Annotated in this window: 203 protein-coding genes, 1 tRNA gene and 1 riboswitch (2 of these 205 only partly in view); of the genes, 87 read left to right on the top strand and 117 right to left on the bottom strand. The window is 63.0% G+C overall.

Features of this window, described 5'->3' with window-relative positions:
• The 3 genes from N6L25_RS01790 to N6L25_RS01780 form a co-directional block, all read left to right on the top strand.
• Positions 1–724: the 3' portion of a fatty acid desaturase gene (locus N6L25_RS01790; protein ID WP_271977317.1), read on the top strand. It extends 356 nt beyond the left edge of the window; only the last 724 of its 1080 coding nucleotides appear in the window; its start codon lies off the left edge, out of view; it ends in the stop codon at positions 722–724.
• Positions 725–1270: 546 nt separating this feature from the next.
• Complete coding sequence (gene metE / locus N6L25_RS01785) at positions 1271–3571, top strand: 5-methyltetrahydropteroyltriglutamate--homocysteine S-methyltransferase (protein WP_271977316.1); 2301 nt, start codon at positions 1271–1273, stop codon at positions 3569–3571.
• A 130-nt stretch (positions 3572–3701) separates the two neighbouring features.
• Positions 3702–6647, top strand: a complete 2946-nt coding sequence (locus tag N6L25_RS01780; RefSeq protein WP_271977315.1) for an ATP-binding protein — start codon at positions 3702–3704, stop codon at positions 6645–6647.
• A gap of 25 nt (positions 6648–6672) precedes the next feature.
• Here the strand turns inward: N6L25_RS01780 and N6L25_RS01775 are convergent, their stop codons facing one another.
• Entirely contained in the window at positions 6673–7740 is a 1068-nt protein-coding gene (locus N6L25_RS01775; RefSeq protein ID WP_271977314.1) for a TRAP transporter substrate-binding protein, read from the bottom strand.
• A 184-nt stretch (positions 7741–7924) separates the two neighbouring features.
• On the opposite strand from N6L25_RS01775, the gene N6L25_RS01770 reads away from it, so the two are divergent.
• On the top strand, positions 7925–9169 hold the full coding sequence (locus tag N6L25_RS01770; RefSeq protein ID WP_271977313.1) for a response regulator: 1245 nt from the start codon (positions 7925–7927) through the stop codon (positions 9167–9169).
• Between the two features lie 27 nt (positions 9170–9196).
• Here N6L25_RS01770 and N6L25_RS01765 read toward each other — a convergent pair whose 3' ends face one another.
• The 17 genes from N6L25_RS01765 to N6L25_RS01685 form a co-directional block, all read right to left on the bottom strand.
• Complete coding sequence (locus N6L25_RS01765) at positions 9197–11251, bottom strand: ATP-binding protein (RefSeq protein WP_271977312.1); 2055 nt, start codon at positions 11249–11251, stop codon at positions 9197–9199.
• Positions 11252–11290: 39 nt separating this feature from the next.
• Positions 11291–11497 (bottom strand): DUF3565 domain-containing protein, encoded by a 207-nt coding sequence (locus N6L25_RS01760; protein WP_271977311.1) that lies wholly within the window; start codon positions 11495–11497, stop codon positions 11291–11293.
• A gap of 26 nt (positions 11498–11523) precedes the next feature.
• Positions 11524–13791 carry a YgiQ family radical SAM protein gene (locus N6L25_RS01755; RefSeq protein WP_271977310.1) on the bottom strand — a complete coding sequence of 756 codons (2268 nt, stop codon included), beginning with the start codon at positions 13789–13791 and terminating at the stop codon, positions 11524–11526.
• A 154-nt stretch (positions 13792–13945) separates the two neighbouring features.
• On the bottom strand, positions 13946–14431 hold the full coding sequence (locus N6L25_RS01750; RefSeq protein WP_271977309.1) for a YchJ family protein: 486 nt from the start codon (positions 14429–14431) through the stop codon (positions 13946–13948).
• A 22-nt stretch (positions 14432–14453) separates the two neighbouring features.
• Positions 14454–14909, bottom strand: coding sequence for an acyl-CoA thioesterase (locus N6L25_RS01745; protein WP_271977308.1), 456 nt, complete (start codon positions 14907–14909; stop codon positions 14454–14456).
• A gap of 58 nt (positions 14910–14967) precedes the next feature.
• Positions 14968–17013: a sensor domain-containing diguanylate cyclase gene (locus tag N6L25_RS01740; RefSeq protein WP_271977307.1), complete on the bottom strand. Its 2046-nt coding sequence runs from the start codon at positions 17011–17013 to the stop codon at positions 14968–14970.
• A 73-nt stretch (positions 17014–17086) separates the two neighbouring features.
• Positions 17087–18883, bottom strand: a complete 1797-nt coding sequence (locus N6L25_RS01735) for a hypothetical protein (RefSeq protein ID WP_271977306.1) — start codon at positions 18881–18883, stop codon at positions 17087–17089.
• Positions 18876–19142, bottom strand: a complete 267-nt coding sequence (locus tag N6L25_RS01730) for a hypothetical protein (protein WP_271977305.1) — start codon at positions 19140–19142, stop codon at positions 18876–18878. The genes N6L25_RS01735 and N6L25_RS01730 overlap by 8 nt, the downstream gene beginning before the upstream one ends.
• Before the next feature lie 2 nt (positions 19143–19144).
• Positions 19145–19888: a hypothetical protein gene (locus N6L25_RS01725; RefSeq protein ID WP_271977304.1), complete on the bottom strand. Its 744-nt coding sequence runs from the start codon at positions 19886–19888 to the stop codon at positions 19145–19147.
• A 24-nt stretch (positions 19889–19912) separates the two neighbouring features.
• Positions 19913–20782: a type II secretion system F family protein gene (locus N6L25_RS01720; RefSeq protein WP_271977303.1), complete on the bottom strand. Its 870-nt coding sequence runs from the start codon at positions 20780–20782 to the stop codon at positions 19913–19915.
• The gene (locus tag N6L25_RS01715) at positions 20775–21692 is read right to left on the bottom strand and encodes a type II secretion system F family protein (RefSeq protein WP_271977302.1); all 918 of its coding nucleotides are present in this window, start codon (positions 21690–21692) and stop codon (positions 20775–20777) included. The genes N6L25_RS01720 and N6L25_RS01715 overlap by 8 nt, the downstream gene beginning before the upstream one ends.
• Positions 21670–22848 (bottom strand): CpaF family protein, encoded by a 1179-nt coding sequence (locus N6L25_RS01710; protein ID WP_271977301.1) that lies wholly within the window; start codon positions 22846–22848, stop codon positions 21670–21672. The genes N6L25_RS01715 and N6L25_RS01710 overlap by 23 nt, the downstream gene beginning before the upstream one ends.
• Before the next feature lie 13 nt (positions 22849–22861).
• Positions 22862–24067 carry a hypothetical protein gene (locus N6L25_RS01705; RefSeq protein ID WP_271977300.1) on the bottom strand — a complete coding sequence of 402 codons (1206 nt, stop codon included), beginning with the start codon at positions 24065–24067 and terminating at the stop codon, positions 22862–22864.
• Positions 24068–24071: 4 nt separating this feature from the next.
• Entirely contained in the window at positions 24072–25238 is a 1167-nt protein-coding gene (locus N6L25_RS01700) for a type II and III secretion system protein family protein (RefSeq protein WP_271977299.1), read from the bottom strand.
• Positions 25228–26094, bottom strand: coding sequence for a Flp pilus assembly protein CpaB (cpaB, locus tag N6L25_RS01695; RefSeq protein WP_271977298.1), 867 nt, complete (start codon positions 26092–26094; stop codon positions 25228–25230). The genes N6L25_RS01700 and cpaB overlap by 11 nt, the downstream gene beginning before the upstream one ends.
• Positions 26095–26188: 94 nt before the next feature.
• Positions 26189–26677, bottom strand: coding sequence for a TadE/TadG family type IV pilus assembly protein (locus N6L25_RS01690; protein ID WP_271977297.1), 489 nt, complete (start codon positions 26675–26677; stop codon positions 26189–26191).
• Between the two features lie 29 nt (positions 26678–26706).
• A complete protein-coding gene (locus tag N6L25_RS01685) occupies positions 26707–26943 on the bottom strand; it encodes a hypothetical protein (RefSeq protein WP_271977296.1) in 237 nt (78 codons plus the stop codon).
• A gap of 284 nt (positions 26944–27227) precedes the next feature.
• On the opposite strand from N6L25_RS01685, the gene N6L25_RS01680 reads away from it, so the two are divergent.
• Together N6L25_RS01680 and N6L25_RS01675 are read left to right on the top strand one after the other, a co-directional pair.
• Complete coding sequence (locus N6L25_RS01680; protein ID WP_271977295.1) at positions 27228–27707, top strand: DUF6231 family protein; 480 nt, start codon at positions 27228–27230, stop codon at positions 27705–27707.
• Positions 27708–28118: 411 nt separating this feature from the next.
• Entirely contained in the window at positions 28119–28547 is a 429-nt protein-coding gene (locus N6L25_RS01675; protein ID WP_271977294.1) for a PEP-CTERM sorting domain-containing protein, read from the top strand.
• 46 nt (positions 28548–28593) lie between these two features.
• Here N6L25_RS01675 and N6L25_RS01670 read toward each other — a convergent pair whose 3' ends face one another.
• Positions 28594–28839, bottom strand: coding sequence for a hypothetical protein (locus N6L25_RS01670; RefSeq protein ID WP_271977293.1), 246 nt, complete (start codon positions 28837–28839; stop codon positions 28594–28596).
• Here N6L25_RS01670 and N6L25_RS01665 point away from each other — a divergent pair.
• The 5 genes from N6L25_RS01665 to N6L25_RS01645 all read left to right on the top strand — a co-directional run bounded on the left by N6L25_RS01665 (position 28838) and on the right by N6L25_RS01645 (position 33209).
• Entirely contained in the window at positions 28838–29242 is a 405-nt protein-coding gene (locus N6L25_RS01665) for a YkvA family protein (protein ID WP_271977292.1), read from the top strand. The two genes, N6L25_RS01670 and N6L25_RS01665, sit on opposite strands and share 2 nt — an antisense overlap.
• Positions 29239–29964 carry a sulfite exporter TauE/SafE family protein gene (locus N6L25_RS01660; RefSeq protein WP_271977291.1) on the top strand — a complete coding sequence of 242 codons (726 nt, stop codon included), beginning with the start codon at positions 29239–29241 and terminating at the stop codon, positions 29962–29964. The genes N6L25_RS01665 and N6L25_RS01660 overlap by 4 nt, the downstream gene beginning before the upstream one ends.
• 104 nt (positions 29965–30068) lie before the next feature.
• Complete coding sequence (gene pomA / locus N6L25_RS01655; RefSeq protein WP_271977290.1) at positions 30069–30845, top strand: flagellar motor protein PomA; 777 nt, start codon at positions 30069–30071, stop codon at positions 30843–30845.
• Between the two features lie 6 nt (positions 30846–30851).
• Entirely contained in the window at positions 30852–31766 is a 915-nt protein-coding gene (locus N6L25_RS01650; protein ID WP_271977289.1) for a flagellar motor protein MotB, read from the top strand.
• Between the two features lie 234 nt (positions 31767–32000).
• A complete protein-coding gene (locus tag N6L25_RS01645) occupies positions 32001–33209 on the top strand; it encodes an ammonium transporter (RefSeq protein WP_271977288.1) in 1209 nt (402 codons plus the stop codon).
• 7 nt (positions 33210–33216) lie between these two features.
• Here the strand turns inward: N6L25_RS01645 and N6L25_RS01640 are convergent, their stop codons facing one another.
• Both N6L25_RS01640 and N6L25_RS01635 read right to left on the bottom strand, forming a co-directional pair.
• Positions 33217–36351, bottom strand: coding sequence for an efflux RND transporter permease subunit (locus tag N6L25_RS01640; protein ID WP_271977287.1), 3135 nt, complete (start codon positions 36349–36351; stop codon positions 33217–33219).
• A complete protein-coding gene (locus N6L25_RS01635) occupies positions 36351–37583 on the bottom strand; it encodes an efflux RND transporter periplasmic adaptor subunit (RefSeq protein WP_271977286.1) in 1233 nt (410 codons plus the stop codon). The genes N6L25_RS01640 and N6L25_RS01635 overlap by 1 nt, the downstream gene beginning before the upstream one ends.
• A 171-nt stretch (positions 37584–37754) precedes the next feature.
• On the opposite strand from N6L25_RS01635, the gene N6L25_RS01630 reads away from it, so the two are divergent.
• The 4 genes from N6L25_RS01630 (at position 37755) to proX (ending at position 41670) form a co-directional block, all read left to right on the top strand.
• Positions 37755–38183 carry a potassium channel family protein gene (locus tag N6L25_RS01630; RefSeq protein WP_271977285.1) on the top strand — a complete coding sequence of 143 codons (429 nt, stop codon included), beginning with the start codon at positions 37755–37757 and terminating at the stop codon, positions 38181–38183.
• Positions 38184–38321: 138 nt separating this feature from the next.
• Positions 38322–39512: a glycine betaine/L-proline ABC transporter ATP-binding protein ProV gene (gene proV / locus N6L25_RS01625; RefSeq protein ID WP_271977284.1), complete on the top strand. Its 1191-nt coding sequence runs from the start codon at positions 38322–38324 to the stop codon at positions 39510–39512.
• A gap of 2 nt (positions 39513–39514) precedes the next feature.
• Positions 39515–40633 (top strand): glycine betaine/L-proline ABC transporter permease ProW, encoded by a 1119-nt coding sequence (gene proW / locus N6L25_RS01620; RefSeq protein WP_271977283.1) that lies wholly within the window; start codon positions 39515–39517, stop codon positions 40631–40633.
• A gap of 47 nt (positions 40634–40680) precedes the next feature.
• A complete protein-coding gene (gene proX, locus N6L25_RS01615) occupies positions 40681–41670 on the top strand; it encodes a glycine betaine/L-proline ABC transporter substrate-binding protein ProX (protein ID WP_271977282.1) in 990 nt (329 codons plus the stop codon).
• A 46-nt stretch (positions 41671–41716) separates the two neighbouring features.
• On the opposite strand, the gene N6L25_RS01610 is transcribed toward proX, so the two are convergent.
• Positions 41717–42376 carry an energy-coupling factor ABC transporter permease gene (locus tag N6L25_RS01610; protein ID WP_271977281.1) on the bottom strand — a complete coding sequence of 220 codons (660 nt, stop codon included), beginning with the start codon at positions 42374–42376 and terminating at the stop codon, positions 41717–41719.
• Positions 42377–42419: 43 nt separating this feature from the next.
• Positions 42420–43292 (bottom strand): MBL fold metallo-hydrolase, encoded by an 873-nt coding sequence (locus tag N6L25_RS01605; protein ID WP_271977280.1) that lies wholly within the window; start codon positions 43290–43292, stop codon positions 42420–42422.
• 200 nt (positions 43293–43492) lie between these two features.
• Between N6L25_RS01605 and cobS the strand changes: the two genes are divergently transcribed.
• Complete coding sequence (gene cobS / locus N6L25_RS01600; protein ID WP_271977279.1) at positions 43493–44302, top strand: adenosylcobinamide-GDP ribazoletransferase; 810 nt, start codon at positions 43493–43495, stop codon at positions 44300–44302.
• A gap of 90 nt (positions 44303–44392) precedes the next feature.
• Here the strand turns inward: cobS and N6L25_RS01595 are convergent, their stop codons facing one another.
• The 10 genes from N6L25_RS01595 to cbiB all read right to left on the bottom strand — a co-directional run bounded on the left by N6L25_RS01595 (position 44393) and on the right by cbiB (position 58930).
• Entirely contained in the window at positions 44393–45853 is a 1461-nt protein-coding gene (locus N6L25_RS01595; protein ID WP_271977278.1) for a cobyric acid synthase, read from the bottom strand.
• Positions 45854–45859: 6 nt separating this feature from the next.
• The gene (cobO, locus tag N6L25_RS01590) at positions 45860–46471 is read right to left on the bottom strand and encodes a cob(I)yrinic acid a,c-diamide adenosyltransferase (RefSeq protein WP_271977277.1); all 612 of its coding nucleotides are present in this window, start codon (positions 46469–46471) and stop codon (positions 45860–45862) included.
• A 44-nt stretch (positions 46472–46515) separates the two neighbouring features.
• Positions 46516–47829, bottom strand: coding sequence for a cobyrinate a,c-diamide synthase (locus N6L25_RS01585; protein ID WP_442915193.1), 1314 nt, complete (start codon positions 47827–47829; stop codon positions 46516–46518).
• Positions 47830–47839: 10 nt separating this feature from the next.
• On the bottom strand, positions 47840–48607 hold the full coding sequence (locus N6L25_RS01580; RefSeq protein ID WP_271977276.1) for an ABC transporter ATP-binding protein: 768 nt from the start codon (positions 48605–48607) through the stop codon (positions 47840–47842).
• Positions 48607–49530 (bottom strand): FecCD family ABC transporter permease, encoded by a 924-nt coding sequence (locus N6L25_RS01575; RefSeq protein WP_442915199.1) that lies wholly within the window; start codon positions 49528–49530, stop codon positions 48607–48609. The genes N6L25_RS01580 and N6L25_RS01575 overlap by 1 nt, the downstream gene beginning before the upstream one ends.
• Before the next feature lie 69 nt (positions 49531–49599).
• Positions 49600–50487: a cobalamin-binding protein gene (locus N6L25_RS01570; protein ID WP_271977274.1), complete on the bottom strand. Its 888-nt coding sequence runs from the start codon at positions 50485–50487 to the stop codon at positions 49600–49602.
• Complete coding sequence (locus N6L25_RS01565) at positions 50472–54671, bottom strand: cobaltochelatase subunit CobN (RefSeq protein WP_271977273.1); 4200 nt, start codon at positions 54669–54671, stop codon at positions 50472–50474. Before N6L25_RS01565 ends, N6L25_RS01570 begins: the two co-directional genes overlap by 16 nt.
• Before the next feature lie 3 nt (positions 54672–54674).
• Complete coding sequence (locus tag N6L25_RS01560) at positions 54675–56543, bottom strand: TonB-dependent receptor domain-containing protein (RefSeq protein WP_271977272.1); 1869 nt, start codon at positions 56541–56543, stop codon at positions 54675–54677.
• Between the two features lie 193 nt (positions 56544–56736).
• Positions 56737–56965: riboswitch (cobalamin riboswitch) on the bottom strand.
• Positions 56964–57998 carry a threonine-phosphate decarboxylase CobD gene (cobD, locus tag N6L25_RS01555; protein WP_271977271.1) on the bottom strand — a complete coding sequence of 345 codons (1035 nt, stop codon included), beginning with the start codon at positions 57996–57998 and terminating at the stop codon, positions 56964–56966. Its footprint overlaps the riboswitch before it by 2 nt.
• Positions 57992–58930, bottom strand: coding sequence for an adenosylcobinamide-phosphate synthase CbiB (gene cbiB / locus N6L25_RS01550; protein ID WP_442915198.1), 939 nt, complete (start codon positions 58928–58930; stop codon positions 57992–57994). The genes cobD and cbiB overlap by 7 nt, the downstream gene beginning before the upstream one ends.
• A gap of 118 nt (positions 58931–59048) precedes the next feature.
• Between cbiB and cobT the strand changes: the two genes are divergently transcribed.
• Genes cobT through N6L25_RS01535 form a run of 3 tightly spaced genes read left to right on the top strand, consistent with a single transcriptional unit; the run spans position 59049 to position 61195 of the window.
• The gene (gene cobT / locus N6L25_RS01545; protein WP_271977269.1) at positions 59049–60134 is read left to right on the top strand and encodes a nicotinate-nucleotide--dimethylbenzimidazole phosphoribosyltransferase; all 1086 of its coding nucleotides are present in this window, start codon (positions 59049–59051) and stop codon (positions 60132–60134) included.
• The gene (locus N6L25_RS01540) at positions 60124–60729 is read left to right on the top strand and encodes a histidine phosphatase family protein (RefSeq protein WP_271977268.1); all 606 of its coding nucleotides are present in this window, start codon (positions 60124–60126) and stop codon (positions 60727–60729) included. The genes cobT and N6L25_RS01540 overlap by 11 nt, the downstream gene beginning before the upstream one ends.
• A gap of 46 nt (positions 60730–60775) precedes the next feature.
• On the top strand, positions 60776–61195 hold the full coding sequence (locus tag N6L25_RS01535) for an HIT family protein (RefSeq protein ID WP_271977267.1): 420 nt from the start codon (positions 60776–60778) through the stop codon (positions 61193–61195).
• A gap of 414 nt (positions 61196–61609) precedes the next feature.
• Here the strand turns inward: N6L25_RS01535 and cobU are convergent, their stop codons facing one another.
• The gene (gene cobU / locus N6L25_RS01530; RefSeq protein WP_271977266.1) at positions 61610–62134 is read right to left on the bottom strand and encodes a bifunctional adenosylcobinamide kinase/adenosylcobinamide-phosphate guanylyltransferase; all 525 of its coding nucleotides are present in this window, start codon (positions 62132–62134) and stop codon (positions 61610–61612) included.
• A gap of 175 nt (positions 62135–62309) precedes the next feature.
• Here cobU and N6L25_RS01525 point away from each other — a divergent pair, with 175 nt between their 5' ends.
• From N6L25_RS01525 to N6L25_RS01510, 4 genes are all read left to right on the top strand, one after another.
• Positions 62310–64790, top strand: a complete 2481-nt coding sequence (locus tag N6L25_RS01525; protein ID WP_271977265.1) for a membrane dipeptidase — start codon at positions 62310–62312, stop codon at positions 64788–64790.
• A gap of 80 nt (positions 64791–64870) precedes the next feature.
• Positions 64871–67858, top strand: coding sequence for a parallel beta-helix domain-containing protein (locus N6L25_RS01520; protein WP_271977264.1), 2988 nt, complete (start codon positions 64871–64873; stop codon positions 67856–67858).
• Between the two features lie 104 nt (positions 67859–67962).
• Positions 67963–69840 carry a putative nucleotidyltransferase substrate binding domain-containing protein gene (locus N6L25_RS01515; RefSeq protein ID WP_271977263.1) on the top strand — a complete coding sequence of 626 codons (1878 nt, stop codon included), beginning with the start codon at positions 67963–67965 and terminating at the stop codon, positions 69838–69840.
• Between the two features lie 10 nt (positions 69841–69850).
• Positions 69851–70579, top strand: a complete 729-nt coding sequence (locus tag N6L25_RS01510) for a 3'-5' exonuclease (protein ID WP_271977262.1) — start codon at positions 69851–69853, stop codon at positions 70577–70579.
• 62 nt (positions 70580–70641) lie between these two features.
• Here N6L25_RS01510 and N6L25_RS01505 read toward each other — a convergent pair whose 3' ends face one another.
• The 6 genes from N6L25_RS01505 to N6L25_RS01480 all read right to left on the bottom strand — a co-directional run bounded on the left by N6L25_RS01505 (position 70642) and on the right by N6L25_RS01480 (position 75605).
• Positions 70642–71103 (bottom strand): hypothetical protein, encoded by a 462-nt coding sequence (locus N6L25_RS01505; RefSeq protein WP_271977261.1) that lies wholly within the window; start codon positions 71101–71103, stop codon positions 70642–70644.
• A 94-nt stretch (positions 71104–71197) separates the two neighbouring features.
• Positions 71198–71608 carry a GFA family protein gene (locus tag N6L25_RS01500; protein WP_442915192.1) on the bottom strand — a complete coding sequence of 137 codons (411 nt, stop codon included), beginning with the start codon at positions 71606–71608 and terminating at the stop codon, positions 71198–71200.
• 207 nt (positions 71609–71815) lie between these two features.
• Positions 71816–72973 (bottom strand): peptide-methionine (R)-S-oxide reductase MsrB, encoded by a 1158-nt coding sequence (gene msrB, locus N6L25_RS01495; protein ID WP_271977260.1) that lies wholly within the window; start codon positions 72971–72973, stop codon positions 71816–71818.
• Positions 72974–73068: 95 nt separating this feature from the next.
• Entirely contained in the window at positions 73069–74547 is a 1479-nt protein-coding gene (locus N6L25_RS01490) for a sensor histidine kinase (RefSeq protein WP_271977259.1), read from the bottom strand.
• Between the two features lie 3 nt (positions 74548–74550).
• The gene (locus tag N6L25_RS01485) at positions 74551–75255 is read right to left on the bottom strand and encodes a response regulator transcription factor (RefSeq protein WP_271977258.1); all 705 of its coding nucleotides are present in this window, start codon (positions 75253–75255) and stop codon (positions 74551–74553) included.
• Between the two features lie 65 nt (positions 75256–75320).
• On the bottom strand, positions 75321–75605 hold the full coding sequence (locus N6L25_RS01480; protein ID WP_271977257.1) for a hypothetical protein: 285 nt from the start codon (positions 75603–75605) through the stop codon (positions 75321–75323).
• A 226-nt stretch (positions 75606–75831) separates the two neighbouring features.
• On the opposite strand from N6L25_RS01480, the gene N6L25_RS01475 reads away from it, so the two are divergent.
• Positions 75832–76434: a QsdR family transcriptional regulator gene (locus tag N6L25_RS01475; RefSeq protein WP_271977256.1), complete on the top strand. Its 603-nt coding sequence runs from the start codon at positions 75832–75834 to the stop codon at positions 76432–76434.
• A gap of 126 nt (positions 76435–76560) precedes the next feature.
• Here the strand turns inward: N6L25_RS01475 and N6L25_RS01470 are convergent, their stop codons facing one another.
• The 3 genes from N6L25_RS01470 to N6L25_RS01460 form a co-directional block, all read right to left on the bottom strand.
• A complete protein-coding gene (locus tag N6L25_RS01470; RefSeq protein ID WP_271977255.1) occupies positions 76561–77745 on the bottom strand; it encodes an acetyl-CoA C-acyltransferase in 1185 nt (394 codons plus the stop codon).
• Between the two features lie 155 nt (positions 77746–77900).
• A complete protein-coding gene (locus N6L25_RS01465; RefSeq protein WP_271977416.1) occupies positions 77901–79994 on the bottom strand; it encodes a 3-hydroxyacyl-CoA dehydrogenase NAD-binding domain-containing protein in 2094 nt (697 codons plus the stop codon).
• Positions 79995–80228: 234 nt separating this feature from the next.
• Positions 80229–81062 (bottom strand): IclR family transcriptional regulator, encoded by an 834-nt coding sequence (locus N6L25_RS01460; RefSeq protein WP_271977254.1) that lies wholly within the window; start codon positions 81060–81062, stop codon positions 80229–80231.
• A 301-nt stretch (positions 81063–81363) separates the two neighbouring features.
• Here N6L25_RS01460 and N6L25_RS01455 point away from each other — a divergent pair, with 301 nt between their 5' ends.
• Positions 81364–82332 carry a 2-hydroxyacid dehydrogenase gene (locus tag N6L25_RS01455; RefSeq protein WP_271977253.1) on the top strand — a complete coding sequence of 323 codons (969 nt, stop codon included), beginning with the start codon at positions 81364–81366 and terminating at the stop codon, positions 82330–82332.
• Between the two features lie 36 nt (positions 82333–82368).
• Here N6L25_RS01455 and N6L25_RS01450 read toward each other — a convergent pair whose 3' ends face one another.
• Positions 82369–83709: a hypothetical protein gene (locus N6L25_RS01450; protein WP_271977252.1), complete on the bottom strand. Its 1341-nt coding sequence runs from the start codon at positions 83707–83709 to the stop codon at positions 82369–82371.
• Positions 83710–83946: 237 nt separating this feature from the next.
• Between N6L25_RS01450 and N6L25_RS01445 the strand changes: the two genes are divergently transcribed.
• Both N6L25_RS01445 and N6L25_RS01440 read left to right on the top strand, forming a co-directional pair.
• Positions 83947–85146, top strand: coding sequence for a 3-oxoadipyl-CoA thiolase (locus tag N6L25_RS01445; RefSeq protein ID WP_271977251.1), 1200 nt, complete (start codon positions 83947–83949; stop codon positions 85144–85146).
• An 84-nt stretch (positions 85147–85230) separates the two neighbouring features.
• Entirely contained in the window at positions 85231–86400 is a 1170-nt protein-coding gene (locus N6L25_RS01440) for an acyl-CoA dehydrogenase (protein ID WP_271977250.1), read from the top strand.
• 154 nt (positions 86401–86554) lie between these two features.
• On the opposite strand, the gene N6L25_RS01435 is transcribed toward N6L25_RS01440, so the two are convergent.
• Positions 86555–87868: a DcaP family trimeric outer membrane transporter gene (locus N6L25_RS01435; protein ID WP_271977249.1), complete on the bottom strand. Its 1314-nt coding sequence runs from the start codon at positions 87866–87868 to the stop codon at positions 86555–86557.
• Between the two features lie 344 nt (positions 87869–88212).
• On the opposite strand from N6L25_RS01435, the gene N6L25_RS01430 reads away from it, so the two are divergent.
• The 6 genes from N6L25_RS01430 (at position 88213) to N6L25_RS01405 (ending at position 93448) form a co-directional block, all read left to right on the top strand.
• Entirely contained in the window at positions 88213–89409 is a 1197-nt protein-coding gene (locus tag N6L25_RS01430; RefSeq protein ID WP_271977248.1) for an acyl-CoA dehydrogenase family protein, read from the top strand.
• A gap of 10 nt (positions 89410–89419) precedes the next feature.
• Positions 89420–90562: an acyl-CoA dehydrogenase family protein gene (locus N6L25_RS01425; protein WP_271977247.1), complete on the top strand. Its 1143-nt coding sequence runs from the start codon at positions 89420–89422 to the stop codon at positions 90560–90562.
• Between the two features lie 168 nt (positions 90563–90730).
• Positions 90731–91486, top strand: a complete 756-nt coding sequence (locus N6L25_RS01420; protein WP_271977246.1) for a class II aldolase/adducin family protein — start codon at positions 90731–90733, stop codon at positions 91484–91486.
• A 36-nt stretch (positions 91487–91522) separates the two neighbouring features.
• A complete protein-coding gene (locus N6L25_RS01415; protein ID WP_271977245.1) occupies positions 91523–91987 on the top strand; it encodes a MaoC family dehydratase in 465 nt (154 codons plus the stop codon).
• 170 nt (positions 91988–92157) lie between these two features.
• On the top strand, positions 92158–92847 hold the full coding sequence (locus N6L25_RS01410) for an SOS response-associated peptidase (protein ID WP_271977244.1): 690 nt from the start codon (positions 92158–92160) through the stop codon (positions 92845–92847).
• Between the two features lie 34 nt (positions 92848–92881).
• Positions 92882–93448, top strand: coding sequence for a PadR family transcriptional regulator (locus N6L25_RS01405; protein ID WP_271977243.1), 567 nt, complete (start codon positions 92882–92884; stop codon positions 93446–93448).
• Here N6L25_RS01405 and N6L25_RS01400 read toward each other — a convergent pair.
• On the bottom strand, positions 93445–94446 hold the full coding sequence (locus tag N6L25_RS01400; protein WP_271977242.1) for an NAD(P)H-dependent flavin oxidoreductase: 1002 nt from the start codon (positions 94444–94446) through the stop codon (positions 93445–93447). The genes N6L25_RS01405 and N6L25_RS01400 overlap by 4 nt on opposite strands.
• A 240-nt stretch (positions 94447–94686) precedes the next feature.
• Between N6L25_RS01400 and N6L25_RS01395 the strand changes: the two genes are divergently transcribed.
• Positions 94687–96129 carry an amidohydrolase family protein gene (locus tag N6L25_RS01395; protein WP_271977241.1) on the top strand — a complete coding sequence of 481 codons (1443 nt, stop codon included), beginning with the start codon at positions 94687–94689 and terminating at the stop codon, positions 96127–96129.
• Positions 96130–96183: 54 nt separating this feature from the next.
• On the opposite strand, the gene N6L25_RS01390 is transcribed toward N6L25_RS01395, so the two are convergent.
• The 7 genes from N6L25_RS01390 to N6L25_RS01360 all read right to left on the bottom strand — a co-directional run bounded on the left by N6L25_RS01390 (position 96184) and on the right by N6L25_RS01360 (position 104838).
• Positions 96184–96732, bottom strand: a complete 549-nt coding sequence (locus tag N6L25_RS01390; protein ID WP_271977240.1) for a hypothetical protein — start codon at positions 96730–96732, stop codon at positions 96184–96186.
• A gap of 222 nt (positions 96733–96954) precedes the next feature.
• Entirely contained in the window at positions 96955–101028 is a 4074-nt protein-coding gene (locus N6L25_RS01385; protein ID WP_271977239.1) for a pilus assembly protein, read from the bottom strand.
• Positions 101012–101557, bottom strand: a complete 546-nt coding sequence (locus N6L25_RS01380) for a pilus assembly PilX family protein (protein ID WP_271977238.1) — start codon at positions 101555–101557, stop codon at positions 101012–101014. Before N6L25_RS01380 ends, N6L25_RS01385 begins: the two co-directional genes overlap by 17 nt.
• 2 nt (positions 101558–101559) lie before the next feature.
• Positions 101560–102648, bottom strand: a complete 1089-nt coding sequence (locus tag N6L25_RS01375) for a PilW family protein (RefSeq protein WP_271977237.1) — start codon at positions 102646–102648, stop codon at positions 101560–101562.
• Between the two features lie 5 nt (positions 102649–102653).
• Complete coding sequence (pilV, locus tag N6L25_RS01370; protein WP_271977236.1) at positions 102654–103127, bottom strand: type IV pilus modification protein PilV; 474 nt, start codon at positions 103125–103127, stop codon at positions 102654–102656.
• Positions 103124–103654 carry a GspH/FimT family pseudopilin gene (locus tag N6L25_RS01365; RefSeq protein WP_271977235.1) on the bottom strand — a complete coding sequence of 177 codons (531 nt, stop codon included), beginning with the start codon at positions 103652–103654 and terminating at the stop codon, positions 103124–103126. The genes pilV and N6L25_RS01365 overlap by 4 nt, the downstream gene beginning before the upstream one ends.
• A 746-nt stretch (positions 103655–104400) precedes the next feature.
• The gene (locus N6L25_RS01360) at positions 104401–104838 is read right to left on the bottom strand and encodes a MerR family transcriptional regulator (protein ID WP_271977234.1); all 438 of its coding nucleotides are present in this window, start codon (positions 104836–104838) and stop codon (positions 104401–104403) included.
• Between the two features lie 285 nt (positions 104839–105123).
• Here N6L25_RS01360 and N6L25_RS01355 point away from each other — a divergent pair, with 285 nt between their 5' ends.
• The 6 genes from N6L25_RS01355 to N6L25_RS01330 all read left to right on the top strand — a co-directional run bounded on the left by N6L25_RS01355 (position 105124) and on the right by N6L25_RS01330 (position 110463).
• On the top strand, positions 105124–105912 hold the full coding sequence (locus tag N6L25_RS01355) for an ABC transporter ATP-binding protein (RefSeq protein WP_271977233.1): 789 nt from the start codon (positions 105124–105126) through the stop codon (positions 105910–105912).
• Complete coding sequence (locus tag N6L25_RS01350; RefSeq protein ID WP_271977232.1) at positions 105909–106619, top strand: ABC transporter ATP-binding protein; 711 nt, start codon at positions 105909–105911, stop codon at positions 106617–106619. Before N6L25_RS01355 ends, N6L25_RS01350 begins: the two co-directional genes overlap by 4 nt.
• Positions 106620–106680: 61 nt before the next feature.
• On the top strand, positions 106681–107880 hold the full coding sequence (locus tag N6L25_RS01345; protein WP_271977231.1) for an ABC transporter substrate-binding protein: 1200 nt from the start codon (positions 106681–106683) through the stop codon (positions 107878–107880).
• 127 nt (positions 107881–108007) lie between these two features.
• The gene (locus N6L25_RS01340) at positions 108008–108895 is read left to right on the top strand and encodes a branched-chain amino acid ABC transporter permease (protein ID WP_271977230.1); all 888 of its coding nucleotides are present in this window, start codon (positions 108008–108010) and stop codon (positions 108893–108895) included.
• 10 nt (positions 108896–108905) lie between these two features.
• Entirely contained in the window at positions 108906–109832 is a 927-nt protein-coding gene (locus N6L25_RS01335; RefSeq protein ID WP_271977229.1) for a branched-chain amino acid ABC transporter permease, read from the top strand.
• 175 nt (positions 109833–110007) lie between these two features.
• Entirely contained in the window at positions 110008–110463 is a 456-nt protein-coding gene (locus tag N6L25_RS01330; protein WP_271977228.1) for a hypothetical protein, read from the top strand.
• Positions 110464–110507: 44 nt separating this feature from the next.
• On the opposite strand, the gene N6L25_RS01325 is transcribed toward N6L25_RS01330, so the two are convergent.
• The 12 genes from N6L25_RS01325 to N6L25_RS01270 all read right to left on the bottom strand — a co-directional run bounded on the left by N6L25_RS01325 (position 110508) and on the right by N6L25_RS01270 (position 122134).
• Positions 110508–111668: an ABC transporter substrate-binding protein gene (locus N6L25_RS01325; protein ID WP_271977227.1), complete on the bottom strand. Its 1161-nt coding sequence runs from the start codon at positions 111666–111668 to the stop codon at positions 110508–110510.
• 64 nt (positions 111669–111732) lie between these two features.
• Positions 111733–112440 (bottom strand): ABC transporter ATP-binding protein, encoded by a 708-nt coding sequence (locus N6L25_RS01320; protein WP_271977226.1) that lies wholly within the window; start codon positions 112438–112440, stop codon positions 111733–111735.
• Complete coding sequence (locus N6L25_RS01315) at positions 112427–113194, bottom strand: ABC transporter ATP-binding protein (protein ID WP_271977225.1); 768 nt, start codon at positions 113192–113194, stop codon at positions 112427–112429. Before N6L25_RS01315 ends, N6L25_RS01320 begins: the two co-directional genes overlap by 14 nt.
• Positions 113187–114212: a branched-chain amino acid ABC transporter permease gene (locus tag N6L25_RS01310; RefSeq protein WP_271977224.1), complete on the bottom strand. Its 1026-nt coding sequence runs from the start codon at positions 114210–114212 to the stop codon at positions 113187–113189. Before N6L25_RS01310 ends, N6L25_RS01315 begins: the two co-directional genes overlap by 8 nt.
• A 1-nt stretch (position 114213) precedes the next feature.
• On the bottom strand, positions 114214–115077 hold the full coding sequence (locus N6L25_RS01305) for a branched-chain amino acid ABC transporter permease (protein ID WP_271977223.1): 864 nt from the start codon (positions 115075–115077) through the stop codon (positions 114214–114216).
• Between the two features lie 241 nt (positions 115078–115318).
• The gene (locus N6L25_RS01300; RefSeq protein ID WP_271977222.1) at positions 115319–116980 is read right to left on the bottom strand and encodes a long-chain fatty acid--CoA ligase; all 1662 of its coding nucleotides are present in this window, start codon (positions 116978–116980) and stop codon (positions 115319–115321) included.
• Positions 116981–117036: 56 nt separating this feature from the next.
• Positions 117037–117807 carry a 5'/3'-nucleotidase SurE gene (gene surE / locus N6L25_RS01295; RefSeq protein WP_271977221.1) on the bottom strand — a complete coding sequence of 257 codons (771 nt, stop codon included), beginning with the start codon at positions 117805–117807 and terminating at the stop codon, positions 117037–117039.
• Positions 117804–118874, bottom strand: a complete 1071-nt coding sequence (locus tag N6L25_RS01290; protein WP_271977220.1) for a phosphotransferase — start codon at positions 118872–118874, stop codon at positions 117804–117806. Before N6L25_RS01290 ends, surE begins: the two co-directional genes overlap by 4 nt.
• 7 nt (positions 118875–118881) lie before the next feature.
• The gene (locus N6L25_RS01285; protein ID WP_271977219.1) at positions 118882–119646 is read right to left on the bottom strand and encodes an SDR family NAD(P)-dependent oxidoreductase; all 765 of its coding nucleotides are present in this window, start codon (positions 119644–119646) and stop codon (positions 118882–118884) included.
• A 15-nt stretch (positions 119647–119661) separates the two neighbouring features.
• Positions 119662–120870 (bottom strand): acyl-CoA dehydrogenase family protein, encoded by a 1209-nt coding sequence (locus tag N6L25_RS01280; protein ID WP_271977218.1) that lies wholly within the window; start codon positions 120868–120870, stop codon positions 119662–119664.
• 32 nt (positions 120871–120902) lie between these two features.
• Positions 120903–121346 (bottom strand): PaaI family thioesterase, encoded by a 444-nt coding sequence (locus tag N6L25_RS01275; RefSeq protein WP_271977415.1) that lies wholly within the window; start codon positions 121344–121346, stop codon positions 120903–120905.
• A gap of 2 nt (positions 121347–121348) precedes the next feature.
• Positions 121349–122134: an SDR family NAD(P)-dependent oxidoreductase gene (locus tag N6L25_RS01270; protein WP_271977217.1), complete on the bottom strand. Its 786-nt coding sequence runs from the start codon at positions 122132–122134 to the stop codon at positions 121349–121351.
• A gap of 149 nt (positions 122135–122283) precedes the next feature.
• On the opposite strand from N6L25_RS01270, the gene N6L25_RS01265 reads away from it, so the two are divergent.
• Positions 122284–123873, top strand: a complete 1590-nt coding sequence (locus tag N6L25_RS01265) for a class I adenylate-forming enzyme family protein (RefSeq protein ID WP_271977216.1) — start codon at positions 122284–122286, stop codon at positions 123871–123873.
• A 19-nt stretch (positions 123874–123892) separates the two neighbouring features.
• Here N6L25_RS01265 and N6L25_RS01260 read toward each other — a convergent pair whose 3' ends face one another.
• Positions 123893–124630 carry an enoyl-CoA hydratase-related protein gene (locus N6L25_RS01260; RefSeq protein WP_271977215.1) on the bottom strand — a complete coding sequence of 246 codons (738 nt, stop codon included), beginning with the start codon at positions 124628–124630 and terminating at the stop codon, positions 123893–123895.
• Between the two features lie 189 nt (positions 124631–124819).
• Here N6L25_RS01260 and dctP point away from each other — a divergent pair, with 189 nt between their 5' ends.
• From dctP to N6L25_RS01240, 4 genes are all read left to right on the top strand, one after another.
• Positions 124820–125866: a TRAP transporter substrate-binding protein DctP gene (dctP, locus tag N6L25_RS01255; protein WP_271977214.1), complete on the top strand. Its 1047-nt coding sequence runs from the start codon at positions 124820–124822 to the stop codon at positions 125864–125866.
• A gap of 83 nt (positions 125867–125949) precedes the next feature.
• The gene (locus N6L25_RS01250) at positions 125950–126495 is read left to right on the top strand and encodes a TRAP transporter small permease subunit (RefSeq protein ID WP_271977213.1); all 546 of its coding nucleotides are present in this window, start codon (positions 125950–125952) and stop codon (positions 126493–126495) included.
• Positions 126492–127802, top strand: a complete 1311-nt coding sequence (locus N6L25_RS01245) for a TRAP transporter large permease (protein ID WP_271977212.1) — start codon at positions 126492–126494, stop codon at positions 127800–127802. Before N6L25_RS01250 ends, N6L25_RS01245 begins: the two co-directional genes overlap by 4 nt.
• Positions 127803–127975: 173 nt before the next feature.
• Positions 127976–128548 carry a hypothetical protein gene (locus N6L25_RS01240; RefSeq protein WP_271977211.1) on the top strand — a complete coding sequence of 191 codons (573 nt, stop codon included), beginning with the start codon at positions 127976–127978 and terminating at the stop codon, positions 128546–128548.
• 54 nt (positions 128549–128602) lie between these two features.
• On the opposite strand, the gene N6L25_RS01235 is transcribed toward N6L25_RS01240, so the two are convergent.
• From N6L25_RS01235 to folE, 4 genes are all read right to left on the bottom strand, one after another.
• Entirely contained in the window at positions 128603–130000 is a 1398-nt protein-coding gene (locus N6L25_RS01235) for a sodium-dependent transporter (RefSeq protein ID WP_271977210.1), read from the bottom strand.
• Between the two features lie 166 nt (positions 130001–130166).
• A complete protein-coding gene (locus tag N6L25_RS01230) occupies positions 130167–131738 on the bottom strand; it encodes a methyl-accepting chemotaxis protein (RefSeq protein ID WP_271977209.1) in 1572 nt (523 codons plus the stop codon).
• 146 nt (positions 131739–131884) lie between these two features.
• On the bottom strand, positions 131885–132751 hold the full coding sequence (locus tag N6L25_RS01225; RefSeq protein ID WP_271977208.1) for an EamA family transporter: 867 nt from the start codon (positions 132749–132751) through the stop codon (positions 131885–131887).
• Between the two features lie 30 nt (positions 132752–132781).
• On the bottom strand, positions 132782–133423 hold the full coding sequence (folE, locus tag N6L25_RS01220; RefSeq protein ID WP_271977207.1) for a GTP cyclohydrolase I FolE: 642 nt from the start codon (positions 133421–133423) through the stop codon (positions 132782–132784).
• A gap of 215 nt (positions 133424–133638) precedes the next feature.
• On the opposite strand from folE, the gene N6L25_RS01215 reads away from it, so the two are divergent.
• Positions 133639–135087, top strand: coding sequence for an MATE family efflux transporter (locus N6L25_RS01215; protein WP_271977414.1), 1449 nt, complete (start codon positions 133639–133641; stop codon positions 135085–135087).
• Here the strand turns inward: N6L25_RS01215 and N6L25_RS01210 are convergent.
• Positions 135066–136067, bottom strand: a complete 1002-nt coding sequence (locus N6L25_RS01210; protein ID WP_271977206.1) for a GGDEF domain-containing protein — start codon at positions 136065–136067, stop codon at positions 135066–135068. The genes N6L25_RS01215 and N6L25_RS01210 overlap by 22 nt on opposite strands.
• A gap of 281 nt (positions 136068–136348) precedes the next feature.
• Here N6L25_RS01210 and N6L25_RS01205 point away from each other — a divergent pair, with 281 nt between their 5' ends.
• Positions 136349–137473, top strand: a complete 1125-nt coding sequence (locus tag N6L25_RS01205) for an HD-GYP domain-containing protein (RefSeq protein WP_271977205.1) — start codon at positions 136349–136351, stop codon at positions 137471–137473.
• Here the strand turns inward: N6L25_RS01205 and N6L25_RS01200 are convergent.
• Both N6L25_RS01200 and N6L25_RS01195 read right to left on the bottom strand, forming a co-directional pair.
• Entirely contained in the window at positions 137453–137713 is a 261-nt protein-coding gene (locus tag N6L25_RS01200) for a DUF2798 domain-containing protein (RefSeq protein ID WP_271977204.1), read from the bottom strand. The two genes, N6L25_RS01205 and N6L25_RS01200, sit on opposite strands and share 21 nt — an antisense overlap.
• 133 nt (positions 137714–137846) lie before the next feature.
• Positions 137847–138275 (bottom strand): CBS domain-containing protein, encoded by a 429-nt coding sequence (locus tag N6L25_RS01195; protein ID WP_271977203.1) that lies wholly within the window; start codon positions 138273–138275, stop codon positions 137847–137849.
• Between the two features lie 395 nt (positions 138276–138670).
• Here N6L25_RS01195 and N6L25_RS01190 point away from each other — a divergent pair, with 395 nt between their 5' ends.
• Positions 138671–138841, top strand: a complete 171-nt coding sequence (locus N6L25_RS01190; RefSeq protein ID WP_271977202.1) for a hypothetical protein — start codon at positions 138671–138673, stop codon at positions 138839–138841.
• A gap of 163 nt (positions 138842–139004) precedes the next feature.
• On the opposite strand, the gene N6L25_RS01185 is transcribed toward N6L25_RS01190, so the two are convergent.
• Entirely contained in the window at positions 139005–139916 is a 912-nt protein-coding gene (locus tag N6L25_RS01185) for an alpha/beta fold hydrolase (RefSeq protein ID WP_271977201.1), read from the bottom strand.
• A gap of 198 nt (positions 139917–140114) precedes the next feature.
• Between N6L25_RS01185 and N6L25_RS01180 the strand changes: the two genes are divergently transcribed.
• Positions 140115–141470 carry an alanine/glycine:cation symporter family protein gene (locus N6L25_RS01180; protein ID WP_271977200.1) on the top strand — a complete coding sequence of 452 codons (1356 nt, stop codon included), beginning with the start codon at positions 140115–140117 and terminating at the stop codon, positions 141468–141470.
• Between the two features lie 155 nt (positions 141471–141625).
• The gene (locus N6L25_RS01175) at positions 141626–142279 is read left to right on the top strand and encodes a peroxiredoxin (protein ID WP_271977199.1); all 654 of its coding nucleotides are present in this window, start codon (positions 141626–141628) and stop codon (positions 142277–142279) included.
• Between the two features lie 82 nt (positions 142280–142361).
• On the opposite strand, the gene N6L25_RS01170 is transcribed toward N6L25_RS01175, so the two are convergent.
• The 3 genes from N6L25_RS01170 to N6L25_RS01160 form a co-directional block, all read right to left on the bottom strand.
• On the bottom strand, positions 142362–143144 hold the full coding sequence (locus N6L25_RS01170; RefSeq protein ID WP_271977198.1) for a MetQ/NlpA family ABC transporter substrate-binding protein: 783 nt from the start codon (positions 143142–143144) through the stop codon (positions 142362–142364).
• Between the two features lie 86 nt (positions 143145–143230).
• Entirely contained in the window at positions 143231–143896 is a 666-nt protein-coding gene (locus tag N6L25_RS01165; RefSeq protein ID WP_271977197.1) for a methionine ABC transporter permease, read from the bottom strand.
• Positions 143896–144903, bottom strand: a complete 1008-nt coding sequence (locus N6L25_RS01160; protein ID WP_271977196.1) for a methionine ABC transporter ATP-binding protein — start codon at positions 144901–144903, stop codon at positions 143896–143898. The genes N6L25_RS01165 and N6L25_RS01160 overlap by 1 nt, the downstream gene beginning before the upstream one ends.
• A gap of 169 nt (positions 144904–145072) precedes the next feature.
• Here N6L25_RS01160 and N6L25_RS01155 point away from each other — a divergent pair, with 169 nt between their 5' ends.
• A complete protein-coding gene (locus N6L25_RS01155) occupies positions 145073–146497 on the top strand; it encodes an HDOD domain-containing protein (protein WP_271977194.1) in 1425 nt (474 codons plus the stop codon).
• 9 nt (positions 146498–146506) lie between these two features.
• Here N6L25_RS01155 and N6L25_RS01150 read toward each other — a convergent pair whose 3' ends face one another.
• Together N6L25_RS01150 and N6L25_RS01145 are read right to left on the bottom strand one after the other, a co-directional pair.
• Positions 146507–147202 carry an anti-sigma factor gene (locus N6L25_RS01150; protein ID WP_271977193.1) on the bottom strand — a complete coding sequence of 232 codons (696 nt, stop codon included), beginning with the start codon at positions 147200–147202 and terminating at the stop codon, positions 146507–146509.
• Positions 147199–147747 carry a sigma-70 family RNA polymerase sigma factor gene (locus tag N6L25_RS01145; protein WP_271977413.1) on the bottom strand — a complete coding sequence of 183 codons (549 nt, stop codon included), beginning with the start codon at positions 147745–147747 and terminating at the stop codon, positions 147199–147201. The genes N6L25_RS01150 and N6L25_RS01145 overlap by 4 nt, the downstream gene beginning before the upstream one ends.
• Positions 147748–147999: 252 nt before the next feature.
• Between N6L25_RS01145 and N6L25_RS01140 the strand changes: the two genes are divergently transcribed.
• Genes N6L25_RS01140 through N6L25_RS01125 form a run of 4 tightly spaced genes read left to right on the top strand, consistent with a single transcriptional unit; the run spans position 148000 to position 152014 of the window.
• Complete coding sequence (locus N6L25_RS01140) at positions 148000–149481, top strand: DUF4331 domain-containing protein (protein ID WP_271977191.1); 1482 nt, start codon at positions 148000–148002, stop codon at positions 149479–149481.
• Between the two features lie 17 nt (positions 149482–149498).
• The gene (locus N6L25_RS01135; protein ID WP_271977189.1) at positions 149499–149732 is read left to right on the top strand and encodes a hypothetical protein; all 234 of its coding nucleotides are present in this window, start codon (positions 149499–149501) and stop codon (positions 149730–149732) included.
• A complete protein-coding gene (locus N6L25_RS01130; RefSeq protein WP_271977188.1) occupies positions 149719–150921 on the top strand; it encodes a hypothetical protein in 1203 nt (400 codons plus the stop codon). The genes N6L25_RS01135 and N6L25_RS01130 overlap by 14 nt, the downstream gene beginning before the upstream one ends.
• Position 150922: 1 nt before the next feature.
• Positions 150923–152014, top strand: a complete 1092-nt coding sequence (locus tag N6L25_RS01125; protein ID WP_271977186.1) for a HupE/UreJ family protein — start codon at positions 150923–150925, stop codon at positions 152012–152014.
• 114 nt (positions 152015–152128) lie between these two features.
• On the opposite strand, the gene N6L25_RS01120 is transcribed toward N6L25_RS01125, so the two are convergent.
• Positions 152129–152731 carry a hypothetical protein gene (locus N6L25_RS01120; protein ID WP_271977184.1) on the bottom strand — a complete coding sequence of 201 codons (603 nt, stop codon included), beginning with the start codon at positions 152729–152731 and terminating at the stop codon, positions 152129–152131.
• A 160-nt stretch (positions 152732–152891) separates the two neighbouring features.
• Positions 152892–154376 (bottom strand): amidase, encoded by a 1485-nt coding sequence (locus tag N6L25_RS01115; protein ID WP_271977182.1) that lies wholly within the window; start codon positions 154374–154376, stop codon positions 152892–152894.
• A gap of 175 nt (positions 154377–154551) precedes the next feature.
• Here N6L25_RS01115 and N6L25_RS01110 point away from each other — a divergent pair, with 175 nt between their 5' ends.
• Together N6L25_RS01110 and N6L25_RS01105 are read left to right on the top strand one after the other, a co-directional pair.
• On the top strand, positions 154552–155658 hold the full coding sequence (locus N6L25_RS01110) for a hypothetical protein (RefSeq protein WP_271977181.1): 1107 nt from the start codon (positions 154552–154554) through the stop codon (positions 155656–155658).
• A 55-nt stretch (positions 155659–155713) separates the two neighbouring features.
• On the top strand, positions 155714–156481 hold the full coding sequence (locus tag N6L25_RS01105; protein WP_271977178.1) for a sulfite exporter TauE/SafE family protein: 768 nt from the start codon (positions 155714–155716) through the stop codon (positions 156479–156481).
• Between the two features lie 18 nt (positions 156482–156499).
• On the opposite strand, the gene N6L25_RS01100 is transcribed toward N6L25_RS01105, so the two are convergent.
• Positions 156500–158842, bottom strand: a complete 2343-nt coding sequence (locus N6L25_RS01100) for a sensor domain-containing diguanylate cyclase (protein ID WP_271977174.1) — start codon at positions 158840–158842, stop codon at positions 156500–156502.
• A 172-nt stretch (positions 158843–159014) separates the two neighbouring features.
• On the opposite strand from N6L25_RS01100, the gene N6L25_RS01095 reads away from it, so the two are divergent.
• The 6 genes from N6L25_RS01095 (at position 159015) to N6L25_RS01070 (ending at position 163169) form a co-directional block, all read left to right on the top strand.
• A complete protein-coding gene (locus N6L25_RS01095) occupies positions 159015–159791 on the top strand; it encodes a MotA/TolQ/ExbB proton channel family protein (RefSeq protein ID WP_271977171.1) in 777 nt (258 codons plus the stop codon).
• Positions 159778–160179 (top strand): ExbD/TolR family protein, encoded by a 402-nt coding sequence (locus N6L25_RS01090; protein ID WP_271977169.1) that lies wholly within the window; start codon positions 159778–159780, stop codon positions 160177–160179. The genes N6L25_RS01095 and N6L25_RS01090 overlap by 14 nt, the downstream gene beginning before the upstream one ends.
• Positions 160180–160196: 17 nt before the next feature.
• Positions 160197–160607, top strand: a complete 411-nt coding sequence (locus N6L25_RS01085) for an ExbD/TolR family protein (RefSeq protein ID WP_271977168.1) — start codon at positions 160197–160199, stop codon at positions 160605–160607.
• On the top strand, positions 160604–161308 hold the full coding sequence (locus tag N6L25_RS01080; protein ID WP_271977166.1) for an energy transducer TonB: 705 nt from the start codon (positions 160604–160606) through the stop codon (positions 161306–161308). Before N6L25_RS01085 ends, N6L25_RS01080 begins: the two co-directional genes overlap by 4 nt.
• A 219-nt stretch (positions 161309–161527) precedes the next feature.
• A complete protein-coding gene (locus N6L25_RS01075; RefSeq protein WP_271977163.1) occupies positions 161528–162046 on the top strand; it encodes an Hcp family type VI secretion system effector in 519 nt (172 codons plus the stop codon).
• A gap of 409 nt (positions 162047–162455) precedes the next feature.
• Positions 162456–163169, top strand: coding sequence for a hypothetical protein (locus N6L25_RS01070; protein ID WP_271977162.1), 714 nt, complete (start codon positions 162456–162458; stop codon positions 163167–163169).
• Between the two features lie 21 nt (positions 163170–163190).
• Here the strand turns inward: N6L25_RS01070 and N6L25_RS01065 are convergent, their stop codons facing one another.
• Positions 163191–165851, bottom strand: coding sequence for a nitrate reductase (locus tag N6L25_RS01065; RefSeq protein WP_271977160.1), 2661 nt, complete (start codon positions 165849–165851; stop codon positions 163191–163193).
• Between the two features lie 415 nt (positions 165852–166266).
• Between N6L25_RS01065 and N6L25_RS01060 the strand changes: the two genes are divergently transcribed.
• From N6L25_RS01060 to nirD, 8 genes are all read left to right on the top strand, one after another.
• A complete protein-coding gene (locus tag N6L25_RS01060) occupies positions 166267–166902 on the top strand; it encodes an ANTAR domain-containing response regulator (protein WP_271977157.1) in 636 nt (211 codons plus the stop codon).
• 13 nt (positions 166903–166915) lie between these two features.
• Entirely contained in the window at positions 166916–168082 is a 1167-nt protein-coding gene (locus N6L25_RS01055) for an ABC transporter substrate-binding protein (RefSeq protein ID WP_271977155.1), read from the top strand.
• A 328-nt stretch (positions 168083–168410) separates the two neighbouring features.
• A complete protein-coding gene (locus N6L25_RS01050) occupies positions 168411–169769 on the top strand; it encodes a CmpA/NrtA family ABC transporter substrate-binding protein (RefSeq protein ID WP_271977154.1) in 1359 nt (452 codons plus the stop codon).
• 72 nt (positions 169770–169841) lie between these two features.
• Positions 169842–170789, top strand: coding sequence for an ABC transporter permease (locus N6L25_RS01045; protein WP_442915197.1), 948 nt, complete (start codon positions 169842–169844; stop codon positions 170787–170789).
• Between the two features lie 33 nt (positions 170790–170822).
• On the top strand, positions 170823–171728 hold the full coding sequence (locus N6L25_RS01040) for an ABC transporter ATP-binding protein (protein WP_271977150.1): 906 nt from the start codon (positions 170823–170825) through the stop codon (positions 171726–171728).
• A 282-nt stretch (positions 171729–172010) separates the two neighbouring features.
• Positions 172011–173231 carry an NAD(P)/FAD-dependent oxidoreductase gene (locus tag N6L25_RS01035; RefSeq protein ID WP_271977148.1) on the top strand — a complete coding sequence of 407 codons (1221 nt, stop codon included), beginning with the start codon at positions 172011–172013 and terminating at the stop codon, positions 173229–173231.
• A 30-nt stretch (positions 173232–173261) separates the two neighbouring features.
• Complete coding sequence (gene nirB, locus N6L25_RS01030) at positions 173262–175772, top strand: nitrite reductase large subunit NirB (RefSeq protein WP_271977147.1); 2511 nt, start codon at positions 173262–173264, stop codon at positions 175770–175772.
• 13 nt (positions 175773–175785) lie between these two features.
• Positions 175786–176154 carry a nitrite reductase small subunit NirD gene (nirD, locus tag N6L25_RS01025; protein ID WP_271977146.1) on the top strand — a complete coding sequence of 123 codons (369 nt, stop codon included), beginning with the start codon at positions 175786–175788 and terminating at the stop codon, positions 176152–176154.
• A 191-nt stretch (positions 176155–176345) separates the two neighbouring features.
• On the opposite strand, the gene N6L25_RS01020 is transcribed toward nirD, so the two are convergent.
• Both N6L25_RS01020 and N6L25_RS01015 read right to left on the bottom strand, forming a co-directional pair.
• A complete protein-coding gene (locus tag N6L25_RS01020) occupies positions 176346–178628 on the bottom strand; it encodes a molybdopterin-dependent oxidoreductase (protein WP_271977142.1) in 2283 nt (760 codons plus the stop codon).
• A 188-nt stretch (positions 178629–178816) separates the two neighbouring features.
• A complete protein-coding gene (locus N6L25_RS01015) occupies positions 178817–179380 on the bottom strand; it encodes a TetR/AcrR family transcriptional regulator (RefSeq protein ID WP_271977141.1) in 564 nt (187 codons plus the stop codon).
• A 253-nt stretch (positions 179381–179633) separates the two neighbouring features.
• Here N6L25_RS01015 and N6L25_RS01010 point away from each other — a divergent pair, with 253 nt between their 5' ends.
• Entirely contained in the window at positions 179634–181004 is a 1371-nt protein-coding gene (locus N6L25_RS01010) for a WS/DGAT/MGAT family O-acyltransferase (RefSeq protein ID WP_271977140.1), read from the top strand.
• Positions 181005–181025: 21 nt separating this feature from the next.
• Here N6L25_RS01010 and N6L25_RS01005 read toward each other — a convergent pair whose 3' ends face one another.
• Together N6L25_RS01005 and N6L25_RS01000 are read right to left on the bottom strand one after the other, a co-directional pair.
• Entirely contained in the window at positions 181026–181430 is a 405-nt protein-coding gene (locus tag N6L25_RS01005) for an NINE protein (protein WP_271977138.1), read from the bottom strand.
• A gap of 89 nt (positions 181431–181519) precedes the next feature.
• Positions 181520–182626 carry an AraC family transcriptional regulator gene (locus N6L25_RS01000; RefSeq protein ID WP_271977135.1) on the bottom strand — a complete coding sequence of 369 codons (1107 nt, stop codon included), beginning with the start codon at positions 182624–182626 and terminating at the stop codon, positions 181520–181522.
• A 310-nt stretch (positions 182627–182936) separates the two neighbouring features.
• Between N6L25_RS01000 and N6L25_RS00995 the strand changes: the two genes are divergently transcribed.
• Positions 182937–183824 carry a metal-dependent hydrolase gene (locus tag N6L25_RS00995; protein ID WP_271977134.1) on the top strand — a complete coding sequence of 296 codons (888 nt, stop codon included), beginning with the start codon at positions 182937–182939 and terminating at the stop codon, positions 183822–183824.
• 275 nt (positions 183825–184099) lie between these two features.
• Here the strand turns inward: N6L25_RS00995 and N6L25_RS00990 are convergent, their stop codons facing one another.
• The 4 genes from N6L25_RS00990 to N6L25_RS00975 are packed head-to-tail and all read right to left on the bottom strand — an operon-like array spanning position 184100 to position 187696.
• On the bottom strand, positions 184100–184918 hold the full coding sequence (locus N6L25_RS00990; protein ID WP_271977132.1) for an SDR family NAD(P)-dependent oxidoreductase: 819 nt from the start codon (positions 184916–184918) through the stop codon (positions 184100–184102).
• Positions 184918–185823, bottom strand: coding sequence for an alpha/beta fold hydrolase (locus N6L25_RS00985; RefSeq protein ID WP_271977131.1), 906 nt, complete (start codon positions 185821–185823; stop codon positions 184918–184920). The genes N6L25_RS00990 and N6L25_RS00985 overlap by 1 nt, the downstream gene beginning before the upstream one ends.
• 12 nt (positions 185824–185835) lie before the next feature.
• A complete protein-coding gene (locus tag N6L25_RS00980; RefSeq protein WP_271977129.1) occupies positions 185836–186690 on the bottom strand; it encodes a M24 family metallopeptidase in 855 nt (284 codons plus the stop codon).
• A 55-nt stretch (positions 186691–186745) separates the two neighbouring features.
• Positions 186746–187696, bottom strand: coding sequence for a metal-dependent hydrolase (locus N6L25_RS00975; protein ID WP_271977127.1), 951 nt, complete (start codon positions 187694–187696; stop codon positions 186746–186748).
• A gap of 233 nt (positions 187697–187929) precedes the next feature.
• On the opposite strand from N6L25_RS00975, the gene N6L25_RS00970 reads away from it, so the two are divergent.
• Positions 187930–188970: an AraC family transcriptional regulator gene (locus tag N6L25_RS00970; RefSeq protein ID WP_271977125.1), complete on the top strand. Its 1041-nt coding sequence runs from the start codon at positions 187930–187932 to the stop codon at positions 188968–188970.
• Here the strand turns inward: N6L25_RS00970 and N6L25_RS00965 are convergent.
• Both N6L25_RS00965 and N6L25_RS00960 read right to left on the bottom strand, forming a co-directional pair.
• Complete coding sequence (locus N6L25_RS00965; RefSeq protein ID WP_271977122.1) at positions 188951–189775, bottom strand: class II glutamine amidotransferase; 825 nt, start codon at positions 189773–189775, stop codon at positions 188951–188953. The genes N6L25_RS00970 and N6L25_RS00965 overlap by 20 nt on opposite strands.
• A gap of 333 nt (positions 189776–190108) precedes the next feature.
• Positions 190109–190924, bottom strand: a complete 816-nt coding sequence (locus tag N6L25_RS00960; protein WP_271977121.1) for an SDR family NAD(P)-dependent oxidoreductase — start codon at positions 190922–190924, stop codon at positions 190109–190111.
• Positions 190925–191185: 261 nt separating this feature from the next.
• Here N6L25_RS00960 and N6L25_RS00955 point away from each other — a divergent pair, with 261 nt between their 5' ends.
• Both N6L25_RS00955 and N6L25_RS00950 read left to right on the top strand, forming a co-directional pair.
• Positions 191186–191647 (top strand): NfeD family protein, encoded by a 462-nt coding sequence (locus N6L25_RS00955; protein WP_271977119.1) that lies wholly within the window; start codon positions 191186–191188, stop codon positions 191645–191647.
• A gap of 2 nt (positions 191648–191649) precedes the next feature.
• Entirely contained in the window at positions 191650–192690 is a 1041-nt protein-coding gene (locus N6L25_RS00950; protein WP_271977118.1) for an SPFH domain-containing protein, read from the top strand.
• 19 nt (positions 192691–192709) lie between these two features.
• On the opposite strand, the gene yfbR is transcribed toward N6L25_RS00950, so the two are convergent.
• Both yfbR and N6L25_RS00940 read right to left on the bottom strand, forming a co-directional pair.
• On the bottom strand, positions 192710–193306 hold the full coding sequence (gene yfbR, locus N6L25_RS00945) for a 5'-deoxynucleotidase (RefSeq protein WP_271977117.1): 597 nt from the start codon (positions 193304–193306) through the stop codon (positions 192710–192712).
• Positions 193307–193321: 15 nt separating this feature from the next.
• Positions 193322–196237, bottom strand: coding sequence for a DUF748 domain-containing protein (locus N6L25_RS00940; protein ID WP_271977115.1), 2916 nt, complete (start codon positions 196235–196237; stop codon positions 193322–193324).
• A gap of 139 nt (positions 196238–196376) precedes the next feature.
• Between N6L25_RS00940 and pdxH the strand changes: the two genes are divergently transcribed.
• From pdxH to N6L25_RS00925, 3 genes are read left to right on the top strand one after another with little or no spacing between them, the layout of a single operon-like run.
• A complete protein-coding gene (gene pdxH, locus N6L25_RS00935) occupies positions 196377–197012 on the top strand; it encodes a pyridoxamine 5'-phosphate oxidase (RefSeq protein WP_271977114.1) in 636 nt (211 codons plus the stop codon).
• A complete protein-coding gene (locus tag N6L25_RS00930; RefSeq protein ID WP_271977112.1) occupies positions 196981–197739 on the top strand; it encodes a 4'-phosphopantetheinyl transferase family protein in 759 nt (252 codons plus the stop codon). Before pdxH ends, N6L25_RS00930 begins: the two co-directional genes overlap by 32 nt.
• On the top strand, positions 197736–198347 hold the full coding sequence (locus N6L25_RS00925) for a DNA-3-methyladenine glycosylase I (RefSeq protein ID WP_271977111.1): 612 nt from the start codon (positions 197736–197738) through the stop codon (positions 198345–198347). Before N6L25_RS00930 ends, N6L25_RS00925 begins: the two co-directional genes overlap by 4 nt.
• Positions 198348–198497: 150 nt before the next feature.
• Here the strand turns inward: N6L25_RS00925 and N6L25_RS00920 are convergent, their stop codons facing one another.
• The 7 genes from N6L25_RS00920 to N6L25_RS00890 form a co-directional block, all read right to left on the bottom strand.
• The gene (locus N6L25_RS00920; protein WP_271977110.1) at positions 198498–199940 is read right to left on the bottom strand and encodes an aspartate kinase; all 1443 of its coding nucleotides are present in this window, start codon (positions 199938–199940) and stop codon (positions 198498–198500) included.
• A 19-nt stretch (positions 199941–199959) separates the two neighbouring features.
• Entirely contained in the window at positions 199960–201228 is a 1269-nt protein-coding gene (gene ectB, locus N6L25_RS00915) for a diaminobutyrate--2-oxoglutarate transaminase (RefSeq protein ID WP_271977108.1), read from the bottom strand.
• 127 nt (positions 201229–201355) lie between these two features.
• Complete coding sequence (gene ectA, locus N6L25_RS00910) at positions 201356–201892, bottom strand: diaminobutyrate acetyltransferase (protein WP_271977107.1); 537 nt, start codon at positions 201890–201892, stop codon at positions 201356–201358.
• 132 nt (positions 201893–202024) lie between these two features.
• The gene (locus tag N6L25_RS00905; RefSeq protein ID WP_271977105.1) at positions 202025–202978 is read right to left on the bottom strand and encodes a hypothetical protein; all 954 of its coding nucleotides are present in this window, start codon (positions 202976–202978) and stop codon (positions 202025–202027) included.
• Positions 202979–202980: 2 nt separating this feature from the next.
• Positions 202981–204390: a sodium:solute symporter family transporter gene (locus N6L25_RS00900; RefSeq protein ID WP_271977104.1), complete on the bottom strand. Its 1410-nt coding sequence runs from the start codon at positions 204388–204390 to the stop codon at positions 202981–202983.
• Positions 204391–204453: 63 nt separating this feature from the next.
• The gene (locus N6L25_RS00895) at positions 204454–205419 is read right to left on the bottom strand and encodes a radical SAM protein (RefSeq protein ID WP_271977103.1); all 966 of its coding nucleotides are present in this window, start codon (positions 205417–205419) and stop codon (positions 204454–204456) included.
• A gap of 105 nt (positions 205420–205524) precedes the next feature.
• Positions 205525–207726, bottom strand: a complete 2202-nt coding sequence (locus N6L25_RS00890; RefSeq protein WP_271977102.1) for an FAD-dependent oxidoreductase — start codon at positions 207724–207726, stop codon at positions 205525–205527.
• A gap of 251 nt (positions 207727–207977) precedes the next feature.
• Here N6L25_RS00890 and N6L25_RS00885 point away from each other — a divergent pair, with 251 nt between their 5' ends.
• Positions 207978–208598: an RNA polymerase sigma factor gene (locus N6L25_RS00885; protein WP_271977100.1), complete on the top strand. Its 621-nt coding sequence runs from the start codon at positions 207978–207980 to the stop codon at positions 208596–208598.
• On the top strand, positions 208592–208846 hold the full coding sequence (locus N6L25_RS00880; protein WP_271977099.1) for a zf-HC2 domain-containing protein: 255 nt from the start codon (positions 208592–208594) through the stop codon (positions 208844–208846). The genes N6L25_RS00885 and N6L25_RS00880 overlap by 7 nt, the downstream gene beginning before the upstream one ends.
• Positions 208847–208868: 22 nt before the next feature.
• Here the strand turns inward: N6L25_RS00880 and N6L25_RS00875 are convergent, their stop codons facing one another.
• Together N6L25_RS00875 and N6L25_RS00870 are read right to left on the bottom strand one after the other, a co-directional pair.
• The gene (locus tag N6L25_RS00875) at positions 208869–209594 is read right to left on the bottom strand and encodes a DUF6969 family protein (protein WP_271977097.1); all 726 of its coding nucleotides are present in this window, start codon (positions 209592–209594) and stop codon (positions 208869–208871) included.
• A 60-nt stretch (positions 209595–209654) separates the two neighbouring features.
• Positions 209655–210146, bottom strand: a complete 492-nt coding sequence (locus tag N6L25_RS00870) for a c-type cytochrome (RefSeq protein WP_271977096.1) — start codon at positions 210144–210146, stop codon at positions 209655–209657.
• A 4-nt stretch (positions 210147–210150) separates the two neighbouring features.
• Between N6L25_RS00870 and N6L25_RS00865 the strand changes: the two genes are divergently transcribed.
• Complete coding sequence (locus N6L25_RS00865; protein WP_271977095.1) at positions 210151–210471, top strand: hypothetical protein; 321 nt, start codon at positions 210151–210153, stop codon at positions 210469–210471.
• A 148-nt stretch (positions 210472–210619) separates the two neighbouring features.
• Here the strand turns inward: N6L25_RS00865 and N6L25_RS00860 are convergent, their stop codons facing one another.
• Positions 210620–211570, bottom strand: coding sequence for a DUF3179 domain-containing protein (locus tag N6L25_RS00860; protein ID WP_271977094.1), 951 nt, complete (start codon positions 211568–211570; stop codon positions 210620–210622).
• Positions 211571–211669: 99 nt separating this feature from the next.
• Positions 211670–212293, bottom strand: a complete 624-nt coding sequence (locus N6L25_RS00855; RefSeq protein WP_271977093.1) for a YbhB/YbcL family Raf kinase inhibitor-like protein — start codon at positions 212291–212293, stop codon at positions 211670–211672.
• Positions 212294–212592: 299 nt separating this feature from the next.
• Here N6L25_RS00855 and N6L25_RS00850 point away from each other — a divergent pair, with 299 nt between their 5' ends.
• Positions 212593–213903 carry an NAD(P)/FAD-dependent oxidoreductase gene (locus N6L25_RS00850; RefSeq protein WP_271977092.1) on the top strand — a complete coding sequence of 437 codons (1311 nt, stop codon included), beginning with the start codon at positions 212593–212595 and terminating at the stop codon, positions 213901–213903.
• Positions 213904–213930: 27 nt separating this feature from the next.
• Here the strand turns inward: N6L25_RS00850 and N6L25_RS00845 are convergent, their stop codons facing one another.
• The 5 genes from N6L25_RS00845 to N6L25_RS00825 form a co-directional block, all read right to left on the bottom strand.
• Positions 213931–214326, bottom strand: a complete 396-nt coding sequence (locus N6L25_RS00845; RefSeq protein ID WP_271977091.1) for a hypothetical protein — start codon at positions 214324–214326, stop codon at positions 213931–213933.
• Positions 214327–214337: 11 nt separating this feature from the next.
• Positions 214338–215504 (bottom strand): hypothetical protein, encoded by a 1167-nt coding sequence (locus N6L25_RS00840; RefSeq protein ID WP_271977090.1) that lies wholly within the window; start codon positions 215502–215504, stop codon positions 214338–214340.
• Entirely contained in the window at positions 215501–217093 is a 1593-nt protein-coding gene (locus N6L25_RS00835; protein ID WP_271977089.1) for a sensor histidine kinase, read from the bottom strand. The genes N6L25_RS00840 and N6L25_RS00835 overlap by 4 nt, the downstream gene beginning before the upstream one ends.
• 2 nt (positions 217094–217095) lie before the next feature.
• The gene (locus tag N6L25_RS00830) at positions 217096–219324 is read right to left on the bottom strand and encodes a putative bifunctional diguanylate cyclase/phosphodiesterase (protein WP_271977088.1); all 2229 of its coding nucleotides are present in this window, start codon (positions 219322–219324) and stop codon (positions 217096–217098) included.
• Between the two features lie 271 nt (positions 219325–219595).
• A tRNA-Gly gene (locus tag N6L25_RS00825) sits at positions 219596–219669 on the bottom strand.
• Positions 219670–219793: 124 nt separating this feature from the next.
• Between N6L25_RS00825 and N6L25_RS00820 the strand changes: the two genes are divergently transcribed.
• The 4 genes from N6L25_RS00820 to N6L25_RS00805 all read left to right on the top strand — a co-directional run bounded on the left by N6L25_RS00820 (position 219794) and on the right by N6L25_RS00805 (position 225267).
• A complete protein-coding gene (locus N6L25_RS00820) occupies positions 219794–222223 on the top strand; it encodes a sensor domain-containing diguanylate cyclase (RefSeq protein WP_271977086.1) in 2430 nt (809 codons plus the stop codon).
• Between the two features lie 89 nt (positions 222224–222312).
• Positions 222313–224034: a potassium/proton antiporter gene (locus N6L25_RS00815; RefSeq protein WP_271977085.1), complete on the top strand. Its 1722-nt coding sequence runs from the start codon at positions 222313–222315 to the stop codon at positions 224032–224034.
• Positions 224035–224317: 283 nt separating this feature from the next.
• Positions 224318–224770 (top strand): L,D-transpeptidase family protein, encoded by a 453-nt coding sequence (locus N6L25_RS00810; RefSeq protein ID WP_442915196.1) that lies wholly within the window; start codon positions 224318–224320, stop codon positions 224768–224770.
• Between the two features lie 215 nt (positions 224771–224985).
• Positions 224986–225267, top strand: a complete 282-nt coding sequence (locus tag N6L25_RS00805; protein ID WP_271977082.1) for an Lpp/OprI family alanine-zipper lipoprotein — start codon at positions 224986–224988, stop codon at positions 225265–225267.
• A gap of 80 nt (positions 225268–225347) precedes the next feature.
• Here N6L25_RS00805 and N6L25_RS00800 read toward each other — a convergent pair whose 3' ends face one another.
• From N6L25_RS00800 to N6L25_RS00775, 6 genes are all read right to left on the bottom strand, one after another.
• The gene (locus tag N6L25_RS00800) at positions 225348–226130 is read right to left on the bottom strand and encodes a slipin family protein (protein ID WP_271977081.1); all 783 of its coding nucleotides are present in this window, start codon (positions 226128–226130) and stop codon (positions 225348–225350) included.
• A 64-nt stretch (positions 226131–226194) separates the two neighbouring features.
• Positions 226195–227658, bottom strand: a complete 1464-nt coding sequence (locus N6L25_RS00795) for an NfeD family protein (protein ID WP_442915191.1) — start codon at positions 227656–227658, stop codon at positions 226195–226197.
• Between the two features lie 26 nt (positions 227659–227684).
• Complete coding sequence (locus N6L25_RS00790) at positions 227685–228437, bottom strand: SDR family oxidoreductase (protein WP_271977079.1); 753 nt, start codon at positions 228435–228437, stop codon at positions 227685–227687.
• A 27-nt stretch (positions 228438–228464) separates the two neighbouring features.
• Positions 228465–229520 (bottom strand): L,D-transpeptidase family protein, encoded by a 1056-nt coding sequence (locus tag N6L25_RS00785; protein WP_442915190.1) that lies wholly within the window; start codon positions 229518–229520, stop codon positions 228465–228467.
• A 70-nt stretch (positions 229521–229590) separates the two neighbouring features.
• A complete protein-coding gene (locus tag N6L25_RS00780) occupies positions 229591–230151 on the bottom strand; it encodes a TMEM165/GDT1 family protein (RefSeq protein WP_271977077.1) in 561 nt (186 codons plus the stop codon).
• Positions 230152–230380: 229 nt separating this feature from the next.
• A protein-coding gene (locus N6L25_RS00775; RefSeq protein ID WP_271977410.1) for an MDR family MFS transporter crosses the window boundary here: on the bottom strand, positions 230381–230686 show its 3' end. The gene runs 1086 nt beyond the window's last position; only the last 306 of its 1392 coding nucleotides appear in the window; its start codon lies beyond the right edge, outside the window; its stop codon occupies positions 230381–230383.

Genomic DNA, 230686 nt, shown 5'->3' with positions numbered 1-230686 from the left:
CCCGTTCGTCCGCCGCAAGCTGCACCTGCATCACCATAAGTTTTCCGGTACCGAAAGTGACCTGGAGGAACGGGGCATCACCAACGGCGAGCGCTGGGGCCTGCGCCGCTTCCTGATGACCGGGGATAATATGCTGGCGGTGGTGATGCGGCCGTTCGAAATGATCCGCGCCAACCGCGCCTACATCCGTTCGCAAAAACCCAAGGACCGGGCCGAAGTGCGTCGCCTGAGCCTGGTGCAGCTGACCTCCTACCTGCCCATCGGCAACCTCTATTACCTGGCGTTCCACACTTGGGTGGTGGCCAATACAGTGCTGATCGGTGCCGAGCTGCTGGGTCAACCCATCGCCCTCAGTGCGCCGCTGGCCGATGCCCTGGCCGTGCTCAACGTCGCCGCCGTGGTGTACATGCTGCCATCACTGCTGCGTACTTTTTGTCTGCACTTCATCAGCTCCAACATGCACTACTACGGTGATGTCGAGGCTCGCAACGTGATGCAACAGTGCCAGGTGCTCAATCCCTGGTGGCTGATGCCCATGCAGCTGTTCTGCTTCAACTTCGGCAGCACCCACGCCATTCACCACTTCGCGGTGCGGGAACCGTTCTACATTCGCCAGTGGACCGCCCCCACCGCCCACAAGGTGATGCGGGACATGGGCGTACGCTTCAATGACTTCGGCACCTTCCGCCGGGCCAATCGGTTCTTCGAAGCCGTGCGCAGTTAAGCCCCTGTTGCCACGCCGTGACCAACCCCGCTCGCCGTGCGCCGCACCCGGACGGGGTTGAGCCCAGAACCTCCCAATCACCCGCCGGCGTCGCCATCCGTAAGGTCATCATCGAGCGGCCGGCGACGACCGTTGCGGCTTTTCTGGCGCCGCCCGGTTGCGGCGACCGGATGACCGCGGTTGCGACTGTCTGAGCCGCTGCCAGGCGCTACAGAGCGTGCGGGGGCTTCCCGCCATCAACACCACCGATTCACCCATATCTGAACCTCCTTGCTGACTCTACGTCCTAATGCACTATGGTTCAGCCTTGCCACAAATGCAATCTATTATCATTACTATTTGGGAAATTGACACCCTTCCGCACAGTCGGTCGTGAGTAGTTTGGCATTTCAGCTTGGCCATACCAGCCCTACAAACCAGGCCCGGCACCGCCCACTCCATCATGAATTCCACTCATGATTATCCATAGCAATTTGATTCTGACTAAACAGGGGGCTCGCCTAAGATGATCGCCGACAACTGACGACTCATGGCAAAGGAACCATCATGACCCTGACTACCCACACTTTGGGCTACCCCCGAATCGGCGTGCGCCGCGAACTGAAGCAGGCTGTCGAAGCCTATTGGTCCGGCGACATCCGCCAGCAGCAACTGGAACAAAGCGGACGGGAATTGCGCCTGCGACACTGGGCGGAGCAACAAGCCGCTGGGCTGAGCTACGTCAGCGTTGGCGATTTTGCCTTCTACGACCACATCCTGAACCTGTCCCAGGCCCTGGGCGTGATACCGCCGCGCTTCGGTCACGACGCGGCGGCCGACGACCTGGACACCTACTTTCGCATGGCCCGTGGCCGCGCCCCCAGCGGCCAGCCGGCGGCGGCCTGCGAGATGACCAAGTGGTTCGACACCAATTACCATTACCTGGTGCCGGAGTTCCAGGCCGACCAACGGTTTACCCTCGGCAACAACCGGCTCGAAGACGAAGTGCGGGAGGCCCGTGACGCCGGCCACCGGGTCAAGGCGGTGATTCCCGGGCCACTGACCTACCTGTGGATCGGCAAGACTTTCAGCGGCGGCGAGCAGACCCATGCCGATCGGCTGGCCTTGCTGCCCAACCTACTACCGGCCTACGGTGAGCTGCTGGCCCGGCTGGCCAGTGCCGGTGCCGAGTGGGTACAGATCGACGAGCCGATCCTGACGCTGGAACTGCCCACAGCCTGGCGCCAGGCCTTCGAAACCACCTACAACCAGCTCCAGTCCACGCCAGCCAAGCTGCTGCTGGCCACCTGGTTCGGCAGCCTGGACGAGAACGTCAGCCTGGCCTGTGGATTGCCGGTCGCCGGTCTGCACATCGATCTGGTGCGCGGTGCCGGCCAACTGGCCAGTGTGCTCGACCGCCTGCCCCACCACAAGGTGCTGTCCGCCGGGGTGGTCGATGGCCGTAACATCTGGAAGAGCGACCTAAGCGCCCAACGGGACAACCTGCGCGAGGCCCATGAGCGCCTGGGCGAGCGGTTGTGGCTGGCGCCCTCTTGTTCGCTGCTGCACGTGCCCCATGACCTGAGCGCGGAAGACCGGCTCGATGAGGCACTGCGCAACTGGCTGGCCTTTGCCCGCCAGAAGCTCGATGAAGTCACCCTGCTGGCCCGTACAGTGGCCGGAACGCTGAGCGTGTGTGATGAGCAGGCGCTGGCCGACAATCAAGCCGCCATTGCCGCTCGCCGCGATTCCACCCGCATCCACCGGGACGACGTCAAACGACGGGTCGCCGCCATCACCGCCACCCAGTTTGTCCGCGCCAACCCATACCCACAGAGGGCCAAGGCCCAACACGCCTGGCTCAAGCTGCCGTTGTTCCCCACCACCACCATCGGCTCGTTCCCCCAGACCGAGGAGATCCGCAAGGCCCGGCGCAACTTCAAGGCCGGCCAACTGGCTGCCGTGGACTACGAAGCGGCGATGCAACGGGAGATCCGCTACTGCATCGAGCGCCAGGAAGCGCTGGGACTGGACGTACCGGTGCACGGCGAGGCCGAGCGTAATGACATGGTCGAATACTTCGGCGAACTACTGGAGGGCTTTGCCTTCACCCGCAACGGCTGGGTGCAGAGCTACGGTTCCCGCTGCGTCAAGCCCCCGCTCATCTACGGTGACGTTTCCCGCCCGCAGCCGATGACCGTGGCCTGGAGCCAGTACGCCCAGTCGCTGACCGACAAGCCGATGAAGGGCATGCTCACCGGCCCGGTCACCATCCTGCAGTGGTCTTTTGTGCGCGACGATCAGCCGCGGGAGACCACCTGCAAACAAATAGCGCTGGCGTTGCGCGATGAAGTCGCCGATCTGGAAAGCGCGGGCATTCGCATCATCCAGATCGACGAGCCGGCGCTACGGGAGGGGCTACCGCTCAAACGCAGTCAATGGCGCAGTTACCTGCGCTGGGCGGTGGACAGTTTCCGCCTCAGCGCCGCGGTGGTCGACGACAGCACCCAGATCCACACCCACATGTGCTACAGCGAGTTCAACGATATCATTGAGTCCATCGCCGAACTGGATGCGGATGTGATCACCATAGAAACCTCGCGCTCCAACATGGAACTTCTGGACGCCTTCCAGGACTTCGATTACCCGAACGAGATCGGCCCTGGGGTCTACGACATCCACAGTCCCAACTTGCCGCAAACCGAATGGATGGTGGCGTTGATGGCCAGAGCGGCGGAGAAGATCCCCGCCCAGCGACTCTGGGTCAATCCGGACTGCGGCCTGAAAACCCGACGCTGGCCGGAAGTGGAGCCCGCACTGGCCAACCTGGTCGCCGCGGCTCAGGCGCTGCGGTCCCGCTTCGGCTAACCGTCACACCTTCAGCGGGCGGGAGTTTCCCGCCCCAACCCTGCGCCTGAAGAAATCCGCCTACAATTGCTACAAATGGCACCAGAGCGACTATGCTAGCTGAGGAGTCGCCCAGGATTAACGTTGTTCAGTGGCGTCCTTGACCGTCGCCACTTGCCGCCCTTCCGATGACCGGCATGCTCGTGGCATTCACGCAACCGAGCGCTCACTCACCATGGCTGGCATCACTCAACGACTAGGGCTGACCAAACCGACACTGCTGCTGACGCTCCTGCTGATGACCCTCGCGCCATTAGCCAATCTGGCCTATATCCCGGTACTGTACGACGTCTACCTGATCTTCGGCTCGGTGGCGGCGATGCTCGCCGTGCTCACCCTGAGCGTGCCGGCCGCCGTTGCGGTGGCCATGGCAGGCAGCCTCGTCACCCTGTCGCTTTGGGGGCACCCCTACGCGTTTGTCATTTTCAGCCTGGAAGCCCTGGTGGTGGGGCTGCTCCACCGTCGTTACCGCTACAACCTGGTGGTGGCGGACATGGTGTACTGGCTGCTCTGCGGCATACCGCTGGTGGTCATTTTTTACTATTTCGTGATGGACAATGGCTGGTCCACCACCGTACTGATAGCCCTCAAGCAACCGCTTAACGGCGTCATCAACGCCCTGCTGGCGTCCCTGATCGTCCTTGGGGCGCTGGGCCTCATGCGCAAGCCCAGCCTGTTTCGCAGCAGTCGTTTTGGCTTTGCCGAGGTCCTGTTTATCGCCCTGCTGTTGGGGATCGCTCTCGCCGGCACCCTGCCGATCGCCTTTGAGGGCGTGCGCGCACAAAAGGTGCAGGAACAGTTCGTGGCCGAGCGCCTCAAGGAACAGGCCCATTTTCTCGCCGACTGGCTGGAACAGGACACTGGCCGCGTTGCCCCGCCGCTGAACTATTACCTCGAGCGCACCCAAACCCGGCCAGACATGGGCATCGCGGTGCTGGACCACATTGGCCAAACCGTCAGCCGGCTGGGCCCACTCATCAGCCTCGACCGGGCACACGGCGAACTGATCAAGCGCTCGGACGATTTGAGTCTTTGGCTGCCACTGGATGAAGCCCACGACCTCAAACGCTGGCAGTCCGGGGCCTATCGCACCACGGTCGAGCTGCACAACCTGCCCGGACTGGCGGCGGTGGTGCTGGAATTACCCGCCCGTCCGGTGGTTGAGCGGCTGCGGGTCAATCAGTTGACGTTGCTGGCGATCCTGTTCGCCATTGTGATGCTGGGCACGCTCGCAGCCCGCTTGCTGAGCCACTGGCTCACCCGCCCGCTCAGCCAACTGACCCAGGCCAGCCGGGCGCTCACCGAGCGGGTAACCGAGGGCCAGACCGCCACCATGCCGCGCAGTATCCTGCGGGAGTACGACGGCCTGGCCAAGTCGCTCACCACCGTCTCCCATGCGCTGTCGGAATCCTTCGGCAACCTGAACCGGAGCCGGGCCTCACTGGCGCAACAGGTCGAAGAGCAGACCTCCCAGATCACCTACACCAACACTTTGCTGAACAGTGTCCTGAAGGCCGCAACGGAAGTGTCGATCATCGCCACCGACAGCCAGGGCATCATCACCATTTTCAATCAAGGGGCCGAACGCCTGCTGGGTTACCCGGCCGAGGAAATGGTGGGCAAGAGAACCCCGGTGCTGCTGCACGATCCTGGTGAACTGGCGCAACGCAGCCAGCAGCTGAGCGAAGCGCTGGGCCACCCGGTCGCCGGTTTCCAGACCTTCATCACCAAGGCGGGCCAGGGTGAAGCTGAAATTAGCGATTGCACCTATATCCACCAGGACGGCCATCCGGTGCCGGTATCATTGATTGTCACCGCCATAACCGGGCGTGATGGGGGTATTTCGGGCTATGTTTGCATCGCCATCGACATCAGCGAACGCCGGCGCATAGACAATCTCAAAGACGAATTCATCGCCACCGTCAGCCACGAGCTGCGGACACCCCTGACCTCCATCGCCGGCTCGCTGGCGCTCATGGCCAGCGGCAAGGTGGGCGAGGTCCCCGAATCGATGAACAAGATGCTGTCCATTGCCGAAAGCAATTCCAAGCGTCTGACCCACCTGGTCAATGACTTGCTGGATTTCCAGAAGATCGTCAGCGGCCGCCTGGACTTTACCCTCAAGCGCCATAGCCTGCCCGGCCTGGTGCGGGAGGCCATCGATCAGAATCAACCCTATGCCGGCGACCGCAAGGTCAGCCTGGTGGCCGATGAGCCGGTTCCGGATGTCGACATCAAGGTGGATCGGGGACGTCTGATGCAGGCAATGTCCAACCTGTTATCCAACGCCATCAAGTTCTCTCCGGATGGCGGCGTGGTCCGGATCCGGGTGATGGCGTCCGCGGCGGCGGCTACACTGTCGGTGATCGACCAGGGGCCGGGCATACCGGCCCAGTTCCGTCGTAAGATATTCGCCAAGTTCGCCCAGGCCGATGCCTCCGATACCCGCCAGCAAGGCGGCACCGGACTTGGCCTGGCCATCACCCGGGAACTGGTGGAACACATGGGTGGCTACGTTCACTTCGATTCGGCGCCGGGCCAGGAAACGGCCTTCCACATCACCCTGCCGCTGGCCGATCACGTCGAGGGTTTCGATGCCCAAGCCTTATCCCCCCCCGTTCCCAAAGATACCGTGCCGACGCCCCTTGATCAGATGCTAACCGAGGAGACTCCCCAAAAGCCTCGTGTCCTGCATGTGGACGACGACGAGGACCTGATCAACGTCATTCGCGCCACGGCAAAGGATCGTTTTGAAATTGTTCAGGCCACCAGCGTAGCGGCAGCCCGTAAGTGCCTGACGGAAGGCCAGTTCCAATTGGTTGTTCTGGATCTTGGCCTGCCGGACGGCAACGGCTGGCAATTGCTTCCCGACATTTACCGGCAGCAACCCCAGGCCCATGTGGTCATCCTCTCCGGCGAAGCGATCTCACACCGCGAGCTGGATCTGGTGGAAGCGGCATTCACCAAGGCGCAGGTCTCCATTGACGTGCTGCTGTCAGCGCTGGAAACCCGACTGCACCGTAGCGGGAACAACTAGCGAGCTGCCAGCTTGCGCTCGCGCCTTATTCCACCGGAGCCACAGTGTTCAGATAGGCGCGATCGGAGATGTTGGTCCAGCGCCGGATTCGGTTCAGGTAGTCCTGCTGGGAACGAATGATGTTGCTGGCCAACGGGTCCCCTTCGGCCGCCTCCGCCAGCAATTTGCCGGTGGCGGCACGCAGTGCCTCGATCACCTCCGGCGGGAAGGTCTTGTGGGTCACGCCCGGGTATTCGTCCTTCATTCGGTCCCAGGCCACGCCACTTTCATGGGTGCTCTGGATGTACATGTCGTACGCCGCAGTACGCATGGCGACCCGAAGAATCTCCTGCAGGTCCGCCGGCAACTGATTCCAGCTGCGCTCGTTGATCAGGAACTGCACTTCCGCCCCCGGCTCCTGCCAGCCGGAATAATAGTAGTTGGCGATCTGGTGGAAACCCATATTGAAATCCAGGGCTGGCCCCACCCACTCCAGGGCGTCGATGGTGCCCCGTTCCAGGGCGGTGTAGAGCTCGCCGGGAGGGATGTTGGTGACCGCCACGCCTAGTTCCGCCATGACTTCGCCGGCAAAACCGGGGGTACGCATTTTCAGCCCCTGCAGGTCCGCCATTGAGGTGATTTCATCGCGAAACCAGCCGCCCATCTGGTTACCGGTATTGCCGCCCGGGAACGACAGCAGGCCGTGGGGGGCGTAGACCTGCGCCATCAGCTCCATGCCACCACCGAAGTAGAACCAGGCATATTGTTCCGGCGCGATCATGCCAAAGGGCACGGTGGTGAAGTACATGGCGTTGGGAATCTTGCCCTTGTAGTAATACGACGCGGTGTGGCCCATATCGTATTGACCGGCCTTGACCATGTCGAAGATGCCAAACGGTGCCTTGTGCTTGTTGGACGAATCGATCCGAATGCGCAGGCGGCCGCCGGACATGGTTTCCGCCATGGCCGCCATGTGACGGGTGGCGTCCCCAAGAATGGGGTAATTAGGCCCCCAGGTCTCGGCCAGTCTCAGGGTATGGGTTCGCTCGGCCTGGACCGGCACGCTGGCAAACAACGCCAGCAGTGTCACAGCGACAATGCGCAATGCCTTCATGAATTCCCCCTAGTGATCGATGTTGAGCGGTAAGTTGTGGAGTGGCGGACATTCTAGCGGCGAATCGGCCTGCTCTGAAGCGGCGGTTCCGATAAATCAACAGCAACAAGATTCGGCACTTGACGGCACAGTGGGCTACGCTTGAGGATAGTGATATCTATTCGCATGGAGCCGCGTTACCGCCATGGAAGAAACCGGAACCCAGAAGACCACACTGCCCCCCTCTGCAACGGCCCAGCTTGCCAAGCTCCGTAAGCACTTTCTAGCCGAGTTGCCACAACGTATCGACGCCATCCAGAGCGCCCTGCTGGATCTGCACAACAGCCTCGACCAACGCAATATTTCCCAGGTGCTGGCCTGTCTGGAGCAGTTACACCAGCGCCTGCACAAGCTGATCGGCGCGGCCGGCACTTTCGGTGTGGCCCGAGTGAGCGCCAAGGCCCGTCAGATGACCGAACTGATTGACGATACCTTCCGCGCCTCCAGCTGGCCAAGTCAAGACCGCATCAACCAGTTACGCAAAATGACCGAAGAGCTGCGCCAGTGCCAACTGCCGCCTTTTGACGCTGGCATCGGAATTGTCGACGGCGATGAGCCGCTGAGCCCGCCGGCAAAATCCCAGTACTCGGCCCACGTGGTGGACGACGATCCGATCCAGGTCGAGTTGATCCAGAGTACCCTGAGCAAAGCCGGCTACCGAGTCTCGGTATTCAACTCAGTGACCATCTACGCGGACTTGTACGCCAGCCTTGAAAGGCCAGACCTCATTGTCATGGACATGCGCTTCGACGGCGACCAGTACGGCGGTGCCGATCGCATCCTGGAGCTGAAACAGGAGCATGAACAACTCCCGCCTGTGGTGTTTGTCTCAGTGATGAAGGACATACATGCACGGTTGGCAGCGCTGCGCGCGGGCGCCACCCGCTACCTGACCAAACCGCTCGATACCCGGCAACTGGTTCGCTGGGCCGACGAGCTGTCACAGCGGGTTCCGGAACAACCCTACCGGGTAATGATGGTGGACGACGATGCCGATGTGCTCGCTGCCTATGCCCTGATTCTGAGCCGTGCCGGCATGAACGCCCTCACCGTCAACCGGCCGCTGGAAACCCTGAACCAGCTTGAGCAGTTCCAGCCTGACGTGCTGATCCTCGATCTCAATATGCCGGAGGTGAGCGGAGCGGAGCTGGCCGCCCTGATACGCGAAGATGAGCGCCATGACACCCTGCCGGTGCTGTTCCTGTCGGCTGAGTCCGATCCCTGGCGGCGCCTGTCCATCATCGGGCTGGGTGGCGATGAATTTCTGCCCAAGCCGGTCGCGACGGATTACCTGATCGCCACGGTAACGGCGCGTGCCCGGCGTTCCCGCCGCCAGCGCAAGCTGCTCCAACTGGCCAGCCAGTCGGCGACAGCGCCCCTCCCGTCCTGACCGGCCAGGCACGGAGGGAAGCGCTCCTTAGGGGGCCTTGGGTAACGTAATATAGAAACAGGTGCCCTCGCCTGCCCGGGTTTCAAAGCGGATGGATCCGTCCATCTGCTGCAGCAGGCCACGGGTGATCGCCAGCCCCAGTCCGGTGCCCCCTTTGACCCGACGATCGGAACCGTCGGCCTGGGCGAACTTCTCGAAAATGTAGCCATGGAACGCTTCGGGGATGCCCGGTCCCTGATCGCACACCGCAATCTGCACCTCCCGGTCTGACTGCGTCGCCACCACCGAGACCTGGCCTCCGGCGGGTGAAAACTTGATGGCGTTGGACAACAGGTTGTCCATCACCTGCTGGAAACGGATCTCATCCGTTCGGACCGTCACGGTGCCGGCCTGGTTGTCGTACTTCAGAACCACATCATGGTCCTGGGCATAGGCGGAAATGCCATTCAGGCTCGACTTCATCAGCACCGCCAGCGGGCAGGCACGCACCTGGAAGCTCATCTTGCCTGAGATCAGCTTATCCATGTCCAGCAGGTCATTGATCAGGTGCGTCAGCCGCTCGCTGTTTTTCTGAGCAATGCCCACCATTTGCTGGGCTTTTTCCGGCAGCTCGCCCAGCAGTCCTTCACTAATGAGCTTTAACGCGCCGGCTATGGAGGTCAACGGGGTGCGCAACTCATGGCTGACGGTGGCGACAAATTCGCTTTTCATCCGCTCCACCCGTTTCTGTTCGGCAATGTCCTGTACCACCGCCCACACCAGCTTGCTGCCGCTGGCATCCCGCAGCAGGACGCCGGCCAGCAGCACCGGCAGGGGCTCCCCCCGCTGACGTAAGCACTGGAATTCCAACGGGCCAAAGCGGTCCCCATCCCGCAAACCCTGCCAGGGGTAGCCCTGATTCGGCTCCAGAAGAATCTGGCCAATGCCTTTGGTCTCCAGCCTGGAAGCGGCAAATCCGGACATGGTAAGCAGGGCCTGATTCAGCTGCACGAAATTGCCAGTTCGCCGATCAATCAACGCCATGCCCATGGGCGACAACTCAAACAGGGCCTGCAGGCGCTGCTGGCTGGTGCGCGCTCGCTGGATTGAGACGGTGAGCCAGATCCCCGGCAATAAAATCAGCGACGCTGCCCCCACCAGCAGGGAGCGAAATTTCACAACATTGTCAGCCTGGCTCGGCCAGCCCCCGCTCGGCACTGCCGCGATCTCCCAGAGCCCGCCAGCCACTGGCACCGGAAGTACCGTTGGGCTTTGGGCGAAGATCTGAGCATCGCCGAAAAACACCTCTGCGGGCTCACCCTCATCACCGGTTCTCCTCAGAGCCACCCTCAACTCGCCAACGTCGTTGAGGCCAGCAACCTGATACAGCGCCGGCACGTCGATCACCGCCGACACCAATCCCCAGAACCGGTCTTGGACACGATCCTGGGAGCGGGAAAACACCGGTACCCGGCCGATAAAGCCCTGCCCGCCCTGAACCAGATTCACCGGGCCGGCCAGCACCAGGTGGCCCGATTCCGCCGCCTGTTTCACCTTGGGCCACTGGGCGGCGTTACTGCGATAGTCAAGGCCGACCGCCTCTTCGTTGCCTGCCAAGGGATACATCAGCCGGATCACCATATCCGGGGCGGCGGCGATGTTGCGCAGTTCTTGACGATCCTGCAACACCACCTCGGCAATCTCGGCAAAGCGGGGCTGATCCATGGCCGGCTCGGTGGCGATCACCGCCACCAGTCCCCGGATGGTCTGGATGTTCTCGTTGATGCTGCCTTCGAGCCGCGCCCGCAGCACGGCTAATTGGCGTGTGACATCAACGCGCTCTTGATCGATAAAGGCCTGGTAATTTTGGCGGTCGAGTATGTAGGCGCCCAACAGGGTGGCCAGGATGACGCAGGTCCGAGCGGCCCAGAGAGAGGCTCTCACAGCGTAGCCACCCCCGGAATGCTCCGCATCCTTGGCACTGGCACCAATACAACGCTCGAAGTGAGTGGCAATTCCATGTTCGGTTACGGCTCCGTTAAAGCAACACCAGAACTCGGCTGAACCGGCCTGCCCCGCCTGGCGCTGCCGGTCTGTCGCCATAGCTTAGTCGGTATTGGGCATTTCGTCAGCGACTTAGGATCACAGGCGATCTTTTGCAGCGCCCTCATCGCATTTGCGGCAATCCAGCTCAGTGCCCAGCTGCCGCCTGCGCCCGGCCTCGGTGGTAACCCAGGGCCGATTGATCCAGGGCGGGTCGTGGCGGACGTGCTGGTTGTGGCCGCAGACTAGCTCGGCCACCCAGTGGTGTTCATCGTCCAAATGGTAGCCGGTGATCGGTTGTCGCACGGGCGGACCTCCCCCTCGATCACGGGCTAGCGTTGGCGGCCGTCCCGCCGACGCGAGGCTGGCCCCGCGCCGTCAGCACGTGCCTTGTGGCTGGATTTAGGCTTGGTCTTGGGCTTGGACAGCGGCTTGGGCCGCTGGCTGCCGTCGTCCCGGGGCGGCAGCCCGGTATGCTGGGTCAGCATCGGCTGGCCGGACTTGCGACTGCCCGGCGGCGTCGAATTCTTGCGCCGGGCGCTCTTATAGCCTTGACCCTGGGGCTGATGTTTCGGGATCAGCTGATGCTTGCCGGGCCCGATCAGGTCGGCCCGCCCCATCTTCATCAACGTTTCCCGCAGCAGCGGCCAGTTGTTGGGATCGTGGTAACGCAGGAAGGCCTTGTGCAAACGCCGTTGCTGGGGGTCCTTGACCGTACCCACTTTTTCGGTCTTGTAGGTCACCTTGCGCAACGGATTGCGGGCGCTGTGGTACATCGCCGTGGCCGTCGCCATCGGTGACGGGTAAAACGCCTGCACCTGGTCGGCACGGAAACCGTTGCGCTTGAGCCACAACGCCAGATTGAGCATGTCCTCGTCGGTGGTGCCCGGGTGGGCGGCGATGAAGTACGGGATCAGGTACTGCTCTTTACCCGCCTCTTTGGAGAACTTCTCGAACATGCGCTTGAAGCGGTCGTAGCTGCCAATGCCCGGCTTCATCATCTTGCTGAGGGGGCCTTCCTCGGTGTGCTCCGGGGCGATCTTCAGGTAACCGCCAACGTGGTGGGTCACCAGCTCGCGGACATACTCCGGGGATTCCACCGCCAGGTCATAGCGCAGGCCGGAGGCGATCAGCACCTTCTTGACGCCTTTGAGGTCGCGGGCCTTGCGGTAGAGCTCGATCAGCGAGGAGTGATCGGTATTGAGGTTGGAGCAGATGCCGGGATAGACACAGGACGGCTTGCGGCAAGCGGCCTCGATCTCCGGCGACTTGCAGGCGATGCGATACATGTTGGCGGTGGGACCGCCCAGGTCCGACACCACGCCGGTAAAGCCCGGCACAGTGTCCCGCATGGCCTCGATCTCGCGGATGATGGAGTCGTGGGAGCGATTCTGGATGATCCGGCCCTCGTGCTCGGTGATGGAGCAGAAGGTACAACCGCCAAAACAGCCACGCATGATGTTGACGGAGAAGCGGATCATCTCGTAGGCCGGAATGCGGGCGTCGCCGTAGGCCGGATGCGGCACCCGGGCAAAGGGCTGGTCGAAGACGTAATCCATCTCTTCCGTGGTCAACGGAATCGCCGGCGGATTGAACCAGATGTCCTGGCTGCCGTGCTTCTGCACCAAGGCACGGGCATTGCCCGGATTGGTCTCAAGGTGCAGTACCCGGTTGGCATGGGCGTAGAGCACCGGATCGTTACGCACCTTCTCGAACGACGGCAGCCGGATCACCGTCTGCGAACGTTCGATGCGGGAACTGGGCAGCAGGTCCACCACCACCGTGGTGTCCGACGCTTGCGGCGCGCCGGCCTCCTGGGTGCTGGCGCAACTTTCGGTGTCCTGGGTATTGACGTAGGGACTGATGATCTTGTCCACCCGCCCTGGCCGGTCAACCCGCGTCGAATCCAGCTCGTAGTAACCAGTGGCACTGTCGTTGCGGACGAACGCAGTGCCACGAATGTCGGTCAGACTGCCAATCGGCTCGCCGCAGGAGAGTCTGAACGCCACCTCGGCAATCGCTCGCTCGGCGTTACCGTAGAGCAGGAGATCGGCGCCGGAATCCAACAGGATCGACTTACGCACCTTGTCCTGCCAGTAGTCGTAATGGGCAATGCGCCGCAGCGAGGCCTCGATGCCGCCGAGCACGATGGGTACATCGTCGTAGGCTTCGCGGCAGCGGTGGCTATAGACCAGGCTGGCCCGATCCGGCCGCTGGCCGCCCTCACCGCCAGGAGTGTAGGCGTCGTCGGAACGGACCTTACGGTCGGCGGTGTAGCGGTTGATCATCGAATCCATGTTGCCGGCCGCCACCCCGAAGAACAGGTTGGGCTTGCCCAGCTTCATGAAATCGTCTTTCGAGCTCCAGTCCGGCTGGGCGATGATGCCCACCCGGAACCCCTGCCCCTCCAGCAACCGGCCGATTACCGCCATGCCGAAGGACGGATGATCCACATAGGCGTCACCGGTGACGATGATGATGTCGCAGGAGTCCCACCCCAGCTGATCCATTTCCTCCCGGGACATGGGCAGGAACGGCGACGGACCGAAACACTCGGCCCAGTATTTGGGATGGTCGAACAGGGGCTTGGCGGCTTGCATGGTGGTGACCGGAAATCCTGGTGGTGGCTGGTACAGTGAACAGACCGCTATTGTACGCGAGCCGGATTGATATTGCTCAAAAAGGCCGCGGACAATAGCACATTTTTTGACCAGAACCTATCGATAACCACCGCCCCCTGATTTGGATCAGCGATTAAAAGGAAGGAAACACCGACAGACAACAGGCCTTGTATTTCCTGCCACTGCCGCAGGGGCAGCGGTCGTTGCGGCCGGGTTTCAGCTCTCCTTCCCGGGTGTCGCCGGCGATATAGAACCAGTGCCCCTGTTCGCGGACGAAGTCGGAGTTTTCCTCCAGGTAGCCGAAACCGGGGCCGGTGCGGTAGATGGCGCGGAAGTGGACCTTGCCCTGGCCGCCCTGCTCCGATGAGGACAGCACCTGCAGCGAGCACCAGTCCGGCGAGCCGTCCAGGGTCAGCTCGGTGGGGCGGGTGGAGCTGTGCCAGCTTTGCCGCAGGTAATCGCTCAGCCCCAGTACGAAGGCGCTGTAGCGGGAACGCATCAGTGCCTCGGGAGACGGCGCCGGCTGGCCCTGGTGCAGCGGCAGGCAACAGCGGCCGTAGGGCTGCGGTCGGCCACACGGGCAGGGGGCGTCCGGTGATTGGGGTTGGTTCAATGTCATCGACAAGGCTCCTGCAGGCTCCCTAGCCTTCTCCGGCATGGCTGATGATGACGCCCGGCGCCCCGGCTTGCAGCAGGCTCCGCAGGGCCTCCGGGATAGCGGTCTTGGCCCGCTCGGAGGGGCGGATCATCACGTAGGTGATGGTGGCGTCACTCAACGGTTCGGGCTCACCGTGACGGTAAAAGGTCAGTACCAGGCTGAACGAGGTATTGCCCAGTCGGCCTGGGGTGATGCGGGCCTCCAGGACATCGTCAAACCGGGCCGGCGCCTGCCAGTTCTGGACCAGGCTGACCACCTGGATGTCCAGGTCCTGATCCAGCAGGTTCTGGTAGTCGCCGAACAGGGTGCGGATGTATTCGTTGACGGCGATGTCCACGTAGTCGCCGTAGCGGGCATTGAACACCACCCCCTGGGCATCACACTCGCCATAACGCACCCGGAAGCGAAAGGTAAACGGAGTCTGACTCTGCTCAGCCATACGGTTTGTCCCAACCAGAAAATGGCCTGCTATGGTAGCGTGTTTTCGGCGCTGAGACTCAGGCCGACATCTTGATCCGGTTGCGGCCAGCCTCCTTGGCCCGGTACAGGGCATCGTCGGCACGCTTAATCAGGTCCTGCGCCCCCTCACCGGGCAGGAAGGCGGTGACCCCGGCGCTGACCGTGATCGCCCCGCCGGGGATCGGAAAGCTCTGGCGGCTGATGTGCTGGCGCAGGGTTTCCGCCACCTCACCCGCCGCCGCCAGGTTGGTTTCCGGCAGGACCACCAGGAACTCCTCTCCGCCCCAGCGGCCAACCATATCTGCGGATCGGACATTGTCCTTGAGCTGGCGGGCAACCTCCACCAGCACATCGTCACCGGCATTGTGACCAAAGCGGTCGTTGACGTGCTTGAAATGGTCCACGTCGAACAGGATCAGCGAGAACTCATTGCCGTAGCGTGACGCCCGGTGAATTTCCTGACGCAGCTGGTCCTCCAGTTTGCCCCGGTTGAACAGCCCCGTGAGTCGATCGTGCAAGGCCTGGTGAACCAGTGACTGTACCAGCGACTTGCGATGCAGGGCGCTACCGATCAGGGCCGCAATGGGCGTGGCGGTGTTGATTTCCAGCGCCTCCCAGCGATGGTGGCTGTCAGTGGCGCAGAACACCAGCAGGCCGTCGATCCGATCTTCCACAATCACCGGCACCATGAGCACGCTCTCGGCCTGCTCGTCCTCCATCAGCAGGTCCAGCAGCTCGTCACTGTCTTCCGACTGGTCCCGGTGCAGGGTGCAGTGGTTGTTGGCACTGATCGTGGCCAGGCAGCCGCTCAGCTCATCCTGGGTCATCGCCAGCGGTTCGTCGTCCGCTCCCAGCACCACCGGCGGCCAGCAGTGATTGGCCTGGTAGATGGCATTAACCGGGTCACGCACGAAGGCGTAAGCCTGTGCGATATGCAGGTACTCGCAGAGGAATTTCATCACCTCCTGAACGCCACTGTCGGTGGAATCGGCATCCAGTGACTGCAGTTTGACGCTGATCTGGCGAATGGATTTTTCGGCGGCCACCAGCCGTTTCAGACTCTCACGGGACTGGTGACGCTCAATGGCCAGACTGGCCAGATACAACGGCCCGGTCAGCGTTTCCATGTCGTCCTCGCCTGGCGTCCAGGGGCTGTTGTGATACACCGCGAAGGTCCCAAGGACCTCGCCGCCGGTACCCAGGATCGGCTCCGACCAGCAGGACTGAACGCCGGCAGCCTGGGCCAGGTCGCGATAGCGTCCCCAGCGCTCGTCCTTGGCGATGTCTTCGGTCACCACCCGCCCCCGAATTGACGCCGCGGTGCCACAAGTGGCCGCGCCGTAGCGCACCGGCAGCCCCTGCAAGCCGGAATGGAAGGGCTCTGGAAACCCCGCCCCGGTGCCCCAGTTCAGCACCTGATTGTCGCTGTCCAGCACCATGATGCCGCAGCGGGCCTGCGGCGCGGAGAACTGGTACATCGCCACTATCAGGTCCAGGGTTGCCGACAGCGGCCGTTCCCCGGTCATCGCCACCATGGCCCGGTTGCGCATCCAATCGGTGGACTGGGAAATCTTGCGCTCACTGACATTGATGCCGGTGAGCATCAGCGCCTGCTGGCCATCGAATACCGTCGCCGCCAGCGTGGCGTCGAGCCACACCGGGTGCCCCTCCGCGCCCGGCGCCTTCCATTCAAAACGCTGCACGCCGAGCTTGCCGGCCTTGCCCAGCCAGCCCTCGAAATCATGCAGGCTGTAGGGCGCATCGGCCCAGGCGTCGGGCCGATACATCACCTCAGTGGTGAGCTGATCCTGGCTGCTGACACCAAAGGATTCCAGAGCCAAGTCATTGGCGTAACAGACCTTGTGATCATAGCGGTCGAACACGATCACCGAGATGGCGGCCTGATCAAACAGGCCTCGCAGCTCCCGGCCATGCTCGGTCAGGGTGCGCTGAGCCTGGCCGACATGCTGCAACATTGCCAGGTTCTTGCGCTGCAACTGACGATAACGCCATTCGCGATAGAGCAGCGTCAGCAGCAAGAGTGAGGTGGCGCCGAGCATCAGTGCGTGTGAAAGGTCCATCATCGAATACGAGTCCTGGCTCCGTTAAATTCGCAATCCGTGCGTGTCTAGAGCAGCGCGGGCCACCTGATAATATTTAGTTGATGAGGTCAATATTCTCAATAAGTTGAACCAAGCGGCCCTGCTCGGCATGGGACACCGTCACACTGAGACCGCCGACGCCGACGCCCAGGGCCTGCAGCAGCGGTGCCACCACCGCCTCGGTCAGGTTGTCGGTGACATCGAACAGCAGGTCGGTCAGCAAGGGCTCAATCATCGCCACCAGCGGGGTTAGGTCCACTCCGCCCAAGGAACCCTGCAACAGGCTCAGATCGCTGACATTCAGCTTCAGCGCCAGTGCGGACAGACTGCCGCCGGGGTCCTGGTGCTCCAGGCGATAACAACCATTGCTGGGCGAGCAGTACAGGGGGTAGTTCGGATCGAGCATCACGGTGTCGGTGTCCCCCGGGATAGCCCCCTCCAGCTCGGCCTCCAGGTTGAGGATGGGATCGACGCTGAGCGCACCGAACAACAGGCTGATACGGCCAATCTCGGTATCGATTGGCTCCGGCACCAGGTCGCCGGTGCTGGTGTCGATCCGGCCGGTGGTCAGTTCCAGCACCTGGCGCTGTAACTCCATGCCAAACTCCACCGTGGTTTCCAGCCCCCGGGCACATCGGGTCGAGGTCAGGTAGCCGGTGCCGCCGCCCAGGTCGATGGCCAACGGAATGGTCAGACTGGCGATTTCGAACTCCACCAGGCCGAGCAGGTTGACCGGCAGGATCTGTGCCGCCACCTCCAGTTCCAGGCTGATGTCCGGCGCATAGAACTCACTGACCCAGTTGCCATCGCTGTTTTTGCGGGCAGTGGCACCGGCCAGGTACTTCGGCGCCCGGTCGACGAAGAGCCTGGCGTTCAGGCTCGCCTCGTCGATGGCCGCGATCAACGGCAATCCGGCGTCGCCCAGATTGGACAGGGACAGGGGCACGCCGTTCTGGTCTTGCTGCTCCCGGAGCACGTTCAGCAGCAGCGTGGTCACCAGCCCGTACAATTCGACCTGACTGTCACCCGGCACTTCCGTGCCTTCAACCACCGCCAGCACATCGGCAATCTGCAAGGTATCAATTCCGACCGCATGCACCATCTCATCAAGCAGCTCCCCGGCCGGTGTGGCGTTGCCGGCGATTTCCCGCAGCGCCGCCGCCAGGTTGTCCGCCGTCAACGGCAGCATGTCCTCGACGGTATCCACCCCCAGCTCGGCCAGCAGTTCCTCGATCTCGACAAAGGTGTTTTCCAGGCTGTTCAAACTGGTGGGATCAAGACTGTAGGAGGGATTCCCGAACGCCGCGCCCAGGACCCCACCCAGCAGCCCGGCGTTCACCCCGGCGGTGGAACCGGCCATGCCGATGGTGGCCTGCACCGCCTTGCGCGCCGCGGAGCGGGCATTCAGGGTGACCGAACCCAGCACCGCCTCGGGCAGCAGACGGGAAATGGACTGCTCGCTGCTCAGCGAGACATACACGGTGTTACTGGCGGCAATGTCGTCCACCGGTTGGAACGCCAGTTCCCCGGGCGCGCTGGGGTTATCCACCAACACACCAAAGCGCACCTCCAGATCATCAACCCCACCCTGGAACCCCTGGGCCTGGGCCGCCGCCAACGCCCGGTTCTTCATGGTCTCCAGCGAGACATCGACGCCCCCGCAGGACTGAGCCGCGTCCGCCCCAGCAGTGGCGGCGGCGTTGGCCTGATTCTGCAGGTCGTTCCGCACCCCATAGAGCCGAGCGCCGTCCAATGCCATCACCGACAGCAGCGCGATGGTGGTCAGCAGCAGCGGAGTGACAAAAATGAAGGCCCCCCGTTGCCGACGCACCGAGCCGGACTGCCTAGTCACCGCTCTTACTCAGCTCGGACAATGACTCCGGTACCGGGCGCCGGAAGGTTTCGGCAATCCGTTTCTGGCTGTCCACGTACAGCTGGGTGGACAGTTCGCCCTGCTGCGGCGCACCGGATTGACGCTGCCGGTCCAGCAGCCGCTGGGCTTCAGAGCTGGCCGGGGGCTGCGCGGGGGTGTCGGACAGGCCGGACGGATAACCGTCCGCGGCGGCCAGAACCGGGAGCATGACCGCCAGCAAAGCAAGACTGCGCTTCATATCTACCTCCTCAGGCGCTCGGCCAAACGGCGAGCATGGGCAAACTCATCGACACCGAAGTTGTATCGTTCGGTCAGCATGCGCAGACCCGGATCATTGTCGGTCAGCAGGTAGGCTGCCGCCAGGTTCTGCCGCACCGGGCCCTGACCATCGGCAAGTTCCAAGGCGGTGCGCAGTTCGTAGGCCGCGTGGTCGTATTCTCCGTTCATCAGCAGGGCGTAGCCGTAGTCGTTGCGAATGTTGGCGGAGGCGGGTGCCTCGGCCCGCGCAATCCGCAGTTGCCGGAGCCCGTCTTCAACCCGCCAGCTCTTGAGCAACACCATACCCAGACCATGATAGGCCTCGCCGGTGCCGCACTGATCCACCAGGGCCTGAAACAGGCGCTGAGCGTCCGACAGCCGCTGGGTGGAGGCCAACAATCGGCCCTTGCGCACCCAGTGACCGTGACTGTCCATCGGTTTGCCTTCCAGTTGCGCCAGCGCCGCGTACGGTTTGTTGCCCTCGGACAACCGATCCACCAGATCCAGGTGAATCTGGGCTTCAGGCTGCACCTGACGCCTGCAGCTCACCTCCAGCGGCGGCTCGCTGTCCTCCGAGCTGGCCTCACCGGCCGCGCCGGGCATACCCGCACACCCGGAAAGCCCGGCCAGCATCAACAGGGTCCCGGCCAGGCCGCCCAACCGATACAGCCGTGGTGCGGGCCAGCGAGGCCCAGAGACCTTGCGCGCAAGGTTTGGGTTGTCCATTCGGTCTTCCTTTTCTTGTCCTGGCTAACGGCCCAGGGTTTCTGCAATAGACATCACCGCCGGCCCACCGATCAGGGTAAACAGGGCCGGCAGCATGAACACCATCATGATGATGGTCATCTTGGCGCCGATGCGATTGGTGTCCTCTTTCAGTCGGCTGCGCTCGTTTTGCTGGGCCTCATGAATGATCTGGTCGAGGCTGCCGGACACCCTGGCCCCGAGCTTGCTGCTCTGCTTCATCAGCGCCACGTAGTTACGCAAAACCAGGATCCGTCGGTTACGGCCCAGTTCGTCGAGGGCCTCGGTGCGGTCCGCGCCGGCCTCCATCATGCGATTGAAGCGGTCGAGGCGACCGGACAGCATGGGCATCACCGGCCGTGCCTGGACCGACGCCAGCCGCAAGGCGCGCTCGATGGACAGCCCCGCTTCCATCAGCATGCGCGTCATGTGGCACAGCTCAATGGCTTCCAGATTCTGCTGTTTCTCGGCGGCGACGGCCATGGAGCGGATCAACCGCCGGGGCAGCAGGAACGCCACCACCGCCACCAAGGTGCCCCAGATCACGCCGGTGAGGGCAAAGCCGAACAGGATGGCCAGCGCCGGCATCAACCAGCACATCAGCAGGTAATCGGTGCGAATGCGTTCGTCGGTACGGCCGGTGATCTCCAGCGACTCCGCCATTTCCTGGTAGTCGCCGCGCACCGCCGCCAGCTCGGTGTACCAGGTGGCCAATCCGAAGATCCAGGATCGCGCCACCTCTTCGTCGCCGGCGGCCCGTCGATTCAGGCGGGCGTTTATCCGCGCCTTGAGGCGCCAGCGGGGGCCTTGCACCAGCGCCAGCCAGACCGCCGCAAACGCCAGCGCAAGGGCGACGAACGACCACAGGTTACTCACGCCCAACGCCCTGGATCATGCGCCAGATCATCATCATGCCCAAGAGCTGAAGGACACCGGCCACCATCAGCATCTTGTGGCCGGTACCGGTGTCGAGCAACACCCGGGAATATTGCTCATTGATCGTGACCATGTACAACGCCAACGCCGGCGGCAACACCGCAAAGGTCACCGCGGTGAAGCGGGTTTCGGCGGTGGCCGCCAGGAACTCGCGGCGCATTTCCTGCTGTGACCGCAGAGAATCCGCCACTTGCTGGAGCACCGGGCGAATGGAGGAACCAAACCGGGTGGTGGTGCGCAGGGCAATGGCCACCATCACCAGCGACGGCACTGAATAGATGGCGGCGAAATCCTCGAACAGGCGGGTATATTCCCGGCCGGCCTCCACTGCACTGCGCAGCCTGAACAGCAGCGGATCGAACACCGGCGGGGCGTCGTCAAAGGCGCTGATCAGGGCGTGCTCCAGGGATCGTCCGGCATCCACATTGCGAAGCACGGCATCGATCAGGCCCGGCAGTTCTTCGTGAATAATCCGGCGCTGTTTCTGAAAGCGTACCTTCCAGTAAACCCAGCCGGCCGACACCAGGAAGAACAGCGCCACCAGCATCACCACCAGCCCCTGAAACACCTGCAACGCCACCAGCACCGCCAGGGTAACCAGCCCCAGCAACAGCAACTGAGTCCGGCTGAGGTGGATATCGGCCCGCATCAGCAGTTTCTCCAGCGGCCCGACCGTGACCCGGGCGCTGCTGACGGGACTCGCCTCGCCCTGGGGGCTGAGCCGCTGCTGGACGCGGTTGGAAACCGCACGGCGCTGGCGCCAGAACGCCCATGACAACTGGATCATCACCAGCATCACCGTGGCCAGGCTGACCAGCAGAGAGAGCTTAAACCAGACCTGGCTGCTCATGATCCTGGCTCCGGTACAGAAATTCCATGTGGCAGGGATCGTCAGCCGTCGGCTTCATCGCCACCACCTCCTTGATGAAACGACGACCACTGGGCAAACGCACCAGCTGGACGATGATGTCCAGCGAGGAGCCGATGAGCCGTCCGATTGCACGCTCGCCGGCATCGTAGCCATTCACCGCCAGCAGCGTCTCGATGCGCACGATGGCATCCCGCGCCGAATTGGAGTGAATGGTACTCATGGAGCCCTCATGACCGGTGTTCATCGCCTGCAGCAGTTCGATGATCTCGCCGGCGCGGACCTCGCCGAGGATGATCCGGTCCGGACGCATGCGCAGGGCATTGATCACCAGTTCCCGGGCGCTGATGCGACCGCTGCCTTCGGTATTGGCCGGCCGCGTCTCCAGGCGCACGACGTGGGGGTGGCTCAGGGCCAGTTCGGCAGAGTCTTCAATAGTCACCACACGCTCGTCCCGCGGGATGTACTGGCTGAGCAGATTCAAAATGGTGGTCTTGCCGGTGCCGGTACCGCCGCTGACCAGGATGTTGCGCCGTGACTCCACCGCGGTAATCAACAGGTCCAGGCATTCCGGGCTCATCGAACCGCTGTTCACCAGATCGTGGGCACTCAGGTGCTTTTGGGTGAATTTCCGGATACTGATCGACGGCCCATCGATGGCAATTGGCGGAATGATGGCGTTGACCCGGGAGCCGTCCGGCAATCGGGCGTCCACCATCGGGCTCGACTCGTCCAGCCGTCGCCCCAGGGGTGAGATGATGCGCCGGATAACCCGGATGACATGGTCGTCGTCAATGAAACGCACGCTGGTGCGCTGCAGCACACCGGCAATCTCGACAAAAACATCTTCCGGGCCGTTGACCAGGATGTCGTTGACCCGGCGATCCGCCAGCAGCGGCTCCAACGGCCCGAACCCGGTCACTTCATCGTACAGTTCCTTGACCAGCAGATTCAGATCCTGGGTGGACAGCGGTACCCGGTGCTGCATGATAAAGCCGGTGACGTTGACCTCGACGAACTCCTGCAGCGACTCACGCTCGCTCTTGCCAACCTCCACGCCTTCTTCGTCCAGCCGTTCCACCAGGTAGAAATGGACGCGCTTCTTCAGGTCCTGGAATTCCTGATCCGTTCGGGCCACGATTTATTCCCCCTCACGCCCGGCGCGGCAGACGACTGGAGCTGCCAGCCTCGCCCACAGCCGCGGGGCGATCATCCATTCGTCGCATCAGGCTCTCCAACTTGCGGTTGTACACCGATCGCCGCGGCAGCTTGTGGATCGGAATTCCGGCGTTCTTGGCCAGCAGACGATTGGCCCAATCCAGCGGCAACGCGCCGGCGGCCTTGATGCCCACCGCAGCTTCCAGCTCGACCAGCCCCGGCGGCACCTTGTCCTCATAACCGTCCACCAGCAGCACCCGTTGACAGCCCCTGGACAGTTCCGGCGCCCATTGCTGGAGTTTGTCCCGGGCCAAATGAGCCTGCTCCACAATGGGATGAATGGCCATCACCAGGCGGGTGGCATGCAGTCCGACCACCTCAATCCAATGGTCCGCCACGGCCGGGTCAACGTTGACAATGAGGTGGTCGAACAGCCCCATCAACTGGCTGAAGGCGATGAACAGGTCGGCGTTGGAGGCCTCGGTAAGATCTTCCGGCGGCAGCGTCCCCGCCAGCAAACGCAAGCCTGGCACGTATTCCTCCAGCGCGGTGTCCACCAGGGTGTCATCGAGGGTATCCGGGTTATGCAGCAGGTTGCTCAGGTTGAAGCGGTTGTTGGCGTCCAGATAAAACACGTGGCGTTCGCTGGCGGCGGTATCCACCGCCAGGATGCGGGCATCGGGATGGCGCTTGCTGATGGCAAACGCCATGCTCTGGGTCAGGAATCGGGTATCCACAGTGGCGCTGACGCCGGTGAGCAGGGTCACCACCGGCCCCTGCCTGCGTTCACTCGCAGCCACACCGTCGCCCCGGCCATCCTCGCTGTCCCGCGACAGCAACACCTGGACCTGCGTGCGGATTTCCTCCGCATCACTGTCCGCCAGGAAGCAGTCCCGGGCCCCGGCACGCATGCATTTGAGGAGATGGTCCTGGGTCACTCGTTTGGCAATGGTCACCACTTTTAGCGCAGGGTGGGACTTCACCAAGGCGCTGATGACTCGCAGTGAACCGGTCGGGTTGGCCTCGTCCATGGCCACGAACACCAGCCGGCAGCCGGTGGCTTCCACCAGCTTGATCACCCGGGTCAAATCGGAGCTGGCCACGAACTCCACCGGCCAGGCACCGTCCAGGGTGCGTTCCAGCCACACCCGCAGACCGAGATCATCCGCCACGCAGACTACAATTTCCTGATTCGTCATACCCTCACCAACTCAGTCCGTGATTGACCGGCTCCGATCCCCTGGACGACTTCATCACCATATCGAGCCAATCCAGGCTGCTGTTGTGGTAGTCCACCGCGATGGACGCCGGTGGCGACTGGTCCGCGGACACCGGGGTCACGATGTGGGGCGTCACCACCATGATCAATTCCTTGTCCTCGCGGGAGATTCGGTCGGAGCGAAACAGTGCGCCGAGAATGGGGATGTTGCCCAATCCGGGGATGCGATCGCTGTTATTGATGGTGTTGCGACTGACCAGGCCACTGATGATGAAGGTCTCACCCGGGCCCATGGAAACGGTGGTTTCGGTGCGTCGGACCCGCAATCCCGGCACCGCGACCCCGCCCGTCTGCACGCCACTGGAGAAATCCAGCTCACTCACTTCCGGCGCCACCCTGAGGATGATCTGCCGCTGATCCACCACCGTTGGCGTCAGGCTGAGCCGGATACCAAACTCCTTGAATTCGATCTCGATGGAATCCTCGTCGCTGCCCACCGGAATCGGGAATTCCCCGCCAGACAGGAAGGTGGCCGACTGGCCACTGAGACTGGTCAATGACGGCTCCGCCAGGGTATAGGCAAAGCCGCCGGATTCCAGTGCATTGATGATGGTCAGGGAGTGGGCACCGAAACTGAACAGGTTGAAGCCGTCGGTGCTGAGGGGGGCCGCTGACGCGGCGCTGCCGAATCCACGGAAGCCATTGCCCGGGGGGGCAATGCCGATGGCGGACTGGCCGCCGTCGAACAGCCGGGCGTAGTACAGCCCCAGGCTGTTCAGCTCGCTGCGGTTTACCTCAACGATGCGAATGTCGGTCTGGACCTGGGTGCCAAAGGGCATGGTGGCCCCCAGCGTGGGCGCCACCAGCACCGGCGCCTGCAGCGGTTCCCGCTCGCCCCGCTGCCACACCGACAACAGGGTAGCGCCTTCGCCGACACCGGTGATAATGAGCTCGCGATCCCCGGACACCGATACCGCGGCAATCTGCGGATCTGCGGTGGCGACTTTGGTCAGCGGCTTGGGAAAATTCATCACCCGCTGCTCGCCACTGCTGAGGGAGACCGGGGCGCCGGGGTTACTGGCCTGTACACTGCCCATCCAGAACAGCGCGGCGACCAGCAGCGCCATCCGATTTACGCGATTAGCGAACATAAACACTCCTTTGTTCGGCGCCTTCAAACACCTGCACGCGACTGCCCGTCGGCCGACTCGGAGCGGTCCGCGGAGGCGGCGGCGGAGCCGGGAACAAATCCTTCAGATAGGTGGGCTTGGCAGGACTCACCGGTAACGCCGCCACATCGAGGGCTTCGCCGGTGTCCGCCAGTGCCGCCAGACGCAGCTCTCCCTCATTGGAGGCCAGCAACAGGCTAGCCACTTTATCATCCGGCACCGCCAATACCACGGAGGCATTACGACGGCGCTCATCCTCATCCACCGCGTCACCGGAGTAGGCGACGCCGCGAACGGCAATGACCACCACGTTTTCCAGCACGGTCAGCGCCGCCGGCTCGTTCTTGTCCGAGTTGCGGAACGAAGCGTAGACATTGACCTCATCCCCGGGCTTGAGCAGTCCGCCGACGCCCGATACATCGTTTACCGGGATCGCGATGGCCTGAGTGCCCGGCTGAAGCAATGGTCGCACCAGGCTGGCGGATTCGAACATTCCCTCCCGCATCAGCTCGCCGGCCCTGACCACATTGGAGACGACAGCGCCGAATTGAAGATCGTCGGCAAGGATGGCGCCGTCGATGGGGTGGTCCGAGCTGATTCTCTGGACGCTGGTGGCCTCCAACGCATCGCCGGGCGACATGGCGACGCGGGCAACCAGGTAGTCATAACTGGGTGCCGGAGGCGATGCCTCGACAACTTCGACGGCAACGTCGCCGGTAGCCGGGTCTGGCTGGGATTGTGGGGAATGGGGGGGGCGCAACACACCGACCAGCGCCAGCACCACCGCGACCAGTGCCAACAACAACGCCGGCAGCGTATACAACAACTTGGAATTCATAGGATTGATAATGCTCCCTGCTCGGCACGGTCCAAATACTCTAGCTCTTCCAGCTCCCAGGCCTGCCAAATACCAGGCCTCGAAGGTCGGCGTGTCAGATGGCGATCACCGACTGTACGGTGATGGTCTCCGGCAACGGCGGGAAGGCACCGAGAAAGCCGAAGCTCAGTTGTTTCACCAGCGGGCTTTCCTCACCGTTCACCCGTGCCTGAATGCTGCATTGCAGCAGATCGACACCGCCGCTGCTGACCATGGCGCAGCTGCTGGCGCCGTCATCCACCGCGTTCGCCACCGCGCCTGGCAGGCCCGAAACCACCGCCGCCAGGGTGCTGGTCGACAGCGTAGTCACCGCGCTTTGCAGGCTGTCGCTGTCGACCGCACGACTGCGGTCAACCCGCATGGCGCTGGCCACGGCCTTATCAACCGCATCCTGCAGCTGGTACTTGCTGTAAAACAGCACACTGTAAATCGCGGCGGCATAAAGCATGGCAACCACCAGCGGAAACAGCATGAGAAATTCCAGCGCGACCGAGCCCCGTTGATGAGCGCCGGCGATGCCAACCATCTGGCGAACCAAAACCATGGAATACCTGCGAAAGGGTTGAATGGGGCTCAACCGCCACCGTCAGCGCCGCCACTGGCCGCGTCGGTAAACAGCCCTTGGAAGGCTGTAACCAGGGTTGTCCTAACGGTTGTATCGGTAGCCAGCCAACCGACAATGATGATGATGGCCGCTGCCAGTACGATGTACTCCAGCGCGGAGGCGCCCTGCTGCTTGCCAGGCAGTTTCGTCGACTGCAGGGCAACAGCGACACGGCGGGACAGATCGGTTAAGCCGGACTCTTTCATGCTCGTCAACCCTCAACGGTTGTCTAAAGTAATGCCTATGCCACAAATATGGGCAGTTATTCTGCAAGCCGCAATCAGCCTGAGGCGGTATTTTGTAATGAATTGTCAAGTTCGTAAACCTGCCAATGGCGGCATTTCCGCCATGTTTGACTGATTTTGCCGCAGGTTACAACATGCAAATAAATGTGCGACATGTGTTCATAATTCTATGTCCGGCACGACTTCGCCCGCATTGGCCCACCATCGGCCAACCGAGCAACTCTAGAGCCGAGAAGAGGATCGTCATGAAAACCCTTCAGCAGGCCTTCGCCGCCATCACCGACAGCTGCCAACCCCAGACGCTTCTGAGTTGCGGCCAGTGCGCATCGGCCATTGCCGCCCGTTGGGCCGAGCACCACCCCAGCAGCAGCCACACCGAGCTGGCTCCGGCCCGGGCACTGTCAGCCTTCCCTCTGCCCCAGACCCACGACCTGGCCCTGCTGAGCGACATTCTGGAGCAACTCAGCGTCGTCGATGGCAGCCTGTTGCTGGGCCAACTCCGCAATTACGGCACCCATCAGATTGCGGTAGCGGTGACCGAGCAGGCTGCCTGGACCTTCCAGGACTTCATCGGCCTCGGCTTTACCCGTCAGGGTCGCATCGGCGACGGCGACCACGTTGCTCAGCTGTACACCTACAACATCGACAGCTACAACCATCGCCGCAGCTGGAACAACCCGGACCATTGGGCTAACCCGGACCGGTGGGGAAAGGCCTGGTGGTAGCTTGGCAGCTGATCGCGATTAAAACAACATGCTGTCACGTTCTATTGTCAGCGCTCTTCAAATCTCGGCACCTTTTTTTGAGTCTCCGAATTTTCGCCACAGCCCGGTGCGTCACTGACCAAACACATTTTGGTTAACCATCGCAGCACCGACAGTGAGCCGCTACTGCTCGGCAGCCAGTGAGGCAAGGGCATTTGCGGGCATCTGGCCAAGGTTTTGCAGGCGGGGACAGACTTGGCGTTTTTTACAGGGGATACCGGGTCAAACGTCAGCTTTATTTACATTGATCATTCAGGTCAATCGAGGCTTTTTTTACAGTTCATTGAATTGCAACAACTATCGGGTATTGGCAGCGCTAATGCATAGATCCTGAGGCAACGCACAACTTCTTTTTAGGGTGAGGATTTACCGATGGAACGCGTGATTCAATACCTAGTTGCAGTGGCATTGGCCATTGGGCTGGCGGGTTCCGCCAGTGCAACGCAAATGACCCTCGCCGAGCTGAGCTCGAAATACACCGACGTCTATGAAGCCGCCAACATCGACTTCAGCGACGGCTGCGTCTATTTCAGCTGCGCCGGCAACCTCTTGGTCAATGGATATGTTCAGGAGCAGCAGTCGTCCTCATCCGACGACTCATTCAGTGGTGGTCTGGTTGCTGTCTCAGGCGTCACTGAGCGGGAACCGCAAAAGACTCCGCTCAATGAAAACACTACTGAAGCACCTGCTAACCATGATAATCCGGAGATCGTTACCGTGACCGAGCCCGGCACGCTGGCCTTGCTGGCGCTGTCGATCATCGGCCTGGTGATGGCCCGGAAAAACAAGAAGGTCCATTGATACCGTTAACACGGTCACTCCCCGGCACCGCCCCGCGGTGCCGGGCTTACAGCACCTCAACCGTCGTCAGACAGCGCCGACAGGCCGACAGATAACCGGCACCGAACAGATTGTAGTGATTGAGGCACCTAATCGGCCGCTCCTCCTGCCAGTCCAGCACGCCCCAAAGCTCCCAGGCTTTCACCGGTATTCGATACGCACCTTCCGCCAACGAGGGCAACGGTGGTTGGCAACCGGCAAGCCATGGGGGAAGATGGGCGTACCACCATTCAGGGAGCGAACCCGAAGCCATGAAGCCGTTCAACCAGCACCGGGCTGAAGCAGAACTGCAGGCCGAAGCCAACAAAGTTGCCGAGGCCGACCTGGCGGCCTTGCTGGAACGCCAGCAACGCATCGAGCACAAAATCAAACGCAGCGGCAAACTCGCCCGCTTCAGCACGGATATCCGCCTGATGTTCGATATGCTGAGGGATTACTGGCAGGGCCGCTACCGGGCCGTGCCCTGGAAAACCGTTGCCGCCGTTGCCGGAGCACTGATCTACGTGCTCAATCCGCTGGACCTGATACCCGACCTCATCCTCGGCTTCGGCCTGCTCGACGATGCCAGCGTGGTCGCCGCCTGCCTGGCCATGGTGGAGTCCGACCTGCACCGTTATGCGGCCTGGAAGGAGCTGCAGGACCAACCGCAACCATGACCGACGCCGGCCTGCTGCAAATCCTGCTGGCCAATGGCGTGATTCTCGCCGGTGCCTGCCTGCAGGGTGTGGCCGGTTACGGCATCGGCACGCTGTGCGCCCCCCTGCTGTTCCTGATCTACCCCGCCTTCATTCCCGGCCCCTTGACGCTTAACGCGGCCCTGTTGACGGTGATGATGCTGGTGCGCAACCGGGCCAGCCTCAGCTTCCGCGACGTGCGCTTCGCCATCGGCGGCGACATTGTCGGCACCCTACTTGCCGGCTTCACCCTGATGGCGTTGTCCACCCAGGGCTTTGAGCTGGCCTTCGGCCTATTGATCCTGCTTGCGGTAGCCCTCAGCCTCGCCGGCCTGCGCCCTGGCCTGAACGCCCGCAGTAGCACGCTGGCGGGGGCCGCCTCCGGCTATATGGGCACCATCACTGCGGTGGGCGGCCCGCCCATCGCGCTGATCTACCAGGACCAGCAAGGGCCGCTGGTGCGCGCCAACCTGTCCGCCTTTTTCACCTTTGCCAGCTTCGCCAGCATTACCGCCCTCGCCCTGGCCGGCTTCATCCGGCAACGGGAGCTGGCACTGTTTCTGGTCACCGCCCCCGGGGTGATCGCCGGCTTTGCGTTGTCCGGCGCGCTGGTGAACCGGGTGCCCTTCCAGGCCATGCGCCCCCTCATCCTCACCATTGCCGCCCTGGCCGGAGGCGCCGCACTGGTGCGCGGCCTGACCTGAGCACCGATCACGTTCTGGCACAAACGGCCCCCTCAGGGCGTTGCGAGAGCAGGCAACGCCAACTATCCTTTGCTCTGATCAACAGCCAAGTGTTCGGAGCCACAGTGGATTTTGCCACCCTTATCGGCCTGGTCGGGGCCATCCTGCTTATTGCATCCGCCATCATTCTCGGGGCTGCCCCCGGGGTTTTCATCAACTCTGCCTCATTGCTGATTGTGGTCGGGGGCAGCCTGCTGGTGGTGCTGGCCAAGTTCAGCTTTGGCCAGTTCCTGGGCGCCTTCAAAGTGGCGGTACGGGCGTTCAAGTTCAAACTGCCGGACACCGAGGAGAGCATTGACGAAATCATCGACATCGCCCAGGTGGCCCGCAAGGAAGGGGTGCTGGGCCTGGAGAGCCGGGAGGTGAGCTCGCCGTTTTTGCGCCAGGGCATCCAGATGCTGGTGGACGGCCAAACGGCGGATACGGTCAAGGAGCTGCTGTCCAAGGAACGACTGATGACCCTGGATCACAACCGCTCCGGCGCCAAGGTCTTTGCCGCCCTGGGCGACGTCGCCCCGGCCATGGGCATGATCGGCACCCTGGTCGGCCTGGTGCAGATGCTGTCCAACATGGAAGACCCCAAGTCCATTGGTCCCGCCATGGCGGTGGCCTTGCTCACCACCCTCTACGGCGCCATGATCGCCACCATGCTGGCCGGCCCCATCGCCGACAAGCTGACCCTGCGGATGACCGAGGAGGCGCGGTTGCAATCGTTGTACACCGACGCCCTGGTAGCCATCCAGGAGGGCAAGAACCCCCGCATCATCGAACAGCTGCTGACCAGCTATCTGCCGCCGGACAAGCGGGAGCGTAACGGCAACGCCGAGGAGGCCGCTGGTTAAGCCATCATGGATGAACTGCCTGAAGAGGAAAAACCGGGCATACCGGCCTGGGTCGTCACCTTTGCCGACCTGATGTCGCTGTTGATGTGCTTCTTTGTCCTGCTGCTGTCGTTCTCCGAGATCGATGCCGCGAAATTCAAGCAGATTGCCGGCGAACTGGCCAAGGCCTTCGGCGTGCAGCGGGAGGTGCCGGTGCTGGAAGTGCCCATGGGGACCAGCCCGGTGTTCGATTCCTTCTCGCCGGCGCCGCCAGAGCCCACGGTGGTGAACGAAGTCCGCCAGACCACCTCGGAGCAGGCACCGGAGCTTGAGACGCTGCGCAGCCCCATCGATCAGCGCATCGAGCGGGAGATTGCCGAAAGCATGGCGGAAACCACCGCCAAGGTGGCCAAGGTACTGGATGAGGCCATCCGTGATGGCCGGGTGCAACTGGCCGAGGAAGAACGCCGCATCGTCATCCGTATCGAGGAACGGGGCTCCTTCCCGTCGGGCTCGGCGGACGTCACCTGGGAGTTCGAGGACCTGCTGCTGGACATGGCCGAAGTCTTCGCCGACATCCCCGGCCGGCTCACCATCGAGGGCCACACCGACGATGTGCCGATTCGCAGTTCGCGCTTCCAGAGTAACTGGGACCTGTCGGCGGTACGGGCTTCGTCGGTAGCCAACGTGCTGCTGGAAAGCGGCGCCGTGGCGCCGCCCCGGCTGGTGGTCAAGGGCCTGGCGGACACCCAGCCACGGGCGAGCAACGACACCGCGGAGTCCCGCGCCCAGAACCGGCGGGTGGAAATCATCATTGACCTCAATGGCCCCATGGAAGAACAGGAGGCACGCTTGCGCGAACTGATTGAAAGCGGCCAAAGCGAGACCCTGAGCCCGGATATCCGAACCGATTCACGCCCGCCCTCGGACCTGACCTGGTAACTACGCACCAATTTAGAACCAATTGGCGCATAGCGCCCTTATATTGCACTGTTTTCGTGCTTTTTTGGGTAGATACCCATCGCTCGCGCTTTCGAATGCCCCAAAATATGCCCGCAAGCTACTACCAACACTCAAAACGCTCCATTATGGAACACCGCTTGCTTGCTCCTGACGACTTTCATGCACAGCCCGCCCCAACGCCGGGGCGGTCAGACCCTCAGGAGCGATCAACCCGTGGATATCACGAGTGCAGTACACACCCTGACTGAAAGCGCAAACACGCTTTTTATCCTCATTGGCGCGATCATGGTTTTGGCCATGCATGCCGGCTTTGCCTTTCTGGAGGTGGGCACCGTCCGGCACAAGAACCAGGTCAATGCCCTGGTCAAGATCATGACCGACTTCGGCATCTCCGCCGTGGCCTACTTCTTTGTCGGCTACTACCTCGCCTACGGCAACCATTTCCTGAGTAGCGCCAGTGAGTTGACGACCGGCAATGGCTATGAGCTGGTCAAGTTTTTCTTCCTGATGACGTTCGCCGCGGCCATTCCCGCCATCGTCTCCGGCGGCATCGCCGAACGCGCCAAGTTCTATCCGATGCTGGTGGCCTCCGGCCTGATCGTGGCCCTGGTGTACCCGTTTTTCGAGGGCTTGATCTGGAACGGCAACTTTGGCTTCCAGGGCTGGCTTGAGTCCCAATTTGGTGCAAGCTTCCACGACTTTGCCGGCTCCGTTGTGGTGCATGCCGTAGGCGGCTGGATCGCCCTGGCGGCGGTGCTGCTGCTGGGCGCCCGCAACGGCCGTTACCGCAATGGCAAGGTGGTGGCCTTCGCCCCGTCCAACATTCCGTTCCTGGCGCTGGGTGCCTGGATCCTCACCGTGGGCTGGTTCGGCTTCAACGTGATGTCGGCCCAGACCCTCGATGGCATCAGCGGCCTGGTGGCGGTCAACAGCCTGATGGCGATGGTTGGCGGCGTACTGGTGTCCATGGTGCTTGGCCGCAAGGACCCGGGCTTTATTCACAACGGCCCGCTGGCCGGATTGGTGGCCGTGTGTGCCGGCTCCGACCTTATGCACCCGGTTGGTGCGCTGATCACCGGCGGCGTCGCCGGCGCGCTCTTTGTCTACCTGTTTGAATGGGCCCAGGCCAAGATTGAGCGCCTGGACGATGTGCTCGGGGTGTGGCCCCTGCACGGGGTCTGTGGCGTCTGGGGCGGTGTTGCCGCCGGCATTTTCGGCCTCGAAGCCCTCGGCGGTCTCGGTGGCGTGAGCCTGATGGCCCAGCTGATCGGCTCTCTCGCCGGCGTGGTCGTCGCGTTTGTCGGCGGCCTGGTGGTGTACGGCGTCATCAAGGCGATTGTCGGCCTGCGCCTGAGCGAGGAAGAAGAATTCAACGGCGCCGACGTCAGCATTCACCGCATCGGCGCCACCTCACTGGAATAATCCCCCTTCAGGCGGAGGGTTCGCGCGCGCCCTCCGCCAGCAACGGCTGCCGCCACTCGCGGAACTGCTCCAGATAGGACAGCAACGCCGGAATCACCACCAGCACCAGCAGCGTCGACAAACCCAGGCCAAAGGCAATGGAGGTCGCCATCGGGATCAGGAACTGCGCCTGCAGCGAGGTCTCGAACAGCAGCGGCAACAACCCGCCGATGGTGGTGAGGGAGGTCAGCAGCACCGCCCGCACCCGCTGCACCACCGCTTCATTCAGCGCCTCGTTGATGGTCAGGCCACGGCTGCGCTGCTGCTTGTAGAAGGTGACCAGGATGATGGCGTTGTTGACCACGATGCCAGACAGCCCGAACAGCCCGAACAGGGACAGAATGGTGAGCTGCAGGCCCATCAGCCAATGGCCCAGCAATGCACCCACCAGCGCGAACGGAATGATCGCCATGACGATCAGCGGCAGGCTCCAGGACGCGAACACCCACACCAGCACCACATACATCAGCCCCAATCCGATGAACATGCCGGTGCGCATGTCCGCCATGGTTTCACGCTGATCCGCCGACCGGCCCTCAAAGCTGTAGCGCAGGTTGTAGCGACTGACCAACGCCGGCAACACCTGCTCCTGCAGACTGGCCAGCGCCTTGTCCGCCGTCATCACCCGACTGTTCAGCGCCGCGCTTACTTCCACCGCCAAGGCGCCATCGGCGTGGCGCAGAGCCTGGAAGCCCTGGCGGTGGTCCAGCGTCATGACCTGGGCCAGGGGTACGAAGCGGCCATCCGGCAACCGCACCGTCAGCCGCGACAGAGTACTGAGCTGCTCACGCTGGTTTCGGGGCAGCTGCACCCGCACCTCCACCTCGTCGCGGCCGTCCTGGTAGACCTGGGCGATACGGCCGTCAAACGCCGCCCGTAGCTGACGCCCGAGACTTTCGGTGGTCAGCCCCAGGGCATCGCCAAAGCCATTCACCCCATAGATCAGCTGCTCCCGCCCCCAGGGCATGTCATCCTCCACATCCAGCACCCCGGGCAATGCGCGGACCGACTGAGCCAGATCATCGGCCGCCCGGCGCAGGGCCTCGGCATTGTCGCCGGTAAGCCGGATATTGATGTCCTTGCCCGGCGGGCCGGCACGACGCTCATCTATGGCCAGGTTCTCCAGCCCGGCCGGCAACCTCAGTCGCTCACGCCAGGCGGTGATGAATGCGGGATTACGGATCTGGCGGCGGTCGGACGGCACCAGCTCCACCATCATCGCACCCACTTCATCGCCGGTGCGGGCGCCAAACCCGGCAGACAGCGTGCGGCCGTGACTGGTGACGGCATGCAGGATCAAGCCGCCACCCAGCGCCGCTTCGGTCTCGTTCAGGCTGCGTTCCATTTCGACCAGGAAGGCATCCACCGTTTCCCGGTTGGTACCGGTCACGAAACTGGCGTTGGCGTAGAACACCGACGGCTCCGGCGTCGGAAAGAAATTGAATTCCAGCCGCCCGCCCACCAGCAAGCCCACCGTGACCAGGGTCAGTGCCAACGCCGAGCAGAGGGTCGCGCCCCGATAATGCAGCGTGGTTCGGGAGAATCGCCGGAAGGTGCCCTCGCGGAACCGCTCGAACCCCCGTTCGAAGCGCCGGCGCAGCGAGGCCACCGGGTTGCGCCGCTCCACCGCGGGCTTGCTGACGAAGGCGTGGCGCAGGTGCGCCGGCAGCACGATGAAACACTCCAGCAATGACGCCACCAGCACACAGATCATCACCACCGGGATGTCCTGCAGGATATTGCCGATGATGCCGCCCACCACCAGTAACGGCATGAACGCCGCCACCGTGGTCAGCGACGACGCCAGCACCGGCCACACCATGCGTTTGGCGGCGCCTTCGGAGGCGTGCATCGAGCCCTCACCCAGCCGCGAATGGGCGTCGGCGTCTTCGCCCACCACGATGGCGTCATCCACAATCACCCCCAGCGCCATGATCAGGGCAAACAGCGAAATCATGTTGATGGAGCCGCCCACACCCCACAGCACCGCCATGGCCGCCAGGAACGCGGTCGGTATCCCCACCGCCACCCACCAGGCCACCCGACCGGGCAGGAACAGGTACAGCAGCAGGATCACCAGCACCAAACCACCCAGGCCGTTATTGAGCAGCAACGAGATGCGTTCATCGATCAGTTGCCAGCTCTCGTCATACACTTCCAGCTGCACGGTCGGCGGCAATTGCGACCGGGTCTTGGCCAACCAGACAGCCAGTGCCTCCGCCGCCCGCAGCGAGTGACCGTTCTCCGCCCGGCTCAATCTCAGTTCCACCGCCGGCAGGCCATCCCGGCTCAGGGTAACCTGGCCGGCCTGGGGTTCCTGGGTCACCGTGGCGACGTCGCCCAGGGTGATGCGAACCCGATCGCTGCTGATCAGCGGAATACTGTCGAAGGCCTGGGCATCCCGGCGTTGCTCCACCGCCCGCAGTTCCCGTGTCGCGTCCTGCTGGCCCAGCAACCCTGCCGGCAGGTCCCGGGAGACCTCCCGCACCCGCTCGGCGATCTGGTCCAGTGACAGCTGCAACGATTCCAGCCGTTCCACCGGCACCTCGATGCTGACCTGCAGTTCCGGCAAGCCACTGATGTCCACCCGGTCGATGCCCTGGCGCAGCAGCTCGTCTTCAAACCGGTAGGCCAGCCGACGCAGCTCCTCGCCATCCAGATCACCATGGATCAGCAGCCGGGCCACCGGCTCATAACGTTCCACCCGTGCCACTTGCGGCTCTTCCGCGTCCACCGGCAGATTGGTGAACTCGTCCACCTGCTGGCGCACGTCGTCGAGCGCCTGAATGGGTTCGGTGCCTTCCTCGAACTCCAGGCTGATGCTGGCAATGCCCTGGGCGGAGGTGGAGGTCATTTTCTTCAGGCCGTCGAGATTGCGCAGCCGCTGTTCCAGCGGATTGGTGATGCCCTGCTCCACATCCTCCGCCGAGGCCCCGCTCCAGATCACCCGGACACTGACCACATCGAGGGCGAAGGTCGGGAAAAACTGAATGTTCATGCGAGTGAGGGCCAGCAGGCCGCCCAGCAGCATGGTCAGCATGACCAGGTTGGCGGCGACCCGGTGATGGACGAAGAATCCGATCACACCGCGACGCTGAGCCATCAGGGTGTCACCTCGTCCGCGATGTCCACCTTCAGCCCCTCAATGGCATTGGGCAGGTGAGTCACCACCAGCCGCTGGCCATCCGCCAGGTTCTCTCCACTGATCAATGCCCAGCGCTGGTCACCGGGTCGGTGCACCTCCCCCTGCCGCTGGACCTCGATGCGGCGCAGTCGCTGGTCCGCTGTCACCAGGTAGACGCCACTGTTACCGTACAACGCGCTGTAGGGGACGGCGACCGTCGAGGCAACCGCCGGGCGCTGCAGTACCACCGGCAACATGCCGCCCGGACGCAGCGAGCCCGCCTCGCCCAGTAAGCGGAAGATCGCCTCGGTACCGGACGGCGCACTCTCCCCGGCAAACCGTTTCATCTGGAACCGGTAGCGTCCCTCCGTGGCCACCGCCTCCAGTGGTTCGCCGCGGGCCAGCGCGGCAGCGAGCTCCTCCCGGTACACATGGGGCACCTGGGCTCGCAGCTCCAGACCATGTACCGGGTAGATCGACAGCAACGCCTGGTTACGGGCCACCTGGTCACCTGGCGCCGCTTGCAGACGGGTGATCACCCCGGCGAACGGCGCCGTCACCTCACTGCGGCTGACATCGCGCCGGGTTGCCGTCAGCTGCGCTTCGGCGCGGCTGAGCTGGGCCTCAAGGCGCTGTTGTCGCGTCGGGTGCTCCTGGATCGAGCGTTCTCGACCCGCCAGTACCAGCCGGGCCTGGGCCAGCGCATCCAGGGCATTATCCAGCTGGCCCTGGGATGCCAGATTCTGCGCCACCAGGGTTCGGGTCCGTTGCAGCTGGCGCTCGGCGTTCACCACTATGGCCTGCTCGTTCGCCAGCGCCTGTCGATCGTTGGCGTGGCGGATCGATTCCGAACGCAGCTGGGCTTCAAGATCCGCCACTTCCGCCTGGGCCTGCACCAGCAAGGGCGCGGTATCCGCCTCGGCCAGCGCCACCAGAACCTCGCCCGCGGCCACCCGCTGGCCGTCTGCCACCGGCCGGCTGGCCACCTGCGCCGCCACCGGTGCGGCCAGAGTGGCCATTTCCGGGGCCGTCAACTGGCCATACAGTGCCAGCTCGGGGCGATGTTGCCGCAAGGCGACCGCCATGATCTCCACCCGCCAGCTGCGCTCCTGGGCGGCAACCTGGGGCGGTTCCGGCCGGGTGAGTTTCAGGGCCATAAAACCGGCGAAGCCGAGAGCAAGCACCAGCAAGGGGATGAAACGTTTGAGCATAGATCCAGTCCAGCCTTAGGTTAGTCTTCGCCGGCAGAGGGCCGGGCCAACGAGATTGCCGCCATCCCCGATGCCTACGCCAACATAGCCAATGGGCGCCGGTTGCGAATCCCTCTTAAGCGCTATAATTCTGAAGTTAAATCCATTTCTTATGCAAACCGGAAGGCTTTTGTGTATCAGGCCATCGCTTTCATCTCGCTGCTCGTGGTGGTGACGGTATTCATTCACTACGAGTTTCTGCGCCGCCTGGGTCAGCTACTCACGCACTTTGGCCCCCATTACCACCGCAGCCGCATCCTGCTGGCGGTGCTGGGGGCTTTGGTCGCCCACGCCGTCGAGGTCTGGGTGTTTGCCGGCGGCTATTACCTGATGCACCACGGCGAGCGCTGGGGCCAGCTGATCGGTAATTTCAGCGGCAGCCTGCTGGATTGCGTGTATTTTTCGTTCACCGTGTTCAGTACCGTGGGCTTCGGCGACGTGGAACCGTTTGGCGCCCTTCGGTTCCTGGCGGGCATCGAAGCACTCACCGGCCTGATCCTGATTACCTGGAGCGCGTCGTTCCTGTTCATCGAGATGCAACGCCACTGGCCCCAGCGCTGAACGGCGTTCAGGCGTCTTCCTGCCCGATGGCCGAGGCTCTGCTATAGTTAGAGCTGTAAGCAATTTGTCAACCCGAAACGTTACCCGGCCCGTTTCGGGCTCGCCCTACAATAAAAAACACATAGGCCAGCAGTCGTTATGAAGCCCAAGGTTGTTGTCAAAAACCTGTACAAAATATTTGGTGATCACCCCGACAAGGCCATGGAGCTGGTTCGCCAGGGGGTATCGAAGGCCGATATTTTTGAGCAGACGCGGCAGACCATCGGCGTTATGGACGCCTCCTTCGACATTTACCAAGGCGAGATCTTCGTCATCATGGGGCTGTCCGGCTCCGGCAAATCCACCATGGTACGCCTGCTCAACCGTCTGATCGAACCCACCTCCGGTGAGGTGTGGATCGGCGACCAGGACATCTCCCGGTTGTCCGACAAGGCCCTGAACCAGCTCCGGCGCGACAAGATCACCATGGTGTTCCAGTCCTTTGCCCTGATGCCCCACCTCAACGTCATCGACAATGCCGCCTTCGGCCTGGAGCTGTCTGGCGCACCCCGTGACGAACGCCACCGCCGGGCCCGCCATGCCCTGGCCCAGGTAGGCCTGGAAGCCAACATCCGCAGCTATCCGGACGAACTCTCCGGCGGCATGCAGCAGCGGGTGGGGCTGGCCCGGGCGCTGGCTAACGAGCCGGAAATCATGCTGATGGACGAGGCCTTTTCCGCCCTCGATCCGCTCATCCGCACCGAGATGCAGGATGAACTGATCAAGTTGCAGGAGAACTCCGACCGCACCGTGGTGTTCATCTCCCACGACCTGGATGAAGCCATGCGCATCGGTGATCGCATCGCCATCATGGAGGGCGGCCGGGTGGTCCAGGTCGGCACCCCCGATGAGATCCTCAAGAATCCCGCCGACGACTACGTCCGTTCATTTTTCCGCGGCGTCGACAAATCGTCGGTGTTCACCGCCGCCGATGCCGCCCAGCGCAAGCAGGTCACTGTCATCGAACGGGAGGGCGCGGCCATTCCCGCTACTCTGGAGCGGCTGCGCCAGCATGAGCGCGATTACGGCTATGTCGTTGATCGTCAGCAGCATTACCAGGGGGTGGTGTCCATCGATTCGCTGATGGCACGCAATGGTGGTGACGGCCCGCTGTCCGAAGCGTACCTCAACGACATCGCGCCCATCCGCAGCGACACCTCGTTGCACGACATCATCGGCCTGGTGGCCGCTGCCCCCTGCGGCCTGCCGGTGGTCGACGAGAGCAACCGGTACCTGGGCGTCATCTCCCGGGCCTCACTGCTGCACGCCCTGGACCGGGAAGGTGACTGATCATGGCGGAAGAACGCAACGACGACGTGCCCTATGACGCCACCGGCGGCGCCAATCCCTGGGCCGATGTGACGGTGCCGGACATCCATGCCGACGCCCAGGGCGAAGCCGACCCCTGGGGCAGTGCCGGTCCGCAACAGACCAGCCCGGACAGCTGGCTGAGCCAATCCCAGACCATCCAGCGCCAGGAGAACACCTGGCAGGAACCGTTTCGCACCGAATGGTTCGACATTCAGGGCGGCGTGGAGGATGGCATCGACTGGCTGGTGGAAAATTTCCGGGTGTTCTTCCAGCTGATCAAACAGCCGGTGGATCTGGCCCTGGGAGTGTTCGACACCACCCTGCTCAGCATCCACCCGCTGATTGTGGTGGCGGCATTCGGCCTGCTGGCCTGGCAGCTGTCCAGCCTGCGCCTGGGGATTGCCGCCATGGCGGGCATGGTGGCCATGGGCGCCATCGGCGCCTGGAACGAAGCCATGACCACCCTGGCCCTGGTGATCACCTCGGTACTGTTCTGCCTGATGATCGGCATTCCCACCGGCATCTGGATGGCCAAAAGCGACCGGGTCGCCGGTGCGGTGCGACCGATGCTCGACGCCATGCAGACCACCCCCGCGTTCGTCTACCTGGTCCCCATTGTCATGCTGTTCGGCATCGGCAACGTGCCCGGCGTCATCGTCACCATCATTTTCGCCGTGGCCCCAGTAATCCGGCTCACCAACCTGGGCATCCGCCAGGTGCCGGCGGATCTGGTGGAGGCCAGCCGCTCCTTTGGCGCCAATCCGCGACAACTGCTGTTCAAGGTCCAGTTACCGCTGGCCATGCCCACCATCATGGCCGGGGTCAACCAGACCCTGATGCTGGCGCTGTCGATGGTGGTCATCGCCTCGATGATCGCCGTACCCGGCCTGGGGCTGATGGTGTTGCGGGGCATCGGCCGGCTCGACATCGGCCTGGCCACCGTAGGCGGCATCGGCATCGTGATTCTGGCCATCATCCTCGACCGGATGACCCAGGCCCTCGGCAAGGATTCCCGGGAACGGGGAGTACGTCACTGGTACCAGTCCGGTCCCGCCGGGCTGATTTATTCGCTGGTGAAGAACAAAGGCACCCAAGGATAGGCAACGACAGGTTCGACAACACACCCAGGCACGCAGGAGCACGCACTATGAACATCAAATTGACACTCACGACGGCCCTTCTGGCCGGCAGTCTCGGCACCGTGGCAATGGCCCAGTCCATGCCCGGGGCAGGAGTGACCGTTCAGCCCATACAGAGCCCGATTGCCGAAGAAACCTTCCAGACCATGCTGATCAACGAGGCGCTGCGGGCGCTGGGCTACGATGTGCAGCCGATCCAGGAGGTGGACTACAGCGCCGGCTACACCTCCATCGCCAACGGCGATGCCACCTTCATGGCGGTGAACTGGTATCCGTTGCACAACACCATGTACGCCAATGCCGGTGGCGATAACGAATTCTACCGCAGCGGCCATTACATCAGCGGCGCCGCCCAGGGCTATCTGGTCGACAAGGCCTCCGCCGACAAATACGGCATCGACAACCTGGGGGACTTCAAGGACCCGGACATCGCCAAGGTGTTCGACACCGACGGTGACGGCAAGGCCGACCTCACCGGTTGCCAGGCCGGCTGGGGCTGCGAAGGCGTGATCGAACACCAGCTCGACGCCTTCGAGCTGCGGGACACCATCAGCCACAAGCAGGGGCAGTACGCGGCCATCATTTCCGACACCATCACCCGCTACAAGGAGGGTGAGCCGATCTTCTACTACACCTGGACCCCGTACTGGGTCTCCGGCATCCTGGTGCCCGGTAGGGACGTGGTGTGGCTGGAGGTGCCGTTCTCCGCCAACCCCAACAATTCCGACACCGAACTGCCCAACGGCCGCAACTATGGCTTCGAGATCAACAGCGAGCGCATCGTGGCCAACAAGGAATGGGCGGCCGCCAACCCCGCCGCCGCCAAGCTGTTCGAGATCATGACCCTGTCGGTGAACGACGTCAGTGCGGAGAACATGAAGATCCGCCAGGGTGAGGACTCCCAGCGCGATATCATGGCCCACACCCAGGCCTGGATCGAGAACCACCGGGCCACCTTCGACGGCTGGCTGGAACAGGCCCGCGCCGCGGCCGAGTGAGATTGGATATGGGGGACACCCATTAGGGCGCCCCCTTTCCGCTGGCTTAGCGATACCGCCGCTCATCCAGGGTCAGCAACAGCTCCGGGTTGAACACCATCAGCCCGGTCACCACGGTGCCGTTGACGAACGCCTCCGGCAGCATGATCAGCGGCAGATACTGCAGGTATTCGTGCACCAGTTGGTACCAGCTGTAGGTACCGGACGCCCACAGCATCAGCACCATCGTGCAGCCGGCCAGCGCCACCGCAATGGCCGCGCCAAAGAAACCGCAGAAGAAGATGTAAGCAAAGAAATTGCGAAAGTTGCGACGACGCTCCCACACCATGATGCCGTGGCTCACCAATGCCGGCATCATCACCGTGATCAGGCCATTGGCGGCAAACAGCAGCAACGGCTCCCGGCCGGTGATCACCACCATCAACAACGCCAGCAATCCGGCGAAGATCGCCAGCGCCCATCCCAGCATCAGGGTTACCACCGTCATGCCAAAAATGTGAATGGTCAGCCCCGGTGACAATCCGGCCCGCAGCTGCCACAGCAGGCCCAAAGCCACCGCCGCGCCCAGGCAACTGTGCTGCAACGCCCGCTCGCTCTTGAGCCGGCCCCAGTCCACCCCCATTGCCGCCAGGTACAACAGGGCGAAAAACAGCCCCCCGGTAACCCAAAGCTGGGTAGCGGAAAGAATGTTGAGGCTCATACCCATGGTGAACGCCTTTCCGAACCGCCGAAGACTCCCCGGGCGCGACTCAAACCCGGTGTACCGGAACCTTCAGGTACACCTGGCCGTTGTGCTCCGGCGACGGTAACCGGCCGGCCCGGATATTCACCTGCACCGCAAACGGGAACAGCAGCGGCATCGGCAAAGCGGCGTCCCGTTCCGTGCGTAGCGCCACGAAGGCCGGCTCGGTCACCCCCTCATGGACATGGACATTGGCCTCGCGCTGGGCGGCCACGGTGGTCTGGTAACGGATCTGCGCTGGCTCGCCGCCCTGGTAGTCGTGACACAGGAACAACCGGGTTTGCGGCGGCAGCGTCAGTATTCTGGTGATGGAACGATAGAGGGTGCGGGCATCTCCGCCGGGAAAATCGCAGCGCGCGGTGCCGCTGTCGGGCATGAACAGGGTGTCGCCCACAAAGGCGGCGTCGCCGATGACATAGCTCACACACGCCGGGGTGTGACCCGGCGTGGACAGCACCCGAGCTGTCAAGGTGCCGATGCGAAAGCGGTCGCCATCCTGAAACAGGCGATCGAATTGACTGCCATCGGCGACGAACTCGGGACCGAAATTGAAATCCTCGGCGAACCTGGCCTGCAACTGGATAGTCTGTTCACCGATTCCAGTGCGCCCGCCGAGACAGTCTTTCAGGTAAGCCGCCGCCGTCAGGTGGTCGGCGTGGACATGAGTTTCCAGCAGCCACTGCACCTCCAGCCCCGCGTCCCGCACGTAATCGATCAGGGCCTGGCAGGGCTGGGTATCGAGGCCACCGGTGGCGGCGTCAAAGGCCAGCACCGAGTCGATGATGGCGCAGGCGGTGCTGTCGGGATCACGCACCACATGACTGAAGGTGTGCGTTGCGGCATCGAGAAACGTTCGTACCTCGGGGATTGAACTGGCCATGAACGCTACCCCCAGCTGGCCCGGTCACAGGCGTTGGCGACGAAGTAATGTCAGTCCCCTTATTAAACACTCGCCAGCAGCGAGCTGCCAACCCGAACCTGCCCCAACTGACGCAATGGCAACGCCGCCAATGTCCACAGCCACTGATTCGGGCAGCGTTTGCCCTTAGAATACCGGCATCCAAGCAAGGGAGCGGAACCGTGACGGAGACCAAGGTGGCCTCGAATCGAAGACCGAATCGAGTGTGCAACAATGAATTGAATAGAGAATGGCAGGCATTCTGGCTGGCGGTGGGGTTTCTGTCGCGGGTGCCGATGCCGGTGCGGATCGACTACAGTCCGCAACTGATGAACCAGAGCAGCCTGTATTTCCCGCTGGTAGGGCTGTTGCTGGGTCTGAGTTACAGCCTGCTGTTCCTGCTGCTGGCGACGCTGTGGAGCCCGGCGGTCAGCGTGGGCCTGGTGCTGGCCTTCCATCTCTGGCTCACCGGCGCCTTCCACGAGGACGGTCTGGCGGATTGCGCCGACGCCCTCGGCGGCGGCATGACCGTACGCGACAAGCTCAAGATCATGAAAGACAGCCGCATCGGCACCTACGGCACGGTGGCGCTGGTCATGGCGCTCGGCCTCAAGGCGCTACTGTTGCTGGAGGTAAGCACCACCGCTCTGGCGTTGCTGCTGGCGCCCTGCATCGCCCGCCTCACGCCGCTGCTGCTGATGCGCTACCTGGACTATGTTTCCGACCGCGACCGCAGCAAGAGCAAACCGGTGGCCGAGTCCTTCTCCGCCGACCGGCTGTTGGTGGCTACGCTGTTCACCGTACTGGTGGGGCTGGTCGCCAGCCTGTGGTCGGGCTGGCTGCTGCTGTGGGCCACCCTCGCCACCGCCGGTACCGCCGCGCTGTGGGGCTGGAGCCTGAAGCGCCAACTGGGTGGTTACACCGGCGATGCCCTGGGCGCGAGTGTGGTGATGTCGGAGCTGGTGTTGCTGCTGTTACTGGCGTTGGGGTGATCACCGACTGTGTTTCGTAACCCAGCGGCGAGAACCCCAACCTGGGTTCGATGATCCCCAGACTGGGGCCGACCGCTGCCCAGGCATCGCTCAGATACCGAGCAATGCGGTCAACCACTCGGTATCCAGGCACTCCTCCACGGCGTCCGCCAGCCGATCCAGCTGTCTTTGCCGATGGGCGGCATAATCCACCGCCCGGCCCTGATCGTTCAGGCCCCAATGGGCCAGCAGGGCCGCGCAGGCCGCCGGCTCATCGAACACCCCGTGCAGGTAGGTGCCCATCACCCGGCCGTCGGTGCTGATGGCGCCATCCGGTTTGTCGTCCAGATTCAGCAATGGCCGTTGCAGCCCCGTGCCGGTGGTGACACCGTTGTGAATTTCGTAGCCGGACACGGTGACGGTCTCGGCGCTACCCGGCGCCTTCAGGGTACCGCGGACCCGGGTCAGCTGCTTGCCGGGGACCATGCGGGTTTGGGTCTCCAGCCAACCGAGACCGGCGGTTGTGCCGGGCTTGCCCTCCAGGCCCTGCGGATCGTCGACACGCTGGCCCAGCATCTGAAAACCGCCGCAGATGCCGAAGAGGTGGCCGCCGTAACGCAGGTGACGCTCGATCACCTCGACCCAACCATTGGCGCGTAACCAGTCGAGGTCACCGCGGGTGTGCTTGCTGCCGGGCAGGATAATGACGTCTGCCGGCGGCGGGGCCTGTTCCGGGCCGACAAACGTCAGCTCGACGCCGGGGTGCAGCCGCAGCGGGTCGAAATCGTTGTGGTTGCTGATGCGGGGCAGCACCGGCACCACGACCTTCAGGGCGCCAGCCTGGTGCTCACTGGAGGTGCCGACGGCGTCCTCGGCATCCAGCACCAGACCGTGCAGGTAGGGCAGCACCCCGTTCACCGGCTTGCCGGTGCGCTCGGTCAGCCAATCCAGCCCTGGTTCCAGCAGCGCAATGTCGCCGCGGAAGCGGTTGATGATGAAACCGCGGGTGCGCGCCCGTTCGGATTCGGAGATCAGTTCCAGGGTACCCACCAGCTGGGCGAACACCCCACCCCGGTCGATGTCGCCCACCAGCAGCACCGGACAGTCCACCATTTCGGCAAACCCCATGTTGGCGATGTCGTTGGCCCGCAGGTTGATTTCCGCCGGGCTGCCGGCGCCTTCGGCGATGATGACGTCGTGGCGCTCGCGCAACGCCTGCCAAGCCGCCTGCACCGAGTGCCGGGCCTCGGCCTTGTAGGCGTGATAATCCACGGCGTCCATGTTGCCGTAGACCTGACCCCGGAGGATCACCTGGGCACCGCAGTCGGTCTGGGGCTTGAGCAGCACCGGGTTCATGTCGCTGTGGGGCTCCAGACCGCAGGCCAGTGCCTGTAGCGCGGTGGAGCGACCAATCTCGCCGCCATCCACGGTGACCGCGCTGTTGAGGGCCATGTTCTGGGGTTTGAACGGCGCCACCGACACACCCTGACGGTGCAGCCACCGGCACAACGCCGCCACCACCGTGCTCTTGCCGGCGTCCGAGGTGGTGCCCTGAATCATTAAGGTGGTCATGGCCCCTTATAACTCCACGCCTTTCTGGGCCTTGATCCCCTGATCCTTGAAGGCATGCTTGACCACTTTCATTTCGGTCACGGTGTCCGCCAGTTCGATCAGTTCCTTGGGCGCATAGCGGCCGGTGACGGTGACGTGCTGCATCTCCGGGCGTTCGTGCAGGTCGTCCAGCACCCGGTCCAGGTCCAGGTACTCGTAACGCAGGGCGATGTTCAGCTCATCCAGCAGCACCATGTCATAGCTGGGGTCTTTGAGCATCTTGCCGGCGACGGCCCAGGCGGCTTCGGCGGCCGCGACGTCTTTCTCCCGGTCCTGGGTGTCCCAGGTGTAGCCTTCGCCCATGACGTGATAATCCACGTTGGGCAGATCCCGGAAGAAGGCCTCTTCACCGGTGCTGAACTTGCCCTTGATGAACTGCACCACCCCCACTTTCATGCCGTGCCCCAGGGCGCGGGCCACCATGCCGAAGCCGGAACTGCTCTTGCCCTTGCCCGGTCCGGTCAGCACCAGCAGTACCCCTTTCTCGTTCTGGGCACGGCTGATGCGGTCCTGCATAATTTTCTGTTTGGCCGCCATTCGGCGGGCGTGGCGTTCGGGGTCTTTGGCGTTCTCGCGCATGGCGGTTTCCTTTTTTGATGGTTGTCCCAATTTGTCAATGACTGTCACAGCGCCAGGGGCTGGCCGCGAAAGAGCCTTGCGACCAGTGCCGGGGCCGAGGGAAAGTAGCCGTGGAAATAGCTGGCGGTCAGGCTACCGACCTGGAACACCGGCTCGGCCTCGGTGCCCGCCAGCTTGCGGGTACGGGCCTGAGGCTGGAGTTCGGTGCTCAGGGACGAGCGATGATAGGTGTGCCCGCGCAGTTCACCATCCCGGGTCAGCAGGCTTTGCAGGCCCAGGGCCTGCAGTCGCGGCTCCATGGTGCTGGTGCCTGCCAGCAGCCCCAGCATGGCGTGCTCGCGGCCGTCCAGATCCACCAGCGACGAGGCACAGGCCATCAGGCCACCGCACTCGGCCAGAATCGGACGGCCGGCGCGATGGTGATCGCGGATGGCCGCCCGCATACCGGTATTGGCCGCCAGTCGGGCCGCGTGCAGTTCCGGGTAGCCGCCGGGCAGCCACAGCGCGTCGGCGTCCGGCAGAGTGTCGTCCGCCAGCGGCGAAAAGTAGCTTAGGCGCGCTCCCATGGCCTCCAGTAGATCGAGGTTGGCACGGTAGAGGAAGGCAAAGGCGGCATCCCTGGCGATGGCGATGCGCACGCCGTCCAGCAGCGGTGGCGGCGCCAACGGGGCCGGCGCCTGCAAGGTGACGGTGGCCGGCAACCGATCCAGCCCGGCCTGCGCCAACACCGCGGCGGCCGCGTCCAGTTGCTGGTTGAGGTTGGCCAGCTCCGAAGCTTGCACCAGCCCCAGGTGGCGGTCGGGAATGGCCATGGCGTCGTCCCGGGGAATCGCGCCCAGCAATTCCACGCCATCCGGCAGGCTCTGCTGCAACAGTTCGCCATGGCGGGGGCTGCCAATGCGATTGGCAATCACCTCATGAATCCGAATATCCGGGCGGAACCGGGCCAGCCCCAGGGCCACCGCGCCAAAGGTCTGCGCCATGCCGCGGGCGTCAATCACCGGCAACACCGGCAACCCGGCGAGCGCGGCCAGATCGGCGCTGGAGGGATCACCGTCGAACAGGCCCATGGCACCCTCCACCAGCACCAGGTCCGCCTCGCGGGCGGCTTCCGCCAGTCGCCAGCGGCATTCGTTCTCGCCGGTCATCCAGGGGTGAAGCTGGTACACCGGCTGCCCGGACGCCACTTCCAGCACCATCGGATCGAGGTAATCCGGGCCGTGCTTGAACACCCGGACCCGACGGCCGGCGTTGCGATGCAAGCGGGCCAGTGCCGCCGTCACGATGGACTTGCCCTGGCCGGAACCGGGTGCGGTAATCAGCGCGGCCGGTGCCTGGCCACTGAGGATGTCGGTCACAAGGTGCTCCTTAACGAACGGGGACAAAGATCGGCGCGCCATCCAGCTCGGTGGTGGCCAGGCGCTGGCCATACAGTCGTTCCAGGGCATCCGGCACCAGCATTTGCGGAGCCGGTCCCCAGCAGGCCTCGCCATCGGGGTACAGCAGCAGGATGTGATCGCACCAGCGGGCCGCCAGGTTCAGGTCGTGCAGGCACATGAACACCGCCTTGCCGGCGGCCGCCTCCCCGGCCAGCAGTTCCATCACCGCAATCTGGTGGTGCAGGTCCAGGTGGTTGGTGGGCTCGTCCGCCAGCCAGATTGCCGGTGACTGGGTCAATACGGTGGCGATGGCGACACGCTGGCGCTCGCCGCCGGACAGCGTGTTCACCAGGCGCTCTTCCAGGTGACCGACTTCCAATCGCGCCAGGGCCTGGCGGGCCAGGCTAAGATCGGCGCCGCTCTCCATCTGCCAGGAGGACAGGAACGGATGGCGGCCGATCAGCGCGGTTTCCAGCGCGGTGGCGGGAAAACCGTCCTGGCGCTCCTGGAACACCAGCCCCAGGTGCTGGGCCACGTTCCGGCGCGGCAGTCCCGCCAACGGCCGGTCATCCAGCCACACCTGGCCGGCGCGGGGCGGGCGCAGCCCCGCCAGGGTATGCAGCAGGGTGGTCTTGCCGGCGCCGTTGGGGCCCAACACCCCCCAGACCTGCCCCGGTTCGATGCCGAAGCTCAGTGGCCGGCCGGCCCCGCGTCCAGGAATATCCACCGTCAATTCGCGCAGCTGCAGATGGCTCATCAGCGACTCCGGTACAACAGGTAGAGAAAGGTGGGCACCCCCAACAACGCGGTGATCACCCCCACCGGCAGCTGCTCCGGGGCAATCACCGTGCGCGCCAGGGTATCCGCCAGCACCAGCAGGGTGCCTCCGGCGAGGGCACAGGCTGGCAGGATCAGGCGCTGGTCGTTACCCAGCACCAGCCGCAGCATGTGCGGCACCACCAACCCGACAAAGCCGATGCTGCCGGCGGTGGTTACCGCCACCGCGGTCAGCAGGCTGGCGAGCACGTACACCGTCCATTCCAGCGGCTGCACCGCCACCCCCAGCGCCGCCGCCTGCAGCGGACCACGGGCCAGGACATTGAGGCTGCGCCCCAGGGGAATGACCAGCAAACAAGAGAGGGCCAGCAGCAGCATTGCCAACCAGGGGGTGCCGGCGTAGGACAGGTCGCCCATCAGCCAATACAGCATCCCCGGCAGCCGTTGGGCCGGGCTGATGGCCAGCATCAGGGTAATGATCGCGCCCCAACCGGCCGCGACCACCACTCCGGTGAGCAGTAACCGAGACGGCGTCCAGCTGCCGGTGCCGTGGGCCAGGCCGAACACCAGCACGGTGGCCACCAGCGCGCCAGCAAAGGCCGAGCCGGAGACCACCAGGCCACCCAACCCTGCCAGCATGGCCAGCAGCGCGCCGACGGCGGCTCCGCCCGACAGGCCGAGCACGTAGGGGTCGGCCAGGGGATTGCGCAACAACACCTGCATCAGCGCACCGGCCACCGCCAGCAGGCCGCCAGTGACGAAGGCCGCCAGCGTCCGGGGCAGCCGCAACTCGAGGATCAGGGTCTGTTGCAACTCACTGCCCTGGCCGGTCAGCACCGCCCACACATCCGCCAGCGCGATGCTGGCGCTGCCCACGGTGAGCGACAGGCAGGACGCCAGCACCGAGGCCAGCGCCAATGACACCAGGGGCAGCCACCACCGGCGCGTCAAGCGACCAGCTCCGGCAATGGCTCAACGTCGCCCACGGACGATCTCCAGTTTCTCGCAGAACAGCCGGGCACCGTCCAGCAGCCGCGGCGTCGGGCGCTGGATCAGCGACGGTGGGATGAAGAACAGGTTGCCGGTGGCGGTCGCCCGCAGGCTCGGGTAGGCGCGCCAGCGCTCCAGCCATTCCGGGTTCTCTTCCCCCATGCCACCCGCCAGGATCGCCTCGGGGTTCGCCTCCAGTACCGCTTCATCGCCAATGCGGGGCACCAGCCGCGGCAGGGCGCCAAACACGTTGTCGCCGCCGCACAGGGCGACCACCTTGCCAATCAGGTGCTGGTTGTTCACCGTCATCAACGGCTCGTCCCAGACCTGGTAAAACACCGGCACCGGTGCAAGCCCACTGTATTGGGTCGCCAACTCAGCCATGCCGGCGCGGAACCGTTGCGCCTCGGCGTTACCGGCGACCTCGGTGCCCGCCAGCCGGGCCAGCCGCTCGATCACCGATGACACCTCCTCGAATTCCCGGGGCTCGATGGCAAACACCGGCAGGCCCAGGGTTTCGAGGGTGCGAATCTGCTCCTGGGGATTGCCGGTCACCCATCCGATCACCAGATCCGGCTTCAGTGCCAGCAACCGCTCCAGGTCCACCCGGGTGTGGCTGCCCACCGAGGTCACCTCACGGGCGGCGGGCGGGTAGTCGCTGAACGCCACGACCGCCACCACCTGGTCCCCGGCGCCGGCTGACCACACCAGCTCGGTGGCCCCGGGCGACAGCGCAGCGATCCGCTGTGCCGGTGCCGGCAGACAGATTTCCCGGCCAGTGTCATCGAGGGCACAGACCTCGGCCTGCGCCACCGCCATGACCGCCGTGAGCAGGGCCGCCGTTGCAATACGTGTCAGTGTGCTTGGCATAGTTCCGACTGGTTGTTGGCCCGGCCGCACACCTGGCTTTGCAGGGGCACGGCTTCGAGCGGCGCACCGCCGCGCCGGGCATTGTCAAAGGCTTCCTGTAGGGCCGGATCGAGTTGTTCCGACACCCAGTCCATCAGCGGATGGTCCGGCCGCGTGTGGCCGCTGCCGGGCAGGCCGTGCTCGATGATGCTCTGGGCAAAGTCCCGTACCAGCGGCTCCAGGGTCAGCCCGCTCGTCTCCCAGTACCCCCGTTGCGCCGCCAACAGCGCGGTGGCCTGCATGTGGCTTTTAACGTGGACATTATTGTCCTCGGCCAGGAACTCAGCCAGTCCGATGTTGTGACGATCCTGGAAGTAGACCTGGTTGACCTCATCCCACACCCACGACTTCACCACCTGCGGACTGGTGATCTGCCAGCCCCAGAGGTTGTCGAGAAAATCGCTGCCCATGGTGCGGGCACCGGCGTAATCGTGATCCATCAAGGGCTTGATCCACTGGGGGTTGAGATTACGGGACTGCAGCTCTACCAGCAACGCCCGCTGCAGGCTCTCCACTTTCGGTGCTTTCGGGTTGGCATACTGCAGCACCCGGTTGTCCGGCGCCTCGCCGCGAACGTGCTCGACCGCGTTGGACAGGCCGCCCTGGTAGTCGAAGCCATCGTCGTTATCGAGCAGGCCGTACAGGTGGCTGGCGCGGCCCAGGTAGGTGCGCTCCACCCGTGCCAGCAGACGATCAAACGCCTGATGCTCGGCCTCGCCGGAACGCCCGCTGCCGTAGGCATGGCCCATGCGGCGGCGGTAGGCACGACCGAGCTGCTCGCGGCTTTCCCAGGCCCCGGAACGGGTCGCCAGCCGGTTCACACCGGCGCCATAAGCCCCCGGGGCGGTACCGAACACCCGCAAGGCCGCCAGTGGACCGGCCTCATCGGCCCGGGTGCCCGCCGCCAGCAGCGCGGAGGTATCCGCCACCCAGCGTGCGGCCACCCGGTTGCTGGCCAGCGATTCGGCACCGCCGCGCGCCATGCCGTCGGCCAGCCCGGCCAGCGCCTGGTCGAGCGCGGGCGCCAATTGCGGATGGTCACGGCGGATGGTGTCGGCGGAGCCGGCCAGCGCCAGCAACACCGCCTGATCCAGCCAGATCAGCTGATTCTCGTACAGATCCCGGAACAGCCCGGAGGTGGTGAACAGCACGTCGCGGCGCTCCGGGCGCGGCGTGCCGGCACCCACCGGCAACCGTTCCAGGCCTTTGACGATGCCGCGGGAATTCCACACCGGCTTGATGCCCAACAAATTCAGGCCGAAGGCCACCATCACGCCTTCGTCGCGGACGGTGTCCGACGCCCACAACACCAGGGCTTCGCTGCCATCGTCATGCTGGCGATCCTGGGAACGGGCCTCCGCCGCCAGTTCCTCGGCCAGCGACCAGGCCACCCGGGTGGGAATCAGGTCACCGGACAGGGCGTGGAAATTACGGCCGGTAGGCAGTACTTCCGGCGTGCGCAGCGGATCGTTGCCGTGCCCGGGGCGGACGAAACGCCCGTTCAGGCCCGCCAGGAAGCTGGCCTTTTCCGACGCCGGCGATGCCGCCAGCCGTTGCTCCCACAGCAGCCGGGGCGCATCGGCCTCGTTGGTCATGGACTCCAGCATGGTGTCCAGGGCCTCCCGACTCCAGTCCTTGCCAAACACATGCAGCCCCAGGGGCATGAACTGCTCCTGGACGTCGGTGACGTAATGTCCGGCCTCGTGTACCAGCAGCTCCTCAGAGATCTCATCCAGCGACACCTGATCCCGGGCCAGCCCGGACTCACTGGCAATCTCCGCCTCGATGGCATCGGTCAGATTGAGCTGGCTGATTTTCTGGCGCAGTAGTTCCACCGCCCGCTCCCGGGTCGGGCTGTTGGGCTCCACCGCCGCTTCCCAGGTTTCCACCAGCTGGCGAATCTCCAGCAGTTCGTCGTACAGCTCGGTCACCGCCAGCGGAGGCGTCAGATGACTGATCATCACCGCCAGGGCCCGACGTTTGGCCTGAATGCCCTCGCCCACGCCATCCACGATGTAGGGGTAGATCAGCGGCAGGTTACCGCCCAGCAACTCGGGGTAGTCGTCCGAGGTGAGCCCGGCGCGGCGCCGGGGCAGGAACTCCCGGGTGGAATGACGACCGGTGTACACCAGGGCGTCGGCCTGGAAATGCTCCCGCAGCCAATAATAGAAGCCGACATACTGGTGGGTCGGCGGGAACGTGGTGTTGGCGTGCAGCAGTTCTTCGTCCACCTCCCAGCCCCGCGGTGGCTGCGGCCCGACAAAGATGTTGCCGAACCGCAGGCCCGGGAAGATCAGTTCGTCGTCCACCACCATCGAACGGCCGGGCGCCGCTCCCCAGCCCGACAGGCCGGGAAAGCCCGTCGCCAGCAACGCATCACGGGCGTTCACGACGTCTGCGCGGCCGCCGCCTTCGTTGAGCCGCTGCTGCCAAAACGCCTCGTACTCGTTCAGCAGCGCCACGGCCCGATCCCGGGCCGGATGCTGGTGGTTTTCCAGCAGGTGGTGGAGATCCCGGGCACCGCGATCCAGCAAGCCCAGGGCGATGTCATGTTCACCCGCCGCGAAGGCTTCTTCCAGCCGCTGATGCAGGTAACCCAGGGGGCCATCCTCCATTTCGGCTCGCACCACCGCTGGCAGGCTGGCGTAGTAGGCCCGATAGGCCGGCGCTGCCATTGATGCCACCAGGGGCGCCATCTGGCGGAGCGAACGGGGATCATCCGGCAGGCTCACACCTCGCTGCTGAATCATCGTCAGCAACGCCTTCGGCGATTCCGGCAGCGGTCCGGTCCGATAGCCCTCGGCCTTGAGCCAGCGCAGCATTTCCAGCAGCGAGGCAGGCACATCCAGGGCATCGGCGCCAACGTTCTGACGGCCCGGAGGGTGATTGTAGTAGATCAGCGCAATCCGCTTGTCGGCATTGTCCTTCAGCTGCAGCTGGTGCCAGTTATGGAGCCGATCCGCCAGCGCCACTACCCGGTCCAGCACCGGCATGGTGAGACTGAGGCGGACGCCGGTACGCTCGTCGATGACCGGAGGCTTGGCCACCGACAAGGCCATCGGCTGGCTGACGCCCTGCAACTCCGGCATGGCCAGCTGGTAGTGCACGGAATCCGAGGGCACGCCATCCACCGACAAACGCCACTGGCTTTCGGTGCGATCCGACAACCGCAGTCCCTTGATCACCGGAACGTTAAGCCGGGACAAGACGTCGTTCACCTGCTCGCGACCTTCACCGCCGCCGACCACGAAATCCTGCAGGCTGACCAGCCCGGCCAGGGTGGCCGGACCGAGAGTCGCGGGCAAATCGGTCAGCGCTTGCAGGCTGGCACCTCCCCAACGGGCGAGGATGGCGAAGCACTGGATGTTCCGCCGTTCCAGCTGGAAGCAGGCCTGGTCCAGCAGATCCCGGTCACCGGGACGGTCGCCGCTGTCCAGATCCAGCAACACCACCGCCGGGCCGGCCTCCAGTTTCAGGTCGCCGGCGCCGGCGCTGGCCTGCCCGCGCCGGTAGTAGCGAATGGCGGCGCGCGGGCTCGGAGCCGGAACAGTCATGTTCGCTCCCGCCCTGGCGAGTAGCCACTGCATCATGTGATTAAGGTGCTCTGGCGTCCGCCCCTGGTAATAGGCCCGGCCTTGCAGCCATTGGGCTTGCCCGGGGAAACGCGCCTGCTGCTCCCGCAGATGGGTACGGGCGTCAACGCCCGGGTCCGGAGCGGCAACCACCTGGCTCAAGGCATCGGCCTCCAACCCGGCAAAGGGCGAGCGGCCATCGAGCCGGGACAGCCGCACCAGACGGCGATCACTGTTGATGGCCAGCACCGGTAGGTCGCGCTGCGCCAGCAGGGCATCCACCCGCCGTTGCAGCCGCTCCACCTGATCGCCGAACACCGCCGCCAGCAACAGCGCGTCGGCCGATTGCAGCAACGAACCCAGTTCGTTGTCGCCCAGCAGCGCCAGTTGCTCCGGCGTGCGCAGGGCCACCCGGTGGTCCGGATACTGTTCCAGCAGCTGATGGGCGCCGGCGGCAAGTTCGGCCGCGGAACGATCGGAAATCACCCCGACGATGGTAGCCGCGTTGACCCAGAGCGACAGCACGCTCAGGGCCACCGCGGTCATAGCACGGTAGATCAGACGCAACTTCATGGCTTAGCGAAAATCGTAGCGTACGGACAACAGCGCGGTACGGCCGGCGGCCACAAAATCGGTGCCATCGAAACGCTCGGCGGTGGCGTACTCCTTATCGAACACATTGGCCACGGTCAGCCGGGTGCTCCAATCCTCCGCGAACGTCCAGCTGGCGCGCAGATCCAGGGTGCCGTAGCCCGGCAGGCGCTTATCGTTGGCGGCATCGTCGTAGCGGTAACCATAGGCCGCCACACTGCCGCCCACGGACCAGTTGGCGATGGCGCGATCCACATCGAGCCGCGCCGAGTGGCTGCTGCGCCGGCGCAGACGCTTGTCGGTGGCCTCGTCGCGGGGATCGGTCACCGCCACTGAGGCATTCACCCGCCAGTCATCCATTGCCAGGCCGCCGCTGAGTTCGGCGCCGCGGATACGGGCTTCGCTGACGTTCTGCGGCGACAGGGTCAGGGTGGGAATATCGAACTGCAGCTCGATCAGGTTCTCAATGTCCATCTGGTACAGCGCCAGGTCCCAGTACCAGTGGTCGTAGCTGCCGCTGGCGCCCAGTTCGTAGGCGTCCGCCTTTTCTGGCGCCAGATCCGGGTTACCGGTGAAAGAGCTGGTGCCGAAATTCTGGAAGGGCCAGTACAGGTCGTTGAAGGTCGGCGCCCGGAACGAGGAGCCGTAGCTGGCCCGAACACGGTGGGAACGGTCGATCGAGTGGCCCAGCGCGAGTCCGCCGGTTTCGTTCTTGCCGTAGGCCTCGTTGTCGTCGCCGCGCAGGCTCAGTTGCACATCGGTGGGCCCGAAATGCAGCCGCAGCTGGGTGAACAGAGCGCCGTTGGAGCGGCTGTTCTCATCGAAATCGGTGGTGCTCTTGACCTGTTCGTCCTGGAGTTCTGCCCCCAGTACCCATTCGTGGACATCCAGGGTCAGTGTGTTTTCCCAGCGCGCGGACCGGGTCAGGGTGTTGAAGGTCGAATCTGAGAAACTGCCGAAGGTTTCCTGCTCATCGCGGGCTTCGGCGAGCTGGACCGCCGTTCGCCAGTAGTCGCTCAGCGGTGCGTCCAGGCGGAAGCCGAAGGTGCGGATCATGAAGTCGGTGTTGCCGCCGTCAAACTCGGTGTTGCCCTGGGACTCCAGCAGCACCAGTGCCGCCTCGCCACCGTTGTCGAATTCATGCACCAGCCGGGCGACGCCGGCGGAATTGCGATAACCCCGGTCATCGCCGCCTTCCACCACCGGCGCGCCATCGGATTCTTTGTGCACGCCGTTCAGGCTGATGCGGGTCCGCTCGCTGCTGGCGGCTACGCCAACATTGACACGCTGAGTATCGAAGTTGCCGGCGGCCGCCTCCACCCAACCGTGATGGCCGGGCTGGGGATCAACGGTGAAGGCCTGGATCACGCCGCCCACCGCATCGGCTCCATACAGGGAACTGCGAGGGCCGCGCACGATTTCCACCCGCTCCACCAGTTCCACCGGTACAAACTGCCACGGCGCGCCACCGCTGGTGGCTGAGCGCAGGCGCACGCCGTCCAGCAGGAACACGGTGGAATCACTGGCGGTACCACGGGTGAATACGCTGGTTTGCTTGCCGAACGAACCGTTAGTGACCACGTCTATCCCTGGCTGGCCCCGCAGCAGGTCCTGCAGTTCGGACGGGTTCTGGGCGCGGATTTCATCTTCCTTGATGACGGTGACCGACGACAGACTCTCGCCAATGGTCAGTGGACCGGCGGTGCCGGTGACCACGATGGTGTCCAGTTCAGGAACACTTGCCTCCGGTTCGGCCGCCAGCGCAGCCGTCGACAGCAACACAGACGAAGACAGCAACAAAGAGGAGGAACAACCGGTCAAAACCTGGGCCGGCAACTTTTTGGTAGCAGACATAATCAACAGCTCGCTTGCATCCCGTGCGCACCCGCACGGCGATTCTTGGGGGTGCTGCGGCTGTTGCGGTCGGTGGGCGGAGACTGCTGTGGCGTAGGATGGTGCTGGCCGGTTTCACCCACCACCACTGCCCACCGCAGCGTCTGGTGTCATGAACACCCGAGGGTGGCCGCCAACAGCGGGGCCACGTCGATTGGGGTTCGTATTCCAGGCCGGTCTCCGGGCTTATGAGCGAAACCCGCGGGTTTCCGGATGGTCACCTTCCCATGCTTGGAAATCGGTTGGATTCCCTGCGGCACAGTGGCGCGTTAGACCATCTTTGACTCAATTACCGTTGCGGGGGCAGCGCCGGAGTGTCACCGGCTTCCCGTTTCACTCCCGGGCGGCGTTACCCGGGAAGCACCTGAAATCGCGCGCAGGCTACCAACTGGCGATTAATCGGTCAATGACCTTGGTCAGGGTTGCCGATAAACGGTGCCACTGGGCTTCCGTTGCCGGCAAGCCAAAACGCAGGGCCGGCGGCTGGTCAAAGACCCGCACCAGGATGCCATGCTCGGCCAGCGCCTCCGCCAAGACTCCGGCGCGCGGGTGGCGCACATACTGGAACAACAGGCTGCCACCCGCTGGCGCCATGCCCTGGGCAGCCAACAGGGTTTGCAAGCGCTCACTGTCACGCCAAAGCCTTGCCACTGCCTGATCCTGCCAGGGCCGGTCGGCAATGGCCTGAGCCATCAGGTAACGGGCTGGCCCGCTCAGCGCCCAGGGGCCGAGGCGGCGACTCAAGCCGTCGCCAAGGTGAGGATCGGTCAATGCCGCTCCGGCCCGCAGACCGGCCAGGCCATAGAACTTGCCCAGGGATTTGAGGATCACCAATCCGGGCTGTCCCGCCCACTGGGCAAGGCTGAGCGAATCCAGGCCCTCGGCAAACGCCTCATCCACCACCAACCAGCCGCCCCGGGCTGCCAGTCGTCGATACCAGGACAACAACCGGGCCGGCTCGATGCCCACCCCGGTGGGGTTGTTGGGCTGGATCCAAACCAGTACATCCAGCTCGTCCAGCCAGGCCTCGCCCGCCATCATGTCTTCGATCGCCAGCCGTCGGACCCTATGGCCAGCCACCTGCCAGGCATGACGGTGCTCCTGGTAGCCCGGATGCGGCACGCCCACCCGACACCGTGCCCGCAACTCCGGCAGGGCCTGAATCGCCGCCTGGCTGCCGGCCACCGGAATGCAGACCGCCGCCTCCGGCGCGCCGGTCCAGCCACGAATGGCGGCCGCCAGGCCGTCATCCTCTTCCGGCAACCGCTGCCAAACCACCTCCGGAACTGAGGGTACCGGCCAGCCATTCGGATTAATGCCGGTGGACAGGTCGAGCCATTGCTCACGGGGAATGCCCCAACGGCGCGCCGCCTGGTTCAGGCGCCCGCCGTGGGCGGGCGGATCCGACCTCACCATGGCAGCACGCCTGCCGCTGCCGCGCCAGCCGCCAGCACCAGCAACCACAAGCAGACGCCGCGCTGAATCAGACCGATGGCTCGCCCAATGGTGGCGGCATCCGGTGCCGGGCCCTCACCCAGCCGTGGCCGTGACTTGAGTCCACCGGCATAGGGCGCCGGCCCACCCAGGGTGACACCCAGCGCACCGGCCCCGGCGGCCATGACCGGGCCGGCATTGGGGCTGTCCCAGGCCGGAGCCTGGCTGCGCCAGCAACGCCAGGCCAGTCGACGCCGGCCCAACAGGGTGTAGGTCAGGGCGGTCAGCCGGGCCGGCAGCCAGTTCACGACATCATCCAGCCTTGCCGCTACCCGGCCAAAGCGCAGAAACCGGTCGTTCCGATAGCCCCACATCGCATCCAGGGTGTTGATCAGGCGGTGCGCCACCACCCCGGCCGGCCCCGCCAGCAAGAACCAGAACAGGCTGGCGAACACCGCATCGGCACCGTTTTCCAGCATTGACTCAGTGGCCGCCGCCGCGACACCGGCTTCGTCCAGTGCTGAGGCCTGACGACTGACGATCCAGCCAACCCGTGCCCGCGCCTCTCCCAGATTGCCTGTCGCCAGCGGTACGGCAACCGCGCCGCCGTGCTCGGTCAAACCGCGTAACGACAGCGCCGACCACAGCACCAGTACGCCGAACAGCAGATTCAACGGCTGGGGCAGCCACCACGCCATGGCCTGTACCGCCACCACGATCGGCACCACCAGCACCGCCAGCGCCACCGCCCCGCGCCAGACCGACGTTCCCCGAGCCCGGTTCAGCCGTTGCTCGAGGCCATTGGCGAGTGCGCCGAATCCCACCAGCGGATGCCAGCGGACCGGTTCCCCCAGACAACGGTCGAGTACCACGGCGGCGACACACACCAGCACAGACGAAGTAATCCAATCCACCACACTGTGTTTCCTGAAAATTCGGGCGCCCAGTCTACTCGACCAGCCCCCAGCCTTGACACCGTTTTGAGCTCATACCACCATCGACGGCTGTTGCATTCACTCAGGACCGTCAACGATGACCCTCCCGCAGAGCTGGACAACCCCTCCCCCGCCTGTCGATGACCAGGCCCGTGTTCGCGCCCAGGAGCGCCAGGGCGTGTTGACCAAGCCGCCAGGCTCACTCGGCCGGCTGGAAGCCCTGGCCATCGCCCTGGCGGCGCAACAGGGCAGCGACCGCCCACGGGCAGACCAGGTCCACATTGCGGTGTTCGCCGGTGACCACGGTGTCTGTGCCGAGGGCGTTTCGGCGTTTCCCCAGGAAGTTACCGGGCAGATGATCGCCAACTTCGCCAATGGCGGTGCCGCCATCAGCGTGATGGCCCGTCATTTGGAAGCCACCCTGGAAGTGGTCAATCTGGGCACGGTAACCCCGACCCCCGATCTCGCGGGCGTCAACAACCTGCAAATAGCGCCGGGCACCGCCAATCTGGCCCGGCAAAACGCCATGACCCTCGATCAGGTCAGCCGAGCCCTGGCCGCCGGCGACGCCGCCGCCGAGCGTGCCGCCATCGGTGGCGCCCAGGTCTTCATCGGCGGCGACATGGGCATCGGCAATACCACCAGCGCCGCCGCCCTGGCCTGCGCGCTGCTGGGGGCCGCGCCGGCGGAGCTGGCCGGTCCCGGCACCGGCCTGGACCGCCAGGGCGTCAGCCACAAGGCGGAGGTGATCGCCCAGGCCCTGGCTCGGCACGGTGCCGACCGGCAGCCGCTGTCCACCCTGGCCTCCCTGGGCGGACTGGAAATTGCCGCCCTCGCCGGGGCCATCCTGGGCTGTGCGGCCCGGCGTGTTCCGGTGCTGGTGGACGGCTTCATTGTCTCCGTGGCGGCCCTGGTGGCGGTGCGCCAGCAGCCGGCCGCGCGCGCCTGGCTGCACTTTTCCCACCGCTCCGGCGAACCCGGACACGGCCAGGTGCTGGCCGCCCTGGAAGCCGAGCCACTGCTGGACCTGGGCCTGCGGCTGGGGGAAGGCAGCGGAGCCGCGGTGGCCCTGCCGCTGTTGCGCGCCGCCTGTGCCCTGCACAACGGCATGGCCAGCTTTGCCGACGCCGGCGTCAGCAATCAAACAGCAACGGGCAGCCAAGAGGCCGGCGATGAGTCATAGAGCAACCACCGTGCTGGATCTCATCCGTCACGGCGAGCCCCGCGGAGGCCCCAAATTCAGGGGCAGCCAGGACGATCCCCTGAGCGAATTGGGCTGGCAGCAGATGCGGTCGGCCATCTCACCAGACGATCGGTGGGATGCGATTGTCACCTCACCGCTGTTACGCTGCATCGAATTTGCCACCGAACTGGCGGAACAGCGCAACCTGCCCCTGCATGTGGAAGACCGGTTGCGGGAGGTCAATTTCGGCAAATGGGAAGGCAAAACCACCGATGAAGTCATTGCCGCCGAGGGCAACCGACTGTCCCGGTTCTGGGAGGACCCGGTGGCCAACACGCCGCCGGGGGGCGAGTCTATTGTCGATTTCCACCGGCGGGTCAGTGCCGGCTGGCAGCACTGGCGCGAGCAATTGGCCGGCCAGCGGGTGCTGGTGGTGTGTCATGGCGGGGTGATCCGGATGATACTGGCGGAGGTGATGGGGGTACCGTTGCAGCGCTCATTCGCCGGGATTGCGGTGCCCTACGCCTGCCGCAGCCGTATCCAGGTGGACGTCTCGAGCTATGGCACTTTAAGTTGCCTGTACCGGCATGGCTGAGACCGCACATCATAAACAACCACGACTCCAAACAAGGACCGCCATCGTGAGCTACGATCACAACAACATCTTCGCCAAGATCCTCAAGGGCGAGCTGCCCTGCATCAAGCTGTATGAGGACGACCACACCCTGTCGTTCATGGACATCATGCCCCAGGCGGACGGCCACGCCCTGATCATCTCCAAGGAGCCGGCCGAGACTTTGCATGATCTGTCGCCGGAGGCGGCCGCCGCCTGCATCCAGACCACCCAGAAGATCGCCAAGGCCGTCGAGACCGCGCTGGAGGTGCCGGGCACGGTGGTGATGCAGCTCAATGGCAAGGGCGCCGGTCAGACCGTTCCCCACGTGCATTTCCACGTGGTTCCCACCTCCATTGCCCAGCTGAGGGCGACGCCCCATGCCGCCAATGCCGCACAGCAGGAACGGCTGGAGGAGTTTGCCCGGAGGATCAGGGAGTATCTCTAGGCCCCTGTAGCCTGACACTCAGGTGGCGGTGGTCAGGCGGGAAGCTTACTCCACTCTCCTCAAAGGTACGTCCCTGTACCTATCGGAGACCGCGGCATCCATGCCGCTGCTACACAAGCCTGCCCCCTGACCACATTCAAGCCATGGAGATATCGCTGGCTTAACCTTCAGCTTCCTAATCGAGATAGTTTACTTACATCCCCCTAACACCGGCGATATCGCCACCGCCAGAAAGCGAGCAGCAGAGGCTTTTCCGTAGCAGCGGCAAGGATGCCGCGCTGCCCGCCCAGGCACATGGACGTGCCTTGAAGGGCAGCGAAGGAAAAGCCTCTGCTGCTCGCCGGCACGGAACACCCAGGCTAGGGCAGAGCATTCCGTGAATCCAAGCGTTCCCTACCGCAGTCCTCAGCTGATTTATCCTTCCTTCAAAACCAGGGGCAACCCCGCCACACTCATCATCACCCGGTCACAACGCTGGGCCAGGGCCTGGTTGAGCCAACCCAGTTCGTCGCAGAACCGACGGGTGAGCGGGTCCATGCCGATGGTGCCCAACCCCACTTCGTTGCTGACAATCACCAACGCTCCGGGATAGGCGGTCACCGTTTCCAGAAAGGCAGTGCGCTCCCGTTTGAAGACCTCGTCGCCGGCGTGCAACAGATTACTCACCCACAGGCTCATGCAATCAATCAACAAACACGGCGGCTCGTCGCACACCGCTGCCTCCGCCAACGCCTCGGCCAGCGCCAACGGTGCTTCCCGCAGCCCCCAATGCTCGGGACGTCCCTGCTGGTGGCGGCGAATCCGTGCCGCCATTTCCTCATCCCCCGCCGTTGCCGTCGCCACGTAGACCACGTCGCCGTCATGGGCCTGCGCCGTGCGCTCGGCCATGCCGGTCTTGCCCGACCGGATACCACCTAAAACCAAGGTACGAACCGCCAATTCCGTTACTCCCTCGCCACGGGCCTCGTGTCGCCGACACCCGCCTGATTAAATTTTGGCCCAATGTGATGCAGTTCACATTTTGGCGTTATGCTACAACCTGTCACGTATTAAACGGAACCTCGTGAGACTTTCTCACGTTTTATCCGGACAACAACAAAAAACCGAGGCACCAATGACACACTCAAACCATCCCTGTTTCAAGGCATGGCTGCTCGGCAGTACCCTGACCCTCACCGGCTGTCTGGGCGGTGACGATTCCTCCAGCACCGCCCAGATTGAACCGAACACCCAGCCGCCAACCGTGACACCGCAACAGCCGGGCTCGATCGGTGGCGACAGCCTGGCGCGGCAACTGCCCTTCGGCCGCTATCAGTTCGCCAACGGCTGCTACCTGGTCCAGCAGGGCGACCATTATCTGGCCACCAGCCCCAGCGCGGATGGTTACCACAGCACCAGCGACATCAGCCAGGCTACGGCGTTTTACTTCAAACCCACCGGGCTGGGCAGCTACCTGCTGCTGTCGGATTACCAGCGCGGCACCGGCGAGCAGGGCCAGAAATCGCTGCTGGGCATTACCGACCCGGGTGGTGAGTTCCTCGACGACGCCGGCAATTTTATCGGTGAAGTGAGCTACCTGGTGGCCGGACTGGGAGACATGGCCAACTTCTTCCTGGACCCGATCTCCCCCCTTGGCGATGCCGTGCGGGCCCTCGGGGAAAGCCTGGAGAACAGCGGCGATCAACTGGGCGACATCTCGGTCAACCCGGCGCTGGGACTGGTCGGCGAGGCCAGTGACCTGGCCATTTGGGAGCTGTTGCCCGCCGATGGCGACCGTTTCCAGCTGTCGTCGCGGGTGACCGGATTGCTGCTCACCGCTTCCGACCAGGGTCTGGGCTTGTCCTCGCCAACCCTGGCCGGCGCCGACAGTGCGTTTGCGATGGTGCCCAGCGAGGGCTGTGCCGCCTATCCCGAGGCCGAGCTGAACGCCACCGTTGACCGCAAGGGCCCGGCCACCTACCTCAAGGAAGTGGACCGCTTTCGCGGCATCCCCGGTATCGACCAGGACGACCTGTACGGCTACGTCGACATCCACAGCCACATATCCGCCTATGAATTCATCGGCGGCCGGGTGAACTACGGCGATCCGTTCCACAAGTTCGGCATCGACCACGCCCTGGACGACTGCGAGGAAAACCACGGCCCCCAGGGTATGACCGGCATCGTCGAGCACGTCACCAGCACCCTTGGCCCCCATGAAACCGAGGGCTGGCCCACGTTCAATGACTGGCCCCGCAACAATTCCCTGCAACACCACCAGAGCTACTACCGCTGGCTGGAGCGGGCGCACCTGTCGGGCCTGAAAATTCTGGTGAACCACCTGGTGCACAACGAAATCCTGTGCCAGCTCAACCCCCAGAAGCAGAACGACTGCGACACCATGCCGGCCATTGAGATGCAGGCACAACGGATGCAGGAGATGCAGGACTACATCGACGCCCAGCACGGCGGGCCCGGTCTGGGCTGGTTCCGCCTGGTCACGGGCCCCGCCGAGGCGCGCGAGGTGATCGAGGCCGGCAAGATGGCGGTGGTGCTGGGGGTTGAGACCTCCAAGGTGTTCAACTGCGGCGAATTTCAGGGTCAGCCGGAGTGTACCCGGGAGCAGATCGTCGAGCGTCTCGACCGCTTGTACGATCTGGGCGTGCGTAACGTGTTCCCGGTGCACAAGTTCGATAACGCCTTTGCCGGTCACCTGCCGGATCTCAGCCACGGCGTCGGCATCGGCGCCGTGCTCTATGCCGGCAACCTGGCGGAAACCGGTCACCCCGTCGAGTTCGAGACCTGTCCCGCCGAGGCCCAGGAATATTCCGGTCTGGAGCCGGACCAGAACCCCGAACCGCTGGGCCCACTGGGGCTGATGGAGCAGTTGCTGTTTCAGCTCGACTACCTGGGTGACCGTTTCCCGGAGAGCCCCGAGGAATTCGCCGAGTATGACCCCCGCGCCGGTACCGATCACCTGTGCAACCGCCGCGGCCTCACCGATCTGGGCCACTTCCTGATCCAGGAGCTGATGAAGCGGGGCATGCTGATCGAGACCGATCACATCAGCCGCAAGGCCTCCGCCCGCATCCTCGAGATCACCGCCGAGCACGGCTACCCGGTGATCAACAGCCACGGCGGCTGGGGCGGCACCGAACGGCTGCGGGATCGCATTGCCGCTCAGGGCGGCGTCTCCGGCTCCTTCGCCTCGGCCCGCGACCATTGGGTGCGCCAGCTGACCCGGGACGGCGAGCGGCCACGGGATGACGCCTTCCGCGTCGGCCCCTTCGGCGGTGCCGGCATGGCCTCGGACGTCAACGGCATTGCCGCCCTCGCCGGCAATCCCGGCAGCCCGGAACAGGCCGACCAGCTCTATCCCTTCCAGTCGGTCGATGGCCGGGTCACCTTCGACGTGCAGCGCACCGGTGATCGCGAGTTCAGCCTTTACGACGGTCGCGGCGTTGCCCACTACGGGCTCTACCCGGATCAGATCGAGGACATGATCCGCTTCAGCGAAGCCCCCCGTGAACGGGTCAACGAAGCGGTCAACCAGCTGTTCACCTCCGCCGAAGCCTACCTGCGCATGTGGGAGCGGGCGGAGCAGGCTGCCCGCTGAGCCGGGCAGCCTCAGGCCCAGGGACGGGCCGCCCTCATTGTCAGAGCCCTATCTACAACACAACAAAAGAGATCCCCACGATGAGACACTTATCGACACCCACCGGTCTGGCCGCCGCCCTGAGCGCCGTGCTGCTGACCGGCTGCTTCGGCGGCGGTGGCGGTGGCAGCGACGACCCCAAGCCCAGCCCTTCCGACAACGCCGTGGCCGGCGACCGGACCGATCGGCCGCAGCCCAACCCATTCTCCGATGGCCGCATATTCACCATCAATCCGGGCCCTGCTGCCACCACCGACATGGTGGCGGCGATGATCCAGATGCGTCCCGGCGACGTGATGAAGTTCGGCTGCGGCTTTATTGAGCTGGACCAGGGCCTGCTGCTGCAGGCCACCGAGGACATCCGCATCGAAGGCTGCGGCAAGGACGAGACCGTGCTGTCGTTCCGTGACAGCGTCAACGTCACCGGGCTGGAAGCGCTGAATGTGCGCGGCATCACCGTGGAGGGACTGACCATTCTCGATTCCCCCGGCGATGCCTTCAAACTCAAGGGCGTCAAGTGGGGCACCCTGCGGGACGTTCGGGCGATCTGGTCCGGCGGCGGCGACGCCATCACCGCCGACAACTACGGCCAACGCCTGCATGTGGCCTGTACCGCGCCCCCCTTCAACGAGGGCGACCCCACCCCCGACTATGTGCCCAGCTCCGCCAGCGGCCGCTACGGCATCTACCCGGTGGAATCGGAAAATATCCTAGTGGAGAACTCCGAATCGGTGGGTGCCTCTGACGCCGGCATCTACGTCGGTCAGACCAACACCGCGATCATCCGCGACAGCCGGGCGGCCTATAACGTCATGGGCTTCGAAATCGAGAACGTCCAGGGTGGCGAGTACGACAACAACCTCGCCGAATGCAACACCGGCGGCTTCCTGGTCTACGATCTGGAGAACATCACCCAGTACGGCGACACCTCGGTGATGCTCAACAACCTGGCCCGCAACAACAACACCTACAACTTCGCCCACAGCGGCCTGGTGTCGGCGGTCCCCCGGGGCACCGGTTTCATCACCCTGGGTTATGACAACATCGAGGTGTACAACAACACCTTCGAGGACCACAGCACCGCGGCGGTGATCTACACCAGCTACGAGCTGATCGACGGCGAGGGCAAGACCTCCGACAAGAAGCTCGACCCCTACACCGAAGGCCTGCACATCTACAACAACGTGATGCGCAACTCCGGCTATGACCTGCCGCCGCCCAACCTGGAGAAGGTGATGGAAGGCCAGGTGGAAACCGTGCTGCCCACCCTGATCGGTCTGAAAAACGTCACCAATCCCGGCAAGGGCGCCCACATCGTCTGGGACGGTCTGCTGGACGAGCTGGATGGCGAATGCCCCTACCCGCTGGACGCCAATGGCTCGCCGGTGCCCCAGGACGAAAACGGCAAGCCGATCCACACCAACGAGCACCCGAATCCGGCCTGTCACTACAACGCCTACAAGTTCGATGCCGCCGCTGAGCGCAAACAGCCCCAGTGGGGTTCCTGCTTCCACGACAATGATCTGGGCAGCGAGAGTCAGGCCTACATGAACTTCCACGGCACCGAAGGCCTGGAGCTGGTGCTGGCCGCCGCCGATCAGGACGCCAGCATCCTCAGCCCCGAGGGCATCCAGTCCATTCTGGCGGGACTGCCCGGCGCCGTCGCCGACACCGACGCCACCGTGCATGACTGCCAGGGCCGCTTCGGCCGGGTGCTGGCACCGCTGCCACGGGTGGTGATTCCGCCATTCGAACGCAGTGGCGCAATCGATCCGGCACCGTCCGAGGAGTACGTGAACCGTCTCTGTGGCCGCAACGTCGGTGCCGGTCAGATCAACCGCCGGGCGCTCGCGGTCAACTGTCCGCAGCTGGATCAGTACAACCTGTTTGCCGACCCCCACGACCCCCGCAGCGCCCCGAACGAGGGCGGGGTGCCCTACGCGCTCAACAGCAAGCTGTTCTCGGACTACGCCACCAAATACCGGGTCGCTTTCATTCCCCCCGGCACCAGGGCCATCTACTACGACGGCCAGAACGGCGGCAACCTGAACGGCGCCCTGCACTTCCCCAACGGCACCGTGCTCAGCAAGACCTTCGCCTTCACCGATGAGAGCGAAGGCAGCGAGGAACTGGTGGAAACCCGGCTGCTGATCCGCCGCACCGGCGAAAGCGGCAAGCCGTTCTGGGACGGCCTGACCTACATCTGGGAAACCGGCGCCGACGGCAAACCGGTGGCCAAGCTGGCCATGGGCGGTGGTACCCGGGCGGTGAGCTGGCACTACCAGGACAGCCGTACCGGCAATCTGCTGGTGGGCTCCACCGATGGCTACGCCATTCCCAACGCCAACCAATGCATTACCTGCCACAGCAACGACGACGTCGCCTCCGGCAGTGCCCCCATTGGTCCCAAGCCCCGCAACCTGAACCGCCGCTACGCGCCGGAATCCAGTTTCATGGGTAGCCGGGGTCAGGGTGGCTTCCCGCAAGTGAACCAGCTGCAGTACTGGGTCGATCAGGGCATTCTCACCGGCACCCCGGCGCTGAACATCGATGGCCATGGCGTTGCCACCAACATCGAACGCCTGCCCCACTGGGATCTGCCCGGCGACAGCGGCGCAACCGCCGGCTCCGACGCCGACATCGAGCAGCGCCTGCGGGCCTACCTGGAGGTCAACTGTCAGCACTGCCACAACGACCGTGGTGCGGCCTCCAACACCGGCTACTACCTGGATCATTTCCGTGAGGTCAACGCCAGCTACGGCATCTGCAAGAAGCCCACCGCCACCGGCGGCGGCTCCTGTGGCCGCCAGCACATCGTGGTGCCGGGCGAGCCGGACGCCTCCATCCTGTCCTGCCGGATGGGCGCCGAACACGATCCTCAGCGTATGATGCCGCCCATCGCCCGCAGCGTGATCCACACCGAGGCGGTGACGCTGCTCAACGACTGGATCGCCAACGTGGTCACCACCGACTACGAGAACGGCGACGCCTGTGGCGGTGGCTCCATCTTCCAGTCACTGGTGCAGTAACAGGCCGGGGACCTTGCGGGCAACCCGCATGGTCCCCGCTTGTCGGCAGCTGCTATATTGCCTCTGAGCACCGGCCCACCAGGGACGACTGACCGAGGCACCCCATGCAAGCCGAACTGATCGAAATCCGCAACCACCTGGCCCAGCACTCCCCCTTCGACGACATGGCCGAAGACACCCTGGACCAGGTGGTGTCCCAGATCGAAGTGGCCTATTACCGCGCCGGCAGCACCATCACCGAGCTGGGTGATCTCAGCACTCACCTGTACTACATCCGCAGCGGCGCCGTGGAGATCTATCGCCGTTCCGGCGAGCTTTACAACCGCCTCAGTGAGGGTGATATCTTCGGCCAGTTCGGCCTGATGATGAACAAAACCGTGCGGTTCCCCACCAAGGCCCTGGAAGACAGCCTGCTCTACCTGATCCCGGCAGCGGTGTTCCAACAGCTGTGGGAAACCGACGAGAGCTTTGCCGACTACGTTGAAATCGAAGACCGCACCCGCCTGCGCACGGCGGTGTCACGCCGCGAGAAAGGCAACGAACTGATGACCGCCCGGGTGACCCGGCTGATATCCCGGCCACCGGTGACCGCCCCCACCACCATTCGTCTGCAGGAAGCCGCCCGCATCATGACCGAAGAGGGCGTATCGTCCCTGGTGCTGATGGACGAAAGCGGGGACAAACCCACCATGGCCGGCATCATCACCGACCGCGATCTGCGCACTCGGGCGCTGACCGAGGCCCTGCCCTCGGAGACTCCCATCCGCGACATCATGTCCACCGGACTCATTACCATCCACTCCCGCGCCTTCATTTTCGAGGCGATGCTGCTGATGCTGCACAACAACGTGCACCACCTGCCGGTGCTGGACCGGGACGAACCCCGTGGGGTGATCTCGCTGGCGGACGTGATCAAGTATGAGACCCAGAGCAGCCTGTTCCTGGTGGGCAACATCTTCCACCAGCAGACCGTGAAGGGATTGAAGGCCATCAGCAAGGACGTGCGCCACAGTTTCGTGCGCATGGTCAACGAGGACGCCAACTCCCACATGATCGGCAGCGCCATGGCCGGCATTGGACGCAGTTTTACCCAGCGGCTGCTGGAACTGGGGGAAGAAAAGTTTGGCCCGCCGCCGGTGCCCTACTGTTTCATGGCGCTGGGCTCCATGGCCCGGGACGAACAGCTGGTGGTGACCGATCAGGACAACGCCATGATCCTTGACGACCGCTTCGAGCCGGAATTGCACGACGGCTATTTCCTGAGCCTTGCCCGCTTTGTCTGCGACGGCCTGGCCGCCTGCGGCTACCGGTACTGCACCGGCGATATCATGGCCACCAATGAAAAGTGGCGACAGCCCCTGCGGGTGTGGAAAGACTGCTTCAGTGACTGGATCGACAACCCCAAGGCCGAGGCGCTGCTCAACAGCAACATCTTCTTCGATCTGGACGGCATCCACGGCGATACACAGATGGCCGAAGAGCTAAAGGCCCTGATCGCCGGCAAGGCCAGCCAGAGTCAGCGTTTCCTGGCCTACCTGGCCCGGAACGCCCTCAACCGGACGCCACCGCTGGGCTTCTTCCGCACCTTTGTGATGGAGGAGGACGGCAAGCAGAACAACACCATTAACCTGAAACGACGGGGCACCGCACCCATCTCCGACCTGATCCGCATTCATGCCCTGGCCTGCGGTTCCAGGGCGCAAAACTCGTTCGAACGACTGCAGGCCATCGGCGAGACCCGCTTGCTGCCGGAAGGCAGTGTCGAAAACCTGCGGGACGCCCTGGAATTCATCGCCATCGTACGCATCCGGCATCAGGCGCTGGCCATCGAGGATGGCCGCGAGCCGGACAACAACGTGCGCCCTGAAGACCTGTCGCCGTTTGAGCGCAATCACCTCAAGGACGCCTTCCAGGTGGTCAGCAACGCCCAGAAATTCCTGCGTTATCGCTACCAGGCGCCGGTCGGGCGCAGCCTGGGTTAACGGCGCAATCATGGCTCACCGCAAACGCTCCGCCACCGACGCGACCGACGCCCCCTGGCCAGCGCGCCTGGCCCATTGCGCGGCGCAGGCCCGAGATCCACGGCTGAAGGCCTACTTCGAGGCTGGGTGCCCGGCACCGGACACGCCGATCCATGAGGTGCCCCTAGTGGCGCTGGATTTCGAAACCACCGGGCTGGACCCGGACCGCCACGCCATCGTCAGCATCGGCCTGGTGCCGTTTACCCTGTCCCGTATCCAGTGTCGCGATGCCCGCCACTGGGTGGTGCGCCCGCAGCGGCCATTGAATCAGGACTCGGTCACCATCCACGGCATCACCCACTCGGACATCGACGAGGCGCCGGATCTGGAAGAGATTCTGGCGGATCTGCTGGCCGCCCTGGCGGGGCGAGTTGCGGTGGTGCATTACCGGGCCATCGAACGGCCGTTTCTGGATGTGGCGCTGCGCTGGCGGCTCCACGAAGGCATCACCTTCCCGGTGATTGACACCATGGCCATCGAGGCCCACCTGCACCCCAAACGCCGTCCCAACTGGCTGCAACGCCTATCCGGCGAGCGCTCGGTGTCGATACGCCTGGCAGACAGCCGCACGCGCTACCACCTGCCCCATTACGCCCCCCACCACGCCCTCACCGACGCCCTGGCCACCGCCGAACTGCTGCAGGCGCAGATTCAGCACCACTTCAACGCGGAGACGCCGCTCCGGGACTTGTGGTTGTGACCCTGCTCGGGGGCGTGACCGGGCAAGCCATAAAGAAGACCTTCATGCGCCAGAGGCGGATCTCAGTCGCCGATGGCGCCGTAGGTTGACCGCAAATAGCGATGGCGCCGTTTGAAAACCCGCTCATAAACGGGCTTGAGGGCGACACCCATGGGCCGGAACCGGTTACTGAATTCAACCGTGTCCCTGACAATAGCGGCGTTACCCGCCGGGATAATCTGCCGCTGATGACGCCAGGTCTTGTTCATCAGTGAGGTCGATGACTCCCTGAATCCGAGATCGCCAACCTCCTCGAACAGGAATTGGTGTACATCGCTAGGAATAAGGCCAAACAGCGAGATCACGCTCTTGAACAGCCGTACCCCGGTTGGCCACGAGCTGATCGGCCGCTGCCGCCATTCATCGGGGGCCGACATGCGCAGCAAGGGCGCCAGCTCTCGATTCACCGCCTCCATGGTGAACAGGTCACGGGATAGACTGGAAGCTTCCACTCGCAGCTTTGACTCGATATTGAAAATGGGCATCCTGATTCCCTTGGGTAAACGATCCGTCTTTACGACACTCGGCGGCGACCCTCCGCCCCCAACATCGCCCTGTTTTGCATGCGTACAGCGCCAGCTAAACCAGCGGGCCATCCTCAAGCGCCTGATAGCGCGGTAACCCATCAGTAAATTCATACCACTCGGCAGCGGAACTTGCATGGATATGGTAACTGGGTTTGGCCTCTATCGGGGTTTTCAGAGTGCCGATCCGCAAACGCAAACGCTCGGGTTTTGAGTCCAGCCGGCTGTATAGGGGGCTGCCACATTCACCACAGAACGCCCGCTGCTTCCCAGGCCCGGACTCGAACGCCTTTACGAACTCATGCCCCGTGACAAAGCGGAATTCAGATGCCTGAATGGGGCTATTGGTAGCGTAGGCAGAACCTTGGGCGCGACGGCACTGAGAACAATGGCACATCGCGATAGGACCAAGCTCGCCACTGTATTCGTAGAGCACCTGACCACAAAGACAACTTCCGTGAAACATACTTTCTCCTTGGGCATTACGTTGAGTACGGGCGCCGCCCACCATACCACAGCGATCGCTGAGCCAAGTTCCCCACGCCTGGTCATGGCATTGTTTGACTATCGTCCGTTACCCACAAGTCCGCGGGTAACAGAGCACTGGTGGGACACAAAAAAGCCCGAACCATTTCCCAACGGTTCGGGCTTGCGCTGTTACAGTCGCGCCCCGTTACATCTCAACCGCCCTTGGGCTCACCCGATCCAGGTAGGCGCCGTAGCCCTCGGCCACCATCCGCTCGCGGGGGATGAAGCGCAGCGCGGCGGAGTTCATGCAGTAGCGCAGGCCGGTCGGGGGCGGGCCGTCCTCGAACAGGTGGCCGAGGTGGGAGTCGGCGTATTTGCTGCGAATTTCCACCCGGGTCATGAACAGGCTGCGGTCCTCCCGCTCCACCAGTACGCCCGGTTCGATGGGCCGGGTGAAGCTGGGCCAGCCGGTGCCGGACTTGTACTTGTCGTCGGAGGAGAACAGCGGCTCGCCGGAGACCACGTCCACGTAGAGGCCGGCCCGCTTCTCGTCCCAGTAGGTGTTGCTGAAGGCGCGTTCGGTATCGTCGCGCTGGGTGACGTTGTACTGCAGCGGGGTCAGCCGGTCCTTCAGTTCGTCGTCGCCAGGCTTGACGAAGCCGGCCGCATCAAAGCCTTGCGCGCCGCCCATCCGTTCGGGACGGAACTGGCTGTAATCGATGTTGCGGTCCTCGCCCCAGATCTTGTCGACAAACTGGTAGCGCCCGGAGTTGAAGGTGTAGAACTGGTAGCGGATCGGGTTTTTCTTGTAGTAGTCCTGGTGGTACTCCTCGGCGTCGTAGAACACCTGGAACGGCGCGATCTCGATGATCACCGGCTTGTCGTAGCGCCCGGATTCGCTCAGCGCCTGCTTGGCGGTCTCGGCAGCCAGGCGTTGCTGCTCGTTGTGGTAGAAGATGCCGGGCCGGTACTGGCGGCCACGATCGACGAACTGACCGTTGGCGTCGGTGGGATTCATCATCCGCCACAGTCCCTGGAGCAGGCCCTCATAAGTGATGACCTGGGGATCGTAGTAGACCTGCACCGCTTCGGTGTGGCCGGTGCGACCGGAAGACACCTGTTTGTAGTCCGGGCTGACCTCGGCGCCGCCGGTGTAACCGGAGACCGCCTCTACCACCCCGGGCAGTTTCTCGTAGCCGGCTTCCACGCACCAGAAGCAGCCGCCGGCGAAGGTGGCTACCGCCAGGCCGGGATCGTCCGGCGCATAGCGTGACGGCTCCGCCATCGGATCGCCGCTGCCCAGCGTCCAACCCAGCACTCCCAGCCCCACCACCAGGGCCGCGCTTTGCAGATATCGTTTCATACTCGTTGCCTCCTGTACCCAAGGTTCCTTTGGGCTCGTCTGTGTCTATGGACACCAGTGTGTGGGTAAAATTTCACGCCCGGGTCGGGGATTTCTCACGAATCTATAACGATGGGTAAGGCGATGGTGAAGGCACTGCCCCGAGGCTGCAGATTGCACACCTCGATGCTGCCCTGCTGCAGGGTCATGATGCGTTTGGCGATGGCCAGGCCCAGGCCGGCGTGGCCACTGGCGTTGCCGGACTCTCCCCGGTAGAAGGCATCGAAAATGTGGGGCAGGTCCTGCTCGGCGATGCCCGGGCCGGCGTCCCGCACCGAGACCCTCAGAAAGGCCTGCTGGTGGTCCAGGGTAAGCGACACCTCGCTGTCCTGCGGACTGTAGTCGATGGCGTTGCCGATGAGGTTGTCCAGCACACGCTCGGTCAGCGCCAGGTCGCCGTGGGCCAGGGGCAGGCTGGGGCTGGCCGTCACCGTTAGCCGGATGGCTTTGTCGGCCGCCCGGGGGCCGTGCTTGTGCACCACATCGTGGACCAGCTCGGCCAACGGAAAAGGTTCCGGCCGGGGTTGCTTTTCCCGCGCCTCCAGGGCCGCCAGCTCGAACAGCTCATCCACCTGACGGCTCAGCCGTCGGCCTTCCGCCAGGGCAATGTCCAGAAACCGCTCCTGCTCGGCCTCACTGAGGGTGGCCCGCTTCATCCGCAGGCTCTCGACGTAGCCCTGCATGGAGGCCAGCGGTGTGCGCAGGTCGTGGGAGACCTGGGCCACCAGCCGTCGACGCAGGGCATCTTTTTCCTGCAACTGGTCAATCTGGCTGGCGATGCGCTCCGCCATATGGTCGAACGCCACCCCCAGGTAATCGATTTCGTCCCGCACCCGGGGCCGTTGCCGCTGCCAGGTCTGATGGGGCGGCTGGCTCATGTCGCCGGTTTCGAACCGTTCCACCAACTGAGTCAGCCGGCTCAGACGCCGGGTCAGCAGCCGGAACACCGCCAGCCCGGCGAACATGCCCAGCACCAGGCTGATCAGCACCGCCCAGGCGCTCATCTCGATGAAGCGGCTGCTGCGGGCCATCTGCTCCGCCAGGTCGAACTCCTCGCCCCGCAACACCACGTACAGGTAACCGTCCGGGTTGGCGGCGGACGGAATGGGCGTGGCGGAAAACACTTTCTGGCGGTCGTGGCTGCGGGGGTCGTCCCCCAGCACCGGGTAGGCGCTCATATCCGCCAGCAAGCGCTGCACCGGCGTCAGGTCCACATGATTGCGCTTGATCTTGGCCGGGTCGGCGGAATAGGCGAGGATCTTGCCGCTGGGGTCCAGCAGGTAGATCTCGATGCTGGGGTTGATGGTCATGTAGAGCTCGAACAGTTCCTTCAACGCCGCCTCGTCCAGCCGTCCCTCGTCCACCAGGTTGCGGTCCTGCACCAACTTTTCCGCCAGATCCCGGTGCAGTTCCTGATTCACCGAGGCGGTGTACTCCCGCAACGAGTAGAAACTGATGAAGGAATACAGCAAGCCGACGCTGGCCAGTAGCAGGAACAGCCAGAAGGCCAGGCGGGTATAGAGGGTTTTCAGCATGGTTCAGTCCCGGAATCGATAGCCCACCCCCCACACGGTCTGGATAAAATCCGGCTTGGCCGGGTCGGCCTCGATCTTGTTGCGCAGGCGGTTGATGTGGGTGTTGACGGTGTGCTCGTAGCCTTCGTGGTTGTAGCCCCACACCGCATCCAGCAACTGGGTGCGACTGAATACCCGGCCGGGGTGGCTGGCGAAGTGCCACAGCAGGTCGAATTCCCGGGCGGTGAGCTCCGCCTCCTGGCCATGGACCATCACCTTGCGCCGGTCGGGATCGAGGTGCAGGCCCTCGCACTCGATCGCCTCGTTCGCTGGCGTCGCCGCTTGCGCCGGCGCCGCCATGGCATCAACCCGACGGAACAGCGCCTTGATCCGTGCCGCCAGCTCGGCGACGCTGAACGGCTTGGTGAGGTAGTCGTCGGCGCCCATTTCCAGCCCCAGCACCCGGTCCAGTTCGGTGGACTTGGCGGTCAGCATCAGCACCGGCACGTAACCCGGCCCGCCGCGGATTTCCCGGCACACCGACAGGCCGTCCAGGCCCGGCAGCATCAGATCCAGCACCACCAGATCGACGCCGCCCTGGCGGTAGCGTTCGAGACCGGTATCGCCCCGGTCCCGATGAACGGCCGTCAGGCCCAGGTCTTCCACGTGCATCCGCACCAACTGGGCGATGCCCGGGTTGTCTTCGATGATCAATACAGTGCGTGTCATGGGCTCCCGGTTCTCAATGCAGTGGCAGCAGCCGGGACGCGTACCCGGCCTGCCAGAAGTGGCGGCTAGTTCATGGAACCAGACTCAGACATGCCCTGGTCTTCCATCATCGGCTCGTCCATCCTCTTGCCGTCCATGGTATCCGACGTCATGCCATGATCCATGTCATCGGCCATCTTGCCGTGATCACTCTCCATCATGGTGTCATGACTGGCCATGCCGTCGTCCATCATTGTGTGGTCATCCATCATTGTGTCGTCATCCATGCTGTCGCCGGCGAGTGCAGTGCCCGCCAGCAGAACCAGCGGTACGGTCAGCGCCAACATTCGACGTTTCCAGATTGTCTTCATGATGCTCTCCTCAAGTAGCGAACCTGCAACCGCTGCAGGTCTCAGGGCCCAGCTTGCGGAGTCGCCATTACGGCGCCATCACGGGATGTTAAACAGTCTATAGCGGAAAGTTCACAAAACCATAACCCCATCAACCACTTCTTCGACGGCGCCAGGCGCCGGACGTTGCATGGAACGAGGTCCACTTTGTGGTTAGAATGGGACGGAGCTGTTTGACGAGGTTTCAGTGACCGATAACAACAATACTCTCAAGGCCACACCCGCCGAGGCCCTTCGTCGTGCCCGCCGCCATTGGCTCAAGGGTGAGCGCATCCACCTGGCGTCTCTCGCTGCCGAACTCAACATCGGCCGGGCAACACTGTTTCGCTGGGTCGGCAACAAGGATCTGCTGTTGGGCGAAGTGCTGTGGTCGCTGTACGAACCGCTACGGCTGGAGGCCATGGCGGCAACACCGGGGAACGGTGTCGATTTTGTGGTGGGGGTTTATCGCTACATCAATTCCAGGCTGCTCTACGCCGGGCCGCTACGGCAGTTTATTCACCAGGACCCGGAATACGCCCTGCGCATTCTCACCTCCTCCCAGTCCACCCTGCACAGCCGCACCGTGGAGGCCAACAAACGCACACTGGCCCATCAGGTCGAGCGGGGTCACCTGCAACCGCCGCTGAACATCGACAGCCTGTCCTACTTCATGGTGCGCCTGGCCGAGTCCTGCCTGTACAGCGACATCATCTGCGGGCGCGACCCGCGGGAAGAGGAGCTGGAGGACGCCTGTACCGCCGTGCGCATCCTGCTGGGCGGCCAGGCCCCGGCACCCACAGGGCACTGAATACCAGGGCCCGATTCAGAAACTGTCGACAGCCATCCGGCTGATCCAGCGCTATGACCGGATTCACCGGATTGCTGATTTTCGGGTGCGGAGCACGCTCCGCTCGCTGATGGGCTCTGGATCGGGTTAGACGACTTCGAACAAGCCGGCGGCACCCTGGCCGCCGCCGATGCACATGGTGACCACCACGTACTTGGCACCGCGACGCTTGCCTTCAATCAGGGCATGGCCGGTCAGGCGCGAGCCGGTCACGCCATAGGGATGGCCGACTGCGATGGAGCCGCCGTTAACGTTCAGTTTCTCCATCGGAATACCGAGGCGGTCACGGCAGTACACCACCTGGGAGGCGAACGCCTCGTTCAGTTCCCACAGGTCGATGTCGTCCATGGTCAGCCCGGTGCGCTGCAGCAGGCGCGGAATGGCGAACACCGGACCGATGCCCATCTCGTCCGGCTCGCAGCCGGCCACCGCGAAGCCGCGAAAGATGCCCATGGGCTCGATGTTGTGCTTCTCGGCGTAGACGCTGTCCATGACCACACAGGCGGAGGCGCCGTCAGACAACTGGCTGGCGTTGCCGGCGGTGATGAACTGGCTGGGACCGCGCACTGGCTCCAGGCCGGCCAGGCCTTCGGCGGTGGTGTTGGGGCGATTGCACTCGTCCCGGTCGATGGTGGTGTGCTTTTCGCTAACCTCGCCGGTTTCCTTGTCCTTCACCAGCATGGTGACGTCCATCGGCACGATTTCGTCGTCGAACTTGCCGGATTCCTGGGCCGCGGCGGTACGTTGCTGGCTGACCAGGGCGTACTCGTCCTGTGCGTCACGGCTGATGTGGTAACGCTGGGCCACGATGTCGGCGGTTTCGATCATCGACAGGTACAGTTCCGGCTTGTGCTTCATCAACCACTCGTTGCTGGCACGGAACTGGTTGATCTTGTCGTTCTGACACAGGGAGATGGACTCGACTCCGCCGGCGACCATGGCCGGGACTTTCTCGGACACCACTCGCTGTGCCGCCAGAGCGATGGCTTGCAGACCGGAGCTGCAGAAACGGTTGATGGACATACCGGCGGTGGTCACCGGCAGACCGCCACGAATCGCCGCCAGCCGGGCCATGTTCTTGCCCTGGGCGCCTTCGTGGAAGGTGGCGCCGAGGATGACGTCTTCGACAATGGCCGGATCAATACCCGCCCGTTGCACCGCGTGCTGGATGACGTGGCCAGCGAGATCCACGCTGTGGGTGTTGTTGAGGGAACCGCGATAGGATTTGCCCAGGCCGGTGCGGGCCGTGGAGACAATGACTGCATCAGACATAAAATGTCCTCCAATAGGGTCCGTGCCGGCGTGGTTGCGAGGGAGGCCGCAGGTGGCGCAGCGCACGGTGGTCAGGGAAGCGCCCGGGCGGCGATTGGGTGGGGGTGAGGGGGGACCCCACCCGCGCGCCGTCCGGGCAAACGGTGTGACCAGGCTTAGAGGTCGGCGAAGGTCTTGCCTTCGCTGACCAGTTTTTCCAGCAGCGGCGACGGCTGCCACTGGGCACCACCAACGCGGTCCTGGTAGGTTTTCACTGCCGCCAGAATGGTGTCGAGACCCAGCTGGTCGGCCCAGAACATGGGGCCGCCGCGGTAGGCCGGGAAGCCGTAGCCGTAGATCCACACCACGTCCACATCGAGAGCGCGGTCGGCAATGCCTTCCTCGAGGATCTTGGCGCCTTCGTTGATCATCACGTACATGCAGCGCTCGAGGATCTCCTGGTCGCTAATCGCACGCGGGGTGATGCCCTGCTCGGCACGGAAATCGGCAATGATCTGTTCCACCACCGGGTCGACGATGGGCGTGCGGCTGCCGTCTTCGTATTTGTAGACACCAGCCTGGGTCTTCTGGCCCAGGCGCCCCTGTTCCACCAGCTTGTCCATCCAGCTGGCTTCGACGGTCTCACCAGCCTTGCGGCGCTCTTCGCGGATGCGGTAGCCAACGTCGATACCGGCCAGATCGGACATGGCGAACTGGCCCATGGGGTAACCCAGATCGGTCAGCACCTTGTCCACCTGTTGCGGGCTGGCGCCCTCGTTGACCAGCGCCATGGCCTCGGCGCCGCGCTTGTGCAACATGCGGTTGCCGACGAAGCCGTGGCAGTTGCCCACCAGCACGCCAACCTTGTTGATCGTCTTGGCCACCGCCATCACCGTAGCCTTCACCTCAGCGGAGGTTTTGCTGCCGCGCACGTTCTCCAGCAGTTTCATGACGTTGGCCGGACTGAAGAAATGCATGCCCACCACGTCTTCCGGGCGCTGGGTGGCCGAGGCGATCTCATCGATGTCCAGGGTGGAGGTGTTGGAGGCGAGAATGGCGCCAGGCTTACAGACCTCGTCAAGCTTGGCGAAGATCTCTTTCTTGATCGCCATGTTCTCGAACACCGCCTCGATCACCAGATCGACATCCTTGAAGTCGTCGTAGCTCAGGCTGGTGTTGATCAGCGCCATGCGCTCTTCCACCTGGGCCTGGCTGATACGGCCTTTCTTGGCGCTGTTCTCGTAGTTGCGGCGAATGATGGCCAGACCCTTGTCCAGGGCTTCCTGTTTGACCTCAACCATAGTCACCGGGATGCCAACGTTGGCGAAGTTCATGGCGATACCGCCGCCCATGGTACCGGCGCCGATGATGCCAACGCTGTCGATGTCCCGCACCGGGGTGTCCTTGGCCAGCCCCGGCACCTTGGCGACTTCCCGCTCGGCAAAGAAGGCGTGGATCAGGCCGGCCCGTTGCGGCGATGCCATGCACTCGGTGAACAGTTCACGCTCACGCTTCATGCCGTCGTCGAACGACAGGGTAAAGGCCGCTTCCACCGCATCGACACATTTGAACGGCGAGAACAGGCCGCGCGCCTTCTTGGCCAGGCCGGCACGGAACTGCTCGAACATGTCGCTGCCCTTGGCTGCCTCCACCTTGTCGCTGAGATCGCGCACCCGCCGCACCGGCTTGCCCTCATCGGCAACGGACTGCGCAAACGCCAGCCCGACCGCCTTGATGTCGTCACCGGCGTCCACCGCATCGACGATGCCCAACGCCAGGGCCTGGGGCGCGGCGACGAAATCTCCGCTGGTGATCAGTTCCAGCGCCTTCTGAGCACCGGTCAGCCGCGGCAGACGCTGGGTGCCGCCGGCGCCGGGTAACAGCCCCAGTTTCACTTCTGGCAGGCCCAGCTTGGCGCTGGCCAACGCCACCCGGTAATGACAGCCGAGGGCCGTTTCCAGGCCACCGCCCAGGGCAGTGCCGTGGATGGCCGCCACCACCGGCTTGCGGCAGTTCTCGTAGGCGTCGATGACCTGCGGCAAGCCAGGCGCCTGCATCGGCTTACCGAACTCGCGGATGTCGGCGCCGGCCATGAAGGTGCGGCCTTCACACAGCAATAGCAGCACCTTGGCGTCGGCGTCGGCCTGGCCCTGTTCCAGTGCAGCCAGCAGACCGGAACGCACGGCGTGCCCCAGTGCGTTGACGGGGGGGTAATTGACGGTAATCACGCCGATAACGCCTTGACGGCGGTAGCTAACGACCTCGGACATCGTGTCTGCAGTGGACATAGCGCCTCCTGTTTTCATGAAATCATGTTTTAATAAGCGAAACAGATGGACCGATTTAATACAACTTTGGCATCGTTTTCAACCATGCATTTGTAGACCATTTGATTTTCCCGAACGGTAGGCACAAAAAAAACCGCAGCCCGAAGGCCGCGGTTTTTGCTGAAAATGGGGGTAAACAGGGCGTCAGAGTTGAGTTTCCGCCCCCTCGCTACCTGCTTACACTCCCAGCGATTCGATATCACTGGCCAGCATCGCCAGCTGATGGGCAATGGAACCCCGCAGCTTTTCGCCGGAGATCAAATAGGACGGCGCGGCGCAGGTGAGCACCATGATGGTGCCATCTTCCAGCCGCACCGGCACCCCGGCGGAATTGATGTTGCGGTCCCACTCGCCGAGGGACAAGCAGAAGCCACTGGCCTTGTATTCTTCAATCGCCCGCTCCAGGCCTTCTCTTTTCTCCGGCCATTCATCGCCGTATTTCTTCTCCATGCCGTCCATCAGGATCTTGCGGGCGCTGTCGCTGACCGACGCGCAATAAGCGCGACCGGCGGCGGTGGTGGCCATGGGCAGGCGCAGGCCAATCTCCATCCGCAACAGGGTCGCCTCGGGCGGCATACGGTTTTCCACATAGATCATATGCAGGCGGTCGTGACAGGTCAGGCCCACCGACATATTGGTGCGGCGGGCGAACTCGTCCATATAGGGCTTGGCAAGCTGGCGCACCTTGAGGTTGGAGACATAGGCGTAGCCCAGTGCCAGCACCCCGGAACTGAGCTGGTACTTTTCCAACACCGGATTGAAACTGAGATAGCCCAGCTTGGTCAGGGTGTAGGTCATGCGCGAGACGGTCGGCTTGGGCAGCCCGGTAATGCGGGCAATGTCCTGGTTGCCGAGAATCACCGAGCCCTGGCTGAACGCACGCAGCACGTCCAGTCCCCGGGACAGCGCCTCGACAAACTTGCGGTCTTTTTCCGGCTTGGTCGGAAGCGCCTCCACGGCCGTCAAATCGGCTTTCTTTGCTCTGGGTTTCTTGGTTGTTTCCGTAGCCATAGGCCTGGCGCCCTCCAAAGGTCTTGGTTTGCCGCGACTGTCTTCGTGATTGACTGTGATCAGGACGCCATTGCAGCCGCCCTCCCTGCCTGCACACCCGAGTCGGCAAAGTTTTGCTGTATGAAATTTCGCTATATTCTAATTCGTGGCCCCGACAAGTACCACTAAATGCAATCAATTTACGTGCCAGTTATGGAACACTCTTCCTTTTTGTTTCAGTAATACCTATTGATAGTGACACACAATTCCACATTTGGTAGCTTTCAGCGGTATATAATTTTGTCATGCGAAATAATGATGCTTGACTTTATCAACCAATGGCTACCTTGAGGTGCTCAACATGAAGGTGCTCTTTGCCGCCGGCGACCCCAAGCCGGAGCGCTGGACCGTCCCCATTCAACAACTGCTTCCGGAAGCGGAAGTGTTCAACTGGGACCCCAACGGCGAACCGGTCAACGCCGATTACGCCATCGTCTGGCAACCGCCGGAGGCCCTGTTCGAGCGGGAACGGCAGCTGAAGGCGGTATTCAACCTGGGCGCCGGCATCGACGGCCTGCTCAAGGTCGCCAACCTGCCCCGGGACATTCCCGTCGTCCGTCTGGAAGACGCGGGCATGTCGGTGCAGATGACCGAACACGTCATTCACCAATTAGTGGACATCAGCCGCAACATGCAGGTTTACCGGGACCAGCAGGCTGCCGGCACCTGGAAGATCCACCGCCCCATTCGCCGCAAGGACTGGCCGGTGGGTGTCATGGGCCTGGGGCACATTGGTAAGCGGGTGGCCCGCAGCATCGCCTCGCTGGATTATCAGGTCAGCGGTTGGGCCCGCAGCGAACACCATTTGGACGGCGTCACCTGCTACGCCGGAACGGACCGGTTCGACGACTTCCTCGCCCAGACCCGGGTCCTGATCAACACCCTGCCGTTGACCGATGCCACCCGCGGCATCCTCAATGCCGACACCCTGGCCAAGCTGCGCCCCGACGCGGTGGTGATCAATGTCGGGCGCGGCGAGCACCTGGTGGAAGACGACCTGTTGCAGGCGATCGACAACGGCCAGGTGGCGCACGCTTCCCTGGACGTGTTCCAGAGCGAGCCCCTGCCGGCGGATCATCCGTTCTGGCAACGCGCCGAAATCACCATCACCCCCCACGTGTCGGCACGCACCCAACGGGACGACACCCTGGAGCAGATCACCGGCAAGATTCGCGCCCACAGCCAGGGCCAGCCGATCACCGGCGTTGTCGATATGTCCCAGGGTTATTGATCCACCCCCGGCTCGCACCACCGTGCGGGCCGGCTCTCACATCAGCGCATACCATACCGCCAGCAACGCCATCAGCAGCGGCAGCAGAATCAGCACGAACACCCCGTTCCAGCCAAACGCCACCAGCCAGCGGGATACCTGGCCGAACCGGGACAGCAGCATCACCGACGGACCGAACGGCGACAGCATCATGGCCAGGGCAAAACCGATCACCAGCGCCACCGACAGCAGTAACGGGTCCATACCCAGCTCGGCCAAAGGCGGCAGCAACCCGGCAATCACGCTGAGGGTGGTGATGGGAATGACCCCCAGCGCCGACAACAGCGGCAGCAGCAACAGGCCAGCCAGCGCCAACAGGTAGGGGCCGGTGTGTAGATCGACCAGCTGACTGACCACACCCTCTGGCACCTGGGTAATCAGCGCCACGCCGATGGCGGCGGAGGCGGCGAAAATCGCCATCTCATTACTCATGGCGTTAACGTTGTCGCCGGCCTCCTTTAATACCGTCAGCAGCGACCGATCCTGGGCAACCATGAACACCAGGGTCACCGTCGGTACCGCCAACATGGCGGCGCGAGAGACGTTGAACCCGGTGAGCGCCACCAACAGGGCCATCAGCGCCAGAACCGCGACCACCACCAACACCAGCAGACCGCTCCCCTTGGGCCAGCCAGCCAGGGACACCCGCTCCTTACTCACCCATCGAAAACGCCGGTATTCCAGCACCCAGCCCACCAGCACCATCAGCAACGCCGAGGCCAGGCCGAACGGCAGCAACTGGGACCAGCTTAAGGAAGGTACTTCCCGGGTGATGATGGCCACCGCCACCGACGTCGGGGCCACCAGGGGAACCAGGGCAAAGCCCCGCAGCACGCTAATCAGCACGCTGCGAATCCAGCGCAACCGGGACGGGCCGGTAATGCCTCGCTGGGACAGGGTTTGCGACAGGCTGCCGCAGAGCAGGCTCATCACCCCGAAACTCAACACCGACGCCACCAGGCAACTGGTGACCGCGTATTTGGGGTACAGCCAGACAGGCGGGCCGCCGAGCAGCACATCATGAACCCGACGCAGCACCTCAAAACGCCGTACCAGGCACTGCATGGTGCCGAGACTGGCCAGGAAAGCCGCGTAAAAGGCCGCACTGGCGGCGGCATCCGCCAGCTGGGCCGGATTCAGCCGCCCCAGGGCGTAGCTGCCAAACACCACCAGCAACGCAATCAGGAACAGGCCACGGGTGTAGCCTTGCAGACGGGCCGCCATAGCCAGAAAGTACGCCAGTAACAGGCCACCGGCCGCAACACTGAGCTCGCTGGCGGCACTGGCCAGGGCCAGCAGCTCGAGAATCACCGCCAACGGCAGCAGGTATCGACACATAGGCGCTCGTCTTTGACCAAGGGATCACTTGCATTTGCGATGAACGAAGATTAGTCTTCATCGACATCTTTACAAAACTGTATTCCGCATAACGGAATCATGATAGCATTATTAGCACTGTGAACGCGAATTCCATATCACAGGGTTGCATCACGCAGTTGCATCACGCAGTTGCATCACGCAGTTGCATCACAGAGCTGCAATGTCACTGTCAATCGCGAGGACGCAGGAGAGACTATGAGCGCCTACATTTACGACGGTTTGAGAACGCCTTTTGGACGCCACGCCGGCGCTCTGGCAAAAATTCGCCCCGACGACCTGCTGGCCAGCGTGATTCGTGCCCTGGTGGCACGCAACCCGTTCGCCGCGGCTGACTACGAAGATGTCATTGCCGGCTGCACCAACCAGGCGGGTGAAGACGCCCGCAACCTGGCCCGACACGCCGGCTTGCTGGCAGGCCTGCCCATGGAAACCGGCGGCTTGACGGTCAACCGGCTGTGCGGGTCCGGCCTGGCGGCGGTGATGGACGCCGCCCGCGCGGTTCGCTGCGGTGAGGGCGAGCTGTTTGTGGCCGGCGGCGCCGAGAGCATGAGCCGGGCGCCGTTCGTGATGGCCAAGAGCGAAGCGCCCTTCAGCCGGGACTTCCGTGCCTTCGACAGCACCATTGGCGCCCGCTTTCCCAATCCGCGCATCGAAGGAGAGTTTGGCGCCGACACCATGCCGGAAACCGCGGACAACATTGCCCACGATCTGGGGCTGACCCGGGATGCGGTGGATCGCTTCGCCGCCCAGAGCCAGGCCCGCTACGACGCCGCCCTGAAAGACGGCTTCTACGATGCCGAACTGCTGGCCATCGAGGTGCCCCAGGGGCGCAAGAAACCGGCCGTCTCCGTCGACCGGGACGAGCACCCACGACCCCAGTCTACCCTGGAGGCCCTGGCCGGGTTGCGCCCGCTGTTTGCCGATGGGGTGGTGACCGCCGGCAACGCCTCCGGCATCAATGACGGCGCCGCGGCGTTGCTGATCGGCTCCCGCGAGATCGGTGAGAAAGCCGGCATCGCCCCCCGGGCACGCATCGTGTCCGCCGCCATTGCCGGCGTCGAACCGCGGGTCATGGGCTACGGCCCGGTGCCCGCCAGCGAGAAGGCCCTGGCCCGTGCCGGGCTGACGGTGAACGACCTGGATGTCATCGAAATTAATGAGGCCTTTGCCGCCCAGGTGCTGGGCTGCACCACCAAACTCGGCATCGCCGCCGATGACCCGCGCCTGAACCCCAACGGCGGCGCCATCGCGGTCGGCCATCCGCTGGGTGCCTCCGGTGCCCGCCTGGTCCTCACCGCCACCCGCCAACTGGAACGGAGCGGCGGCCGCTACGCCCTGGTCACCATGTGCATTGGTGTCGGCCAGGGCATCGCCGCGGTGATTGAACGCGTTTAAGACTGAACCCCGACCTTAGCGGTCGGTCACACACCCTGTGGCGGTGCCCGTCACCGCCTGTCTATGTCTATCAGGAGAACTTGCATGGCTTCCGCACCCTGGGATGACCTGCTGCAATTCGACAAGCAGCTTGATGAAACCGAACGACAGGTTCGCGACAGCATTCGCGCCTTCTGTGACCAGCGGCTGATGCCAGGCATCACCGAAGCCAACCGTCACGAGAAGTTTGACCGCAACATCTTCACCGAAATGGGCGAACTGGGCATGCTCGGCGCCACCCTGCCGGAACGGTACGGCGGCCCCGGCCTGAACCACGTCTGTTACGGACTGATCGCCCGCGAAGTGGAACGGGTGGACTCCGCCTACCGCTCCGCCCTGTCGGTGCAGTCCTCCCTGGTGATGTACCCGATCTTTTCCTACGGCAAGGAAGCCCTGAAGCAGCGCGTGCTGCCCAAGCTGGCCTCCGGCGAATGGGTCGGCTGCTTCGGCCTCACCGAGCCCAACCATGGCTCCGATCCGGGCGGCATGGAAACCCGTGCCAAGAAAGTGGACGGCGGTTACCTGCTGTCCGGCTCGAAAATGTGGATCACCAACTCGCCGATTGCCGACATTTGCGTGGTGTGGGCCAAACTCGATGGCGTGGTCAACGGCTTCGTGATCGAGCGGGAAGGCGCCAGGGGACTGGACACCCCGAAGATCGAGGGCAAATTTTCGCTGCGGGCGTCCGATACCGGCTCCATCTTCATGGACGAGGTGTTTGTCGCGGAAGAGAACCGCCTGGACGTCGAAGGCCTGAAGGGCCCGCTGAGCTGCCTGACCAAGGCTCGCTTTGGCATCAGCTGGGGCGCCCTCGGTGCCGCCGAGTTCTGCTGGCACGCCGCTCGCAACTACACCCTGGAGCGCCAGCAGTTCGGTCGCCCGCTGGCCGCCAATCAGCTGATCCAGAAGAAGCTGGTGGACATGCAGACCGAAATCACCCTCGGCCTGCAGGCGGTGCTGCAACTGGGCCGTATGATGGACGCCGGCGAGGCGACACCGGACGCGGTATCCCTGCTCAAGCGCAACAACTGCGGCAAGGCCCTGGACATCGCCCGGGTTGCCCGGGACATGCACGGCGGCAACGGCATCTCCGATGAATACCACGTGATCCGCCATGTGATGAACCTGGAAGCGGTCAACACCTACGAAGGCACCCACGACGTCCACGCCCTGATCCTGGGCCGTGGCCAGACCGGCATTCAGGCCTTCAGCTGAGCCCCAAGCCGCAGCCACAGGCAGGGCCAGGGCCCTGCCTTTTTTTCGCCCCAAAAAAAGCCCCGCAACCGAGGGGATCGGTCCGGGGCAAAGTTGCGCAAGGCTACCTGAAAAAGCTGGATTAACTCGTCACCCGGGAAGGCAACCAATCGCCTCAGAACGTCATCTTGGCGGAGGCCATCACCTGCTGATACTGCTTGCTGCTGTCGGAATCGATCACGCCGAAATCCCAGTAGGCGTATTCAAGGCCCAGGGTGAGATTCTTGTGGGCGGACCACAACAGATTGAGGTGCGCCGAGGTGGACGCATCGAAGTAGCTGAGGGTACCCGCTGGCGACGCCTCCAGATCGGAGACGATCTCGGTATGGGACAGGCTCAGGTTGCTGCGCCAGTTCGGCGACCAGAAATGCCGGTAAGCCACGGTGGCACCGTAAGTCTCCAACGGCTCCACCTCGCCGGCAGCCAGGGCGCCCAGATCCACATCCGGGTAGGTGAACAGGCCCATGTAGCGGCCCAGGCTGCCGTAGTTGTACTGCAGCCGCAGGTCGTCACGACCAAAGGTCGGAATTCGACCGCTCAGGGAAACCGCGCCGGTAACCTTGGTCTGATCGGCGGCATCGTCCTCCAGGTTACGCAATACCCCGGCAATGGAGTACAGGCCATAGCTGCTGCGCAGCTGGTAACGTGCCACCAGATCCGGGTAGGACTGATCGTCATAGGATACCGAGCCGAAGCCGTCTTCCGGATTTTCCAGGGCCACCATCAGTTTGCCGCCGGGGGCGGCCATGGAGTAACGCACCATTGGCTGCATCACGTAGATAAAGCCGGCCATCTTGCCCTGGTTAAGAATCTCCGGCATGGCGGCCAGGTCGGAGAAGGTAGTGTAGGTCTGGCCGAAATCCCAGCCGTTCCAGCTGCCGTAAGCCTGGCGCAGGCGGGGTGAGTAGCTGTTGGACACCACTTCGTTACCGGGGGCGTCGATACCCTGCTGGAAGTCCATCTCGAGGTAGGTCCGTAGCGTGTGGCCAGCCACGTCGTCGGTTTCGGTACCGAAACTGAAACGGGATTCCCGGGCGGTCAGTGCCACCTTCCAGTCGGTATCGCCAGAGGCCGCTGCGGCGGCGTAGGTCCGGGGCAGGCCGATGGAGTAACCGTTCATGGTGCCGTTACCGTCGGAACCGTAGATCAGATCGGCCTTGATATAGCCACCGAACGACAGGGTGGTGTCACCGATTTTCAGACCGTCGCCTTTCCTGAGGATGTAGGGGTTCTCTTCGGTCATCTCCGGTGCCGTGGCCACGGCACCCTCCAGTTTGGCCTCCAGCATTTCCACCCGCTGACGCAGCTGCTCCAACTCGCCATCCTGGGCAGATGCAGCGCCGGCGCCCAGGGCAATCATGGGGAGCACGGTTAAAGCGACGGCTCGGGCAAGGGGGTGGGCTCGGAAAGCCGCTGTTGTTTTTGTCATCTCAAACCTCTGTTGTTGTCTCTGTTGTTGTGTCTGCTGTTGTGTCTTGTGTCGTTTTCGTTTGCTGCGATGGAAACCTTTCCACTGTCGAAAATTAATATTCTGCATCGCGAAACATTAATCAGCTTATGTTTCGATGTGCAGCACATGCTTCCGTGTTTTTGAATATATCGCTTACCTTTTAACGCAACAACCCTTCGGAATTGAATTTTGACAAAAGTCGAAGTCACAGAGTGATTTTTGTATTTCACAACCGTTGACAGAGAGTGATGGACTGGGACATCATTGAGCGATTCTGCTATGCGGTATATATTTTCGCTATCACGCACCGAGAGGTAGGAACCATGAACATCAACTACACGGCCGAAGAGCTCGCCTTCCGGGACGAAGTGCGTGCCTTCCTGGATGACAAGCTACCGGCGGACATTGCGGAAAAGGTCAAAGGCCTCCGCAAACTGTCGAAGGAAGACCACCAGCGCTGGCAAAAAATTCTCAGCGCCCAAGGCTGGTACGCCACGCACTGGCCGGCAGAACATGGCGGCGTCGAGTGGAGCGCGGTGCAAAAGCACATCTGGGACGAAGAGTCCTGTCGTTACGGTGTGCCCCGCACCATTCCGTTCGGGGTCAACATGGTGGCACCGGTGATCATCAAGTTCGGTAACGAGCAGCAAAAGCAGCAGTACTTGCCCCGCATCCTCAGTGGTGAAGACTGGTGGTGCCAGGGCTACTCCGAACCCGGCGCCGGCTCTGATCTGGCATCCCTGAAAACCCGCGCGGTGCGCGACGGCGATCACTACATCGTCAATGGCCAGAAAACCTGGACCACGCTCGGCCAGCACGCCGACATGATCTTCTGCCTGGTACGCACCAACACCGAGGTCAAGGCTCAGGAAGGCATCTCCTTTCTGCTGATCGACATGAACACCCCAGGCATTACCGTGCGCCCGATCATCACCCTGGACGGCGAGCACGAGGTCAACGAGGTGTTCTTTGAAGACGTCAAGGTACCGCTGGCAAATCTGGTGGGTGAGGAAGACAAGGGCTGGACCTACGCCAAGTACCTGCTCACCTACGAGCGCACCGGCCTGGCCGGCATCGGCCTGTCCAAGGCGGCGCTGGGGCACCTGAAGTCGCTGGCCAGCCGACGTCTGAAGCACGGCCGTCCGCTGATCGAAGACACCGGTTTCAGCCAACGCATCGCCCAGGTGGAGATTGACCTGATGGCGGCGGCCATCAGCAACCTGCGCATCATTGCCTCGGTGGAAGGCGGCGGGGTGCCTGGCGCGGAAAGCTCCATGCTCAAGGTCCGCGGTACCGAGATCCGCCAGACCATCAACGACCTGGCGCGGCGGGCCATCGGCCCCTACGCGATTCCGTTCATTGAGGAAGAACTGGCGCTCGACTTCGACGGCGACTACCTCTCCGACGAGTACGCGGCGCCCCTGTCCGCCCACTACTTCAATAACCGCAAGCTGTCGATCTTTGGCGGATCCAACGAGATCCAGAAGAACATCGTGTCCAAAATGATTCTCGGCCTGTAAGGAGACGACCATGGATTTCAAACTGAGCGAAGAGCAACAGATGTTGCAAGACACCGTGGCCCGGCTGGTGCGCGGTGAATACACCTTTGAGAAACGGCTGCAATTCAGCGCGACCGAGGCCGGTTTCAGCGAGGATTTCTGGAAGCAGCTGGGCGAACTGGGCCTCACCGCCGTGCCCTTTGCCGAAGAACTGGGTGGCTTCGGCGGCACTGGCGTGGAAGTGCAGGCGGTGATGACCGAGCTCGGCCGCGGCCTGTGCCTGGAACCCTACCTGCAATCCATCATCCTGGGCGGCGGCCTGATCGAACAGGCTGGCAACGATCAGCAAAAACAGCAGTGGCTGCCGGGCGTCGCCAGCGGTGAGTTGCAGGTGGCCGTGGGGTTGCAAGAACCCCAGAGCTACTACGACCTGAACGAGGTCGCCACCCGCGCCGAGCAAACCGCCGCCGGTTACACCCTCAATGGCCGCAAGGCGGTGGTGATCGGTGGCCATAACGCCGGCTTGCTGGTGGTGTCCGCACGTACTTCCGGGGACGTTCGGGACACCGCCGGCATCAGCCTGTTCGCCATCGACCCCAACGCCGAGGGCGTGGAACGCCGGGTCTACCCCACCATCGACGGGGCCAAGGGCTGCGATGTCATCCTCAACAACGTCACGGTGCCGGCCGATGCCTTGCTGGGCAGTGAAGGCCAGGCCGGCGACATCATCGAATACCAGGCCGGTCGCGCCATCGCGGCGCTGTGTGCCGAGGCGGTGGGGGTGATGGAAACCACCACCGAGCTGACGCTGGACTACCTCAAGACCCGCAAACAGTTTGGCGTGCCCATCGGCAGGTTCCAGGTCTTGCAGCATCGCATGGTGGATATGATGTCCGAACTGGAACAGGCCCGCTCCATGGCGATCCTGGCCGCCAGCGTGGCCAACCAGGCTCAGGGCGACGAACGCCGTCGTACCCTGGCCGCCGCCAAGAACGTCATCGGCCGGGCCGGTCAGTTCATCTCGGAGAATGCCATCCAGTCCCACGGCGGGATTGGCATGACCTGGGAGTACAACTTCGCCCATTACGCCAAACGCCTGATTACCATCAACCACCAGCTCGGCGACGACGATGTCCATCTGGAGCGCTACGCCGCCCTGATGCAGGCCAGCTGATACCACCCAGTGTGTGAGCCTGGAGGTTCCCTGGGCTGAGCTCTGCCGCACTCCAACCGGCGGGTCAAAGCCTCCCCTCTCCAGTCGGGAACCTCTTTATTCGGGTGGCCAGTTGGCCACCCTTTTTTATTCCGGGCCAGGCCCGCAAGCAACATGGAGGATCGTGACATGCAAGACCGACTCGACAATAACGAAGCACAAGCCCGCGCCGAGTGGCAGGTCCGCACCGACCTGGCCGCCGCCTATCGCCTGGTGGCGTTGTTTGGCTGGGACGACCTGGTGTTCACCCACCTGTCGGCCCGGGTACCCGGGCCCGAGCACCATTTCCTGATTAACCCCTACGGCCTGTTGTTCCATGAGATCACCGCTTCGTCCCTGGTGAAGGTGGACCAGGACGGTCAGGTGATCGAGTCCGGTGGCGTGCGCCGGGTCAATCCCGCCGGGTTCACCATCCACAGCGCGGTGCACCTGGGTCGCGACGACGCCGGCGCGGTGATGCACCTGCATGCGGCCGATGGCGTGGCGGTGTCCGCCCACCGGGACGGTCTGTTGCCGCTCAGCCAGACCGCCATGCTGTGCCTGGACCACCTGAGCTACCACGACTACGAAGGCGTTGCCCTGAATCTGGATGAGCGCCAGCGACTGATCCGGGACCTGGGCGACAAGTCCATGATGATCCTGCGCAATCACGGCCTGCTGACGGCCGGTCAGACGGTGGCCGAAACCTTCACCTACCTGTATTTCCTGATGAAGGCCTGTGAGATCCAGGTGCGTGCCTTGGCCTGCGGCCCCACCCATCAGCCCTCGGCGCAGGCCATCCAGACCACCGCCGACCAGTCCCAGTCCCTGGGCAAGGCCGCGGCCCTGACCTGGCCGGCGCTGCGGCGCCTGCTGGACAGCAAGAATCCGGGCTACGCGGTGTAATCCCTCATCCTGACCTCATCGAGAGCGACCACAACAATGCTGACAATACCTTTCGATTCCCTAACAGACTATCTGGGCATCACCCTCGGCCACAGCGCCTGGACCCAGATCAGCCAGGACCGGGTACAGGCCTTCGCCGATGCCACCGGTGACCAGCAGTGGATTCATGTGGATGTGGCACGGGCACGGCGGGAGTCGCCCTGGCACAGCCCCATCGCCCACGGCTTCCTGACCCTGTCACTGTTGCCGCTGCTAAACCAGCAGGTGTTCCGGGTCGCTGGCACCACCGCCAGCATCAACTACGGCCTGGACCGGGTACGTTTTCCCACCGCGGTGATGGTGGGCGCCGAGATCCGCAGCAAGGTGGAACTGTTGGCGATTAGGCCCCAGGGCGAAGACCGGACCCGGGCCAGCTACCGCAGCACTCTGGAGGTTCGCGACCAGGACCGGCCCGCCTGTGTGGCGGAGCATCTGGTGCTGTATACCCGCCGCTCGCGCTGAAGGAAGCAGAGGCTGCACAGAGCGTCAGTAGTGAAATGGTGAAGTGGTGAAGTGATGAAGGGAACAGTGGAGGTGACGGCAGCAATGGATCGACCCAGGCTCGTCTCAGCCCCCCATGCTACCCTTGCCAATGAGAGCGGCATGAGCACCGAGAATAAGGAGGGCGGCCTGTGTGCGGACGCTATAACGTCATCGACGACCCCGACATCCGCCAGCTGATGGCGAGCCTCGGGTTACCGCTCTACCCGGAAACCCGGCTCAACATCGCCCCCGGCGGCTGGGGTCAGGTGGTGTTTGACGATGGCCGGGGGCGGGTCCTGGAGGACGCCATCTGGTCACTGCTGATCGAGCGCAAACCGGACGGCAGCGGCTTTCGCCCTTCGCCCAACTACAGCACCTTTAACGCCCGCGCCGGGAAGCTGGGTTCCAGCCCGTTATGGAAACGGCGCTTCCCCCGTCAGCGCGCCATCATCCCGGCCAGCGGTTTTCATGAATGGACCGGCGCCAAGGGCAACAAGCAGTGCCACCACATTCGCGCCACCAGTGGCGCCATCGCCTTTGGCGGGCTGTATGAGATCTGGGAGTTCGACGGCCAGCGGGTGCCCGCGTTCAGCCTCATCACCCTGCCCCCGCATCCGCGCTTCAGCCACGTTCACGCCAAGAGCTTTCCGCTGATGCTGACGCCGGACGATTTCGAGCTGTGGCTCGACCCGGACCTGCACAATACCGACCCGTTCCAGCACCTGTTCACCAGCCATATCCCCGTCCCCCTCGACATCACCCCGGTGCGCTCGCCGGAAACACTGGCGGTCATGGGGGAAGCCGAGATCCTGCCGGCCGACGACCACTGGCAGGGCTGATTGACAGTCCTGCCCACCCCGTTAGAATTCGCCCATGACCATTCAACACGCCCTGCTTACCTCCCTGCTGGAAAAGCCGTCCACCGGCTACCAGCTGGCCAATCGCTTCGACCGTTCCATTGGTTATTTCTGGCAAGCCACGCATCAGCAGATCTATCGCGAGCTCAAGCGCATGGCGGCCGCAGGCTGGCTGGAAGCCGAAGCGGATGGTGCGCCCGGTGGCCGCCAGCGCAAGACCTACCACGTGCTGCCGGAAGGCCGGGAAGAACTGGTACGCTGGGTCTCACAACCGGACAGCTCCGGCCCCTGCACCTCGGCGCTGCTGGTCAAGCTGAGAGCCGAGGCCATACTGGGACCGATGGGCGTGCACGAGGAGCTGGCCCGGTTACAGAGCTACCACGAGGAACGGCTGGCGAGCTATCGGCAGATCGAGCAGCGGGACTTTGCCGGCGACGAGCTGTCGGTTGCCCAACAACTGCAACATCGAGTCCTGAGAATGGGGATCATGAAGGAAGAAAACTGGCTGGTCTGGGCCAGCGAGACCCGGGCGCTGCTGGCAACCATCGGCAAAAATGGCCCCAGCAGCCCCCAGTCAGACTAGTCGACAGCCTCCGGCTGGCGCGCCTGCGCCCATTCCGCCAGCCCCAGCCGGGCTCGCGCATCCCGGTACTCGGACCGCAGCCGGTTGATCAGCTCTTCGGTACGCTCCACCCGCTTGACCGCGCCAATGCCCTGCCCGGCGCCCCAGATATCGCGCCAGGCCTTGCTTCTGGCACTGCCGCCGGAACCGAAGCTCATTTTTGACGGATCGGACTCCGGTAAATTATCTGGATCCAGGCCACCATTAACGATGCTCTGGCGCAGGTAGTTGCCATGCACCCCGGTAAACAGGTTGGAGTACACGATGTCCTCCGCGCCACTGTCCACCAGCATCTGCTTGTAATCGTCGACCGCGTTGGCCTCTGCGGTGGCAATGAACGCCGAGCCAATGTAGGCGAGGTCCGCACCAGCGGCCTGCGCCGCCAGTACCGCATTGCCGTTGGCGATGGCGCCGGAAAGCAACAACGGGCCGTCGAACCATTCACGGATTTCCTGAATCAGCGCAAACGGTGACTGGGTACCGGCATGGCCGCCAGCACCCGCAGCCACAGCGATCAGGCCATCCGCGCCCTTCTCGATGGCCTTGCGGGCAAAGCGATTGTTGATGACGTCGTGCAGCACGATGCCGCCATAATCGTGGACCCTGCGGTTCAACTCTTCTCTCGCCCCCAGCGAGGTGATGATAATCGGCACCTGGTATTTGGCACACAGCTCCAGGTCGTGCTCAAGCCGGTCGTTGGACTTGTGCACAATCTGATTGACCGCAAAAGGCGCCGCAGGCCGGTCCGGGTTCTGGGCATTATACTCCGCCAACTCGCTGGTAATGCGCTGCAGCCATTCTTCCAGAACGTGGGCCGGACGCGCGTTCAGTGCCGGAAACGAGCCCACCACACCGGCCTTGCACTGGGCAATGACCAGATCCGGGTTGGAAATGATGAACAGGGGTGAACACACCGCGGGCAACGACAGCCGTTCGCGCAGAATCTCAGGCAAGGACATGGCAACTCCGTACAGTGAACTGTGGGGTTAGGGAGCCTCTGAATCGCTCCTTAGGGATATCGGCAAGCCGTTACCCAAAATTATCAGCGGAGCGACCAATATGCAACTGGTTGCATATTCATTTTTTCGCTAGCTTCCAGGCCAATTTTCTCCACCTGTGACGCGACATGGGGTCAATGTCATCTTCACTCGCTAGACTGTGGCCAGGACTGACAACCACCAACCAGGGACCCGGATACCATGACCCGACGCCTTCTCGTTGCCTTCGCGCTACTTGTTTTGCTGATTCTGCTGGCCGGAACCGCCGGCTTTCTCCATATCCAGGCCAAAGTGAATGAGCCAGCGGAGCTGCTGCAGCCGGCCGGCCGGACATCCAGCCACTTGCTGATTACCCGGGTCCGGGTTTTTGATGATGCCACCGGCCAGCTCAAGCCGGCATCGGCGGTGGAGATTCACGACGGTCGGATCGCCCATGTTCATTGGTCCGGGGACAGCGTACCCACCGACTTTGATGGTCACATCCTGGCGGGCGAAGACCGCACCCTGGTCCCTGGCCTGATCGACTTCCACGTCCACTACGGTTCCTCCGACGGCCGCCCACCCTGGGCCATGGACGGACCGAGCCTGATTTCCGTGGCCGCCCAACGCGAAGCGTTCCTGTACAGCGGTGTCACCAGCACCGTCGAGGGCTCACCCAACGCCCTCGCCAACCTGGATCGGCAACAGGGGCCGGCACCGCGGATTTTCTCCGCCAGCCGGATGATCACCGCCCTGGACGGCCACCCGGTGCCCATGTTCCGGGAATTTGTGCCCTGGCCCCTCACCGACTCGGTGATTGCCGAACAGGTCATGCCCATTCGGTCCGCCGTCAGCGACCGGGCGGCAATCGAGGCGTTGGTGGCCGGTGCCAGCCACCACATCAAGCTGGTGTTCGATGCCGCCATTCCCTGGGACTCGCCGCGACTGACCGACGCCGACATCCGCCAGGTGGTCACCCTGGCCCACGGCGCCGGCAAGCCGGTCTATGTCCATGTGGGCACCGCCCAGGAAGCGGTGGTCGCCGCCGAGGCCGGCGCCGATGTGCTGATGCACACCCCCTATGTGGACCGGTTCAGCGACGCCCAGCTGCAACGACTCAAACGCAGCGGTGCGGCGGTGGTCACCACCGGACAAATCTGGGAATGGTATGAGCGGGGCCTGAACAAGACCGCCACGCTCACGCCGCTGGAGCAGCGACTGGCGTCAGACGCCATGGTGGGCGCCTGGCAGCAGGACTGGCACGCCGCGCTGACCGATTACGACTCCACCACCTTCTCCGACGATTACCGGGCAAGAATTCCAGGCTTCGCGGCCAATCAGGCCTATAACCTCAAGCAACTCTACCGGGCCGGCATTCCCCAGCTGGCGGGCACCGATTTCGGCATCCCGGGACTGACCCCCGGGGCCTCGCTGATCCGCGAACTCAGCCTGCTGCAATCCTACGGCTACCAACCCGTCGACCTGCTGCGTATGGCCACCAGTGCCCCCGGAGCGCGACTGGCCGACGCCGGAGCCCCCCTGGGGGTGGTCCAAGGCGGTGCGGTTGCCGACCTGTTGCTGGTGAATGGCGATCCCACCGCCGATATCGGGGCGCTGGCGGACCTGACTTATGTGATCAGGGAGGGCGTGGTGTATCGCCGATAAGGGGATGAGTCAGCGGATACCGAGGCCCGATCCACTCGGGCCTCTCGCCATGACTCAGCCGGACACCGGCACCGCGCCCTTGCGGCGGGGCCAGTAGCGCAGCACGATCTCCCGGCTCACCAGGGCTGGCAGTTGCCGGCGTTCGGCCCAGTAGAACCACCAGTACTGGCGTCCCTTGGGTGTCTCCACCAGACCCTGATGGAAGACATTCGGAATGACCCGGCTGTGGGTACGGTAGACCTTTTCGATGCGGGTGCCCGCCAGCACGTAGTCACTGCCGCTGCGCCAGCACTCCAGTGCAATGACCAGGCCGGCCAGCGAACTCAGCAACGGCGATTTCTCGACAAGGAAGTAGCAGGTGATCTCCACCACCTGGCTCAGCTCGAATGGCATTCGCGCGCAGTGGTGCTGCAGCATGTCCGCGTAGCGTAGCTGCGGACCACGATTGAGCACGAAGCCGCCGATCATCCGGCCCCGCCGGAACAACCCGATCACCCGCGCGCCCTGCAGATACTCCAGCGCCACAGCGTTGCCGGACGCCGCCTCGAAACCCTGTTGGAACGCCCGTAACCGGTCCTCACCGGACAGTACTCGGTAATACATTTCACTTCTCCTTTTGCTTTGTTTAGAAGGCCTTACGGCACTTCGGGGATGTGCAAAGGAGAAATGTACGGAGAAGGCAAGCCGTTGTCGTGTTACTGAATGTACGACGATCGAATGTTCAACCATTGAACATTCGACCATCGATCATTCAACAACGAAACCTACAACAACGGCTCGCCCAGGAGCGGTTAAGGCGCGATTCGGGAACGGTTCAGCGGCGCCTTAGCGCTCGATCAGTTCCCGCCAGCTGATCCGGCCACGGCGCGAGACCGCACCGAAATCCACCACGTTTTCGTTGGTTTCCTGGCCCAGCGCCGGGTTGTTGCCCGCCATGTTGTCAAACATGACATCGCCGAGGAACGCCGACAGGGTGAGGATGCCGGGGCTGTGGTAGAAGCCGGCGATGATGGTGTCGTCGTTATTGACCTTGCGATCGGCGTTGAGGTCGAACACCACCCGGTCGGGGTCGGTGCCATTCAGATCCACGAACATGCGGAAACTGCTCCCGGCCGAGCCGCAGGGATCGTCTTCCGCTGGAATGGTGGTGTTGAAGATGATGGTGCGGTTGCGCACCTGCGGGGTCTGGATCACCCGCTCGCCGGCCTTGGTGTCGAAATCCAGGTACCAGCCCATATACTCCAAGTTGCCGCTGCCCCAGAGCAGATCGTCGGACGACAGGTTGCGAATCAAGCCGTGCGCGGTGCTGGTCTCGGTGATCTCCCGCGCCAACAGGTGGTTACGACCCAGCTCCTTGTTGCCGTCGTCCCAGACGCCGTAGAACGACTGCAGGCTGGTATCCACCAGATCCGCCGAGGTCAGGTACTGACCGGTGCCGAACAGCACCAGCAGGTTGGGGTCATCGCCATCGGCGGTGTAGGGGTTGCGCACCACCATGGGTGCGGCGGTAATGGCCTGGCCGCTGTCCGCGGTGAACAGGGGCTTGGGGTCGTTGCCCTGTTTGTAGGCACTGCCCCAGTCGTTCTGGTTGCCGGGAGCGAACACCCACAGATTGCCCTCCAGATCACCGGCGTAGATGCGGTCGATGACCCGGTCGTCATCCAGGTCCACCAGCCGCACATCGGAGGTCAGGCCATGGCTGCCGGCACCGGCCAGCTCGATGTACCGGTAATCGGTATCCTCGGTCCAGACGCCATCGAGCCCGCCTTCCAGCTTCAGCAGGAACAACCCGGTGGTTTCGGTGGTGGCGTTGTAGCCGTTGCCGACGATGACCACCCACTCGTAGTTGTTGTTGCCCCAGGGCACCAGCGCAATATTGACCGGTTCGGTGACGAAGCCCAGGCGGTCATCGGTGAATTCCCACAGCGCCAGATCGGGCGCATTGATGCCATCCAGTGTGGGATCAGTGATGTCGAGGGCAAACAGGCCCTTGCCACCGGCGCGCAAACCACCGATCAGCACCGTGTGCCAGGCGTCGCCACTGCCACTGTCGAAGTAGGCGTCGGAGACGGCGGGAGACAGGTCCACGTAGTAGCGGTGTTCATAGCCGGGCTCGGTCAGATAACTGAGGCCGGCATTGGTGGCTTCGTCAAACACCAGGCCCGGAATGTAGGCGAACCGCTCCTGGCCGCCGGTATTGGCGTCCAGGGTGGCGTTAAAGGCGTGCAGCATGCCGTCGTTGGCGCCCACATACACCGTGGGCGCGCGGTCCAAGTGGTCGGCCCTGAAGTGCGAATAGCGTTCACCGATGCCGCCAAAGGGGTCCACGTCCGGCCAGCCCATGCGCGGCTGGGACACCATGACCGGCGCGGAATACACGATATCCCCCAGCAGTGACGCCCGGCTGCGGTACTTGCTGCCCTCCAGGCTACGCACGCCCTGGTGGTAGGCCAGTCGTTCCTGGCCCTCGGCGTCGGTACCGCCAGCCTTGAGGTCGTTCTTCTGGCTATCGGTCAGATTGGCCCAGCTGAACTGGACGCCGGCACTGCCGTTCCAGGTCACCAGGTTGCGGTCGGACACCGCCATGTCGTTGGTCAGCACTTCGCCGGCTTCCCAGTCAATGGTCTGCAGGAAGGAGCCGTCATCGCCCACCGTCAGGTGACCGTTGGCGGAATTGAGCTCGCGTGCGATCAGCCGGCCACTCCAGTTGGAGGCGTTGAACGAGGCGCTGAAGATCCGCGAATCGCTGCTGACGCTGGCGCTGTTGAACGCCACCGCGGCTGCGGAGCCCTGCTGCACGCTGGCGTCCTGCAATGAGCTGTTGATGTAGCTGGCAATGGTATCGGGCAGGTAGCTGGAGAAGATCTCACCCAAACCGTCCACGGTGGCGTGGTACAGGTCATCCAGCTGAACGGTTGTCGAAGCCGAATCGTCGTTCACATCGGGCCAGCTTGGTGGCGAGGCAAAGGCATCATCCACGCTGGCGTGGCTTGTGCCATACACCGTGCCACCGCCACCCAGGTGAACGGCGAAGGTATTGAGGTGGGGATCGACGTCGTCGCACCCCAGTTTGAGGCGATCCATGCCGGTCACCGCGTCATCGCTGCAGGTGGTCGGAATGCTTACCTGGCCATCGGGTAGGTCTGGCCGCAGGTTGCCGGTGCGCAGGCCATAGGCAACGTCCGCCAGGGTGCTGGAATAGGTATCCGCGAAGGGCTCGTCAGCGGCATTATCGGTGCCACCGGCCCAGGTGTAGTCCAGATCACTGGTGAAGCCGTCGGTGTAGAGCAAGGCGTAGTTCTTCTGGCATTCGTACTGCACCGGGGCATTGTCATCGGTGCGCTGCAACTGGCTGCCCACATCCGCCAGCGCCGCCCGCATCGGCGACTCGTTGCTGGCCGGGGTGTCGTCGTAGCCGTGATAGATTTCCTCCAGCAGGGCCTCGAAATCGCCATCGGCAGCCCGATCGGTGGTGTCCTTCATCACCGCATCGTTGATCCCGTCGTTGGGCAGGGAGTTAGCCGCGGCGTCGTTGACGGTGGTGTAGTCCGCGTACATGCCATTGAGGCTGTGAACCGACTCACCGAGGGAGTAGCGCACGGACTGATGACGGCGACGGTGGTACTGGAACCAGTTGGAGAAGTTCTGCAGTTCGTCCTCGAAGCTGCGGCCACTGGGGTAGTCCGACCGGTCCGGCTCTACCTCGACCCGTTCCAGGCAGCGGCCATCCGGCGCCAGGGCACCGTCGAACTGGGAACCGTCGGCGTGGCGGAAATCCAGCAGATTCTCGGTGGACCATTGCTGCACCAGGGTGGCGTAATGTTCCGGGTTCGGCTCGGCACAGTTACCGCCGCTGCCACCCAATAGGGAAATCTTGTTGCTGGCGTCGAACAGGTCATAAACACCCTCGTCCACCGGCACGTAGTAGGTGGCGGCGCGATGAGCGACACATTGGTAGAACACATCCTGCACGGCGTCATCCAGGAAGTCCCCCATGTTGGCCAGCAAGCTGTCGGAGCTGCAGCCCAAGGAGTCAAGCGTGACTTCCGTCAAGCTGTTATCCAGCTCCGAGACTTCGTCCAGAACCGTCCCGACGCTATCCATCGCGGTATTGGCGCTTCTTAGCGCCGTGCTGATATCCCCTGAAAAAGCAAAGGGTAAAATACGCAGTTCAGACAAAGGGTAAGCCGAGTCTTCACAGTATCCTGGCGGATCGCCCAAAAGGCCCAGAAAGTCGAAGTCCCAGGCACTGCACCAGATACCCAGAATAGTGTCTGTGAGTGAGCCAGTAAACGCTTGCGCTGCGGTCTGTGCGGCCTCGTCGAAGGTCAGCTCGTAATTCGGGTCCAGCAGCGGGTTGCCCAGCTCGGCCGCGCCATAATCGAGCCCCGACCAGGGGGCGTAGTCCTGACTGGGATCGTAGTACTGGGTGTTGTATTGGTGGGAACGCATGAAACCGTATGCCTTGATCGGCGGCACCACCTGATAGGTCTCGTTGAGGCGCCGGCCGTCATAATCGCGCACGCCATCGCCGCCACCGCCCGCCAACCCGGTTTCAAACAGGTAACCGTACTGGACATCGCCAATCAGGCTGTCCGCCAGAAGCTGGAGGAACTCATTGCCGGTACCGTCGATCAGGTTGCCCATCCAGGTGGTCAGGGTCTCGTTATCCAGTCGGCCGTAGTCGGTGCCCTCCAGGAACAGCTCCAGGTCCATATGCCAGGAATCGTCCCCCACCACCATCAGGTTGTGTTTCACCGGGGTGCTGAGGAATAGCGGTGACTGGCTCAGCTCGCCCGGCTGGGCGTAGCCACTTAACGGCACCAGCAGCAGTAGCGGGAGCAACAGATGGCCGAACTGGCGGATGCGGCCAGACATCCCGTTAAAGATCTGCGGCATAGTAGACCTCCACAATGCGCTGGGCGGTGCCACTCACCCCGGTTGAGCGGGCAACAATGCGAAAGCCCTTGGGACGATAAGCGCCCAGGGCCATATCCTGACGGCCACTCACCACCACGTCGGTCAGGGTGTCGACACTGGTGGCATCGCCAATCAGTTCAATGAAATAACGCGGAGCCGGTACGGTTGCGCCCAGCGCTTCGGTCCAGGCGGTCTGGGTGGCGGTGGCGGCGAAACTGTTGTCGTCGGTCCAGGCGGCGGCGGAGTGGATATCCGGCGCGGCGCCGGCCTCATACAGCTTGCCAGCGGTGCCGAAGTTCGCCAGCGCCAGCGTACCACCATCAAGGTAGTCTTCCGCCTCCCGCAACGCGCCCTCCACCAGCTCCAGCGACAGATCGCCCTGGCGCTGGGCGCTCACCATTTTCTCCTGCAGGGTCACCCGTTCCATGCTGCTCATGGCCAGCAGGGTCATCACCAGCAACATCAGCAGCGTCATCACCAGGGCCGCGCCCCGTTCACTTTTTGCCATGATTACCCCTCGCCCCGGTAAATCCGGTTACGGATGCTGGCGGTAAAGGTGTAGGACCGGTACAGCGCCCGGTCGGTCGGCGTCTGCAGGCCGGTGGCGGCATCGGCGCAGGTCAGCCAGCCGGGGAAGCAGTAGTCACCCGGTGCGTCGCCGGCGAACTGGTCCTGGGAGCGGATCAGCAGGCTGACCCGCAGCGCCAGCACCTGGGCCAGGGTATTGGCGGCATTGGCATCGTCCTGGGCCGGTGGCGCCGCCCAACTGTCTACCGCGCCCGCATCGCTGGTATCGAGGCCGATTGCCGTGCGCAGATCGCGGACATCGCCCACCAGCTCGATGGGATCGCCCAGGGCAGAGGCGGTGCCGCCGTTGTTGCTCAGCTGCAACCGCTCCATCACCAGCGCCCGGCGGCCGTCCTCGTCGAACTGCACCGAGTAGCGCACTACCGTCGGGCGGAAGATGCTGGCGTTGTCGGTGTAGGCTTTGGGCATATCCTGTTCTTCATTACCCGGGGTAACGGTGCCGCCGGTGTTATGCACCACCTGATCAGAGTTGTTGTGGGAAGGATTATTGGTGACCTGAAAGATGTTGGCGTTCTGGCAATCCGACACCATCAGGATATCGCCCTGGGAAATGGAGGAAGCGTCATTCACCTCAAGGGTCGCCGCCTCCCCAGATGGCACCCTGTTCACGCGGATTGGATTGTTGGCATCGATGCCGCGCAATACGATCACATGGGAGCCATCGACAATCTGGTTGGTTGCATCGGTGTCCGGATACACCTGCACCCCCATGGTCAGGTTATCCAGCAGGTCTGAGCCCGAACCGCCGTTGAGGTTGCTGACCACCTCGGTGGCCTCACTGAGACAGCCCCAGTAATCGGCGTTGCGGATTTCCCGCGCCAGAATCGCCGCACCCTCGCGGCCGGATTCCTGAACATAGGCCAGCGCCTGGCTGAGGGTAAAGGAACGCTGGTTGGAGATGAAAATCTGGGTCAGCCCCGCCATCATCACCAGACCCAGGGCCATCGCGATCATCAGCTCCACCAGGGACAGCCCGCGCTGTCTGCTGGGGAACCTGCTCCGTGTTGCCACCGCCATCATTCCAACCGCCCCCGCATGACGAACTCGCTGGTGCTCCATTCCGAGCCGGTACCCACGCCCTCGGCATCGACTTGCTCCCGCCCCTCCCGTTCCTGCCAGCGCACGGTCACCGTGGCCACGCCGTTGTCGAAATCCACCGACGCCGCGCCCCCCGGCAGGTCACGATCCAGGCGCGCGCACCATTGGCGCTTGTCGGTCACTGCGATGTCGCTGCTGGCGTCCGGGTCTTCGGTCACCGCCGCCAGGCACTGGTCAAACGACATATCATAGGACGCGTATTGCAATGGGTTGGCCCGCATCCGCTCGACGATGTCACCCGCCAGCAGCGAGGCCCGGGTGCGGACATCGGCATTGGTGTTCATCTTCAGGGTGAACATCTGCAGGCTGGCAACCCCCAGTAGCCCCACCGCGAAGATGACAATGGTCACCAGCAGCTCCACCATGGAGATACCGCGCTCGAACCGGTTCATGAGCCACCCCCACAATCCTGGCTGGCGGTGCGAATCTGGCCGCCACCGTTGATCTCGATGCGCTGGCCCCGGGCTGGCACCGCGTCGCTGCACAGCGTCAGGGTGTAGGCCTGGTCCGCGATGGCGTAGCCGGCGCCATCAAAGCCGAAGGGGGCAATCGCCAGACTGGTGGCGGAACCGGCCACGGAAATATCGGAAATGTCGATCAGGATCTCCCGTACGCTCTCCCCCGCCGCACGAACGCCGTCACCGTTGCTGTCCACCCAGATCACCGCCCCCAGGCTCCAGGACGAGGTGCCGCCGCCGTCGGTCATCGGCGAGACCCAGACCCGCCCGGCGGTCTTCAGTGCCTCGCTGCGGGCGTGATGGATCAACCCCACCAGCTGGTTCGAGGTGGCCGTCAGGCGGTTCTGACTGATCAGGGAGTACATGGAGGGAATCGCCCAGCCGACCACAATGCCCAGCACAGCCACGGCGACAATCAGTTCCACCAGGGTGAAACCGGCAGATCCTGTGTCTGTGGTCATTTTTTTTCGGCTACTGGCGATTTTTTTTGGAACCATGCTTGTACTACCAGCGTTTAATACGTGTTGGCCCACTCCACCCAAACCCTTGTCGTGGTGAAAACGGAAAGCGCCAACGTCATTAAGGCATCAAACCGATCCGCTTGCACTAGCTGCGGCGGCGTACGCGCCCATAAATTTACAAAAATTTACAGCAACCGCCGCTATTGCCCAGGTTGCCCGCAAGATCCTCCGCAGCCCGCCTCATCACCAGCGCGCAACACGTTACCGCCAACAATACATGAGACTAACACACAACCTCATTGGCGACGCTGACCCAAAACCACCGTCCAAGACCGCCCATTTCCTGCCATCAGCCCAGATACGCACCCGCCAGGCGCCCAGCGCAAGAGGTGATTCGCTCAAGGTTTCAAAGGGTTAATCGAGAGCAACAAAGGCAACCGCCGTCGTTTTGCGAAGCTCAAACAAGAATAGAAAAAAATTAGACATTAGCCTAAAAAAGATGGAACCGAACGTAATCACCCATCGTGTTATTCACACAGCGACTCTCACAATAACAACACTAATCAACGCCGCCGTGTCGCCCGATAACCGCGAGACAGGGGACTGGATTGCACAACACTCCGGTTTCGCACCAACAAGAAGGGGCGACACGGCACTCGCTTGGCGCCAGGGTTGGCGCATCCTGGGGAGGGAGCCTCGGTCTGCTGAGGGCTATCAGTCAGCTGAAGGTATCGATCGGCTGAAGGCTATCGCTTGGCGGAAGGCTCCTTTGCCACTTTCCCGATCGCACCGTCCGGTGCCTCGATCAGGTCCCGGAGGGCATCCCGGCAACGGGCTTCAGCATTATCCAGTTCCAGATTCACCATGGCGATGTCACTCAGCTGCTGACGCAACGCTTCCCGCTTCTTGTCGATAATGTCCAACATCAGCTTAAGCTGCTGCTCGCTGCCCTGATGGGTGTTATCCCACAGATCGAACAGCTCCCTGGTTTCCGCCAACGATATACCCAGCCGCTTGCCTCTGAGAATCAACTTCAATCGAACCCGATCCTTGCGGGAATAAATCCGGGTCTGGCCGCGACGGGCAGGATTGAGCAGCCCCGAATCCTCGTAGAAACGGATGCTGCGAACGGTGACGTCAAATTCGTTGGCCAACTCGCTGATGCTGTAGGTTTGTTGGGTCATGGCATTCAATTCCAAAGAGTTAGAGAGCCTCTGCCGAAGCATCAAATTAGCCAAAGCTGACGTTCACGTAAAGCAGGTTGGTTGACTTAATCAACTAATATCACGCTTAGGCTGCGGATTTTCCTCAATAATCCCGGAAAATCCGGCCAAAATTCGACCAAAGTCGCACTTGCCCCCATCTCAAAATGGTTGCTACGTTGATTATCAGCTTACGTAAGCGTAAGCGATCGGCCCGACGGCTGACGACCATCGACTACAAGAACAACAATGAGATTGGGTGCTCCCATGAGTACAGATTACGTTCTCGAGTCCCGGAACCTTATCAAAGCGTTCAAGGGCTTTACGGCGGTTGACGACGTTAACCTCAAGGTGACCCGGGGCCATATCCACGCCCTGATCGGCCCCAATGGCGCGGGTAAAACCACGGTGTTTAACCTGCTGACCAAATTTCTCAGCCCCACCTCCGGGCAAATCCTGTTCAACGGCAAGAACATAACCACCATGAAGCCGGCAGCCATTGCCCGGGCCGGTGTGGTGCGTTCGTTTCAGATTTCGGCGGTGTTTCCCCAGCTCACGGTACGGGAGAACGTCCGGGTGGCGCTGCAGCGCAAGGAGGGCAACAGCTTCCACTTCTGGCGACCACAACGAGTGCTGGACCGGCTCAACGGTCGTGCCCAGGAGTTGCTGGCGTCGGTGGGCCTGGAGGATTTCGCCGACGCCCACACCGTCGACCTGTCCTACGGCCACAAACGCGCCCTGGAAATCGCCACCACCCTGGCGCTGGAGCCAGAGCTGATGCTGCTGGACGAACCCACCCAGGGTATGGGCCACGAAGACGTCGGCCGGGTCGCCGAGCTGATCAAGCAGGTGTCCGTCGGCCGCACCATTTTGATGGTGGAACACAACCTTCATGTAGTGGCCAAACTGGCAGACCGGATCACCGTGCTGCAACGGGGCGCGATTCTGACCGAAGGGGACTACCGGACCGTATCCCGGGACCCAAGGGTGCAGGAAGCCTATCTGGGCACCGCCGCCACTGCCGAAGTGAATGCCGAGGAGGTGGTCGAAGCATGAGCTCCCATCGTGAAAAACTGCGCCTGGACGGCGTCCACGCGTTCTACGGCGAATCCCACATCCTCCACGGCATCGACCTGCACCTGAACCAGGGCGAACTGGTGACCCTGTTGGGGCGCAACGGCTCCGGCCGCAGCACCACCCTGCGCGCCATCATGAACCTGGTGGGACGTCGCAGCGGCTCGATTACCGTCAACGGCACCGAAACCATCGACCTGGCGGGCCATCGTATCGCCCACCTGGGCTTGGGCTACTGCCCGGAAGAACGGGGCATCTTCGCCAGTCTCAACGTCGAGGAAAACCTGATGCTGCCGCCGGCGGTGCGTTCCGACGGCATGACCGTGGAGGAACTGTACGACATGTTCCCCAACCTGTACGAACGCCGCCACAGCCAGGGCACCCGCCTGTCCGGCGGCGAACAGCAGATGCTGGCGCTGGCCCGCATCCTGCGCACCGGCGCCAATATTCTGCTGTTGGATGAAATCACCGAGGGCCTGGCGCCGGTGATCGTGCAGAAGCTCGGCGAGGTGCTGACCAAGCTGAAAAAGCGAGGACTGACCATTCTGCTGGTGGAACAGAACTTCCGTTTTGCCGCACCCATCGCCGACCGTCACTACGTGATGGAACACGGCCACATCGTAGAGGAAGTCCACGCCGGCGAACTGCAACAAAAAGAGGCCCTGCTCAATACCTACCTGGGGGTCTGAAGCGGTCTGACAACCCCCTCTCTCGAGAAACAAAAACAACTTGCTCAACTGGAGAGTCACAATGAAAGCATTAACCAATACCGTAGCCGCGGTGGCCCTGGCGGCTACCGCGGCCAGCCCGGCCCTGGCCAATATTTCCGACGACAAGATCAAGATTGGCGTGCTCGCCGATATGGGCGGGGTCTACTCCGACCTCTGCGGACCCGGCTGCGTCACCGCCCTGGAAATGGCCGCCGAAGACGTTGGCGGCAAAGTCCTGGGCGCCCCCATCGAGATCATCAGTGCCGACGATCAGCTCAAGGCCGACGTCGGTTCCGCCATCGTGCGCAAATGGGTGGAGAACGAACAGGTGGACGCGGTCGGCGGTCTGGTATCCTCGGCGGTGGTCGGTGCCGCCACCAAGGTGCTGACCGACGCAAAAAAAATTGCCATGATCTCCACCGCCGCCTCCAACGCTTTCACCACCAGCGCCTGCTCCCCCTATAACGTGCACTGGACCTACAACGTCACCGCCATGGCCAATGGCACCGTCAAGCCGATGGTGGCGGCCGGCAAGAAGAAGTGGTTCTTCATCACCGCCGACTACGCCTTCGGCCATGCCCTGGAATCGGTGGCCACCGAGGTGATCGAGGCCAATGGCGGCGAAGTGGTTGGCGTGGTGCGTGCGCCGCTGGCCACCACCGACTTCTCGTCTTACGTGCTGCAGGCCCAGGCCTCCGGCGCCGACGTGGTAGCGCTGGCCAACGCCGGTGCCGACACCGTCAACTCGCTGAAAGCCGCCACCGAGTTCGGCCTCACCGAGATGGTGGACGTCGCCGGCCTGCTGGTGTTCACCCCCGCCGCCCAGGCCATGGACCCGGACACCGCCGGCGGCATGCGCCTGACCACCGGCTTCTACTGGGACTACGACGACCAGACCCGGCAATGGAGCGAACGCTTCCTTGAACGCACCGGCACCCTGCCCGCCATGGGCCACGCCGGCGCCTACTCCATGGCGATGCACTACTTCCGCGCGATCGAGGCCGCAGGCACCGACGACTCCGATGCGGTAATGGCCAAGATGCGAGAGCTCAAGCCGGAGGACTTCTTCGCCCGCAACGCCTACCTGCGCGCCGACGGCCGTATGGTGCATGACATGTACTACGCCGAGATCAAACCCGCCGCCGAGCGCAGTGGCGACAACGACATTTTCAGGATTCTCAGCGTCATCCCCGGCGACGAAGCCTTCGCCCCGATGCTGCCCGAATGCAACTTCAACTAAGCCGGACCGACCCTCACGGGCGCTGCCGATGCCGCCGGTGAGGGTCACCAATCGCCAGCGGCCGGCACCGGCCGAGGCTGGAAATAGCTGAGCTTGGAAATAACTTAGCTTGGGAGCAACTTGAGCTATGACAACGTTTCTCGGAATCAACCTGTTTGCCCTGTTCGGGCAACTGCTGGTGGGGCTGATCAATGGCTCCTTCTACGCCCTGCTCAGCCTCGGGCTGGCCATCATCTTCGGCCTGCTGAAGATCATCAACTTCGCCCAGGGCGCGATGTACATGCTGGGCGCCTTCTTCGCCTGGATGGCATTGAGCTACTTCGGCATGAACTACTGGGTCGCGCTGATCGTGGTCCCCCTGGTGGTGGGCTTTCTCGGCATTCTGATGGAGCGCTTCCTGGTGCGGCCCATCGCCCATGAAGACCACCTCTACAGCCTGTTGCTGACCTTCGGCGTGGCGCTGATGCTGCAAGGCGTTTTCACCCACGTGTACGGCTCGTCGGGGCTGGCCTACGCCATTCCCGAGGCGCTGCAGGGCGGCACCAAGCTGCCGTTCATGTACCTGCCCAACTACCGGGCCTGGATCATCGTCGCGTCCATCGTGGTGTGCGGGGCAACCTGGTGGCTGGTGGAGAAGACCCGGCTCGGCGCCTACCTGCGCGCCGGCACCGAAAATCCCCAGTTGATGCAGGCGTTCGGCATCAACGTGCCGCTGATCGTCACCCTGACCTTTGGCTTCGGCGTCGCCCTGGCGGGCTTTGCCGGCGTCATGGCGGCCCCGGTGTACTCGGTATCCCCGGAGATGGGCTCCAACCTGCTGATCGTGGTGTTCGCCATTGTAGTGATCGGCGGCATGGGCTCCATCGGCGGCGCCATTCTCACCGGCCTGGCCATGGGCGTGATCGAGGGTCTGACCAAGTACCTTTACCCGGAAGCCTCCACCACGGTGATCTTCCTGGTGATGGTGATAGTGCTACTGCTCAAGCCCGCCGGCCTGTTCGGCAAAGAAGCGTGAGGTTGCCGATATGAAAGTCTCCAAACTGACCCTGATCCTGCTGGTGGCCGCCCTGGTGGCACCGTTTGTGGTCTACCCGGTGTTGCTGGCGAAGATTCTCTGCTTCGCGCTGTTCGCCGCCGCCTTCAACCTGTTGTTGGGCTATGTCGGCCTGCTGTCCTTCGGACACGCCGCCTTCCTCGGCACCGGTGGTTACATCACCGGCTGGCTGATGATGAACGCCGGCATCACCCCGGAGCTGGCGATCCTGCTGGGCACCGGCGCCGCCGGCCTGCTCGGGGCGGTGTACGGCAAGCTGGCGGTGAAACGGGAGGGCATCTACTTCGCCATGGTCACGCTGGCGCTGGCCCAGCTGATCTTCTTCGTCTACCTGCAGGCGCCGTTCACCGGCGGCGAGGACGGCATGCAGGGCATCCCCCGGGGCGAGCTGTTCGGCTTCATCGACCTGTCCGACAACCTCAACATGTACTACTTCGTGCTGGCGATCTTCCTGTTCGGTTACTGGCTGATCCATCGCACCATTCACTCGCCCTTCGGCCAGGTGCTCAAGGCCATCCGCGAGAACGAACCCCGCGCCGTGTCCCTGGGCTACAACGTCAGCGACTACAAGTGGGTGGCGTTCATGATCTCCGCCGCCCTGGCGGGCCTGGCCGGCTCCACCAAGAGCCTGGTATTCCAGCTCACCTCCCTCACCGACGCCCACTGGCACATGTCCGGCGAGGTGGTGCTGATGACCCTGGTGGGTGGCGTGGGCACGGTGTTCGGACCACTGGTGGGCGCGGGTACCATCGTCACCATGCAGAACTACCTCTCTGGTGGCGAGCTGGGCAACTACGTTCACATCATCATGGGCGCCATCTTCGTGATCTGTGTGCTGGCGTTCCGTGGCGGGCTGGTGGGTGAGTTCCAGAAGCTGCTAAAACGCAACGCCGGCTAGACCAGGACAACGGCGGTTGGCTGGCTGGCTGGCTGGCTGGCGGTAGCATAGCGGTGACTGGGCAGCACGGGCGGGCTGCGAGCGGGTGCCGCTATCACCACCGAGCAGGCCACTGGTGCATCCCGCACCACTATAAGTTAAGTTATGGGGCCTCAAACACTCAAAGGAGCGCACCATGAACAAGCTGTTCACCTCCACCGCCCTGGCGCTGTTACTCGGCACCTCGCTGCCCACCAGTGCTGGCCTGTATTCCGACGATCTGTCCCGCTGCCTGGTCGACTCGGCCAGTCAGCGGGACAAGGATGTGTTGGTGAAGTGGATGTTCACCTCGATTTCCCTGCATCCGGTGGTGGCCGGCATGTCCAACCTGAGCGACGCCGACCACGACGCCTCCAACCGCGACGCCGCCAACATGTTTGTCAGGCTGATGAGTGAGGATTGTCTGGAAGAAGCCCGCAAGGCGGTGAAATACGAAGGTCCGCTGGCCATTCAGCAGGGTTTTGAGCTGTTCGGCCAGGTGGCCGGGCAGGAGTTGTTTGCCCACCCCAATGTCGCCACCGCCCTGGCCGGGTTGGAGCGCCACATGGATGGCGACAAGCTGGCCAAGGCACTGGGACTCCCCGCCCAATAAGGGGCGGGGGCCCAACGCCACTGGCCGGCCGGAACTGGCGACGCTTATTCGATCGGCTTGCGCACGATGACGCCATCTTCCACCACCGCCAGGGTGGTCTGGGTGACGAAGCCGCCGTCGTCGGTGACTTCGGTCACCGCGTAGGGGTTTTTGCTGCGGTCCATGGAGCGCAGCGCCTCGCCAATGGCCGCCCTCAGGATTGCCGGATCGGTGGACTCGGTATCATCCATCGCCTCGACCAGGGCGTGCAGCGCCAGGTAGTTGTAGCCCGCCTCTGAGCCGGGCATCTTGCCGTACTTGTCCTGGTAACGCTGGATGAAACCCCGCGCCTCCTCCGTTTCATAGACCGACAACGGCACCACGCCCACGGCGCGGCCCACCATCTCCAGGCCGCCGGCGACCGCCGCCACCTCATCGATCTTGGCCTGGTCCATCAGCACGAACGCGCCCTGAAAGCCCAGCTGGCGGGCCTGCTGGATCACCAGACCGGTGGGCTCGGAGGCACCGCCGACAAACATCACGTCCGGATTCTCCGCAATGATGCGGCTGACGCCGGTGTAGAAATCCGCCGACTTGTTGTAATCCATCGGGTTATTGGCCACCACGGTGCCGCCCTTGGCGGCCCAGGTCTTCTCGATCATGCCGCCCCAGAGCTTGGCGTATTCGTGGGTGGCGCCGCCCATGCCCAGATTGGAGCCCATGTGCTCCAGGGCGTACTCGGTAAAGGCGTCGACGTAACCGTCGAAGGTGGGCGGAATCCGCAGGGTCAGGCCGTTGCCCTGGGTGGTGACGGTGGGCACCGAGGTGTAGGCCATGATCAGGAAATCGTCCTTTTCATTGAAATCCTGCAACGCAAACACGCCCCCCGAGTGGGGCACGAACACCGCCGACACCCCGCTATCCTGCTTCAGCCGCTTGGCATTGGTGGCGGCCTGGGCCGGCGAGTAGCGGTCGTCCAGTGACACCAGCTCGACGGTGACCTGCTCGCCATTGAGGTCGAAGCCACCGGCCGCGTTGATTTCATCCGCCGCCATGCGCAGACCGGACAGGGTGTTCTCGCCATAGAGCGCGGCGCCGCCGCTGAGCGGGCCGGTAAAGCCGATGCTGACGCTATCCGCCAGAGCGGACGTGGTGGCGAGTCCGAGGGTGGCGAGTCCGAGGGTGGCGGCAGCGATGGCTGTCCGCAGGGTGTTGGTCAGTGTCATTGTTTTCTCCATCTATTGTCGTTATTGGCTTGGGTGAATCAATGGGGGTTGGCCCCCGGCGCCATCAGGCGCCGATGTAAGCCTTGCGCACCTGCTCGTTACCCAGCATGGTGTCCTGATCGCCTTCCAGCACCAGCTGGCCGTTTTCCATCACATAGGCGCGGTCGGCAATGCGCAGGGCGGCAAAGGCGTTCTGCTCCGCGAGCAACACGGTTGTGCCCAGGCCGTTGATCTTCTTGATAATCTCGAACATCTGCTTGACCACCAGCGGGGCCAGGCCGAGGGACGGCTCGTCCAGCATCAGCAGCCGCGGCCGGCTCATCAGGGCGCGGCCGATGGCCACCATCTGCTGCTGACCACCGGACAGCGAGCCCGCCGGCTGCTGGCCCTTTTCCGCCAGGATCGGGAACAGCGCCATTACCTCGTCGAGGCGCTGGCGGTTGCCGGCCCGGTCGCGGCGGTGCACATAGGCCCCAAGCATCAGGTTCTGCAGCACGCTCATCTGCGGGAACAGCTTGCGCCCCTCGGCGCACTGCACCACGCCGGCACTGACAATGGCGCTGGGCTTGAGGCCGTCGAGCCGGCGCCCGTCGAAGCTGATAGCGCCGGCGGCTGGCCGGCCAAGGCCACTGATGGCGTTGAACAGACTGGTCTTGCCGGCGCCATTGGCGCCCAGCAGCACCACCAGCTCACCGGATTGCACCGACATATTGATGCGGTTGAGGGCCTTGAAGCTGCCGTAGCAGACATCGACGTTGTTAAGCTGCAGCATCTTCGTCACTCCCCAGGTAGGCTTCGATCACCACCGGATTGCACTTGATCTGTTCCGGGGTGCCTTCGGCAATTTTCTCGCCGTGATCCAGCACCATGATCTTGTCGGCCATGCCCATGATCATGTCCATTTTGTGTTCGATCAGGCACACGGTGAGGCCGTTGGCCACCATCTTCTTCATCAGCGCGGCCAGGCCTTCGGTCTCCTCCGGGTTGACCCCGGCGGCCGGCTCATCCAGCAGCACCAGCTTTGGCTCGGTGGCCAGGGCCAGGGCAAACGCCACCCGCTTGCGCTCTTCCTGGGTGATGTCGGCGATGTAGCGGTGCTCGACGTGGCTCAGGCCGACAAAGTCCAGCGCCTGCCGGGCCTTGTCGCGGCAGGCCTGCTCCTCGGCCCGCAGCCGGCGGGAGTTGACCAGCACGTCCCAGAGCCCGGAGCGGGTGCGCAGGCGATGGCCGACAATCAGGTTATCCAGCACCGTGGCCTGCTCGAACAGGTTGGTGGTCTGGAAGGTGCGCCCGACCCCCAGCCGTGCCACCTGATCGCAGGGCATCCGGGTGACATCGACACCGTCCAGCAGGATGCGGCCGGAGCTGGGTGGGTGCATGCCCGACACCAGGTTGAAGAAGGTGCTCTTGCCGGCACCGTTGGGTCCGATAATGGCGTTGATCTTGTTGGCCTCGAACTCGACGGACACGTCGTGGACCGCCGCCAGGCCGCCAAACATCTTGGTTAGCCGTTCGATCTTAAGCATTGCTGTTCACCTCCGAAGGCAGCGATACCTTGCCCATTGAGCGTTGCTCGGGCGCCTGTGCCTGCTCGCCCTTGCGGTGCATCCAGCCGAGGAAGGAGCCAGTGACGCCGCGGGGGAAGAAAATCACCAGCAACACCAGCAGTGGCCCGAAGATGATCATCCGGTACTCCTCCAGGAACTGCAGCGACTGGGTGATCCAGACAATGCCCACGGTCCCCAGCAAGGGACCGGTCAGGGTGCCGATGCCCCCCACCAGCAGGTAAGTGATCATGTCGAAGGTGTGGGTAATGTTGGCCTCTTCCGGCCCGATGAAACGCACCATGCCGGCGTACAGGGCTCCGGCCAGGCCGGCGTAGGTGGTAGACAGCACGAAGGCCAGTGTCTTGTTGCGCATCAGGTTGATGCCGAGGGACTGGGCCAGCTCGTCGCCATTGCGGATGGCCACGAAAGTCCGTCCCAGCAGGGAACGGGACAACCGTCCCATGAACCAGATGGCGAACACCAGGAACGCCAGCACCAGGTAATAGAACGGCACGGTATCGGTGAAGTCCACCAGCCCGAAACCATAGGGCGCGGCGATGTCACGAACGCCGATGGGGCCGTGGGTCAGCGCTTCCCACTTGTCCATCAGCAGGTAGATGATGAAGCCAACGCAGAGGGTGAAGATGGCGAAGTAATGCTCCTTCAGCCGCAGCGACACCACCCCCACCAGCAGGCCCAGCACCGCCGTCATCAGCAACGCGGCGGCAAACGCCGGCCAGAAGCTCCAGCCGTAGTCGGCACTGAGCAGGCCCAGGGTGTAGGCGCCGATGGCGAAGAAGCCGCCATGGGCCAGGTTCAACTGGCCGCAGAAGCCGGTGATGATGTTGAGGCCATACACCGCGATGGCCCAGACGAAGGCGGACGCCATCACATACACCTGGTACTCGTTGCTGGTCAGCAGCGGGAACACCAGCGCGAAGGCCAGCATCAGGTACTTGGCCAGCGGGGTCATCAGGAAAGATCCGAACTTGTACATATCAGTGCGCTCCCTTCGCGAACAGGCCCTGGGGACGGACGGACAGGATCAGCACCAGCAGTCCGAAGGCGATGATGTCCTTGTAGGCGGTGGAGATGTAGAAGCCACCAAAGGCTTCGGCAAAGCCGATGATCATGCCACCGACGATGGCACCGGGAATGCTGCCCATGCCACCGAGGATGATGATGACGAAGGCCTTCATGATCACCAGGTGACCCATGGCCGGATAGACCAGGTTGATGGGGGCATAAAGAGTGGCGGCGATGGCCGCCAGCGCCCCGGAGATGGCGAAGGTCATCATGGCCACCCGGTTAGCGTCGATACCCACCAGGAAGGCGCCGTCCCGGCTCTGGGCCAGGGCGATGATGGTGGCACCCACCATGGTCTTGCGCAGGAACAGCTGCAAGGCCGCCACCAGCGTGAAGGCACCCACCACGATCAGCAACCGCTGCTCGGGGATGATCAGGCCGTCGAAATTGAGGATGCCGGTGAAAGGGGAACTCATGCGGCGGAAGTCCGCGCCCCAGAACATCTGCACCACCGCCTCCAGAAACAGCAGAATGCCGATGGCGGCAATCTTGTCGTGGATCGGTGGCGAGTTGCGCAGGGGATGGAACACCAGGCGCTCGCAGAGGATCGCCAGGAGCGCGACAACGGCGGCCGAACCGGCCATTGCCAGCCAGTAGTGCACCCCGAGGTCCACCATCAGGAAGTAGGACAGGAAAGCTCCCACCATGTAGAGCGCGCCGTGGGCGAAGTTGGGAATGTGGAGAATGCCGTAGACCAGGGTCAGGCCAAGGGCCACCAGGCCATAGATGCTACCCAGGGTCAGGCCGTTCATGATCTGCTGAAAGAAAAGGTTCAAAACTGCCCCTCCGTGCTTGTTGTTATAGGACTCAGTTATGGGACGTCGTTGAGGTCAATTGACTGCGCGCTTGAAGCGCCGCCACCCACCAAATGAAACAATTACACCAAATGTCTCACCTGTCAATTATTAAAATGGTATTCCGCTGTGCGTACCATTTAGGCAAAATAAATCCCGGATACTCCAGCCTTATGATGCAAGGTGAAATAAACCGGGATTGATTCAGCCGGGCCCTGATTGATTAGCCCTGCCACTCCTGCTCCTGCAGTGCCCGCCACATCAGTTTGCCGGTGGGGGACTTCGGAAGCTGGTCCACAAACTGCACCCGTTCGGGCACTTTGTAGGCGGCCATCTGCTCCCGGCACCAGGCAATGATGTCGGCTTCGCTGGTGCTGTCGGCGGCGGCGGGGGTCAACACAATCACCGCCTTCACCGTCTCGCCTCGTTTTTCGTGGGGGGCGGAGATGATGCAGACCTCATGGATGCCGGGGTGGCGGTACATCAGGCCTTCCACTTCCGAGGGCCAGACCTTGAAGCCGGAGGCATTGATCATGCGCTTGACCCGATCCACCATGAAGAAGTAGCCGTCGTCGTCGTAGTAGCCCAGGTCGCCGGTGCGGAAGAAGCGCTTGCCGTCGATGGTCACGAAGGCGGCGTCGGTGTCCGCCGGACGGTTCCAGTAGCCCACCATGACCTGGGGGCCGTGGCTGACGATCTCACCCACTTCACCCGGCCCTTTTTCCGCCAGCGTCTCGACATCGATGATGCGGCTGTCGACGTCAAACACCGGGATGCCCAGGCACTGCGCCTTGGGGTGCGCGGTGGGGTTGATATGGGTGGCGGCCATGGTTTCCGACAGGCCATAGCCTTCGATGTAGTCGAGACCGGTCATGGTCTTGAGCTTATGGGCGACGGCCTCCGGCATAGCGGCGCCGCCGCCACCAATGGTGCTGAGACTGGACAGGTCGTAGTTGCCAATCTCCGGATTGGAGAGGAAGTCCACCGCCATGGTGACAATGTTCGACCAGCCGGTGACCCGGTAGCGCTCGATCAGCTTGGCGGCGGTGGCGCGATCCCATCGGGTCATGATCACGATGGTGGATCCGCTATACAGTGGGCCGTTCATGGAGCCGGTCATGCCGGTGACATGGAAGAACGGCAGCGTCGCCAGATGCACCGAATCGGCGCTACTGACGTTCCACAATGCCCGGTGCAGGGCGGTGGCCATCACCGAGCGGTGGGTGTGCATGCAGCCCTTGGGCGCCCCGGTGGTGCCGGAACTGTAGGGAAACACCGCCAGATCGTCGGGACCGGCGCTGTAGCTTGCCGGGGCGTGGCCGGCACTGATCGCGTCGTCCCAGGCGGTGCAGCCGGCCACCGTTACCGGCTGCACCGGTGCGGCCACTTCGGCCGGCAGGGTCAGGTCGGTGGGTTCGCGCACGTAGCTGCTGTAGGCGGTCACCACCACGTTCTCCAGTCCGCTGGTGGCCACCAGCGGGGTGATAAATTCGGCCAGCTCCTGACCCGCCAGGCAGACCCGAGCATCGGTATCGGCGATGTAATGTTCCAGTTCGGCGGAGCGGTTCATCGGGTTGACCGGAATCACCACCGCATCGGCACGCAAGATGGCGTAGTAAGCGATGACGTACTGGGGCGAGTTCTGCATATAGAGCAGCACCCGCTCGCCTTTTTTCACTCCCTGATGTTGCAGATACCCGGCCAGAGCTTCCACCTCACCGAGCAGGCTGCGGTAGGTCATCGGGGTGTCGTAGTAAATGATGGCGTTGTGGTCCGGATAACGCCGGGCAGAGACTTCCAGATTGGTGAACACGCTGGTTTGCGGCAGCGTCATGGTCTTGGGCAACTCTTTCGGCCACACCTTGTGATGTCGGGTAAAGGTCATTGTTGTGCTCCGGTATTCAACCCGTTGTTGTTCGATTTTGTCCTGGCGTGTGATCGTCAAGACTCGCTCAGCAGCCAGCGGTTCCCACCGTCAGGCAGAGATTGCGCAGCGGTCAGCGGCGTAATGGCGATGGCCTGTTCACGCAACACGGTGGCATCGGCGTCCGCTGCCACGATGTGGCGGGAACTGCGTTCAAAGCCCAGCCACCAGTACGGCAGGCTGCGAGCGTCTTCGCCCGCCACCAACCGGGTTTTCTGGATCGAGCCACGGGACTGACGGCACCAGCGGGCCTCGCGAATCTGCTCGGCCCGGCAGGCGGGGAAATTGACGTTCCAGCACCCGCTCTGCCGCAGCTGCCACAACCGACGAATCACCGCCTCGCCGTGCTGCTCCACCGCCGACCAGTCGATCGCTGCGCCGCCGAAATAGGCCTGACTCAGCGCAATGGCGGGTATGCCCAGGCGCTGGGCGGTCAACACCGCCCCCACCGTGCCGGAATACGGCACCGAGTCACTGATGTTGGCGCCGTAGTTGACCCCGGACAGCACCAGATCCGGCGGGGTGTCGGCAAACCATTGGGCCTCGGCAAACAGCACGCAGTCCGCCGGGGTGCCGGACAGGGCATAGCGGCGCTCGCCCTTGGGGTACATCCGCAATGGACTGTGGATGGAGATGCTCTGGCCGGCACCGCTGCGGTCGTGTTCCGGCGCCACCACCCAGACTTCCTCGGCCAGACGGCCGGCTATCCGCTCCAGGATCGCCAGCCCCGGGGCATCGATGCCATCGTCATTGGTAATCAGAATCCGGCGCACCATCGGTGTGGTCACAGCACACCTCCCGGCCCGCGCTGGGCGATCCGCCAGCCGGCCTCCGCCAGCAGGCTGGCACGCTTGCCCACCTCCAGGGCGTCGGCGTTGCTGGCGTTGCCCTGCAGGGCCCGGGCATAGACGCCCTGGACGATGGCGGCCAGGCGGAACAGGGAAAACGCCAGGAACACGTGCCAATCGTCGAGCCCGCCCCGTCCGGTCTGACGGCAGTAGCGGGCGATGGTTTCCTGCTCATCGGCGATGCCGAGGGCCTCCAGATCTTCCCCCAGCAGGCCGCGCATACCGTCGAGGTCGGACGGCAGATGATAGGGCAGGCAATAGTAGGCCAGGTCCGCCAGCGGATGGCCCAGGGTGGACAGCTCCCAGTCGAGAACGGCCACCACCTTGGTTTGCTCCGGTGCCAACATCAGGTTGCCGAAACGGTAGTCGCCATGGGCGATGGCGCACTCATCGGTGGCCGGCAGATGGTCCGGCAGCCAGGCCATGAGCTTGTCCATGGCGGGCAGCTCATCGGTCTTGGAGGCCAGGTACTGCTTGCTCCAGCGCGCCACCTGGCGGGCGACGTAGCCCTCGGGGCGGCCAAAGTCGCCCAGACCGATGGCGTTGACATCCACCGAATGCAGCGACGCCAGGGTATCGACGGCGGCATGGTGGGCCGGCAGCCGCTCGCCCCGGTCCAGCGCCCGTAACGCCGGATGGCTGACAATGCGCCCGGGCAGGAAATCCATCAGGTAGAAGGGCGTACCGATCACCGCGCTGTCCTCGCACAGCACGTGGGCCTTCGGCACCGGCACTTCGCTGTGCTCCGCCAGCGCCCGGATCACCCGGTACTCCCGCTCCACCATATGGGCGGACGGCAGCACCTTGCCCGGCGGTTTCTTGCGCAACACGTAACGACCACTGGCCGCCGTCACCAGATAGGTGGGGTTGGACTGGCCGCCCTGGAACTGGCGGAGCGACAGTTCGCTGCCGAACCCCGGCAGCGCCTGTTGCAGCCACGCCAGCAGCGCGTCTTCGTCGAACCGGTGGGCGTCGAGCACGTCCACCAGTTGTGGTGCAATACCCATAGTCACCTCAGCAAATGGTCTCGCCGCCATCGGCGACGATCACCTGACCGGTGACGTAGGCACTGGCCGGGGTGGACAGGAATACCGCCAGACCGGCGATATCCACCGGTTCGCCGATGCGTCGCAGTGGCGTCTTTTCCTCGGCGCGCTTGACCCGGACCGGATCTTCCCACAGCGCCTTGGCAAAGTCGGTCTTGATCAACCCCGGGGCAATGGCGTTGATGCGGATGCCTTTGGGCCCCCACTCCACCGCCAGGTTGCGCGCCAACGCCGCTTCCGCCGCCTTCGACACGCCATAGGTGCCGATGGTGGTGTTGCCGCGAATGCCGGCAATGCTGGACAGCAACACCACGGCGCCGTCGCCACGCTCGGCCATCTGCGGCAGCACCATATTGGTGAGCCAGAAGGTACCCTTGACGTTGGTGTCCATGATCTTGTCCCAGGCGTCGTCGGTCATCTCGCTGGTGGGGCCGTACACCGGGTTGGTGGCGGCATTGCACACCAGCACGTCGATGCGGCCCCAGGTGGCCAGGGTCTTGGCCACCAGCTGCTGCAGGTCGTCCTTGCGGCCGACGTGGCAAGGCACCGCAATGGCCTCGAAACCCTGTTCCGCCAGCTCCGCCGCCACCGCTTCGCAGGCCTCGGCCTTGCGGCTGGAGATCACCACGCGGGCACCACAACGGGCCATTTCCTCGGCAATGGAACGACCAATACCCTTGGTGGAACCGGTGATCAGTGCCACCTTGCCGGTCATATCGAATAACGGGTTCATTCGGTTGGCCTCCGTTTATTGGTCGCGGTACTGGCGCAGTTCGAGTTTGGCCACCGAGTCCAGATGGACCTCATCGGGACCGTCCGCCAGCCGCAGGGTGCGGACCTTGGCCCAGGCCTCTGCGAGGAAGCTGTCCTGGCTGACGCCGGCACCGCCATGGACCTGGATGGCGCGATCGATCACCTTGAGCGCCATGCTCGGGGCGATGACCTTGATCATAGCGATCTCCTGGCGGGCCACCTTGTTGCCGACGGTGTCCATCATGTGGGCCGCCTTCAGGGTCAGCAGTCGCGCCTGTTCGATCTCGATACGGCTGCGGGCGATGTCCTTGCGGATGGAGTCAAACCTGGACAGCGGCTGGCCGAAGGCTTCGCGGGCATTGGCGCGCTGGCACATGGCCTCCAGCGCCCGTTCGGCGACGCCGATGGTGCGCATGCAGTGGTGGATGCGGCCCGGACCCAGGCGGCCCTGGGCAATCTCGAAGCCGCGACCCTCGCCCAGCAGGATGTTGCTGACCGGCACCCGCACGTTGTCGTAGTGAATTTCGGCATGGCCGTGGGGGGCGTGGTCGTAGCCGAACACGGTGAGGGGGCGGATCATGGTGACCCCCGGGGTATCCAGCGGCACCAGGATCATCGACTGCTGCTTGTGTTTCTCGGCGCTGGGATCGGTCTTGCCCATGACGATGGCGATCTTGCAGGTGGTGGTCATGGCACCGGAGGACCACCACTTGCGGCCATTGATGACGTACTCATCGCCCTCGCGACGGATCTCACAGGCGATGTTGGTGGCATCGGAAGAGGCCACGTCCGGCTCGGTCATCGAGAAGCAGGAGCGGATCTCCCCCGCCAGCAGCGGTTCCAGCCACTGCTTCTGCTGCTCTTTATTGCCAAAGCGGGCGATGGTCTCCATGTTGCCGGTGTCCGGCGCGGAGCAGTTGAACACTTCCGGCGCCATGTGAGAGCGTCCCATGATCTCGCACAGGTGGGCGTACTCGACGTTAGTCAAACCCGCGCCGTACTCGCTCTCGGGCAGGAACAGGTTCCACAAGCCGGCCGCCTTGGCCTTGGCCTTCAGCGCTTCCACGATGGGCAACGGCGCCCAGCGATTGTCGGCCTGCTCCAGTTGCTGGTGGTGCAGGTGTTCGTTGGGGTAAATGTACTGATCCATGAAGTCGATCAGTTGCTCCCGCAGCCTGATCGCACGCTCGGAAAGTTCATACATGGTGAATGCCTCTGATGGTTGCTTGCGGTGCCTCAAACGGGCACGCCTTCGGGTTGGTCACTGCCGGTCCGGGTGCGAAAAGTGCCTTCGCTGATGGCCAGCAGGTTGCCAGCGGCGTCATGGACCTCGCCGGTGCAGTTGTAGATACGCCGTCCACCGGCCCGCTTGCGGCCGGTGACCCGGATCACCCCGCCGGAACACTGGCCGGTGAAGGTGATGGTCATGGACAGGGTGATGGCCTTGCGAATGCGGTTGGGATAGGGGCAGTAGGTGCCGGCCTGGGCCATGGCGATGTCGAGCAACGCGGACAACACGCCGCCATGCACCACCCCGGCCAGGTTGAGGTGATCCGCGTGCAGCGACAGATCGATCACCGCGCAGCCATCCTCCCAGGACACCTGGCGGTAGCCAAGGGCGCTGTGAAAGCCGCCCAGCTCACTGGGCGCCGGCTTCATCTTGGGGTCGTCGAGCGTCATCATCACACTTTCATCCCCGGCAGATTCAGCGACGCGGTGTTACCGCCATCCACCGGCAGCGCCTGGCCGGTGATGTAGCTGGCGTCATCGCTGGCGAGAAACAGAATGGCGGCGGCGATTTCTTCCGGCACCCCATAGCGGCGCAGCTCACAGCGGGAACCCAGCTTGTGGGCTTTTTCCTGGGCCCGGGCGTAATCGAAGATTTTCTCGGTCATGCCGGTTTCCACCAGGCCGGGACAGACCGCATTGACCCGCACATTGTCGCCGCCAAGGTCGCAGGCAGCGGTCTGCGTCAGATTGATGACCGCCGCCTTGGAGGCGCTGTAAGCGTTGCCGCCGGCGCCGGAACGAATGCCCGCCACCGAGGCGGTATTGACGATGGCCCCGCGCTGACGGCCCTGCATGTGCGGTGCCACATGTTTGGTGAACAGCAGGGTGCCGATCAGGTTGACGTCGAGAATCCGCCGCCACTCATCGACCTGCTGTTCGGTGACCGGTGGGTGCGAGCCGGCAATGCCGGCGTTGTTGCACAGCACGTCAATCTGACCAAAGGTCTCGACCACCTCCGCCACCAGGCTCGCCGCCGCGGCTTCATCCGCCACATCCATGACCCGGCGCACCGTGGCGGTACCCTCCGGCATCAGGCTCTCGGTGCCCACCAGCCCCGCTTCGGAGCGGTCCACCAGCACCACCCTGGCCCCTTCCTGGGCCAACCGTACCGACGTTGCCTGGCCAATCCCACTACCGGCGCCTGTCACGATGGCGACCCGACCCTCAAACCGTTTCATTGCAGCGCCTCCTCAGGTTGTCGTTGCTAACGCGAATCACACGCGCCAATTTCGGAAAGAAAAATTAATTTGTCATGGATTAGCGGATTGGGTCAAGATAAACGAAAGTCTATTTCGCTAGATAAAATCAACAAACAGGAATCGACAGAATGAAACCATTATCAGAGACACTCATTAATTACGCCCCCGCCCTTAGCGGCGAGACCCTGACCCCCATTGGCCAGCAGATCCAGGCCTACGCCTGCAGCCAGCCGGACAAGCCCGCGCTGATCTGCGGCGACGCCAGCTGGTCCTGGGCCGAGCTGGTGCGCCAGGCCAATCGCATTGCCAACCGGTTGCGAGGCGCGGGACTGGAAGCGGGCGACACGGTCGCCGGCCTGTCGGAAAACAGTGCCGACTATGTCGCGCTGTATCTGGGCACCCTCATCGCCGGCGGCTGCATGGTGCCGCTGTCCGGCATGGCCAACGGTGAGACCCTGGCACTGATGATCAACGACTGCGACAGCCGCTGGCTGTTTGTCTCCCGGCGCAACGACAGCCTGCTGCAGGAGGTGCAGGGCCAGCTCGCGCGGGTGCCCACCGAGCACTGCATCGGCCTGGATTACCGGCCGGCAACCAGCGAGTGCAATCTCGACGACTGGCTGGCCGGGGTCGGCGACCATGGCGAGCAGACGCCGGTGACCCTGGATTCGCCGTTCAACCTCATCTACAGCTCGGGCACCACCGGCACCCCCAAGGGTATCCTGCACGACTACCGCTTCCGTTCCCGGCAAATCCGCCGCATGGGCAGCTACGGTCTCAATGGCGACGCCATCAACCTGGTGTCGACACCGTTGTACTCCAACACCACCCTGGTGTCGGTCTTGCCCACCCTGTTCCACGGCGGCACCCTGGTGCTGATGGCGAAGTTCGACGCCCGGGAATTCCTGCAACTGGCCCAGCGTTTCCGGGTCAGCCACGCCATGCTGGTGCCGGTGCAGTTCCAGCGCATCCTGGCGGTGCCGGACTTTGACGAGTTCGACCTGTCCAGCTTCCGGCTCAAGCTCTGCACCAGCGCACCGCTGCGCGGTGAGGTGATCGAGCAGGTGATGCAGCGCTGGCCCGGCAACCTGCGGGAAGTCTACGGCCTCACCGAAGGCGGCATTTCCACCAGCCTCGACTGCGCCGCCCACCCGGACAAGTGGGATTCGGTGGGCACCCCCACCGAGGGTTCACAGGTGCGCATTCTCGATGAGGCAGGGCGGGAACTGCCCCGCGGCGAGATTGGCGAGATCGTGGGACGGGCCGGGGCGATGATGCGGGGCTACTATCACCGTCCCACACAGACCCAGGACATGCTGTGGACCAGCCCGGAGGGGGATACCTTCTTCCGCAGCGGCGATATGGGGCGGCTGGATGAGGACGGCTTCCTGTATATCCTTGATCGCCGCAAGGACATGATCATTTCCGGCGGCTTCAACATCTACGCGGCGGATCTGGAGCAGGTACTGCTGACCCACCCGGCGGTGGCCGATGCGGCGGTGATCGGCGTCCCCAGCGAGCAATGGGGGGAGACGCCGCTGGGCCTGGTGGTCCGCCGCGCCGATGCTCAGACCCGGGACAGCGAGCTGCTGGCCTGGGCCAACGAACGCCTGGGCAAGACCCAGCGCCTGGCCGCGGTGGAACTGCGGGATGACTTGCCACGCTCCACCATTGGCAAGGTGCTGAAGAAGGAACTGCGGGCGCCGTACTGGGCCTGATCCGACGGCCCTGGCCCGGTTACCGGGCCAGCCGGGCCAGGGCCCGACGGCAATCCTCGGAGCGCAGGCGCGCGGCGAACACCTCCCGCTCCCGCGCCAGCGCCTCTCGCGCCAGCGGTTGCCAGGGCGCCTTCAGCAGGCGCTTGCTCGCCAGCAAGGCCGCCCGCGGTTTACCCGCCAGGCGGCCGGCCAGGGCCAGCGCCTCGGCCCTCGCCTCGCCAGCCGCCACCACCCGGCTGACCAGGCCACAACGGGCGGCCTGCGTCGCATCGAGGGTATCCCCGAACAACAACAAATCCGCCGCCGGGCGCGCGCCCAGGTGCAACGGCATGGTGACCGTGGAGGCGGCTTCCGGCACCAAGCCCAAGTCCACGAAGGCGGTCTTGAAGCACGCCGAGTCCCCGGCAATTACCGCATCGCAGTGCAACAGCAAGGTGGTGCCGATACCGATGGCCAAACCCTCAACGGCGGCGATCACCGGTACATCACAGTCCATCAGCGCCTCGATGAACGCCAGCCCGGCGGAGGGCTGGGGCTGTGGATCGCTGGCGCGGGCCCGGAAATCGTCCAGGTCGTTGCCGGCCGTGAACACGTCGCCGCGCCCGCTGATCACGATGGCGTGAACCTGCGCATCGGCGGCCGCCGCGCGGATGCCGTCGATCAGGGCCTGGTACATGGCCCGCGTAAGAGCATTTTTCTTCTCCGGCCGGTCGATCACCAGCTGTACATAGCCCTCGCCCGTTACGTTGCGAATCATTGCCTATCCTCAGTTTGTGGAAATGGACACCAGGCCCGGCCAGGGGGTGACCGTTTATCCATTAGGCCTATTGCAAAACCGGTCCCATGTGTTAGATTCAGGCTACAGCTTTCGTTCTGCAATTACTAGTTTTGCAGTGCGAAACTTAATAACCAAACAAAACAAGACACGAGTCATCGAGGTCCAGCAATGAACGCCTTTAGCACACTCCGTCAAAAACTCACGGTTTACGCCTCCGCTCTCACCCTGGGGATTGGCGCCGCCATCACCGCAGCCCCGGCCAGCGCCGAGGAAATCTTTACCTGGAAGGTTCAGTCCCACTGGCCCGGTGCCAGCAGCTCCTATGAAGACAGCCTGGTGCGCCTCAAGCGGTTGCTGGAAGAACGTACCGAGGGTCGCCTGGAGCTGCAGCTCCATGAGTCCGGCGCCCTGTTCAAACCCAAGGACACCTTCAATGCGGTCAGCCGCGGCATACTGCAGATGGGCACCATCTCGCCCTCCTATGCCCAGGACAAAATGACTCTGGCCGGCATCGCCTCCGGGCTGCCGTTTGCCTTCCGCAACGTCTGGGAAGCCGCCTACTTCCACCAGGGCCTGGGCTTCGAGCAGATGCTGCGGGACGAAGCCGCCCAGCACGGCGTCTACTGGGCCACCGACAAGGTGTACCCCACCGAAATGGTGGTCAGCAAACCCATCAACACTCTGGCGGACTTCAACAGCCTGAAGATCCGTTCCTCCGGTGCGCTACAAAGCTTCCTCACCGAGGCTGGCGCCGCCGCCTCCTACATTCCCGGCGGTGAACTCTACTCCGCGCTGGACTCCGGCATTGTCGACGGCGCCCACTGGGGCGCGGCCCAGGGTGCCGCCAGCATGGGCCTGTATGAAGTGGCCAAGTACCACGTTCAGCCGGCACTGAACATCGCCGGCACCGACGTCATCATCGTCAGCCAGCGAGCCCTCGACAAGCTGCCCGAGGACATGCAGGACATCGTCAGGCAGACCCTGGACGAGCAGTTCTGGTTCCGCACCAACGAGTACCTGTACAAGGAGCGGGTCGCCCTGGCCAACGCCATCGCCGAGGACGGCGTACAGATCAACACCCTGCCCGAGGAAGTGCAGGACCGCCTGGTGCAGACCGCCCAGGCCCGCTGGGACGCCGAAGGCGAACGCAGCGACCTGGCCCAGGAAGCCCTGACCAAGCTGAAGGCCTACCTGACCGAGCTCGGCTACCTTTAAAGGCATAGCGAGTCCAGGTGCCGGGGAGACTCGTCTCCCCGGCATTTCCCTTTGTCGATCCGCCAGATTGCCCGGAGTACACCATGAAAGCGTTACCAGCCTTCATGAGAGGGGTGACCCGTCTCAATGATTTCATCGGGCGCGGGATTGCCCTGTTGGTGTTCGCGATGTTCCTCTTCCTGCTACTGGAAGTAGGTTTTCGCTACTTGTTCAATTCGCCCACGGTGTGGACCAACGAGCTGACCCAGCTGGTGTTCGGGTTCTATGCCGTGATGTCCGGTGGCTACATCCTGGCCCACCGCGCCCACGTCAATGTCGATCTGCTACACACCCACCTGCCGCCCCGTGGGCGTGCGCTGGTGGATATCCTGACATCGTCGATGTTTTTCATCTTCACCCTGGCGCTGCTCTACTTCGGCGTCGAGATGGCAAGGGAATCCATCAACAGCATGGAAACCTCGTACTCCGCCTGGAATCCGCCAATCTGGCCGGTGAAGCTGGCCATTCCTGTGGCCACGGTACTGTTGATCCTGCAGGGCCTGGTCAAGCTGCTGCAGGACATCGCGGTGGCCTTTAATTTCAGCTACTACCAGCCGGAGGCCGAAGAGTCCGAAGGAGAGATGTTGTGAGTATTGAAATCCTGACCCTGCTGTTCTTCGGCTCGCTGTTGTTCTTCCTGTTATTGGGCCTGCCGCTGGCGTTCGTGCTGGGTGGCGTGTCGGTGGTGTTTCTCTATTTCACCTGGGGCTTTGACTCTTTCTATATGGTGTCGTCGCAGATCTGGGGCACCATGGGCAGCTTCACGCTGGTGGCGATTCCGCTGTTCGTGTTCATGGCGATGATTCTCGAACGCACCGGCGTCGCCAAGGATCTGTACCGCATGATGCACCTGTGGTGCGGTGGCCTGAAGGGTGGCCTGGCCATCGGCACGCTGTTTATCTGCGCGGTGTTTGCCGCCATGGTGGGCATCAGCGGTGCCGCGGTGGTGGCCATGGGCACCATCGCCCTGCCGTCGATGCTGGAGCGCGGTTATGACAAGAACATGGCGCTTGGCGTCATCAACACCGGCGGCGGCTGGGGCATTCTGATTCCGCCGTCCATCCTGATGATCCTCTATGCGCTGATCACTGGCGTATCGGTGGGCAAGATGTTTGCCGCCGGAATCCTGCCGGGGGTGCTGCTGATGGTGCTGACCGGCATCTACATCCTGGTGCGCAGCCACCTGCAACCGGAACTGGCGCCGGCGCTGCCAGTGGAGGAGCGGGCCAGCTGGGCCGAGAAGTTCCGCGCCCTGCGAGCGGTGATCCTGCCGATCGGCGTGGTCATCATGGTGCTGGGTTCCATCATCGGCGGTATCACCACACCCACCGAAGCGGCCGCCATGGGTGTGCTCGGAGCGTTGATCTCCGCCGCGGTGTACGGCCAGTTCAAGTGGCCGGTACTGCAGGAGGCGGCCATCCGCACCTTCAAGCTCACCGGCATGATCATGTGGATTTTATTCGCCGCCCACGCCTTCAGCGCCGCCTACCAGAGTATGGGCGCCCAGGCGTTGATCGAGGGCCTGATGGAAATGATCCCCGGCGGCCCCTGGGGCATCATCATCGCCATGATGCTGATCACCTTCCTGCTGGCGATGGTGCTGGATCCGGTGGGCATCATGCTGATCACCCTGCCGGTGTTCATTCCGATCGTGGAAAGTCTCGGCTTCGACCCGATCTGGTTCGGTATCCTGTTCGTGATCAACATGGAGATCGGCTACATGACGCCGCCCTTCGGCTTCAACCTGTTCTACCTCAAGGGTGTGGTGCCGCCCAGCATCACCATGAAGGACATCTATGTGTCGATCATCCCGTTCGTCATCGTCGAGATCATCGGCCTGGGCCTGATCATGGTGTTCCCGGAGATCGCCACCTACCTGCCGGATCTGTTCTTCTAGTCGGTCCCAAACACCCGGTCGTCGTCTGGCTTCGGGCTGGCGGCCGGACGAGGTTGTGCGGGACTGCGCCTCACTGTCCACATCGGCGGCTTGCCCACCGGCGTGGGGCACTCTATGGTTTAGGAACCCGGCTCTGGAGGCCGGTCCGCATTCAAAACCACGGAGAGTACACCATGCAATCATTTAGGGCGTCCGGCCTGTTATTGCTAATCTGGTCCGCCTTGCTGGCTGGCCCAGCCTCTGCCGAAACCCTGCCCGACCGCCAGATTCAGAACTTTATCGCCAGCCTGGTGGAGTTGAACGCCAAGGAGGAAGAGTTCGCCGACCTGAAGCTGGAGACGGCACAGGAGCAGGAAATGCCGGATTTCGAACACCTCATTTCCAGTTCCATCCGCAAAATGGAAGGGCATCCTGGCTTTCAGACGTTCAAGGACGTGATCGAGGATCACGGCTTTGACAGCCCTGCCCAATGGGGGGAAACCGGGGACCGTATTTTCCGGGCCTGGATGGCCATCGAGATGGAACAGCAGGGGGCGACGATGAATCAGGACATGGCCCGCGCAATGGCCGAAATCGACAGCAACCCCCACATGACCCAGGCTCAGAAAGACCAGATGAAAGCCATGATGGGCGGCGCCATGTCGGCCATGGAGCAGGCCCAACAGGCGCCAGCTGCGGATGTGCAGGCGCTGCGGCCTCATCTCGACGACCTGCGGGCCGCCACCGACGACGAGGACGCAAACTAGGCCCACAACGGCACGGCTCAACCCGCGCCACCCGAACCGCTCGGGTGGCCGCTATCAGGCCATCAGGTTGTAGACGAACACGATCACCACCGCGATCGGGGTGACGAACCGCAACAGGAACAGCCACAGCGACAAAGCGCCGCGAGTGAGGCTCATGTCCTGCGCCAGGGTTTCCCGGGCCACGAACCAGCCCACAAAAACCGCCGTCAGCAAACCGGACAGCGGCAGCAGCACGTTGGCGGTGAAGTAGTCCAGCAGGTCGAAGATGGTCTTACCCTCGAAACGCTCGAACATCGCCAGCGGGGCAACATCGGACCACTCATTCAGCGACAGAATGGAGGCTATGCCCAACAGCCAGCAGGCCAGCCCCACCAGGATGGCGCTGCCACCACGACCAATCACCAACTTCTCTTCCGCCCATTCCACCACCGGCTCCAGCAGGGAAATGGCCGACGTCCAGGCAGCGAATACCAGCAAGATGAAGAACAGGGTGCCGAACAGGCCGCCCAACGGCATCTGGCCGAAGGCCAGCGGCAGGGTCTGGAAGATCAGGCCGGGGCCCGCTCCCGCCTCGAGGTTATTGGCAAACACCACCGGGAAAATGGCCAGCCCCGCCAACAACGCCACGCCGGTATCCATGATGGAAACCGTCACGGCGGTACGGCCGATGGACACGTCCCGCCCCAGGTAGGAACCGTAGGCCATCATGATGGCCATGCCCAGGCTCAGGGTGAAAAAGGCGTGACCCAGGGCAATCAGCACCGCGTCGGTGGTGAGGGCGGCGAAGTTGGGGGTGAACAGGAAGCTCACCGCCTCGCCGAAATGGCCGGTGGTGGTGGCGTACCCCACCGCCACCAGCAGCAGCACGAACAGCGCTGGCATCAGGATATTCACCGCCCGCTCGAGACCGGCCTTGAGGCCCTGGGACACCACCAGGATCACCAATGCCATGAACACGCTGTGCCACAGTAACAGCTTGGACGGGCTGGCCAGCAGGTCACCGAAGATTTTGCCCACCGTATCCGCATCCTGTCCGGTGAAATCCCCCAGCGCGGCGTGGCCGACGTAGGAGGCGGCCCAGCCGCCAATGACCGAATAGAACGACAGGATCACGAAGGCCGCGATGACGCCGATAAAGGCGGAGATCCGCCACCAGGGCGAGCGACGATTGCGTTCCGCCATCAGACGCATGCTGGCAATGGGGTTGTGGCGGCCGCTGCGCCCGATCAGCACTTCCGCCATCATGATCGGAATGCCGATGATGGCGATACACACCAGGTACACCAGAACGAAGGCACCGCCGCCGTTTTCACCGGTGATGTAGGGGAACTTCCAGACGTTGCCCAGGCCCACAGCGGAGCCGGTGGCAGCAAGAATGAAGGCCAGTCGGGAGGACCACTGTCCGCGCTTGGCCTGCGCGGACGCTCCCGACGCCAGAGTGGAGTCAGTCATATTATTATCCTGTGGTAAGGCAAACAATCATTGCCAAGATTCGGGTTTGCCGCGCAACTGACTCCAATTGTGGGCGTCGTTGCCCGGCAATTGGAGCGAAATTTTGCCAGTACCGACCACAGGATGCTAGTGTCCCGGCGAAATACCGGCACTGGGAGCCGAGGCTTTATTGTCGGACGTTGAACCGCGCCACCAGATCCTTGAGCCCGGCGGACATGTCGCTGAGCTGGTCACTGAAGGATTTGGCCGACTCGGCCTTCTCGTTGCTGTGATCCGCCAGCTCGGCAATGTTGACCACCTGCTGGTTGATCTCTTCGGACACCTGGCTCTGCTCCTCGAACGCCGCCGACATGCTGATAAAGCTGTCGGAGATACGGGCGATGGAGGCGACGATACCCTGCAGCGCCTGCTCGGCGGCTCGCACTTTCTCCAGCCCCTGGCCCGCCACCTGTTCACCTTCGCCGGTGGCCGTCACCGCCTGGGCCACCTGGTCCTGGAACTGCTGAATGACCTCCTGGATTTGCACCGTGGATTCCCGGGTTCGGGCCGCCAGTGAACGGACTTCGTCCGCCACCACCGCAAAACCGCGGCCCTGCTCTCCGGCGCGGGCGGCTTCGATGGCGGCGTTGAGTGCCAACAGGTTGGTCTGTTCGGCAATGTCAGAAATCAACCGGGTGGCCGCACCGATGCTCTCGGTGGACTCCCCCAACCGGGTGATGGCCTGGCCGATGGCTCCGACCTGACCCACCAACTGCTCGATGGATGCCAGCGCCTCAGCGCTGAGCTGGCTGCCGGAGGCGGCGTGCTGGTTGGCCTCTTCCGCCACCCGGGCGTTGCCGGTCACGGTTTCGGTCACTTCCTGGATCGACACCGTCATCTCATGGATGGCCGACGCGGACTGATCGGTCTCCGCCCGCTGCTGGGCAATGGCCTCGGCGCCTTCGGTAATCAGGCGGTGGCTGTAACGGGCTTTCTCCCGCAGCTGTTCCGCCTGGTCCTCAATGCGGGACAAGGCGGTGTTGATCCGTGCCTGCTCACTCACCAGCACCAGGGCCAGTTGTGCGAACAGCCCCTGCTCGTCGGAGTAAGTGCGCGCTACCACCGGATCCCGGAAGGCATCCGGGCGCAAATTGATCAGCCGCTGCAGGCGGGCGGTGATCGACCCCAACAGCAGGCCGGCGCCCGCCAGATGCCCTACCACCACCAGGGCCGCGGCCCAGCCGGGCTGCTCCAACCCCAGCGCCACCAGGCTCAGCACCAACGACAGCAGGAACGGCCAGCCCGATTTGACGATCGACACCAGGCGACTGACCGCGCTGGTGGCGCGGGCACCGCGGGCAAACCGTTGGTACAGCCCCTCCGCCCGATGCACCTGATCCCGACTGGGCGCGGTGCGGACCGATTCGTATCCGATCATCTGGCCCCGTTCCCAGATCGGCGTGACGTAGGCGCTGACCCAGTAATGATCGCCATTCTTGACCCGGTTCTTGACCACGCCCATCCAGGGTTTGCCGGCGGTGATGGTCTCCCACATGCCCTTGAACACCGCCTGCGGCATGTCCGGGTGACGGATGATGTTGTGGGCCTGGCCCATCAGCTCGTCACGGCTGAATCCACTGATCTCGACGAACTCGTCGTTGCAGTAGGTGATCACACCCTTGAGGTCGGTGGTGGTGATCAGCCGGCCATCGTCACGCATTCGCACTTCGTTCTGGGTAACTGGTAAGTTCTTCCGCATGTTCCATTTTCCTGGGCGATAGAAGGACGCGCTCCAGCCTGGAGCAGGCAATCATGAGAGTCTCTCTTCTTTCGGAGATTCCATGAGCATAGTGTCGGCGTCAAGACCGAATACTTAAGGCCAAGGCACAAAATTTCGGCCCAGGCTCAGGTCGCCGCAGGGCTGAGCGGGCGAAAACGGGCATTCAACCAGAGCGAGCCGGCGATCACCACACCACCAATGGCCAACTGGAGCAGGTCGGCATCCCGGTTCCAGATCAACAGGTTGACCACCAGCCCCGCGGGCACCAAGGCGTTGTTCATCACCGCCAAGGTGCCGGCATCCACCAGGCAAGCCCCGCGATTCCACAGGAACAGTCCCAGCCCCGAGGCCACCAGCCCGAGCCAGGCCAGGATGCCCCATTGCAGACCCGTGCTCGGCAGCCGGGCGGGGTCGCCAAACACCAGGAACGAGGGCAACGCGATCAGCAGCGCCCCGAGGAAGAAATAACCGAAGGTGGCACGGGCCGCAAACTGGCCGGCGTAGCGCAGCATCAGGTGTTTGTAGCCCACCTGTCCGGCGGCGAAGGTCATATTGGCCAGCTGCAGCAGGCCAAAGCCGAGCAGGTAATCCTCGCTCAGACCGTCGAAACGGATGATGCCGGCGCCGAGGGTGGCAACGGCGGCCGCCACTAACGCCACCGGCGAAAAACGACGATAGAAGGCGTCGTCGATCAGGGTGACATAGAGCGGGGTGAAGATGGTGAATAACAGCACCTCGGGGACGCTGAGGTAACTGAACGATCGGTACAGACACAGGTAAGTGACACCAAACTGCAGCGCGCCGACCGCCAAGGTGCCCAACCGGAGCCCGGTAGGTACACCACGCCAGCGCAGCAGCGGCAGGAACACCAGGGCCCCCAGTACAACCCGGCTGAGCACCGCGAAATCGCTGTCCACCCGCCCGGCCAGGAACTCACCGATCAGGCTGAAGGAAAACGCCCACAATAACGTTACCAGAACCAACAACTTCATGGTGCCTTCCCCCGTTGATCAGACGAGACACTAGTTCGCCAGGAATTCCCGGCGCCGGTCCCGGTCGCTCTTGAAAACCCCGCCCAGGGCCATGGTGTCGGTCTCCGAGCTGACGTCCATCACCCCGCGGGCCTTCACGCAGTAGTGGGTGGCCTGAATCTGTACCGCCACGTCGTCAGTGCCCAGCAGTGTCTGCAACGCCACCAGGATCTGGTGAGTCAGGCGTTCCTGCACCTGGGGGCGCTGGGCGAAGAAGCGGACGATACGATTGATCTTGGAGAGTCCGATCACCTTATCGGCCGGGATATAAGCCACCCGGGCCAGGCCATCGATGGTGACAAAATGATGCTCGCAGGTACTGAGCACGGCCACGTCGCGCACCCGCACCATCTCATCCACGCCCATTTTGTTGTCGATCTGGGAGATCTTGGGGAAGTGCCGGTAATCCAGTCCGGAGAACACCTCATCCACGTACATGCGGGCGATGCGCTGCGGGGTTTCCCGCAGGCTGTCGTCGTTCAGGTCCAGCCCCAGCGTGGCCACCACTTCCGCCATCAGGCCGCCAATGCGCTCAACCTTCTGGTCTCGGCTCAGGACATTCTCGTTTAGCGGCGTTTCCAGTCCGCGCTCAATCAGGGCAGTCTGTACCGCCAGGGCTTCGGGGCTCAACATGATCGTTTCCGCTTGTGACAACCGGTCCGGACGGTGGCGCACCCGTTCCCCTGTGCCAGCAGAGGCCCGTGACCAATGGATGTCCGGAGTGTGACAAACCGGCTATTATCCACAAGCATCTTCCCTTATGCACGTAGGTAGCCGCCACGGGTTATCATTTCGGCTCACAATTTCACCCTTAGTCGTGCTATCTGGAGCCCTGGTCCGTGCAACCTTTGGACGAAACCCATCAGCCCATTCCCCAGAGCAGGCAGCCGCTGATGCACCGCACCCTGGCGGAATGGAAAACCCTGGCACTGCTGGGCGGCCCGATTCTGGTGGCGCAGCTGGCCCAGATGGCCAATGGCGTGATCGACACGGTGATGGCCGGCCATGCCAGCGCCGAGGACCTGGCTGCGGTGGGCATCGGCAGCAGTCTGTGGATGCCGCTGTTCCTGCTGTTCATGGGACTGCTGGGGGCGCTGCAGCCGATCATTTCCGGTTACCGTGGCGAAGGCGCCGTCAGCCGCATCATGCCTGCCACCTGGCAGGGCCTGTACATTGCGGTCGGTGCCGCGGTGATCATGATTCTGCTGCTGACCCACGTCCATCCGGTGCTGGCGCTGCTCAATCTGGACCCGGCCACCGCCCGCATCACCCAGGGCTATCTCGACGCCTTTGCCTGGGGCGTGCCCGCCATGTTGCTGATGACCGCATTGCGGGGGCTGACCGACGGCCTGGGGCACACCCAGGTGATCATGGCGTTTTCCCTGCTCAGCACCCTGCTCAACCTGCCGCTGAACTACATCTTTATCTACGGCAAGCTGGGCCTACCCGCCATGGGTGGGGTGGGGTGCGGTTGGGCCACCGCGCTGTCCAACGGGGTCGCGGCCATCGCGCTGCTGATCTACCTGAATCGCAGCCCCCGCTACCGGCGCTTCCACCTGCTCGGCGACTGGAGCCGGCCCGACCTGACCAACATCCGCTACATCCTGCGCATCGGCGTGCCCATTGGCTTCACCATTTTCGTTGAGGCCAGCCTGTTCTCGGTGATTGCGCTGTTTCTGGCCCCACTGGGACCGGTGGTGGTGGCGGGGCACCAGATCGCCCTCAATGTGGTGTCGCTGCTGTTCATGTTGCCACTGAGCCTGGGCATGGCGCTGACCCTGCGGGTCAGCTTCCTGATCGGCGCCCGTGCCCCGGACACCGCCCGGCTGATTTCCCGCAGCTCGTTGCTGCTGGCCAGCGCCATCGCCCTGGTGTTCGCCAGCCTGCTGTTTCTCGCCACCGACGCCATCGCCCGGCTCTATACCGGCGATACCGAGGTGCAGGCGGTGACCGTGTCGCTGCTGCTGTACGCCGCGGTGTTTCAGATCGCTGATGTCATTCAGGTCACCTGCATCAGTGCCCTGCGGGGCTACAAGGACACCCGCATACCCATGATGATCATGCTGTTCTCATTCTGGGGCCTGGGGCTGCCGCTGGGGTATGCGCTGACCTTTACCGACTGGCTGGTACCCGCCATGGGCGCTGCGGGATTCTGGATCGGGCTGACCGGCGGCCTGACCTCCGCCAGTTTGCTGCTGGGGACGCGACTGTTTTTGTTTGCACCGGCAGCGGAGGCGGGGGGCCCCTTCAACCCGCCGTCGCCACCGTCAGAGCCTCAGTCTGCCATCAGCGCCTGAGCCGTCGCGGGCGCACAAACCATACGGTCCCGACCGTCGGCCTTGGCCTGGTACAGCGCTTCGTCGGCGCGATCCAGCCAACGACTGGCATCGTCGTGCGCCTGCAACAGCGCTATGCCATAAGACACGGTGACGGGGCCGCCCGGACTCTTCAGTGACCGCCGCAGGCAGCGCTGCAGGTTGTCCATCACCGCCGGCAGCCCTTCGCCGTCCACCCCGGGCAACAGCAGCACGAACTCCTCGCCGCCGTAGCGGAACAACTGGTCGCTACAGCGAGTATTGGCCTGCAACAGCCCGACAAACTCCACCAGGACATCATCGCCGGCACTGTGACCGAACTCGTCGTTGATGCGCTTGAAATGATCCAGGTCCATCAGCACCAGAGCAGAGGAGACGCCGTTGCGGGCCCGGGCGGACACCGCCGCTTTCAATTCCTGATCCATGGCGCGGCGGTTTTTCACCCCGGTCAACGGGTCCAGGCTGGCCAGCTGCTCCAACCGCTGCCGCTGGTTGTCGTTGCGCAGGGCGAACACATAGGCACAGCAGCTGACCACCACGGCGGTGGTGGCAAACGACCACATCTGTTCCAACGACACGAACGCCGCACCGTGGAGCATCAATACGGCGAGGCCCAACAGGTTGATCCCTACCGCGACGCTGGCTGACGTCAGGAAAAAGCTGGTGATCAGTGCGGGGAACAGCCAGAACAGGCCGGTCTCGCCCATCAGCGTCGCCACCGCCACCGCGCCTGCGCAGGCCACCAGTGCCAGCACAAAACCACTGCGCTGGGTGTCTCCGGTGCGCCAGGCGTACACAACGGTGAGGCAGATGCCGGCAAGAATCGAGGTGTCCACCAGCCCGGCCAGCAGCGCGCCCTGGCAAAAACGGTACACGGCGAACGGAGTGATGCCCACCACCGCGCAGGCTCCCAACAAACTGATTATGGAAAGGCGAAAGTTATTGCGAAGCCGGTAAACCATGCCGGGCGTCCATGTACTTGCGGGTTGCGGAGTCGTTCAGCAAGCCCTGGAGTGTCTCTGCGCCGCCTGAACCCGGCGGTCTGCTTATCAAAAAAAGTCATGCCAAGCATAGCCAACCAGGCCCTTTTGGAAATCCCATTACACAAAAAATGACATTCTGTTCGATTATTTTTAGACCGGCTTCGCATTGCTACCGGCGGTGGCTAAAATCGGCTAGAGTAGCTAGGGAGTCGTTTTTCGGCTTGAAATCACGCGAAATCCATCACAGGCGAAGTAACGTCGTGCCCAATCTTGTTCGTGTCGCGCCTGGTGCGCTGATCGTTGGCAAGCCCCTGCCTTGGACAGTCTATGATCGCCGCGGCAACGTACTGCTGCGACAGGGCTATGTCATTCAGAATGATTCCCAGCTGGAGCTCTTATTCGAACGGGGCTTGTTCCAGCCCCGCAAGGAGACCCGCAAGGAAGAACCTGAGGTCTTCAACGATGCCCGCGAACGCAATCCGTTCACCGACTACCCACAGCTCCTGCAAACGCTGGAAATCACCCTGACGGCCATCGGCAATGGCCAGGACAACGCCGCCCCCCGCTTACAGGGCCTGGTACGACTGATCGACCGCATCTGCCGCGAAGCGCCGGACCCCTGCCTGGCCTTGGTGCACCTGTATTCGGTGGAACCCACCGCCTACGAGCAGACCCTGTTCTACGGGATCATTTGCCAGTTTGTGGCCAGCGAACTGGGTCTGGACGAAACCCGTACTACCGCGTTGATCAGTGCCGCGCTGACCGCCAACATCGCGCTGTTGCCGTTTCTCGACAAGCTCAATGCGTCACCCCGCGGTCTGTCGGAGGAACAGCGCTCGGTGATCCAGAAGCACCCACAACTCAGCGCCCGGGCGCTGCAGCAGGCAGGCATCGACGACGCTCTGATGCAGCAGATTGTCCTGCAACACCATGAACGCAGTGACGGCAACGGCTACCCCCAGGGGCTGGCGGGCATCGCCATCCTGCCTGAGGCACGCATTCTGTCTTACGCGGAGCACTACATTGCCCTGATCACCCGCCGCGCCTACCGCGAGCGGCGCAGTGTCACCGATGCCATGCACACCCTCCGCCTCAGCCTCAATGAGAGCCCGCGTCCGCAGGTTGGCCAGGCGCTGCTGAACGCCCTGACAGAGTATCCCCCCGGCTGTTTGGTGCGGCTGGCCAACAATGAAGTGGCGGTGGTGACCCATCGCCCGGTTAGGCACCTTGGCCCCACCGCCCAGGCGATCATTGGCGCCAAAGGCGATCGCTATCCGGGTTCGTTCCAGCGCGACTGCAGCGAGCTGGACTTCAATATCCGGGCGCTGGAACAGCCCGAAATCATGCCCTCCATGGATTTTGGCTTACTCTGGGGGTTTCGGTAACCCGCGATCCAGGGTCAGGCCGGTAAGGCGATGGGCCAACGGGGAAACCAGCGACACCAGGGGAAAGGCCACCGCCCAGGCAATCAGGAAGGCCCCCATCCAGCGGGCGGGAAAACCGGTATCCATCCCGGTATTGACGAACGTCACCACCGCCGACATGCACAGCGACATCAGCCCCGACATGTAAAACGCAAACACCAGATGACGCAGTTTGCGGTGATGGTTCACGGAGTTGGTCATGGTCTCCCCCTTGCAGGTTTTGCAGGCCCTGGCGCGGCCGCGGGTTCCGGCTCACGCCTATTAATTAGGAGACTAAGTTCTACCAGATCACCTCACCCGATGAGATACGTGTAAATACGGCCCTGGCCGCAAGTCACTCGGCCTCGGCGTATTTTGGCAGCTCCATGCCACAACCCGCCTTGGCCAGTTGCTCCAGAATGGCGGTCCGGGTCACGATTCCCACCAGCCGTTCATGATCCACCACCGGATACACCTTCGGCTTGCCGGCCCCCAGGTTCTGGGCCAGATCAACGATGGCCATTTCCGGGGTGACGGTGACCGGTGCCCGGAACATCACATCGTCAACGATGGGATCGCCTTCACAATGGTAGCTACTGACCAGCAAGGCATGGATACAGTCCTGTTCAGAGACAAATCCCAGCACTTTCCGGTGATCGTCCACCACCGGAAGGCCGGATACGTGATTGCTCAACAGCGCCTTCACCACTTTGGTCAACAGCGTGCCGCAGCGGATCGGCTCGATGTGATTCCACATGACATCGGATACTTTCAGCGAACGCATCTTCTGCAACCTCCCCTCCCGTTGCCTGACACCAGATCATCTGGTCCGGCACAGAGTTACGATTTCTTCTGATTCTCCCCTTTACCTTAGGCAATCCAGACGCAATGCGGTAGTGAATCTTTGCACACCGAAACCGCCGACGGACCAGATTCTAGATACACGTCTCACTTATTGTTCAAGAAAATCAGTGTGGCTACGTATTGCCGCCAATCGATCACTTATTATACAGTTGCGCTGCGTGGCGGAGCTTCCCGCCGCCCGTTCCTGAAGCTCCTTCGGGACGACGTTATCACCCCCAAACAGACACTACGAAGACCAACGAACGCATCGTTCAATCCAACCACAGGAGCCGGATGCGGACTCCCGGTATAACTCGTCAGTAACGGAGGTAATCCATGCAACTGAACAACCTGACCATCCGCTTCCGCCGCAAGCGGGCCGCAACCACCGAAACCACCCCGCAGCCCCAGCCGCTGGCCCTGGGTCGGCGTCAGGCAATGACCCTTGAATCCCTGAACCGTGCCGCCCACAGTCGTAGCCTGAAGTCGGTCATACGCGCCCGCTGAGACCATCGCCACCGAAAACAATAACCGCCACGGAGGCTTGTGCCCGTGGAGACGCAACGCTGATGACCAGCCCGACCATCGTCCGGCTGGTCATGTTCGTTGTGGCGAAGCAATACCGTAGCGAATCTATAGGTTGCGCGCGTCGCCGCTGCAGACCGCCACCCTAGCCCTGGCTCGCCAGCTCCAGGCCGATCCGTGCGAAGTCCGCCAACAGCGGTTCCGGCAGGTCATGCCCAAGACCCTCGATCATTTCCAGACGCGCATGGGGAATCAGATACTTCAACTGCGTCGCCGCCACCGGTCGTACCAGGGGATCTCGATTGCCGTGGATAATGGCGGTGGGAACCCGGATCTGCCGGGTGAATGCCGACAAACTGCCCGTGGCCAGAATCGCCCGGGTCTGGCGCAGGATGCCCGCCGGGTGGTAGCTGCGCCGGTAGTTGCTGACCAATCGCTCCTTGACCACCTGTTCCTGGGGCGGATACCCGGGGCTCTGGATCGCCTTCCAGAACGTCAGCGACCGCTTCACCACCGACGCTTCATCGTGCCCCTTGGCCCCCACGCCCGCCAGTTTCCAGATCAGTTTAGGGTGGGGCATCGGCAAGCGCGGGCTGTTGGTGGAGGTCATCATCAGGGTGACACTGCCAACCCGCTCGGGCCAGCGCGCCGCCACCAACTGACTGATCATGCCGCCCATGGAGACCCCCACCAGGTGCGCCCGCTCAATCGCCAGGGCGTCCAGCAGGCTGCGCACATCCACCGCCATATCCTGCAGGGTATAGGGGCCTTGTACCGGCAGGCCCAGCCGATGGCGGGCCATGACCGCCAGCGGGTGCCCCTCCAGTCGATCGGTGAGCTGGGACGACAGGCCAATATCCCGGTTGTCGAACCGGATCACTCGGTATCCCGCCTGAACGTAGGCATCCAGCAGGGCCTCCGGCCACAGCGTCATCTGCGCGGCCAGTCCCATCACAAAGAGCACGGCCTCTCCGTCTGGGTGGCCGCGACTTTCCACACAGAAGGTCAGGCCATTGGCCTGAACCTGACGGATCTCGGGTTCGGAAAATTGGTTCATGGCGTAACTTCATGCTGATGATTCAGCCTTCAGCGTACCGCAACTGGCAGAGTTTCCATAAACCCTTCCGCCACGGCTCCGAGGCAAATCGGTGAATCCGTCACTGGGCGCATTTACAGGTTCCGGATCTCGTCTAAACTCAAGGAGTTAACTCGCTCAGCGCAATCAGCGAACGATCCCAACCGTCTGGAGCAAGCCATGGAAGCCATCGCAAACGTTATTGCAAAGATCAATTCACTGGCCTGGGGGCCGCCCATGCTGGTGCTGATTCTGGGGGTGGGGCTGTTCCTGAGCATTGGTCTCAAATTCATGCCGATCCTGAAGCTGGGCGCGGGCTTTCGCCTGATGTGGCAGGGCCGTACCGGCGCCGGGGAGGAGGGTGAAATACCACCGTTCCAGGCGCTGATGACCGCCCTGTCCGCCACCGTGGGCACCGGTAACATTGCCGGGGTCGCCACCGCGGTATTTCTGGGCGGGCCGGGCGCGCTGTTCTGGATGTGGCTGACCGCACTGGTGGGGATGGCCACCAAGTACTCCGAGGCGGTGTTGGCGGTCCGCTACCGGGAGGTGGACGAGCGCGGCGCCCATGTCGGCGGTCCCATGTACTACATCCGCAACGGCCTCGGCGTCAAGTGGGCCTGGCTCGGCGTGCTGTTCGCCATCTTCGGTGCCGTCGCCGGTTTCGGCATCGGCAATACGGTGCAGGCCAACTCGGTGGCCGACGTGCTGGCGACCAATTTCGGTCTCGCCCACTGGCTGTCGGGCGTCATTCTGATGATTCTGGTGGGACTGGTGCTGATTGGCGGCATCAAGCGCATCGGCCATGTCGCCAGCGCCCTGGTGCCGTTCATGGCGATTTCCTATCTGCTGGCCGGACTGCTGGTGCTGGCGATCAACGCCGCCCAGATCCCAATGGCGCTGGAACTGGTGTTCACCCATGCCTTCAGCCCGATAGCCGCCCAGGGTGGCTTCGCCGGCGCGGCGATTTGGGCCGCCATCCGCTTTGGGGTGGCACGGGGCATCTTCTCCAACGAGGCCGGCCTGGGCTCCGCCCCCATTGCCCACGCCGCCGCCCAGACCAAGAATCCGGTCACCCAGGGCATGGTGGCGATGCTCGGCACCTTTATCGACACCATCATCATCTGCTCCATTACCGGCCTGGTGATTATCACCTCCGGCACCTGGACTACCGGTACCGAAGGCGCCTCACTGACCTCCTTGGCGTTCGCCGATGCGCTCCCCGGCGTGGGTAATTACGTGGTGGCCATCGCCCTGGCGATCTTTGCCTTCACCACCATCCTGGGCTGGTCGTTCTATGGCGAGCGGTGCATCGAATTCCTGTTCGGGGTCAAGGCCATAGTGCCCTACCGCGTGCTTTGGGTGGCCGCCATCTACTTTGGCGCCACCTCGGAACTCAACTTCGTCTGGCTACTGGCCGATACCCTCAACGCCCTGATGGCGGTACCCAACCTGATCGCGCTGGCGCTGCTAAGCCCGGTGGTGTTCAAGCTGACCCGCGATCACTTCGAACAACAACGGCAGAGCGGGGGTTGAGCGCAGCCCGGACGCTGGCCCAGCCGGCGTCCGTCAACTCGACCACCCGCGATGTCACCAAGATTCGACAAGCCGACTACACTTAACAATGAAGACCGTCTAAAAATGGGCCGGCAACTTCTGCACCGGCGTCTGTTGAGTAAGGAGAAAGCCGTATGAGTTTACGTTTGGGAGATATCGCACCGGATTTCGAGCAGGACACCACGGAAGGCCGGATTCGCTTCCACGAGTGGTTGGGGGGCAGTTGGGGCGTGTTGTTTTCCCACCCCGCTGACTTCACCCCGGTGTGCACCACCGAACTGGGTCTGACTGCCAAGCTGCACAAGGAGTTCGCCCGCCGCAATGTCAAACCGATTGCGCTGAGCGTGGACACGCTGGAGTCCCACAAGGAATGGGTGCATGACATCAACGAAACCCAACACTGTACGGTGACCTTCCCAATCATTGCCGACCCGGATCGCAAGGTCTCCGAGTTGTACGACATGATTCACCCCAATGCCGACGACACCCTGACCGTGCGCTCGCTGTTCATCATCGACCCCCAGAAAAAAGTGCGCCTGATGATCACTTATCCGGCCAGCACCGGGCGCAATTTCAACGAGATCCTGCGGGTGATCGATTCACTGCAGTTGACCGACGAACACAAGGTCGCCACCCCGGGCAACTGGGTCAAGGGCGAGCATGTTGTCATCGTGCCGTCGCTGCAGGACGAGGATGAAATCAAACAACGCTTCCCGCAGGGCTACAAGGCGGTCCGCCACTACCTGCGACTGACGCCCGATCCAGACAGCAACTGGAGCGGGGAGTGATCACCGGCTAGATAAAAAAACCGCTCGCACCCTCGGGCACGACCGGTTTTTTTTTAACTGACGGCAGGTGTTCGATTCGAAATCAGAACGCCGGCACCACGGCCCCCTGGTATTTCTCCTGGATGAAGCTCTTGACCGCATCGGAGGTCAGCGCCTGCGCCAGTTTCTGCATGGCGGCGGACTCCCGGTTGTCTTCCCGGGACACCAGGATATTGACGTAGGGAGACTCGGCGCCCTCGATCACCAGGGCGTCGGCCGCCGGGTTCAGCCCCGCTTCCAGCGCGTAGTTGGTGTTGATCAGGGCCAGATCGACCTGGTTCAGCACCCGCGGCAGGGTCGCCGCTTCCAGCTCATAGAACTCCAGCCCCTTCGGATTATCGGCGATGTCCCGTGGGGTGGCGGTGATCTTGCCGCTGTCGGCCAGGGTGATCAACCCGGCCTGCTGCAGCAGCAACAGCGCCCGGCCACCGTTGGTCGGATCGTTGGGAATCGCCACCGTGGCACCGTCTTCGAGGGCGTCCAGCGCGTTGATCTTGCTGGAGTAAGCGCCAAACGGCTCGACGTGCACACCCACCACACTCACCAGGCTGGTGCCTTTACCGGCGTTGAACTCGGTCAGGTAGGGCTGGTGCTGGAAGAAGTTGGCGTCCATCCGCTCCTGCGCCACCTGAATGTTGGGCTGGACATAGTCGGTAAAGACTTTGACCTGCAACTCGACACCGTCGGCCATCAGCTGCGGCTTGACGAACTCCAGGATCTCAGCGTGGGGCACTGCGGTGGCGGCAATGCTGAGTTTATCGGCCGCCTGGACGACGGAGACCGCCGCCAGGGTGGTCAGCGCCACCAGAAGCTGCTTCAGTTTCATATCCTAACCTCGTTGTTTGGATGGGTTGTACTGGGTTGAGATGCTCGGTAATCCGCGGTGATGGACGGTGGTCAGTGCCACCGGCATCAACGGCGGCTGTAATACAGCACCAGCCGGTCACCGGCCATCTGCAGTAACTGTACGAAGATCACCAGTAACGCCACGGTAATCACCATCACGTCAGTCTGGAATCGTTGATAACCGAAGCGGATGGCCAGATCCCCAAGACCACCGCCGCCCACTACACCGGACATGGCGGCATAGGACACCAGGGTGATGGCGGTGACGGTGACGCCGGCAATGATTCCCGGCAGGGCTTCCGGCAGTAGCGCGCCAAAGATGATCTGGCGAATGTTCGCGCCCATGGCCTGGGTGGCCTCGATGATGCCCCGGTCCACCTCCCGCAGTGAGGTTTCCACCAGCCGGGCAAAGAAGGGCGCACCCCCCGCCACTAACGGCGGAATCGCTCCGGCAACGCCAAGGGAGGTACCGATCATCATCACCGTCACCGGAATCATCACAATCAACAGGATGATGAACGGCACCGAACGCAGCACATTGACCAGGAACGACAAGATGGCATAGGCCGCCGGCTGTTCCAGCAGCTGACGCTTGCCGGTGAGGAACAGCAGTACTCCCAGCGGCAAACCGATCACCACGCTGAACAACAGCGACAGCCCCACCATCACTAGGGTGTCCCAGCTGGCCCAGCCAATTTCCACCCAGTCCACATTACTCAGCAAACTGTCCATCAGCGCATCACCTCCACGTGCACGTCCGCCGCCTGGAGTGCCGCCATGGCCACCGCCAGGTCCCCCCCCACCAACGACAGGGTCAGCTGGCCATAGGGGGTCTCCTTGATGTGATCGATCCGGCCGGAAAGGATGCTGAAATCGACCCCGGATTCCCGCGCCACCCGGCCCAACAGCGGCTTATAGGTGGCTTCGCCGCGGAAGGTCAGCCGCAGGATACGGCCTTCGGCGTGGGCCAGGTCTTGCTGCAGCTCCTGACGATCGATGCTTTCGCTCTCGAACACGAAATCCCGGGTGGTGGGGTGCTGGGGATGCAGGAACACATCGCTTACCGGCCCCATCTCAACCACCCGACCGGCGTCCATCACCGCAACCCGGTCACAGACCCGGCGCACCACGTCCATCTCGTGGGTGATCAGCACAATGGTCAGCCCCAGCTCCTGATTGAGGTCCGCCAGCAGACGCAGCACCGATTGGGTGGTCTGCGGATCGAGGGCGCTGGTGGCCTCGTCACACAGCAGGATACTGGGGCCACAGGCGAGGGCGCGGGCAATACCCACCCGCTGCTTCTGACCGCCAGACAGCTGCGAGGGGTACTTGTGCGCGTGGTCGTTCAGACCAACCCGCGCCAGCAGTTCCCGCACCCGTTCGCGGATCTGCCCGCGGGAGTAAGTGCCCGCCAGCCTCATCGGGAAAGCGATGTTGTCCGCCACCGTCTTCGACGACAGCAGGTTGAAGTGCTGGAAAATCATGCCCACCTTGCGGCGAAAGGCCCGCAGCTGGTCGGCGCCGTAAGCAGTGACGTTGTCACCATCAATCAGAATGCGCCCGTCTGAGGGACGTTCGAGGAGATTGATCAGCCGCACGAGGGTGGATTTGCCGGCGCCGGAGTGGCCAACAATGCCGAATACCTCGCCGGCCGAGATGGTCATACTGGTGGCATGCAGTGCAGGGATCGCCCGACCGCCCACCTCGTAAGACTTCTGGACCTGATCAAATTCAATCACGGAGCAGCCTTGTGAGTGCAGCGTTAAAACGCGCAATTATAGACCAATCCGCCGGCAAAACCCGAATGCCGGGTGTTGTTGAAAGCCACTATAGCCAGCTGTTGACACAGCCGGGGGTACGCTACACTGCAAACAGACGCCTTTCTCAATTCGACGTGGAACCAGCCGTTTGACCGTTCAGTCCGACCCAGAACCACCACGGATGACCTCGGCCCAGGCCTGGGTAGCCTACCTGAGCAAGGTGGAGCTACCGGTGCTGGCCAACACCCTTCGCCGCATCAACGAGTTGACCCAAAGCAGCAACAGCACCGTCAGCGAGCTGGCCAATGTCATCCTCAACGACGCCCAGCTCACCTCCCAGGTGTTACGCCTGTCCAATACCGTGTTCTACAACCAGACCCGCACCCAGGTTGGCACCGTCAGTCGCGCCATCACCCTGATCGGCTTTGACGCGGTCAAGGCCATGGCCATCTCCAGCCTGCTGGTGGATACCCTGCTGCAACGCAGCGACCGGCCGCACCTGCTCAAATGCCTGGCACGGGCCCTGCACGCGGCGGTCCAGGCCCGCTGCCTGTTGCCCAAACGCAGCACACAGGCGCTGGAGGAGGTGTTCATCGGTGCCCTGTTGATGAACATTGGCGAACTGGCGTTCTGGTCCTGTGACACCGAGCAAGCCAGCGAACTTGAGCATCGATTACGACAGGGCGGGGCCACACTCGAGGCCCAGAAAACGGTGCTTCACTGCACCTTCACCGAAATCACCCGCGGCCTGGTCGAAGCCTGGTCCCTCGGCCCTTTCATCCGCGATGTGGTGGCGCCCGGACAAGCCCGCTCGCCGGCCACCAGACTGGTTCGCCATTCGGTGGAACTGGCACGGTTGTCCGAGCAGGGCTGGCGCGGGCCAGAGATGGACCACTTGCTGGATAAACTGGCCGAGGACACCGGACAAGCCCCGGGCACGCTGCGGGATCAGCTCAAGGTCAACGCCGACGAGGCGGCAAAAATGGCGGTATCGATGGGCATCGCCGAAGTCACCGATTTACTGCCCGGAGCCGGGGATCGGGCGATGGAGGAGCCGTTGAGCCCCACCCCGGTACGGGACCCGGCCCTGCAGTTGGCGATTCTGCAGGAGCTGACCCGAACCATGACGGAAAAGCCCGACATCAATGAGGTTTGCCAGCTGGTGACCGAAGGCATCCACCGAGCCGTGGGCATGGAACGGGTGGCGTTGCTGATGAGTGACCCCACCGGTCAGAACCTGGTGCCGCGACGGATTGCGGGACGCGCCACCGATGCCTGGAAGGAGGCCTTTGTGATTCCCCGGGATGGCACCGGCGATCTTGGCGCGCTTTTGCCTTCCGGAACGCCCAGCCTGTATCAGCCCTCCGCCAGGGCCAGCGGCATTGCCGCTGACCCCTGGTTAGGCCGGGTACCGGCCCTGACCGGCGCTCTGGTAGCCAACGGCCGTCTGGTGGGGATGTTCTACGCGGACAATGCCGACAGCAAGGCAGTTCCTTCGGACGGGCAGCTGTCCGCCTTCAGCCACTTCCTGCAGAACGCCCAGCTCTGTCTCACCATCCTGTCAAAAAGGTGATCAGCCCAGCTACAGTTCATACAACCGGGTCACATGCAGGATGGGCCCGGTCGGCGCGCCGGTGGGCGATCCGCCTTTCGGCTCCAGGCTAATGGCCAGAGTCTGGCTGCTGCCGAGGGCCTGGCGCGCGGCCTCATCCAGCGTCACCCGATAGACCTGGCCAACCGGCACCACGCCCAACGACAGCGGCTGCCCATCATCCGGCACGATCCACAGTTCATAATCCTTGCCCGGCGCGGCAGCCTGAGCCGCCACTGGCCGCAGACTCAGGCGCTGTTCGTGCGCCGCCTCGCTGATGACCCACAGCGGATCCTCGATGCCCGCCTGGACAATTGCGCCAGTCAACACCCGGACGGATGGTGGCGCCGGTTGCTGCACTAGCACCAGCGCCAACACCAGCGCCGCCGCCGTGGCCAGCAGGCTCCAGCCCCCCAGTAGCCAGTCACGACCAGGGCCAACATCCGAGCGTGGCAGCGGTTCGGGCCACAGCCGTTGCTGGATGTTCTGCCACACCCTCGCCGGTGGCTGTCGCTGTGGCACCATTTCATTCAGGGCGCCAACATGCTGTTCCCAGTACCAGACTTCGCGGCGCACCGTGGCGGATTCCATCATCCAGCGTTCAAAACGACGCCGGGCCAGCCCCTGCAACGACCCCAGTACATACTCCGCCGCCAGGCGTTCAATCCGTTCCGGTGTTTTCCTCATTGCTCCAGACACCTCTTGAGCGCCATCAGACCCCGGCGTATCCAGCTTTTTACGGTACCCAGCGGGGTGTCCATCGCTTGCGCCAGCTCTTCATGGGTCAGGCAACGGTAGTAGGACAGCAAGATGCTGTCCCGCTGGCTGGCGGATAATTCATCCAGGCAGCCGGTCAGCGCCGCCGATCCGGCCTGCTGCAGCGTGTGATCGAGCGGGCCCGCTCGCTCATCCGCCAGGTTTTTCAGCGGCTGGTCGCCAACGCTCTGTCGCACCTTGCGTGCCCGGATCAGGTCGAGGGTGCGGTAGCGGGCGATACTCAGCATCCAGCTTAGCGGCGAGCCCCGGTCGCTGTGGTACTCACCGGCATGATGCCAGATTCGCACAAAGGCATCCTGCAAGGCCTCCTCTGCCAGCTGTCGCTGGCCGCAGAGCTTCAGGCACAACCCGAACATGCGCCCCGAAATGTCGCGATAGAGCGCCTCGAATGCCTGTCGGTCCTGTTGCGCCACACCCGCCAACAAGTGCAGCAGCCGTTCCTGTTCGCTTTCCATCGTCGTCACCCTGATCCCCCTTTACTGGTGCCCTTGTTGATCGGCCATTCAGCTTTATACGCCCGACTTGCGCGACTGGATGCGTCTGGAGCCGATTGGATTTTTTTGTTTCCAGCTGCATCTGCCCACCGTGGCCGCCCGTTCCCCCAATGCAACCCCAAGGGCGGCTACACGGCGCCCGTGGTCCTCCACCTGCGGGTGGCGAAGCGGAAATCGTGCAGACGCCCTCTAAACCTAGACGAGGATTTCGGAATGAACACCTATTTCAAACAAGCCGGAGTGGCGTTGGCCAGCGCCGGCCTGTGCCTGTCCGCCGGCCTCAGCCAGGGCTCCAGTCACCGGGAGGCACCCTTCATCACCGAGCTGCCCAAGGTCGATGGCACCGATTTCTACCTGTTCCGCAGCTATGAGAGTGGCCGGGAAAACTACGTCACCCTGATCGCCAACTACCTGCCGTTGCAGGACGCCTACGGCGGCCCCAACTACTTTGACCTGGACGACGACGCCATCTATGAGATTCACATCGACAACGACGGCGATGCCCGCGAGGAAATTACCTTCCGCTTCCAGTTGGAGGACCTGCTCAACGACATTCAACTGACGGTAGGCGAGGGCAGCAGCCTGGAAATGGTGTCGGTACCCTTGAAAAACATTGGCGACGCCACCGCCGACGCCAATGTCCAGTTGCGTCAGCAATACACCGTCAGCGTCGTCTATGGTGATCGTCGTGGTGCCGCCCAGACTGCGATCAATGTGGACACCGGCACCCAAACTTTCCGCAAGCCGCTGGACTATATCGGTGCCAAATCCTTTGACGACTACGGGGCCTACGCCGACCAGCACATCTACGACATCGCCATCCCCGGTTGCAACGGCAATGGCCGGGTGTTCGTCGGCCAGCGCAAGGAGGCGTTCGCCGTCAACCTGGGCGAGATCTTCGATCTGGTCAACACCAATCCGTTGGGGCCCCGTAACGGCGAGGGCGCGGGCGACCTGGCCCGCAACAATGTCACCACCTTCGCGCTGGAGGTACCCACCGCCTGCCTGACCGGCTCCGCCGCCACCGAGACCGGCGGTCAACCGGTCATTGGCGCCTGGACCACCGCCAGTGTCCGCCAGGCCCGTGTCCTCAATCCGGCACCGAGAGCCAACGGCAAGGGCGCCAGCATTGAAGGCGGCGCCTTCGCCCAAGTGTCCCGCCTGGGTATGCCGCTGGTCAACGAGGTGGTCATCGGGCTGAAGGACAAGGACGCCTTCAATGCCTCGGAACCGGCGGATGACGGCCAGTTTCTGAGCTATGTCACCCACCCAACCCTGCCGGAACTGCTGGAAATCCTGTTCGGCTCAGCCGGCGCGGAAGCGCCCAACAACTTCCCTCGCAGCGACCTGGTCACCGCCTTTTTGACCGGGGTGCCCGACCTCAACCAGCCGGCCGGGGTCACCGCCTCCGAGATGCTCCGACTGAATCCAGCCATCGCCGCCACCCCGGCCGCCATGCAGGACGATCTCGGTGTACTGGCGGGCGATAACGCCGGCTTCCCCAATGGCCGCCGCCCGGTGGACGACGTGGTGGATATTGCCCTGCGCGTGGTGATGGGGGCACTGACCACCGACGCACCAAACCGGGATGTGCCGTTCACCGACGGGGTGCAACTGGACCCGAGCGAGCTGCGCACCACCTTCCCCTATCTGGCAACGCCGGTGCCGGGCTCCCCCAACGGCCTGCCCATGTGATCCGGAGGTAAGACACCATGAGCTATCGTTACCTACTGCTCTCGATGGTCGCCGCAACGACCTTTCTGGCCGGATGCTCCGACAGCAATGGCCGGAACCCGGAGTCCATCCGCGCTTCCGTGGATTTCACCGCCTTCGTCAAGCAGGAGCTGGCCAACACCTCGCAACGCCGGGAGGCAAGGGAGGTGAACGAGCTGACCTTCAGCTTTAACGATCGCAGCAACGAGCAGGCCTACGATGACCTGTTCTGAACCGACACCCCGGGGATGCCCAGCCATCCCCGGGAGCGGGCGGCGGCTGATCGGTCGGGCACTGGTCGTTGCGTTAGTCGCCCTGCCGGGCGTGACAGCGGTCGCGGCGGCGCCGCCGATCCAGAGCGATTTCAGCAACCGGGCGGTGCTGGTCGAGCTGCCGGAAACCCGCCCGCTGCCGGAGCCGCCGGCGAGCAACCAGGGTCTCGCCGAGCGGGTGCGGTATCACCTCCGTCAGGCGCAACAGCTTGGCGACCCCCGCCAGCTCGGTTATGCCCAACGACTGCTGGTCGCTTGGCCAGGCCCGACTTTCAACGCCGAGCTGCGGCTCCTACGCGCCCGGCTGAACCAGAGCCTGCATGAGTTCGACGCGGCGCGGGCCGATCTCGCCCATGTTCAGGCCCACAGCCAACGGCCCGGCGAGCGCTACGAGGCCACCCTGCTGCTGGCCACCCTGGCGCTGGCTCAAGGCCACTACCTTGAGGCCGGCGAGGCCTGTCAGACGCTGATCCAACTCCGCGCCGACTTGCTGGCGCACAGCTGCCAGGCCCTCGCCACAGGTCGCTCCGGCCGGCCGGCACAGGCCTATCACACGCTGCGACAGGCCCTGCGGCAGGCACGCACCAGCGAGGCCCACCAGTTGGCCTGGGCTCTGGGCAGTCTCGCCGAGCTGGCCGATCAGCTGGCTCTGGAGACCGCCGGCAGCCACTGGCAGAGCGCGCTGCTGCTCACGCCGGATGACCTCTACCTGCGCAGCCAGCTGGTGGACTGGCACCTGCGCCGGGGCCAGCCGGGCGCTGCGCTGGCGCTGACCGAAGGCTACATCCAGGTCGATGGCCTCGCGGTGTTGCGGGCGGTTGCCCTGGGCCAGACTGGACACGATCAGCAAGCCGTCGCGCTAACGCAACGGCTTGCCCAGCGCTTTAGTGAAGCCCTGTGGCGCGGCAACCTGCTGCATCGACGCGAATATGCCCGCTATCTGTTGGATGTGGTGCAGCAACCGGAGCAGGCCCTCACCCAGGCGCGGCTGAACTGGCAGCAGCAACGGGAACCGGCCGACACCCGGCTACTGTTGCGTGCCGCCCAGGCGACGGGCGATAGCAGCGTCAGCAGGCAGGTCGGCCGTTGGCGAGACAGCCAGGGTTCGCACCAATCCCGTGACCCGGCACCGGGCCCCAACGGAGGCTGACATGGCGCGATTCACCGGTTTCCTGCTGCTGCTGATGCTGGCCTGCCCGGCCTGGCCCCACAAGGCCAGCGATGGCTTCATGTATCTGACCCTGGCGGAGCAAGAGCTACCCAGCCTGCGCCTGGATTTCGCGCTACGGGATCTGACCCTGGCGCTGCCCATGGACAACAACGGCGACGGCCGCCTGACCGGGGCCGAATTACGCCAGGCCCAACCGGCGATCGCCCATTACCTGTCCGAACGGGTGACGGTGACCAATGATCAGGGCCCGTGTCGCTTCGAGCCACGACACTGGGGTATCAGTCGTCACAGTGACGGCGTCTATGCTGCAACCGCCATCGACCTGCACTGCCCGGGCGACGGCCAGCCCCTGAGCCTGCGCTACAGCGCTCTGTTCGACCGCGATACCCTGCACCGGGGGCTGCTGCTGGTTCAACGCGGCGAACACCAGCAGTTAGCGGTGATCGCCCCGGACACCGGCCCGGTGAGTCTGGCCGGCAACGGCACCAGCCCGATACAGACCTTTGTCAGCTTTCTGGAGGAAGGGGTTATCCACCTGCTGGTTGGACTGGACCACCTGCTGTTCCTGCTGGTGCTGGTCATTCCGGTTTCCCTGACCAACGTCGGCTCCCTGCGCAAACGGCTCTGGCGCCTGAGCGGCGTGGTCAGCGCTTTCACCCTGGCCCATTCGGTGACGCTGGCCCTCGCCGCCCTGGGCACGCTAACCCTGCCCATCAACTGGGTGGAGACGGTCATTGCCCTATCCATCGGCGTCGCCGCCCTCAACATCGTCTGGCCGTTGCTGGGTCCCGACACCTGGAAACTGGCCTTTGGCTTCGGTCTGATTCACGGCTTCGGCTTTGCCAGCGTGCTCGGCGAGCTGACCACCGGAACCAGCCAGCAGGCGCTGGCCTTGGCCGGCTTTAACCTGGGCGTCGAGCTGGGTCAGCTGATGTTGCTGGTGGTGGGGTTTCCGCTGCTGTACCTGCTGGCGCGCTTCTCCTGGTACCGACGGGCACTGGTTCCGGCGCTGATTGTTGCGGTCTGTGGTGTCAGTCTGGTCTGGGTGGTAGAGCGTATTCCGGTGCTGTAGTGTCCCGTCTGGTCAATACGCTGATGTACGGCTTGTTTCAGCGGGAGCTGTGGTCAGAAACCACAAACCCGGCCTGATGCCGGGTTTGTGGTGGGGTAGATGAGGTGCTGCGCGCTAATGCAGCGCCCGCATTTGTCTGGGGTAGAGCGCGGCACTGACCTCGGGTTCTTCCAGCAGCTCGGCCAGCTCCATATCCAATTCTGTTTCCTCGCCCTCCTCGGGCAACGGCTCGAACAGGGTGTCGAGCCAGGCGGTGACCTTGGGCGCGTCTTCCCGCTCGTAATCGGTGGAGAGGGCATGAATGCCACGAAAGCCAATGATGCGCTGATGGCGCGGATCACGGATTTGCTCGAACCCTCGCCAGTAAATCCGGTCGCGGGTGTGCAGCTGCACGAACAGGGTATCGATGGGGGTGGTCGGTTCGGTGCCATTCTCGGCCGCCTGTTCCGGCGCGGTTTCGCTGACCTCATCCTTTCTGCGGATGGTGGTCCACGCCGGATAGAGCAGGGCAACCGCATCGGCTTCGACGTGCTCCCGCGCGGCGCGCAGAATCAACGCCCAACGGGCCTTGTCGGCATCGGTTTCCAGTGAATTGATCGGTAAGTCGTAGCTTTGCTCGTTGGAAAGGACGATTGCCATCATCGGGGCGTCCAATTCCCCCATGGCCTCGGCCTGTGCAACGGATACCAGCTCGTCGATTGCCATCGGTTGGTTCATAATTCACTCGCCTCCTCGATGCCATCAGGGTCGTAGAGAGATCGCAACCTCCCTCCCTGACAGCATAGCGTGTTCCGCACGTAAAGATAAACGGCAAATCGGTAACGAAGGATCACACCAAGCCAGGCCAGGACCCGCTCTGCCAGCCGTCACAACCCACTTACAGGTGCTCGGTGCGCTGGTACTGGTCAAACCAGGGCTGGGCCTCCTCCAGCTGTGCCGCCAGCTGTAGCAGGGTCGCCTCATCGCCGTGGCGGCCGCCGAACTGCACGCCCACCGGCAGGCCCTCGCCGGTCCAGTGCAGCGGCACCGACATCGCCGGAGTACCGGTCAGGTTGGCCAACTGGGTAAACGGTGTTCGCGCCAGATTGTCCAGCGCCAGCTGGTCCACCTGACCGCTCTTGTGCACCAATCGCCCGGCGCGCAATGCCAACATCAGCTTGGCGACCACCTGCAGGTGCGCCGGGGTCTCCATCTGGCCGATGCGGGCCGGCATTTGGCCGGTGGTCGGGCACAGATAGAGATCGAAATCCTCGAAGAAGGCGCCGAGGCCACGGGCGAAATTGTTCCAGCGCTGGCGCATGGCGACGTAGTCCGGCAGCGGCAGGGTTCGCCCCAGCATCGCCAACAGGCGGGTTTCCAATTCAAAGTCCGACTCCCGCGCGCCATACTCGCGGGTGGCCCGATCCACCGCGGCGGACACCTCACCGAAGTACAGACCCAGATAACAACGGGCCAGATCGGGACCGTCAATGCGGGGCTGGGCGTACTCTACCGTGTGGCCCAGGCTGGCCAGCAGGCGGGCGGTGGCCTCCACGGCCTCAACGCAGTGGGCATCCACCTCGGTTCCGTAGGGGGATTCGGTGAACACCCCGATTCTCAGGGTGCGTGGTGCCTGCTGCATCAGCTCGGCGTAGGGCTGGGGCGGTTCCGGAATCCGGAACGGGTCGCCGGTGGCGGGGCCGGACAGCACGTCAAGCATGGCGGCGCTGTCGCGCACGGTGCGGGTCACCACGTGATCGCTGGACGCACCGGTCCAGCTCTCACCGGCCATGGGCCCTACCGAAACCCGGCCACGGGACGGCTTGAGGCCAAACAGCCCGTTGTAGGCCGCCGGAATGCGGATGGAGCCGCCGCCGTCGTTGGCCCCGGCCATCGGTACAATACCCGCACCGACGGCGGCACCGGACCCACCACTGGATCCACCCGGGGTCAGGGCCGGATTCCAGGGGTTGCGACTCGGCCCCCACAACCGGGACTCGGTGATGGCCTTCAGCCCCAGTTCCGGGGTGGTGGTGCGCCCGATCACCGTCAAACCACTGTCACGGCTGCGGCGAACGAACTCGGAATCCTGCTGCGGCAGGTAACGCCGATAGCCACGGCTGCCATGGGTGCATGGCACTCCCTGCTGCTCCTGAGCCAGATCCTTGAGCAGGAACGGCACGCCGGCGAATGGCCCCGCCGCGGCCGGTTGCTGGCTCAGGGCATCGCCATACTGGGGATGACAGATGACATTGAGTCGGCCATTGACCCGTTCGGCCCGGGCAATGGCCGCTTCGCAGACTTCCCGGGGTGACACTTCCTTGCGTCTGATCAGCTCGGCGAGGGCGACGGCGTCGTAACGCAGGTATTCGGATTCTTTCATGACGGCTTCCGGAACTGGTTGTTATACGTCGCCAAGGATACCGAAATGACGGAAGGAGAACAGTGACAATACCTCATGTTGGCCCGATCGGTCGCGGCCGCCACAACCATGGACCTGGCACGCCAGACTGGCTAGGATGCAGGCAATAGCCACTCTCGTTGGATCGGAACGGCCCATGTGGAAATGGATCGGATTGCTGCTTGTCCCTGCGCTGTGCTGGGGCTCCCAGAAACAGGCCACGGCCGAGGCCGCCGCCGACAACTGGGTGTCGGTGGTGCGCGCCTCCCCTTACTGGGTGAGCCAGGGCGTGTATCAGAACATCGTCACCATTCGGCGCTGGGTGCTCACCGAGTCCGGCTACTGTTCCGAACCCAACCGACACATCCTGTTTGGCCACCGCGGCCGTTTCCTGGGTTACATCGATAACGGCGTCACCCGTCCCGGCACCCAACACCGCCTCAACGAGACCCGGGCGGCGCTGGCCCGCCGTGGCGAGGTGCACACCTGGGTCAAAGGTGGCCCCGGCAAGACCGGCTACCCCTTTGCCCTGGCCTGCAACCAACCACACGTTGATCTGGACGAAGCCATTCACCGCTACCTCGGCACCGACGCCGCGGACCGGCTTTGGGGAACCTGGGACGATCTCCGCTTCCGCGCACCCGACAACCCCGGCGCCTTGCATGAGGCCCTGCTGCAGGTCTACCAGACCCGACAGAACCAACAGCGCTTGCAGTTGCCCGCGGAGTTGCCCAGATACCTGGCCGGCCAGGTGCTGATTGAAAGCGGCGCCCGGGCCCAGGCCCACTCAGCCGCCGATGCCCGCGGCATCCTGCAGCTGTCGCGGTCGGCGCTGGGCGACTGCGGCATTGCCGCCGGCAATTACTGGCACCGCCTGGCCCAGCTCGATTGCGCCCTCAAGTTAATGAACCAGAATGCCCGCAATCTGCGACCGGCCTTCGAGGCCCGCTTTGGCGAGCTGCCCGCAACCAAACGCGAGCGGCTGTTCACACTGCTGCTGGTGCAGGCCTACCACGGCGGTGCCGGCCGGGTTGAGGCGCTGCTGACCAGCGAGGATCTGTCGGCGCCCGCGGCCTACTTTTCCCGCCATCACCACCGCTACAGCGCCGGAGATATCGCATTCGGCATGATCTACCACAACCTGGGTCGGGATCGGTTCGGCCTGGCGTCGCTGTACTATGTGGCCGATGTCGAGCTGGCCATGGAAGCCCTGTGTCAACGGGCGCAGGTGCGGCAGAACGGCTTCTGCGGCGACGCCGGCTAGTGTCCCGTCTGGTTAATTCGCTGATCTACTGAGCCCTTAAACGATCGGATCCGCCATGGAACTCACCCTCTTTCCCGAAAACCTGACCACCACCACCGTCATCATCCTGCTGCTGTGTTCCACCCTGACCTCGATGATCACCGCCAGCCTCGGTGCCGGCGGGGGGGTGCTGATGCTGGTGCTGTTGGCACTGTGGCTACCGCCGGCCGCGATCATTCCGGTGCATGGGCTGGTCCAGCTCGGCTCCAACGGTGGCCGGGCGGCGATGACCTGGCGGCAGGCCGACTGGCGGGTGATCGCGGCGTTTGCCCCCGGCGTGGTGGTGGGCGCCGGTATCGGCGCCTGGCTGCTGGTGGACCTGCCGGCCCATCTCTGGCAGCTCACCATCGGGCTGTTTGTGCTCTACCTGTGCTGGGGTCCGGCGCTGCCCGGCGCCGCCTTCGGCCGCACCGGTGTGTTCGTAGCGTCAACGTTGACCACCTTCGTCAGCCTGTTTGTCGGCGCCACCGGCCCGCTGGTGGCGGCGTTCATCAAGCAGATACACGACAACCGGTTCACCACCATCGCCACCTTTGCCCAGGCCATGGTGCTGCAGCACGCCCCCAAGGCGCTGGTGTTCACGGTCGCGGGTTTCGTGTTCCAGGACTGGCTGTGGTTCATCATCGCGATGGTGCTGTTCGGGTTTGCCGGCACCTGGCTGGGTCTGCACGCCCTCAAACGGCTCAGCAACCGCCATTTCAACCGCATTTTTAACATCCTGCTGTCACTGCTGGCCCTGCGCTTACTGTGGCAGGCGGCTGCCAGCAGCGGCTGGCTCGGTTGAGCGTCTCGGTCGAGCGCCCTAGGGCTCCGGCGGCAGTGGCACCGCTACCACCGCATTTCGGCCCCGGGCCTTGGCGGCATAGCACCCCTCGTCCGCCCGCGCCATGGTTTCCCGGGGCCCGCTGTCGTGGGCCGATACTTCGGTGAGCCCGATGCTGGCGGTGACCCCAAAACGCTGACCGTTCTGACCAACCCTGACCGATGCCACCGCCTGGCGGATTTCCTCCGCCAGCGACTCGGCCCGGGCCAGACCGCAGGCGGGCAACACGATGCCGAACTCATCGCCACCCAGCCGCGCCACCGAATCGGACTTACGCACCGAGCCGGCCAAGACCGAGCCCAGTTCCCGCAACAGCTCGTCACCGAGCAAATGGCCGCCCTGGTCGTTCACTGGCTTGAAGTGATCCAGATCAATCAGCATCACCACGCTGGCGGTCGACTGGGCCGGCGCCTCGCCCAGGCACTTGATCAGGGAGGCGGTGAAGGCGCGCCGGTTCAGTAGACCGGTGAGACTGTCATGGGTGGCTTCCCAGGACAGCCGTTCTTCCTGGCGGCGGCGTTCGGAATCGTCCCGCAGCACAAACACCAGACGCTCCAAGGCCTCCCCGGGATTCAGTCGCAACATGGTCAGCTCGATATCGAATCGGTCGCCGCGCCGGTTGTGCAGCACGCCGTCCAGCAGTGGCACCTCGCTCTCGCCCTGAAAATGACCGGCGTCCCAGGTGGCGCCATCCTCCGCCTCCACCGCGACCAGCTCGAAGAAGTTACCCCCCGAATCGGTCCCCAGGTAGGCCCGGGCAGCCTCGTTGCAAAACCGGATCTCACCCTCCCGGTCGGTCAGCAGCACGCCTTCCTGAAGCACCCCGAGAATGCTGTCCGCCCGGCCTTGCTCAGCCTTCAGTTCCGCCTCCACTTCCAGTTCATGGGTGATGTCCCGGGCCACGGTAATGGTGCCCAGCGTCTTGTCGGCGGCGTCAATGCGAGCGGTCATGACATCGACCCAGATAACGCGGTCTTCGGGTCGATGGTGGATGCGGAACTGGCCCCGGTAGATATCGCCCACCTCGCGGGCATGGAGCCATTCGTTCACCACTTCGTCCCGGTCTTCCTGGTAGATGAAGGAGGACAGGTAGTGGTGTCGCAGCTCGTCGGCGTCGGCGCCAACAAGGCATTCAAAGGCGGGGTTCACAAACTCGATGCGTCCGAGGACGTCGGCCTGCAGGATGCCGATCGGCGCACTCTGGGACAGCGAGCGGAAGAACGCTTCCCGGTCCGCCAGCGACGCCACCACCTCGGTGCGCTCATCCATGACGGTATTGAAGGTATCCGCCACCTGTTGAATTTCCCGACCACCCCCCACCTTCACCGAACGGGTACGCAAGCCAAGGTGACGCTCGGTGATCTGCTCGGCCAGGTCGGTCAACGGCGCCAGCAACCGCCGATACACCAGCAACGCCAGCGGCACCAACACCACCAGCACCGCCAGCACCACCCACAACAGGATTTCCGCCAGGCGTTCGGCGGCCGCGAAGGCTTCCTGTAGCGGCCAGACGGCGGCAACAAACCAGGGTGCATGGTTCAGCTGCTTCACCGAGATAAGGGTTTCCAGGCCCTGTTGATTCAGCGACAGACGGGTACCCTCATAACCGGTGAGCGCCGCCTGGATCGCCTCACTGCGTGCGGACGTCGGCTGCAGCACCAGGCCAGGATCGCGGCCATGGGCTAGGGTGATGCCGCTGTGCGTCGCGACAAACAGGTAACCGTGCTGGCCCAGCCGGACATCGGCCAGGTCGGCCATGAAGTTATCGCCTTCAAGCCGCAACGCACCACCGAGCACCCCCATCTGACGGCCCTGATGGTTAAACACCGGCGCCGCCATCATGATGGTAGGGGTAGCGTTGTGACGGGATCGATAGGGCTCTGAGAGCACCAGCGTCAGCTGTTGGGAGGCCTGCTGGAAGTAAGCCCGACCGCTGGCATCGAAGCCGGTCTGAACAGATTCCAGGGGATACTCGCCGATGACGATGCCGTGAGCATCGAGTAGGTAGATGGCATCGAACAGATGCCGCAGGGCCACTTGCCGCTCCACCAGCAACTGGGCTCGGCCCTCGAAGGCCTCGGTTTCCATGGTCAGCGCCCGGGCCACGTCAGTGAGGGTATCGAGCCGCTCCGACAGCTTGCGGTCGAGTTCTGCGGCAATCAGCGTTGCCAGGGACGCAACCTGGGTCTCGGCCTGGGCCTTGAGTTCCTGGCGGCTTGCCAGGCTGTTGGCGATCGTGACCGCCACAGCGGTGAGAAATATGGCCACGACGACCAAGAGGACGGCTCGATTAACCAGACTGTCCAGCCAACGACGCAACATGAGCTCAGGCAACACCCAGCAGGAATGGCGCAGAACGCGTTCGAAAGCCGCCCGTTACTGGCGGTAGTGATGGTTAGAGTGTAACAGATGACCCAGAAAGTGCAGGCCGAACCTTTTATTCGTTAACGCAAATCGTTATCATTTGCGCATTTACTTTCCAACTGGTGCAACCATGTCAGACGCTCTGCTAAACGCATCCCCTGGCGGCCTGTCCGGACCGCTGCAACAACTGGTCGAGATGGGCGGGCCGGTGATTCTGGTCTTGCTCGCCCTGGCTGTCGCGGGACTGGTCTCGTTCTTCTACCTGATGCTCACCGGCGCGGTGTACGCCCCCCGGCACTCACGGGCCTTGCGCACTGCGCTCGCCCACTGGGCCCAGGCCCCTGACCGCAAACATCTGCAGCAACTGCGCGCCTCATCCGGCTGGCTGGCTCGGCGTAACCCGCTGCGCAACCTGGTGATGCAGGCCATGCAGGCACGGCTGACAAGGCAGCACCCGGAGCGGCTGCGGGAAGTACTGCGCCGGGACGCCGGTGCCGCTCTGGAACCCTTCAACGCGCCGCTGAAGGTGGTCGAGGTGGTGGCCGCTCTGGCCCCGCTGCTCGGTTTGTTGGGTACGGTGCTGGGCATGATGGACGCGTTTGGCGCGATGGCCGCCACCGAAGGCCGGGCCAACGCCAGTCAGCTCAGCGGCGGTATCTACGAGGCGCTCACCACCACCGCCGCCGGCTTGATTGTGGCCATCCCCTTTGCCGCCCTGGCCGCCTGGATCGAGTTCCGGCTGCGGCGGCTGAACACCCTGGTCAACGCAGCCCTGGTGACGGTGCTCACCGCGACGTTACCGGAGCCCGCCATCGATCCCGAACCCGCCGCCAACTCCGCCACCGAAACGGCGGACGAGCCCAGCCTGGACCTGGCCTCAGCCCGTTTTGCCCATGCAACTGGTTGAGCCGCGGCCATCACGGCCCACGCCCATTCGGATCACACCCTTGATTGACGTGGTGTTCATCCTGTTGGTGTTCTTCATGCTCACCAGCCGGCTGTTGCCAACCGGCTATCTTGAGCTGGACAACGACAGCGGGAAGGGCCAGGCCATGGCTGACCAGCCGCGACCGGAGCTGGTGCTCGATGATAGCGGCACCGTGCAGTGGCAACAGCGGCCCTGGGTGCTCAGCGCACTGGTGGCGGAACTCAAACGCCTGGGCCATACCGACGTCAATCTGGCCAGCGACGGCCAAACCCGTCTGACCAGCTTTACCGAAACATTCACCACCCTGCAGTCCGCCGGCATCAACACCCACTGGCAACGCGAAACCGGTGCAGCGGCCAGCGACTAACCAAGCGAGCGTAAGCAATGGATTCCCTGGTACCGCCGCCACCCGGTAGTGGCAAAGGCCTGATGGAGCGGGTGGAAGACAGCCTGCTGCCATTGATCAACCTGGTCTTCCTGCTGCTGATGTTTTTCATCGTTGCCGGCCAGCTGTCCAATGACCCCTTGCCACAACTGCCGGCCATGGCCAATCAAGGCGAGCAGCAACAACCGGCCGCCGATCTGGTCATCCAGCCCGACGGTCGCTGGCAGGTCAAGGGGACAAGCGTCGGCGTCGCCGAGCTCCGCAGCCAGTTACCGGCCCCGTCCGAGCAGCAGCCGCTGCGCATCGCCGCCGCCCGCGACCTCGCCATGTCGGAGCTGGAAACCCTGCTCAGCCATCTTGAGGCTGCCGGCTATACCGACATCATCTTGCTGACGGAGCCGAGCCCATGAGCCATCGCGCCCGCGCACTGTTCCTGCTGATCTCGCTGGCCCTGAGCCTGACGCTGCTGACCCTGGCGCTGCCCCATGCCAGCGCCCTGCAGTCTCCGGAGGGCGAGGCCGATGTCAACGCCAGCGCAGCCATCCAGATTGCCCTGGCCGGCCGGCCCGCGCCGTCACCAGAAGCGTTGGTCGAGCCGCCCGCGCCCGACCCGGAACCGGTTTCCGAGCCCAAACCCAAACCCGAGCCAGAGCCAGAGCCAGAGCCAGAGCCAGAGCCTGCACCAGAACCGGAACCGGAGCCCGAGCTGAAGCACCCGCCCGAACCGGCACCGGCAACCGAGAGCCAGCCGTCATCGACCCCGGCGGTGGCGCCCGAGGTAGCACAGGTGGAACAAGTGGAATTGCGCGCCGGCAGCTCCGGCCAGGTGGACACCTACCTCAGCCGCCTCAACCGCCACCTCAGTCGCCATTACGACTACCCGCGACGGGCCAGACGCCTGGGACAGGAAGGCACGCCGGTTGTGGTGTTCGAGTTCGATCGCCAAGGCGTGCTGCTGCACTACGAGCTGCAGGCTTCATCCCGCCACACCCTGCTGGATCGGGCCGCAATGGCGCTGCTGGAGGCCGCCCAGCCACTGCCGCCGGTACCGGATTCGATGGCAGGCGAGACTTTCACCTTCAGTCTCCCCATCCGTTTCCGGCTGCGCTGACCGGGGCGAAAACGGCCGGGCAACAACTTGCCCGGCCAGCAAGCGTTCGCCCGCCGCCAGCAAGTTCTTGCCTGATCATGCACCCGGCGACTCGCCAGCAAATAAGCAACCAATTGATATGTAAAGAATATTGCAATGTGGCACAGTAATCGCCTTGACCATGGCGTCCAGGGAGAACCCGCAGGACTTTTCTCATTCATTAACGTCATGGAGCAGACTATGCCAACGCCTTGTTATATCAGTATCGAAGGCCAGACCCAGGGCAACATCACCGCTGGTGCCTTCACCTCCGACTCGGTCGGCAACATCTACGTGGAAGGCCACGAAGACGAAGTGCTGGTACAGGAGTTCAACCACGTCGTCACCGTACCGACAGATCCGCAGTCCGGACAGCCCTCCGGCCAGCGTGTCCACAAGCCATTCAAGTTCACCTCGGCGCTGAACAAGGCCACGCCGCTGATGTACAACGCGCTGGCCTCCGGTGAAATGCTGCCCAAGGTGGAACTGAAGTGGTACCGCACCTCGGTGGAGGGCAAACAGGAGCACTTCTTCTCCACCATTCTCGAAGACGCCACCATCATCGACATCAACTGCAACATGCCCCACTGCCAGGATGCCGCCAACGCCGACTTCACCCAACTGGTGACGGTCTCCCTGTCCTACCGCAAGGTCACCTGGGAACACGCCGTGGCCGGCACCTCCGGCGCCGATGACTGGCGTTCACCGATCGAAGCTTAAGCCTCGATGGACTTTCAAAGGGGGGAGGTCCCCCCTTTGCCACTTTGACTATCAAAAGGAGATTGATAGTGAGTGACATAAATCGCTCCGGCAAACGGCATTCGAAACCGGGCTATTCGGGTCATTCGCGCCGCGGAAGCGCCATTCACCCGAGATCCCGTTAAAATCAGCCTTACTTGCAAATTAACTCCTGGGCGACAATTCAGAAGTTTGCTGGCAGCCGAATTTGACCAGATCGCAGGGACGGTCTCTTCAGGTATTTAAGGGGCTGCGCGGCAGTGGGCTTTATTGCTGCAAAAATCTGCGCCGCTGAGATGTTAGCGGCGAGTCCAGCAACCTATCAGCTGTCTTTTCTGCCCCGACTATCAGTATCATTGCCCCTGTCATCAGCCACTGAAACCGCCCCAACATGCCATCCGGCTCCGATCACGCCATTCTGCTCGGCGAACTGCTCTGCGACGCCACCCATGAGATTCTGTGGGCGTCACACGCCGACGACATTCGCCGACAGCAAGCCAATACCGTCCTGCAATGCCGGGTAGGCCCGGGTCGCGCTACCTACCACCGTTTCGATCCCCGCCATCAGCATCACCTGATCACTTACGGTGCCCGCATGGTGGCGGCGAAGCAGCACCCGGAGCACGCCGTGGGCTGGCTGTCCAGCCGGGAAATCCAGCAACACCGTTATTTCGAGGGTGAGCTGTCGACCTTGAACCTGCTGGCGCACACCTGCTGTCACGAATTCGCCCACCTGCTGCAGCAGGTGGCGGGCAAGCGTTATCGGGGCTCGGTGCACAACCGGCATTTCTATCGGCTATTGGACGACTTGCATCGCCAGGGCGGGGCTGATCAGGTCAGGGGGTATCTGCAGGAAGGCGCCCGGCGCCGGGGGCTGGCGCTGTCGGCGACGGCGTTCCCGCCCGTGGCGGCGCCCGCCCCGGTCACACTCTGGCAGGTGGGTGACCGAGTCAGCTTTGGCGAGCCGCCGCGGCTCAAACGGGGGCAGGTAGTGAAGGTGAATCGCAAGACCTGCACCGTGGCCTGTGTGTCAGGCACGGCGCGCTACCGGGTTCCGATGCAGATGTTGCGACGGGAGCAAAGCCGCCAAGACGACTCGTGTTAAGGGACATTGTGCCCCTTAACATCAGGACGTCACCTTGACCTCTACCGCATTGGCCACCAGCTCCTTCAGCTCCGGCAGGCAGGAGCCGCAGTTGGTACCACAGCGCAAGCGTTTACCCAGCTCGTCGACGCTGGCGGCGCCGGCGGCGATCGCCGCCTCAATCTGACGCTCACCGACCTGGAAACAGCTGCACACAATGGCACCGATATCCTCGGCTTCCGCATCCCGTGCCGCCAGCAACGCCCGCCGATCCCGCTCGGACAGGGTGTCACTGGCAAAACAGGTTTCCAGCCAGGCCAGATCCGGCAGCCGGCTCACGTCCCGGTCCACCAGAATCAGCGCCTCGAGGCGGCCGTCCACAATCCGCGCCGCCCGGAACATGCCCTGGGCCGGATCGTTCATCACCAACTGGGGCGCACCGCCGAGCCAGTAGTCCGCCCGCTCCGCCCAGTCCTCATCCGAGGTGCCCGCCAGCCACCAGCTGTCGCAGTCCGCCATCGGCACGTAGGTCCAGTAATCGGCGCGCCAGCGGCGGGGGCGATTCTGCCGCACCAGCAGGCGGGCGTGCCACTTGGTCTTCAGCGGCTGAATCGAGGCAACGCCGTGCTTGGACTCGGGCTGACCGGACACCGGGTCGGTGACCCGGTCGGTAAGCGCCGAGGCCAGACCTGCCGAGCTGAATTGCTGATTCCAGTGGATCGGCACGAATACCTCGCCAACCCGCTGCTGGGGACAGCTGCGCACCTTGCCGACGTAACGCTGATCGCCATTGTGAAGGCTCGCCAGGCCCTGATCCTGCAGGCCGTAGCGAGCCATGTCATCGGGATGCACCTCGATGAACGGCTCGCCCCGGTGCTGCAGCAAGCGTGGCGATTTCGCGGTCCGGGTCATGGTGTGCCACTGATCACGGATACGACCGGTGTTAACCACCAGAGGCGCCTCGGCCGTGGGCTGACACACCGGCAGCACGGTATGGATCGGCACAAACCGCCCCCGACCATTGGCGGTGCAATAGTGGCCATCGCCAAACAGCCGCGCCTGGCCCGCTAACGCACCCGGCAATACCGGCCACTGCACCGGGGACAGCTGATCGTATTCTTCATTGCTCAACGTGGTCAGTCCGGCCAGATTGAAAATGCGCTGACCGTCATTGCGAAACGCCGACAACGCCGCGTGCTCCCGGAACACATCCGCCGGGCCGGCGTACTTGAAGGCTTCACCGAAACCCAGCGCCTTGGCCACCTCGGTCATGATCCACCAGTCAGGGCGCACCTCTCCGGGCAGGGGCAGGAACTGGCGCTGACGGGAAATCCGCCGCTCCGAATTGGTCACGGTGCCGTCCTTTTCGCCCCAGCCCGCCGCCGGCAGTAGGATGTCGGCAAACTCGGTGGTGTCGGTGCTGGCCATGCAGTCGGAGACAATCACCGTCGGGCAGCGCTGCAACGCCTCGCGCACCCGAGCGGTATCGGGAAGGCTGACCGCCGGGTTGGTCGCCATCACCCACAACACCTTGATCTTGCCGTCATGGATGGCGTCGAACAGCTGCACCGCCTTGTGACCGGGGCCATCGGCCACCTGTTCGCATTGCCAGAATTCCGCCACCAGCTCCCGGGCGCCTGGGGTCTGGTAATCCATGTGCGCAGCCAGGGTGTTGGCCAGGCCGCCGACTTCCCGCCCACCCATGGCATTGGGCTGACCGGTGAGGGAGAGCGGGCTGGCGCCCGGCCTGCCCACCCGACCGGTGGCCAGATGACAGTTGATGATGGCGTTACCCTTGTCGGTACCGGCCACCGACTGATTGGCGCCCTGGGAAAAACCGGTGACCGTACGGGGGGTAGCCTGGTACCAACGATAGAAACGGGTTACCGCTTCCTCCGGCAGGTCGCACTGGCTGGCCACCGCGGCCACATCCGGCGCTGCGGCACGGGCCGCCGCCAAGGCGTCGTCGAAGCCTTCGCAGTGCTCGGCAATGTAGTCCGCGTCGAGGCCGCCCTGATCCGCCAGCCACACCAGCAAGCCGTTGAACAGCACGGTATCGGTGCCGGGACGCAGGCGCAGGTGCAGATCCGCCAGCTCAGAGGTCGCGGTCTCCCGCGGGTCGATCACCACCACCCGGCGGCCATCCCGAGCCGCCGCTTTCATGCGCTGGTACAGTACCGGATGGTTCCAGGCGGCATTGCTGCCCACCAGCACCAGCAGATCCGCCAGTTCCAGGTCCTCGTAACAGGCCGGTACCGCATCGGCACCGAAGGCGCGTTTATGGGCAGCGACCGCGGAAGACATGCACAGCCGGGAGTTGGTATCGACGTGGGGGGTTCCGATGAAGCCCTTGGCCAACTTGTTGGCCACGTAATAGTCCTCGGTCAGCAACTGCCCGGACAGATAGAACGCCACGGATTCAGGCCCGTACTGGGCGATGGACTCGCGGATGGCGCGGGCGGTCTCGCCGATGGCCTGGTCCCAGGCTACCTGGCGACCAGCAACCCGCGGCTGCATCAGGCGACCATTGAGGTCGGTGGTCTCATGCAGGTTGGTGCCCTTGACGCACAGACGCCCGAGGTTGGCCGGATGGGCAGTATCACCGCTGACCGTGAGACGGTCCGTGGTATTGGTAACAACACCACAACCAACCCCACAGTAGGGACAGGTGGTGTGGCATGAGGCCGTGTTAGAAGCAGTCACGGTGTCTCCCGAAATTCTCGTCCGACCCATAAAAAAAGCCCGCAGGTTTCGCCACTACCGCGCGCTCGCGGTTGGGGCAAACAGACGGGCTTCGGCGCCGAATCAAAGGTGCATTCAATTCGTTAAGATCTTTGTGCAATAGCAAAGCAATAACAGGGCCACCCCCTGTCAATCAGGGCCTTAGCCCCTACCGAGCCCGCTTTCCCCAGGCCATTACGCACATTTTGGTGCACCCTATCCGTGAATTGCACAGAAACCGGGCACGACGCCCCGCCTCTATTTTGATCAATCTGCGTACAGAATACGCGATATCCTGAATTTCTGCACTTTGAACAGGGTTGGCAAACTATTTGCTCTACTGGATCGCGTCAGCGGTAACACACACGCCAAGTTCAGTTTTCAGAGGAATGCCGTCATGAATGCACAAGACCCACTCCGCATACTCCTTATCGACAAGGACAGCGACCGTGCCAGCCTGGTGAAGCTGGCACTCGAGCAGGAGGGTCACGAGGTTATCAGTCAACGTCCCGACGCCACCGGCCTGACCGCCGCCGTTGCCCGGGACGAGCCGGATATGGTCATCATCGATATGGACCTGCCGGACCGGGATACCCTGGAAAACATGAGCACCATGAACGAGCATGCGCCCCGTCCCATCGTGTTCTGCGCCAACGAGCCCGCCGACCGGGCGACGATCAAGGCCGCCTTGCACGCCGGTGTCAGTGCCTATGTCATGGATGGCCTGCAACCGGACCGGGTACGCTCCATCATCGATTCGGCGGTGGTGCAATTTGAATCCTTCCAGGCCCTGCGTGTGGAGCTGGCCCAGACGCGCTCGGCGCTGGAAGATCGCAAGCTGATCGAACGGGCCAAGGGCCTGATCATGAAGCGCGAAGGCTGTGACGAAGACGCCGCTTACCAGGTCCTGCGCAAATCCGCCATGGATCACAGCGAACGGCTGGCGGTGATCGCCCAGCGAGTCATCGAACTGCTCGCCCCCGAGAACGACCTGGCACTCGCTAACGGTAATGCATTGAAACACGCGTCCTGAGGCCGCCCCCATCATGGCTGCACTGACCCAGTTGCACAAACACCCGGGCTTCCAGATCCGCCTGGGCTTTGTGCCCCTGCTTGACAGTGCTCCGCTGATCATGGCCCAGGAACTGGGTCTATTCGATACCGAAGGACTGCAGGTCGAACTGGTCAGGGAGGGCGCCTGGGCCTCAGTGCGGGACAAGGTCAGTTTCGGCCTCCTCGACGGCGCCCAAATGCTGGCGCCGATGCCGTTGACCATGTCGTTGGCCAGCGGCGGCCCCACCACTGCGGTGGTCACCGGCATGGTGCTAAGCCGCAACGGCAATGGCATCACCCTGGCCAACAAGCTCTATAACCAACTGCTTGCCCGCGGCGCCGAGGCGGACGACCCCATCGCCTCGGCCCACTGCCTGATCGAACTGGCCCGGGAGCGGGGCCGTCCGATTCAACTGGCCTCGGTGGCGCCCTGGTCCAGCCACGATCTGCAACTGCGGGACTGGCTCAATTCCGCCGGCCCGGTGTGTACCGATGACATCCAGATCATCCCGGTGTCCCCCGTCCAGATGCTAGACGCCTTCCGCGCCGGCGCCATTGAAGGCTGCTGCGTCGGCGAACCGTGGAACACCCTGCTGGAGCTCAAAGGGCTGGGCCGGATTCTCCATTCCAGCCACCAGGTCTGGCAAAACGCCCCGGAAAAAGTGCTGGGCATGCGGGCCGACTGGGCGGATCAGCACCCGGCCATCCATTTACGCCTGATTTACGCCCTGCTTGGCGCCTGCCGCTGGCTGGACGAGCCCCGCAACCACCCGGAGCTGCGCCGGGTGCTGGCCCGTCCGGAATACCTGGGCAACCAGATCGACGGCCTCGAACACCATCCGTTCAGCCTGTTTCATCCCAAACTGAACCAACATTTTTTCCGCGATTCCGCCAATTTTCCCTGGCTGTCCCAGGCTCACTGGCTGGCGACCCGGCTCCAACGCCATGGTCAACTGGCCGAGAGCGACCTTGCCGCCCTCAAGTCGGTGGTCAAGCCGGCGCTGTACCGCAAGGCGGCAGACACCTTCGGCATCGACACTCCGCTGATCGACGGCAAGACCGAAGGCCGCCACCGTCGCCCCTTTACCCTGAACGGTCGCCATGGCCCGGTCAGCGTCGCCAGCGACAGCCTGTTGGGCGAACAACTCCACGAATGGTAGCGGCCGCGCTGTAGCGAGCCACCGTCCCAAAACCGCACCTTTCAATCCGCACGACCGCCCGACATTGAGGCAGCACGCTCAACTTCGTGCACCGCTCACCACGAAAACCACCAACCGACCGCAAAAAACAATCCATATCTTATTGTTTATTATCACCTTTTTGTTTTGGCACGGAACCTGCTCTATTAATCACAGCATGCATCGCCGGCCTTGGATCCACCCGGCATTACAACTCGACATCAAGATTGGCAAAGACGCCCGCCCTCCCGCAATCGACCGGAGGTCATGGCGTTTTTTTTGTTTTCTGAGTTCTTCAAAGGAGAAGAAGATGAAGTTGAAGCCGCTATTGGTTGTATTGCTGCTCTGCAGTGGATGGCTGCAATCCGCCCAGGCCGAGATCGGCCCGGCGGAGAAACCGGACCTCAAACTGGGGTTCATCAAACTGACCGACATGGCGCCGCTGGCGGTGGCCTGGGAGCAGGGCTACTTCCTGGATGAAGGCCTGTTCGTGGAATTGGAGGCGCAAGCCAACTGGAAGGTACTGCTGGACCGGGTCATCACCGGTGAACTGGACGGCGCCCACATGCTGGCGGGCCAGCCGCTGGGCGCCACCATCGGCTATGGCACCCAGGCGGACATCATCACCGCCTTCAGCATGGATCTGAACGGAAACGGCATCACCGTCGCCAACGATGTCTGGGATCAGATGCGCGAGCACATCCCCAGCCAGGAAGACGGCAGCCCGATCCACCCGATCAGCGCCCAAGCCCTGAAACCGGTGGTGGACGCCCACCGGGATCGCGGCGAACGTTTTCCGATGGGCATGGTGTTCCCGGTGTCCACCCACAACTACGAGCTACGGTACTGGCTGGCCGCCGGCGGTCTCCATCCGGGCTACTACGCGCCGCAACGGGGCGACACCAGCGGCACCCTGGCGGCGGACGTGCACCTGTCGGTGACCCCGCCACCGCAAATGCCCTCCACCCTGGAAGCCGGCACCATCAAAGGCTACTGCGTGGGCGAGCCCTGGAACCAGCAGGCGGTGTTCAAGGGCATCGGCGTGCCGGTGATCACCGACTACGAGATCTGGCCGAACAACCCCGAGAAGGTGTTTGGCGTCACCGAGGGCTGGGCCGAACAATACCCCAACACCCACCTGCGGCTGCTGCGCGCACTGATTCGCGCCGCCCACTGGCTGGATGAGAACAACAACGCCAACCGCGAGGAAGCGGTGGAGATCCTGGCCCGTCCCAACTACGTCGGCGCCGATGCCAAGGTCATCGCCAACTCCATGACCGGAACCTTCGAGTATGAGAAGGGCGACGTGCGCTCGGTACCGGACTTCAACGTGTTCTTCCGCTACTACGCCACCTACCCGTTCCCGTCCGATGCGATCTGGTATCTGACCCAGATGCGGCGCTGGGGCCAGATCCCCGAGGCCAAACCCGACGGCTGGTACCTGGACATCGCCAAGAAGGTCTATCGCGCCGATATCTACGAGCAGGCGGCCCAGTCCCTGATCGACGACGGCCTGCTCAGCGCCGCGGACTTCCCGGACCTGGGGGCGGAAAACTTCGAACGCCCCCAGCAGGGCGAACTGATCGACGGCGTGCGCTTTACCCCGCACACGCCGAACGCCTACATCGACAGCTTTGCGATCGGCCTCAAAGGCCAGCAAACCCCTTAATCCGAGTGCTTACCGGAGGATGAGATGACGACCATCACCCAGTCTGCCGCAACGGCAGACACCCCACGCTGGATGAGTACCGTAACCGACAAGCTGGCGCCCCAGGCGCTGGCTCGTGCGGGCCAAGCCCTGCTGTTGCCTGCCATCGGCATCGCACTCTTCCTGTTGTTCTGGCAACTGGTTGCGCCCCAGGTCAACACCTCACTGGGCGCCTTCCCGGCACCGTCGGATGTCTGGGAACAGGCCGGGCAGCTGTGGCGGGAACACAGCAACGAGCGCGAACGCGCCGAGCGTTTCGTTACCATGCAGGAGCAGCGCAATGCCCGTATCCTCCAGGACAACCCGGACGCCGAGGTGCGGATCCGGCCCTACCCGGGGGCGCCCACCTTCTTCAGCCAGATCGGCACCAGCCTGATCACCGTGCTGTCCGGGTTCGCTCTGGCCACGGCGATCGCGGTGCCCCTGGGCATCGTGGTGGGCCTCAACCGCCACTTCGCGGCGGCGGTCAATCCGCTGATCCAGGTGTTCAAGCCGGTGTCGCCCCTGGCCTGGCTGCCCCTGGTCACCATGGTGGTGTCCGCCACCTACGTCAGTGACGATCCGATGTTCGAGAAGGCCTTCCTGACCTCGATGATCACCGTCACCCTGTGCAGCCTGTGGCCCACGCTGATCAACACCAGCGTCGGAGTGGCGGCGGTGAATCCAGACCTGCTGAACGTCTCCAAGGTGCTGCGGCTGTCGTTCTGGACCCACACCCGCAAGGTGGTGCTGCCATCCTCGGTGCCGATGATCTTCACCGGGCTGCGGGTGTCCCTGGGCATTGCCTGGATGGTGCTGATCGCGGCGGAGATGCTGGCGCAGAACCCCGGACTCGGCAAGTTCGTCTGGGACGAATTCCAGAACGGCAGCAGCCAGTCGCTGAGCCGGATCATGGTGGCGGTGATCGCCATCGGCTTCATCGGCTTCCTGCTCGACCGGATCATGCTGTTGATCCAGAAAAAGGTCGCCTGGAACCAATAACCGCTGCCTGCAACGAACTGAGAGGAGAGAGCCATGATTAAGCCCCATCTTGAACTGACCGGTGTCGACATGGCGTTCGACACCCCCAACGGCCCGTTCCTGGCGCTGGACAAGGTCAACCTGAAGATCCGCAAGGGTGAGTTTGTCTCGCTGATCGGGCATTCCGGTTGCGGCAAGTCGACCGTGCTGAACATCGTCGCCGGCTTGCTGCAGGCCAGCCGTGGCGGCTGCGTGCTGGACGGTCACGAAGTCAACACCCCGGGCCCGGAACGAGCGGTGGTGTTCCAGAACCACGCCCTGATGCCCTGGCTGACGGTGTACGAAAACGTCGAGCTGGCGGTCCGGCAGGTGTTCCGCAAGTCCATGGGCAGGAAAGAGAAGCGTGACTGGATTCTGCACAACCTCACCCTGGTGAACATGCAGCATGCCCTCGACAAGCGACCGGGCGAGATCTCCGGCGGTATGGCGCAGCGCGTTGGCATTGCCCGTGCCCTGGCCATGAAACCCAGTGTGCTGTTGATGGACGAACCGTTTGGCGCCCTCGATGCGCTGACCCGGGCGCACCTGCAGGATTCGCTGATGACCATCCAGCAGGAGCTGAACAGCACCGTGATCATGATCACCCACGATGTGGACGAGGCGGTGTTGCTGTCCGACCGCATCGTGATGATGACCAACGGTCCGGCCGCCACCGTCGGTGAGGAGCTGACCATCGACCTGCCACGGCCCCGCAACCGGGTCGCCCTGGCGGACGACCCGACCTACGTCCACTACCGGCAGGCGGTGCTGTCCTTCCTCTATGAGAAGCAGACCTTCCCGGGCAAGGGCGACCCCGTCACGTCCATAGCCGAGCCGGCACCATCGGAGGCGGCACCGGCCGCTCCCGCCATCGTCGTCGAATCCACCCCGCTGGAACCGCAACAGCGGGCCATCGCCTGACCGGCCCCAAAATCGAGCCAAAACCCCGCCCCGCCCGCACCCATATGGTGCGGGCGAACCAGGGCGGGGCATTCGCATCTCCCTCCCGGCGCGCCAACATCGATACATCCCCTTGTAATTAAAGGCCAAACAACCTTGGCACGGTTATCGCTTTATCAAACCCAGGATGGGCTTCACCGACTCCGCTCGGTCTGACCATCCATCTTCGTTGTTGGCAATGTTGCCGGACACCCCTCCCGTCTTTGGGCGCGGCGTTCCGGCTTTTTTATCGAGGCGGGAAGCATGACGAATACTTTGGTGATCTGTGGCCATGGCATGGTAGCCCAGCGTTTGCTGGAGCAACTGTGCGCCCAGCCGTCAATGCCGTTTTCCCGCATCGTGGTGCTCAGCGGTGAGGCCGCCCCGGCCTACAACCGCATCCTGTTGTCCTCCATGCTCGCCGGCGATGCCGCAGAAGCCAGCCTGGCCCTGCAAGAGGCGGACTGGTTCGAGCACCATGGTATTGAGCGCCGACAGGGCGATCCGGTGGTACGGATCGACCGCGACGCCCAGCAAGTGATCACCGCCAGCGGTCACCACGAGCACTACGACCAGCTGGTCATTGCCACCGGTTCTCGCTCGACCAGTCTCGGTCTGCCCGGCGAGAACCTGAAAGGAGTGGTGGGCTTTCGCGACCTGCGGGACACCCGCACCCTGATTGAATTGAGCCAGCGTCACCGTCGCGCCGTAGTGGTCGGCGGCGGATTCCTCGGGCTGGAAGCGGCCGAGGGTCTGCGTTGTCGGGGCATGGCGGTCACCGTATTGCACCGGGCCTCGCACCTGCTCAATCGTCAGCTCGACACGGTTGGCGGCAACCTGCTCAAGGACGCCCTGACTGAGCGCGGCCTGACTGTCCGCACCGGCACCGAGCCCATGGCCCTGCTGGGCAACCAGCAGCTGCGGGCGGTACAACTGGCGGACGAGACCCTGATCAGTACCGATCTGGTGGTGATTGCCGCCGGCATCACCCCGAATTCAGAGATTGGCCGCGAGGCCGGACTGGACTGCGATCGCGGCATTCTGGTGAACAACCGGCTACAGACTAGTGATCCCAACATTTTTGCCCTCGGCGAGTGCTGTCAGCTGGGCAAGGAAACCTTCGGTCTGGTGGAGCCGGGCTATGAGCAGGCCGCCATACTGGCGGACGTGCTCTGCCAACCGCAAACCAGTGCGATCTTCGAGCCATCCGTCATCGCCACCCGACTGAAGATCAGCGGTATCCCGATTTTTTCCAGCGGCCAGACCGAACCGGACGAACAGACCGAGTCGGTGGTCTGGCAGGACTATGAAACCAACCGCTATTGCCGGCTGATGATCCGTGACCAACGCCTGACTGGCGCCGTTCTGTTCGGCGAGACCAGCGACGGCCCCTGGTACCACGAGCGCATCCGCCAGGCGGACGATATTACTGAATACCGGGCCAGCTTGGCATTCGGGAAAGATTACTGCAACGCGGCAGCATGAACCCACCGGTCATTGATGAGAGGAAATCCCATGAGCAAGAAGAACCTGATAGTGATCGGCAATGGCATGGTCGGTCACCACTTTCTGGAACAGATCGTCGAGACCGAGGCTGCCGCAGGCTTCAACATCGTGGTATTCGGTGAAGAACCGCTGCTGGCCTACGACCGGGTCCACCTGTCGGAATATTTCGGTGGTTCCACCCACGCCGATCTGGCCATGGGCACCGCTGACTGGTACGCCGAGAAGAACATCGATCTGCACCTGGACGAGCAGGTCACCGAAATCGACCGCGACAACAAGCGCGTGGTAACCCCCAAAGGCAGCTACGACTACGAAGAACTGGTGCTGGCCACCGGCTCCTACCCGTTCGTCCCGCCCATCAAGGGTAACGACCGCCCCAACTGCCTGGTCTACCGGACCCTGGACGACCTCGACCAGATCCGTGCCAGCGCCGAAGGCGGCAAAGTGGGCGTGGTTGTCGGTGGCGGCCTGCTGGGCCTGGAAGCCGCCAACGCCCTCAAGAGCCTGGGCCTGCAGGCCCACGTGGTGGAGTTCGCACCGCGGCTGATGCCGGTTCAGCTGGATGACGACGGCGGCGCGCTGCTGCGTCGCAAGATCGAAGAGCTGGGCGTGCAGGTGCACACCGAGAAGGCCACCACCGCCATCGTCGAAGGGGAAGATTGCCGTCTGCGCATGAACTTCAGCGACGACAGCCACCTGGAAACCGACCTGATCGTGTTCTCCGCCGGTATCCGTCCCCAGGACACCCTGGCCCGCAGCTCCGGCCTGGACGTCGGCGAGCGCGGCGGCATCGTCATCAACAACCAGTGCGCCACCTCCGATGCCAACATTCACGCCATCGGCGAGTGCGCACTGTGGGACCAGCGCATCTTCGGCCTGGTCGCACCCGGCTACACCATGGCCCGGACCCTGGCCGGCGCCCTCAACGGTGACAGCGAGGCCGCCTTCACCGGCGCCGACATGAGCACCAAACTCAAGCTGCTGGGCGTGGATGTGGGCTCCATCGGCGACGCCCATGGCCAGACCCCGGGTGCCCGCAACATCCGTTTCAACGACGAGGCCACCGGCGTTTACCGTCGCATGGTGATCAGCGAGGACGGCAAGACCCTGCTGGGTGCCATCCTGGTGGGCGACAACGGCCCTTACGACACCCTGCTGCAGTATGCCCTCAACGGCATCGAGCTGCCGGCCAGCCCGGAAGCGCTGATCCTGCCGGAATCCGAAGGCGGCGCCCCGGCCCTGGGCCCCGACGCGCTGCCGGATACCGCCTCCATCTGTTCCTGTCACAACGTCACCAAGGGCGACATCTGCGGCGTCATCGATGCCGGCTGCTGCGACCTGGCCGGCGTCAAGGCCGAAACCAAGGCCAGCACCGGTTGTGGTGGCTGTTCCGCACTGCTGAAGAACGTGGTGGATTGCGAGCTGGAGAAGCGGGGCGTGGAAGTCAGCACCGACATCTGCGAGCACTTCCCGTACAGCCGCCAGGAGCTGTTCCATCTGGTCAAGGTCAATGGCGTGCGCACCTTCCGCCAGCTGATCACCGAACACGGTAAGGGCCACGGCTGTGATATCTGTAAGCCGGCGGTCGCCTCGATCCTCGCCACCGTGTGGAACGAGCACATCCTGGCCACCGACCATGTCGCGCTGCAGGACACCAACGACACCTTCATGGCCAACATGCAGAAGAACGGCACTTACTCCATCGTGCCGCGGGTGCCGGGCGGTGAGATCACCCCGGACAAGCTGATCGTGCTGGGCGAGGTGGCCAAGGAATACGACCTGTACACCAAGATCACCGGCGGTCAGCGCATCGACCTGTTCGGTGCCACCCTGAGCGAGTTGCCGGAGATCTGGGAAAAACTGATCGCCGCCGGCTTCGAAACCGGTCACGCCTACGGCAAGTCCCTGCGCACGGTGAAGTCCTGTGTCGGTAGCACCTGGTGCCGTTACGGCGTCCAGGACAGTGTCGGCATGGCGATCCTGCTGGAAGAGCGCTACAAGGGCCTGCGCTCACCGCACAAACTGAAAATGGCGGTATCTGGCTGTACCCGTGAGTGTGCCGAAGCCCAGAGCAAGGACATTGGCGTGATCGCCACCGACAAGGGCTGGAACCTGTACGTCTGCGGTAACGGCGGCATGCGTCCGCGTCACGCCGACCTGTTCGCCACCGACCTCAGCGATGAAGAACTGATCCGCGCCATTGACCGGGTACTGATGTTCTACGTTCGCACGGCCGATCGTCTGCAGCGCACCAGCGTGTGGATGGAAAACCTGGAAGGCGGTCTCGACTACCTCAAGAAAGTCGTGCTGGAAGACAGCCTGGGTATCGGCGAGGAACTGGATGCCCACATGGCAACGGTCATCGACACCTACCAGTGCGAGTGGAAGACCGCGGTGGAAGACCCAGAGAAACGCAAGCGCTTCCGTGAATTCGTCAACGACGAGCGTAAAGATCCGGTACAGCAGTGGACCCAGGAGCGCGATCAGCGCCGCCCTGTAACCGAAGCCGAAACCGCCTAAGGAGGATGACAAGATGAGCACCAAGACCCAATGGCAAGCCGTTTGTAAAGTCGAAGACCTGATCGCGGATTCCGGCATCGCGGTATGGACCCCCGCCGGCCCGGTGGCGATCTTCTACCTGCCGCAACAGATTCCCGCGCTGTTTGCGGTCGGCCACTTCGACCCGTTCAGCAATGCCAACGTGATCGCCCGCGGCATCACCGGCGATCTCGGCGGCGAGCCGGTGGTGGCGTCACCGATCTACAAGCAGCACTTCAGCCTGCGCACCGGCGTCTGCCTGGAAGACGACAGCGTGCGGATCCCCAGCTACTCGGTGCTGCTGGACGGTGACTCGGTGCTGCTGGAAGTGCCGGTGGAAAACCGCAGCGAAGCTGTCGCCTAACCACCGCAACTGCGTTCGGGCCGGCAGCCACATCGGTGGTTGCCGGCCCGGGCCGTTACCTGGCACTTCCTGTTACCCGGCACTTCCTGTTACCTCGAATTTCCCATTTCGCCAGACGTCACGCACACCGTCCGTCACCAGAACGTCCTGCGCCGACCCGGCATAGCGACCGCCACAGCAGCGGAGCCCACCTACTGCTCGCCGGTAGCGCTATCGGCTTTCTCGATCTGTACCGGTACATACTTGTGGAATGGGGTACGTGACAGCGGATCGCAATGGTCGCTGCCCGTCAGCCGGTTCAGTTCCGGCCCGATGGGCGCACTATCCCGGAAACGCATGCCGTAACCGTGGGGCAGGGTCACCATACCGGTGCGCACGCTGTCATCCACCTCAATCACCACCTCGATGCTACCCCAGGCTGACCGGCATCGGGCCTGGTCGCCCGTGGTCAATGCCAGTGCCTCGGCATCGTTCGGATGCATGCGCATGGCACCGTGGGGGTCTACCTTGCGCCAGGCCGGATCACGATAGATCTGGTTGGCGTTGTAGCTGCGGCGCTCTCCCGCCATCAGGATGAACGGGTGATCAGAGCCGGGCAGGGTTTCCGCTTCGAGCTGCCTCAGCTCGGCCAACATCTCCGGTATCGCCAGGTGAATGAAGCCATCCTCGTGGGCGATAAACGACCACAGGTCGCTGAACTGGTGCTCACTGAGCAGCACGCCGGAGCGACCGTTGAGGATGGCCCGGAACAGATTGGCACCGAGTGTCAGGCGATTGCCCCGGTGACCCGCCCGCTTCACCGCGGCGTAGTGCTTCTGGGCGTAGACCATCGCCAAGGGCAACAGTGGCGCGGTGGCGGCGGCTTTGTCGGGTAACGACTTACCCAGGGTACGGTAAACGATGGAAGCGGCGAGAGGGCGCCAGCGACGGTTGCTCGCCAGCGTCACTCCCAGCGCGGCCAGGTAGGCCGGATACAGGCCACGACCCGACTCAAGGCGGGCAATCCGTTCCAGCTTCGGAAATGCCGGCGGCAGTTCGCCCATTTTCTCCAACAGCCGGGTGTAGATTTCCGGCTCCGGCAGGGTGCCTGCCCGGGCCGGGAACAACGGGTGGCGCAGATGGAAGCCGTTGACCGGAAACTCCAGATTGAAGCCGGTGGCCTCCCACTTTTCAAACTGGGACGACGCCGGCAGCACGTAATGGGCCGCACGGGCCGTTTCTGTCATCGCCACATCCACCACCACACTCAGTTCCAGGGCGGCAAAGGCTTTTTCATAGGCGGCGGTGTCGGCCCAAGTCACCAGCGGATTGGCACTGTCCACGAACACCGCCCGCACCCGGTCCTCGCCATTGTGGAGAATCTCGTCCGGCAGGATATTGGGTGGATAGATGCCGGCAATGGGGAACATGCCGTGATGGGCCGTGCGTTTGAGTTTCGGGTTCCGCTCATCGGTATCCCCCAAAATGGGCAGCAGCATGGTATGCAGGTTATTGCCGCCACGAACGCCGAAATTGCCCGTCAGCAGATACAACAGCTTTTCCAGGTAGCCGTTCAGAGTGGTATGCAGGGTCTGCTGAATGCCCAGGTCGATACGCACACAGGCGGTTTTGGCGCTGGCAAAATCCCGCGCCACTTTTTCCAGCTGGTCCAGCGGAACATCCGCTCTGCGGGCGTAGTCCGCCACCGGGATGGTCAGCAGCGCCTGTTCCACCTCCTCGAAACCGAGGCAACGGCGAGCCAGGAAGTCCCGGTCGTGCAGACCTTCACGCACGATGATCGCAAGCATCGCACTGAGCAGGTAACTGTCGGTGCCCGGTCGTAATTGCAGGTGGATATCGGCCAATCTGGCGGTCTCGGAGCGGCGAGGATCCACCACCACCATGGTCCGGTTGGGGTCTTTCTGGATGTGTTTCAGGGTGTCCCGGGCATTGGGAATGCCATGAGCCTGGAACGGGTTGGTGCCGATGAACAGCACGAAGTCGGCGTGTTCGACGTCTTCGGTGGTGTGACAGCGCTGACTGCCGAACAGTCGGCCATTGACCCAGAAATCGCCGGTTTTTTCCTGGCCCAGGGAGTTGTAGCTGAAGCGGCTGTTCATCGCCGCCAACAACTGACGGCTGTATGCCCCGCCAAGATGATTGCCCTGGCCACCGCCACCGAGGAAGGCAAAAGCGTCACCACCATGGTGGTTGCGGATGGCCAGCAGACGTCCGGCAATATCCTCTAACGCCTCGTCCCAGCTCACCGGCTTGAACGAACCGTCCGGCTGGCGTTGCAGCGGGCTGGTCAGACGATCATCCTGATTCTGGTAATGCTCCAGGCGAGCGGCCTTCTGACAGATGTAGCCCTGGGTCAGTGGATGGGATTTGTCGCCGCGGATCTTTTTCAGGTGACTGCCTTCAAGCTCCACGCTCAGGCCGCAGTTGCGGGAACACAGGATACAGGCGGTGGTATCGGTGCGGGTGCTGGACATGACATTCTCCCCGGAAAGATGAGCCGGTCGGCCCTCAGGGTATGCCAACCGTGACTAAACGATCTATTAATAAACGATCATAATGCAATAGTGCGAACATTGCCCATGTCGAGTAGGGCCACCGCACTAGTGTCCGCCTCCATCGCCAGGCTACCCCCAAGGTTGAGTGAGGCAGCGGTGGAAAATGATCAGTCTCGAGTCTGACCCAGCGCCACCTGACGACAAGCCGCCAGCAATTCCTCCTGCAAGGCGGGCGACTGCACCGCCCGACCCAGATTGATGGCACCGGCACCCATGGCAATCACCGCCCAGGCCTTGGCCTCATCACCCACCTGTTCGGTGAGGATGGCGTGCAGTTCCAGTAGACCCGCTTCATAGGCCCTCTTGACCTCGTCATCCGCCCTCGCCACCTCGCTGCTCAGGGACGGTAACGGACAACCGCTGTCGGCTCGCTCCAAGTGCTGGCGACTGAAATACCCTGTCACCAGCGCGTGATAGCTCCGTGGCCGGTCGCCAGTTGCGCTCAACCCCTGAAAACGGTCCCGGGTTTTGCCCAGTTCGTTGGCGATGATCTCGCGGAACAGCTGGACCTTCGATTTGAAATGGCCATAGAAGGCACCGCCAGTGAGCCCCACCGACGCCATCAGCGCATCCACCCCCGTGGTGCCAAAGCCCTGGGTTTTCACCAGGGCACCGGCCGACTCCACCAGCTGTTTATGGATGTGCGCTTTGTGATTGGCTGGGTATCTCATCGCTGCTCCCGCTTAAGGCACCAGTTCGGCTCAGGTTCATTGCATTATACCCGTTCAGTCAACCGTCCATGAATGGCCGTCGGTAGCCACCCCGGAACGATGACCGAGCCGGCCCTCATCGTTGTCGTCGTTGCCACTACCACAACCTGGTGATTCCGGTAGTATCATGCCCAAACTGAAGAGCCGCCGGATCGCGCAGAGACGATTCACTAGCCCACGGCTCCCGATAATAACCATCAATAAGGATATGACATTGAAACTGCTCAGCCCGGCAGACCAGCTGTTCCTATGGCTGGAGAAACGCCAGCAACCGATGCACGTGGGCGGACTGCAACTGTTTTCCTTCCCCGACGACGCGCCAGACGACTACGTGGCGCAGCTGGCCGACCAGCTGCGCCAACAGACCCAGGTCACCCCGCCCTTCGATCAGCGCCTGACCACTCGCCTCGGCCAGAGCTACTGGACCGAGGACACCCAACTGGATCTTGAGCACCACTTCCGCTTCGAGGCGCTACCAACGCCGGGACGGATCCGCGAACTGCTGGCGTTTGTCTCCGCCGAACACAGTCACCAGATGGACCGCGAACGGCCGCTGTGGGAATTTCATCTGATCGAAGGGCTGCAGGACCGTCAGTTTGCGGTCTACAGCAAGATCCACCACTCCCTGGTGGACGGCGTCTCGGCCATGCGCATGGCCCAGCGGATGCTGTCAAACGACCCTGACGACCGCAATATGCCGCCGATCTGGGCCTTGCCGCCACGCACGCGGGCACACCGCCAGCGACCGTCGGTGGTCAACAGCCTGAGTCAGCTGCTGGGTGGGTCCGGTCGCCAGCTCGGCACCGTGCCCACGGTGGCGCGGGAGCTACTGCGTACGGTCAACGAGGCACGCAAGAACCCGGAGTACGACTCCCTGTTCCGCGCCCCTAAGTGCGTGCTCAACCAGAAAGTCACCGGCTCCCGCCGATTTGCGGCGCAGTCCTACTGCCTGCAACGCATCAAGGACGTCGGCGCGGCCTTCGGGGCCACCGTCAACGACGTGGTCATGGCGATGTGCGCCAGCGCCCTGCGGACCTACCTGATGAACCAGGATGCGTTGCCCGACAAGCCACTGGTGGCCATGGTACCGGTATCGCTACGCAAGGATGACAGCACCGAGGGTAATCAGGTGGGCATGATTCTGGCCTCGCTGGGCACCCATCTGGCGGCCCCCGACCAGCGGCTGCGCCACATCCACGATGAGGTCCATGCCGCCAAGCAGCGCTACGCCAGCATGTCCAGTGAGGAGATCATGAATTACACCGCGCTGACCCTGGCCCCTGCCGGCTTCCACCTGCTCACCGGACTGGCCCCCAAGTGGCAGACCTTTAACGTGGTGATTTCCAACGTGCCGGGGCCCGCCGAACCCTGTTACTGGAACGGCGCGAAACTGGAAGGGATGTATCCCGTCTCCATTGCCATGGACCGGATGGCGTTGAACATGACACTGACCAGCTATTGCGACCAGATCGAATTCGGGCTGATTGGCTGCCGGCGGACATTGCCGAGCCTGCAGCGGTTGCTGGACTATCTGGAGGATGGCCTGGCCGAACTGGAACAGGCGGCAGCCATGTCCCCCCGGTAATCCGGGGGGCCGGGGCAAGGGTTACCAGCCGTCTCCGGCCGCGTTCTTGACCGACACCTGGTCGTTCAGGGTCCAAAAGTCGTACAGCACCCCGATCAGGAAAAATCCGCCGGTAAACAGATAGAGGATACCGGTGATCCATTTGCCCAGATACATACGGTGGACACCGAACACCCCCAGGAAGGTCAGCAGCAGCCAGCTGACGTTGTAGCTGGTGGCGCCGCTGCGGAAGCGCAAATCGGCCTGACGATCCATGCTGGGGATCAGGAACAGGTCAACGATCCAGCCAATCAGGAACAGCCCCAGGGTAAAGAACCAGATCGTGCCGGTGACCGGCTTACCGTAGTAGAACCGGTGCGCACCGAGAAAGCCAAAAATCCACAACAGGTAACCAAACAGCTTGCTGTGGGTATCTGTTTGCTGCATGCCACGTCCTCTTTGTGATGGCCGCCCTTCGGCGGATACCGAAGGGGAATGATGGTGAGCCGCTGTGGGCCAGACGCTGTGGGCCGATGTCAGGGCCCCATTTCCGGCGCCGGATCCGGACCGTCCTCGCGGAATTCACTCGCCGACTTGCCGGTCCACTTGCGAAAGGCGCGACTGAAGTTGGACAGATCGGCATAACCCAGTTCGTAGGCGATTTCGCTGATCGACTGATTGGTGTACCGCAGCAGCTGGATGGCGCGGTCCTTGAGCACCGATTCCACCACCTCGCGGTAGGTGGTGTCCTTCTCCGCGAGCCGGCGTTTCAGGGTACGGGACGACACGCAAAAGCGCTCGGCCATGGCTTCCAGTGATGGCAGCGGGCCGGGCATCACATGCAGCATATTGCGGATGGCGAAGGTGATGTCGCCCTGATCCTTGAGCGCCTTCTGCAGTTCGAACTCGCACTGGTCACGGGCCATCTTGGAGGCATCGGCGTCGGCCAGGCGCATGCGGGCCTGCAGCAACGCCTTGGGAAACACGATCATTTCGGCCTTCTGGTCGTACATGACGGTGACCGGGATCTGATCCGCAAATTTGCGGAAATACTCCGGCTCCGGGCCAGTCAGGTGCACCTCGATGCATTCCAGTTTTCCGTCAGCCAGCTCAAATCCCAGCTCGGCGGCGCTTTTGCGGTCAATCAGCTGATCGGTGAGCATCAGCAACATAGTGGCGACGGTTTCCGCCAGGAAATGATACAGATGGGGCACGTCGAACTCGGCCTTGAGCGTCACGATGGCCCGGTCGCTGGTGAGATTCATTCCCATGCTGACGAACGGCGCCCGCAGCTGCAGGTAGCGACGGACGGAATCGAGTGCCTCCGCCAGAGTGGAGCTGGTCAGGGCGGCGAACCCCAGCGTGCCGTGGACGGTGAGCCGCAGCTCCCGCGCCAGCATGAAACTCAGCCCCTGGTGGCCGGCCAGCTTCAGCGCCCGCTCTGCCATCATGATGGCGTCGGTTACAAATACCCGGCTGTCGTTGGCCTTCAGGTCTTCGGCGGTGAAATTGAGACCCTCGAACAACTGGCGTTCATTATGGCCCAGCTTACTGACGGTCTCCGCCAGCACGCGCATATACACCCCCGGAACCAGGAACAGGCCCAGCATCTGGCGTTCTTTTTCAGGGCTAGTGGTTGCCATGACACGTCCTTTAGTAATGATCGGGCGGCTCTCAGCCGCTGCACGCAGGGCTCAAACGGAGGATCGAAAGCCGTTGACTAAGGATGCTACCACGAAGCCATACCCCCCAGCACCGTGGCCGAACCGCCAGTTGCGGTTGTCAACTTAGTCAACTTCCGATCCGTCACCTTCCGACGCCATGGCCCATCCTCCACGACCGACGTCCCGTTCTCGCCTTCATCGATTGGATTGACTGATAGACACTGGTTCCATAACGACAGCACTCAGAACTCAGCACCAATAAAATCTATAAGCACCGGGAGTATCAATAATGCTGACAACAAGCCGCTCCAATAACACCAAGACCCGTACTCCGGGCAACGTGAGCATCAAGCCCCAGCGTATGGGCTTCGAATTTGACGCCAAAACCCCCCGTTACTGGCTCGACAACAGCTATATCCTCAGCCACACCATGAATGCGTTGTCGGTGCTGTTCCCCCAGGGCGAACAGTTCTTTGTCGATTCCGTACGCTACTACCGCGATCAGATCACCGATCCCAAGATGAAGGAAGAGGTACGCGGTTTTATCGGCCAGGAAGCGATGCACTCCCTGGAACACATTAGCATGAACCAGCACGTCCGCGACCAGGGGATGCCGGTTGAGGCATTGGAAAAGCAGCTGAGTGTGATCCTCGGCATTGCCAAGAAGCTGCCCAAGCGCCACCAGCTGGCCATCACCTGCGGTCTGGAACACCTGACCGCCATGATGGCGGACATGCTGCTGGAGCGGGACGACATCCGTGACGACATGCATGAGTCCATGCGCACCATCTGGGTCTGGCACGCGATCGAGGAAACCGAGCACAAGGGGGTCACCTTCGACGTGTTCCAGCAAGTTGGCGGCAGTTACGCCGAGCGCGCCTTCTACCTGGTCTTCGTTACCGCGGCCCTGGGTGTGGTAGCCAGCGCCTTTACCTCCCAGATGATGTTGAAAGACCGCAAGCAGTTCAGCTTCAAGGACGCCGGCAAGGGCCTGTGGCGCATGTGGGGTAAGAACGGTGCTTTCTCCAGCCTGGTCCCAACCTGGTTGGAATACTTCAAGCCGGGCTTCCACCCCTGGGATCACGACAATAGTCAGTTGATCGAGGATTTCAAGGCCCAGGTCAGCGAGCACATCGCACCGGAATACCGTAAAGGCAACCGCCGCGCTCTGAACTGAGCGGGTACAATCTCAACTGGCACACGAGAACTGGGGACGGCACTGCCGTCCCCTTTTTGTTGCTGCGCAAACCAAATTCCGGAACCGCCGAGGACTGCGTTACCGGCTTAGCGACGGTAATCGGTGACCAGGCCAACCACCTTTCGCTCGTCCTATGGTGAGGGCTCCAGAGGTCATTGTCTTCCAGAACGGATTGACGGAGCCCAAGGCCTTAAGGAGCCTCTGATTAACGCTGTTTACAACTGAGGCGAGAGAAAAACGGGGAGGCTGTCCCCTCAGATTGGCGCGTCCAACCGCACAAGACGTTCAATCAGCGATGGCGCCAATCGCTTACCGTAGTACAGCATCCAGGCTTCCGGCGAGACCGGCACCACCGATTTGCGTTTAACCACCGCGCCAAAAATGGCCTTTGCGACTTTTTGCGGGGGGTAGTTTCGACGTTGGTAAAGGCTGGTTGCACTCTTTTGAGCGCGGTCGCCGCTCGCCAATTCACCTTCAAAAACCGTGTTACCGACGATCGCCGTGTTGATGATCCCCGGGCAAATGGTCGCAACATGGAGACCATACTCGGCCAGGTCGGCGCGCAGGGATTCGCTGAACCCGAGCACCGCGAACTTGGACGCGGCATAGACCGGCATCTCCTTGGTACCGGCAAAGGCCAACGCCGAGGCGACGTTGACGATGGAACCTCCATTGCCTTTTTCGACCATTTGCGGCGCAAAGAAATGGCAACCGTGAACAACGCCCATCAGGTTCACATCCAGCACCTTCTCCCAGGTATCCAGGCTGGTTCCCAGAAAACGGCCTGCGGAGCCAATACCGGCGTTATTGATCAACACATCCAACGCCTTATGACGACTATTCACCGTCTCTGCAAGCCGGCTCATGGCTTCCCGCGAGCTAACGTCACACTCGTGAATCTCACTCTCGCCCCCCTCCTGAGCGATCAGGCGGGCAGATTCCTCCAAGCCGTCCCGGTTGATATCAACCAGAATGATGTAGGCCCCATGGCGTGCAAATTCGAGGGCGGTTTCACGACCAATACCGCTGCCGGCTCCAGTAATCAGGATGATTTTGTGGTTCATATTGTCCATTAGTTAATCCTCTTCCGGCCTTCGACCTGGTTAACAAATTGTTTGACGTAGCGATTGAAGTCTTGCGGGTGGCCGTGGTGAGCCCAATGCTTACCCTTGATTCCATGGCACTGCAGGTCGGCTACGTACTCACCATAGAACTCGAACAGCTCATCCGAAATGAACATGTCACCATCCGCGATCAGTAACTGCACCGGTATGTTGATGCTGTTCGGCGCCGGCAATTCCGGAGGCCGCCTGACATTCTGCCGATAAAGATTGATGGAGTTGAGACAAAGGCTCTCCACTTCCGGCTGGCTGGCATTCAAGTAGTCATCCGCTTTGTCGATTCCATTGATACTCAACGCGGTACGCCAGATCGGGCGCCCGAACCGCTTGATCACGAATTCGGGCAACATCGGCAGGTTAAACAGATAGACATACCAGGAAAGCATGGCCTGGCGCAGCGCCTTCGCCATCCGCCTGGGCTCACCCGTCAACAGGTTACGACGCATCCAGTCCAGCATAAGCCGCAGATGGGGGCCGGACATCGAGGTGTAGGAGAGCACCCTGGACGCGTACTTGGCGTCGCTGATAAACGACCAGCCAATCACGGAGCCCCAGTCGTGGGCAACCAGATGAACCTGGCCGGACCCGCCAACCACCGCATTGATCACTGCTTCGATATCCGCCAGCAGGTGCTCAATCAGGTAGGCGTCACGGCGAGCCGACCAGGTGGATTTACCAACCCCCCGCATATCAAACGTGACCACCTGATAGTCTTTCTTCAGGACTCTGACCTGATTTTCCCAGGTTCTGTGGCAGTCGGGAAAACCATGAAGAAACAGAATCGTTGGCTTGTTTTCGTCACCGTGCACCTGGACGTACAGTTCAACATCGAGGCGATTAACCATCAGTTCACGCATACAACCCTTCCCTTAGACCGCGACCGTTTGCTGATTGGATGCAACTGACTGGGCGTTGTGGGGAACACCCTCGTCCAACCAGTACGCGGTGTCCTCGGTGATCACCAGAATTTCCTCCCACTTGGCGCCCACCTGACCATCCTGACTAGCGAGATGGGGCTCAATGGCCCAAGTACCCGGCAGCGGCGGATGATCGGACTCCTTGCGGTCATTCCACAATGGGGACGGCTGGCGCACGAGGCCCTGCAGCACGCCGGGAACCAACCATTGCAACTGGCGGGCGCTGAAGCCAAACAGCGACAGATTGTCATAGCGTGTATTGCGAGTCTTGATCACACGGTGTCCCAGCACTCGCCGCGGATACACCTGATGGGCATTGCGGAAACCGGCCTCGGCGATGATTTCATCAACACCCAGATACACCTGCTTAAAGGTTTCTCCGGCCAGAACGGCTTCCAGAATATAGGAGCGAATTTCCAGCAGCGTCTGCCGCATCCGATCCAATTCGGGATTGACCTTGCCAAAGGAAAACGAATAGCCAATATCCGCCGTGTAGCCCCCGCAGGTCGGCGCGACATCCAGAATGACCGGCATACCCGATTCCAGCTTACGGTCGGTCGGAAAAAAGTGGAAATCCGACCAAAACCCGGTAAACGCAGTACGGTCGCCAAACCAGGCAAATGGTTTGTGCAGGTAGCTGTCGACGCCACGCTCGTCCAAATAGGCCTTGATCAGGCCAGCGGCCTCTTTTTCGGTCATGCCTTCAACGAGTTGTAGCTCGATGGCCTGTACGCATTCATAGGCCAGCTGTTGCACTTCTTTGAAGCGCTCCAGTTCGGCTGAGGTAAAGTTCGCTATTTTCTGCATAACTTGTGCTTCGTCGGTGATTGATTTCTCGAAGATGGGCCGTGATCCGCCACCATCAGTGAGCCAGAACGGCGCTTTCCGCTTCCGCCCGCTGTGCCGCCGGTGAGGTCGCCAAATAAGCTTGCGCCACGGCCGTATCGGCTTCCTTGGCCGGGTCATACCAGGGAGAGAAATAACGGGCCGATTGCACCAACAACCAGCTCATAGGAGGCAAATGCCCGGTTTCCCTGGCCTGCTTATACCAGCTGCGCCAAAAATACGGTCGATACAAGTGCGGTTTTTCTGCAGCCAAAACCGGATCCTGCTGCATCAAATGTGAACCACCGAAGCTCCAAAGTCCAAATACCAGCGGCAAGGCGACCAACTGTTGCAGATAGCGTGCTGGGTAATTTCCGCCCAGGTGCCGGTAGACATCGAACGCCACACTGCGATGCTCAACCTCTTCAGCGCCATGCCAGCGCAGTATGTCGAGAATGGTGGCATCTGCGCCCGAACGATCCCAAGCCTGGTTCGATAATGCATAGGCGCCCAGCACACAGGTAAAGTGCTCCAACGCCGCAATCATACCGAGCCGCAACACCAGCCAGCGTTTCTCAAGCACTTTGGGGACAGTTCGCCCAAAGGGCTTTTCGCCCAACAGGGCATCGCACATCCATTCAATCTTTTGTGTGACAGTGGCCACTTCCATGCCATGCCTTTCCAGATAGTCCCTGATGCCAACGCTGTGGGCTCGTGAATGTACCGCTTCTTGCCGGATAAAGCCTTTAACATCTTCGCGCAGCCGCTCATCGCTGATGTACGGCAGCGCCTTGTTGTAGATACGGCAAAAGTACAGCTCTGGAATGGGCAGCAACGTATGAATCGCACTGATAAGGTGACTGCTGTACGGATCGCCAGGGATCCAGTGCAGGGGGGACTGACCGAAATCGAAAGAAACCTTGCGCTGCGTCAGCTCGGTATCGGTGCTGGATGCTTGCCTGTTAGCTTTAAATACCCGGGAGATCATACGTCACCTCGCAGCTCCAGATTTGTGGGAACTCGCCATAATAAAAATAGTTGCAGAAATAGCTGGCGCAATGCCTGAACCCACCCATTCTTCAGGTAACGAGACAAAATCTCAGGTTGATTCTCGCCAATTACCAGTCATTTCTGGACGGATACTTAGGCAGGGCGGCGTCTGGTTGGCGGAAAACAGGCAAGAGGCTTACCGAGCTGGGTAGACCGTAGTATTATTGACCGATGTTTCAATTTGGCTTCGATGAAAAAGTTTATGACTTCAGATACCTTCCCCAGCTGGTGGAGCTGGCGCGGAAAGAAGGCGTGGACATCGACGTGCTCATGCACGGCACCGAGATCCCTGAAGCGGCGCTGTCTTTGGAAAGTTACCGGGTCAGCATCCGTCAGCTAGAAGCCTTGATGGAGAACATTGTCAGGAATTGCCGCCCCGGGTTCACCCTGGACTATGGTTATCGCCTGAACCTGAGTTCATTCGGCATTGTCGGCTATGCCGCCTTGAGCAGTCCCACTGTTCGGGATGCGTTGCGCATCGCCTGTCAATATATGCCGATTGTGTTGCCCGTACTGGGCGCGCAAATCGAAGACAAGCCGCCACTCTCACTACTCCGGCTGGACATCACCTACCCCATCTCCGCCATCGCCGGGCAAGCACTTCTGGAAATTGCGTTGGCCAGTTTCCATACCATGGCAACGCTCCTGCTGGACGAAGTACCGCAGATCCGACTGGAAATCAAAAACAAGTGCGAACCCTATTTTGAGGAATTTCTGAGTAACAAGCAGATTGATGTCAAACCGCTGTGCACCCATAACCGAATTTCCATAGCTTCGGACGCCTTGAATCAAAGACTGGCCCTTGCCAATTCGGGAACCTTTAGCATGAGCGTCAAGCAATGTGAGGCGCTGATGGATCAGCTGCCGATGCGGGATCGCAGTCTCAGCACCAGCATTCAGTCCCGCCTGCTGCATTATCAGGGTGAACACCCGATCACACAGGAAGACATTGCCTCTGAGCTGTTTATGAGTGTACGTTCGCTACACCGCTTCCTGGAAAAGGAAGGCACCAGTTTCCGGGAAATTGTCAATGACACCTTCCTTATCCGTGCCAGACATCTGTTGGCCAATACCCCGCTCAACATTAGTCAGGTAGCCCACGAATTGGGGTATAAAGACGCTGCCAACTTTGCCCGGGCGTTTCGGAATCAAACCGGGGTGGCGCCCTCGGAATATCGGAAATCGATACGGGTCAAAGCGTGCGCTGACTGACACCACCGGAACAGTCGGACTGGGCCGGAACCTGGACTCGACCGCGCAGCTTCACTTCTCCCTGCCGCCACAGCCGCCATTCCCCAGGCGTGTAAACGTCCCACTGCTCGTCCGTGGTCAGCGGTTCGGTGACGATTACGCTGACAATGTCATTGGGGGTGGTTTCCGCCTCAAAGTCCACGGTCACGTCGGCATCCTTCAGCCGGGCCGGGCCGAACGGCGCGCGCCGGGTGATGCTGGCCATCTTGGTGGAACAGAAAGTGAACAGCCAGTCGCCGTTACTCAGCAGCAGGTTCAACACCCCCTGGCGGGCATAGCCGGTGGCGTAGGCGACCAAGCAATCGGATAACGCCGTCACAGGCAGGTCCGGTCCACCGTCGTCGCGCAGGCGGTTCAACAGGTCACAGAATAACGCCTCGCTGTCGGTATCGCCCACCGGCTGGTAAACCCCAGGCTGCGCTCGAAAGCCCTGCAGCTGACCGTTATGGGCAAAGCTCCAGTAGCGGCCCCAAAGCTCCCGCACAAACGGGTGAGTGTTGGCCAGGCAGACGTCGCCGACGTTGGCCTGGCGAATGTGGCACAGCGCCACTTCACTCTTGATGGGGTGGGTCTGCACCACCTCGGCGATGCGCGACTCGGCACTGGCACCGGATTCCAGAAACACCCGCACTCCCTTGCCCTCATAGAAGGCAACGCCCCAGCCATCCCGGTGCGGGCCGGTGTCGCCACCGCGCCGGGTCAGGCCGGTAAAACTGAAACACAGATCGGTGGGGGTGTTGGCACTCATCGCCAGCAGTTCACACATGCCCCAGCTCCCCGGGCATGACAATGGAACCGCGATGAAACAAGCAAACGGGAGCGCGTCCACGGCGACCACACGGACCGGCGGGTGGGCGATAAAGGGCGAGATGGACGGTATCGATTTCAGGCAGTGTCATGGCGGCTCGATCCCTGACTTACCGTCAGTATAAGTGCTTAAGGAGCCGCTGCATAACTCCGCCTGATTCCGGTTGTCCGCGGCCGCCGACCGAACTGGTTCTGGGCGAGGCGCACGCCCTCAACCCGGGGTTAATCCCAGGCTTGAGGGGGCGCCATCACGATACCGTCGTCAGGGCGGCGGACCGGTCTGGACAGCAGCTTAGTTGTACAGGCTCTTGCGTGAGAAGCGCGCTACCAGCGGCTGGTAGGCGGCACCCAGCACCCGGTTCAGGGCGTCGATGCCCCAGGCATCGACACCGACCAGGATACGGGATTCGTTGCGCAGAATGCCCTTGATGATGATGTCCGCCGCCTTGTCCGGGGTGGTCATGGCCAGCTTGTCGAAGCCCTGACGCTGGGCGGCCGCGTTCTCGGATTTGCCCATGCGGGCGGCCTGGGCGATGTTGGTCTTGATGCCGCCAGGATGCACGCAGCTCACCGCCACCGGCTGATTCTCCAGCTTCATTTCCTGGCGCAGCGCCTCGGTGAAACCGCGAACGGCAAACTTGGCCGCATTGTAGGCGCTCTGCTTGGGCACACCAATCAGCCCGAAGACACTGGAAATGTTCACCACGTGACCATCGCCGGAGGCAATCAGGTGCGGCAAAAACGCTCGGGTGCCATGGGCCACGCCCCAGAAATCAATGTCCATGATCCACTTGAAGTCATCATCGGCCATTTCGCGCACCGACGCAGACAGCGCCACACCGGCGTTGTTGATGATCAGGTTGACCTGGCCGAACTGTTTGGCCACTTCCTCGGCGTGGGCGTAGATGGCATCACGGTCGGCCACATCCAGTACGTAGGTTTTCACCTCGGCATTGCCGCATTCGGCCACTGTCTCCTGCAAACCTTTTTCGTTGACGTCGGACAGCGCCAGTCGACAACCCTTCTGCGCCAGCTTCTTGGCCAAAGCCCGGCCGATGCCCGATCCGGCTCCGGTAATCACTGCAACCTTGTTGTTCAACTCTTTCATAAACCGTGACCTCTTGTTGTTGCCTTCATCGTCGGCACTGGCGGGCGCTCCGTGATTCTGACGTCGCGAATCCAACCCGTTAAAGCAATTGCTCTAAACTCGTTCTACTGTATCACCTGTGCCTCACCGGCAAATGGCATTACCGGTACCCAGACCCTGGCGCTCCGGCCAGTCAGGCGGTCAACGCTGGTGGGGACGCCAGCGGCGGCATTGGGTACAATCCAGATCGCAACACGACTCATCTGAACATGGAAACCCGCTATGGAATGGAGCCTTACGCATTTCTGGCTGATTCTCGCCCTGATCCTCTGTCTGGCGGAATTGGCGTCCGGCGTGCTGCTGTTGCTGGCACTGGGCATCGCCGCCGGGCTGACCGCGGTGCTGGCGGCAATGGGCGCCAGCTTCGAATGGCAGCTGGTGGGCATGGGGGTGCTCTCCGGCATCCTGGTGCCCGTCGCCATCCGCTGGATTCGTCCGCGGTTCTCGCCCCGGGGCGTGTCCTATGGCACCACCGGCACCGGCGTGGAGGCCGGCAAGCACTTCCGCACCCTACAGCGGGATTTCGATAACGCCTGCGGCGTCAAGATCAATGGCGACTTCTATCGCCTGAAAGTGGCCGACAGCCACCGCACCGAACTACCGGTAGGCACCGAGGTGGTGTTCGACCACTTCGACGGCACCACCGCCATTGTCCATCTCGTCAAATCCGACAAGGAGCAGTAAACATGGAATCTTTCATCAGCCCCACCCTTATCCTCAGCCTCATTTTCGTCGCCGTTGGCATCTTTATCATCGCCAAGGGTCTGGTGATCGTGCGGCAGTCCGAAGTCATGGTGATCGAGCGTCTGGGGTCGTTTAAACGGGTCCTGGAAAGCGGGGTCAACATCATCATCCCGTTCATCGAGCGCCCCCGCCCCATCACCATGATCCGTTACGTCAAAATGGGCGACGACTACCATCCGGTGGTCAGCGACGAGACTCGCATCGACCGCCGCGAAACGGTGATGGATTTCCCCGGCCAACCGGTGGTGACCACCGACAACGTCACCGTTTCCATCAACGGCGCCCTCTACTACCAGATCATCGACCCCCGGCGCGCGGTGTACGAGGTGGCCAACATGAGCCAGGCGGTGGAAGTACTGGCCAAGACCACCCTGCGCTCGGTGGTGGGCAAGATGGAGCTGGACAAGCTGTTTGAGTCCCGCAGTGAGGTCAACAACGCCATCCAGGCGGAGATGGAGGAGCCCGCCTCCAAGTGGGGGGTCAAGCTGACCCGGGTGGAAGTGCAGGACATCAGCATGCCGGAGGAAGTGGAAGAGGCGATGCGCCTGCAGATGGCCGCCGAGCGCAAGCGTCGCGCCACGGTGACCGAGGCCGAGGGTGAGAAGGCGGCGGCGATCGCCATGGCCCAGGGCCAGCGCGAGTCTGCCATCCTCAACGCCCAGGGCGACAAGGAATCCGCCATCCTGCGAGCCCAGGGTGAACAGGAATCCATCCGCCTGGTGCTCAGCGCCATGGGCGAATCCGAAGACAACAAGCAGACCGTCATCGGCTACCTGCTGGGGCAAAGCTACATCAAGGCGCTGCCCACCATGGCCAAAGACGGCGAGCGGGTGTTCGTGCCCTACGAATCCTCGGCGCTGCTGGGGTCCATGGGGATGTTCCGGGAGCTGGCGGGCTCCCCGGAGAACGCGGTGCAGGCAACCCTCAAGCGGGACGGCCTGCGTGGCGGCCTGGTGGGCGGCGCCGGCTTGGCCGACGGCTGATCACCGTGCACGCTGGGTATCACTCCAGCAGGTGATCCAGCGGGCGCTGATAGCTGGGCGCAAACACCTCCAGAAAATAGCGCACCTCCGGCAAGCCTTCGTGCTGTAGACGCTGGAAGATCTGCGCCGCGGCGGGCTCAAACTCCTTGTTGCCCGCCCGCATCTCGGCCTGGCACTTTAACCAGGCCGAGAGCCGGTCCGCCGCCTTGATCAGTTCCTTCACCTCCGACGGCAATTCCGACTCCCGGACATAGGGGGCGAAATCCGCCCGTAGCGCGTCGGGCAGCAACGCCAGCAATTCGTTTTCGGCCTTGTGCTCGATATCGCCGAACGCCGCCCGCATCACCGGAGAATGGTACTTGACCGGGGTCGGCAGATCGCCGGTGATGACCTCGATGGCATCGTGGTAGAGGGCCGCGGTCGCCACCCGGTCGGCGTCCACCGTGCCGTTGAAGTGGCGGTTACGAATCAGCGCCAGGGCGTGGGCGAGGGTGGCCACCTCCCAGGAGTGGGTGGCCACATTCTCCTCGATGGCGTTGCGCATCAGGCTCCAGCGCCTGATCCAGCGCAGCCGGGACAGGTACGCGAAAAAATGGCTGATCGGCGACATAGTCATCGGCAACGGCCTCCGTCAACGGGCATCGAGGCTGAATTCCACGGTCACCAGGCCGTCACTGTCGGCCGGTGCCGTCAACACCGGGTCCCGCAGGAACAGCTGGCTCGCGGGGATGCCATACTGCTCCAGTAACTGACGTTGTAACCAGCCACCCCGGGCCACCGCCAGGTTACCAAGGGTTTCCGGTGGCAACGTCGACGACGCCGCCAGCCGGGTCAGCAACAGCGCCTGCCAGCGCCCTCCGGCCAGGCTGTCGCCACCGTGTTCGGAACGCAGCGCGGCGAGAGCCTCAGGCCCCTGCGCGGCGACAAAGGCGCCCTCCAGCGCATCGATTTGAGCGTCCAGCGGCGCATCCGCCGCCACGCCCAGACGCTGGTACAGACGCGCCTGCTTCAGCGCCAGCCCGTCCAGGGCCGGCGACACCGCGCCACGAACGTTGAGCATCAGGTTGTCACGCTGCTTGAGGGCGTTGGCCAACGCCGCCAGCTTCTTCGTCTCCTCCTCGGCCAGCGCCACCTCGCCGGGGACGAACCGCACCTGGCCCAGTTCTTCACCACTCAGACCCGCCAGTTCCGCCACCGACCCCAGCATGTTGAACGGCGAGGCGGCGGCCTTAACCAGCAGGTTGACGAACGCCCGCATCACCACCCGACTGACCCGGAACTGGGGGTCGTCGAGATCGCCCTCAACGGGAATATCAATCTCGATGACGCCATCATTGTCCCGCAGTAACGCCAGCCCCAGGGCTATGGGCGCATTGACGGCCTTCTCGCTCTCGACCGCCTGACCCAGTTCGAGCTGGTCGAAGGTGACCAGGTTTTCCGCCCGCAGATGGCTGCCGGTGAACTGGTAGTCCAGCGCCAGCGCCATCTTGCCGCTATCGACGCCATAACCAAGGTAACGGCCAAAATAGGGACTCAGCACCGGCAAGGACAACTGGGACAGGGCCAGGTTCAGCTCGCTGCTGTCGTCGCCACCGAGGGCCCCCAAAGCGCCGGTGAAATCCAGCTGGCCGAACTCGCCGACCCGGCCACGAATGGCCACCGTGCCCTGTTGGGGCGCCACATTGCTGAGGCCGGTGACCGAGCCGGTCAACTCGCTGACGCGGGTCGCGAACACCGGCGAGACTGTGCGGTCGGTATAGGCCAGATTGCCGTCCTGCAGCTGGAACTCGCCAATCCGGAACACCAGGCCGGACCCGGATTCCGCATCCTCCGGCGTCGCCCCGTCTTCCGGCGCGTCCGCCGCTGTCGCGATCATCTCGACGTTGTGGGCGCCGGAGGTCAGCCGGGTCAGGTCAACGCGGGGAGCCGCCAGGCTCACGGTGCCGATTTCCAGCCGCGCTGGCGCCAGGTTGTACTCGATGGGAGCCAGCCGCAGGGTCTGCCAGGCCAGCAGCGGCTCGTCGCTGTCCTGCAGGGTAATGTCGAGGGCGCTAACCTCACCGCGACCGCTGAAGGTGCCGGTCATGGGCTCCTGCTGACCGTCCAGATCCAGGTCACCATCCAGACTTACCCGACCGTCCCGGATGGCCAGCGCCGCGCCACTCTGCACATAAGGTTCAAATTGCGCCAGCACCACGTCGGCGGCGGATACCCCGGCTTCCAGATTAAACGGCTGCAAGGTGAGCTGACCACGGGCGTGCAGACGTCCACCGTCGACCAGCCGGGCCTGGAACTGATACGGCAGCGGCTCGGCCAGCCGGTGACTCAGCCGCGCCAGCTCGAACTGCACGTCGGCCAGGGCCAAGGTCGCCGGCGTCGCCAACTGGGCGTCTCGCCAAGTCACCTGACTGTCGTTGAGCCGGATCGTGTCCACCTCCCATTGGAAGTCAGCGCCGTCGCTGCTATTGGCCTCCGGCGCCGATTCGTTGGTGTGGTCGGCGCTCCGGCTCAGGGGTTGCAACAGGTTGAGCAATCCCTCCGCGTCGCGCTCCGCGGTCACCGCCAAGCCATCCAGCGTTACCGTGCCAACCCCGGCGTAAGCCTCCGCCAGGCTGAAGCGGATGTTGTCCACCGCTAGCCCGGCCAGGGACACCACCGCTTCGTCCTCCGCCTGCGGCAGCGCCAGGGCAAAATCCGACAGCGTCAGCTCGCCAGCGCTGGTCACCAGCGAGAACGTCTCACCCGCGACCAGTTCGTAATCGGACGCCAATGACAGTCGGCCATCCAACAACCGGTAAGGGAACACCTGCTGGAGGAAATGGGCGAGGGTGTCATGGCCGACGTTCTCCAGCGTTAAATGCCCCCGGGAATACAGAGGGGTGATGCTCAACTCGCCCTGCCAGGCCAGGCGTTGGTCACCCAACACCGCTTCCAGGGTATAGCGGCTGTCTTCACCGTCGCGACTGAACGTGGCCAGGTCGGTCAGGGTCAAATCCAGCGGACTGACGGTGAATTGGCCATGCTCAGGCTGGCTGAAATCCCGGAACAACAGGTCGCCGCCCATCACCTGGATACGGGTAACGTGCAGTTTTGGCGGAGCCCCCGGTGCTTCGGGCTCGGCGTCGGTTTCCGCGGCCGCCGATGGCGGGTTGTGGGATTGCCAGTCGCGGGCAAAATTAACCGAGTGGTCGTCGAGCAGATCGAGCCGGATATGGGGCTCTTCCAGCTCAATGCTGTCGAAGGCGATGACGCCGGTCACCAGTCGCCACAGCGTCAGGTCGACAGCAAACCGGTCGAACGACACCACCGTGGCGTCAGCGTCGGCCGCGTTCAGGCCAATGACCTCGACCGTCATGGCGAAGGGATTGACATTGATGTCCGCCACTTGGGTTTGCCAGCCCAGATGTTGCGCTGCCCGCTCCGGCACGATGCGGGCCAGCCACCAGGGCAGCGCCACGAATCCCGCCAGGGCGTAGACCACCGCCAGCACCAACCCCCAAAACCAAATCCGCTTATAGAGCGCTTTTCCCTGGCTAGCCTCCGTCACACCCAACTCCCACTGTTGATTTGTTTCAATGATCTATCAATCCTGAAAGAATACACAATCGTACTATTGAAGGAGCGTCTGATTCACGCCTGGTTTCCGGGCGCTGTCACTGACGCCACAACCCTGACAGGACCCCGTAATGGACATTAGCCACATGCGTCGGGACTTCGAAAGCGAAGGCCTCGACCGTGAGCACCTTGACGACAGCCCGACCCGGCAGTTCGAGCACTGGTTCCACGATGCCAAGGAAGCGGGCATCCTGGAACCCAACGCCATGTCCCTGGCCACCAGCGGACGGGACGGCCAGCCCAACCTCCGTACCGTACTGCTGAAGTACTTCGACGATCAGGGCTTTGTGTTCTACACCAATTATGGCAGCCGCAAGGCCCGGGAAATCCAGGAAAACCCCAACGCGGCGCTGCTGTTCCCCTGGATCGGCCTGAACCGTCAGGTCATCATCCAGGGCCGGGTGGAGAAAGTCAGCAAGGCCGAGTCGCTGCGCTATTTTGCCGCCCGCCCCCGGGGCAGCCAGATTGGTGCCTGGGTCTCGGAACAAAGCCGGGTCATTACCTCCCGCGGCCTGCTGGAGCAGAAAGTGGCCGAGATCAAACAGCGGTTCAGCAGCGGTGAGATTCCGTTGCCGTCGTTCTGGGGCGGCTATCGGGTGGTGCCCCAACGCATCGAATTCTGGCAGGGCCGGCCCAGCCGGCTGCACGACCGGTTTGAATATGTGAGGCAGGACGATGGCTGGCTTATCCAGCGATTGCAACCCTGATCCGGCACTGAGCCTGTGGCTGTCACCGACGCCGGTACAGCCACTGTCTCAATTGCCGGACTGGCTCAGCCCCGCCGAACGGGAGCGGGCGTACAGCTTTCACCACACTGGCCGCCTGGAGTTCGTCCACAGTCGCTGGCTGATACGTCAGGCCCTGTCCGGCGCCAGTAACCATCCGGTGGATGACTGCCGCGTGCTCGCCCACCGACCGGTGGCCTCACTGTCGCCGCCGGGCTGGACGCTGTCGTTGAGCCACAGCCATGGCTTCGCGGCCTGCGCGGTGTCGGCGCTGGGCCCGGTCGGTGTCGACATCGAACCCAGCCACCAACACCGCCAATGGCCGCGAATCGTCCGACGCTGGTTCAGCGCCGCGGAACAGGGCTGGCTGTTAACCAACGCCGACGATGCCGACTTCGTACGCGCCTGGACCCTCAAGGAAGCCTGGCTCAAGGCCACCGGCCGCGGCATTGCCGGTAACCTGCAAACCCTGGCGGTACTGCCGCACCAGGTGCTGCGGGGCGATCGTCCGGAACCCGACTGGCGTGCGTCGCTGGGCACCGTTGGCGGCTACACCGTCGCCGTGGTCTATCGCGCCGGGCCACACGCCATCCCGTCCGATTCGGTGCTGCGGGCACCGGATGCGAGCGCCCTGCTGGCCGTGCCCAGTGGCGACCACCGGCTCCACTGGCTCGAACATTCCCCCATCCTCATGGAAGACACACATTGACCGATCAGCAATCACAGCGCTGCACCTGGTGCGGCGACGACCCACTCTACGTCCATTACCACGATACGGTATGGGGGCGCCCGGAGTACGACGATCAGGCCCTGTTCGAGAAACTCTGCCTGGATGGCCAGCAAGCGGGACTGAGCTGGATCACCATCCTGCGTAAACAGGAAAGCTACCGCGCCGCCTACGACGACTTCGATCCAGACCGTATTGTCCGCTACGACGAGCATAAGGTGGCCGCGCTGCTGGCCGATCCGGGCATCATCCGCAACCGCCTGAAGGTCAACTCGATCATTCGCAATGCCCGGGCGTTTCTGGCCTTTCGCGAGCAGGACCAGTCGTTCAGCGAGTTTCTCTGGCGTTTCGTGGATGGCCGCCCGGTCCAGAACCGATGGCAACGAATGGATCAGGTGCCGGTGCATACCCCGCAGGCTGAAGCCATGTCCAAGGCCCTGAAACAGGCTGGCTTTAATTTCGTCGGACCGACCATTGTCTACGCCTTCATGCAGGCCACTGGCATGGTGAACGACCATCTGGTGAGTTGTCCGAGCCACCACGCCTGCAGCGCGGAAGCCGACCGGTCTGGACCCGTCATCGGAGGGTAACAGCGCAGGGAAGGCGGGCGAGGCAGGGTGTCCGGCGAGGTTGACCGGGGACGCCCGACAAGCCGGGCGCCCCGATCAGGAGGCAAGACACCCTCCATTACCCGGCAACGGAGCGACCGGTTCCGTCCCCGGGTAATCTGGTGACCACGATTATGCCGCGACGATGGCGTATTCGTGATTGTGCGGTTCGATCAACGCGCCGTGCAGCGCAGCGATCGATTGCTCGTAGGCCGTCTCCTCGACCACAAACTGGATATCCACCTGGCGCATGCACTGGTTGATCGCCAGTACGCTGATTTCTCGATCGGCCAACGCCTTGACCGAACGCGCCAGAATGCCGGGCACCTTCATGTCAGAGCCAATGGCCGACACCAGCGCCACCTTGCGGGTATTGATTTCCGCATTGGGAAACTCTTCCTGCAGCGCCTTCACCACCCGCTTGACGTGCTTCAGCGTGCTGTCGACGTAGTGGGTGATGGTGTTGGCGTTGGTGTCCTTGGACACGAAGCGCACCTTGTAGCGGCTCAGGGTGTCGAGGATCTTGCGATCCGACCCCGGCTCGCCCTGCATGTCCTGATCGAACACTTCGATGGCGAACACCCCCTTGGCACCGGCCACAATTTCCACCTGCGGCTTCTCACTGACGTAGTCACCGGTGATCAGGGTGCCGGTGTGCTCCGGTTCGAAGGTGTTCTTCACCCGCAGCGGGATCTCGTTCTGACGCAAGCCCTTGCCGGCGCGGGGGTGGATCGCCTCCATCCCCAGGTTGGCCAGCTGGTCGGCAACGTCGTAGTTGGTCCGGCCCAGCGGAACCACCTTGCCCTCACCGACGATGTTGGGGTCGGCGGAGCTGAGATGGTATTCCTTGTGGATGACGGCTTCGCGGGCCTCGGTGATCACCGCCACCCGGCTGAAGGTCATCTCGCTGTAGCCCCGGTCAAAGGTGCGCATCAGCCCTTCCTTGCACTGGGCGTAACCGGTGACGATGGGCAGTTCCCGGCTGAGATCAACGGAGTCGAAGGCCTGCTTCAGCTTCTCGTCCAGCGGCAGCAATTCGTTATCCCGCCAGCCGGTCAGATCAACAAAACGTGCGTTGACCCCTTCCTGTTGCAACTTCAGGGCGGTGTTAAAGGCACTGTGGGCCTCGCCAATGCCGGCCAGCATTTCGCGCACGGTCAGCAGGTGCTCTTCAAGCTGGAACTGGCCGTAGGAACACAGTCGCTGCAGGTCGATGAGGCACCCACGAACACCTTCAATGCGGTCGGTAATGAACTGATCCGCCTGCTGCTTGAGCATGGGGTCGTCAAACAGCTTGCCATTAAGATCGGTCAGCAGTTGCACCAACTTGGTCAGGTCGTCGCCCCAGGCCCAGTCCGACTCGGCATCGGCGAACAGGGCGTAAACGCCCGGCTCGCCGGTTTTCTTGTGCTCCAGCAGTTCATTGGTGACACCGCCGTAGGCGGACACCACGAAAATACGCTGGTACAGCTCATGTTCACTGCGGCCGGCCAGGATGATGTTGTCCCGAACCGCCTCATAGCTGCTCATCGACGTGCCGCCGATTTTTTCGACGGTATGTTGTTGGCTAGTCATAATCCTTTGGTCCTTGGCGTTACGACGCCTGACTCAGACTTTCACTCAGAACTTCCGCGAAACACTTGGCCAGAATCTCGGTGCCCTTCTTCAGGTCGGCCTCACTGGTGGTCAGCGGCATCAGGCACTTGATGACCTCATCCTCCGGACCGCTGGTTTCGATGATCAATCCCTTCTTGAACGCCAGGGCCGTGATCTTGCCGGCCAGCTCACCGTTCGGGCAGCAGATGCCGCGCATCAGGCCACGCCCTTTAACATAGAAGTCTGCACCGTACTTGTCAGCGATGGCTTGCAAGCCGTCGCCCAGCACTTGGGTCTTGGCTTTCACCTGGTTGGCAAAGGCATCGTCTTGCCAGTAGGTTTCAATGGCGGTCCTGGCGGTAACGAACGCCATGTTGTTACCGCGGAAGGTACCGTTGTGTTCACCCGGCCCCCACACGTCCAGCTCCGGCTTGAACAGCACCAGCGCCATCGGCAGGCCATAACCACTGAGGGATTTGGAAACCGTGACGATGTCCGGCTTGATGCCGGCAAATTCGAAACTGAAGAACTCGCCGGTACGGCCATTACCCGCCTGGATGTCGTCCAGAATCAGCAGAATGTCGTGCTTCTTGCACAGTTTCTCCAGACCCTGCAGCCACTCGGCGCGGGCGACGTTGAGGCCACCCTCGCCCTGGACCGCCTCCACGATCACCGCCGCCGGCAGGTCGATCCCGGAGGAGTTGTCGGACAGCATCTTGTCCATCACCTCCAGGGTATTCACCTCGGCGCCCAGGTAACCATCATAGGGCATAAAGGTGACGCTGTTCAGCGGCACGCCGGCACCACCGCGGTGATGCTTGTTACCGGTGGCCGCCACGGCGCCCAGGGATACCCCGTGGAAACCGTTAGTGAAAGAAATAATGCCGTCGCGCCCTTTGACCTTGCGCGCCAGCTTCATCGCCGCTTCCACACAGTTGGTTCCGGTCGGGCCGGTGAACTGCATCTTATAGTCCAGGCCACGGGGGTCCAGGATGTACTGCTTGTAGGCCTCGATGAAATCGTGCTTGGCGGTGGTGAACAGGTCCAGGCCCTGGCTGATGCCATCGCTCTCGATGTAGTCGAGCAGCGCCTTTTTCAGTACGTCGTTGTTGTGGCCGTAGTTCAGCGAACCGGCGCCGGCCAGAAAATCCAGGTACTCCTGACCGTCTTCGGAATACAGGTGCGCATTCTTGGCACGATTGAAGACCATCGGGAAGGCACGGGAATACACGCGTACTTCGGATTCGGTTGACTTGAAAATGTCCATTGTCTTGCCTCTTAGCATTTCAGGTTCGAGGTGGGTGTGCGCTGGCTGGCCGGTTTCGGTCGCGACCATCGCAACACACGTGACTTTAAGCCCTGTGGAAGCCCGACCTCAGCGGGCCGCCGGCTTATCAGCTGACGGGGTTCGTGAAGGGCCCTGTTTTTGTAAAAGGCCCGATGCGCAGCAGAAATTCGGAATCGTGCAGACCGCCGAAATGAGCCTCTTTCGCGAAATGTTCGTGGTACTTGAGCTCGGCACCCAGATCCCTGGCGAACGAGCGGAACAGGGCCCACGATGCCTCGTTGTCTGCGGTAATGGTGGTCTCGAGATGGGTCACCTCACGACACACCGACCGGGCAACGATGGCTTTGAGCATGCGCTTGGCCAGGCCCTGTCCACGGCCTTTCTCGTGTACGGCAACCTGCCAGACGAACAGCGTGTCGGGCTGCTGGGGAGGGATATAACCGGAAATAAAGCCGACCAGCTCACCGTCCAGTTCAGCGGCAACACAGGTCTCGGCAAAATGACTGCACTGCAGCAGGTTGCAGTACATGGAGTTGGGATCCAGCGGGGGACACTCAGCCACCAGCTGGTGGAGCCTGAAGCCATCACTCTTCACAGCCTTGCGAAGGGTAATGGCGGTGGTATTCGAACCTTCCGTCGTCATAAAGCGATCAGTTGCGTCAAAATGTTAGGGTTAAATTATATAGACCTCGAAACATATTTCAAGGAAACCCACCCGCTAAGACTCAATTAATGGATGCTTTTTAATCAATATAGACGAATACTTTAAGATCGCTTAACAGGACATCCGGATCTCATCCGGGGCCAGGGCGGTGCCGCTGCGCACCCGGGAACGATAGGAAACGGCGGCCGCAGAGCCGGCCGGCCAAAGCCTGTCAAACAGCGCCAGCCAGTCATCGAGGGCGAAATCCACGGGCACCAGAGCGGCGCTCAGCACCCCTGCCTGCAGGCCCACCAGCGGCGCCACAGAAGGCCCGGAGGCCGCCAGACGAACGACCAGGCCGCGGTGGTCGCCGGCCAGGTTGGCCAGGCCGGCGGCGCCGTTGTTGATCAACCCGCACGACCGGCCATCCACCTGGCCGGACCACATCAGCGGCAGGCAGGTGTGGCTGCACAGAATCAGATCGGCACCGGTCTGGCGAAACCAGTGCGCCAGTTGGCCGGCGCCCTGTCGAGCCAGGCGCTCCCGCGACAGCCCCCATCCCGCCAGCGATTCGGGATCGCCGTGCAACACCAAAATCTTTAGGCCACCAAATATCATGCAGCGCCATCTTGGCAAGGCCTTTAGTTGTCTCTGGATTTCTGGATGCGCATGGGCCTGTTGCTGCAGGCGCTGGATGATTTGATTGGATCGGGCCACCACCCCATCCTCGACGAAGTCCGGGTAACCACAACCGCAACCGGCATCGCTGCTGGGGCTGGCCAGTTCAAGCTCGACATTGCCCAGCGAGGCGTCGTACCGCAACACCCGCCGGTTGATGTCGGCGAACCAGGGGGCGCTGGCGTTGAACCAGTTAAAATCGCCATTGAACAACAACCGCACCGAACGGCCGGCGGCACGCTCTTCGGCCGCCATGGCCTCGATGGCATCGAGGGCGAAGGGGTTGCCATAGAGCCCGCCGATGACATAGAGCACGTCGTCGGGCCAGGATTCCGGCGCCTGACACAACAGCTCCGGACGATAGCGGTAATGCAGCGGGCAACTGCGGCCCGCCTGCCCAGGGGACACCGCTAGTTGACCGATTCCGACGGTGCCGGGGCCTTGCCCCACAACCGGCGGGCCAGCAGCGGCAGGAAGAACCCGGCCGAACACAGCAGGAAACCGTAGGCATTGACTCCCAGCAACGCCCCGTACTTGCCCTCGCCAATGGCCCAGGACGCGGGAATCAGCCCCGCCGCCAGCAGCACGCCCAACCCCAGGCCAGTCCAGAAGCTGAGGTGGAAGCTCCAGGGCGACCACTGGGTGAAGCCGTAAAACAGGAACACCGGCGCCAGTCCCATCACCATGGTGCCGGAAATGGTGGTGGCCTTGAGGATGTCGGTGCCGGCGAACATGGGCAGGTTACCCAGCAGGGCAAACACCACCATCACCACCGCCCCCAGTCGCAGGCTGGGGGCCTTGTCCGCCGCCCGCCGGGCCAGCCGCGGCAGATCCACCGCCAGCGACTTGGCCAGCGAGGTGAAGGTCGAGTCCAGGGTGGAGCCCGCCGACGTCATCATCACCACACTCATGAAAAACAGCGCGGTCAGACCGAGGGACTGGCCCACCGCCGCCGGGGCATTGCCCATGGCGTCGATGCCATTGAGTTGGGCATGGACGCCGACCAGGCTGAACACGAACACCGCCACAAAGCCCAGCAGCCCGGCCACCACAAAACTCTTGAGCATGGCCTTCTCTTTGTTGACGAAGCCGCGGTCGGTCAACACCGGGTCGTGGAAGGGATAGCTGAAGATCTGCAAGCCCGCCACCAGCAGCAGGTCCAGACCCGCTTCCAGGCGGAACTCACCGCTGGTCAACAGTGTCACGCCGTCGTTTGCCGGCACGATCAGGAACAGCACTGCGCCGACAAAAAACACGAACACCACCGCCTGCAACACGTCGGTAAAGATCGAGCTGCGCAGGCCACCCTTGAGGCTGTAAGCCAGGGTGAAAACGGTGAACAGCATCGCCGCGCCATAGTACTCCGGCTCACCCGGCAGCCCGAAGTAGCCGCCCACCACGGCGGTGTTGCTCCAGACCTCGTTATAGAGCCGGATCAGGATTGCGGCGGCAAAGCTCAGCGCCGCCAGCCGGCCGAAGCGGGAGGTGAGGAAATCCTGCAGGCTGGTGGCACCGGTTTGGGTCCGGATCAGATAGATCACGTAGCCGGCCACCGGGATCGACAGCCAGTAGGTGGCGTAGGCAAGCCCGCCCACCACGCCATAGGCCGCCCCCAGATTGGCGGCATTGGTGACTGACTTGGCAAAGATCCAGCTGATAAAGATACTCGCGGTCAGTGACCACTGACTGACCGGATTGCCGTTGGCATCCGCGCCACGGTAGAAAGAGGCGGCATTGGTGCTGCGGGGTGAGAGCCAATACATGACGGCTCCATACACCAGCAAAAAGCCCCAGAACAGACTCGCTTCGGTGATCGACATAACCCTTGGCTCTCCCGTGCTTATCCTTGTTTGGTCGCTGTCACGCTGTCGCCCGCCGCGGCCTCAGGCCTTGGCCTCGGCGCAGCTCGCCCCGTAGCGGTAGCAGGCGAAGCAGCGGTGATGCCGCAGCATGATGCGTTTGGACATACTCTCCCTGAGGGTACCGCCGAGATCATACTGGGGATCGTCGTCCACCAGGGTGCAGGCGTACACCCGCACCCGATCGCCCCGCTTCACCAGCATGCGGGTGTAGGTGCACATGAAGTGGGCCCGGCTTTGCCGGGTCGGGTACTTCGCCATGCAGGTTTCGGTGATTTCCGGGCTGCCATCTTCGGAACCCGGGGTGCCCAAGTCGGGAAATGAAGTGAACGCCAGGGTGTCGGGGATACCATGGCCACGGAAGATGGCGCGGAAGCTGTCCTCCACCTCGGTTGCAACCTCGCCCGGATCGGTCTGCCGGGCAATGGACACCACGAAGCCCTGCTCATGGAGCCAACGGATACCGTCCAGCGCCTTGGCGAAGCTGCCCTCGCCCCGACCCTGGTCATGGCGGTGGGCATCCGGGTAGTCCAGGCTGACCCGAAAATGAATCGGATGGGGATTGGCCAACAAAGGCGAGACCTGGTGGCGCCGTTTCCACAGCGGCTCGGTGGCGTTGGTCAGCACGAAGCAGGGCCGGTGTCGGCTGGCGTGGTCGAGAATGTTGACAAAATCGCGGATCACGAAGGGTTCGCCACCGGTGAAGGAGAACTGCGCCACCCCCAGCTCCACGGCTTCCTGGATAAACGGCGTCACGTCGGCCAGCTTCATGGCGGCGAGCCGATGATCGCCGGGATGGGAGCCTTCCAGGCAGAACGGACAGGACAGGTTGCAGGCGGTGCCGGTATGGATCCACAGCTCCTGCAACTGGTCGGCATCGATATAACCACGGGGTTCACCGGCACGGGTGTGGGTCCAGCTGTCCACCGCCCGCGGACTGACCACCTCCACCGCCGGTATTCGCCGGGCACGGCTTTCGTTAAACGGCATACGCTCTCCCAATCGTCGTTGTTCTGTCGGCCGGGGCCATCACGCCCCGATCGTTGGGCCCTCGGCCTCACAGGTCTGCTCTCACTGTCCGGTACTGCCCTGGTTTCACTCTCCGGACCATTGCTGCCGCGCAACCCGGGGTTGCGGCGCTGCGCCCTTGCCCCGCCGCCAGCGATGCAACTTTTCCAACAGCTTGAGCACCGCCTCGGGGGCATGGGCCCGTTTCCATTCACCAGCGGCGTACTTGGCCGCCTCGTTCCAGGTCGGGTAGGGGTGGATCGTGCCGAGGATCTTGTTCAGCCCCAGCCCGTGCTTCATCGCCAGGGTGAATTCGGCCAGGATCTCGCCCCCCCGCTCGCCGACCACCACGGCACCGAGAATCTTGTCCTTGCCCGGCGCGGTCAGCACCTTGATGAAGCCATGGGCCTCACTTTCGGCGATGGCCCGATCCAGATCGTCGATACCGTAACGAGTGACCTCGTAGGCGACCCCTTTGGCCTGGGCTTCCGCCTCGCTCAGCCCGACCCTGGCCACCTCCGGTGCGGTAAAGGTGACCCAGGGCATGACCCGATAGTCCGCCCGGAACCGCTTGAATTGGCCAAACAGGCCGTTGACCGCGGCGTACCAGGCCTGGTGGGCGGCGGCATGGGTAAACTGATACGGCCCGGCCACATCGCCACAGGCAAAGACATTGGGGAAGCGCACGCTGAGATCTTCCTCAACCGGCACGGTGCCGTTGGCCTCCGGCTGGATACCCAAGGCATCCAGTCCCAGCCCGGCGGTGTTGCCAATCCGACCCACCGCCACCAGTACCCGGTTAAAGGGAATCCGCACCTGCGCTCCCTGATGGTCGCAATAGAGCACCTTCTCGCCGTCTTCCAGCACAAACCTCTGGGGTTGATGTTCCAAGCGCAGGTCCACGCCCTCGGCGAGGAACTGCGCCTGGACCAGCTGGGCTACATCGGCGTCTTCCTTCGGCAGCAACCGTGGGCCCCGCTGCACCTGGATCACCTGAGTGCCGAGCCGGTTGAAGGCCTGGGCCAGTTCGCAGCCGATCGGGCCACCGCCGATGATCAGCAACCGGCCCGGCTGTTCGTCCAGTTCCCACAGCGTGTCCGACGTCAGCGGCGCCATCTGCTCGAGGCCGGGTATCGGCGGCAGCGCCGGCTTGCCACCGGTGGCGATGATGATGCTGCGGGCGCTGAGTCGCTGGGAGCGGCCATCCTTGCTGCGGACCTCCACCTCCCAGGGGGATACGAAATGGGCGTCGCCGGCGATGCAGTCAACGCCCAGGCTGCGGTAACGCTCGGGGGAATCGTGGGGCTCCACCTCGGTGATGATCCGCTTCACCCGTGCCATCACGTTGGTAAACGAGCCGGTCACCGGCACCGAGTCCAGGCCATAGCGCTGGGCATGGCGCAGGGTATCGGCGGCCTTGGCCGACTTGATCAGGGCCTTGGACGGGACACAGCCGGTATTGAGGCAGTCACCGCCCATCCGGTCGCGCTCGATCAGCGCCACCTTCGCCTTCACCGCCGCGGCGATGTAGGCCGACACCAGTCCGCCTGAACCGGCCCCGATCACCAGCAGGTTGTAGTCAAACCGCTTGGGCTTGCGGAAACCGCGATAGACCCGGCGGCGACGGACAAAGCCCAGCACGAACTTGGCGATCAGCGGGAACAGCCCGAGCAGGGCAAAGGCACCGAGCACCTGGGCGGAGACGATATCGCCCACCGCGCGGATCTGCGCCAATTGGGTGCCGGCGTTTACATAGACAAAGGTGCCGGGCAGCATCGCCAGCCAGCTCACCAACGCGTAGGTGCGCAGCTTCATGCCGGTGAGGCCCATGGCCAGGTTGATCAGGAAGAACGGGAACACCGGCACCAGGCGCAAGGTCGCCAGGTAGAAGGCGCCGTCCTTGTCGATGCCCCGATCCATCCGGCGGATGGTCTCGGCGTAGCGCTTGCGCAGGCTGTCCCGGAACAGGAAGCGGGCGGCCAGGAAAGCCAGCGAGGCACCCACGGTTGAGGCCAGCGACACCGCCAGCAAGCCCTGCAGGTTGCCGAAAAACGCGCCCCCGGCCAGGGTCAGGATCGCCGCCCCCGGCAACGACAGCGCGGTGACCGCGATGTAGATCAGCACGAAGCCACCCACTGCCACCAGGGTGTTGACGGCGATCCACTGATTCAGGCTGGCCTGGTGCTGCTGCAGATTGGCCAGGGTCAGTAACTGGTGGCCGTCCAGTCCGATAAAGGTCAGCACCAAGGTGGCGATCACGGCGATCAGGAAAAGCTTTTTCCGATTCATGGGGATAATGGATTCCTTGTGGCGATTTGACTGCTGCCATAGACAGTCCATAATCCAGAATGTTACAGGCCAACGGTCACATATTTATAACAAATGCCTCAAGAAAGCTAAAAAAACTCCTTGTGCTGTCTGGCCTTAGGTGGGAGCGTCACGAACGGCAAGGCGTCACTGCCAGATTCCGCCATCAGCAGGAACTTTTCCCCGTTCCGATGGACTCACCCAGCGATCGAACAGCGCCAGGACCCGTGACCATGAGCATTGCCGTACAGCACCAGGATGAATCCCAGCTGCTCCATCGCCTGCAGGCCGGCCACGCCGACGCCTTTCATGAGGCCGTGAGAACCTACACCCCCGGTATGCTGGCGGTGGCCCGCTATTACACTGACCCTAGCAGTGCCGAAGACATCGTACAGGACAGCTGGGTGAGCGTGGTCGACGCCATCCGGCAGTTTGAGGGCCGGGCCTCGCTGAAAACCTGGCTGCACCGCATCGTGGCCAATCGGGCCAAGAACCTGCTACGCAAACAGGGACGGGAAGTCACCATGGATTTCGCCGACGCCCTCGACCCGGCGCTGGCGGCCCGCTTCAAACCCAACGGGCGTTGGGCGGTCCCGCCCCGGATCAGCACCGTCGAGTCCGCCGAGGCTTTGCTGGAGAATGGCGCGCTCAGCGAGTGCCTGGACAAACACCTGGCCCACCTGCCGGAGAACCAGCGCTCGGCACTGCTGCTGTACGAGGCCCACCAGCGTCGTTCCGATGAGGTGTGTAACATTCTCGACGTCAGTGCATCCAATCTGAGAGTGCTGCTCCATCGGGCGCGGCAGAAAATCTTTCTGATGGTGGAACAGTTCCAGGAGACCGGCGAATGCTAATGTGTCGAGAGCTTGCAACCAAGGCCAGCGAGTACCTGGACGATCGGCTGGGGGCCGGTGAACGGCTGTCCATCAAGATGCACTTGCTGATGTGCCGCCGGTGCCGGGCCTTTGTCGGTCAGCTGCGCAACAGCATCACGCTGATGGAGGCTCATTCCAGCCAGCGGCTGGCACCGGCTTACGCCGAGCGCCTGGACCACGAAATCCAGCGCGCCCTGGCCAACGCCAGCGGGGACAACCCGGGCTGAGCCCGACACCGACCCGGATGGCTCAGGTACCAACCAGGGTGGCAGTGGGTTGGGATCTCGCCGCCAGCTCCTCCAGCAGCATCCCCCGCCAGAACTCCAGATCAATGGGCAAGGCGCCGGTTACCTCCAGTTCGCGATCCTCCAGCACCGCCGGCAAGCAGCCGGGTTGAGCCAGCAGCACCCGGTCGCGGTGCCGCAGCAAGGCTTCGATTTGTGGGCGGTAACAGCGCACCATGGCAGAGATCCAGCGGTTCACCGGCCAACTGGGGTTGGCGTGATCAATGGTGAAGCGGTCCAGTAGGGCAATCACCTGGTCCGCCGGTAGCCAACTTTCATCGGTGACCCAGCGATTGACGGCAAAGAGTTCGAGGGGATAGCCCCAGGCATCCATGGCGATGGCCACCAGGTGCACCACCCGGTCCTTACCGGTTGGCCCCAGCACTGGCACCCAGTCAGCCTCAATGGCGCCGTCGCGGACAAACAGGTGAAAGTGGCCATGTTCATCGTGGCCTTCGCGGTGGGCATGGTAGTAGTACTGGGCGTGGAATTCCCGGTCAAAAACGTCGTCCTTGGGGTAGTGGTCCATTTCGTAGAAGTCGCCCTGGCCCTTGAGCACCTCACCCACCACATTCAGCCCGCCTTTCTTGAGCACCCGGTAACACTCCTGGATTTCCTCGGCGCCCGCCAGGCAGTCGCGCACCGTCTCCAGGCTCAGGGCCTGCAGGCTGTTCATCTCCGGCTCAAACATCACGGTTCTCCTCATGCCCGCAGCGCCGGCCTGATCCTGGCCGAGGCTGCGGGCATGCTTTCAGGCGGCCGTATCGGCCCGGGTGGATGGGGCCCTGGTCGCACAGGGGTTCTTGCCGGCGCAGGGATTCTTGCCCTCGCAAGGATTGCACGGATTGCAGGGATCGCACGGATTACAGGCGCCGCAAGCGCCGCTCTTGAGGGCGCAGGGGTTCGCCGCCACACGCTTCTGGACCTTTTCCATATACGCCGTCAGCGCCGCCAGGGCCTCGCTGTTCCACGCCAGGGGTTCCGATGCCATGGGCCGAACCATGCAGATTTGCACCATTTCATCCAGATGGACCTCGTCCATACCGAACACGTTCTTGGCCATGGCGACGGAATGCGGGTAGGCGTTGGCAAACGTTGCGTTGTAGCCTGCATCGTTGTTGTGGCAGCTGGTACAGGCCAGGCCGTTGGAGCTCAACGACGTGTCGTTGAACAACTGCTCGCCCCTGGCCATCAGCGCACAGGGGTTGCCCTGGTACGGTTCATAGCCCTCGGGGCGGGTCACTTTCTTGGCCGCGCAAGGGTTGGGGGCCGCGCTGCAGGCACCGCCGGCGGCGCAGGGGTTGCAGGCGCTGCAACAGGGATTGCACTTGGCCGCACAGGGGTTCCTGGTGGCGCAGGGATTGCGGGCCGCACACGGGTTACTGGCGCAGGGATTGGCGGCACAACAGCCGACTTTCACCGCACAAGGGCTGCAGCCCGCCTTGCACTGCTGGCTTGCCCGGCATTGTCCGCGGCACGGCGAGCAGGGCGTACACCCTGCCAGGGCGGCACCACCACCGCCCAACATCAAGGTCATCAGGGCGGCAGACCACCAGGTGGCACGGTGATGGTCATGAACGGACCGGATCGCCCGTCTCAAAGGCTTTGAGGTGAACATGGGTCTCTCCTGGTTGAAGTTAAGCTCGACCAACCTTTTTAGGTTAGCTCAAACCAGAGACACGTCACCGGCGTCAGCATTACAGCTGGCGTGCAGTTTTAGGGTGCCTGGAATACGGCGGTGTCCGGGTGGAAGGTATACCAGGCAAACCAGAACGCCCGAATGGCCGCCACCGGCTCGCCGGCGGCGGTGGTCAGGCTTGCGCTCGGCACGTCCGCATCGTAGTGCACCAGCACCTCCTGACCGCCTACCCGGTCGCGAACCGGACCGCCGGCTTTGGCCAGTTCCGGGAACGGCCAGGCCTTGCTCTCGCCCTGATGCGTCCACCCCAACACCCAGGTTTTGGGGTGAAAGCGCCGACTGCTATGGGTCACCGGAAAAAAGATCCGTTCGGAGTGGTCATAGTCGCCGTAGGGAGAGCGTCGGTAATCCCGCCGATGTCCGGTGTCGGTCGACAATACCTGGCCGCGATCACCCACCCGCTGCTGCCAACCGCGCCAGAGTTCATGACGCACCGCCACGCGGGTCAGCAAGGTACCGGCGAGTGGACCTGCGATGGCCCGCCCCTCAATCTGGGACCAGAGCGATTCGGTCTGGCGGTCATACATCAACAGGTCGCTGTTGTAGAGCAACCCGGATACGCCGAACGTCAGGTAACGGTCTTCCACCACCGGGTCGAAACCAATGCCGGTGCCACACAGCGGACAGAAGGTGATCAGCACTCCGGACTCGCCAACCCGGTGGTTGACGATCTCGTGCCAATTGAGGATGCCGATGGGGTAAGCGAAGCTGTGCTCGCCCAGCTCCAGGGTCAGCATCAGGTCATCCGGACGCCAGAGCCTGGCCGCCTCGGGGTCAACGAATCTGGGTTGATCGATGGCTGGGATGCCGTCACGGGGAGGGCCGCCGTGCAGGATGTCCGCAGCCGGGATCAGCGCCCGGCTCAGATCAAATCCGTTCTTGCTCTGGGCCAGGGCACTGTGTGTTCCCAGCACCATCAGGGCAAACAGCCCCACAACCAGCGAACGGCAACCCATTAGCACCGCCATGGCCACACCTCCACAACATCGATCAGTGTGGCTTAGACACCCGGAAGGCCGGCTTGTTACAGCGGAGTTCCGGCGCTCCGGTATCGACCCAGCAGGGCGTCAGCGCAGATTGGGGTTGAGCGTGTAGGTACCGGTGACCCGGGCACTGGCCAGAACGTGGCCAGCCATGGCCTGGCGTACCGCCTCGCCGTCAAAGTCACCACTAAGCCCCAGACTCGCCACGTCCAGCGCATGGAGTTCGAAATGGTAGTGGTGCAGGCGCTCGTCGTTCCAGGGCGGACAAGGGCCATCGTAACCGGCGTAGGTGCCACCCATATCGGGATTGCCAGCCAGGAACTGGGTGTAGTTATTGATACCCCGGATGCCAATGGGCCCCGCTCCGGCGGCTTTGCCCTTGGGAATCACGCCGTCGCTGTCTTCGCCTTCGGGAATGCGACGGACCTCGGCGGGAATATCCACCAGCAGCCAATGGAAGAAATCGACTCTCGGCAGGTCCCGGGGAATGGTCCGCCCTTCCTGATTGACATCGTCCGCAACGCTGGGCACATCGGGATCAAACATGGTCACGACGAAGCTTTTGGTACCCTCGGGGACCGCATCCCAGACCAGTTCCGGATTACGGTTGGGGCCAAAGCTCATATGATCGTTGGCGTTGGGCACGCCGAAGGCAAACTGCTCGGGAATTGGCTGGCCATTGTGGATACCACTGACGGTGAGTTTCACACGTTGCTCCTTATACTCTTACTCTGGGCGTTAAGAGCCTCTGGATGACTCCTGTACTGTCTCATAGGTTGTAGCAGCTCGCCGGATTTGTTGTCCAGAGACGGCGGGAGGGATTTCGGTTGCGGCGGCCATTCCACGATCTCGATAATGTGCGCCTTTTGATCCATTGTTTGATGTTTGGCGCAACGTTAGCATAATAGCGCCCCGTCGCCGGTATTCGGGGCGCACAACACGAGTAGGGAAAGCCAAGGATTTTGCCCCCAGAGTGCTTGGCTGTCTTTACTTTCAAGGAAACCGTGATGGAAAACCTGCACCACATTGTGGTCGTCGGCGGTGGTGCCGGCGGTCTGGAACTCGTGACCCGGCTGGGCAACAAGCTGGGGCGCAAGAAGAAGGCGCGCATTACCCTGATCGATGCCGTGCTGACCCACGTCTGGAAACCGCTGTTGCACGAAGTGGCCGCCGGCTCGCTGGATGCCAGCACCAACGAGATCAATTTCCGCGCCCACGCGCGCAAGCATCACTACGAATTCCAGCTCGGCCGGATGAATGGCCTGGATCGGACGGACAAACGCATCACCCTGGCGCCGATTCGTGATCAGGAGGGCGAGGAAGTGGTGCCGGAACGGCACGTGAACTACGACACCCTGGTGATCGCCGTCGGCAGCACCGCCAACGATTTCGGCACTCCCGGAGCCCAGGATCACTGCCTGTTCCTGGACAGCCTGGCCCAGGCCCGGCGCTTCCACACCCTGTTGCTGAACGCCTTCTTGCGGGCCAACCACGACGCCCAGCAGGGCCAGGCGGGGCAGTTGCCCATCACCATCATCGGCGCCGGCGCCACCGGGGTGGAACTGGCTGCCGAGCTGCGACTGGCCTCCCGCGAGCTGCCGGTCTACGGCATGAACGCGCTGCGGGCGGAAGACGTCAGCATTCGCGTGATCGAGGCCGCCGACCGCATTCTGCCGGCCTTGCCGAACCGGCTCTCCGCCGCGGCCACCCGCGAGCTGGAGCGCCAGCAGGTGCAGGTCCTCACCGGTCAGCCGGTGAGCGAGGTCCGGCCTCAGGGTGTGGTGATGAAGGATGGCACCGAACTGACCTCGGCCATGACCATCTGGGCCGCCGGCATCAAGGCGCCGGCGTTCCTGACCGAGCTTGACGGCCTGGAAACCAATCGCGGTAACCAGCTGGTGGTAACCCAGACCCTGCAAACCCCGGCGGATAACGACGTGTTCGCCTTCGGCGACTGCGCCGCCTGCCCGCAACCGCAGGCCGACCGGTCGGTGCCGCCCCGCGCCCAGGCCGCCCACCAGCAGGCCGATACCCTGTATCAGAGTCTGGTCAATCGGCTGCAAGGCAAGGAAGTGGTGGCCTTCGTGTACAAGGACCACGGCTCGCTGATCAACTTCAGCCGCTACACCACGGTGGGCAACCTGATGGGCAACCTGTCCGGGCGCAGCATGTACATCGAAGGCAAGGTGGCGCGGCTGTTCTATGTCTCCCTGTACCGCATGCATCAGGTGGCCCTGCACGGCTTCCTGCGCACCGGCGTGATCTGGTTGATGGATCGAATCAGCCGGGCCATGCAACCGCGCCTCAAGCTGCACTGAGGCCGTCGATCGACGCGGAACGGCTGGCTAGAACCGATGCAGGATGGTCAGCCCTTCCGCCAGTTCGACTGGCAGGTAGCCAATGGCACCGCCATCCTGCTGCAGCCGCGCAATCAGGTCGTCGACACCCAGCTGCCGGGGCGGCCGGCCACGCCCGGTGAATACCTGCTTGGCACGGTAGGCCCGCATCTGAATCAACGACATGGAGAAGGCGGTAAGGTAGAACTCAGCTCGATACTCGGTGCTGTCCAGATCGTAAACCACCACGCTGTGACCCTCGGCGGTCGCCGACGACTGGCCAAAATACAACTTCTGCAGCTCTTCGCGGCTAAGCTGAACTAGGGCGCTGTCGGCGCCCGACACCACCACCAGCTCCCGGGCCTGCGCCATGCCCGACATCAAAAGGGCGATCAACGTTATCACCAGACTTCTCATCAAAACGCCCAATCCAAGACCAGGGTATACAGATTGACATGGCCATCGGGGTCCCGGTCAAACACGCCGCGACTATCGGGTGGGATACGGATATGGTCCCACTGGCCCTTGACGGCAAGGCCGGGCAGGACATCCCAGCGAAGCCCCATCCCCAGGGTAGACTGATCGGACTTTCTGGCGTCAATGAGGCTGTTGGCCACCACCCCCGCCATGCCCGTCAGCCCGGTCTCCGGCTCGGTATTCAGAACGGAGCGCTTCGAATAGACAGCGTAGGGCAGGAACACATCGAGGTAGCGCCCAACCGTAATGGTGAAGGCCTCCAGTTCGGGGTAGAAATGGCCTTCGGAGTTAAGGTGTATGTATTCCAGCAGTGCCAGCCAGCGATGGTCGTTGTACTGAAAGCCCAGGTTGTAATACAGAAAGTCCGAGTCAAAGCGGTATTCATGTTCCGCCGATGGCTGCTGGAGCAGCTGATCCAGGCCTGCCAGCTCCGAATGATCCAGATCAATGGAAAGATTGGCCAGCATCAGGCGCAGGTTCAGGTTATTCCTCGTCACGTTCAATGCGGCCCCGTAGATCGGCTCAATCTCGACATCCAGATCGGCTGAGTGATGTCGGCTGACGAACAGATCCAGCGTTGTGGCAACGCCGGTGGTGGGCAGCCTCAAGGCGAACCAGAGGCCATCGGAGTGGTCAAAATCGTTCTCCAGACCATAGACCTCCAGCGGCGGTCGCGCCCAGGGTTGACTATAGCCCACGTAGCGCTGTTCCGAGATCTGGAATAGCGGTGTGATGAACCGGCCGAGGCGGACGGTCAACCAGGACGCAGCGTCGAAATCGATGTACGCCCACTTGGTATCCAATTCGTAGTCGTCGTCCTCGTCGCGGGTGGCCAGCCCCTGCCAGGTGATGTTCCAGCGCTCGTTGACACGGTATTCCAGTTGCAGGCCCAGCCGGCTGTCAAAACCGGCGGAGGGCTCGTCACCGATATCCTGATCCTGCAGATTGTCGATGGCAACGTCATCGTCATCAACGGCGGCAACCCCAAGAGTGCCGTAGGTATTGAAAAACAACCGGTCTTCGATCAGTTCCCAGGCCAGCGCGGGCGAGCTTAACCCGACCGCAAGGCACAACAAGCCAACGGCGTAGTAGCCACCTCGTCTCATGCAATCACCGACGTATCTGAAGAGTTTTCTGCTAGGGTTTGCGGGCACAGCGGCAGGCGCAGGGTGAAGGTTGCGCCCTGGCCTGGCGCCGATGCCACCGACACCGTTCCCCCCAATACCGCCGTGGACAGGTTGTACACAATGTGCAATCCAAGCCCACTACCGCCCTGACCCAGGCGGGTGGTGTAGAAGGGGTCAAAGATCTTGCCCAACTCCGCTTTCGACATACCCCTGCCATCATCCACCACGGTAAGGATTACCTGATCGCCGCCCTGACGTTGTGCGGCCACGCTCCAGTGGCCAGCCTGGTCCGGCTCGAAGGCATGAATCATCGCATTGTTGAACAGGTTGGAAATCACCTGGCACAGTGGGCCCGGAAAACTGTCCAGCTCGATGTCCGGCGGAATATCGAAGTGCGTCGTCACCGGCCGGTGCCGGATGGTGGGTTGCAACGTGGTCAACAGGTCTTCGACGGTTTGGCGCAGGTTGAAGTGGCGGCGCTTGGAGCTGGTCTGGTCAACCGCCACATGCTTGAAGCTTTCCACCAGATCGGTGGCACGGCTGAGGTTACGGGCCATCAGTTGCGTCGCCTGGTTCGCATCCGCCACGAATTTTTCCAGGGTCGACTTCCGCAGTCCCTGGGCCATGGCCCGGTTGAACTCCTGGGATTTATGATCGAACGTGGTGGCCACCGTCAAGGCGTTGCCAATGGGCGTGTTGAGTTCATGGGCCACCGCCGCCACGATACTGCCAAGACTGGCCAGCTTTTCCGACTGCACCAGGTTCTCCTGCGACAGTTTGAGCTGGTCGAGGGTCTGCACCAGATCGTCATTCAGAGTCTCCACCTGCTTGCGGCTGTCGTTCAGCTCAATCACTCGGGTGCGAATGGCTTCGCGCATACGATCCATCTGCCAACTCAGTACCCCAATCTCGTCCCGGCCCCGGTCGGTGGCCGGCACTTCGTATTCACCCTTGGCGATCTTGCGGCTGCGCAGCAACAAGCCGTTGAGCCGCCGATTCATTTTCAGCAGCACCCAGAGCGACAAGCCGCCCATCAGCAGCACGATCAGGCCCAGACCGAGCAGGCTCCGCTGCAGGTAGTCCTCGAACAGGCGCTGGGTGGTGTGATGAATGCTGCCCAGCGAGACGCCGTAGTGCAGCAGCCCGACATTGTCCCGATCCAGCAAGATGGGAATGGCAACGTGGTACTGGGTCTGGGCCAGCAACTCAGGAGTAATCGGCAAATTGGCGAAGGTTGTGGCCAGATCCGGTGCGCCCGGCGTCTGTGCAACCGTCTCGCCCTGCTCGTTGGTCAAGGCCAGGTAAACGATACCCTCACCACCGGTGTCGATAAATTCGTTCAGAAACGGGGCTATCTGGCTCACCGAATTGCCGGTGCCCAGGTGTACGGATATGGCCAGATTCAGGGTCTGGGAGTAGGTGGTGACCGAGTGGGCCAGGTTCTCGATCAGCACCCGTTCGGACACCTGTTTGGAGTTGATCACCTGCATACAGAACAGCAGAATCAACGGCGCCATGACCAACAACAGCAGCTGGGTGCGAATCGAGTGATACCAGCGAACCCGCATGCTCAATCGGCCCCAGCCAGCAGTTCCACGATGTCGGCCATGGGCATGGGCCGGGCGTACAGATAGCCCTGAAAACTGTGCACCTGCATCTCGCTGAGGAGTTGGGCTTCGGTTTCCTCCTCGATGCCTTCCGCCACCACTTCCAGGCCCAGCGAAGCGCCAAGCTCGATGATTGACTTCACAATGGCAACGCCGCTGGATTCCTTCAGCTTCTGGATAAACGATCGATCCAGCTTGAGCTGATCCACCGGTAGTCGGGCCAGATAGGAGAGGGACGAGTAGCCGGTGCCGAAATCGTCGAGAGAGATCCGCACACCGGAGGCTTTCAGCCTGAGCAGCAGTTCGATGGCGCTGTCAATGCCGCCGGCGATGGCGGCGGATTCGGTCACTTCGAAGGTGAGGCTGGTACTGGGCACGCCGAAACGTTCGGCACAGGTCCGGCACCGATCGACGATGGACAAGTCGTGCAACTGGGTACCGGAAATGTTGATGGCCACCGGCCCGGCCTGCGGCACCTGGCGCAACAGCTCGGCATACTCCCTGAGCACCGTGTTCAGCACCCACTGGAACAGTTCATTACTGAGTCCGGCGGTTTCGGCCAGGGGCACAAATTCAGCCGGCGAGACCCAGTGGCCGGCGGGATGGGGCCAGCGCACCAGCGCCTCCATGCCGTGGAAGCGCTGCCCGGCAACATCCCATTTGGGCTGGTAGTGCATCACCAGCTGGTTATTGCCGATCGCCTCCACCAGGTCCCGCAACAGCTGGATGTTGCGACGCCCGTTCTCCAGCGCCGATACCGGAAAATGGGTGAGGCCACGACGCCGGTGCTGTTTGGCGTCCTTCATGAACAGGTGCGCGGCACTCAGCAGCTGGCGGCCACTCAGTTCCCTCTCATCCAGATTAACGGTGACCGCAGTGGCCATCAGCTGCACCGACAACCCCGTCAGTTGCACTTCCAGATTCAGGATAGCCTCAACGCCGCCCTGGTCGACGGCATTGGAGAGCACGGCGGCGAAGGTGTCATCTCCCAGGTGGGCAAGGAACTCACTGACGCCTCGCAGCCCATCCTGCAAACGATCAGCGTACAGCCGCACCAGCTTGGCGCACTTCTCCGGCCCCAGGGTTTCCAGAAAACTGTTGTAATAGTCGATATCGATCAGCAGCAGCCTATGGCGATTACTCTGCTCCGGCCGGCGATCGAGCCACTCCTCCAGGCTCAAGCGATTGGGCAGTAGGGTAATGGGGTCAAAGAAGGCTTGCTGATGCAAACGCTCGATGAGCGTCAGATTATCGGACATCAGGCCGATGTTCTGACCGAATACCCGCAACAGCCCCTGTTCCTCACCGCTCACTGTGCGCCGGGTGTCCACATACACCACCAACGAGAAATGCTGGCCGTGACAGATCAACGCGGTGCCATCGCTGCCAAAATAGGGCTCGTTGCTGGCGATCACCCGATCGATCAGTTGCCGCTGCAATCCCGAGCTGATCTCCTGTTTCGAGCGAGCAATCAGCCCCTCATAGCGGCCGGTGGCGGCCACGATGGTCTGGTCGCTCAGCTCAAGGGCCTGGCCCACGACTTGTTCATTAGGGATCGACACCACCACCATCCCCTCGGACCGGGTCAGGTTCAGGAAAGCGCCGATTTGGATCAACACGCCGTGGGAAAACTGGCGAAAGCCCTCGCTGCTGAGCAGGTCGCGGGTCGAGCTAATGATCTGCTCGAGGCCGCGATGGCTGGCTTCAAGCCGCAAGATTTGCTGGTAGCTGCGTAACGCCGCGGTCAGCGAGGTGATCAAGCGCACCTGGGTCAGTTCATTCTTGACCCGGTAGTCGTTGATATCGTATTCGCTGATCACCTTCAGCTCCGGCGCGTAACCCGCCTGCCCCGTGCGCAGGATGATCCGGGTTTTGGACAGCTGGAGCTCGTTGCGAATCTGGTCGGCCAGGCGCAGACCGGCATCGGACGACTCCATCACCACGTCGAGGAAGATGACTGCGGGTTCGTCGTGGGCACTCAGGTACTGGTAGGCCTCGCCCGCCGAATAGGCGGACTGTAATTGAACCTTCGCCCCCAGGATCTCGACATCCGCAAGCGCAAAACCGGTTGACTGATGCACTTCCGGGTCGTCATCCACCACCAGAATCTGCCAGTGATCGATGGCGTCGGCCGCCAGCGGCTCCACCTCGGTTTCATCGTCTTCAATAAACACCAAGGTGTCGTCTGTCATGCGGACCTCCTTGTATCGGTGAGTTTCAACGGCTGTTGCAACGATTCCCAGACACCGCAGGCGACACAGCGCCACCGCAAGCCCGGCACCCACTCAAGGTAGTACTCAACCGAGGGTTATTCCAGAACGATAGGGAGCATATAGCGGTGGCGCATGGGCCGAGCGGCCTAGTCTTCACTGATACTAGTACATATGTACAGAAACCACACACCTAACGGGCAGGGATGCGTGGTGGCGTCCAGGGCGGGATTACGGCAGGAAAGCGGAAACGTGGAGCGGGTGAAGGGAATCGAACCCTCGTATGCAGCTTGGGAAGCTGCCGTTCTACCATTGAACTACACCCGCACAACAGGGTACGACGGTAATATAGGGCCAGCCTGATGCCCAGGCAAGCCCGTTGCGATACCCGCAGGCAACCAATCCACTCCTGTGCAATACTTGAGTAAGTAAACCAGCCTGGTATGCAATCGTGGCCCACTCTTCCCGCTTCAACCGAGAGTTGTTCGTTTACGGTTGGCCCGTGGCGGTGACTTTCCTGCTGGGAATGTTGTTCACGGTGTACTTGACCCATCGAATCGACGAAGCCGAGGAACGTCTGGCCCAGTCCCGCTTTGCCCAGCTTGCCCAACACCGCATCCAGCTGGTGGATGCGGTGTTGTTTCGGCAGCTGCAGGATGTGGACGCCCTGCGCCGCTTTCTCACCCAGGAACCGGCTCTGGACCGGCACCGCTTTCAGAATCTCATCCGCGCGCCCGAACGGGTCAAGATGGCGGTCGCCTGGGTGGAAAACGTGCCCCGCTCCCAGCTCGACGACTTCCTGAACCGTATGCGCCGGGAGTATGGCCCGTCGTACCGGTTACAGCCGCCGCTGGCTACGTTCAAATCGGCCCTCAGCCCAGGGCTGCGCCTGTATCCGGTCACCTACCTGCACGCCTCGCCGGAGCACATGGATCTCACCGGTGTCGACCTGGGGCATCTCCCGGGCCGGCGCATGGCCTTTGATCGGGCGCTCGCCAGTGGCCAGACCGTGTTGTTGCCTCTGGAGCCTGACCCGACCGCCACTGAGCCCGCCACCCGTCTGCTGTTGATTGCACCGGTGTTTCGCTACGGCACCGGACTGGACGTGACCGAACGGCATTTCGGCAACCTGCGGGGCTTTGTCTACTTCCAGCTCGACCTGGGCAGCCTGATCCAATCGGTGGCCATTTGGCCGGAAGGGCGGCTGGAAACACCGGTGGACCAGGATCACGGCATCCAGATGATCGTGGCCGAGCTGCCCGGAGAGGCGTCGCCGCCGCGCCGGCTGTACACACCACCAGGTTTCCAACAACTGCCGGCATTGAACTACAGTCTTGAACTGACCCTGGCTGATCGGTTGTTTCGGATCACCGTCTACCCCGAACACCCCGAACGCTGGCACGATCGCTCCGCCGCCATGATGATGTTTTCCAGTGGCACCCTGGCGGCGACCCTGCTGGCCGGTTACCTGGCCTTGCTGCTGTTCCAGCGGCGCCGGGCCGAACGCGGCGTGTTCCATCGAACCCGGGAGCTGCAAGAGGCCAACGCCTACCGCGCCAGCCTGCTGGCATCGGCCGTGGACGTCGCGGTCATTGCCACCGACCAGAACGGCATGATCACCCTGTTCAGCACCGGCGCCGAGCATCTGCTGGGCTATGCCCCGGAAGACGTCGTCGGCCACAAAACCCCCATGGACCTGCATCACCCGGACGACCTCCGACGCTGGCAACACAGGCTGGCCAACCAGCTGGGACACCCGGTGACCCGCCAGGAGGTCTACGCTGCCGCCATCGAAGCCGGGCTGCAACGGTCACAACACTGGGTCTATCTGCACCGCAACGGCGAACTGCGCCAGGTTCAACTCACCCTGTCCACCATTCTCGATGACAAGGGCCGTGGCTTGGGCTACCTCAGTATCGGCGTCGACATGACCGACTACATTGGCGCGGTGCAGGCGTTGCAACGCAGCGACCACCTGCTGCGCGATCTGTCGGCGGAAGTCCCCGGGGTCATTTTCCAGTTCCTGCTGCGAGCCGACGAAACCAGCTGCTTCCCGTTTATCAGCGACGGCGTCGAGAAAATTTTTGAAGTCACCGCAGACGAGGCCAAGAACAGCGTTCGGGCGCTGTTCTTTCGCTTGCACCCCGATGACAAGGAACAGGTTTACAACGACATTCGCCAGTCCCAGGAGTCGCTCACGCCCTGGGTCAGCGAATTCCGGGTGCAGTTGCCGGAGCAGGGCATCCGCTGGCTGCGCGGCGACTCCAGGCCGCAGCGGCTGGACGATGGCGCCACCGTCTGGAACGGCTACATCGCCGACATCACCACCATCAAAGACCTGGAGTTCAAGTTGCGGGAGCAGGCCACCATCGACCCGCTGACGAACACCTTCAACCGCCGCCACCTGAGTGCCCAGTGGCCCCAGGCCATGGCCCGCTTCCGCCGCACGGGCATACCGCTGTCGATGATCATGCTGGATATCGATCACTTCAAACGGATCAACGACCGCTATGGCCATGATGCCGGCGATGAGGTGCTGGTCCGCCTCAGCCGGTTGCTTACCGACGAGGTGCGCAGCACCGACACCGTTTACCGGATGGGTGGCGAGGAATTCCTGGTGGTGTGCGAAGACACCCAGCTCGGTGGCGCCAATACCCTCGCCAAGTCGCTGTGGGAGAAAGTCCGCAACAGCCCGATGCCGTTCGTCGACCAGATCACCGCCAGCTTCGGCGTCACCGAGGCGAAACCGGGCGAAACCATGGACACCGCCTTCAAACGCCTGGACGACCTGCTGTACCGGGCCAAGCGCGGGGGCCGGGACCGTGTGGTCAGTTCCCAGCACGCGGCCAAGCTGGTGACCCGGGACAACCCCCAGCGCTGATCGGGCACCCGGTGACCGTCCGCTACGATGCCACCTTAATCCCATCACCGGGGTTTGGTATGATCGAGGGCTGATCCACGGGAGAAGGCATGGATTCCCTTTTAATCCTCATTGGCGCCCTGATGCTGATTATCAGCATCGTCCTGAGCCCCCTGTCCAGCCGGGTTGGCATGCCGGTGCTGTTAATCTTCCTGATCGTCGGCATGCTGATGGGCGAAGATGGCGCCGGCGGCATTCAGTTTGACAACTTCGAACTGGCGTTCCTGATTGGCAACCTCGCGTTGGCGGTCATTCTGCTCGATGGCGGTATGCGCACCCGCGCCGACACCTTCCGGGTGGGGCTGCGGCCGGCCCTGATGCTGGCCACCGTCGGTGTTTTCATCACTGCGGCAGGGGCCGCGATCATCGCCCATTGGGTGTTCGACCTGCACTGGCAGACGGCGCTGCTGATTGGCGCCATCATCTCGTCCACCGACGCGGCCGCAGTGTTTGCGCTGTTGCAGGGCCGGGGCCTGCACCTCAACGAACGGGTCAGCGCCACCCTGGAGATCGAATCCGGCAGTAACGATCCCATGGCCATCTTCCTCACCATCGTGCTGGTCACCATGATCGCCAACCAGCAGGCTCACGCCGGCTGGCAGGGCCTGATCATGCTGGTTCAGCAGTTCGGCATTGGCGCCGTGCTGGGGGTGACGGGGGGCTACGCCATCGTCGCCGTGGCCAACCGCATGCGCCTCACACCGGCGCTGTATCCGTTGCTGGTGGTGGCCTCAGGCATCGCCGTGTTCGCCGCCACCAACGCCCTCGGCGGCAGTGGCTTTCTGGCGATTTACCTGGCCGGGGTGCTGGTCGGCAACCGCCATGTGCGGATGATGCCGATGATCCTGCAGGTACACGACGGCCTGGCCTGGCTGGCGCAACTGTGCCTGTTCCTGATTCTCGGTCTGCTGGTCACGCCCTCGGAGCTGCTCCCGCTGGCCGGAGGTGGCCTGGTGCTCGCCTTGGCACTGATTTTCGTCATCCGCCCGCTGGCGGTGCTGACCACCCTCTGGCCCTTTGGTTTCAATCGCCGCGAACTCGGTTTCATCAGCTGGGTTGGCCTGCGTGGCGCGGTGCCCATTGTGCTGGCCCTGTTTCCGGTGATGGCGGGCCTGCCCGAGGCGACCCTGGTCTTCCACGTGGCGTTTTTCATCGTGCTGGTGTCATTGCTGATTCAGGGCACCACCATGGCCCCGCTGGCCCGCAAACTACGCCTGGAAGTGCCGGCGGGTGAAGATCCCTACCGCCGGCTACCCCTGGATGTCGCCGCCGCCGGCGACCATGAGCTGATGCTGTTCCCGCTCCGCGGCGAGCAGTGGCAGGCAAGCAGGCCGCTGAGCCAACTGCGGCTGCCACCCAATACCGCCATCGCCGGTGTCTTCCGCCAGCGCCTGTGCCACCAGCCAACGCCGGCATTGGAGGTCACCAGTGGCGACGTCATCGCCATTTTCGCCATGCCGGAACTGTTGCCGGAGCTGGGCAAGGCGCTCAGCGGCCGACACATCCCCGGCTATCTGACCGAGCGTTCCTTCTTTGGCGACTTTGTGCTCAATGGCGACGCTCTGCTGGGCGACGTGGAGCAGGTCTATGGCATCGACTTCGACGAGCTGCCACCGGAGCTGTCCCTGGCAGAGTGCTTCGCGCGCCGCACCAAGGGCCACCCGGTGGTGGGGGACCAGGTGGTGCTGGGCCCGGTCACCCTGGTGGCCCGGGCCACCGACGCCGACCGGGTCACCAAAGTTGGCCTGAAAGTCGATCACCAGGATTCGTAACAACAACTGTAACAAAATGAAGACAATGCCATGTTCGCCCGGCAAACAGGCTGTGATATAAAAAGTTTCTAAACAATCGTTAATCCACGGGACCGCTGAACAACTGCCGAATCGCCTTTGGTTTACAGAACCTACGACCATCCAGGCGAACAGAAGCGATTCGGCAGTGATGCATCGGCTCCCCAGATAAGGAATCGTTTTGCGTCATTTCGACTTTCCAATGTGGGCTTTCCTGCTGTTACCCCTGGGGATGTCACTCATGTCCTACAGTCATGGCTCGGAAATGGCGACCAGCGCCATGGACCCGCTGCTGCCGGTCAGCGAGGTGCTGGTGCGCAAGGACGAGCGCCGACTGTATCTGCTGGCGGGTGAGCAGGTAGTACGCAGCTACCGCATCTCGCTGGGTGACAACCCAGTGGGCCACAAGCTGTACGAAGGCGACGAGCGCACCCCGGAGGGCGAATACACGCTGGACTGGCGCAATCCCAACAGCGATTTCTATAAGTCCATCCACATCTCCTACCCCAACGACCGCGACCGGGAGCTGGCCCAGGCCTGGGGTCTGAATCCCGGCGGCAGCATCATGATCCACGGCCTGCCCAACGAGGCGGGTGACCTGTCCTTTGCCTACCTGGGGCTGGACTGGACCAATGGTTGCATCGCTGTCAGCAACGAGGAAATGGAAGAGATCTGGCAGTTGGTCGCTGACGGCACCCCAATTCGCATTACCCCCTGAAGTCGCCGGCGCAATCTGGACGCCGCTCATCATCTTTCATTAAGTTGTTGTCATTCCCGGAAATCTTTACCTATAGTGAGTTAACATTCTCACCGAGAGTGTTTTACACTAATTCACGATTCCGGTTGTCGACGCCGTGTGGGCACGAACTAACTGGATTTGGTTATACTGCTTCTGCTCCACAGGAAGTAAACGACTACAGAAGAGGAAAGAATATGCGTAAGTTGACGATCGCAGGGTTTGCACTGGCCACCGTTATGACTGCGGGTTGTGCCACCACCGATCAGGGCGCCATTGACGAGGCAAATGCCAACGCGGCCTCCGCCGAGCAAACTGCCAGCAACGCCATGACCACGGCGAACAACGCCGCCAGCGCTGCTCGCTCTGCCCAGCAGACCGCCGAAGAAGCTCTGGCTGCCGCCCAGGCTGCCCAGCGTGCCGCCGATGAAGCCAACGAGCGCGCACGTCGCATGCTGGAGCGCTCCAGCCAGAAGTAAGGCTAGCCTCAGCGCAAAAAAAGCCGGTCGCTACGACCGGCTTTTTTGTGGCTGTCCCGCCCAGCCTCACGGCCGGGCCATCAGTTTTCGCCCCCTGGGGATGTCTCCGGCGCATGGCGCTTGATGAAACCTTCGACCAGATCCAGGGGCAATGGAAATACGATGGTGGACGAATTGTTGGTGCTCATGTCAGACAAGGTCTGCAAATAGCGCAACTGCATGGCGCCGGAATTGGCCGCCATCACTTTGGCAGCCTCCACCAGCTTCTTCGAGGCCTGCAATTCGCCCTCGGCATGAATCACCTTGGCACGGCGTTCCCGTTCCGCTTCGGCCTGGCGGGCGATGGCGCGGATCATCGACTCATTGAGATCGACGTGCTTGATTTCCACGTTGACCACCTTGATGCCCCATTCCGCGGTTTGGGTGTCGATGATGTCCTGGATATCGGAGTTCATCTTGTCCCGCTCCGCCAGCATTTCGTCGAGATCGTGCTTGCCCAGCACCGAGCGCAGCGTGGTCTGGGCCAGCTGACTGGTGGCGGAGCCGAAATTCTCCACCCGGATGATGGCCCGTTCCGGATCCATCACCCGGAAATACAGCACCGCATTCACCCGCACGGTGACATTGTCCCGTGAAATGACATCCTGGCCGGGCACATCGAGGGTGATCACCCGCAAATCGACCCGAACCATCTGCTGGATGCCGGGGATGATGATAATCAGGCCGGGGCCTTTCACGCCCTGGAAGCGGCCGAGGAAGAACACCACCCCCCGTTCATACTCCGGCAGGATTTTGATGGCCGAGCCGAGGATCAGCAGCAAGACCACGGTGGGCGCGATGTAGGGAATCAGGTCGCCAATCATAGTGCCTCCTTAGGCATTGGAAAATCCACACGGTCCTTGAGGAGCGTCTGCATCACTCCTTAGTTCAGGATAGTCCCTGAGCCGCGGATACCCGAACCGTGAGGCCGTCGATCGCCACCACCTGTAACGGCTGCCCGGCCTCAACCGGCCCTGAGCTGACCGCGTTCCAGCGCTCGCCGCTGAGCCGGACATGGCCCCAGTATTCGCCTTCGCGGGCGGTAAAGTCGTCCAGGGCCTGGGCCGGCTCGTGGCTAAGCTGTTCCAGGCCGGTGACCGGATGGCGCTTACGCAGGCCGATGAAACGGGTAATGGTCCAGAGCATGAACGCCGCCGCCACCAGGGCAGTGCCACCGATGGTGGGCAGGGAAATCTCGCTGTGACTGCCGTCCATCAGGATGATCGAGCCCACCACAAAGGCGATGATGCCGCCGATGCCCAGCATGCCGAAGCTGGGCATGAAGGCTTCGCCGACAATGAACGCCAGCCCCAGCAAAATCAGCGCCAGCCCGGCGTAGTTCACCGACAACACCTGGAAGGCGAACAACGCCAGGATCAGGCAGATCGCCCCAATCACCCCCGGCACCAGGGCCCCCGGATTGGACATCTCGAAGATGATGCCGTAGAAGCCAATAATCATCAGGAAATAGGCCACGTTGGGGTCGGTGAGCACCGACAGCAGGCGGGTACGCCAGTCGGCCTCCACCCGCACCAGCGTCAGGTTGGCGGTCGCCAGCTGCCGGTCACCGATGGCCAGTCTCACGGTTCGGCCATCGAGCTGACGCACCAGATCGCCCAGGTTGCTGGCCACCAGGTCAATCACGTTTTGTTCCAGGGCCTCGGAGGCCCCCAAATTGACCGCCTCCCGCACTGCACGCTCGGCCCAGTCGGCATTACGGCCATGGCGCTGGGCCAGGCCGCGAATGTAACTGACTGCATCTTCCAGGATCTTGCGCTCCATCGCCGAGCCGCCACGCCGTTTCTCATCCTCGGCTTCGGCGTCCCCGGCGGCAGCGTCGTCAGCGCGATCGTTACCGGGTTCGGATGCCGGCTCTTCCGTCGGCTCCTGGCTGCCGGGCAGCCCCCCCATCTGTACCGGCGTGGCGGAGCCCAGATGGGTCGCCGGCGCCATGGCGGCGATATGGCTGCCGTAGAGGATGTAGGTGCCGGCACTGGCAGCCCGGGCCCCTTCCGGGGCCACGTAGCTCACCACCGCCACCTCGGAGGCGAGAATGGCCTTGATCATGGTGCGCATGGACTCCATCAGCCCCCCGGGGGTATCCATCCGCAAGATCAGTACTTCCGCCCCGGAATCCTCCGCCTGTTCGATGCCCCGCACCACATAGTCCATGGTGGCGGGGCCGATGGCACCATCGATGGTTAGTACCAGGCCGGTACGTTCGGCGGGTTCCTGGGCCCAAAGCAGGGACCACAGCGGCAACAGGGCGAGCATCGCCCCCAACAGCAGGCAGGTAAGCCAGCAGAGGCTGGCTCGGATTGGTGACGGTCGATCGGATTGGGTCACAGTCATATCACCTTCCCCAGATCGTGGACCGATCAGAACAGGCGGGCCAGCACCGAAACCGGAAGTCGTTTGAGCACGAAGCCAAGCGGAGTCCATGGCCAGCCCGGCACAAACAGTTCCGGCTTTTCGCTTTCAATGGCCTTGACCATGGCGGCACAGCCGGTTTGGGTGTCCACGATAAACGGGGTGTTCTTCACTTTTTCGTTGATCGCAGTACGAATATAGCCCGGATACAGGGTGGTTACCCGAATCGGCGACTTCTTCTTCGCCAACTCCACCCGCAAACCTTCCGACAAGGCCGCCAGGCCGGCCTTGGTGGCGGCGTAGGTGGTGACGTTCTGCGGCATACCGCGGACCGCGGTCACCGATGACACCGTAACCAGGTGACCATGGTTCTGGGCGCGGAAAATTTCCATGGCCGCTTCCATTTGCGCCAGCGCGGAGACGAAATTGGTCTCGGCGGTCTGCCGGTTGGCGTGGAACCTTCCCGTCCCCAGCGGCTGGCCCTTGCCGACGCCGGCGTTGACGATGATGCGGTCCAGGCTGCCAAGTTCCTTGTGCAGGGCGTGGAACACCTCGAACACCTGGTCATGATCGTCCACGTCCAACGCCCGCACACAGATGGTCAGACCCGGGTGGGCCTGGAGAAGTTCCGCACGCAGCGCTTCCAGCTGTTCCAGGCGCCGGGCACACAACGCCAGGTTGTTGCCGCGGGCGGCGAATTCCCGCGCCATACCGGCGCCGAGGCCGGAACTGGCCCCGGTAATCAGGATATTACGTGTCATGGGGGATGCTCCTTGCTCCGCAGCGCCTCAAAACCAGAGCTGCGGACTGGTCGGTTGGGTGTCCTGGGCAGGGCGACGGTCGGCAGGACCATCGTGACGGTGCTCTTCCGCGGCCACCCGGGTCAGCCGCTCACCGATAAGGCGGGGCAGGCCATCGCCCTGGTCCACCGCCAACTCCACCGCCTGGCGCTGCAGTTCAATGTCCGGCATTTCATCCCGCAAGCGCGCCAGCCGCGTCGATACCGTCTGCCACAGGCGGTCACGATCCGCTTCGTCGTAGTTTTCTTTGGGGCGATGCACTTCCAGCCAGATCTCGTTGCCACTGACGCCAACCTTCACCGGCTGGTGAATGACCTGCACCGAGGTACCGCTGGCAACCTCGCCGGCCAGGTAGCTGATGTCTTCGTTATACATCCGAAAACAGCCGTGGCTGACCTGCATACCCACGCCAAAACGCTTGTTGGTGCCGTGGATCAGATAGCCCGATTCGCTCAGCAACAGGGCAAAGGGCCCCAGGGGGTTGTCCGGTCCCGGCGGGATCATGGCCGGCAGGTAGTCCCCGGACGCGGCGTATTCGGCGCGAATACTCTTGGGTGGATACCAGGCCGGTGATTTCAGGCTCATGGTGACGGTCGCGTTGGTCAGTGGCGACGGATTCTCCTCGGTGCCGACGCCCACCGGGTAGACCTCAACGCCGCCATCGCGGAAATAGTACAGGCGGTACTCCGCCAGGTTCACCACGATGCCGTCACGCTCGGTTTCCGGCATCACATACTGCCGTGGCAGGGTGATGGTGGTGCCCTCGCCGGGCAGCCATGGGTCTACCCCCGGATTGGCCTTGACCAGTTCCAGGTAGCCCAAGCTGAGGCGGTTGCCGAGCTCGGCAAAGGTATCCTCATAGCGGGTCCGATGCGCCTTGAGGTCACCGGCGATATCGCCATCGAGGCTGAGGAGCGGCACCCTGCGCTCGGCCGCTACCGCCTCGGCCATGGGCGCACTGGCGCCGGCATCGGCCAGCACCAGGCCGCCTGGCATCAGCAGCAGGGCCAGGCCGAGTCCAATCCAGTGTTGTTTCAACGCCATAATCACCTTGTCCGGAGGGCGATCCGCCCCCTCGTTCGCGCATGTCCTGACGGTCAAGTGTCCCGTCTGGTTAATTCGTTGACCAAACCGTGACCGCCGCCAGTACCAGGAACAGGGCACTGGCGCCGATGCGGGCGGTCGCCAGCGGCAACCGCGCCATCAGCCATTTACCGGCCATGATAACCGGTACGTTGGCTGCAAGCATACCAACGGTGGTGCCGACAATCACCCACAACGTCTCGCTGAAGCGGGCCGCCAGTACCACGGTGGCAATCTGGGTCTTGTCGCCAATCTCCGCCAGGAAAAACAGCACCGTGGTGGCGACAAAAGCGCCCAGGCCCAGGAATCCGGAGTCGTCATTGTCATCCTGGTCGGGGATCAAAAGCCACAGCGCAATGGCGACAAAGCTGAGCGTCAGGATCCAGGGCAGCCAGGCCGGCGGCAACCAGCTTGCCACCCAGGCGCCAAGCCACGCCGACAGCGCATGATTGAGCAGGGTCGCCACCAGAATACCCAGAATGATAGGCGTGCGCCGGGCAAACCGGCCAATCAGAAACAGCGACAGCAGTTGGGTCTTGTCACCGATCTCGGCAATGAATACCGCCAGTGATGACGCGAGAAAAGCTTCCATCAGAACACTCCAGGGCGGACTACCAGACATGAGACAACGCCATCGTCCGCCCACGGCAGATGGTGCTGTCCCAGGTCTTGCCAATCCCCGCTGCAATTGCCGCGTGGACGTAATGGCCATGGAGATGAGCTCCAAGTGTGTTGACCATTACCCGCCGACCACCAGGGCCGGCGAAGGCTACTCCCCCGAGAGGAGCTGTATTGTAACGACACCGCCGGCGCAAACGCAATCACGCCCGCATCCGCCACACCGGAATGATGGCCAGGGCCACGAACACCGCCACCAGCCACCAGGCGGTGTGAAAGGCGGAAAGGCTAGGCAGGCCGCCGCTGTGCTCACCAAACTCCAGGGTCAGCGCCACAGCGTTGATGCCGTAGGCCCCACCCAGCTGACGGGTGAAGTTGATGACACTGGAGCCTGCCCCCAGCTCCTCCACTGGCAACGGGTTCAGGCCACCGGTGGACAGCGCCGGCAGCATGAAGCCTAATCCGATGCGCCCAAGCACCGCCCACAGTGCCAGCCAACCGAACGCCAG

This window comes from Marinobacter sp. SS21 (assembly GCF_028369065.1).
In the GTDB taxonomy this organism is placed as follows: Bacteria; Pseudomonadota; Gammaproteobacteria; order Pseudomonadales; family Oleiphilaceae; genus Marinobacter.
Note: the sequence above shows the minus strand (reverse complement) of the source record. Positions and strands in the feature narration are given on the sequence as shown.

Excerpts from the sequence above, each read along its gene's own strand:
- metE (WP_271977316.1), top strand. The coding sequence starts at position 1,271 with ATGACCCTGACTACCCACACTTTGGGCTACCCCCGAATCGGCGTGCGC.
- N6L25_RS01775 (WP_271977314.1), bottom strand. The coding sequence starts at position 7,740 with ATGAAGGCATTGCGCATTGTCGCTGTGACACTGCTGGCGTTGTTTGCC.
- N6L25_RS01770 (WP_271977313.1), top strand. The coding sequence starts at position 7,925 with ATGGAAGAAACCGGAACCCAGAAGACCACACTGCCCCCCTCTGCAACG.
- N6L25_RS01765 (WP_271977312.1), bottom strand. The coding sequence starts at position 11,251 with ATGGCGACAGACCGGCAGCGCCAGGCGGGGCAGGCCGGTTCAGCCGAG.
- N6L25_RS01755 (WP_271977310.1), bottom strand. The coding sequence starts at position 13,791 with ATGCAAGCCGCCAAGCCCCTGTTCGACCATCCCAAATACTGGGCCGAG.
- N6L25_RS01750 (WP_271977309.1), bottom strand. The coding sequence starts at position 14,431 with ATGACATTGAACCAACCCCAATCACCGGACGCCCCCTGCCCGTGTGGC.
- N6L25_RS01745 (WP_271977308.1), bottom strand. The coding sequence starts at position 14,909 with ATGGCTGAGCAGAGTCAGACTCCGTTTACCTTTCGCTTCCGGGTGCGT.
- N6L25_RS01740 (WP_271977307.1), bottom strand. The coding sequence starts at position 17,013 with ATGATGGACCTTTCACACGCACTGATGCTCGGCGCCACCTCACTCTTG.
- N6L25_RS01730 (WP_271977305.1), bottom strand. The coding sequence starts at position 19,142 with ATGAAGCGCAGTCTTGCTTTGCTGGCGGTCATGCTCCCGGTTCTGGCC.
- N6L25_RS01725 (WP_271977304.1), bottom strand. The coding sequence starts at position 19,888 with ATGGACAACCCAAACCTTGCGCGCAAGGTCTCTGGGCCTCGCTGGCCC.
- N6L25_RS01715 (WP_271977302.1), bottom strand. The coding sequence starts at position 21,692 with ATGAGCAGCCAGGTCTGGTTTAAGCTCTCTCTGCTGGTCAGCCTGGCC.
- N6L25_RS01705 (WP_271977300.1), bottom strand. The coding sequence starts at position 24,067 with ATGACGAATCAGGAAATTGTAGTCTGCGTGGCGGATGATCTCGGTCTG.
- N6L25_RS01700 (WP_271977299.1), bottom strand. The coding sequence starts at position 25,238 with ATGTTCGCTAATCGCGTAAATCGGATGGCGCTGCTGGTCGCCGCGCTG.
- cpaB (WP_271977298.1), bottom strand. The coding sequence starts at position 26,094 with ATGAATTCCAAGTTGTTGTATACGCTGCCGGCGTTGTTGTTGGCACTG.
- N6L25_RS01690 (WP_271977297.1), bottom strand. The coding sequence starts at position 26,677 with ATGGTTTTGGTTCGCCAGATGGTTGGCATCGCCGGCGCTCATCAACGG.
- N6L25_RS01685 (WP_271977296.1), bottom strand. The coding sequence starts at position 26,943 with ATGAAAGAGTCCGGCTTAACCGATCTGTCCCGCCGTGTCGCTGTTGCC.
- N6L25_RS01680 (WP_271977295.1), top strand. The coding sequence starts at position 27,228 with ATGAAAACCCTTCAGCAGGCCTTCGCCGCCATCACCGACAGCTGCCAA.
- N6L25_RS01675 (WP_271977294.1), top strand. The coding sequence starts at position 28,119 with ATGGAACGCGTGATTCAATACCTAGTTGCAGTGGCATTGGCCATTGGG.
- N6L25_RS01665 (WP_271977292.1), top strand. The coding sequence starts at position 28,838 with ATGAAGCCGTTCAACCAGCACCGGGCTGAAGCAGAACTGCAGGCCGAA.
- N6L25_RS01670 (WP_271977293.1), bottom strand. The coding sequence starts at position 28,839 with ATGGCTTCGGGTTCGCTCCCTGAATGGTGGTACGCCCATCTTCCCCCA.
- N6L25_RS01660 (WP_271977291.1), top strand. The coding sequence starts at position 29,239 with ATGACCGACGCCGGCCTGCTGCAAATCCTGCTGGCCAATGGCGTGATT.
- N6L25_RS01650 (WP_271977289.1), top strand. The coding sequence starts at position 30,852 with ATGGATGAACTGCCTGAAGAGGAAAAACCGGGCATACCGGCCTGGGTC.
- N6L25_RS01640 (WP_271977287.1), bottom strand. The coding sequence starts at position 36,351 with ATGGCTCAGCGTCGCGGTGTGATCGGATTCTTCGTCCATCACCGGGTC.
- N6L25_RS01635 (WP_271977286.1), bottom strand. The coding sequence starts at position 37,583 with ATGCTCAAACGTTTCATCCCCTTGCTGGTGCTTGCTCTCGGCTTCGCC.
- proV (WP_271977284.1), top strand. The coding sequence starts at position 38,322 with ATGAAGCCCAAGGTTGTTGTCAAAAACCTGTACAAAATATTTGGTGAT.
- proW (WP_271977283.1), top strand. The coding sequence starts at position 39,515 with ATGGCGGAAGAACGCAACGACGACGTGCCCTATGACGCCACCGGCGGC.
- proX (WP_271977282.1), top strand. The coding sequence starts at position 40,681 with ATGAACATCAAATTGACACTCACGACGGCCCTTCTGGCCGGCAGTCTC.
- N6L25_RS01610 (WP_271977281.1), bottom strand. The coding sequence starts at position 42,376 with ATGGGTATGAGCCTCAACATTCTTTCCGCTACCCAGCTTTGGGTTACC.
- N6L25_RS01605 (WP_271977280.1), bottom strand. The coding sequence starts at position 43,292 with ATGGCCAGTTCAATCCCCGAGGTACGAACGTTTCTCGATGCCGCAACG.
- N6L25_RS01595 (WP_271977278.1), bottom strand. The coding sequence starts at position 45,853 with ATGACCACCTTAATGATTCAGGGCACCACCTCGGACGCCGGCAAGAGC.
- cobO (WP_271977277.1), bottom strand. The coding sequence starts at position 46,471 with ATGCGCGAGAACGCCAAAGACCCCGAACGCCACGCCCGCCGAATGGCG.
- N6L25_RS01580 (WP_271977276.1), bottom strand. The coding sequence starts at position 48,607 with ATGAGCCATCTGCAGCTGCGCGAATTGACGGTGGATATTCCTGGACGC.
- N6L25_RS01570 (WP_271977274.1), bottom strand. The coding sequence starts at position 50,487 with ATGCCAAGCACACTGACACGTATTGCAACGGCGGCCCTGCTCACGGCG.
- N6L25_RS01565 (WP_271977273.1), bottom strand. The coding sequence starts at position 54,671 with ATGAAGTTGCGTCTGATCTACCGTGCTATGACCGCGGTGGCCCTGAGC.
- N6L25_RS01560 (WP_271977272.1), bottom strand. The coding sequence starts at position 56,543 with ATGTCTGCTACCAAAAAGTTGCCGGCCCAGGTTTTGACCGGTTGTTCC.
- cobD (WP_271977271.1), bottom strand. The coding sequence starts at position 57,998 with ATGGTGAGGTCGGATCCGCCCGCCCACGGCGGGCGCCTGAACCAGGCG.
- cobT (WP_271977269.1), top strand. The coding sequence starts at position 59,049 with ATGACCCTCCCGCAGAGCTGGACAACCCCTCCCCCGCCTGTCGATGAC.
- N6L25_RS01540 (WP_271977268.1), top strand. The coding sequence starts at position 60,124 with ATGAGTCATAGAGCAACCACCGTGCTGGATCTCATCCGTCACGGCGAG.
- N6L25_RS01525 (WP_271977265.1), top strand. The coding sequence starts at position 62,310 with ATGACACACTCAAACCATCCCTGTTTCAAGGCATGGCTGCTCGGCAGT.
- N6L25_RS01520 (WP_271977264.1), top strand. The coding sequence starts at position 64,871 with ATGAGACACTTATCGACACCCACCGGTCTGGCCGCCGCCCTGAGCGCC.
- N6L25_RS01515 (WP_271977263.1), top strand. The coding sequence starts at position 67,963 with ATGCAAGCCGAACTGATCGAAATCCGCAACCACCTGGCCCAGCACTCC.
- N6L25_RS01510 (WP_271977262.1), top strand. The coding sequence starts at position 69,851 with ATGGCTCACCGCAAACGCTCCGCCACCGACGCGACCGACGCCCCCTGG.
- N6L25_RS01505 (WP_271977261.1), bottom strand. The coding sequence starts at position 71,103 with ATGCCCATTTTCAATATCGAGTCAAAGCTGCGAGTGGAAGCTTCCAGT.
- N6L25_RS01500 (WP_442915192.1), bottom strand. The coding sequence starts at position 71,608 with ATGTTTCACGGAAGTTGTCTTTGTGGTCAGGTGCTCTACGAATACAGT.
- msrB (WP_271977260.1), bottom strand. The coding sequence starts at position 72,973 with ATGAAACGATATCTGCAAAGCGCGGCCCTGGTGGTGGGGCTGGGAGTG.
- N6L25_RS01490 (WP_271977259.1), bottom strand. The coding sequence starts at position 74,547 with ATGCTGAAAACCCTCTATACCCGCCTGGCCTTCTGGCTGTTCCTGCTA.
- N6L25_RS01485 (WP_271977258.1), bottom strand. The coding sequence starts at position 75,255 with ATGACACGCACTGTATTGATCATCGAAGACAACCCGGGCATCGCCCAG.
- N6L25_RS01480 (WP_271977257.1), bottom strand. The coding sequence starts at position 75,605 with ATGAAGACAATCTGGAAACGTCGAATGTTGGCGCTGACCGTACCGCTG.
- N6L25_RS01470 (WP_271977255.1), bottom strand. The coding sequence starts at position 77,745 with ATGTCTGATGCAGTCATTGTCTCCACGGCCCGCACCGGCCTGGGCAAA.
- N6L25_RS01465 (WP_271977416.1), bottom strand. The coding sequence starts at position 79,994 with ATGTCCGAGGTCGTTAGCTACCGCCGTCAAGGCGTTATCGGCGTGATT.
- N6L25_RS01460 (WP_271977254.1), bottom strand. The coding sequence starts at position 81,062 with ATGGCTACGGAAACAACCAAGAAACCCAGAGCAAAGAAAGCCGATTTG.
- N6L25_RS01450 (WP_271977252.1), bottom strand. The coding sequence starts at position 83,709 with ATGTGTCGATACCTGCTGCCGTTGGCGGTGATTCTCGAGCTGCTGGCC.
- N6L25_RS01445 (WP_271977251.1), top strand. The coding sequence starts at position 83,947 with ATGAGCGCCTACATTTACGACGGTTTGAGAACGCCTTTTGGACGCCAC.
- N6L25_RS01440 (WP_271977250.1), top strand. The coding sequence starts at position 85,231 with ATGGCTTCCGCACCCTGGGATGACCTGCTGCAATTCGACAAGCAGCTT.
- N6L25_RS01435 (WP_271977249.1), bottom strand. The coding sequence starts at position 87,868 with ATGACAAAAACAACAGCGGCTTTCCGAGCCCACCCCCTTGCCCGAGCC.
- N6L25_RS01430 (WP_271977248.1), top strand. The coding sequence starts at position 88,213 with ATGAACATCAACTACACGGCCGAAGAGCTCGCCTTCCGGGACGAAGTG.
- N6L25_RS01425 (WP_271977247.1), top strand. The coding sequence starts at position 89,420 with ATGGATTTCAAACTGAGCGAAGAGCAACAGATGTTGCAAGACACCGTG.
- N6L25_RS01420 (WP_271977246.1), top strand. The coding sequence starts at position 90,731 with ATGCAAGACCGACTCGACAATAACGAAGCACAAGCCCGCGCCGAGTGG.
- N6L25_RS01415 (WP_271977245.1), top strand. The coding sequence starts at position 91,523 with ATGCTGACAATACCTTTCGATTCCCTAACAGACTATCTGGGCATCACC.
- N6L25_RS01405 (WP_271977243.1), top strand. The coding sequence starts at position 92,882 with ATGACCATTCAACACGCCCTGCTTACCTCCCTGCTGGAAAAGCCGTCC.
- N6L25_RS01400 (WP_271977242.1), bottom strand. The coding sequence starts at position 94,446 with ATGTCCTTGCCTGAGATTCTGCGCGAACGGCTGTCGTTGCCCGCGGTG.
- N6L25_RS01395 (WP_271977241.1), top strand. The coding sequence starts at position 94,687 with ATGACCCGACGCCTTCTCGTTGCCTTCGCGCTACTTGTTTTGCTGATT.
- N6L25_RS01390 (WP_271977240.1), bottom strand. The coding sequence starts at position 96,732 with ATGTATTACCGAGTACTGTCCGGTGAGGACCGGTTACGGGCGTTCCAA.
- N6L25_RS01385 (WP_271977239.1), bottom strand. The coding sequence starts at position 101,028 with ATGCCGCAGATCTTTAACGGGATGTCTGGCCGCATCCGCCAGTTCGGC.
- N6L25_RS01380 (WP_271977238.1), bottom strand. The coding sequence starts at position 101,557 with ATGGCAAAAAGTGAACGGGGCGCGGCCCTGGTGATGACGCTGCTGATG.
- pilV (WP_271977236.1), bottom strand. The coding sequence starts at position 103,127 with ATGAACCGGTTCGAGCGCGGTATCTCCATGGTGGAGCTGCTGGTGACC.
- N6L25_RS01365 (WP_271977235.1), bottom strand. The coding sequence starts at position 103,654 with ATGACCACAGACACAGGATCTGCCGGTTTCACCCTGGTGGAACTGATT.
- N6L25_RS01360 (WP_271977234.1), bottom strand. The coding sequence starts at position 104,838 with ATGACCCAACAAACCTACAGCATCAGCGAGTTGGCCAACGAATTTGAC.
- N6L25_RS01355 (WP_271977233.1), top strand. The coding sequence starts at position 105,124 with ATGAGTACAGATTACGTTCTCGAGTCCCGGAACCTTATCAAAGCGTTC.
- N6L25_RS01350 (WP_271977232.1), top strand. The coding sequence starts at position 105,909 with ATGAGCTCCCATCGTGAAAAACTGCGCCTGGACGGCGTCCACGCGTTC.
- N6L25_RS01345 (WP_271977231.1), top strand. The coding sequence starts at position 106,681 with ATGAAAGCATTAACCAATACCGTAGCCGCGGTGGCCCTGGCGGCTACC.
- N6L25_RS01340 (WP_271977230.1), top strand. The coding sequence starts at position 108,008 with ATGACAACGTTTCTCGGAATCAACCTGTTTGCCCTGTTCGGGCAACTG.
- N6L25_RS01335 (WP_271977229.1), top strand. The coding sequence starts at position 108,906 with ATGAAAGTCTCCAAACTGACCCTGATCCTGCTGGTGGCCGCCCTGGTG.
- N6L25_RS01330 (WP_271977228.1), top strand. The coding sequence starts at position 110,008 with ATGAACAAGCTGTTCACCTCCACCGCCCTGGCGCTGTTACTCGGCACC.
- N6L25_RS01325 (WP_271977227.1), bottom strand. The coding sequence starts at position 111,668 with ATGACACTGACCAACACCCTGCGGACAGCCATCGCTGCCGCCACCCTC.
- N6L25_RS01320 (WP_271977226.1), bottom strand. The coding sequence starts at position 112,440 with ATGCTGCAGCTTAACAACGTCGATGTCTGCTACGGCAGCTTCAAGGCC.
- N6L25_RS01315 (WP_271977225.1), bottom strand. The coding sequence starts at position 113,194 with ATGCTTAAGATCGAACGGCTAACCAAGATGTTTGGCGGCCTGGCGGCG.
- N6L25_RS01310 (WP_271977224.1), bottom strand. The coding sequence starts at position 114,212 with ATGTACAAGTTCGGATCTTTCCTGATGACCCCGCTGGCCAAGTACCTG.
- N6L25_RS01300 (WP_271977222.1), bottom strand. The coding sequence starts at position 116,980 with ATGACCTTTACCCGACATCACAAGGTGTGGCCGAAAGAGTTGCCCAAG.
- N6L25_RS01290 (WP_271977220.1), bottom strand. The coding sequence starts at position 118,874 with ATGGGTATTGCACCACAACTGGTGGACGTGCTCGACGCCCACCGGTTC.
- N6L25_RS01285 (WP_271977219.1), bottom strand. The coding sequence starts at position 119,646 with ATGAACCCGTTATTCGATATGACCGGCAAGGTGGCACTGATCACCGGT.
- N6L25_RS01280 (WP_271977218.1), bottom strand. The coding sequence starts at position 120,870 with ATGTATGAACTTTCCGAGCGTGCGATCAGGCTGCGGGAGCAACTGATC.
- N6L25_RS01275 (WP_271977415.1), bottom strand. The coding sequence starts at position 121,346 with ATGACGCTCGACGACCCCAAGATGAAGCCGGCGCCCAGTGAGCTGGGC.
- N6L25_RS01270 (WP_271977217.1), bottom strand. The coding sequence starts at position 122,134 with ATGAAACGGTTTGAGGGTCGGGTCGCCATCGTGACAGGCGCCGGTAGT.
- N6L25_RS01265 (WP_271977216.1), top strand. The coding sequence starts at position 122,284 with ATGAAACCATTATCAGAGACACTCATTAATTACGCCCCCGCCCTTAGC.
- N6L25_RS01260 (WP_271977215.1), bottom strand. The coding sequence starts at position 124,630 with ATGATTCGCAACGTAACGGGCGAGGGCTATGTACAGCTGGTGATCGAC.
- dctP (WP_271977214.1), top strand. The coding sequence starts at position 124,820 with ATGAACGCCTTTAGCACACTCCGTCAAAAACTCACGGTTTACGCCTCC.
- N6L25_RS01250 (WP_271977213.1), top strand. The coding sequence starts at position 125,950 with ATGAAAGCGTTACCAGCCTTCATGAGAGGGGTGACCCGTCTCAATGAT.
- N6L25_RS01240 (WP_271977211.1), top strand. The coding sequence starts at position 127,976 with ATGCAATCATTTAGGGCGTCCGGCCTGTTATTGCTAATCTGGTCCGCC.
- N6L25_RS01235 (WP_271977210.1), bottom strand. The coding sequence starts at position 130,000 with ATGACTGACTCCACTCTGGCGTCGGGAGCGTCCGCGCAGGCCAAGCGC.
- N6L25_RS01230 (WP_271977209.1), bottom strand. The coding sequence starts at position 131,738 with ATGCGGAAGAACTTACCAGTTACCCAGAACGAAGTGCGAATGCGTGAC.
- N6L25_RS01225 (WP_271977208.1), bottom strand. The coding sequence starts at position 132,751 with ATGAAGTTGTTGGTTCTGGTAACGTTATTGTGGGCGTTTTCCTTCAGC.
- folE (WP_271977207.1), bottom strand. The coding sequence starts at position 133,423 with ATGTTGAGCCCCGAAGCCCTGGCGGTACAGACTGCCCTGATTGAGCGC.
- N6L25_RS01210 (WP_271977206.1), bottom strand. The coding sequence starts at position 136,067 with ATGGTTTACCGGCTTCGCAATAACTTTCGCCTTTCCATAATCAGTTTG.
- N6L25_RS01200 (WP_271977204.1), bottom strand. The coding sequence starts at position 137,713 with ATGACCAACTCCGTGAACCATCACCGCAAACTGCGTCATCTGGTGTTT.
- N6L25_RS01195 (WP_271977203.1), bottom strand. The coding sequence starts at position 138,275 with ATGCGTTCGCTGAAAGTATCCGATGTCATGTGGAATCACATCGAGCCG.
- N6L25_RS01190 (WP_271977202.1), top strand. The coding sequence starts at position 138,671 with ATGCAACTGAACAACCTGACCATCCGCTTCCGCCGCAAGCGGGCCGCA.
- N6L25_RS01185 (WP_271977201.1), bottom strand. The coding sequence starts at position 139,916 with ATGAACCAATTTTCCGAACCCGAGATCCGTCAGGTTCAGGCCAATGGC.
- N6L25_RS01180 (WP_271977200.1), top strand. The coding sequence starts at position 140,115 with ATGGAAGCCATCGCAAACGTTATTGCAAAGATCAATTCACTGGCCTGG.
- N6L25_RS01175 (WP_271977199.1), top strand. The coding sequence starts at position 141,626 with ATGAGTTTACGTTTGGGAGATATCGCACCGGATTTCGAGCAGGACACC.
- N6L25_RS01170 (WP_271977198.1), bottom strand. The coding sequence starts at position 143,144 with ATGAAACTGAAGCAGCTTCTGGTGGCGCTGACCACCCTGGCGGCGGTC.
- N6L25_RS01165 (WP_271977197.1), bottom strand. The coding sequence starts at position 143,896 with ATGGACAGTTTGCTGAGTAATGTGGACTGGGTGGAAATTGGCTGGGCC.
- N6L25_RS01150 (WP_271977193.1), bottom strand. The coding sequence starts at position 147,202 with ATGAGGAAAACACCGGAACGGATTGAACGCCTGGCGGCGGAGTATGTA.
- N6L25_RS01145 (WP_271977413.1), bottom strand. The coding sequence starts at position 147,747 with ATGGAAAGCGAACAGGAACGGCTGCTGCACTTGTTGGCGGGTGTGGCG.
- N6L25_RS01140 (WP_271977191.1), top strand. The coding sequence starts at position 148,000 with ATGAACACCTATTTCAAACAAGCCGGAGTGGCGTTGGCCAGCGCCGGC.
- N6L25_RS01135 (WP_271977189.1), top strand. The coding sequence starts at position 149,499 with ATGAGCTATCGTTACCTACTGCTCTCGATGGTCGCCGCAACGACCTTT.
- N6L25_RS01130 (WP_271977188.1), top strand. The coding sequence starts at position 149,719 with ATGACCTGTTCTGAACCGACACCCCGGGGATGCCCAGCCATCCCCGGG.
- N6L25_RS01125 (WP_271977186.1), top strand. The coding sequence starts at position 150,923 with ATGGCGCGATTCACCGGTTTCCTGCTGCTGCTGATGCTGGCCTGCCCG.
- N6L25_RS01120 (WP_271977184.1), bottom strand. The coding sequence starts at position 152,731 with ATGAACCAACCGATGGCAATCGACGAGCTGGTATCCGTTGCACAGGCC.
- N6L25_RS01115 (WP_271977182.1), bottom strand. The coding sequence starts at position 154,376 with ATGAAAGAATCCGAATACCTGCGTTACGACGCCGTCGCCCTCGCCGAG.
- N6L25_RS01110 (WP_271977181.1), top strand. The coding sequence starts at position 154,552 with ATGTGGAAATGGATCGGATTGCTGCTTGTCCCTGCGCTGTGCTGGGGC.
- N6L25_RS01105 (WP_271977178.1), top strand. The coding sequence starts at position 155,714 with ATGGAACTCACCCTCTTTCCCGAAAACCTGACCACCACCACCGTCATC.
- N6L25_RS01100 (WP_271977174.1), bottom strand. The coding sequence starts at position 158,842 with ATGTTGCGTCGTTGGCTGGACAGTCTGGTTAATCGAGCCGTCCTCTTG.
- N6L25_RS01095 (WP_271977171.1), top strand. The coding sequence starts at position 159,015 with ATGTCAGACGCTCTGCTAAACGCATCCCCTGGCGGCCTGTCCGGACCG.
- N6L25_RS01090 (WP_271977169.1), top strand. The coding sequence starts at position 159,778 with ATGCAACTGGTTGAGCCGCGGCCATCACGGCCCACGCCCATTCGGATC.
- N6L25_RS01085 (WP_271977168.1), top strand. The coding sequence starts at position 160,197 with ATGGATTCCCTGGTACCGCCGCCACCCGGTAGTGGCAAAGGCCTGATG.
- N6L25_RS01080 (WP_271977166.1), top strand. The coding sequence starts at position 160,604 with ATGAGCCATCGCGCCCGCGCACTGTTCCTGCTGATCTCGCTGGCCCTG.
- N6L25_RS01075 (WP_271977163.1), top strand. The coding sequence starts at position 161,528 with ATGCCAACGCCTTGTTATATCAGTATCGAAGGCCAGACCCAGGGCAAC.
- N6L25_RS01070 (WP_271977162.1), top strand. The coding sequence starts at position 162,456 with ATGCCATCCGGCTCCGATCACGCCATTCTGCTCGGCGAACTGCTCTGC.
- N6L25_RS01060 (WP_271977157.1), top strand. The coding sequence starts at position 166,267 with ATGAATGCACAAGACCCACTCCGCATACTCCTTATCGACAAGGACAGC.
- N6L25_RS01055 (WP_271977155.1), top strand. The coding sequence starts at position 166,916 with ATGGCTGCACTGACCCAGTTGCACAAACACCCGGGCTTCCAGATCCGC.
- N6L25_RS01050 (WP_271977154.1), top strand. The coding sequence starts at position 168,411 with ATGAAGTTGAAGCCGCTATTGGTTGTATTGCTGCTCTGCAGTGGATGG.
- N6L25_RS01045 (WP_442915197.1), top strand. The coding sequence starts at position 169,842 with ATGAGTACCGTAACCGACAAGCTGGCGCCCCAGGCGCTGGCTCGTGCG.
- N6L25_RS01040 (WP_271977150.1), top strand. The coding sequence starts at position 170,823 with ATGATTAAGCCCCATCTTGAACTGACCGGTGTCGACATGGCGTTCGAC.
- N6L25_RS01035 (WP_271977148.1), top strand. The coding sequence starts at position 172,011 with ATGACGAATACTTTGGTGATCTGTGGCCATGGCATGGTAGCCCAGCGT.
- nirB (WP_271977147.1), top strand. The coding sequence starts at position 173,262 with ATGAGCAAGAAGAACCTGATAGTGATCGGCAATGGCATGGTCGGTCAC.
- nirD (WP_271977146.1), top strand. The coding sequence starts at position 175,786 with ATGAGCACCAAGACCCAATGGCAAGCCGTTTGTAAAGTCGAAGACCTG.
- N6L25_RS01020 (WP_271977142.1), bottom strand. The coding sequence starts at position 178,628 with ATGTCCAGCACCCGCACCGATACCACCGCCTGTATCCTGTGTTCCCGC.
- N6L25_RS01015 (WP_271977141.1), bottom strand. The coding sequence starts at position 179,380 with ATGAGATACCCAGCCAATCACAAAGCGCACATCCATAAACAGCTGGTG.
- N6L25_RS01005 (WP_271977138.1), bottom strand. The coding sequence starts at position 181,430 with ATGCAGCAAACAGATACCCACAGCAAGCTGTTTGGTTACCTGTTGTGG.
- N6L25_RS01000 (WP_271977135.1), bottom strand. The coding sequence starts at position 182,626 with ATGGCAACCACTAGCCCTGAAAAAGAACGCCAGATGCTGGGCCTGTTC.
- N6L25_RS00995 (WP_271977134.1), top strand. The coding sequence starts at position 182,937 with ATGCTGACAACAAGCCGCTCCAATAACACCAAGACCCGTACTCCGGGC.
- N6L25_RS00990 (WP_271977132.1), bottom strand. The coding sequence starts at position 184,918 with ATGGACAATATGAACCACAAAATCATCCTGATTACTGGAGCCGGCAGC.
- N6L25_RS00985 (WP_271977131.1), bottom strand. The coding sequence starts at position 185,823 with ATGCGTGAACTGATGGTTAATCGCCTCGATGTTGAACTGTACGTCCAG.
- N6L25_RS00980 (WP_271977129.1), bottom strand. The coding sequence starts at position 186,690 with ATGCAGAAAATAGCGAACTTTACCTCAGCCGAACTGGAGCGCTTCAAA.
- N6L25_RS00975 (WP_271977127.1), bottom strand. The coding sequence starts at position 187,696 with ATGATCTCCCGGGTATTTAAAGCTAACAGGCAAGCATCCAGCACCGAT.
- N6L25_RS00970 (WP_271977125.1), top strand. The coding sequence starts at position 187,930 with ATGTTTCAATTTGGCTTCGATGAAAAAGTTTATGACTTCAGATACCTT.
- N6L25_RS00965 (WP_271977122.1), bottom strand. The coding sequence starts at position 189,775 with ATGTGTGAACTGCTGGCGATGAGTGCCAACACCCCCACCGATCTGTGT.
- N6L25_RS00960 (WP_271977121.1), bottom strand. The coding sequence starts at position 190,924 with ATGAAAGAGTTGAACAACAAGGTTGCAGTGATTACCGGAGCCGGATCG.
- N6L25_RS00955 (WP_271977119.1), top strand. The coding sequence starts at position 191,186 with ATGGAATGGAGCCTTACGCATTTCTGGCTGATTCTCGCCCTGATCCTC.
- N6L25_RS00950 (WP_271977118.1), top strand. The coding sequence starts at position 191,650 with ATGGAATCTTTCATCAGCCCCACCCTTATCCTCAGCCTCATTTTCGTC.
- yfbR (WP_271977117.1), bottom strand. The coding sequence starts at position 193,306 with ATGACTATGTCGCCGATCAGCCATTTTTTCGCGTACCTGTCCCGGCTG.
- pdxH (WP_271977114.1), top strand. The coding sequence starts at position 196,377 with ATGGACATTAGCCACATGCGTCGGGACTTCGAAAGCGAAGGCCTCGAC.
- N6L25_RS00930 (WP_271977112.1), top strand. The coding sequence starts at position 196,981 with ATGGCTGGCTTATCCAGCGATTGCAACCCTGATCCGGCACTGAGCCTG.
- N6L25_RS00920 (WP_271977110.1), bottom strand. The coding sequence starts at position 199,940 with ATGACTAGCCAACAACATACCGTCGAAAAAATCGGCGGCACGTCGATG.
- ectB (WP_271977108.1), bottom strand. The coding sequence starts at position 201,228 with ATGGACATTTTCAAGTCAACCGAATCCGAAGTACGCGTGTATTCCCGT.
- ectA (WP_271977107.1), bottom strand. The coding sequence starts at position 201,892 with ATGACGACGGAAGGTTCGAATACCACCGCCATTACCCTTCGCAAGGCT.
- N6L25_RS00900 (WP_271977104.1), bottom strand. The coding sequence starts at position 204,390 with ATGTCGATCACCGAAGCGAGTCTGTTCTGGGGCTTTTTGCTGGTGTAT.
- N6L25_RS00895 (WP_271977103.1), bottom strand. The coding sequence starts at position 205,419 with ATGCCGTTTAACGAAAGCCGTGCCCGGCGAATACCGGCGGTGGAGGTG.
- N6L25_RS00890 (WP_271977102.1), bottom strand. The coding sequence starts at position 207,726 with ATGAATCGGAAAAAGCTTTTCCTGATCGCCGTGATCGCCACCTTGGTG.
- N6L25_RS00885 (WP_271977100.1), top strand. The coding sequence starts at position 207,978 with ATGAGCATTGCCGTACAGCACCAGGATGAATCCCAGCTGCTCCATCGC.
- N6L25_RS00880 (WP_271977099.1), top strand. The coding sequence starts at position 208,592 with ATGCTAATGTGTCGAGAGCTTGCAACCAAGGCCAGCGAGTACCTGGAC.
- N6L25_RS00875 (WP_271977097.1), bottom strand. The coding sequence starts at position 209,594 with ATGTTTGAGCCGGAGATGAACAGCCTGCAGGCCCTGAGCCTGGAGACG.
- N6L25_RS00860 (WP_271977094.1), bottom strand. The coding sequence starts at position 211,570 with ATGGCGGTGCTAATGGGTTGCCGTTCGCTGGTTGTGGGGCTGTTTGCC.
- N6L25_RS00850 (WP_271977092.1), top strand. The coding sequence starts at position 212,593 with ATGGAAAACCTGCACCACATTGTGGTCGTCGGCGGTGGTGCCGGCGGT.
- N6L25_RS00840 (WP_271977090.1), bottom strand. The coding sequence starts at position 215,504 with ATGAGACGAGGTGGCTACTACGCCGTTGGCTTGTTGTGCCTTGCGGTC.
- N6L25_RS00835 (WP_271977089.1), bottom strand. The coding sequence starts at position 217,093 with ATGCGGGTTCGCTGGTATCACTCGATTCGCACCCAGCTGCTGTTGTTG.
- N6L25_RS00830 (WP_271977088.1), bottom strand. The coding sequence starts at position 219,324 with ATGACAGACGACACCTTGGTGTTTATTGAAGACGATGAAACCGAGGTG.
- N6L25_RS00815 (WP_271977085.1), top strand. The coding sequence starts at position 222,313 with ATGGATTCCCTTTTAATCCTCATTGGCGCCCTGATGCTGATTATCAGC.
- N6L25_RS00810 (WP_442915196.1), top strand. The coding sequence starts at position 224,318 with ATGGCGACCAGCGCCATGGACCCGCTGCTGCCGGTCAGCGAGGTGCTG.
- N6L25_RS00805 (WP_271977082.1), top strand. The coding sequence starts at position 224,986 with ATGCGTAAGTTGACGATCGCAGGGTTTGCACTGGCCACCGTTATGACT.
- N6L25_RS00800 (WP_271977081.1), bottom strand. The coding sequence starts at position 226,130 with ATGATTGGCGACCTGATTCCCTACATCGCGCCCACCGTGGTCTTGCTG.
- N6L25_RS00795 (WP_442915191.1), bottom strand. The coding sequence starts at position 227,658 with ATGACTGTGACCCAATCCGATCGACCGTCACCAATCCGAGCCAGCCTC.
- N6L25_RS00790 (WP_271977079.1), bottom strand. The coding sequence starts at position 228,437 with ATGACACGTAATATCCTGATTACCGGGGCCAGTTCCGGCCTCGGCGCC.
- N6L25_RS00785 (WP_442915190.1), bottom strand. The coding sequence starts at position 229,520 with ATGGCGTTGAAACAACACTGGATTGGACTCGGCCTGGCCCTGCTGCTG.
- N6L25_RS00780 (WP_271977077.1), bottom strand. The coding sequence starts at position 230,151 with ATGGAAGCTTTTCTCGCGTCATCACTGGCGGTATTCATTGCCGAGATC.